This window comes from Tsuneonella dongtanensis (assembly GCF_001698205.1).
In the GTDB taxonomy this organism is placed as follows: domain Bacteria; phylum Pseudomonadota; class Alphaproteobacteria; order Sphingomonadales; family Sphingomonadaceae; genus Tsuneonella; species Tsuneonella dongtanensis.
The window spans coordinates 557,485-780,330 of record NZ_CP016591.1 but is presented as its reverse complement, the minus strand read 5'-3'; the positions used below and the strand labels follow the sequence as shown (position 1 = coordinate 780,330).

The window sequence follows — 222,846 nt, the reverse complement described above, 5'->3', positions numbered from 1 at the left end:
ACCCGGCGGGCTGATGGTGCTCTCCACCCCCAACCGCACCGCGCAGTCGCGCCTGCTGCTGGTCGGCGCCGCGGAAGCGGTGGGGCTGGTGCCGAGGGGCACGCATCATTGGGACGATTTCGTCACCCCCGACGAACTCGCGAGCCTGCTTGCCGCGGCAGGGCTTACGATGGGAGAACCCCGGGGCATCGCCTTCTCGCCGACGAAGGGCCTGCACCTCTCCGCCGACTTGGCGCTGAACTACATCGTCACCGCGACGCGGAGCGCCTGAGCGCGGTCGCCAGCGCGGGGTCGTCGGTGAAGATCGCTTCGACTCCGGCTGCCGCCAGCAGGGTCCAAGCAGCGGCGTAGTTGCCCGTCGCGGCTTCGTCGGTGCCGTTGCGCAACGCCGGTGGCAGGTAGGCGTTTTCCTTGCGCAAAGTCCACGCGTGCACCGGGAGGCCCGCCGCCTTCGCCGTGGCGACGAGCGCGGTCGGCTTGCCGTCGACCCCGACCACGAGCGACGCGCTCGCCCCGATCGCGTCGGCGTATTCCTTGACCCGCGCGAGACCGCTCAGGGACAGCATCTCGGCATAGGAGACCGCCGGTTCGTCCGCCGGGCCGCCTTCGGCAGCGACAAGCTGGACAAGCCGCAGGTCGGTCAACCGGTCGAGCCGCTGCAACGGCGCGACCTCGAAACACTGGACGAAAAGCGGGATGGCCTTCCCATCGAGCCCCTCCTTCTTCAGCGCGGAGACAAACAGGTCGACGCTGTCGATGCCCTGCTGGAGCAGGAAGGTCGGGTGTTTGAGCTCGGGATATAGGCCCACGGTCCGTCCGCTTTCGGCCGATTTGGCGCGCACCAGCGACACGATCTCGGCGAAAGTCGGCACCTGGTACAGTCCGTCGTAGCGTGCGTTCGCGCGGCGCAAGCCGGGTAGCCGCTCCTTCGCGCGCAAAGTGCGCAATTCGGCGAGGGTGAAGTCCTCGGCAAACCATCCCGTAATCAACTGGCCGTCGATCTCGGCAGTCTTGCGGCGAGCAGCGAACTCCTCGCGACTCGCGACGTCGGTGGTGTCGGACAGCTCGTTCTCGTGCCGCGCGACAAGGACGAGGTCCTTGGTCACCACCAGGTCGGGCTCGATGAAATCGGCGCCTGCGTCGATCGCACGCTCGTAGGCGGCGAGCGTGTGCTCGGGCCGCTCTCCGCTTGCGCCGCGGTGGGCGATGACGAGCTGCGCCTGCGCGGGGACGGCAGCGAGGAGAGCGGCGAGGATGATCAGCGTTCGCATGGGAGCGCCTCTTGCCCCGGCAAAGCTGAACCTCATCCGAGCGCGCCGGCGATCGCGGCGCGGGCTTCAGCCTCCCGCTCGTCCCAGGTGCCCTCGATCACCTGAAACCGGACGCCGCTGCGGACCAGCAGGTCTTCGGCCAGCGCAGCGAAATCCGCGCGCGCTTCAGGCAAACCGAAGAACCGCGTGCCGTCAAACTCCCACGGCACGTCGGGCGCGAACAGAAGGTAGAGGTCGGCCTTGTCATAGGCGAGCAACTCAGGCGGTATCTTCCCGAACAGCATCTGGGCCCAGGCGGCGGTCATCAGCGGATCGGTGTCGAGCAGGACGAGCGGCGGCGCGGATTCGCAAGCCGCCTGCATCAGCCGGTCCTGCTCGCGGGCGATGTCCTTGAGATCCTCGAGCGTGAAGTCCGTGCCCTTGGTTTCCGCGTGGATGCGCCCGTATTCGGGCACCAGGGTACAGTTCCACTCTTCTGCCAGAACTTGGGCAAGCGAGGTCTTGCCGGTACTCTCGGCGCCGTGAAAGCAAACGCGGATCATGCCGTCTCCATGCGTGTCGAACGGGTCCATTCGCGCAGTCCGACAACCGACAGCACGAGGAAGGCGAAGTATAGCGCCGCGAGCAGGTTGAGCCCGCGATCGAGGTAAAGCGCGATCGAGACGACGTCGATGACGATCCACAGCACCCAGTTCTCGATCCGGCGCAGGCCGAGGAGGATCTGCGCGACGACGCTCATCCCCGCGACCGCGCTGTCGGCCATCGGCAGCGCCGCGTCGGTCCAGCGCGCCAGGGCAAGGCCGAGCAGCACGCTGAAAATTGCCGCCCCGGCTGCCCACCCGATCCGCGAAGGCCAGTCGAGCCAGCGCACCGGTACCGTGTCCCCCCGGCCCTTCGCGCGGCTCCACATCCACCAGCCCCAGGCGTTCACGACGAAGAAGAAGACCTGCAATCCTGCCTCGGCATAGAGCCGGGCGCCGAACAGGACCACGCCGATGCAGCTCACCATCGCCATCGCGACGGGGAAGTTCCACACCGACCGGCGGATCAGCAGGACGATGTTGATGAGGCCGAGGACCGTCCCGGCGATTTCCAGCGGGCTCACGCTAGGGCGGCTTCCCATTCGGCGGCGTCGAACCCGACCAGCAATCCGCCCGGGTGGTCGAGCACGGGCCGCCTGATGCAGGAAGGCTGCGCGACCATCAGCCGGATCGCGCGTTCCTGGTCGAGGTTTTCCTTCTGCGCCGCCTCGAGCTTGCGGAACGTGGTGCCCTGGCGGTTGAGCACGCGCTCCCAGCCGACCGCGTGGACCCAGCTCCGGACGAGGTCCGGATCGGCGCCTTCCTTCTTGTAGTCGTGGAAGGTGTAGGCGTGGCCCTGCGTATCGAGCCAGCCGCGCGCCTTCTTCACCGTGTCGCAGTTGGGGATGCCATAGAAGTGGATGGTCATGTCCCGATCTCCGCTATTTCGGTCCGTCGAAGCGGTGCACGCGCGGGTCGGCGCAAGCCAGCAGCGTGTACTCCGCGTAGTATTCCTGCCGCCCCTTGTGCTGGACCGCGCGGTGTTCGGCAAGCCGCCCCCAGGCCCGGGCGGATGCTTCGTCCTCCCATTCGCTGATCGCCACGACTTCGCCGTCGTCGGCGGTGAACGACTTGAAGCTGAGGTAGCCGGGCTGCGTGGCGGCCTGGGTTTCCATCGCTTCCGCGTCGGCGGCATAGGTGGCGGCGTCGATATCGGCGCGCTTGCGGTTGCGGAAGACGACTAGGAACATCAGCGCTCTCCCAGATGCGCGTCTGCGATCGCGACGGCGAGTGCATCGGCGGCGTCAGCCCCGGCCACCGCCACACCGGGCAGCAGCACCTTGAGCATTGCCTGGACCTGCGCCTTTTCCGCGCCGCCGGTGCCGACCACGGCCTTCTTGACCAGCCGGGCGGCGTGTTCACGCACCGGCACGCCGGCGCGCCCGCACGCGGCGAGCACCGCACCGCGCGCCTGCGCCAGCTTCAGGGTCGATTGCGGGTTCTTGTTGGCGAAAACCTCCTCCACCGCCACCCGGTCGGGCGCATGGGTGGCAAGAATCGCCGCGATGGCATCGTGCAGGTGATGCAGCCGCTCGGGCATCGCGGCCTTGGTATCGGTCGGCACCTGCCCGTTGGCGAGGTGGGTCGTGCGCGATCCCTCGACCCGGATGACTCCCCACCCGGTGCACGAGAGCGATGGGTCGAGGCCCAGAATGATCATGGGCGCATGATCACGGGCGCATCGTCACAGCCTGAGCCCGAATCGCGGGCCGACCTGCATCATGGCGAGGTAAAGCACCACGGTCAGCGCGCAGCCGAGCGCCAGGGCGAGATAGAAGTTCATGCCCGAGCGAAGCATCACCGGGATCGCGAGGAACATCGGCAGGCTCGGCAGCACGTACCAGAAGGTCGCCGCCGAATGGATCGCCATGTTCTCGGCATCGGGTTTCGCCTGCCACAGGAACACCATGCCGAGCACCGAGACCAGCGGTAGCGACGCGACGATCGCCGCGGTCGCGGGAAGTCGCCGGCCGATCTCCGAAATGGCGGCGATCATTGCCCCGGCAAGAAGCGCCTTGGCGATGACCGCCCAACTCATCAGCCCACCGCCACGTTTATCGTGGCGGCCATCAGGAAAGCTTTTCCATGATCTCGTCGCTGACTTCGTAGTTGCCCCAGACGGTCTGGACGTCATCGTCGTCGTCGAGCGTGTCGACGAGCTTGAGGAGGGTAGCGGCATTGCTCTCGTCGAGCGCCACGGTGATGTTGGGCTTCCACGCCAGCTTGACCGATTCTGCCTCCCCGAGCGTCTTCTCGAGCGCACCGGCGACCTCGTGCAGCGCTTCCATATCGGTCCAGATAGTGTGGCCGTCCTCGCCGCTCTCGACATCGTCCGCGCCCGCCTCGATCGCGGCTTCAAGGACCTTGTCCTCGTCGCCAGCGCCGGGGCCGTATTCGATCAGTCCCTTTCGCTCGAACCCGTGGCTCACCGCGCCGCTCGCGCCGAGGTTACCGCCGTTCTTGCTGAACGCGGTGCGCACGTTGGTCGCGGTGCGGTTGCGATTATCGGTCAGCGCCTCGACGATGAGGGCCACGCCGCCGGGGCCGTAGCCCTCGTAGCGGATTTCCTCGTAGTCCTCGCCGCCGGCCGCCGCGGCCTTGTCGATCGCGCGCTGGATGTTGTCCTTGGGCATCGACTGCGCCTTGGCGTTGTTGATCGCCAGCCGCAGTCGCGGGTTCATGTCGGGATCGGGCGCGCCCATCTTGGCGGCGACGGTGATCTCGCGGCTGAGCTTGGAGAACATCGCCGAGCGCTTCTTGTCCTGCGCGCCCTTGCGGTGCATAATATTTTTGAATTTGGAATGGCCTGCCATGGGTCCGTTCTTGGATGACGATTTCGGAACGGGGGCGCATTAGCCGCATGAGCGGGCAACCGACAAGAGGCCGGTGGGCTTTGCCCGCCCCGGCAAGCTGGCGCGCATGGTCCGCCTTCCTTCGCAGCCCGGCATTGCCGGACCGCGCGGACCCTGGTCTTGCGAGGGGACTCAAGGCGCTGCTGCCGCTGTTCGCGCTCGACCTCGCGATCATGGCGGTGCTGCTCGGCTCGATCGGACTGGCGCTCCAGCTAGGCTTCGAAATGCCCGAGCACCTGCTCGGCGAGATCGACCTGACCCCCGGCATGATCGGCTTCATCGTGATCGGCGCCCCGATCGGAGAGGAAATCCTTTTCCGCGGCTGGCTGTCCGGGCGGCCCGGGCACCTGATCGCGACCCCGCTGACCATCGTCGCCCTGCTCACGTTCCTCGGCGCAGGAGCTGCGTTCAACGCGGGCAGTGGATCGGCCCTGCCGCTTCTCGGCGCAGGGGCGCTGGCCGCGATGCTGGCGATTCTGGCGCTGGCGGTATTCCGCAAGCGCCCCGCGGTCGCATGGTTCCAGCGCCGCTTCGGCTGGTTCTTCTGGGGCAGCGCGATCGCTTTCGCGGCGATCCACCTGAGCAACTTTGCCGCTGGCGGCGCCGCACTGCTCCCGATGATCCTTCCGCAATTCGCACTTGCGCTGCTGCTCGGTTACCTGCGGGTCAAACACGGGCTGTGGAGCAGCGTCCTGCTGCACATGCTCCACAACTCACTGTTCATTTCGCTGGTGCTCGCGGGAGCCGGCTGATCAGCCGAGCCCGGGTGCCGCCTTACCAGCGGTCGCAGGCGTCAGCCGAGACCGAGTGCCGCCTTGTAGGTGTCGAGCACCATTTCCATCTCGGCGCGGTCGTCGGGCTTCATCTTCCTCAGGCGGACGATCTGGCGCATGATCTTGGCGTCGTAGCCGACCGCCTTGGCCTCTGCGTACACGTCGCGAATGTCGTCCGCGATGCCCTTCTTCTCTTCCTCGAGGCGTTCGATGCGCTCGATCAGCAGGCGCAGGCGGTCGTCGGTGGCGTCGGCCATTTTCTTGTCAAAGCTCCGGTGAAACAGAATCGGTTGGCGGTCCGATAGCCAGCCGACCGAGGCCTTTGAAGCCCGGTCCGGCAGTGCGTGGAAAACTATTCCGCCGCGTTGCGCTTCAGGCTCGCGTCCATCCGGTCGATCTGCTCCTGCGTGGCAGGCGACTGGTGCTTCGATTTCCATTCGTCGGCGGGCATTCCGTGGATCACTTCGCGCGCTTCGGCCTTGTCGCCCGGATAGCCGGCGTCGCGAATCCAGTCGGCAAGGCAGTTGCGGCAGAACCCCGCGAGCCCCATCAGGTCGATGTTCTGGGCATCGCTCCGATGCCGCAGGTGGCGGACGAGGCGGCGGAATGCCGCCGCGGCCTGCTCGTCGGGCAGCGAGTCGAGCAGATCGGAATTCGTATCCATCGGTCCTAACTTATCTTGTGTTGCGCACGCGCCTTGCCATAGGCGGCGAGGATGCAGAAGCTCGAACCGCGCAGCCGCAAGGTCAAGGTCCTCGCCACGATCGGCCCCGCGAGCCGATCCCCCGAAATGCTCGCGAAGCTTCTCAAGGCCGGCGCCGACTCGTTTCGTGTCAATATGAGCCACGGCGCGCACGAGGATCACGCGGCGACGATCAAGGCGATCCGCGAGCTCGAGAAATCGAGCGGGCGGCCGATCGCGATCCTCGCCGACCTCCAAGGGCCCAAGCTGCGCGTCGGGTGCTTCAAGGACGGGCAGGCGGTGATCCGCCACTCGGGCCATTTCACGCTCGACCGCAATCCCGCGCCGGGCGACGAGACCCGCGTCGAGCTGCCCCACCCTGAATTGTTCGCGGTGCTCCAGAAAGGCCAGCGGCTGCTGATCAACGACGGCAAGATCCGCCTGAAGGTGATCAAGGCCGAAGCCGACAGCATCCTGTGCTCGGTCGAGGTCGGCGGGGTCATCTCCGACCGCAAGGGAGTGAACGTGCCCGATGCCGAGGTGCCGATTCCGGCGCTGACGGAGAAGGATCGCAAGGACCTGGCCTTCGCGGTCGGACAGGGCGTCGACTGGATCGGCCTGTCCTTCGTCCAGCGCCCGGAAGACCTTGCCGAAGCGCGCAAACTCATGGGCGGCTATGGCGCCCTCTGCGCCAAGATCGAGAAGCCGAGCGCGGTGCGGCGGCTTCCCGAACTGCTCGAACTGGCCGACGGGATTATGGTCGCGCGCGGCGACCTGGGGGTCGAGCTCGAACCATGGGAAGTGCCGCCTCTTCAGAAGAAGATCGTCAATGCCGCACGCGGTGCCGGCAAGCCGGTGATCGTCGCGACGCAGATGCTCGAATCGATGATCGAGAGCCCCAGTCCGACCCGGGCCGAAGTCTCCGACGTCGCCAACGCAGTCTACGACGGCGCCGACGCGGTCATGCTGAGCGCGGAAACCGCGGCCGGCGAATGGCCCGAGGAAGCGGTCACGATCATGGACCGGATCGCCACCCAGGTCGAACGCGACGATGCCTACCTCGAGCGCGTGCGCCTGCTCGACACGCCGCCCGACCGGACCACCGCCGACGCGCTGAGCCATGCCTGCATGACGATCGCCGATACCGTCGCGGTCAGCGGAATCATCGTGTTCACAGGGTCGGGCAGCACCGCCCGCCGCGTTGCGCGCGAACGTCCGAGCGTGCCGATGCTGGTCCTTACCCCTTCGGTGAAGACAGCGCGTCGCGTCGGCTTGCTGTGGGGCGCGCACGCGGTTGCGACCAAGGACATCGGGTCCTTCGAAGAGATGATCGCCAAGGGCAAGCGCATGGCGCTGCGCCACGGCTTCGGCGTAGCGGGCAGCAAGCTGATCGCGCTTGCGGGCGTGCCCTTCGGGACCCCCGGCAGTACCAACCTGCTGCACGTCGTCACCCTGACCGGCGACGAACTGTCGCGGCACAAAGACTGACCGCTTGCCCGCCACGCGCGTGGCGCTAGGGTCGGCCCATGTCTGAGCATACCGTAGAGCCGATCGCGGTCGCCAATTGCCTTGGCGAAGGCGTGGTGTGGGACGACCGGGCGCAGGAATTCATCTGGACCGACATCCACGCCCGCCTGCTCTACCGGCTGGAGTGGAAGGAGCACGCGCTCCACCAGCACGCATTGCCGCACCGGCTCGGATCGCTTGCACTGACCGAAGAGGCAGGGGTGATCGTCGGCGCATTCTCGCAAGGCTTCGCCCGGTACGAAATCGCCAGCGGTGCGCTCGAATGGCTCGCGCAGCCCGAGGCGGTCCCCGGCGTGCGGTTCAACGACGGGCGGGTCGATCGCGAGGGCCGATTCGTCGCTGGCACCATGGTCGAGGACGCCGCAGCCGCGGGTGGGTCGCACCTGGGCACGCTGTGGCGGCTCGAACGCGACAGGTCGCTGACGCCGCTGGTCGAGAACATCGCCATCACCAACGCGCTGTGCTGGTCCCCCGACGGTGCGACCATGTACCACACCGACACCACGACCGGCACGCTCAACGCCTATCGCTATGGTGAACGAGCGGAGTTCCATCGGGTCGTACGGCAGTTTACCGCAGAGGAAGGGTGGCCCGACGGGGCCTGTGTCGATGCCGCGGGCAACATCTGGGTCGCGCTGTGGGGTGGAAGCCGGGTGATCTGCCTCGACCCCGCGACCGGCCGCGAGACGCAGAATGTAGCCCTGCCCGCACTGCAACCGACCTGTCCGGCATTCGGCGGGCCCGATCTCGATGTCCTTGCGATCACCAGCGCCTGGTCGGACCTGGCGAGAAGCCCCGAGGAAGCAGACCCCCACGCCGGCGACATGTTCCTTGCGCATCCCGGCGCACGCGGATTGCCCGAGATGCGCGTATCGTTGGGCTAGGGCTGGTAGTCCTCGACGGTCGTACGCTCGGCAAGCATGAAGGCATCGGCGACGAAGCGCAGCGGCGCGAGGTCGACCGCGCTGGTTCCGGCCCGAACGGCCGCGACGAAATCGGCATAGATGCCCCGGTATTCGGCGTTGCCGTGGTCGGCGCGGGTCTCGCCGTCGATCAAGAGCCTGCGGCCGCCCGAGAACAGTTCGAGCGTCCCCTCGTCGCATTCGACCGCGATGTCCCATTGCTCGCTGTCGCCGCCGCGAAAATCGAGCACCGCCTTGCCATCGAAGCCGTCCACCGGGGCGGCGATGTCGAGTTCGGCGGCGATCGGCATGGGATAATTGCCCGGCACCTCGAACCGCGCCGCGGCGACGTGGACGGGAAAGGGCATGATCTTCGTCATCACCGAGAAGCCGTTGATGCCGGGATCGAACACCCCGAATCCGCCGGCCTGCCAGATCCACTCCTGCCCCGGGTGCCACTTGCGCGCGCTTTCGATCCACGCGAGGCGAAACCTACGGATGGTCTTGTCGGCAAGCCATGCCTTCGCCGCGTCGACCGCGGCATTGTGCTGCGAGTGCCAGCTGGTGGCCAGGACGAGACCGCGCGCCTCGGCCAGTTCCTCGATCTCGCGGCACTGGCTCAGCGTGGCGAACGGGGGCTTCTCGAGCAGGGTCGCATAGCCAAGCTCGAGACTGCGCCGCGCCGTGGCGAAGCGCGCGGCGGGCGTGTTGCAGTGGGACGTCGCGTCGACAGCTATGCCCGAGGCGGCCATTGCGTCCAGGCTGGCGAATTGCGGGATTCCCTCCGGCGCCGCGCCGTGTTCGGAGCAGACGGCGACCAGTTCGATCCCCTCGGTCGCCGCGATCGCGGCGACGTGCTGGTCGCGCGCTATTTTGCCGAAGCCGACCAGGGCGATGCGGATGGGGCCGGTCACTTGATCACCACCAGGTCGCGTAAAGCGCAACGAGGATCAGGACGACGAGCAACGCCGCCACGTTGAAGCCCTTCGTGGTCGCATAGCTGATCCCGTCGGTCGTGATGCGGTCGCGTCCGGCGCTTGCCGGGAACACGATCGAGAGCACCACCGCAAGGGCAAGCGAGGCGAGGAAGACGATGCCCATGCGGTCCATGAAGGGAAGTTCGGGCAGAAGGACCTTGAACAGGTAGCTTAGCACCACCGAAGCCACCGCAGCCCCGATCGCGCCTGCTTCGCTGGCCTTCTTCCAGAACAGGCCGAGGAGGAAGATGACCGTGATGCCCGGTGTGAAGAAGCCCGAGAATTCCTGGATGAACTGGAACGCCTGGTCCGAATTGCCCAGCAGCGGGCGCGCCGTGAGCAGGGCGAGCAGGGTCGCCACCGCGGCGGTGATGCGCCCGACGAGCACGAGGTGCCGTTCGTTGGCGGCCAGCCCGCCGGTGGGCGGAGCTTGCGGCGCACCCACAGAAGCCGCCCCCGGTGCATTGCCTTCGCCCGCCACGCCTTCCTCGGCAACGCTGCCGATGCCGCGGTACTTGGCGTAGAGGTCCAGCGTGAAGATCGTCGCGATCGAGTTGATCTTGGACGCGGTCGAAGCGACCACCGCCGCCATCAGCGCCGCGAACACGAGGCCCAGGATACCGGCCGGGAGCAGGCCCATCATCGTCGGATAGGCCTGGTCCGGCTTGGCGAGCCCAGGCGCGAGGACGACCGCTGCGATCCCCGGCAGGACCACGATCACCGGCATCAGCAGCTTGAGGAAGGCCGCGAAGACCACGCCCTTCTGCGCTTCTGCCAGGCTCTTCGCCGCAAGGGCGCGCTGGATGATATACTGGTTGAACCCCCAGTAGCTGAGGTTGGCGATCCACATGCCGCCGATCAGCACCGAAAGGCCCGGCAGGTCCTTGTAGAACGGGTTGTCGGGGCTGAGGATCATGTCGAAGTGGCCCGGCAGCTCGGTCGTCAGGCGGCTGAACCCGCCGATGAAGCCGGCCTCTCCGCCGATTTCGCTCAGGGTGATGAAGCTGATGAGAAGCCCGCCCAGCACCAGCAGCGTCACCTGCACGATGTCGGTCAGCGCGACCGCCTTGAGGCCGCCGTAGACCTGGTAGAGCAGCGCGAAACCGCCCAGCGCCCAAAGCGCGACGTCTTGATCGACGCCCGCGACCGTGGTCACCGCGATCGAGCCGAGCCAGACGATCGAGGTCAGGTTCACGAAGACGTAGAGCGCGAGCCAGAATACCGCCATGATCGTGCGGATCGTCGTGCCGTACCGCTGTTCGAGGAACTGCGGCATCGTGTAGATGTGGTTCTTGAGGAAGATCGGCAGGAAGTACTTGCCGACGATCAGCAGGGTGAGCGCCGCCATCCATTCGTAGGAGGCGATCGCAAGCCCGATCGCGTATCCAGAGCCGGACATGCCGACGATCTGCTCGGCAGAGATGTTGGCCGCGATCAGCGACGCGCCGATTGCCCACCACGGCAGGTTCTTGGACGCCAGGAAATAGTCCGAGCTGTCCTTCGCCTTCCCGCCTTTTTCCCGGCTTACGTACTGCGCCAGGCCGAAGATGAAGATCGCGTAGATCACGATGACCGTGACGTCGAGCGTCGTAAGATTCATCCGTCCGAACTCCCCCGAGTGCGCGCCGGTCGTTGCCGTACGCGCTTTGTGAATATGCTGGCTAGTCGATTGCCCTCACGGCAGCCGCCAGCCTTCTCGCCTTGGCCCCGACCATGTCGGGCGAATCGCCAGGTGCGTAAATGTCCGTGCCGATTCCGAAACCCGCCAGGCCGGCCCCTTCCCAGTCCGCGAGGTTCGCGGCGCCGACGCCGCCGACCGCCAGCACGCGGGCGTCCCAGGGCAGCACGGCCTTCATCGCCTTGAGATAGGCTGGACCGAGCGTGCCCGCTGGAAACAGCTTGAGCCACCGCGCGCCTGCCGCATAGGCGGCGAACGCTTCGGTCGGCGTCACGAAACCGGGCATCGGCTCGATCCCGCTGGAGAGGCAGGCGGCGATGACGGCTGCGTCCGTGTTGGGTGCGACAGCGATTCGGCCGCCTGCATCGGCAAGTCGGCGCACATCGTCGGCCGAAAGCACCGTTCCCGCACCGATGATCGCCTGGTCGCCGAATCGCGAGGCGAGCTTGTCGATGCTGGCGAAAGGATCGGGGGAATTGAGAGGCACTTCGATCGCGCCAATCCCTGCGCCCAGGATCGCCTCGGCCACACCCTCGGCCTCATCCGGACGCACGCCGCGGATAATCGCGACGACAGGCATGCTCTCAAGGGTTTGCTGCAGGTCGGGCATGACGCTCCAAGGGCTATACAAACTTATTTATATGCTTTATTTGGGAATGGCAATGGCGATTGTCGCGTGCCTTTCGATACAGGGCCCGGGTCGATTGTCGCAAAGGCGCTTGGGGGCGGGACCAGGGTGATGGCATTCGAATTGAGTGAGACTTCGCTCGGGGTGACAGAGGGCGGGATGCCCGAAAGCCTGCAGGGAGCGCGGTTCGTCGCCGGCGACTGGGGCACGACCGCCGCGCGGTTCTGGTTGTGCGACGAAGAGGGCAATGCGCTGGATGCGCGCGAGGGGGCCGGGGTGGCCACGCTCGGCGGCGGGCAGGAGGCCTGCGCCGCCGCATTCGACCGCGTCACCGATGGCTGGCCGACGGTTCCGGCGATGCTGTGCGGCATGATCGGCGGCAATATCGGCTGGCGCGAGGCAGGGTACGTCGGTGCGCCGCTGCCGGTCTCCGATCTGGGGCGCGGCGCGGTCCGGTTCGAACACGCGGGTCGGACCGTTTCGATCCTTCCGGGCATGCGCTGCGTCAATCCCTACGGTGAACGCGACGTGATGCGGGGTGAGGAGACCCAGATCGCGGGAGGCTGCGCGATCGAGGGAATGCGGGACGGACTGTTCGCCCTCCCCGGTACGCACAACAAGTGGATCCGCGTCGAGGATGGGCGCCTCGCGTCCTTCCACACGGCGATCAGCGGCGAGCTCTTTGCGGCGCTCTCGAAGAATTCCGTCCTCGTCGCGCCGGACAGCGCACCGCCGCATCCGGGCAAGGCGTTCGACGAAGGCGTCCGCCTTTCGCTGCGCCACGGCGCCAACAACCTACTCGGGCTCCTGTTCGCGAGCAGGGTCAGGCAGGTCGAAAAGACGCTGGCGCGAGAGGATGGCGCGAGCTTTCTCAGCGGGCTGATCGTAGGTGCGGATGTCGCCGGCGCCCTGCCGCAGTTCTCCGATGACGCACCGGTCAATCTGATCTGTTCCGACGCACTCGCAGCGAGCTACGGCCGCGCGCTGGAGCTAGCCGGCCGCGCATCGCGCGCGCTGTCAGGGGGCGACTGCGCGCGTCGCGGCCTGGCCCTTGCGTTTGCCCGGGTGAGCTGATCCGCTCGCCTGGCCCTGCCGCATCAATTCCAGGGCATCGGTCAGCAGTTTGAGGGCGTGCGCACTCGCCGCCTCCGCGTCCCGCGCCGCGATCGCGAGAAAGACATCCTCGTGGACACCCAGCTTCTCGCTTTCGTCACGCACGATCGAATCGGTGTAGCGGATCGAGAAGTGCAGCGCGGTTTCGACGAGCGGCTTCAGCCGCGCGAAGAACAGGTTGTGCGTGGCATCGAGGATCGCGAGGTGGAAGCTGATATCCGCCGCGAGAGGGTCGTCGCGCCCCTTGTCCGCATCGACCATGCGGCGATAGCCTTCGCCGATCCGGGCGATATCGCGCTCGCTCGCCGCGATGCAGGCGAGTGCGGCGGCCTGTGGCTCGATGCCGATGCGGATCTGGGTGAACTGGATCAGCAGGTCGAGCGAGAAGCGACCGGCCAGGGTCCACCGCAGCACATCGGGATCGAACACGTTCCATTCCGACTGCGGCGTAACCGTGGTCCCGCGGCGCGGTTTGGCAGTAACCAGCCCCTTGGCGTTGAGCACCTTGACCGCTTCGCGCAGGACGCTGCGGCTTGCACCGTGCTTCGCGACAAGATCGGCCTCGACCGGCAGGCGATCGCCCGGCTCGAGCTTGCCGGTTACGATCGATTCGCCGATCTCGTCCGCAATCCGCTGGGTCAGCCGGCCGAGCGACTGCTCGCCAGGCGTGGACATGAAGCGGGATTTCGAGGCCATCGCGCGCTTATGCGAAGCGCGCAAGGCGAAGGCAAGCCGGCCCTGTCGGCTGGATCAATCGCCCCTCGCCGCACGCTCGAGCCGGGCACGCGCCTCGTTCTCTCCGATCAGCGGAAGCAGCGCATGCATGTCGGGGCCGTGATCGAGACCGGTGAGTGCGCGGCGCAGCGGCAGGAACAGCGCCTTGCCCTTGCGGCCGGTCGCTTCCTTGAGCACGCCGGTCAGCCCGGTCCACGGGTCGTCGGACCAGGTGAGGTGCGCGGCAGCCTCGGCGACGAAGGCGCGGTCCTCCGGCTCGAGGACAGGCGCGGCGATCGGTCCGGTCACGATCCGCCACCAATCCGCCGCATCGGCGACCTTTTCCAGGTTCGGCCTGATCGCCAGCCATGCGCGATCGTCCATGCCATCGGGCAAGCGGGGAGCAACGGACGCATACGGGAGCTGATGCACGATCGCATGGTTGAGCCGCTCGAGCTCGGTCTCGTCGAACCGAGCCGGTGCGCGGCCGAAGGTGGCGAGGTCGAAGCTTTCGATCAGCCTCCCCCGGTCGGCGATCGGCTCGACCGGCAGACTCGTGCCGAGGCGCGCGAGCAGTGCCACGAGCGCCTCGGGCTCGATCCCGCTGTCGCGCAGCGCGCTCGCGGACAGTGAGCCGAGGCGCTTCGAAAGCTTGCCTTCGCGCCCGACCAGCAGCGCCTCGTGCGCGAACCGGGGCAGCGAATTTGCTGCACCGAAACCTGCAGCAAAAAGCGCGGTAAACATCTGGATTTGCACGGCAGTATTGCTGACGTGGTCTTCGCCGCGGAGCACGTCGGTCACGCCCATTTCGGCGTCGTCGATCGCGCTCGGCAGCATGTAGAGCCACGAACCGTCGGCGCGGCGGATGACCGGGTCGGACAGTTGCGCGGGGTCGAAATGCTGCGGCCCGCGCACGCCGTCGAGCCACTCGATCGGCGCATCGTGGTTGAGCCGGAAGCGCCAGTGCGGTGCCGTGCCTTCGCCCGCAAACCGGGCATGGTCCGCATCGGTCAGCGCGAGCCCCGCCCGGTCGTAGATCGGCGGCAGGCCGCGCCCGAGCAGCACCTTGCGCTTGAGGTCGAGTTCCTGCGCGGTCTCGTAGCAACGATAGACGCGGCCGGCTTCGCGTAGCTTCTCGAAGGCATCCTCGTAGATCGCGAGCCGTTCCGACTGCCTTTCCTCGCCGTCGGGCGCCAGCCCCAGCCACTCGAGGTCGGCGCGGATGGCATCCACGTATTCCTCGCGGCTGCGCTCGGCATCGGTGTCGTCGATCCGCAGCAGGAACCGCCCGCCGTGCTTGCACGCGAGCAACCACGCGTGGAGCGCAGTACGTATGTTGCCCACATGGAGCAGCCCGGTGGGCGAGGGGGCGAAGCGGGTGACTATGGTCATCGGGAAAGCTCGAATACCGCGTGTTCGGCACGCAGGTTGGCCGCGGCCGGACCGATGGCGCGGTTTCCGGAGAAAAACCACGCGCGCTCGCACTTCACGCCCATCGCGGCGATCAGGTCGCGGAAATCGGCCACCGTGACGTGGTGGATGTTCTGCGTTTCATACCAGCTCACCGGCAGGTGCCGGGTGACCGGCATCCGCCCCCCCAGCGCCAGTGCGGCGCGCATCCGCCAGTGGGCGAAGTTGGGGAACGAGACGAACGCCTGCCGCCCGACGCGCAGCAGTTCGTCGAGCATCCGGTCGGGCCGTGCGGCGGTCTGGAGGGTCTGCGACAGGATCGCATAGTCGAACGCCTTGTCGGGATAATCGGCCAAGTCGCGGTCGGCATCGCCTTGCACCACGCTGAGGCCCCGCGCGACGCACCGCTCGACGAGTTCGGGATCGATCTCCATCCCGCGCGCATCGCATCCTTTGGCCACCAGCGCTGCCATCAGCGCGCCGTCGCCGCAGCCGATGTCGAGAGCGCGCGTCGATGGACGCACGTGGTCGGCGATCACCGCGAGGTCGGGCCGCAGGCTCACCCGACGAAACCCTTCATCACCCGGTCGAGCGCGGAGACGTCGAGCAGGAAGCTGTCGTGTCCGTGCGGTGCGGAAAGCTCGACGAAACTCACCGCTGCGCCCGCCGCGTTGAGCGCGTGGACTATGTGGCGGCTTTCGGCGGTCGGATAGAGCCAATCGCTGTCGAAGCTGACGAGGCAGAACCGCGCCGTGCTCGCCGCGAAAGCTTCCGCGAGCTTGCCGCCGTGTTCTTCTGCAAGGTCGAAATAGTCCATCGCGCGGGTGATATAGAGGTAGCTGTTGGCGTCGAACCGCTGGGTAAAGCCGCTGCCCTGATACCGCAGGTAGCTTTCCACCTGAAAATCCGCATCGAAGCCGAACGTCTTGGCGTCCCGGTCCTGGAGGTTCCTGCCGAATTTTTCGGTGAGGCCGGATTCGCTGAGGTATGTGATGTGGGCGGCCATTCGCGCCACGCTCAGCCCCTTGTCGGGTGCGCGGCCCGAACCATAGTAATTGCCGCCCTGCCAGTCGGGGTCCGCCATCACCGCCTGCCGCCCCACCTCGTGGAACGCGATGTTCTGCGCGGAATGGCGCGCGGTCGTCGCAATCGCGAGCACGCGATCGCACCGGCCTGGGAAGTTGGCCGCAAGGCTCAGCGCCTGCATTCCGCCCATCGACCCTCCGACGACAGCATGCAGACGCTCGATCCCGAGGCCATCGAGCAAGGCGACTTGCGCGCGGACCATGTCCCGAATGGTGATGACCGGGAAGCGCATGGCATAGGGCTGGCCGTCTCCCGCGATGCTCGCCGGTCCGGTCGAGCCCATGCACCCGCCGATCACGTTGGCGCAAATGACGTGGAAGCGATCCGTGTCGATCGGTTTGCCCGGCCCCACCGTCCGCTCCCACCATCCTGGCTTGCCGGTGACCGGATGATCGCTCGCAACATACTGGTCGCCGGTCAGCGCGTGGCAGATGAGGATTGCATTGCCCTTGTCTGCCGCCAGCTCGCCATAGGTCTCGAAGGCGATGGAGGCGCCCTCGAGCACCTGTCCGCCATCGAGCTGTAGCGGCGCAGGGAGCGTGTAGGTCCGGGATGGAAGCGCGGGGGCCATGGCGGCGCGGCTTGGCGGCATCGACCGCGTGCTGTCAACAAGTCTCGCCAAAGCAGCAAACGCCCCGTGCGAAGGAGGATTTTGTTCGCAAGCCCGGTGCCAGCGGCTATGCGCCCCCTCGATGGCCAGTCGTCCCACCCTGAAGCCTTGGATCGAGGGCATTCACGCCTACGTTCCCGGCAAGTCCGCCGGCGCGGACGGCAAGCCGCTCGTCAAGCTGTCGGCCAACGAGAATCCGCTCGGCACCTCGTCTGCCGCGCTGGCCGCCCGTGCAGAGGCGGCGGGACCGAGCGCCTATCCCGATCCCGACAGCACGGCGCTGCGCAGGGCGATCGGCGCTAAGTTCGGGATCGACCCCGCGCTGATCGTTTGCGGCACCGGCTCGGACGAACTGCTCCAGATCGCCGCCAATGCCTTCGCCGGGCCCGGCGACGAGGTGCTTTTCCCGCGCTACAGCTTCATCGTCTACGATATCGCCGCGCGGCGCTGCGGGGCGACGCCGGTCGAGGCACCGGATGCCGATTACGGCTGCGACGTCGACGCACTCCTGTCCGCCGTCACGCCGTCCACCCGCGTGGTCTATCTCGCCAACCCCAACAATCCCACGGGCAGCTATTTGGATGCCGCCGAAGTCGCGCGGCTGCACGCGGGTTTGCCCGATGACGTGTTGTTCGTGCTCGACCAGGCTTATGCCGAGTACCTCGCGCCGGGAGAGGACGACGGCGGGCTCGCACTGTCCGCCACCCGCGCCAATGTCCTGGTTACGCGGACGTTCTCGAAGATCCACGGGCTTGCCGGAGAGCGGATCGGCTGGGCGACGGGCGCGCCGCACCTGGTCGATGCGCTGAACCGGATCCGCGGGCCCTTCAATGTCACCGTCTCCGGGCAGGCGGCTGCCGTCGCGGCGCTGGAGGACGACGCTTTCGTCGAACGCAGCCGGACCGAGAACGCAACCAACCGCGCGCGGCTGGTCGAAGCCCTGTCGGGGCTGAGCAACCACGGGATCCGCCCGCTGCCGAGCGAGGGCAACTTCGTCCTCGTACTGTTCGAAGGTGCGCTGACCGCCAAGGCGGCACTCGATGCGCTGGCCCAGGCAGGATACGCGGTGCGTCACCTGCCGGGGCAGGGACTTGGCCACGGCCTGCGGATCACCATCGGCACAGCCGCACAGGTGGACGCGGTAGCTTCGGCGATCCGCGGGGCTGCGGAGCGCGCCGGATGAGCTTTTCGCGGGTAGCGGTGATCGGGCTGGGGCTGCTCGGCGGTTCGGTCGGCCTGGCCATCGCCGAGAGTCTGCCGGACTGTGCCACGACCGGATACGATGCCGATCCCGACGTGCGCCGCCGGGCTGCCGAGCGGGGCCTTGTCGGCACGGTCTGCGCCACTGCCGCCGAAGCGGTCGCCGGGGCCGACCTGATCGTCTTCTGCGTGCCCGTAGGCGCGATGGCAGCCGCTGCCGTCGAGATCGCCGATGCGCTCCCCGCCGATGCGATCGTCAGCGATGTTGGCTCTTCCAAGGCTGCGGTCGGCGAAGCGCTGCGCGGCGCGCTGCCTGGCGCAACCGTGATCCCGGCGCATCCCGTCGCGGGTACCGAACGAAGCGGGCCCGACGCCGGCTTCGCGCACCTGTTCCGCCATCGCTGGTGCATCCTCACCCCGCCGGCCGACGCCGACCCCGAAGCGGTCGCGAAGCTGTCCGAATTCTGGCGTGCGCTCGGCGCGAACGTCGAGATCATGGACGCCGCGCACCACGACCTCGTGCTCGCCGTGACGAGCCATATCCCCCACCTGATCGCCTACACGATCGTCGGAACCGCATCCGATCTCGAGGAAGTGACCCGCGGCGAAGTGATCAAGTACTCGGCGGGCGGCTTTCGCGATTTCACCCGGATCGCCGCGAGCGACCCGGTGATGTGGCGCGACGTGTTCCTGACCAATCGCGACGCGGTGCTCGAAATGCTCGGGCGCTTCACCGAAGACCTGACCGCGCTCCAGCGGGCGATCCGGCGCGGTGACGGCGAGGCGCTGTTCGACCTTTTCGCCCGGACCCGCGAGATCCGCCGGTCGATCGTCGAGCAGGGCCAGGACGACGCCAGGCCCGACTTCGGTCGCTCAGACCACTGAGTTGCTGCCGCCTGCGGATGCAGGCGAATTGAGCGCGTTCATCGCCGCGTGAACGCGCGCCTCGGCTTCGTCGCGCGGGAGGCCGGGCGGGATCGGCTCGCCGAAGCGATAGGTGATGGTTCCCTTGCGCTTCCACGGTCGGTGGTAGAGCGGGCCGCTGTCCACCGCGACGGGGATAACCGGGAGCCCGAGCATCTTGTAAAGCCCGGCAAAGCCCGACTGCAGTTGCGGCCGCGTGCCGTGCGGCACCCGCGTCCCTTCCGGGAAGATAGCCAGCGGCCTCCCGGCTTCCGAGTGCATCTTCGCAGCGGCGATCATCGCGCGCAGCGCCCTCGCCCCCTGGTCCCGCGCCACCGGCACGATGCCGAACGCACGAGCCGAAGCGCCCCACAGCGGAATGCGGAAAAGCTCCTCCTTGGCGAAGACGGCAGGCTCATCGAGCAGCGCGGGCAGGTCGATCGCTTCGAAGAAGCTCTCGTGCTTGATCGCATAGAGTACCGGACCCGGCGGAGGCCGCTCGCCTTCCTCGCGGATGGTCATGCCGAGGATCCCGGTCACGCACCGCCGCTGGAAGCGTGCCCAGCCCCGCACGACGCGGCGGAATGCCGCTCGATCGAACGGCAGCACGGCCAGCGAAGCGCTCGTGTACGCGAGCGAGCCCAGGTAGAACACGATGTAAAAGACGATGCTGCGCACGACGGCCATCACCGTCACTCCGGAAGGAACTGCGCCAGCGTCGAGGCGAGCAGCTTGTTGTATTCGAGGAACAGCACGCCGAGCCGCGGGCGCGAGGGCACCGCGTCGCGCAGGATCGTCACGTTATCGGGCAAGGTGCGCGCCAGCTCGCGCGCCGCCCGCCGCATGTGCCAGTCGGTGGTGACAAGGCGCAGCGACTTGTAGTTCCGCTTCTCCACCCATGCGGCGGTCTCGGAGGCATTGGTCCGGGTGTCCACCGCCGCGAAGCCAAGGGTGATGCAGCAGCGCATAGTCGCGGCCGACACCCGGTATTCCTCCGCGAACTCCCTCGGCTTGACCTCGCGGTCGACTCCCGTGACGAGCATCTCACGCGCATCGCGGTCGCGCAGCACGGCCAGCCCGCGATCGATACGGCCTGGTCCGCCGGTGGGGACCACCACCGCGTCGGTCTTCCCGCCCGCGACCGGCTGCGGCAAGGCGGCGGCGAACCACAGGAATCCCAGCAGGTAGAGCAGGAGGACGAAAGCACCTACGCGCGCGATCATAACATCTTCCTCAGCGCGCCGAGCACGGTCAGCCGCGCGGTAAGCATCGCAATGGCCACTCCGGCAAGCGGGATCGCGGCGATCAGGAACCAGTCGACCGGGCCCAGCCCCCCGCCCGCGACCATACCCGAACCCAGCGCGGCGAACTGCCCGCCGAGCACGAATATCGCGCCCATGCCGAGCGCCAGGCCGACCGCCCCGCCTGCGGCTGCGTCGAAGGCGATCGAGCGCTGGAAAATCCGCGCGATTTGGGCATCGGTACCGCCGAGCAGGTGAACGATCTCGATGGTGCCACGGTTGCTGCCAAGCGCGCTGCGCGCGGCCAGCAACACCGCCGCCGCGCTCGTCAATGCCAACAGGACCACGAGCGCTATCGCCAGGTATTGGAGCGACCGGATGGCTGAAAAGACGGGCCTGAGCCAGGTCGACTGCGCATCGACCCGTGCTGCGGGAGCGACCCCCGAAAGCGCGGTGCGCAGCTTGGCAAGCCGCGCCCCGTCTGCCGGGCCGTGCAGTTCGACGTCGATCAAGGCAGGCACCGGAACCGCCACGGTACCGTCGGCCTCGGACCCCAGCCAGGGCTCAAGCAGCGAGTCGAGTTCCCCTTCGGGCACAAGGCGGATGCTCGCGACTTCCGGCAGCGCGGCCAGCGCGGTTTCAGCCGCCCGCGCTTGGCGATCGCGCTCGGCTTTCAGCGGCTCGACGACCTGCACGGTCGCCGCACCCGAAAGCTCGCCGCGCGCGCTCTGGGCGAGGTTGCTCAGCGCCAGGCCGCCGGCTGCGGCCACGGTGGTCAACGCGACCATGATCGCGATGACCCACGGCATTGGCCCGGCGAGCCGTGCCTGCGGGACCAGTTGCGCCGCGCGGCTGCCGCCGAACGGAACCAGGCTGCGCGCGACGGCGCGGGCGAGAACGGGAGGGCGCTTCACGCGAAATCCTCCTCGCTCAACCGGCGGGCCTCGCGGCGGGGCGGGAAGCGCAGCGCGCCGGTCGGGTCCGACAACCGCCCCTTGTCGAGCCGCATGATGAGCGAATCCGGTACCTTGCGCAGCAAATGGACGTCGTGGGTCGCCACGACCACGGTTGTGCCCAGCCGGTTGAGCGCCTCGAACAGCCGCAGCAGCTTCAATGCCATGTCGGGATCGACGTTGCCGGTCGGCTCGTCGGCGACCAGCATGTCGGGCCGCCCGATCACGGCGCGCGCGATCGCCACGCGCTGTTGCTCGCCGCCGGAAAGCGTCGCGGGACGCGCATCGATGCGGTGGGCGAGGCCGACCCATTCGAGCATGTCGGTCACCGGCTGGCGCAGTTCGCTCTCGCGCACGCCCGATACCCGAAGCGGCAGCGCGACGTTGTCGAAGGCCGAAAGGTGCGAAACCAGCCGGAAGTCCTGGAACACGACCCCCAGCCGCCGGCGGAACAGCGGCAGGCGCTCGCGCGGGAGCGTGATGACGTCGGTGCCGAACATCCGGATCGCGCCGCGCGAAGGCCGCTGGGCGAGGTACAGTAGCTTGAGCATCGAGGTCTTGCCCGCGCCACTCGCGCCGGTGAGGAAATAGAAGCCGCCCGGGTGCAGCGTGAAAGAAACGTCGCTCAGGATCTCGCGGTCCGCCCCGTAGCGCAGACCCACGTTGTCGAACGTCACCACTTCGCCCCCCTCGCCGGTCATGGCATGGCGCTCGGGTAACGGGTCAGGCGGGAGGCTAACGGCATCGGCGCGCGGGCTATAGCCGTGCTTCCATGTGGAAAAAAGCCATGAGCCGCGCGACTTGTCGGTTGCGACTCTTGTGCGGCATCGCGGCATAGGCCAGATTCGCCCGCGATGATCATCGCCTGCCCCGCCTGCGCGACGCGCTACGTCGTGCCGGACAGCGCCATCGGCGCGGAAGGCAGGACCGTGCGCTGCGCGAAATGCCGCCACAGCTGGTTCCAGGACGGACCGGCGCTTGCTCCGCCCGAACCGGCCGAAGCCCCGGTGTCGCCCCCCGCGCCGCGGTCAGCCGCCGAGCCCATGCAAGAGGCAGTGCCTGCACCGTCGGCGTCCGACGATCCCGCGCCGCGCGTGGAATCCGATGCGCAAGAGCCCGAAGAGAATTTTGCCGCTCCGCCGGTGTACGACGAGCCGCCGCCGCCGACGGTCGTCGAGACCGCACCCGCACCGCAGGTGAGCGAGCCCGAGGTTTACGGCGAAGAAGTCTCCCAGTTCGACTACGAGCCGCCGTTCCGCCCGCGACGCAACATGATGAAGGTCTGGACCATCGCGGCCGGCGCCTTCGCGGTGCTGGCGCTGGGTACCGTCGGGGCGGTCAGCTACTGGGGTCTGCCCGACTGGGTGCCGATCAGCCGTCCGACTTTCGCGCTCGAGCAGCCCGACCTGGTGATGGACTTCCCGAAGGCGCAGCAGGAGCGCCGCACCCTGCCGAACGGGACCGAATATTTCGGCGCCAGCGGCACGGTGAAGAACGTGGGCCGCGAAACGCGCAAGGTCCCCTCGATCCTGATCGTCCTCAGCGATGCGCGCGACCGGATCGTCTATTCCTGGGAGATCGCCTCGCCCAAGCCGGCACTCGCCCCCGGCGAGACGGTGACGATCAACGAAGCCGTCACCGACATCCCCAAGTCCGCGCGCTACGTCGCGATCGGCTGGAAGCCCGACTGACCTTTCAGTTCACCGCCTCGGCGACCGGCAGGTAATCGTAGCCCAGCTCGTCGGCGACCGCCTTGTAGGTCACCTTCCCGGCGTGGACGTTGAGCCCTTCCGCGAGATGGGCGTTGGCCTTGAGCGCGGCCTTCCAGCCCAAGTTCGCCATCCGCAGAGCATGCGGCAGGGTGACGTTATTGAGCGCATAGGTGCTCGTGCGCGCGACCGCGCCGGGCATGTTGGCGACGCAGTAATGCACCACCTCGTCCACCACGTAGGTCGGCTCGGCATGGGTCGTCGGCCGGCTGGTCTCGAAGCAGCCGCCCTGGTCGATTGCGACATCGACCAGCACCGCGCCCGGCTTCATGCACTTGAGCATGTCGCGCGTGACGAGCTTGGGCGCCGCCGCGCCGGGGATCAGGACCGCGCCGATCACAAGCTCCGCCTCGCAGATCATCTGCTCGATGTTGGCCTGGTTGGAGAACCGCGTCTTGGCCCTGCTTTCGAAATGCACGCCGAGGCGCTCAAGAACTTCGGGATCGCGATCGAGGATGGTCACGTCGGCACCCAGGCCGACGGCCATCTGCGCGGCATTGAAGCCCACCACGCCGCCGCCGATGACCATGACCCGGCCCGGAAGCACGCCCGGAACGCCGCCGAGCAGCACCCCGCGCCCGCCGTTGGCCTTTTCGAGCGCGGTTGCGCCGGCCTGAATGCTCATCCGCCCGGCGACCTGGCTCATCGGCTTGAGGAGCGGCAGCGAACCGCCGGGACCGGTCACCGTCTCATAGGCGATCGCGGTTACGCCCGACTTGACGAGGTCGGCGGTCTGCTCGGGATCGGGAGCGAGGTGGAGGTACGTATAGAGGACCTGCCCCTCGCGCAGCATCGCGCGCTCGACCGCCTGCGGCTCCTTGACCTTCACGATCATCTCGCAGCCGTCGAATACCGTCTTCGCGTCGGGCTGGATCGTCGCGCCGCACGCCCGGTAATCTGCGTCGGTCGACCCGATGCCGAGACCCGCGCCGGTTTCGACCCAGACCTCGTGCCCGTTGGCGGTCAATTCGCGGACGCTCTCGGGGGTCAGCCCGACGCGATATTCGTGATTCTTGATTTCCTTGGGGCAGCCGATGCGCATTAGGGCTCTCCTTCGGCGGCGCAGTTACAGTTGCAACCATTTGCGGGCAAGCGCGAACGCTTGCGAGAGGCATGAACGCCGGCTGTGGAAACAGTCACACAGGCGTCACACAACGCTCATAGGGGCGCCTTGAAAGCGTAACGCTGATTTCATGAGGGACGAAAGAAGTGACCAAGACCCGCCTGACGATCTCGACACTCGCCGTGGCAGTGGCCGCGGGATGGGCGGTCCCCGCCGCGGCGCAGGACGCAGCCGCGGTGGCGCAGGAACTGGCCCAGATGCGCGCGCAGATGGCCGCGATGGCCAGCCGCATCGACACGCTGGAGGCCCAGCTCCAGGCCGCCAAGGCCGAGGCGCAGGCGGCCACCACCGCAGCAAGCGCGGCGACCGCCAGCGCGGCCGCGGCAACCGAAGCGACCAAGGCCGAATCCGCCACGAAGATTGCCTTCAAGGGCGCGCCCGAAATCACCGCCAAGGGCGGCTGGAGCTTCAAGCCCCGCGGTCGGCTGCAGATGGACACCGGCTTCGTCGACGCGCCCGACAGCACCGGCCGGCCCGATGGATTCGGCAGCACGTTGCGGCGCGCGCGCCTGGGCATGCAGGGCGATATCCCCGGCGGCTTCGGCTACAAGTTCGAGGTCGATTTCGCTGGCGACACGGTAACGCTGACAGACGCTTTCCTGACGTACAAGGACGGCGCGCTGACGGTGACCGCGGGCCAGCACAACAGCTTCCAGTCGCTCGAAGAACTGACCAGCAGCCTCCACACCTCTTTCATCGAGCGCGCGGCCTTCACCGACGCGTTCGGTTTCGAGCGCCGGCTAGGCCTGTCGGCGGAGATCGCCAAGGGCGACCTGCTGCTCCAAGGCGGCGTCTTCACCGACAACAACAGCGCGCTGCCCACCGGCAACGTCGGGCTTGACGGGCGGATCGTGTTTGCGCCGAAAGTGGGCAAGGGCCAGCTCCACCTCGGCGGCTCGGTCCACCACTATTCGATCGACAATGCCGGCTCGACCGTGCGCTACCGCCAGCGTCCGCTGGTCGCCTTCACCGCCGAGCGGTTCATCAACACCGGCAACATGACGGCCAAGGGAGAGCGCGGCTACGGGCTCGAGGCGGCCTACATCGGCGGGCCGCTGCACGTCGCCGGAGAGGCGTTCTGGCAGCGCGTCGACCGCCCCGGCGCTCTCGCCGATCCCACATTCTTCGGCGGCTATGCCGAGATCGGCTTGTTCCTCACCAAGGGCGACACCCGCGGGTACAAGGGCGGCACGTTCGATCGCGTAAAGCCGAAGAACCCGGTCGGGAAGGGCGGTTTCGGCGCCGTCCAGGTCAACCTGCGCTACGATCACCTCGACCTGATTGATGCCGGAATCGTCGGCGGCAAGCAGGCCGGATACCAGGGCAGCATCGTCTGGACTCTGACCGATTACACCAAGCTTTTGCTCAACTACGGCCGCATGCAGTATACCGACGCGTTCTATGCGGCGGCAGGCGGCGATCGCTCGTACGGCGTCGATGTGGTCGGTATGCGCGCCCAGATCGATTTCTGATAACGCAACAAACCTGTCATTCCCGTGTCACATCGCGCCGCTAGCGGCGCACACGACCTAAACAGAGGGCATACTTCGAAATGACCAAGTTCAAGACCATCGCGTTCGTCACACTTTCCACCGTCGCGCTGGCCGCGTGCGGCGGCAGCGGCGGCGGCGCCTCGGGCAGCCGCGATTCGATTCGCGCGGTCGGCTCGTCGACCGTCTATCCCTTCGCCAAGAAGGTCGCCGAAGAGTTCGTCGCGGCGAACCCGGGCATGAAGAGCCCGCTGATCGAATCGACCGGCACCGGCGGCGGCATCAAGCTGTTCTGCGCCGGCGTCGGTGCGCAGCACCCCGACATGGTCAATGCCAGCCGCCGCCTGAAGGCGAGCGAGTTCGAAGATTGCCAGAAGAACGGCGTAACCGACGTGGTGGAGATCCAGGTCGGGCTCGACGGGATCGCCTTCGCTTCGGCCAAGGGCGGGATCACGATGAACCTCAGCCCCGAGATCGTCTACAAGGCGCTCGCCGCCAAGCCGTTCGGCAAGGAGCAGACCGCCAAGACCTGGAAGGACGTCGACCCCTCGCTCCCCGCCGACCCGATCCTCGTCTACGGCCCGCCGTCCACTTCGGGCACGCGCGACGCGCTCAAGGAACTGGTCCTCCAGAAGGGCTGCGAGAGCGACCCGGCGATGAAGGCGATGAAAGACAGCGACAAGGACAAGTACGAGCAGCTCTGCACCGAAGTCCGCGCCGATGGCGCCTATGTCGACCAGGGCGAGCAGGACAACCTGATCGTGCAGAAGATCGAGGGCAACCCGAAGGCCGTCGGCATCTTCGGCTACTCGTACCTCGAGGAGAACATCGAGAAGCTGCAGGACCTGCCGATGAACGGCGTGCTGGCGACCTACGAGAACATCTCGAACTTCAGCTACCCGGGCGCGCGCCCGCTCTACGTCTACGTCAAGAAGGCGCACATCGGCGTGATCCCGGGCCTCGCCGAGTTCCTCGCGACCTGGACCAAGAGCTGGGGCAAGGACGGCCCGCTCGCCAAGATCGGCTTCGTTGCCGCACCGGACGATGTCCAGGCCGCCGCCGCCAAGGCCGCGACCGACGGCACCGGGATGACCGCCGACGGGCTCAAGTAAGCCTTCGGCCTCCCGGCCCCAAAGAGGAGGGCCCCGCCGGATCGCTCCGGCGGGGCCCTTTCTTTTGCGCGTGGCGCGTAAGGCTCAGTACTTCACGCGCAGGCGCACGTAGTAGAAGCCTCCGTTGATACCGAACGGACCGCCCGAGCGCGGGTAGACCTGGCCGTCGGCAAGGCTGTCGGTCAGCGCGTAGATCGGGTTGGTGGTCGTCGGCGCGATGCGGTCGGGGTAGGTGTCGAACAGGTTGTTCGCGCCCACCGTCAGCGTGAAGTGGTCCATGAAGGTGTAGCTCGCGTCGAGGTCGACGGTCGCCTTCCCGCTGAACCGCTGGCCCGGATACTCGAGCTGGTTGGCCCACGAGCTGAAGTAATTCACCCGGCTGTTGAGCTGGAAATCGCCCATCTGCCAGTTCGCCGAGGCGTTCAGGCGGTGCTTGGGAGGCAGGTTGGCGATGTTGAACCGCTGCGCCGCGCTGATCACCGACGGGTTGAACTCAGTCACCTTGCTCTTGTTGAGGGCGTAGGCGAGCGTCGCGTTGAGCGAACCGCCGGCCAGGTTCGTACGGTAGCTCGCCACCGCGTCGATGCCCTTGGTCGAGGTGTTGAAGCCGTTGGTGAAGTAGTTCACGTCACCCCCGACGCCCACGATCGACAGTGCGGGCAGCGCAGCGAGGTCGGCAGCCGTCACGGTGAACGTCTGCGAGATGCCGATGCGGTTGCGCACGTCGATGATGTAGCCGTCGACCGTCAGCGTGAAGGCGTCGAACGGCTTGAGGATGAACCCCGCGCCATAGTTGTTCGACCGCTCCGGACGCAGCGATTCCGCACCGTAGAACTGCGCGATCGAGCTCGACACCGGATAGGTGCCGGTCTGGACCGCGTTGCCGCTGCGGAAGTTGGTGGTGACGATCTGGGTGTTGTTCTGACCCGGCGACGGCGCGTGGAAGCCCGTGCCCACGGTTGCGCGGACGGAGAACGCCGGGCTCAGCTCGGCGAGCGCATTGGCCTTCCACACGAAAGCGCTGCCGAAGGTGCTGTAGTCCTCGTAGCGGCCCGCGACGCCCATCGTGAACGCCTCGGTGATGTCCGCCTCGGCGCCGACGTAGAAGCCGTAGCTGTTCTGGCTGCTCGCACCGGCGAAGGCCGGGCTCACGCCGCCGTAGCCGCTCGCGGCGGGCGACTGGCTGGCTACGCACTGGTTGGTGGCCGGTTGAGCCGAATCGAACCGCGGGCAGGTGGGCGTGTTGAGGACTGGTGCGTATACGCCCGGCGAGACCAGCGAGTAGAGAGGCTGGCGGGCAAATGGGCCGGCGGCATACGACTGGGTATCGCCGACGGTCTTTTCGTATTCCTCGCGCCGGTACTCGGCGCCGCCCGACAGCGTGATCGGGCTCGCGAAACCGACCTCGAGCGGATAGGTCAGGTCGAGGTTGTAGGTCTGCTCGCGCTGGATGAGGTCGCCGAAGAAGAACTCGGTCTGGCTCTGCGGACCGAACGAAGGACTGAGCGAGTCGGTCATCGACAGCGAGAGCGAGTTGCGCGCCATCGTCGCCGACAAATCGTAGGTCAGCCCGCCTCCGAGTTCACCCTTGACGCCGGCCGTGCCGTATAGCTGCTCGACATCGCCGATGAAGCGCGGCGTAAAGCCGCCCGGGTAGATCGAGCTGAACAGGAAGACGTTGCTGTCCTGCACAAAGCCGCCTGCAGGGCAGGTTGCGTTGTTGGCGGGGCACGGCGTCAGGAAGATCGTGTTGAACGATCCGTTGCGGCCGTTGTTGCGCGTCGCCGGGGTACCCGAGCCGTCGTTGACGACCAGGCCGTTCGCGCTGAGCGAGGGACGGTAGTTGAAGCTCTGGTTGGCGGTGCTCTCGGCGTAGTTGACCGTCAGGTAGAGCTGCGCGGAATCACCGGCGAGGTCGATACCGGCGTTGCCGAACAGCTTGAGGCCATCACCGGGAGAAGAACCCCAGATCTGCGCGGGCAGACCTTCGGTGAAGTTGGGAATGGTATTGGCGAGCGACGGATTGACGGTCGCGAAGTTGACCGCGGTCGGGCGGGTGCGGCCGCGGCTCGTACCGTCGGCATCGTACCATTCGCCCGACAGGGTCAGGAAACCCGAATCGGCGAAGTTGAAGCCGGCGTAGGCGCCGACCTGGATGCGCTCGCCGTCGCCTTCGTAAGTCTCGCCCCAGAGACCCTGGAGCTCGAACCCGGCATCGTCGCGGATCTGGTAGTTGATGACGCCGCCGATAGCGTCCGAACCGTATTGCGCGGTCGCGCCGTCGCGCAGGATCTGCAGGTTCTTGACCGAAATCGCCGGGATGTTCGAGATATCGGCGCCCTGCGAGCCATAGGACAGCGCGGTGTCGGCGCCGGAGTAGACCTGCACCAGCGCGGCACGGTTGTAGCGCTTGCCGTTGACCATCACGAGGATCTGGTCGGCACCGAGGCCGCGCAGCGACGGCGGGCGGACGAAGGTCGACGCGTCGGAGATCGTGTTCTGCGGCACGAAGAACGAAGGCACGATGTTACGCACCGTCTCGAGCATGTCGGCCGCTGGCTGCTGACCCAGTTCGGTCGCGCCGATGACGTCGATCGGCGAGGGGGAGTCGGTCACCGAGCGGTCGGTACGGCGGGTGCCGATAACGACGATCGAAGTGCCTTCGTCGGCCTCGGGCGTGCTGCCGGAGTCCTGGGCGAAAACGGGTTGTGAAGCAGCGGCGGCGAATATGGCGGCGGTTCCGGCGAGCAGCCGGTGACGTCGAGCAATCATGTAGTGAACCTCCCTAGTCCAGGACAGAGAAGTTACTCAAATCCATAGCAATGGCGCAAGATTGCAATAGGGACGCCCAACCGAATAAACATATGTGTTGCCCTTGCAACACATCCGCACCCGACTTCACAGGGGATTGCCGTCCTTGTCGCGATAGATGTCGCGCCGGCCGACGTGGTTGGCGGGGCCGACGAGGCCGTCTTCCTCCATCTTCTCGATCCATTTCGCCGCGGTGTTGTAGCCCACGCCCATCTGACGCTGGAGCCATGAGCCGGACGCCTTCTGGTGCTCGAAGACGATCTGGCAAGCCTGGCGATACTTGCGCTCTTCGGGATTGTCGGACGCGGTGAGTTCGTCGTCGAAGCTGAAGCCAAAACCTTCCTCGGGCTCCTCGGTGACGGCGTCGACGTAGTCGGGCTTGCCCTGCCCGCGCCAGTGCTCGGCGATGGCCTCGACTTCCTCGTCGGACACGAACGGACCGTGGACCCGCACCAGAGCGCCCGTGCTCGGCTTGTAGAGCATGTCGCCCTTGCCCAGCAGCTGTTCGGCGCCCTGTTCGCCGAGGATCGTGCGGCTGTCGATCCGGCTCGTCACGTTGAAGCTGATGCGGGTGGGCAGGTTGGCCTTGATGACGCCGGTGATGACGTCGACCGAGGGGCGCTGGGTCGCCATGATCAGGTGGATGCCCGCCGCGCGGCTCTTCTGCGAAAGGCGCTGGATCAGCACCTCGATCTCCTTGCCGACGGTGACCATGAGGTCCGCCAGCTCGTCGACGATCAGCACGATCTGCGGCAGCGGCGCGTAATCGAGCTGCTCTTCCTCGAAGATCTCCTCGCCCGTGTCGGGATCGAACCCGGTCTGGACCCTGCGGCCGAGCGGCTTGCCCTTGGCGGCGGCGGTGCGCACCCGCTCGTTGAAGCCGGCGATGTTGCGCGCGCCGATGCTCGACATCTGGCGATAGCGGCGTTCCATTTCCTCGACCGCCCACTTGAGGGCGCGGACCGACTTTGACGGCTCGGTCACCACCGGCGAAAGCAGGTGCGGGATGTCGTCGTAGCTCTTGAGCTCCAGCACCTTGGGATCGATCAGGATCAGGCGGCACTCGTCGGGCGTGAACTTGTAGAGCAGCGAGAGCAGGATGCAGTTCAATCCGACCGACTTGCCCGAACCGGTGGTGCCCGCGACCAGAAGGTGCGGCATCGCGGCAAGGTCTGCCACGATCGGCTCGCCGGCGATGTCCTTGCCGAGGATGATCGGCAGGCTGCCGCGCGCGTTCACAAAGGCGTCGCAGGCGGCCAGTTCCTTCAGAGCCACCATCTGCCGGTCGGCGTTGGGCAGCTCGATGCCCATCACGGTCTTGCCGGGAATCGACGACACGCGTGCGCTGATCGCGCTCATGTTGCGGGCGATGTCTTCGGCAAGGCCGATCACGCGGCTCGCCTTGATGCCCGGCGCGGGTTCGAGCTCGTACATCGTCACCACCGGGCCGGTACGCACCGCGGTGATCTCGCCCTTCACGTTGAAATCGTCGAGCACGGTCTCGAGCAGGCGGGCGTTGCGTTCGAGCGCCAGCTTGTCGAGCTTGGGCGCGGCATGGACCGGCGGCTCCTCGAGCAGGTCGAGGCTCGGCAGCTGGTAGTTGGCAAAAAGATCCTTCTGCGCCTTCTTGCCCACGGGCTTTGCAGCGCGCGGCGCAGCTGCGGGATCGGCGATTTCGGGCGCGCGGCGCTCCGCGAACTGCGGCGGCTCCTCGGGCTCGGCCTGCCGGCTCCTGCGCGCTGGCTTCGGCACGAACGGCAGGTCGATGTCGGGAAGCGCGGGTGCGCGCTTGAGGAAGCGCGGCAAGGTAAGCAGTTGGACCCAGTCGAGCGCGAATACCTTGGTCACCCCGGCCACGCCGCCCGCGAGCGCGGCAAGCGCGAGCCCGAGGATCACCCAGCCGCTGGCACTTTCACCCAGCCGCCCGGCGACCGCCTCGATCGCGCCCGCACCCAGCAGGCCCGATATCCCGCCCATCGATGCGGGCAGCGAGCCGCCCGGGCGATCGAATGTCAGCGACAGGACCGTCCCGATCAACGCCATTGAGAACAGCAGCAATCCCAGTGGACGCCACCAGCGCGTGCGTTCGTCGCGGTCGTCTTCCTCCACGTCGCGCCACAGCTTGCGCGCGGAGACATACAGCAGCGGCAGCAGGAGAATGCCGGTCACGCCGAACAGGAAATAGACCCGCTCGGCGACCCAGGCGCCCGTTGGCCCCATCCAGTTGCGCACGTCATCACCCGCCGCCGCGGTCGATGCGCTGGGATCGGTCTGGGTATAGCTGGCAAGCGCAAGGCCAAGGAACAGCATCGCGGCGAAGAGGCCGGCGGCACCGCTGACCTGGAGCGCGCGGCGCAGCGACCGGCGAAACGCCGCGCGCCAGTCCGCCGCCGGCGCCCGTGCGCCTGCGCGTCCGATTGCGCGTGTAGCCATTGCTGCTCCCCTCGATCCGTCAGGGTCGCTTTATCGCAGGCGCGGGACTCCCGCGTCAAGAATCCTGGCTAGGAATCCTGTTTCAGTGCCAGACCGTCGATCGCAGCCCAGCGCATCCAGCCCAGTTCCTTCGCCCGCTCGAAGGTCATACCCCCCAGCGCGATCACCGGCATCTCGGCGAGCGCGGCGAGCGCGTGGAACTTTTCCGGGCCGAGCGGCACGGCATTGGGGTGGGTCCGCGTCTCGAACACCGGCGAGAGCATCGCGGCGTCGGCCCCGGCGGCGTTGGCGTGCGCGATCTCGTGCCCGTCGTGGACCGCGGCAACGCGGAGCAGCTGGGGCGCATCACCCACCGCCTCGGGCGGGCCATACGAACCATTGGCGCCCCAAAGCACCGCTTCGTCGTCGCTCCCGGACAGGACCGCCAGGTGGCCGCCCTCGCGCACGAGCGGCAGAAGTTCGTCCCAGCGCGCGCGCCGCGCTCGGGGGTCGAGGTGGTAGTGGCGATAGACGAACGCCGAGCCGCGCGGCAGGCCGCGCAATGCGCGCGGCAGCAATTCGTCGTTGCGAGCGTCCGAAAGGAGCCAAAGATCGGGGAGTGGCTGGCGCTGTCCCATGACCCCGCTATAGCGCACCCCCGAGATGAATGCAGCGTTAGCCCTGACCGAAATCCACGATCGTATCGCCCGCGCCTGCAAGATCGCGCGGCGCGAGCCCGCCGAAGTATCGCTGATCGCCATCAGCAAGACCCACGGCCCCGAGGCCATCGCCCCCTTGCTCGACGCCGGCCACCGGGTGTTCGGCGAGAACCGGGTGCAGGAGGCCGCGGCCAAATGGCCCGACCTGCGCGAGCGCTACGAAGGCGTCGAGCTCCACCTCGTCGGGCAACTCCAGTCGAACAAGGCGGAGGACGCCGCACGGCTGTTCGACTGCATCCACTCGCTCGACCGCCCCAGCCTCGTCACCGCGCTCGCCAAGGCGTTCGACAAGATCGGGCGGCAAATCCCGTGCTTCGTCCAGGTCGATGTCGGCGAGGAGCCGCAGAAGGGCGGCTGTCCGGTCGCCGATCTCCCCGCGTTGCTCGCCCAGGCGCGCGACGCGAGCATCCCGCTGATCGGCCTGATGTGCGTGCCCCCGGCCGATCTCGAGCCCGCGCCATTCTTCGCTTTCCTCGACAAGCTCGCGCGGGACAACGGCCTTGGAAGCCTCAGCATGGGCATGAGCAGCGATTTCGAGACGGCAATCATGCTCGGCGCAACCCACGTTCGTGTCGGCAGCGCCCTGTTTGGTGAACGCGCGGCGCCTCCGCGTTAGGCAAATCTCCCTGCCGGGCTTTAACCTGTGAACGATAGGGTCGTGGCTCCAGAACAGGAGTCCGCGATGTCTCGCTTTGCCCTTTTCGGTGTCGCAACCGCCGCGCTCGCTATTGCCGCGCCTGCCTTCGCGCAGGACGGTGCAGATGCCGAGCGCTCCTTCGCCCGCGCCGCGCGCAGCTTCACCGCGTGCCTTGCGGCCACCGCCACCGGAAACGAGTACACGGGGTCGCTGGACGGCAAGTGCCTGGTCCAGGAAACCGCCTATCGTGAAAGCGGCGTGCGTCTGCGGGTTGCGCGCGGGCTCGACGCGGACGCTGCCGCGAAAGAGACCGAAGCAGATATCGCCAGGGGCCGCGAGTCCTTTGGCGACGCCCGCACGGTGCGGGTCGCCAGCTCGCGCTGATCAGGCGTTTTCGAGTTCGGCCTGGCGCTCGTCGCTCGCCGCGGCGAGCAGGGCCAACTCGATTGCCTTGAGCCGGGCCGAACCGGTCACCTTGCCCCCGGTCAGGTCGGTCACGTAGAACGTATCCGCAGCGCGCTCGCCGTAGTTGGTGATGTGCGCCGAGTGGACCACCAGCCGGTTTTCGAACAGCGCCCGGGCCAGCCGGTTGAGCAGCGCGGCCCGGTCGCGGGCGTTGACCTCGATCACCGTGAAGCGGCCCGAGGCCTGGTTGTCGAACGAGACGACCGGCCGCACGTCGAACGCCTTCGCCCGGCTGTGGGGCAGCGGGCGCTTCGCCAGTTGCGGCACCAAGGCCGTCCGGTTGGCGAGCGCATCGGCGATCGATGCCTTCAGCCGTTCGAGCTGCGCGGCTTCGGCAAAAGGCCGGCCGTGCGGGTCCTGCACGAGGAAGTTGTCGACCGCCCACCCGGTTCGCGTGGTGTGAATCCGCGCATCGATGATGTTGCCGCCCGCAAGGTGGATGCCCCCGGCGATGCGATAGAACAGGCCGGGGTGGTCCGCGGCGATCACCGTCACCAGGGTCGCCCCGCGCGATGGATAGACCTCGCAGTGGACCGATAGGTTGCCTTGTTCCTCGTGGCTCAGGCCATAATGCACCAGGTTGAGCGCGGCGATGTCCTCGGCTTCGGCGATCCAGTAACTGTCGTCGAACCGGTCGCCGTACAACTTGAGCAGCCCTGCCTTGTCGCCCAGCTTCTCGCGCACGGCCTCCTTCTTGGCCGCCACCCGTTCCTTGCGGCCGTGGCTCATGTGGCCGAGACGCAGGCGTTCCTCGGCGGAATCGTAGAGCTCGCCGAGAAGCTGGCCCTTCCACGAGTTCCACGTCCCCGGACCGACCGCGCGGATGTCGATCGCCGTCAGGATCATCAGGTGCCGCAGCCGCTCGAGGCCCTGGACCTCGGACACGAAATCCTCGATCGTCTTGGGGTCGGTCAAATCGCGCTTGAAGGCGGTGCGGCTCATGAGCAGGTGCTGGCGCACGAGCCACGCGACGAGCGCCGTCTCGCCCTCGTCAAGACCGAAGCGCGGGCACAGCTCCTCCGCCACGTCGCCGCCGAGCACTGAGTGATCGCCGCCGCGACCCTTGGCGATGTCGTGGAGCAGCGCCGCGACATAGGCGACGCGCCGGCTCGCAACCTCGTGGATCAGCCGCGCGGACCGGGGATGGTCGGCGGTCAGTTCGCCCTTCTCGATCCGGCTCAGGAGGCCGATCGCGCGGATCGTGTGCTCGTCGACCGTGTAGTGGTGGTACATGTCGAACTGCATCTGGGCGTTGACCCGCCCGAAGTCGGGCACGAAGCGGCCGAAGACCCCCGCCTCGTTCATCCAGCGCAGCACCGTCTCGGGATCGTTGCGGCCCGCGAGAAGGTCGAGGAACAGGGCGTTGGCGCGCGGATCGTCGCGCACGGCCCCGCGGATGAGCCCGGAATCGCGCGACGCCTGCCGCATCGTCTCCGGGTGCACTTCCAGCCCGTTCGCCTCGGCGAGCTGGAACACCTCGATCAGGCGCACCGGGTCCTTCGCGAACCAGTCGTCGCCGGGCGCGGCTATGCGCCCCCCGTAGACCCGGTACCCCTTCAGTTCGCGCGCACGCGGGGTGAAGCTGGCGAGCAAGCCCTTGCGCGCCCGCGACCTGGCGAACTGCTCGTCGATGTGGGCGAGGAACACTCCAGTCAGCGCACCGACGCGCTTCGCCTGGAGAAAGTAGAACTGCATGAAGCGCTCGACCGCGCTCTTGCCAGGCCGGTCGGCGAAATTCATCCGCGCGGCGACCGCGCGCTGGAGGTCGAACGTCAGGCGGTCCTCGGCCCGGCCGGTGATCGTGTGGAGGTGGCAGCGCACCGCCAGCATGAAGCCCTCGGCGCGGCGGAAGCTGCGGTACTCGGCCGCGGTGAACAGCCCGACCTCGACGAGGTCCGCGGCAACCCGCACCTTGTGGATGTATTTCCCGATCCAGTAGAGCGTCTGAAGGTCGCGCAGCCCCCCCTTGCCGTCCTTCACGTTGGGCTCGACCACGTAGCGGCTGTCGCCCATGCGCTTGTGCCGCGCGTTGCGCTCTTCCAGCTTGTCGGTGACGAATTGCTTCTCGGTGCCCTTGACCACCTCGTCGGCGAAACGGCGGCTGACCTCGTCGTAAAGGTCCTGGTCGCCCCAGATGTAGCGCCCCTCGAGCAGGGCGGTCCGGATCGTAAGGTCTGACTTGGCCATGCGGATCGTGTCGTCGACCGAACGGCTCGAATGGCCGACCTTCAGGCCGAGGTCCCAGAGATAATAGAGCATCGCCTCGATCACCTGCTCGCACCACTGGGCCTGCCGGGTCGGGTGGATGAAGGCGATGTCGACGTCCGAATGCGGCGCCATCTCGGCGCGGCCGTAGCCGCCGACCGCGACCAGCGTCAGCCGTTCGGCGGTCGACCGGTTGATCGCCGGATAGACGTCGGCGATCACGTGGTCGTGGATCGTGCGGACGATCTGGTCGATCAGGAACGAGTGCCCGCCGGTGATCTCGTGCCCAGCGCTCGGCTTTTCCTCGAGCCGTCGGTCGAGTTCGGCGCGGCCCGCCTCGAGCGCAGCCTTGAGCGCGGCGACGATCTCGGGCCGAGCTCCGGCGCCCTTCGCGGCGACCAGCCCGGCGATGTCATCGGCGAGCGCGCGGCGATCGATGACCTCGCGCTGGTGGGGGATGCGTTGCTGGTTCAAGCGGTTCCGGCTTTTTCGGCGAGCGCCTGATAGCGCGCGCGCAGGGTCGGCTTGTCGATCTTCTGGGTGCCAAGCCGCGGCAGCGCATCCTCGACATGCCAGAGAAACTGCGGAATCTTGAACTTGGCGAGCCGCTCGGCGAGGAATTCCTTGAGGTCCTCGGGATCGACGTCGTGGCCCTCCTTGACGAGGTAAACCGCCGCCGGAATCTCTCCGAGCCGTTCGTCGGGAATCCCGAAGACCGAGCATTCGGCGATGTGCGGGTGGGCGTAGATCTCCTGCTCGACCTCGATACAGCTGATGTTCTCGCCCCCGCGGATGATGATGTCCTTCTTGCGGTCGACGATGAAGAGATAGCCGTCCTCGTCGAGGTAGCCGAGGTCGCCGGTGCGAAAATAGGCGTCGTCGGTATAGGCGGCGCGGGTGGCGTCCTCGTTCTTCCAGTAGCCGAGGAAGTTGCACACCGAGCGAATGCACACTTCGCCGACCTTGCCCTGATCGAGCGGCTTGCCGTCGTCGTCGAGGATCGCGAGGTCGACTAGGGGGCGCGACGCCGTCCCGGTCGACCCGGGCTTGGCCATGTAGTTCTCGTTGAGGTTGCCGCAGCCGACCGCGTTGGTCTCGGTCAGGCCATAGCCCAGCAGCGGGAAGCCGTCGGGAAACGCCTCGCGAATCTTGTTCACGTGCTCGGGGGGGCGCGGCGCGCCGCCGGCGGCGAAGCTCTTGCACTGCGACAGGTCGTACTTGTCGCGGTCGGGGTGGGTGGCCAGTTCGTAACTCATCAGCGGAACGCCGACGAAGTAGGTGATCTTCTCTTCGTCGAGCAGGCGCAGCGCCTCGGTCGCGTCCCACTTGGGCATCAGGACGAGCTTGCGGCCCATTGCGAAGCTCTGAAGGAACAGCGGGATTTCGCCGGTCACGTGGAACAGCGGAACGCTGACCAGCGCGCTCGGCTGCACGCTCGGCGCCTCGCCGCGCTCGGTGAAGAGCTGGAGCAGCGTCGCCATCTGGCAGACGTAGTTCATCACCCCGCTGACCACCCCGAGGTGATCGGAATAGGCGCCCTTGGGAAAACCGGTCGAGCCCGAGGTGTAGAGAATGGTAGCAAGGTCGTCCGGCCCGAGCGTGCCGAGCATCGTCGCGGCGGTGTCGCCTTCGGCCCAGACCGGCTCGAGACCGGCCGACGGCGGTCCGTCGTGAGTGAACACCACGACCTTGGCGTCATGCTCGATCCCGTCGAGCCGCGCGGCGCGTTGCGGGTCGGCGAGCACGAGCGAACACTCGCACAGGTTGATGCCGTAGGCGAGCTCTTCGCCGGTCCACCAGCCGTTGAGCAGGGTGGCGCAACCGCCGCCCATCAGCACGCCCATGTAGGCGGCGATCCAGTTGGCCGAATTGCGCGCGGCGATGCCCACGCGGTCGCCGCGCTGCATCCCGTGCCGGGTGACCAGGCCGTGCGCCACGTTCGACGCAGCAGCATACATTTCGCCGAAGGTCAGCCGCTGGTCTCCGTCGACGATGAAGACAGCATCCTTATGCAGGACCGAGAAATGCGCCATGTAATGCGCCAGCGTCGGCGGGGCGTTGAGGAAAGCCGGCATCGGCACCCCTCGCCGTTCGACCGTCTTCGTCTCGAACATCTGGCCGGGGCTCGTGACATGGTCGGCAATTCGCTGAATGTCCCTGTCGAGATCGGTCGCCATCGTTCGCTGCAATCCTCTAGCCAGTTTATGTGTGCCGGGGTTTCGCCCGCCGCTGCGCTATGCCAAAGACGCGCGCGAACAGGGGCATCCACCGTGCGGGATATCCCAAAGGTAAGGATCAAACGTGCTGCTGTCACTACTGGCGGAGACGTCCCAGCTTTCCGGGCAGGCCATCCACTTCGAAGACCTCGGGTTACGTAGGGGAATCGACCTCGGCTTCTTCGAGCTGCGATTCTATTCACTCGCGTACCTGGCCGGAATCGTCCTCGGCTACTGGCACCTCACGAAGATGATCAAGGCGCCCGGCAGCCCGATGGCGCAGCGCCACGCCGACGACCTGTTCTTCTATTGCACGATCGGCATCATCCTCGGCGGACGGCTCGGCTATGCTCTGTTCTATTCGCCGGATTTCTACTTGCTGACCCACCCGCTCGAATTCCTCAAGCTGTGGGAAGGCGGGATGAGTTTTCACGGCGGTGTGATGGGCGTGCTGGTGGCGATCGCGTGGGTCTGCCACCAGGGCAAGATCAGCTTCCTGCGCACCGCCGATTACATCGCGACGTGCGTACCCTTCGGCATGCTGTTCGGTCGCCTCGCCAACTTCGTCAACGGCGAGCTGTGGGGCCGCGCTGCTGGCCCGGACGTGCCCTGGGCGATGATCTTCCCGGAAGATCCGACCCAGCTCGCGCGTCACCCGAGCCAGCTCTACCAGGCCGGGCTCGAGGGTGCGCTGATGGTTCTCGTCATGCTGCTCCTGTTCTGGAAAACGAAAGCCCGCTGGCGGCCGGGGCTGCTCGTCGGCGTATTCACCGCCGGCATCGGCATGGCCCGCTTCGTCACCGAGTTCTTCCGCGAACCCGATGCCCAGCTGCAGGAGTTCGCGCGCTCGACCGGGCTCAGCATGGGCCAGTGGCTCACCATTCCGCTGATCCTGGTCGGACTGTTCTTCGTGATCCGCGCACTGACCCGCCCGCCGATCGGGAGCCAGCCGGCCCAGCCCGCGACAGCATGATCTCCGCCGCCCGATGACCGAAGACAAGATGCCGCTGGCGGACATGTTCCGCCGGCTGATCCGCAATACCGGGCCGATCAGCCTGGCCCATTTCATGGCCGAATCGAATGCGCGCTACTATGCGGGCCGCGACCCGCTGGGTACCGACGGCGACTTCGTCACGGCGCCGGAAATCAGCCAGATGTTCGGCGAACTGATCGGGCTGTGGCTGGCCGACATGTGGATCCGCGCCGGCCGTCCGGAGCCGGTCGCCTACGTCGAACTCGGCCCCGGGCGCGGTACCCTTGCGCGCGACGCGATGCGCACCGCGAAACGCTATGGCCTCGAGCCCGAAATCCATTTCGTGGAAAGCTCGCCCGCGCTGAAGAAGATCCAGCTCGAGGCGGTTCCGGAGGCCCGCTTCCACGGCGACCTCGGCACGCTTCCGATGGACATTCCGCTGCTCATCGTCGGCAACGAATTCCTCGACGCTCTGCCGGTGCGGCAGCTCGTCCGCGCCGCCGAAGGCTGGCGCGAGCGCATGGTGGGTCTCGACGGGGACACCTTCATCCATGTCGCGGGCGCGCAGCCGATGGACGCCGCGGTCCCGCCCGAATGGCGCGAAGGCCGGCAGGGCACGATCATAGAGACGAGCCCGGCCGCCGCAGCCGTGGTCTACGAGATCGCCGGACGCCTCGCCGCGCAGGGTGGGTGCGCATTGCTGATCGACTATGGCCACACAGACCTGCGCGCCGGCTCGACGATGCAGGCGGTACGCGCGCATCGCAAGGTGGACCCGTTCTCGTCGCCCGGCGAGGCGGACCTGACCGCGCACGTCGACTTCGCCACGCTGGCGAAGGTCGCGCAGTCGCGCGGGGTGACGTGGATGGGCACGCCGACGCAAGGGTCCTGGCTCAAGGCGCTCGGCATCGAAACCCGCGCCGATGCACTCGCGCAGCGCGCCCCGCACTTGCGCAGCGAGCTTTTCGCAGGCCGCGACAGGCTTGTGGCAGACGACCAGATGGGCCATCTTTTCAAGGTCATGGGCCTCGCCGCACCCGGCTGGCCGCACGGCGTAGGGTTCGACAAGGAGGAGTAGTCCGCGTGAGAGCGCTTATCGTCATGATCGCCACGCTCGCCGCTGCACCGCTCGCCGCCGCCGATTCGGTCGACGGCCTCTGGACCACCGAGGAGAAGGACGGCCAGGTCCGCATCGGCGAATGCGGCGCGACACGCTGCGGGCGGCTTGCGAAGTTCCTCGTGCCGCCGCCGCAGGGCCTCGACCAGCGCGACATCTACAACCCCGACAAGGCGAAGCGCAGCCGCAAGCTGCTCGGCCTGCCGATCCTGACGAACTTCAAGTCCGACGGTTTGGTGTGGCGGGGGACGATCTACGATCCCAAGAGCGGGAAGTCGTATCGCTCGGTGCTCAAGCGGCGCAACGCCACCACGCTCGAGGTGAAGGGCTGCATCGGTCCGTTCTGCCAGACCCAGCTCTGGAAGAAGGCCGACTAGCTCCCCACCCGCTCCGCCAGCCAGCGCGCGGCCTGCTCAGGCGTTTTCTTGCTTTCCGGCCGGTCGACCATGAAGTTCGCCTCGCGCATCGCCTCGACCGGGATCGCCCCCACGAGCGGCATGAGCGCCCGGGTGAAGCGGCGATCGTCGGCACGTCCGGGAGAGATGAGCAGTATCGCGTCGTAGGCGGGCAGTGCTCCGCGCGGATCGGCGAGGACAACCAGCCGGTCGGCGGCGATCCGGCCGTCCGACGAGAACGCGGTGATGACGTCCGCCTCGTCCGAACCGAGTGCATCGTACATGAAGGTCGGGGCGAAGTTGCGCCGGGTGAGCGCGCCGAGGCCATAGGCCGCGTCGACCGCCCGCCATTCGGGCCGGCGGAAGAACTCGAGGTCGCCGCCGAGCGTAAGATTGCGGCCTTTCGCCGCCAGATCGGCGAGCGAGGCGATGCCCAGCACGCCGGCACGTTCCTGCTTCATCGCGAAGGCGTAGGCATTCTCGAACCCCAGCGCCCCGAGCATGCGCGCGCCGTTGCCCTTTTCCCACGCCGCGATCGCATCGAGCATCTCCGCGCGCGGCGGGGTGCCATCGCGCTTCATCTCGTTCGCCCAGACGGTCCCGGAATAGTCAACGTAGACGTCGACCTGGCCGCTGGTCAGCGCCCGGTGCACCACCGCCGAGCCCAGTCCTTCGCGATACTCGACAGCGTATCCCGCGGCTTCCAGGCGGTCCCCGATCAGGCGCGCGAGGATATATTGCTCGGAGAAATTCTTCGCTCCGACGACGACGGTATCCCGGTCGCGTCCGGTTCCGGCAAGAAGCGCAGCCGCCAGCCCAGCCGCGATCAGCGCGGTGCCGGTCCACACGAGGGCCGGTCGCCGTGCCTTCATGCCCCGCTCGACGAGCGCGAGCAGCCCGTCGGCCGCCAGCGCGAGTCCCGCCGACGCGAGGCACCCGGCGACCACCAGCGACCACGTCTGGGTCTGCAAGCCTGCGAATATCGGATCGCCCAGGCTCGGCTGGCCGACCGTGGTCGAGAGGGTCGCCGCGCCAATTGTCCAGACCGCTGCGGTGCGTATCCCCGCCATCACGAAGGGCGCGGCGAGCGGCGCTTCGACCAGCCGCAGCTTCTGCCACCCTGTCATCCCGACCGCGTCCGCCGCCTGCAGGACTCCGGGCGCCATCTCGGCCCGCGCGGTGACCGCGTTGCGCAGGATCGGCAACAGGGCGTAGAGCGCGAGCGCCAGCAGGGCCGGCAGGAAACCGAGCGCCGGGAGCCCCTCGCCGAAAAGGGCGCGCAGGCTCAGCAGTATCGGGAAAAACAGCGCCAGCAGCGCGAGCGCCGGGATCGTCTGGACGAGGCTGGCGAAGCCGAGCGCGATCCGCTCGACCGTGCGCGAGCGGCTGGCCCAGACGGCCAGCGGCAGGGCCACGGCGATGCCCAGCGCCAGCGCCGCAGCGGACAGCACGACATGGGCCGCCAGCTTGTCGCCGAGCGTCCAGAGCGTTTCAAAGACCTCGCTCACCGGCGCATCACCTCGAGCGCGTCGGCCTGCGCGCGGGGAACCGCGACGAGCGCCTGCGCGGCGCTGCCGCCCGCTCCGGCGAGCAAGGCCCGCGGCGTCTCGTCGGCGGCGATCCGGCCACTTTCCATCACGATCACCCGATCGGCGAGCAGCAGGGCCTCGGCCATGTCGTGCGTCACGAGAACGGTCGTCAGGCCGAGCCGCTCGTGCAGGTCCCGCACCCGCTTGCCCAGCGCGTCGCGGGTGACCGGGTCGAGCGCGCCGAACGGCTCGTCCATCAGCAGGACTTCGGGATTGCCGGCCAGGGCGCGGGCGACTCCGACGCGCTGGCGCTGCCCGCCGGACAGCTCATCGGGCATTCGGGTGCCGTATGCGGGATCGAGCCCGACGAGGTCGAGGAGCTCGCCCGCCCGCTCCGGCGACAGCGACTGGCCCGTCACCTTCGGCCCGATGCCGACGTTCGCCGCCACGTCCATGTGCGGGAACAGGCCGATCGACTGGAAGACGTAGCCGATTCGTCGGCGCAGGGCGGTCCGCTCGACCGCGCGGACATCGGTACCGTCGAACGAAATGCGGCCGGCATCGGGCTCGACGAGGCGATTGATCATGCCGAGAAGCGTCGACTTGCCCGATCCGGACGCGCCAACAAGGGCCACGGACGCGCCGCGCGCCACGGTCAGCGAAACGCCGTCCACCGCGACGACCGCACCGAAGCGCTTTTCGACATCGACGAATTCGAGCATCGCCCGCCAGCGTAGCGAGGTCGCCCGCGGGCGGCTAGCTGCGGATCGACTTCAGCGGAATCGACAGGTCGACCGCGAGGCCACCTGCCTCGAACCGGCGATCCATCGTGCCGCCAAGCTGGCCCTCGATCGACATCTGGACGAGCCGCGAGCCGAAGCCTTCGGTGCCCGGCACCTGCGGCGCCGGCGGCCCGCCGTGCTCGCGCCAGGATATCCGTGCCCGCTCGGCATCGGAACCGCAGTCGATCTCGATCTCGACCCGGCCGATCTCCACCGACAGCGCGCCGTACTTGGCCGAGTTGGTCGCGAGTTCGTGAAAGATCAGCGCCAGCGGGGTGGCCGCGCGCGGGCCGATCTCGCAATCGGCGCCTCCGATCGTCACGCGTGCACGGTCGTCACCATAGGGCGCCATGAGCTCCTTCAGCAGGCCGCGCAGGCTGTCGCCTTTCACGCCTTCGACAGGGCGGACGAAGTCGTGCGCGCGGCCCAGCGAGCGAATTGCGTCGATGAGTTCGGTCGCGAATTCCTTCGCCTCTTTGTGCCGCCGCGCGCGGATCGAAACCAGCCCCGCGACGACCGCGAATATGTTCTTGATGCGGTGCGACAGCTCCTTGGCGAGCAGGTCGCGGTTTTCCGACACGCGGTGACCGTCGTCGACATCAGTCAAGGTGCCGTACCAGCGGCGGATCGTGCCATCCGCGCCCAGGAGCGGGATCGCACGCGAAAGCGTCCAGCGCCAGGAACCGTCCGCATGCTTGAGGCGATATTCGCTCTCGAACGGCTTGCCGGTCTGCGCGCTGTCGCCCCAGGCGCCAAATGCCGCGTCGGTATCCTCGGGATGGACCACGGGTCGCCAGTCGTCGGTCACCTTGGGTCGATCGAGCCCGGTTATCTCTTTCCAGCGCGAGTTGAAGTAGTCGAAGTTCCCATCGCCGTCCGCCGACCAGATGATGGCGGGCAAGAGGTCGGCGATCTCCCGCATCGTGCGAGCGCTTTCGGTTTCCCGGGCATTGGTTGCCAGTTCGGTCCGCTGCGTCTCCAGCCGCCGCATCACGGCACGTGCCAGCACTTCGAGACCATTGCGCTGGAGATCCGTCAGACCTTCGGGCCGCGGCACCGTGTCGATCACGCAGAGCGCACCGAGCGGAGCCCCTTCGGGAGAGACGAGCGGCGCACCCGCGTAGAAGCGAAGACCCATATCGCCGGTCACGAGTTCGTTCTCGGCGAACCGCGGGTCCTGGGTCGCGTCGCATACTTCCATGACTTGGTCGCCGAGCATCGCGTGCGCACAGAAACTCAGCGGGCGCGGCGTTTCGCGCGTTTCCAGCCCTTCACGCACGAGGAAGCGCTGCCGCTCGCTCTCGACCAGGCTGACGAGCGCTATCGGGCTGGAGGTGAGCTGTGCGGCGAACGCGGCAATGCCGGCCAGTTCGGGATCATCCTCGATCGCATCCGGCGCGTAGCTGGCGAGCACGGTGACGCGGTCGTCCTCGCCGCAGAACGCGGCAGACGGCGTGGCCCCCAATGGCCCTGACGGGTTACCTTCCAGTTTCACGATTTGCGATCCAGCGGGAAATCTATCGGAATTCCGGATTGTGTTCAACACCTTATGAGTCGAACTTGATCCCAGCGCAAGTGTCTGGAAAGGCAGGATTTGCATGGCCGCAAGCGCGGTCCTATGCGCAGGCCACGAACAGGAGAGACGAGCCTTGCGCGCCACCCCCGATTTCGATTTCCAGCTCGGCGAAAGCGCCGAGATGATCCGCGAGGCGACCGCCCGCTTCGCCGACGAGCAGGTTGCCCCGCTTGCAGAGCGCGCCGACCGCGAGGACTGGTTCCCGCAGGAATTGTGGCCGGCGATGGGTGAGCTCGGCCTCCACGGCATTACCGTGGAGGAGGAGTTCGGCGGCCTTGGCCTGGGCTATCTCGAACACGTCATTGCGGTCGAGGAAATCAGCCGTGCCTCGGCCAGCGTCGGCCTCAGCTACGGCGCGCATTCGAACCTCTGCGTCAACCAGATCCGCCGCTGGGGCAATGCCGAGCAGAAGGCGAAGTACCTGCCGGGCCTCATCAGCGGCGAGCATGTCGGCAGCCTCGCGATGTCCGAGGCTTCGGCCGGGTCGGACGTCGTCTCGATGAAGCTCAAGGCCGACGCGGTACAGGGCGGCTATGTGCTCAACGGCACCAAGTTCTGGATCACCAACGCGACGTACGCCGACACGCTGGTGGTCTATGCCAAGACCGACGGTCACGCCGGCAGCCGCGGCATCACCGCGTTCCTGATCGAGAAGGACGACCCGGGTTTCTCGATCGGCCAGAAGATCGACAAGATGGGGATGCGCGGCAGCCCCACGGCGGAGCTGGTGTTCGACGATTGCGAGATTCCCGAGGAGCGGGTGATGGGCCCGCTCAACGGCGGCGTCGGCGTGCTGATGAGCGGGCTCGACTACGAACGCGTGGTGCTCGCCGGGCTGCAGCTCGGAATCATGCAGGCCTGCCTCGACACGGTCATCCCCTACCTCCGCGAGCGCAAGCAGTTCGGCAAGCCTATCGGCGCGTTCCAGCTGATGCAGGCCAAGGTCGCCGACATGTACGTCGCGCTGCAATCGGCGCGCGCCTATACCTACGCCGTCGCGAAAAGCTGCGATGCGGGACAGACCACCCGCTTCGACGCCGCGGGCGCGATCCTGCTGGCGAGCGAGAACGCCTTCCGCGTCGCGGGAGAAGCGGTCCAGGCGCTGGGCGGCGCGGGCTATACCAAGGACTGGCCGGTCGAACGCTACCTGCGCGACGCCAAGCTGCTCGACATCGGCGCGGGGACGAACGAGATCCGCCGCATGCTGATCGGCCGCGAACTGATCGGCGCGGCGGGGTAGGTCTAGGACCCGGTGCAGCTCCCGTCGCGCACGCCGCTGACGCTGCCGACGCCGAGGATGATCTTGCCGCGTCGCGAAAAGGTAAGCGCCTGCCAGCGGCCCGAGTTGCCGGTCGCGGAGCGGCTGCGCAGGAAGGTGATGTGAAGCAGTTCGTACTGCTCGTCGTCGATCCGGCCGATCTCCATCAGGCAGCGCCACTGGACGACGTTCCAGGCGTAGTCGCGACCGATCCCGTCCTGGTCGATGGTCTTGGAGAGCGCCTCGTACCAGTCGAAGATCGCATCCAGCCGCTGCCAGCGTTCCTCGGGGGGCATGGCCACGAGCTTCTGGCGCAGGCGCGCGATGTCCTCGCTCGGCGGGAGGCGGTTCTGCTGGACCCGGGTGTCGATCGCCCAGCGCACTTTGCGCGGGGTGATCGGGCCGTAGGGGAAGACGCGCTGCAGTTCGCCGCGCACGTCGCCGAGCAAGGCGAGGTAGTGATCGAGCTGGACCTGCAGCATCGCGTCGCTCTCGAACAGCGCGGTGAGCTCGCTCAAGATGACGGGGTTGAGCTTCCCGTCGGGTCCGTGCGCGGCGAGGATGCCGGCCCGGCATTCGTCCGAAACCGGCACCGCAAGGCAGCCTTTCGAGAACAGCAGCTTGCCGTAGGTCGGGGCCAGCCGCGCGAGTTCGCGCTTTGCCTTGCGCTTCGATCCGAAGGACGCGCGCCATTCCTTGAGCACCGGCTGCAGGCTGCCCGTGCCGTAGTTCCACTGCGCCATTCCCACCGAGACGAGCTGGCTGTCGAAGTTGCCCACCGGCATCGCCCAGCAGCCCATCGTCTCGGGGATCGAGGTTTCCTGCATCCGTTCGAACACCCCCGCGCGGTCGAGGCCGATCTCGGCTAGATTCGCGGCGATCTGCGGATCGATCGTCAAGCCGGGCACGTCCCCCACCCGGCGGCACGGTGGGGGAACCGGCGGCTGGTATATGCCCTCCTGCGCCGAGGCAGAACTGGGGAGGGAGAAAGCGACCAGCATGGCCGCGACGATCCACTTGAACACTGCGCTGTCCTCCCCGCTTGGCGAGTGGATGCAAGAGCGTTAGGGCGCGGGTCAAGGAGAGAAGATGTCTGCCCCCGTTCTGACGACAAAGCTCGATCACGAGAGCGCCGAGGCGAAGGCGCGGTTCGCGCACAACAAGGGCCTCGCCGAATCCTTGCGCTCCAAGGTTGCCGAAGCCGCGCTCGGCGGGCCGGAAAATCACCGCGAGCGCCACGTTTCGCGCGGGAAATTGCTCCCGAGGGACCGGGTCGAGCGGCTGCTCGATCCAGGCTCGCCTTTCCTCGAGATCGGCCAGCTCGCCGCGAACGGGATGTACGAAGGCGACGTTTCCGGCGCCTCGATGATCTGCGGCATCGGGCGGGTGTCCGGCCGGCAGGTGATGATCGTCGCCAATGATCCCACCGTGAAGGGCGGCAGCTACTACCCGATGACGGTCAAGAAGCACCTGCGCGCGCAGGAAATCGCGACCGAGAACCGTCTGCCGTGCATCTACCTCGTCGACAGCGGCGGGGCGAACCTGCCCTACCAGGCCGAGGTCTTCCCTGACCGCGAGCACTTCGGGCGGATCTTCTTCAACCAGGCCAACATGTCGGCGCTCGGCATCCCGCAGATCGCCTGCGTGATGGGCAGCTGCACCGCGGGCGGGGCCTATGTGCCCGCGATGTCCGACGAGACCGTGATCGTGCGCGAACAGGGCACGATCTTCCTCGCCGGACCGCCGCTGGTGAAGGCCGCGACGGGCGAGGAGATCTCGGCCGAGGACCTGGGCGGCGGCGACCTCCATGCGCGCAAGTCCGGCGTGGTCGATCACCTGGCCGAGAACGACGAGCATGCGCTGACCATCGTGCGCGATATCGTCAGTCACCTGGGCGCGAATACTTCGGCGGCAGATAATGTCGAAATCGTCACTCCCAGAGCGCCGAAGTTCGACGCCGACGATCTCTACGCTCTCATCCCCGACGACGTCCGCGCGCCCTACGACGTGCACGAGGTGATTGCCCGGATCGTCGACGGCAGCGAATTCCACGAGTTCAAGGCGCTCTACGGTAGTACCCTCGTCTGCGGATTCGCGCACATCTGGGGCATTCCGGTGGCGATCCTCGCCAACAATGGCGTGCTGTTTTCCGAAAGCGCCATGAAGGGCGCGCATTTCATCGAACTCGCCTGCCAGCGGCGCATCCCGCTGTTGTTCTTGCAGAACATTTCGGGCTTCATGGTCGGCGGCAAATACGAGGCAGAGGGCATCGCCAAGCACGGCGCGAAGCTCGTCACCGCGGTCGCCACCGCCACCGTACCCAAGGTCACCGTAGTCATCGGCGGCAGCTTCGGGGCGGGCAACTACGGCATGTGCGGCCGCGCCTACGGCCCGCGCTTCCTGTTCACCTGGCCCAACGCCCGCATCAGCGTGATGGGCGGCGAGCAGGCGGCATCGGTGCTGGCCACCGTCCACCGCGACGCCGACAAGTGGACCCCGGAAGAGGCCGAGGAGTTCAAGGCCCCGATCCGCCAGAAGTACGAGGACGAGGGCAACCCGTACTACGCCACCGCCCGCCTGTGGGACGACGGCGTGATCGACCCGGTGCAGACGCGCGACGTCCTCGGCCTCGCCTTCGCCGCGACGCTCGAAGCGCCCATTCCGGAGCGGCCCGCGTTCGGCGTGTTCCGGATGTGACCGGGGCGGCTTGTCCGCTGCCTTCGGGCGTGCGAAGCAGCGGTCCGGTGGGAGACAGGATGCAGTGACAGGCGGACGCTCTTTGGCAGGCAGCGACGCGTCGCTCCTCTCGCGCCTCGTGCGGCGCATCCTCATCGAGCTCTATCGGTGGAAGGGCTGGCGGATCGAGGGCGAGCACCCGGGTGTGCCGAAGTTCGTCATCACCGGCGCGCCGCATACCTCGAACTGGGATTTCGTATTCTTCATCGGCGCGACCCACAGGCTCGGCATCCTTCCGAGCTTCATGGGCAAGCACACGCTGTTCAAGTGGCCGATGACCCGCTTCATGCAGGACATGGGCGGGATCAGCGTCGACCGCTCGAAACGCGGTTCGAACTACGTCGATCAGGTCGCGCAGGCTTTCGAGGCGTCCGATGAACTGGCGCTGGTCATGGCGCCCGAGGGGTCGCGCAGCAGCAGCGGCGAATGGCGCTCCGGCTTCTGGCACATAGCGCGCGCGGCGGGCGTGCCGATCGTGCCGGCGTGGGTGAATCACGAGACGATGCGCGGCGGGATTGGCGCGCCGATCTGGCCGAGCGAGGACCTTGCCGCCGATCTTGCGAAGTTCGCGGAATTCTACCTGTCGAAGATGCCCGACTGCCTGCGATTCCGGCGGCTGGCCGAAGAAGCCGAAAGGATGAAACGCGATGGTTGAAGCCCTTCTTGGCAACGCCGCGATCCTGCTGGGGCTGGTCCTGCTGCTCTGGGCCATTTCGCTTCAGATAAACGACGTCTCGTTCATCGACAGCTTCTGGGGCGGCGGCATGGCACTGCTGGCCTTGGTCAGCTGGCTGCGGATCGCCGAGCCGGGGCCGCTCGCGACCTTGATCATGGCGATGGCGGTCCTATGGGGTGGGCGCCTCGCCATCTATCTCTTCCGCCGTTGGCGCCGCGAGGGAGAAGACCCGCGCTATGCCCGCATGATGCGCAAGCCCCGCGAACAGGGACAGTTCGCATCGGCAGCGCTGACCAAGGTATTCCTCGGCCAGGCGGTTCTCCTGTTCCTCGTCTCGAGCCCGGCGCAGGCGGGAATTGTCGCGGCGGGGAGCGTCCAGCCGATCAGCGGCCTCGCACTGGTCGGCTTTGCGCTGTGGTTGGTCGGGATATTCTTCGAATGGGTCGGCGACTGGCAGCTCGCCCGCTTCCGCTCCGATCCCGCGAACAAGGGCCAGGTGATGGACAAGGGGCTGTGGCGCTATACCCGGCATCCCAATTATTTCGGCGATGCCTGCGCGTGGTGGGGCATCTGGCTGGCAGCCGCGAGCGCCGGCTGGTTGGTCGCTGCGGCGACGGTGATCGGGCCGCTGTTCCTGACCTTCACCCTCACCCGATGGTCGGGCAAGCCGCTGCTCGAAGCCGGCATGGCCAAGCGGAGACCGGCCTATGCCGACTATGTCGCACGCACGTCGGGGTTTTTCCCCCTGCCGCCGAAGAAGGGCTGAAACTTCGACAGTGCTCGTCCGTTGGTTTGGCAACGCCAACGGAGAGTCGCCCATGAAAACCCGCCTGATGCTTGCCGCCGCCACTTCGTTCGCCCTTGCCGCGTGCGGCGGCGCGAAGACCGAACCCGCTCCCGCCGATACCACCGCCGCGACCGCTCCGATGGCAGAGGCCACTTTCCCGGCCGTGCCCACGAATGCGCGCACCAGCGTGAAGTACGAAGGCTCATACAGCCAGACCGGCGCCGACGGTAAGACGAGCACGCTCGCGCTCGGTCCGAACGACAGCTGGACCCTGACCGCGGCCGACGGCACCGTCACCAAGGGTACCTACAACTGGTATTCGGACAATAGCCGCATCCTGATCGGAGACGACGTCTATGCGATCGCCGATGGCGCGGTGTACAAGCTCGCCGACAAGAACGCGCCGGTGACCGGTCCGTTTACCGAGGACGTGACCTGGCGGCGCACGACAATGTGAGGAAAAATCAACGCGCGCGGCCCTTCACGCCACGCGCGTCAGCCTCTACATAGTCCGGCGTAGGCACGACGGGAGCTTGACCATGACCGGCGCCGGGCCAGATCCCGCCAGCGAGAAAGTGCGCCTCGTCCGCGCCGCGATGCGCATGATCGAACAGACCGGTCACGACGTGACCCGCGCTGCCCTGGCATCGGGAGGAGGGTTCCCCCGCGCGAGGGTGGAGGCGATCTTTCCCGAGGAAACCGACCTGTTCGACGCCATCGTCGAGAACTGGTTCGTCGGGCACATCGCCATCATGGAAGAGGTGCTGGCGACCGACCTCCCGCCCAATCGCAAGATGTTCGAATTCTTCGCCCGCCGCTTCGTCTTGCAGCGCGAACGCTTTCGCGCCGATCCGGCGGCCTTCAGGGTCTATTGCGAACTGGGCTCGGTGCATTTCGAACGCGTCCGCAGCTACGTCGACCTGGCCGATCACTACCTGTGCGAGCTTATCGCGCAGGCGCAGGCGGAGGGCGCATTCGAGGGGCTGGCGATCGACGAGGCCTTGAGCCTCATCAACCAGATGGTGCACCCCTATATCTTCGCCGAAGCGCTGACCTACCTCGACCACCGCCTGAGCGAGGAAAAGCTCGGGCGGATCGTCGACACGCTGTTCGCAGGGCTCTGCGCCGCCGATCGCGGGGCGCGGGGGGTCAAGGGACTGCGGGCGGCCTAGCGGATTTCGCGCACCCGGCCCAGCGGGGGAAGCTGCCGCACGTCGACCGCGCGCAAGTACTCCTCCATCGCATCCAGATCGACCGCGCCGATGACCGTTTCGGTGCCTTGCGTGAACACCGTGAAGCTGTCTCCGCCGGCCGCGAGGAAGCTGTTCATCGTGACCCGGTAGGTTCGCGCCGGATCGATCGGCTTGCCCTGAAGGGTTGCGGATACAAGCCGGCTGCCCGCCGGGCGGCGCATGTCGTAGGCGATGTTGAAACCTTCGGACGTCGAGAACGTCTGCACGAACCCGTCATCGTCGAACTGCTGCTCGAGCAGCGCGACCAGCTGCGCTCCGGTAAAGGTCTTCGTCACAAGCGTATTGCCGAACGGCTGGACGGCATAGATGTCGCCGTAGGTCACCGTTCCGTCGGCCGAAGGGGTCAGCGCGACCCGTATCCCTGAGTTGTTCATCAGCGCGATCTCGGCGCCCGCAGCGCGGGTACCGAACAGCTGCGCGTCGGCGATGAGGTTGCCGAGCTGGGTTTCCTCCGTTGCCGGGCCCGGATCGGGGGCCGGACCCGAAATACGGCCGACCGGCCGGGAGGCGGCGTCCTCCGCCGCCGCAACATAGCGTGCGACGTAATCGCTGACCTCGCCGTTCGGAAGGAAGGCCCCGAAATCCGCGACCTCCGACCCGTCGGCCACCTGGACCACCACGTTGTCGGCGCTCTTGGCAATGACGTCCGAACGCGCGGGATCGATCGTCAACGCGATGTCGGTGAGGTATGACCCACCGTACCCGGCGCTGGTGACGAGGAAAGTGCGGGCCGGGTCGATCTTCGCGAAGTCGCACACGTAGGCGCGGTGGGTGTGGCCCGAGATCACGAGGTCCACCCGCGGGTCAACCTCCCTGAGAATGTCGATGAGCGGCCCCGAGACCCCGCCGCAGCTTTTGTCGTTGTAACCGACTTCGGTGTAGAGCCCCTGGTGGATTGCCACCACGAGCGCATCGGCGCCTTGCGCGACGAGCGCATCGACTGCCTGATTGATCGCCCGCGCCTCGTCGCCGAAAGTCAGCCCCTCGACGCCGCTCGGCGTGACGAGCGTGGGCGTTTCCTTGAGCGTCAGGCCGATCACTCCGACATTGACGGCTCGCTTGCCCGTGCCGAACTCGCGCATCCCGAAGGCCGGAAACAGGGTCGTGCCGTCGGGCATCGCGACGTTTGCAGCGAGAAAGCGGAACCGCGCGCCGGAAAAGTCCGGCTCGACCGCGCAGGGCTCGCGCAGCGACAGCTTCTCGCAGCCGCCATCCTGCATACGCTTGAGTTCGCGCCAGCCCCGGTCGAATTCGTGGTTACCGACCGCGTTGAAGTCGAGACCGATGCGGTTCATCGCGCCGATCGCCGGTTCGTCGAGAAAATAGGACGAGACCAGCGGGCTGCCGCCGATGAGGTCACCGGCCGCGATGACCAGGCTGTGCTCGCCCTTCGCTCGCACCGCGGCGACAGCACTGGCAAGGTGGGCCGCGCCTGCGACCCGGACCTGCTTGGGAACGCCGTTCGCGCCCGGCACGGTCTGCTGGCGGCGGATCGGCTCGAGGTTGCCGTGGAAATCGTTGAGCCCGGCGATGCGGACCGTCACCGGCTCCGGCGGTGCGGCGGGCACGGTCGTGCAGGCACCGAGCGACAGTATGGCGGCAAGCGCAGACAGGGGCGCAAAAGATTGGCGACTCATGCGCTCGGAATGCTCCTGTGGCGCGGTTGCCGCAAGTGCCGAACAAGCGACGAGCCGATGGAACGAATGCCCGCTAACCTTTGTTAGAGGGGTGAACCCAAGTTTTTGAAGGAAGGTGCGAAAGTGGAAACCGACACGCTCGTCATTGCTGCGCTTGTGGCGCTGCTGGCGGCCGTCGGGCTCGTCCTGTTCGTCCTTTTCCGCGGACGCCGCTGATCAGACGTCGAGATTGGCCACGTTCAGGGCGTTCTCCTGGATGAATTCGCGCCGCGGCTCGACGACATCGCCCATCAGCCGGGTGAAGATTTCGTCCGTGACGTCGGCATCCTCGACCTTGACCTGAAGCAACGCGCGGTTCTCCGGGTCCAGCGTGGTCTCCCACAGTTGTTCGGCGTTCATTTCGCCGAGTCCCTTGTAGCGGCTAATAGACAGACCCTTGCGCCCTGCGGCGAGCACCGCATCGAGCAACTGCGTGGGCCGGGTAATCGCCCCGTCGAACGAGACGGGCGCGGTCGCCGCCTGCGCATCGGGCGCCGCTTCGAGCTCGTCGTCCGGAGCAACCTCCGGCTCGGGCTCCGGCTCGGCACCCGAGCGGGCAAAGCGGCTCGGTGCCGCGAAGGCGGTGGCATGTTCCTCGGCAAGCCGGTGGAGCTTGCGCGCCTCGGCGCTGTCGAGGAACTTGGCGTCGATCTCGTGCGCGTCGGTCACACCGCGCCAGCGGCGGGCAAAGGCGATCGAGCCGTCGTCCCGACGGACGACGGACCATGTGGCTTCGGGGTCGGCCATGCCGAGCCGCTGTGCCGAATATTCGAGCGCCTGCATCCGGGTCTCGGCATCGAGCGACGGGTCGAACGCTCCCGCGAGCGCCATCTGTTCGATCACGGCGCTATCGTACTTGCGGGGCACGAAGCCGAGCAGGCTGCGAATTCGCAGCGCATAGTCGACGAGGCTGCGCAGGTCCTGTCCCGAGCGCGCGCCCTCGGTGGTCTCGAGCACCCGGCCCTGCAGTCCCGCCTCGACGAGATGGCGGTCGAGCGCGGCCTGGTCCTTGAGATAGACCTCGCTGCGACCCTTCGACACCTTGAATAGCGGCGGCTGGGCGATGAACAGGTGCCCCGCCTTGACGATATCGGGCATTTGCCGGTGGAAGAACGTCAGCAGAAGCGTGCGGATGTGCGCGCCGTCCACGTCGGCGTCGGTCATGATGACGATCTTGTGGTAGCGCAGCTTCTCGAGGTTGAATTCGTCGCGCAGGCCGGTGCCCATCGCCTGGATCAGCGTTCCGACTTCCTTGGACGAGATGATCCGGTCGAACCGGGCGCGCTCGACGTTGAGGATCTTGCCGCGCAGTGGGAGGATCGCCTGGTACTTGCTATCGCGGCCCGACTTGGCCGAGCCGCCGGCGCTGTCGCCCTCGACCAGGAACAGCTCGCATTTCGCGGGATCGCGTTCGCGGCAATCGGACAGCTTGCCCGGCAGCGAGGCGACCGACATCGCGCCCTTGCGGCTCATTTCGCGCGCGCGGCGCGCGGCCTCGCGCGCGGCGGCAGCGTCGATGATCTTCTGGACGATCTGCTTGGCGTCCGCGGGATTTTCCTCGAGCCACTCGTTCATCTTCTCGCCCATCAGCGATTCGAGCGGCTGGCGGACCTCGGAGCTGACCAGCTTGTCCTTGGTCTGCGAGGAGAACTTGGGGTCGGGCAGCTTGACCGAGACGATCGCGGTCAGCCCTTCGCGCATATCCTCACCCGTCAGGCCGACCTTCTCCTTCTTGAGCAGGCCGGTGCGCTCGGCATAGCCGTTCAGCGTGCGAGTCAGCGCCGCGCGGAACGCCGCGAGGTGCGTACCGCCGTCACGCTGCGGGATGTTGTTCGTGAAACAGAGCACGTTCTCGTAGTACGAATCGTTCCATTCCAGCGCGACGTCGATGCCGATACCGTCCTTGTCGGCCGAGACCGAGATCGGCTCGGGCACGAGCGGCTGCTTGTTGCGGTCGAGATACTTCACGAACGCGGCGATCCCGCCCTCGTAATAAAGGTCGTGCTCGAGCGGCTCTTCGTGCCGGAGGTCGCGCAGCTTGATGCGCACGCCCGAATTCAGGAAGGCTAGTTCGCGATAGCGGTGCTCGAGCTTCTCGAAATCGTATTCGGTCACGTTCTTGAAAGTGTCGCTCGAGGCCATGAAGGTCACGCGCGTACCGTTGCGCTCGCGCCCGGCGGGGCCTTTCACGACGAGCGGCGCCACCGCGTCGCCGTGCTCGAAGCGCATCCAGTGCTCCTTGCCGTCGCGCCAGATCGTCAGCTCAAGCCATTCGCTGAGCGCGTTGACGACCGACACGCCCACGCCATGGAGACCGCCGGAGACCTTGTAAGCGTTGTCATCGGAGGTGTTCTCGAATTTCCCGCCCGCGTGGAGCTGGGTCATGATGACCTCGGCCGCGGACACGCCCTCTTCCCGGTGCATGTCCACCGGAATGCCGCGCCCGTTGTCCTCGACCGAGACCGAGCCATCGGGGTTGAGTTCGATCAAGACGAGGTCGCAGTGACCCGCGAGCGCCTCGTCGATAGCGTTGTCGCTGACCTCGAACACCATGTGATGGAGGCCCGATCCGTCGTCGGTATCGCCGATGTACATGCCCGGCCGCTTGCGCACCGCGTCGAGGCCCTTGAGGACCTTGATCGAGTCGGCGCCGTAGCCGTTCTGGTTGGGGGTATTTTCGCCCTGTGCGGGAGTGTTTTCGTCCATGTCCATCATATAGGCATCGAGGGGCCTTCAAGGAACCCTTGGAAACCCCTTCCATCCACAGGGGATTGGTGCTGAAAAGCGCGTCCACACCGAGGGGAGAATGCCTTGAAATTCCTGCCGATGGTCGCGCTCGCCGCAGCACTGGCCGCTTCGCCTGTCGCCGCACAGATGAAGATCGAGCCCATGGGGCCGCTGCGTCCCGACCAGAGCCGTTTCTTCGAACTCTACAAGGAGATGGTGGAAACCGACACCTCGCTGCCGAACGGCAGTTGCACCAAGGCGGCGGAGCAGGTCGCCACGCGGTTGAAGGCGGCCGGCTTTTCCGACGATCAGCTGACGCTGTTCTCGGTCCCCGAACACCCCAACGACGGCGGGCTCGTAGCCGTGCTGCCGGGAACTTCGAAGACGCTGAAGCCAATGCTGCTGCTGGCGCACATCGATGTCGTCGCCGCCAAGCGCTCGGATTGGGAGCGCGACCCGTTCACGCTCATCGAGGAGGACGGCTACTACTACGCCCGCGGGACCGCCGACGACAAGTTCCAGGCGGCTGTGTGGTCCGACGCGCTGATCCGGCTCAAGGAAGCCGGTGCCAAGCCCAAGCGCACGATCAAGATGGCGCTCACTTGCGGTGAAGAGACCGACAACGCCTTCAACGGCGCCGAATGGCTCGCCAAGGAACGGCGCGACCTGATCGACGCGGCCTTCGCTCTCAACGAAGGCGGCGGCGGCCGCACCGACGGCAAGGGAACCCTGCTCGTCCAGACGATCCAGGTCGGCGAGAAGGTCTACCAGGACTACAAGCTGGTCGCGACCAACCCGGGCGGGCATTCGAGCCGCCCCGTGCCGGACAACGCGATCTACGACATGTCGCGGGCGCTGGAGCGGATTTCCCGGCACGAATTCCCGGTCGAACTAAACGACACGACCCGCGCCTTCTTCGCGAAGGCCGGCGCCGCCCGGCCCGACGACCTCGGCCGAGCGATGGTCGCCATCGTCAAGAACCCCGGCGACACGGCGGCGCTGGCGGTCCTCGACACGGACCCTACCTTCCATTCGATGCTGCGGACGACCTGCGTCGCGACACTGATCGACGGCGGGCATGCCCTGAATGCTCTGCCCCAACGGGTCGAGGCGAACGTCAACTGCCGCATCTTCCCCGGTCATTCGCGCGACGAGATTCGTGCCGAGCTTGCCCGGGTGATCGGGAACGACGCGATCAAGATCACCTATGGCCGCGACGACAAGCCGGTCGCCAAGGCGCCGCCGCTCGATCCCGCGCTGATCGGGCCGATGGAAAAGCTGTCGGCAAAGTATTACCCCGGGGTGCCGGTAATCCCGACCATGTCCACGGGCGCGACCGACGCGGTCTACACTGGCGGCGCCGGCATCCCGACCTACGGCGTGCCGGGCCTCTGGTCCGGTCCTGAAGGGAGCGGCGCGCACGGGCTCAATGAACGGGTCGAGGTGCGCTCGGTCTACACTGGCCGAGACTATCTGTTCGACCTGATCAAGGCTCTGGCGCAGTAGCGACCGCTACCGCCCCGCCTTCGCGAAGGCGGGGCGGAAATGCGCCGCGCCGCTCCAGATCGAGGCGTGGAACACGTCGGGAAGCTCCGCGCGAGTGGCCGCGTCGAACTGGGTGACGTGGCACTGCGCAGCCTTGCGCACGGCAGCGAGATCGCTCTCGTCGTAGGCGGCCTGGACGGTCAGCAGTGCGGGGTCGGTAGTGGCCCAGCGCTGCATCTCCTCGACCGGTGGCAGCGTTCCCTTGGCAATGCCGCCATAGAGCAGCTCGGGCCGGTCGGCGCCCATCGCCTGCACGACCTGCGTCGTCATGGCGCTGACCATCCGGTGGTCGCCGTGGCCGTACCCGCCGTCGGGGCCCCAGGTGATGATCGTGGCGTACCGCCGGCTGGCAAGGACTGCCCGGAGCTCTGCGCCCAACCGGAGAGCGGGGCTCGCCGCGTCCTGTGGACGGTCCGCCAGCGTTCCATCGCCGAGGCGCAGGAACCGCACGTCGCTCACCCCGAGCGCCTCAGCGGAGCACATCGCTTCCTTCTCGCGGATCGCCGCAAGTTCGGCGCCCTTGGCCATCGCGGTGACGCCCGGGCCCTGGTCGCCGCTCGTCGCAAAGACCATGGTCACCGGTATGCCATCACGGATCGCGCGGGCGATCGCTGGCGATACCACCAGCTCGTCGTCGGGATGGGCGAATACCGCGAGTATCGGCCCGCGCGGCGCGATCGAGGTCGAAACGGGCTCGACCGTGGGGGCACAACCCGCAAGCAGCGCGGCGAGCAAAAGAATTCTCATGCCGCATGCTAACCGGCGCCGGATCGTCCGCAAAGCCTCTTGCCACTTACCCGCGCCGGACTAGCGTACGCATCATGACCCGAGACGACATCGCTCATCGCCTTGCCGAACCGTTCGGCGCGTTCCCGCAGATACTGGCCGACTGGGCCGCGATTCAGCCCGACCTTCCGGCGTTGCGCGACGAGGACGGGGAACTGTCATGGGGAGAGCTGGGCGACCGGATCGAGCGGATCGCGGCGCGGCTGCAGGAGGTCGGGCTCGAGCGCGGCCAGTCGGTGGCGATCCTCGGCACCTCGACCATTCCCTATGCCCTCGTCTTTCTTGCCGCCGTGCGCGCGGGCGGGGTTGCTGCTCCGCTGACCACCAGTGCCAGTGCGGACCAGCTGGCGGGCATGGCGGCGGACAGCGGCGCCAGTCACATCTTCATCGACCGGGCCAAGCTCAACGAGCTTGGCCCGGACTGCTTCCCCGGCATGGTGAAGGTAGTCCTCGACGAAGAACTCGACACGTGGATGGCCGGACCGGGTACCCGCGCAGCGCCATTCGCGCCCGCCGAGAAAGACCCTTTCAACATCATCTATTCGAGCGGGACGACCGGTATTCCCAAGGGCATCGTCCATTCGCACCTGATGCGCTGGCGCCAGTTCGCGACGACGGCATCGAGCCTCATCGCGACCGGGGAGGCCATCGTCAGCCTGACCTCGACCCCGCTTTACTCCAATACCACGATGGTCGCGTTTCTTCCGCCGCTTCTGGCAGGCGGGACGGTGCGGATCATGGGCAAGTTCGATTGCGGCCGCTGGCTGAGCCATGCCGAGACCGACGGTACGACGATGACGATGCTGGTGCCGGTCCAGTACCAGCGGCTGATGGACTTCCCTGATTTCGACCGGTTCGACCTGTCATCGCTGCGCCTGAAGTACTGCACGTCGGCGCCCTTCTCGGCCGAGCTGAAGCGCGAGGTGCTGGCGCGGATGCCGGGCGGGCTGGTCGAGATCTACTCGATGACGGAAGGCGGCGTGGTCTGTCTGCTCAACGCGCACGAATTCCCGGACAAGCTGCACACGGTCGGTCGCCCCTCTCCGGTGAGCGAACTGAAGGTCCTGGATGACGACGACAACGAGGTGCCGCCGGGCACGCCAGGCAACCTCGTCGGGCGCAGTGCGACGATGATGTCGGGCTACAAGAACCAGCCGGGCAAGACGCGCGAGGGCTACTGGATCGACCCCGCGACCGGCGAGACATGGCAGCGCATGGGCGACATCGGGCGGATCGATGCCGACGGCTTCGTGGAACTCGTCGGGCGCGCGAAGGACATGATCATATCGGGCGGGTTCAACATCTACCCGTCCGACCTCGAGGTCGCGCTCGAGGCGGATGCGCGCGTCGTCGAGGCCGCAGTGATCGGCATGCCGAGCCGCGCCTGGGGCGAGACCCCGGTCGGGTTCGTGCTCCTTGCCGAGGGACATGGCGAAGAGGACCTGCCCTCGATCCTTGCCGATACCAACGCCAGGCTCGGCAAGACCCAGCGTCTCTCGATGCTTTATACGATCGACGAAATGCCGCGCAGCCACATCGGCAAACTCCTCAAGACAGAACTGCGGGCGCTGGCGGAAACACTCGCCCCGGCCGCCTGATTCGGCGCCCGGGATCGGTGAATCAGGCGATCGTCGCGCCGAGGGTCAGCAGGCTGATCGAACTCGCGGCCACGAAGGCCAGGATCTGGGACAGTACACGCACTTTTATGCTCCTCTGAATGATGTGCTTCGCGCTAGGGCGACAGCAACGGCCGCGAAATAAGATTTCGTCGGGCTTTTCACTAATGACAAGAAGCGCACCCAAGTTGCGAAACAGGCAACACGATGGGGTTGGCGCACGGCTTCATGAGGTCATGGCCGCGTGCGGGTGACCTGAGAAAGGCAGCGGGGAGGGGGAAAGACGGGGCGACGACTGGGAGGGAGAGGAGATGTCGCCGCCCCGCTTTCCATTCGCGGCCGCCGCGTGCGACGGGGGCGAAGGCGCCTCGGGACCCGGGGGGGACGTGGTCGGAGGCGAGTGCCGGAGACGCCTGATTTCTGGGGGGAGAGGACTGGCGTCGCCCGGCTCGACCCACGAAATAATCTTGCGGCGAGCTTTCTACAAATGAGAAAACTTCGTCCTGTGTTGCGTCCTACGCAACATCGCCCGTGCAATGATCTCTCACACGGCGTGTCCCGATCACGACCAGGATCATCGCGCCGACCGCGATGGCCGAAGCGACCACGAGCGGCATGGCCGGAAAATCGAACACGGCCTGGGGTCCGGCGAACTTGGCGAAGATGCCCGTGTAGAGCAGCGGACCCGCGATCATCGCCAGGCTGCCGATCGCCTGGCTCGCGCCCTGGAGCTCGCCCTGGCTTTCTGCGTCGACCGCCCTGCTATTGAGCGAGTTGATCGATGGTTGGACGAGACCCTGGAGCCCGTTCACTACCAGCGCTACATAGATGACCGGATGGTATCGCACGAAGGCGAAGACCATGGTCACCGCAACCAGCGCGATCACTCCGATCACGACCGCGCGCACTTCCCCTACCCGCGGGATCAGCCAGCGCATGAGCAGACCCTGCACGAGCGCGCTGCCGACCCCCACCATGGTCAGCGACAGGCCGATCTGGCCAGGGCTCCAGCCATAGGCCTCGATCGCGAAATAGGCCCAGATGGATGGGTAGACCGTATGGGCGAGGGCCCACACGCCGAGGGCTGCCACCAGCCAAAGCACGGTGCGATCCTGGCGAGACAGCACCTTGAGCGCCGCAAAGGCGTTGGCGCGCGCGAGCGAGAACGGCCGGCGCCGTTCCGGCGAGAGGCTCTCGCGCAGGAAGAAGAAGCCGAAGAGCACGTTGGCAAACGCAAGGCCGGCAGCGGCGAGAAAGGGAACGCGCGGACCGAATTCGCCCAGGAACCCGCCGAGAGCCGGACCGATGATGAACCCGAAGCCGAAAGCCATCCCCATCGTCCCGAAGGCCGCCGCGCGGTCAGCGGGCTCGGTGACGTCGGCGATATAGGCATAGGCAGCCGCGAAGCTTGCGCCCGTGATCCCTGCAATCACGCGCCCGACCACAAGCCACCACAGGCTCGGCGCAAGGCCTTGCAGCAGGTAGTCGCAACCGAACGCGAACAGGCATGCGAGCAGCACGGGCCTGCGTCCGAACCGGTCGGAAAGGTTGCCGATGATGGGGGCGAACACGAACTGCATCGCCGCATAGCCCGCGCCGAGCCAACCGGCCCAGATCGCAGCGGTGTCGACGGGCATCTTGCCCAGATGCATTATCAGTCCGGGCAGCACGGGCATGACGAGGCCGAAGCCGATCATGTCGATCAGCACGACCGTGAATACGAACCAGATGCTCGCGCGCTGCTGCACTTGCTCTCCCCGGTAGCACGGCAGCCGAGGCGATTGCGGTGCGCCGCCGGCACTTACCCGCCGTGCTGCGCGCTCGCAATCGCCTCTCTGTCGGCTGGTGTCAGCCTACCGGCTGCGGGGCCAGTGCCACGTAGCGCACCCGGTGCCGCTCGATCTCGATCATGGCGCGCCTCGTCGCGTCGCGTTCGCAGTCGCTTGTTCCGTAGACCGGCAGCGCGGTGGTGCCACAGACTTTCCTGATCTCGCCAACGACCCGCTTCTTGAGGCGCGACACGTCGCCTGCCTTCCTGAGATCGAGGTCGCCATAGGCTACCCGCACAGTCTCGCCTTCTTCGGCGTTGAGCGGGATGGCGGTTGCGGTCAGGGCGATCGCGACGGCGATCCCCGGTACGAACTTCAGCATAGAGAATCCCTTTCGTAGTCCCTGCGCCTTCGCCACCCTCCTTCCCGGACTTCCAAGCTGATTGTGCATTGCAGCATGGCATTCGCAATCGCAAAAACTGCAGGTGCCGGTGCATTTGGCGAATCCCGTTTTCGTGTCCGTCGCCGACACTATCCACAGAGTGTTCTTCATCACTTTTCAGATGCTTATCGAGAGCGCCGGCTCTGATCCGGCCGTTGTCTGAGACGCAACCGTTGCGCCGATCGGCAGCGCAGTGGGTAGCGGGGTGCAATTGCAGCAACGATCCGCTCGCCGACCGGACTGGACCTGCGCGGACCCGCCGCCTAACGGCCCCGCATGGACAGCGCGACCCTTCCCGATTCCATCCTCATCGTCGATTTCGGCAGCCAGGTGACCCAGCTCATCGCTCGCCGCGTGCGCGAGGCAGGCGCCTATTCGGAGATCGCGCCTTTCACCCAAGCAGAAGAGGCATTCCACCGCCTGCAGCCAAAGGGAATAATCCTGTCCGGCTCGCCCGCGGGAGTGCCCGAGGAAGGCAGCCCCCGCGCGCCGCAGATGCTGTTCGAGGCAGGGCTTCCGATCCTAGGCATCTGCTATGGCCAGCAGGTGATGAGCCACCAGCTCGGCGGCCGGGTCGAGGCGGGCAACCAGGGCGAATGGGAAGGCGAATTCGGCCGCGCGTTCCTGACCGTGACGCAGGATTGCGCGCTGTTCGACGGCCTCTGGCAGGTCGGCGAGCGGCACCAGGTCTGGATGAGCCACGGCGACAAGGTCACCCAGTTCGCCCCCGGTTTCGAGATCGTCGCCACCAGCGACGGCGCGCCTTTCGCTGTCATCGCCGACGAAGAACGCAAGTTCTACGGCACGCAGTTCCACCCAGAGGTCGTTCACACCCCCGATGGCGGCAAGCTGATCGCCAACTTCGTGCACCGGGTGTGCGGGCTCGCAGGCGACTGGACGATGGCCGCCTATCGCGAGACCAAGATCGCGCAGATTCGCGAGCAAGTCGGCTCGGGCCGGGTCATCTGCGGTCTGTCGGGCGGGGTCGACAGCTCGGTCGCCGCGATCCTGATCCACGAGGCGATCGGCGATCAGCTGACCTGCGTGTTCGTCGACCACGGACTGCTGCGCCTCAACGAGCGCGAGCAGGTCGAACGCATGTTCCGCGACCACTACAACATCCCGCTCGTCGTCGTGGATGCCGAGGCGCGCTTCATGGCGGGGCTCGAAGGCGTCACCGACCCCGAAAAGAAGCGCAAGTTCATCGGCGGCGAATTCATCAACGTGTTCGAGGAAGAGGCCCGCAAGATCGGCGGCGCGGACTTCCTGGCGCAGGGCACGCTCTACCCCGACGTGATCGAGAGCGTCAGCTTCACCGGCGGGCCGAGCGTCACGATAAAGAGCCACCACAACGTCGGCGGGTTGCCCGAGCGGATGAACATGGCGTTGGTCGAACCCTTGCGCGAGCTGTTCAAGGACGAGGTCCGCGAACTCGGGCGCGAGCTGGGTCTCCCCGAGATCTTCGTCGGTCGGCATCCCTTCCCCGGCCCCGGCCTCGCCATCCGCATCCCCGGCGCGGTCGACAAGGAACGCTGCGACATCCTGAGGAAGGCCGACGCGGTTTACCTCGAGGAAATCCGCAACGCCGGTCTCTACGACGCAATCTGGCAGGCCTTCGCGGTCCTGCTGCCAGTCCGCACCGTGGGCGTGATGGGTGACTACCGCACTTACGATCACGTCCTCGCCCTGCGCGCCGTGACCAGCACCGACGGCATGACGGCCGACGTCTACCCCTTCGACAGCGCATTCCTCAGCCGCGTGGCCACGCGCATCGTCAACGAGGTGAAGGGCGTGAACCGGGTGGTCTACGACTACACCAGCAAGCCGCCGGGCACGATCGAGTGGGAGTGATTTGCGACGCGGATTGATCCGGGGGATCAATCCGGCCAAATCGCTCGGCGACGCAAGGAGCCGCCGAGATCCGCACGACCGCGATTTTGAAACGCCTGCAGGATGCGCTCGTCCAGCGCTTCGGGCACATGCGCCGCCGCCCGGAAGACCGCCGCGAGCCTGAGTGGGCATTGGTGCAAGGGCTGATCGGCAGCCGCATGCCGAGCGAGGCGTCGAGCGTGGTGGCGGACCGGGTGCTGGCAGAGCAGGGATCGTGGGACGCGGTGGCGGCGCTGCGACTCGATGAACTGGCCAAGGCGCTGAAGGGCGTGCGATTTCCGAACCAGTCGGCGAAGCGCGTGCACGGGGTTCTCGGCGCGATCTGCGAGAAGGTGGGCCGGGTCGACCTGTCGCTGCTCGAGAAGATGGACACGTCCGAGGCCGTTGCCTGGCTCGAGGCGCTGCCCGGCGCGGGGCGCAAGATCGCCGCGCAGGTGGTCAACACCACCACGCTCGATCGGCCCTCATTGGTGCTCGACACGCACCACTTGCGTATCCTCGCGCGGCTGGGGCTGATCGCGGCAGGCGAGGATACCGCCAAGGCCTACGACGTGCTGATGCCGCAGTTGCCCGAGGGATGGGACGCGGCGACGATCGACGAGCATCACATGCTGATGAAGGAACTGGGGCGGGAGGTGTGCACACCCAAGAACCCCAAGTGCCCAGACTGCCCCGCGCTCTCGCTATGCCCGACCGGCCGGTCCCGGACCTAGGCTGGGACGCGGCGGATGTGGCTGTGGCCGACGCCGTCGCTGCCTGCCACTCCGCACTGGGCCGTCCGGTCCTCGTGGGGCTCGCCGGTGCGCAAGGCTCGGGCAAGAGCACGATGGCCCCGCGCATCGCCGCGCTGCTGGCGGAGAAGGGCCTGGGCACTGCCATCCTCGCGCTCGACGATTTCTATCTGACACGGGAGAAACGCAAGGCGCTGGCCGAGACGGTCCACCCGCTGCTCGCCACGCGCGGGGTTCCGGGGACGCACGACATCGGTTTGCTGACGCGGGCGTTCGACGCGCTGCTGGCGGGGCAATCGGCAATCGTGCCGCGGTTCGACAAGGGCAGCGATGATCGCACCGGAACCCGGACGGTGGCGGGACCCGTCGACGTGGTCCTTCTCGAAGGCTGGTGCATCGGCGCGCGCGCCCAGACCGACGCGGCCCTCGTCGAACCGGTCAACGCGCTCGAACGCGACGAGGATGCGGACGGAACCTGGCGGCGCTGGGTCAATCGGCGGCTCGCCACCGACTACGCCGCGCTCTTCGACCGGATCGACCTGCGCATCCTCCTGCGCGCGCCGGATTTCGCCGTGGTCGAGCGGTGGCGCTGCGAGCAGGAAGCGCACCTCGGCCTCCGCGGCATGACCAGTGAGCAGATCACCCGATTCGTGCAACACTACGAGCGAGTCACCCGCGCCATGCTGGCGGAGGAACCCGCCGACCTGATCGTCGACCAGTCGCCCGATCGCGTCCCGGTCGCCATCCGGTGAGCCAGCTCCCGCTCGATGATCCCCGCACCGAGGTGTTGCGCCGGCTGCAGGCGCTGCTGATCCAGCGCTTCGGGCGGATCGACCGCGCCGCGGCCGAGTGGCGCAAGCCCGAATGGGTGCTGGTGCAAGGGGTAATCGGCGCGCGGACCCTCACGCCGACGTCGAATGCCGCGACCGAGCGCCTGCTCGCGCGGTACGGTTCGTGGGACGCGGTCGCCACCGCACCGGTGGAGGAACTGGAGGCCGAACTGGCCACTCAGACATTTCCCGATATCGCCGCCGCGCGGGTCAGGTCGGCGCTCGGCGTCGTGGTCGAGCGGGTGGGCCGCATGGACCTTTCCCACCTCGGCGCGCTGACCACCGAGGACGCGATGGCGTGGCTCGAGGACCTGCCCGGCGTGGGGCGCAAGGTCGCCGCCGGGGTGATGAACGCCAGCACCTTCGATCGCCGCGCGCTGGTGCTCGACAGCCATCACATCCGTGTCAGCCAGCGCATGAAACTGGTGCCGCCGCGTGCCGACACGATTCGTGCTTTCGACAGCCTAAGCCCTGCGATGCCGCCCGAGTGGAGCGCGAGCGAATTCGACGAGCATCACCTGCTGATGAAGAAGCTCGGCCAGCAGTTCTGCCGCCCCGCCGCGCCGCTGTGCCGCGAGTGCCCGGCCCTGTCGCTCTGCCCCACCGGAACCGCGCGCGTGCCCGACCGCTGAGCGGTCATGTTGGACGAAGAGCAGGTCGAGGAGGTGTTTCGCCGGTTGAGCGAGGCGATGCCCGGCCGCATCCGCTGTGCGAAGGGGCCGAAGGGACAGCCCGATGCCTTCCGCAGCTGTATCGCCTGCATGCTCTCTGCCCAGTCGCTCGACCGCAACACCGCCGCCGCCACGAAGGCGCTGTTCAAGCTTGCCCGCACGCCGCGCGCGATGCTGAAACTCGACGAGCCAACTATCGCCGCGGCGATCAAGCCCGCAGGCCTCTACAACATGAAGGCGCGCAACATCCGCGCTTTCTGCGCCGCGCTGCTCGAACGGCACGGCGACGTGGTGCCCGACACGCGCGAAGGGCTGATGGCGCTGCCGGGCATCGGGCGCAAGTGCGCCGACATCGTGCTCCAGTTCACCTTCGGCACCGACACGATCGCGGTCGACACCCACGTCCACCGCGTGTGCAATCGCATCGGGCTGACGAGTGCGAAGACGGCCGACAGGACCGCCGAGCAGCTCGAGGCCCGCGCACCCGAGTGGGCCTTCCACGAAGGGCATTTCTGGCTGATCCAGCTTGGCAAGCGCGTGTGCAAGGCGCGCAGCCCGCAATGCCCGCGCTGCCCGGTCAACGACCTGTGCGAGTTCGCCGCCCCACTCAGGGCCTGAATTCGACCCCGGTCAGTTCTTCGGACCTGGCCCACAGCCGCTCGGCCAAGGCTTCGTCGCGGATGTGCGGCTGTGCGCCAGCCATTGGAGTGTCCACGCTCGCCGGTGCAGCGACATCGCAATTTTCGCAATAGACCCCGCCTTTGCCGTCAAGCAGCGGAGAGGTCGCCGCCCAGACGGTTGTCGAGGCGCCTTCCTCAGTGGTCTTGAAGCGCTCGTTGACGTTGCCCTCCGCATCGACCCAGCCCATCGCGACCTGCTCTTCGTCGGTGAGATGGCGCTGGAGGTCGGTCATGATCCCGCCCGGATGGACCGAGAACGCGCGCACTCCGTGCGGTTCGCCGAGTTTGTCGAGATGCAGTGCGAACAGCGCGTTGGCGCTCTTGGCCTGGCCGTAGGCGTTCCACTTGTCGTAGTCGCGCCGCTCGTAGTTCGGATCGTCGAGATCGGGCGGGCAGATGCGGTGCCCGATCGAGGACAGGGCAACCACACGCGCCTTGCCCGCGGCTTCGAGCAAGGGCCAGAGCCGCGCGGTGAGCTGGAAGTGTCCCAGATGATTGGTCGCGAACTGGCCTTCGTAGCCCCGCGCGTCACGCTGGAGCGGGCTTGCCATCACCGCGGCGTTGTTGATCAGGATGTCGATGCGGTCCAAGCGTCCGGAGACGCTTTCGGCGAAGGCGTCGATTGACGCGGGGTCGGAAAGGTCGAGCGGGAGGATCGCGATCGAACCGATGAAGCCGGCGAGCACGTCTTCCGCCTGTCCGGTCCGCCGCGCGCCGACGATAACTTCGGCCCCGGCCTCGGCGATGGCCCGCACGGTCTCGGTCCCGATGCCCGAGTAACCCCCGGTGACGACCACGCGCTTGCCGGACATGTCGATGCCGGCGACCACTTCGCGCGCCGTCGAGCGGTATCCGAAGGGCGAACCGATAGGCTGCTGGGGGGTGGTCATGGCAATTCTCTCCTTGCGCGACCGTGCAAGGATTGGGCGTCCGCAGCCCCGTCGTCAATTGCGCGTGGAACGTCCTGCGCGCCCCGCCCGTTACCGGGTTCGTGAGCCGTTGGGTGGAGCGGCATGCACATCCAACAAGGAGAGGTCGAGATGAACACGAAATCCATATTCGCCATTGCAGCGCTGGCCGGATCGGTCGCACTCGCAGGCTGCGCCACGATCGAGGAAGAGGTCGTCGACGCGACCTCCGATACCTACAAGGCCACGCTGACCGGCGCCAATGAAGTCGGCGGCGGCGATCCCGACGGGTTCGGCCGGGCCGAAATCTCGGTAACCGACGGGTTCGGTCAGGTCTGCTGGGAGATCAAGGACGTCGCCGGCATCGATGCGCCCACCGCGGCGCATATCCACTATGGTCGCGCGGGAACGAACGGCCCGCCGGTCTTCACCCTCGAAAAGTCGAACGAAGGCCGCTGGCAGGGCTGCAAGGACGCCCGCGAGTGGACCCAGAACCGCCTGCAGGGCAATCCGTCAGACTTCTACGTGAACGTCCACAACGCAGCCTATCCCAATGGCGCGATCCGCGGACAGCTGAGCGACGCCCAGTAAGCCTTACCAGGCATTCCCCGCCGCAACCGCGGCTCGCTCGGCCGGTGTCGATCGCCGGCCGAGCACCGGGTTGCGGTGGGGATATCGCCCGAACCGGGCAATCATCCGCCAGTGGCTTCGCGCGAAAGCGAAATTGCCGGGCACCTTGCGGAAATAGGCCAGACTGGCCCGCTGGTCGGCAATCGCCTCGCTGTGCATCAAGGGCATGCCGGCGAACGCGCGCGCATGACGGTCGAGCGAACGGTGCCACCCCATCGCAATGAACCGCCTCGTGATCGCCCGACCCAGGGGGTCGGTCGCGAACGCGCGCGCCGTTCCGCGGTGTACGTTGCGCGGGACCTGGTCGAACAAGAGGATCGCGGCGAGCGCGGTCTGACGGTCGCGAAGAAACTCGCGCGCGGGGCGAACGCGCAGGGCGTTCAGCTCGCGACCAAAACGGCGGGCAATTCGCGCATCAAGCTCGGGCGAGCCGCCCCACCAGTCGCCGGGGCCGAGCGCATGGAACCAGAAATGCAGCAGGTCCGCCGCCCATCGGCGGGGCGCCATGGTCACCGATGCGCGCTCAGTCGGCCCGGGTGTAGGGGACGAAATCGGTCAGGAACACGTTGCCCGTGTACATGCCGGTCGACGGATCGAAAGTCGTGACGATGTCCTGCCGGCAAAGCTGTGGCCCGTGCTGGCGTACCAGCAGCGCATCCCAGCGATTCAGATCGTCGGGGTTCGCGGTGCGGTTCACCCAGATCGTCCGGCCGCGGCCATAGACCACCGCCGTCTCGTCGATCACGGTCGATTCGCGGTTGGTGAAGGTGTTGATGCAGCTGCGCGGTTCGCCGGCGACGCGGCCTTCGAGCATCTTGGCCAGCTTGGCCTCTCCCGTCAGCCGCTCGGCAGCGACCGAGGGGCCCGCGGCCAAAGCGGCGGCAGCAAGAGCGGCGGCAGTGGCGATCAGGCGCATGGGCTTTCTCCTCAACGGTCGGGACGGGTATAAGGTACGAACTGGTCCAGGAACAGGTTCGGCCCTGGAATATGCGAATGGCGGTCGCGCAGCTCGACCCGGTCGAGCCGGCACAGGCGCGACGCGAAGCGGTAGACCACCGGCAGATCCCAGTAATCGAGCAACTGGGCTCCGGCGGGCCGGTTGACGTAGATCGTGTCGCCGCGCTTGAAGACCAACGCTATGTGGTCGACGATCTCCAGCGAGTCGCTCGGACCGTCCCGAATGCAATCGACCGGTTCACCGGCCACCCGCCCTTCGAGGATCTTGGCAAGCTCGGCCTCGCCTTCAGCGTCCGCATCGCTCGCAAGCGCGGGAACGCCGGCAAGGGACACAGCCAAGAGGGCGGTCGCCAGCCGAGGGAAGCGCTCGATCATCATGGCACGCTATCTACCACGAATGCGCTGAACGCACGCTGACTTTGTGGATCAGGCCGTGCCGCCGACGGTCAGGCCCGAGACGAGCAGGGTCGGCTGGCCGACCCCGGCCGGGACGGACTGGCCGCCTTTGCCGCACATGCCCACGCCTTCGTCGAGCGCCATGTCGTTGCCGATGCCGATCACCTTGGTCAGCGCGGTGGGGCCGTTGCCGATTAGCGTCGCGCCCTTGATCGGTGCGCCGAGCTTGCCGTCCTCGACGAGATAGGCCTCGGTGCACGAGAAGGTGAAATTGCCATTGACGATATCGACCTGCCCGCCGCCGAAGCTCTTGGCGAAGATGCCCTTCTTTACGCGAGACAGCAGTTCGCCCGGATCGTCCTTGCCTCCGCGCATGAAAGTGTTGGTCATCCGCGGCATCGGTGCGTGGGCGTAGTTTTCGCGGCGCCCGTTGCCGGTCGGCGCGACGCCCATCAGCCGGGCGTTCATGCGATCCTGCATGTATCCCTTGAGGATACCGTCTTCGATGAGCACGTTTTCCTGCGTCGGTGTCCCCTCGTCGTCGATCGACAGCGAGCCGCGGCGGTTCGCGATGGCTCCGTCATCGACCACCGTCACCCCGGGCGCCGCGACGCGGGTGCCGATGCGACCGGAAAAGGCGCTGGTGCCCTTCCGGTTGAAATCGCCCTCCAGCCCGTGGCCGACGGCCTCGTGCAGCAACACGCCGGGCCAGCCGGGCCCGAGCAGCACGGTCATCTCGCCGGCCGGGGCCGGAACGCTTTCGAGGTTGGTCAGCGCCTGGTCGACAGCCTCGTTCACTGCGCGGGTCCATTTCGTCACGTCGAACAGGTCGTCGTAAAGGTAGCGCCCGCCGAAACCGAAACTGCCGGTCTCGCGCCGCCCGTTCGCCTCAGCGACGACAGAAACGTTGAGCCGCACCAGCGGCCGGACATCGCGCGCGACGAAGCCGTCCGGACGCACGATCTCGATCGCCGACCAGCTGCCCGAAAGGCTCGCGGTGGCCTGCACGATCCGCGGATCGCGCGCACGAGCGGCCGCGTCGATCTCCTCGAGCAGGCGGATCTTCTTTTCCAGCGGCACCGCGTCGAGCGGGCTGGCTTCGGTGTAAAGATGCCGGTTCGACCGCGGCGGCGGCGCGGCCAGCGGGTTCCGCGCCGGATCGAGCAGGCGCAGGGTCTCACCGGCGCGGCGGATGGCGGCGGCGCTGATCTCGCTCGCGTGGGCGAAGCCGGTCATCTCGCCCGACACGCCGCGCAGGCCGAAGCCCGAATCGCGCGAATAGTCGCAGGTCTTGAGCCGCCCGTCGTCGAACAGGAACGCCTCGGTCGCAAGGAACTGGAGGTAGAGCTCCCCATCCTCGCACCGGGCGAGGGTTTCGGCGGCGAGCGCCTTCGCCTCGTCGGGCGAAAGCTGGCCGGAAGCGTAGAGCAGCGCGTGCGGATCGGCGGTCATGGCGCCGATATGGGCGCTTCACCGCGCGAAAGCTAGCTGGCGCCCGAAGAGATGTCCCTGAGGGTGGCTTGGTCCACGCCGTCGGCCGGGCCGCCCTCGAGCACGAAGCGCCGGTCGCAGTAGCCGCAATCGACGTAGCCGTGCTCGTCGATCTCGAGCCAGACCTTGGGGTGGCCGAGCGCGGCCGGGCGATAGTTCTCGCCGCTGCGGATGTCGGTGGCGCCATCGCACCAGACGCGGGTGGTCGTGACCTTGCTGACTTCGGGCGGCGGTATGCTCATGAGCGGCGCGGATACCGATGTTGCGGGCTCCACGCAACGCCTCTACTTGGCCCGCATGACCACGCCCCCCGCTATCCGCATCGACAACCTCGTGAAGCGCTATGCCGGCGAGAAAGGCAGCGAGGGCAAGCTCGCACTGAAGGGCGTCAGCTTCGACGTTCCGCAGGGCGAGATCTTCGGCCTGCTCGGCCCCAACGGCGCCGGCAAGTCCACGCTCATCAACATCCTTGCCGGGCTGGTCATGAAGACCAGCGGAAGTGCGGAAATCTGGGGCTTCGACATCGACGTCCATCCGCGCAACGCCAAGCGCTCGATCGGTATCGTGCCGCAGGAGATCGTCTTCGACCCGTTCTTCACTCCGTTCGAGGTGCTGGAGAACCAGGCCGGGTTCTATGGTGTGCCGAAGGGCGAGCGGAGGTCCGAAGAACTGCTCGACGCGGTGCGCCTGGCGGACAAGCGCGATGCCTATGCGCGCACGCTCTCCGGCGGGATGAAGCGGCGGCTGCTGGTCGCCAAAGCGATGGTGCATGCCCCGCCGATCCTCGTGCTCGACGAGCCGACCGCGGGCGTCGACGTCGAGCTGCGCCGCCAGCTATGGGAGCTCGTCACCCGCCTCAACCGTGAGGGCGTGACGGTGGTGCTGACCACCCACTACCTCGAAGAAGCCGAACAGCTCTGCGACCGGATCGCGATCATCAACCACGGTGAACTGATCGCCAACAAGCCGACCCGCGAACTCGTCGGGATGATGGGTGAGAAGGTGGTGGAGATCACCGTCGACCGCGATCTTGCCGGCCCGCCCGCGCACGCCGCCTTCAAGAAGAGCGCGAAGAAAGGCGACCGGACCGTCGAGATCACCTACGACAAGGACAAGATCACCGCGGGCCAAGTACTCGGCCTGGTGCAGGAGCAGGGCTTCGTGATCGAGGACGTGACCACGCGCGAGGCGGACCTCGAAGACGTGTTCGTCCAGCTGACCAGCACCGAATGAACGCGCCGCTCTACGACACGATCGGGCTCGATTATGCGAACCTTCGGCGGCCCGACCCGCGCATCGCGGCGGCGATCGAGACCGCGCTGGGGGACGCGCGCAAAGTGCTAAACGTCGGTGCCGGGGCGGGGAGTTACGAACCGTCGGACCGCGAGGTCACCGCGCTCGAACCCTCCGCCGAGATGATCGCGCAGCGACCGGCAGGCGCCGCGCCGTGCGTGCAGGGAGTGGCCGAGGCGCTGCCTTTCGAAGACGACAGCTTCGACGCGGTGATGGGCGTCATGACCGTCCATCACTGGACCGACCGTGCTGCGGGATTTGCCGAACTGCGCCGTGTTTCCCGTGGCACGATCGTTCTTTGCACGTTCGATCCACTTGCCGGCGTGCAGTGGGTGCTCGACTACTTCCCGGAGATGGCCGAACTCGATCGGCAGTTCATGCCGACCATGGAAGAATACGTCGAGAGGCTCGGCGCAGTCGAGATTAGCCCCCTGCCTGTTCCGCACGACTGCACCGACGGGTTCCTCTACGCCTACTGGCGGCGCCCGGAGGCCTATCTCGATCCCCTGGTGCGCAAGGCGATCTCTTCGTTCTGGCTGATCGAACGGGTCGAGGAGGGTCTCGAGCGACTGAAAGCCGACCTTGCGGACGGAACCTGGAAGGCGCGCTATGGCCATCTGCTCGGACGCGACAGCATCGACGCGGGCTATCGCCTCGTGGTCTCGCGCGGCTAGCCGATCGCGGCGCGCGCAAGCCCCCCCGCAAGGGCCAGCGCGGCCACTCCCGCCAACCGCACCGCCCAGAAGGGCAGATTACGCGACCACCACTGCGCATAGGCGGCATGCCAGCGGAGCGGGAGGACCGCGAGCAGCACTGAGGTGACCACGATCGCCCAGCCGGCGACGGTGAACAGGTCCGGCGTCCAAGCCGCGGGAGCACGCACGTTGAGCGCGGCCCCGGCGATGCCGCGGCCCGCCTGCTCGATCAGGTTGACCCTGTGGCTACTGGCGAATCGACCGATCGCCGAGCGCGCGGCGGCAGGGCGGGCGAGCGCGAACACACCCGCGCCCGCGATCCACAGGGCGAAGAGCAATACCAGTACAAGGGCGATTGCCTGCATCGCCAGCCGCTAGGCCGGCGACAGGCCCACGCCAAGCGAAACCGGAAATTAGCGCAGCAGGCGGTCGGCCAGCCCCGCGTCGCGCACGTACTGCACCGTCCAGTGGTGCGGCATGCTTTCCTCCATCGGCGTGGCGCAATGGCGGCAACGGCTGACCGATCCGCCGTGAATGCGCCGCACCGCGCCCATGTCGACACTGTGCCGACCGAACGCGCACGCGAGGTGTGCGATTTTCATGTCTGTTGCGACCCTTCCCGTCCCTATCCCCTGCGCCGGGATGGTTAACATCGCGGTCCGCGCCGCGAAATCTGGGAATCGACAGAGCGTTCCGCGCGTGCCGTGTCCCGAGCGGATCGTGGTCCCGCATGGGCGAATCGCAGATGATTCCGCGGGTGGCAGGATCGGACGCGGCGCAGTGCCGAAGGTACGGCTGTCGACGAGTTCCGCGGAGGCAGGTCAACCGGCGCTTGCGGGTCCCGGGCGACCTCGGCATGACGCGGCTATGACCGCTACCCACGACGTCATCGTCATCGGCTCCGGCGCGGCCGGCCTAACCGCAGCGCTGGCGCTGGCAGAGACGCGCAAGGTGCTGGTTCTCGCCAAGGGGACCCTGACCGGCGGCAGTACCGCCTGGGCGCAGGGGGGGATCGCCGCGGTGCTCGATGCCGGCGACACCTTCGAGGACCATATCCGCGATACGATGGTCGCCGGCGCTGGCCTCAACCGCCGCGAAACGGTCGAGTTCGTGATCGAGAACGCGCCCGCGGCGATCGACCGGCTCATCGAGCTTGGGGTGCCGTTCAACAAGGATCGCGATACCCTCCACCTTACCCGCGAGGGCGGGCACAGCCATCGGCGGATCGTCCATGTCGACGATGCGACCGGTTGGGCGGTGCAGGAGGCGCTGCTCAAGGCGGCCGAGGCCAATCCAAACGTGACGATGCTGCCGGGCCGCGCGTGCATCGACCTCATCACCGGGCGCCACGGGGAAAAGTTCTCCGGCTCTGGCCGCGTGTGGGGCGTCTACGCGCTCGACGAGGCGACGGGCCAGGTCGAGGCCCACGTCGCCCGCGCGACCATCCTCGCCACCGGCGGCGCGGGGCGCGTGTACCAGTTCTCCACCGCCCCCCGGGGCGCGACGGGCGACGGCATCGCGATGGCGTGGCGCGCGGGGGCCCGCGTCTCCAACATGGAGATGATGCAATTCCACCCGACCTGCCTCTACAACCTCGACGTCAAGAACTTCCTCATCACCGAGGCGGTGCGCGGCGAAGGCGGGCTGCTCAAGCACCCCGAGACCGGCCACCGCTACATGCCCGACTACGACCCGCGCGCCGAACTGGCTCCGCGCGACGTGGTCGCCCGCGCCAACGACGACCAGATCAAGCGCTACGGCCTCGATTTCGTCCACCTCGACATCAGCCACCTCGACCCGGAGTTCGTGCGCGGGCACTTTCCCAACATCGACGAGAAGCTGACCGGCCTCGGCATCGACATGACGAAAGAGCCGATCCCGGTCGTGCCCGCGCAGCACTATACCTGCGGCGGCGTGCTGATCGGGCTCGACGCACGGACCGACCTGCCGGGCCTGTGGGCGGCGGGCGAAGTGACCGAGAGCGGGCTCCACGGCGCCAACCGGCTCGCCTCGAACAGCCTCCTCGAATGTTTCGTGTTCGGCGAGGCGGCAGCCGAGGACATCCTCGCTGCGTGGGACGAGATGGACGATCCCCCGCCGATCCGCGAATGGGACGAAAGCCGCGTGACCGATTCCGACGAAGAGGTGGTCATCAAGCAGAACTGGACCGAGATCCGGCGGATGATGTGGAACTACGTCGGCATCGTGCGCACAACCAAGCGGCTGGAGCGCGCGGCGCACCGGATCGACCTGCTCGCGCAGGAGATCGAGGACTACTACGGCAGCTTCCGCGTCACCACCGACCTCATCGAACTGCGCAACCTCCACCAGTGCGCCGACCTCATAGTCCGCAGCGCGCTGAAGCGCCACGAGAGCCGGGGCCTTCACTACACGCTCGACTATCCCGATACCGCCGAAGTCGCGCGCGACACGGTGCTGGTCCCGTGACGCCAGATTGACAGCGTAGCGACGCGCCCTAGTCTCCCACCCTGCGGCGAGGGGTGCCGCCCTTCAGGGAGACCCGCCGCATGGCCACTGTTGTCGCCAGCGCCACGGAGCGCACCTTTCTCGGCCAGCCGATCGGGGTCGCCTATCTCGCGATGACCGAGGCGTGGGAGCGGTTCAGCTTCTACGGCATGCGCGGGCTCCTGATCCTCTACATGGTGCAGGAGATCCTGCTGCCCGGGCGGATCGAGAAGGTCGCCGGAATGGACGCCTACCGCGCGTGGGTGACGAGCGTCTTCGGCGAACTGTCCACGCAGGCTTTCGCCAGCCAGACCTTCGGCCTCTATTCGGGCTTCGTCTATTTCACCCCGATGCTCGGCGGACTGATCGCCGACCGCTGGCTGGGCGCGCGCAAGACCGTGCTGACCGGCATCGCGTTCATGACCGTCGGCCACCTCGCAATGGCGTTCGACGTCAGCTTCCTCATCGCGCTCGTCGCACTCGTCATCGGCTCGGGCCTGCTCAAGGGCAACGTCGCGGCACAGGTCGGGCACCTCTACTGCACGGACGACGAAGCCAACCGCTCCAAGGGTTACGTGATCTTTTCGACCGGCATCAACATCGGGGCGACACTCGGCCCGTTCGTCTGCGGGCTGCTCGCGCAAGTTTACGGCTGGCATGTCGGCTTCGGGCTCGCCGGGATCGTCATGCTGCTGGCGGCGGCGGTCTATATCGCAGGCTGGAAGCACTTTGCCGACGACACCCCGCGCCACAAGCGCACCGAGGCGGCAGTGCCGATGCGTGGCAGCGACTGGTCGATCGTCGGACTGGTCGTCCTCGTCATGATGATGACCACGGTCATCGGCCTGATCTACGACCAGATGAGCAACGTGGGGATGATCTGGGTGGCGGAGCAGGTCGACCTGATGACGGCGTTGGGCGCTGTCCCGGTCCCCTGGTTCGCCTCGGAGGATGCGCTCGCCTCGATCGTGATCGTGCCGGTGCTGATCTGGCTCTGGCGCGCCATGGCGCGTGGCGGGAACGAACCCCACGACTTCACCAAGATCGCGCTGGGCGGTGTCGTGATGGCCTGCGCGATGCTCTCGCTCGCGGGCGGTGCGATGCAGGCCGAAGCGAACGGCAAGAGTTCGCTGATCTGGCCCGCACTCGCGTTCTTCTTTTCCGGCGCGGGCTTCATGTTCTTCTGGCCGCAGATCCTGTCCTTCACCTCGCGGCGAGCGCCCGAACAGGTGAACGCGCTGATGATGGCCGGGGTCTACCTGACGGCGTTCGTCACGGGCATCACTTCGGGCTGGCTTGCACGCTTTTACGAGCCCTGGGGCGCTGCGACATTCTTCGTGGTCCATGCCGGCATCGCGCTGGCCGGAACGACGCTTTTCCTTGTGTTCGGTCCCCTGTTACGAAACCGGCTCGATACGCTCGAGCGCCGCAATGCCGGAGAATCCTGAACGATGCCGCAAGTCGAAGCCAACGGAATAACTCTCGAATACGACGAGCACGGCGACCCCGCCGCTCCGCCCATGCTGCTCGTCATGGGTCTTGGCGCGCAGATGACGCTGTGGCCAATGGAACTGGTGGAAGCGCTGGTGGCGCGAGGCTACCGGGTGATCCGCTACGACAACCGCGACATCGGCCTTTCGCACAAGTTCGACGGCGCGAAATCGCCCGGCATCCTGAGACTGCTGCTCGCGGCGCGCTTCGGCCTCAAGCCCCGCGTGCCCTATAGCCTTGCCGACATGGCCGCGGACGGGATCGGGCTGCTCGACGCGCTGGGGATCGACAGGGCGCATGTCGTGGGCGCGAGCATGGGCGGGATGATCGCACAGCACATGGCCTTCAGCCATCCCGACCGGCTGCTCAGCTTGACCTCGATCATGTCGACCACCGGGCACCGCAAGCTGCCGCCGGCAAAGCGCGAGGCCGTGGCGGCGCTCACCCGGCGCCCCAAGTCGCAGGACGAGGACGTTCTGGTCGAACACGGGGTAAAGGTACTGCATGCGATCGGCAGTCCCGCATATCGGCCGGACCCGGACGCCGCGCGCGAACGCAGCCGAATGCTGATCCGACGCAGCTTCTATCCGCAAGGTTTCCCGCGCCAGCTCGCCGCGATCGTCGCCGACGGCGACCGGCGCGAACGGCTGCAATCGGTCCGCGTGCCGACGCTGGTGATCCATGGCGAGGACGACCCGCTGGTTCCGCTGCCCGCCGGCATCGACACCGCACGGCACATACCGGGCGCCCAGCTCAAGACCGTACCCGGCATGGGCCATGACCTGCCGGTCGAGCTGGTCGACGAACTGGCCGACGCCATCGCGGCGCACGCGCGCGCTGCGCAAGGCCCTGCCGGCTAAGGGACCCCGAGCGCGCCTGGCGGGTTGACCGGGCATGACCCGTCTTTTCCTCGCGGCTTCGCCAATCCTCCTGCTCGCTGCCTGCTCGCCGAACTCATCCCGGGAAGAAACCGGCGACCGCATTCCAGCGCAAAGCGAACCCGCGCCGAAGCCCACCGGTCTTCCTTCCGAAGGGCCCACGCCCGCAGGGCCCACGCCCGCAGGGCCCACGGCAGGCGCTACCCCCGACCGGGCGGCGCCGGGGCGGGTGCAGGTCTACTCCTCGCTCGAGAACTGCCGGGTAGTCCGTCAGGTGCGCGTGGAAATGCCGCTGATCGAAACCGAGTGCCGCACTCCGTCTCCGTTCGATCTCCGTATAACCGACTCCGATGCGCGCCAGTCGATGACCCTGGTCGATCCGGCCGGCACGGCGCATCGGCTGGCGACCAACCGCATCGGTGGCGGCGGGTTCAGTTCCTTCGGGAAAACTGCCGAGTGGCGCGGCGACGACGTGTCTGCGGTCAACGGGCATTTCGAACCCGATTCGCTGATCGTGCGGTTCGAAGTGGCCGAAGCGCCCTATCCTGCACCGCCGACTTCCCATCTTCTGGTCGTGAAGCTCGGGCGGACGCCGTGCATCGTCGCGAAGATCGCACCGGGACCGGGACAGAACGAATCGGCGCGCGCCGCTGCGGACGATCCGGGGGCCTGCCTCGCGGCCTGATTCTCGCCGCCGGTTGCGTTCCGGGATTCGGAAATTGCGACGCCGGATTCGATCGATTCAATCCAAGCCGGGGACAAAAAAAATTTCGCAGAAGCGTGATTGCCTCTTGCGCTTCGCGCGAGCCGTGGAAATCCGGCGCGTCGCTGCGTTGCACAAGGCTAATACACCGCCCGTGGTAGCGCCCGAACACGGTTAATCGGGCGTTGAGCCTATTGCGCGCGAGTCGTGGTTGATTCACTATCCATAGTGGTTGGAGACCGAGGGGGACCCACAAGACCTAGTTTTTGCGCGCGGCACGCACCATATGCGCCGGGCACAGTGGACTACGTCTCGCAGGGCCCTTCGAACCCGACCATGGGGACCGATCTGGGGAAAAGTTTATCCCCGCTCGGTGTCCGGAAATGGTAGGCGGGGCCTTCGGCTCCGAATCGAACGAATGCGGAACACCGGGAGGGGAAACCGGGTGGGCCGCGATGGAAAACGGACGGGGCGACAATGGAATTCAGGACTGGGAACGAGGCGGCCATGGGGCTCGAAGAGACGACTGCTGACACGGCGGCTTCGAGCGATGCGCCCGCCCCCAAGCGTGCGGCGGTGAAAATGGAACGAGTGGACAAGGGCAGCGACGACCTCGTTGCCGGGATGGCGGCCGAGGCCATGGCCGAGGCGGTCAAGGCGGCGGTCAAGCCGGCCGAAGACGACAGCAAGAAGATCGCCGACCGGCGCTTCGACGTGCAGACCGACGCGTCGCGCGATGCGCTCCTCACCGAATTCGGCAAGGATACGCTGACCGATCGCTATCTCCTGCCCGGCGAAAGCTACCAGGACCTCTTCGCGCGCGTCGCCGATGCCTATGCCGACGATGCCGACCACGCGCAGCGGCTCTACGACTACATCTCCAAGCTGTGGTTCATGCCGGCGACGCCGGTGCTGTCGAACGGCGGCACCAATCGCGGCCTGCCGATCAGCTGCTACCTCAATTCGGTGAGCGACAGCCTCGAAGGCATCGTCGGCACCTGGAACGAGAATGTGTGGCTCGCCAGTCGCGGCGGGGGCATCGGCACCTACTGGGGCAACGTGCGCGGGATCGGCGAGCCGGTCGGCCTCAACGGCAAGACCAGCGGGATCATCCCGTTCGTGCGGGTGATGGATTCACTGACCCTCGCGATCAGCCAGGGCTCGCTCCGGCGCGGCTCGGCGGCGTGCTATCTCGACATCTCGCACCCCGAGATCGAGGAGTTCCTCGAGATCCGCAAACCCTCGGGCGACTTCAACCGCAAGGCGCTGAACCTGCACCACGGCGTGCTCGTCAGCGACGCCTTCATGGAGGCCGTCCGCGCCGGCGAGGAGTGGGAGCTCAAGAGCCCCAAGACCGGCGAGGTCCGCGCCAAGGTCGACGCGCGCAGCCTGTTCCAGAAGCTCGTCGAGACCCGCCTTGCGACGGGCGAGCCCTACATCGTGTTCTCCGACACCGTGAACCGGATGATGCCCAAGCATCACCGCGAGCTTGGGCTCAAGGTCTCGACCTCGAACCTGTGCTCCGAGATCACCCTGCCCACCGGCATCGACCACCTCGGCAACGATCGCACCGCGGTCTGCTGCCTGTCGTCGCTCAACCTCGAAAAGTGGGACGAGTGGGAAGGCGACAAGGCCTTCATCGAGGACGTCATGCGCTTCCTCGACAACGTGCTGCAGGACTACATCGACCGCGCGCCGGACGAGATGGCGCGGGCCAAGTACTCGGCGATGCGCGAACGCAGCGTCGGCATGGGCGTGATGGGCTTCCACAGCTTCCTGCAGATGAAGAACATCGGCTTCGAAAGCCCGATGGCGAAGGTGTGGAACCTGAAGATGTTCAAGCACATCGCCGCCAAGGCGGAGGAAGCGAGCATGGTGCTCGGCCAGGAGCGCGGCGCGTGCCCCGATGCCGAAGACGCCGGCGCGATGGAGCGGTTCAGCTGCAAGATGGCGATCGCGCCGACCGCCTCGATCAGCATTATCTGCGGCGGCACCAGCGCCTGCATCGAGCCGATCCCGGCGAACATCTACACCCACAAGACGCTGTCGGGCAGCTTCATCGTGAAGAACCCGTATCTGGAAAAGCTGCTCGAGAAGAAGTCGAAGAACTCGACCAACGTGTGGAACTCGATCCTCGAGAAGGGCGGCTCGGTCCAGCACCTCGACTTCCTCACCGCGGAGGAAAAGGCGGTCTACAAGACCTCGTTCGAGATCGACCAGCGCTGGCTGCTCGAGTTCGCGGCCGACCGCACGCCGTTCATCGACCAGGCGCAGAGCCTCAACCTCTTCATCCCCGCCGACGTCGACAAGTGGGACCTCGCGATGCTCCACTTCCAGGCGTGGGAGAAGGGCATCAAGAGCCTCTACTACCTGCGCTCGAAGTCGGTGCAGCGCGCCGGGTTCGCCGGTGGGGTGGAAGCGGACAACACCCCCGAGGCGGCGAAGTACGAACTGCCGACGACCGACTACGACGAGTGCCTGGCCTGCCAGTGATGGAAGCCGGGCGCCGCATCCCCCGAAACGGGTGCGCCCCGCCGGCAAGCCGGCAGGGCGCGAGGGTGCGGGACGGTGCCCCGCGAAAAGGGGAAAATTCGGAACACCGTCCGCTCTTTCCCTCATGCGACCGGCGAGGCTCGATGACCCGTCCGACCGTTGCTGGAATAATCCGCGAATCCGCCCCCGGTTCCGCACATGGTTATCCCCGCGTCAATGAAACCAACCGCCTTCGAATCGCCGCCCTGAATTCCTATATCGGGCGGCCCTGCGAAGGCCCCGCAAACCCGGCCGCGAAGGCCGCCTGACAGACCCCAAGAGGACCTACGCGATGTCGCTGCTCGAAGCCCGCAAGACCTACAAGCCCTTCGAATATCCGTGGGCCTACGAGTTCTGGAAGCGCCAGCAGCAGGTCCACTGGCTGCCCGAGGAAGTGCCGCTGGGCGAGGACTGCCGCGACTGGGCGCAGAAGCTGTCCGACCACGAGCGCAACCTGCTCACGCAGATATTCCGCTTCTTCACGCAGGCCGACGTCGAGGTGCAGGATTGCTACCACGACAAGTACGGCCGCGTGTTCAAGCCGACCGAGATCAAGATGATGCTGACCGCGTTCAGCAACATGGAAACGGTCCACATCGCCGCCTACAGCCACCTGCTCGACACGATCGGGATGCCCGAGAGCGAGTACGGCATGTTCCTCGAGTACGAGGAGATGAAGGCCAAGCACGATTACCTGCAGGAATTCGGCGTCGATACCGACGAGGACATCGCCCGCACGCTCGCCATGTTCGGCGGCTTCACCGAGGGACTGCAGCTCTTCGCCAGCTTCGCGATGCTGATGAACTTCCCGCGCTTCAACAAGATGAAGGGCATGGGCCAGATCGTCAGCTGGTCGGTCCGCGACGAGAGCCTCCACTGCGAAGGCATCACCCGCCTGTTCCACGCCTTCGTGCAGGAACGCGGCTGCCTGACCAAGGCGGTGAAGGAAGACATCATCGACGCCTGCCAGAAGACGGTGCGGCTGGAAGACGCCTTCATCGACCTCGCGTTCGAGCAGGGGCCGGTCCCGGGCATGAGCGCCAAGGAGATCAAGCGCTACATCCGCTACATCGCCGACTGGCGACTGGGCCAGCTCGGCTTCCAGCCGATCTACATGGTCGAGGACCACCCCCTCCCCTGGCTCGCCCCGCTGCTGAACGGCGTGGAGCACGCCAACTTCTTCGAGACGCGCGCCACCGAATATTCGAAGGCGGCCACCCGCGGCAACTGGAACGACGTCTGGTCGAGCTTCGACCAGCGCCAGAAAGCCAAGCGCGGCGAAGGCGCGAACGACGTCGAGGACGCCGGCGAGCCGGATATGTTCGGGGATGCGACTGGCGGGAGCGTGGCGGCGGAATAAAGCTACGCTACAGCGGTTGAAGCATTGCGGCCATTGCGAAGGCAACGCGTAATCATTGTAGCGATTTGATCTGTGATATTGGAGATCAACAGGCGCTCACGCAGAGCCTCCGGAGGATCGTTATAGACTAGATCAACAATCGACGAGTTTATAAATGAAGATGGAGTTTCGTTTACGCCTTCGAACGATAACGTAACGCTTTGGCCGTTCTCTAATGCTCGACGCACCGCAGACGCAACCTCAGCGCCTTGTGCCGCCGTGTTGCATGCCTTTACGATGTCGAGAACATGGATCACCATTCAAAATCAATCCGTTCGTCATCGTCATCGCCGACGAAGAGCCTCGTATCCAGCCCAATTTCAATGAGAGTACCTGGATACACGCCGGTGGCTCTCCCGCGCTGCTGCTTAAGCCTACCTCTGGTATCACATAAGCACGCCAAATTTCCAGACAAGGACTGAATGTGCACCGAGCCTCGGTTCGCAATCACGGTGTCAACAAGATAACTCAGACCCGCACCCATATTGTTTGGCCTACTTTTGGCCGTGACGCCATCCTTGACGGCCTCCTCGATAGCCTCGAAGTCCGACATCGCGCCGTACCGCGCCCGTATCGTACTAGGTATGCCAGCCCCAAAGTCTGACATGGTTATCTTTAGATTGTGGGCGTTGGGATAGTGCTGAGCGTGCACAAATCCGGTATCCACAGTAGAATGGTCAGCAATATTATTTATAACCTCTTTAACGCAAGCCTTAATACTTGAGATTTGACTAGGCCTGACCCATAGGGTGCGGCATAACCATGGGCTTAGTTGATGCTCTACCCATGTGAAGCCATATTCCTGCTCAACATGAGTACACGGAAGCGTGGTACCACGACGAGAGGCCGCACTGCGTATTTTACGATTGATATACTTCTCAAAAAATCCGCAATCATCAAGGTATTGAATTGCATGATTTTCTGGGCGATTGTAATTTATGAATTGAACTTTCACTCCATAACTTAGCAACCAACCGATTGTGTTACTTAGTACCGTATATCCGCTTCCGTCAATAAAGCCTAGTTTTCCGAAATTAAACGTCATTTCTCCAGACGAGGGTTTGCCATCCCGGCGCACCACCTGAGTGGTGAAACGGTTGATCGCGTTCATTTGGAAATTTTGCGGAAGATCAATAACCATTCCTGGCCCAATGCGTCAGCTACAAACGCAATACAAGATTGATCCATCGTACTCCCGAAGCAGCGCAGTATCGCTCGATCTCGTCGCGGATCTCGGTGGCCACGCCTTCGGGATTGTCATGCACCTCCGCATTAGCGATGCGCAGCACGGTGTAGCCCGCGCGCGCCATCCAGCGGTCGCGGCTGGCGTCGGCGTCGGGTGCAAGGTCGCGGCTGGCGTCGGCGTCGGGTGCAAGGTCGTGGCTCTCGCCGTCGAGTTCGATCACCAGTTTCAGTTCGCGGTAGAGAAAGTCGGCGAAGAACGGGCCGACCGGCATCTGGCGGCTGAACTTCGCGTCGAGCTGGCCGCGTGACAGGTGGCGCCAGAGCTCGCGTTCCGCCGGGGTGGCCTGGCGGCGCAGGGTCCGGGCTCGCAGGGTGTTGCGGGGTTTCCATTCGGGCACAACGGGTTACTTGCCCACCCCCGGCCCCTCCCGCAAGCGGGAGAGGAAAAATCGGCGCAACCACGTCCCCCTCCCGCCTGCGGGAGGGGTTAGGGGTGGGCCTTTTTTGAAAGCCCGATGCCACTTCGTCCGCATCTTCTCCTTCTGCTCGCGGGGACGATCCTTGAGGTGTGCGTTGCAGTGCTGATGGCACACCACCAAGTTCGCCTCGCTGTCGTCGCCGCCGAGGCTGCGTGGGGTCAGGTGTTCGAGCGAGCGGCGCTTGTTCGCGCGCTTGGGCGGATCGGGCATGGGGCGGGAACACAGCCAGCAGTCGGGGCCGTCACGGTCCATCAATCGCGCAATCTTTGCACGCTTCCATTTGCCGGTTCTTGACCAATTTTTCATTTCCGCAATCGAGCAAAAGAAGCGCGGTGTAGGAAAATGGATCCTGCAGGCAGCGCAAGATACGGATCGAAGAGCCCTAGAACCACGCCTGAGACCCTCGAAGAACCCTAACAACCATCAAGTTTCTGACCTTATTCCAACCGCTTGGCGCAAGCGGCTGCCGCTCCGGCGCATGGGCGGAAACCTTGGGTCTGCCCGTCCTTTCATCCCGTGTGCCCGCGCCAAGCGGGCGTTGAGAGAGGATGATCCGATGAACCAGCAGAACGACAGCCAGCGCCAGTCGCAGTCGAGTGGCCAGCAGAGCCAGAGCCAGTCCGCCGACCACTCGGGCGCGGCGCGTCCCGATCCCAACGGCGGGATGCACCCCGGCGAGGACCGCGACGACTATGGCGCGCCCGGCAGCGACAGCGGCCGCGTGGGCGATACCCAGTTCGAGCAGGAACGGCGCGAGCCGGGCCAAGTCGATGAGGGCGATCGCGGCACCGACAGCGGCGCGCCGGCCGGCTATGGTGACCGCGGCCAGGGCGGCGAGGCCCCCGGGCAGTACGAACAGTCCGAGCGCGACGAGCAGGACTCGCAAGGCCGTTTCGCCCCCGACAGCGAGGGCGCCCGGCAGGCCGAGCAGTCCGAATTCGGCAGCCGCCGAGCGAGCGACGATTCCGACCCGGACTTCGGGCAGGAATAATCCGCCGATTTATCCGACGAGACCTCGCGGATAACGACGGCCGTCCTCCTTTGCGGGAGGGCGGCCGTTTCGTTTTCCTACAGGCGCGAAATCTGCTCCATCCTGCCCGATGGCGCCGGACCCGCAGACCCCCCGAAACCACGCCTCCGCGGCGCAAGGCGGCACCCTTTCGCCCCTGGCCGGAGTTTCTTCCCTGGACTGTGTGACAGGTGTGACAGGTCTGCGAACTTCGCCTCGCCGATCAGCCGCCGCACCAGCCTGCCGCAACGCCCGGTCCATCGCGCCGGGCGAGCCCGGCGGCGACCATGTGATCGTCCAGCCACTCGCTCCTGCCGTTCCCATCGATGCGCCGCGCCCGGCGCAGTTCGCGGCCATAGCGGTCGCGCGGCGGGTCGGCGCCCCCGTCGACCCTGGCGGGCCGCTCGCTCAGCCACAGGGCCAGCTCCGCCCGGGCCCGGACGGCGAGCTGCCTTTCGGCAAGGCAGCCCCCGTCGATCTCGGGCGCGTCGTAGCCCGTCAGCCGCACCCGTCGCCGTACGCCGCCCGGCGCGGCGATGGACAGCGTGTCGCCGTCGATCGCGCAGGCCTGCCAGCTCGCCGCGCTGCCGCACACGCCAATGCGGGCGGGCAGGGTCTCCCACGGGCCCTGCCGCGCGCTCCAGCGAGTGACGAGAAGGCTCGCCCCCAGCACCAGCGCGAGGAGGGCGATGCCGCCGATCGGGCCGCGCCTGCGCCAGCGCCGCGCGCGGCTCCGCCGGTCCTGCCAGCGGGCATCGAAGCGGGGCGGCCTGGCGGGGCGGGTCATCGCCCCTCATCGCGGCTGCCGCGCCCGCCCGCAAGCCGAACCGTGCGTGCCCATCGGCGGGTCGCGGAACGTTGACGCGCGCCAACCGCTCTATTCATGTAACCTCCATTTCATGAAGGATTTCAAAATCATGACCTATGACAACACCACGCTCGACCGTACCCCCGGCAACACCGCCGATGTCACCGACACGACCACGCTCAACACCCTCATCGCGACGCTGATCGATTCGGTGAACGGCTATCAGAAGGCCGCCGCGGACACCGAGAACGCCCGCTTCGCCGAGATGTTCAACGCCCGCGCGCAGGAGCGCCAGGCGGCGGTGAGCAAGCTCCAGGCCGCGGTCGCCCGGATGGGCGGCAACCCCGAGGACGACGGCACCACCGCTGGCGCGATCCATCGCGGGTGGATCAACCTCAAGGAAGCCGTGGTGGGCCGCGACGACGAAGCGATCGTGAACTCGGTCGAAAGCGGCGAGGACTATCTCAAGGAGAAGTTCGAAACCGCGCTCAAGCACAAGGACCTGCCCGCCGACGCGCGCATGGCGGTCGAAGAGGCATGGACCTCGGTCAAGGCCGGGCACGACCAGATGAGCCAGCTCAAGCACGCGATTAACTGATCGCGGCTCTGACCGGAAACGTGGCGGGCGGCGCATCCTGATGGGTGCGCCGCCCGTCTCGCGTCAGGATGCAGGCGCGAGTGCCGTGTTCCGACCGGATCCCGCACCCGAACATTCACCGTCCCTGACCGCAGCGCTTTCCTCGCCCGTCTCTTGCGGCTAAGCGCGCGCCACTGCGTGCCGGACTGCGAAGGATGCGAAGGATGAACGGCGACACCCAGGCGATGCTCGCCAAGGCCGAAGTGCTGATCGAGGCGCTGCCGTACCTGCAGCGCTATGCCGGGCGGACCTTCGTCGTGAAGTACGGCGGCCACGCGATGGGCGACCCAGAGGCGGCGCGAGACTTCGCCGAAGACATCGTCCTGCTGAAGGCGGTCGGCATCAACCCGGTTGTCGTCCACGGGGGCGGCCCGCAGATCGGCGCGATGCTCAAGAAGCTGGGCGTGGAGAGCACCTTTGTCGACGGGCTGCGCGTCACCGACAAGGCCACCGCAGAGGTTGCGGAGATGGTCCTGTCGGGCGCGATCAACAAGGAACTGGTCGGCTGGATCGCCCAGGCCGGCGGGAAGGCGCTCGGCGTCTCGGGCAAGGACGGCGGCATGGTCACCGCAACCAAGGTCGAGCGCACCCGCAAGGATCCCGACAGCCACATCGAGCAGGCGATCGACCTCGGCTTCGTGGGTGAGCCATCGGTGGTGGACACGACGCTGATCGACACCGCGGTCTCGGCAGGCATGATCCCCGTGATCGCCCCGATCGGCGCTGGCGAGGACGGCCACACCTACAACATCAACGCGGATACGATGGCCGGCGCGGTCGCCGCGGCGCTCGGCGCGGCGCGGCTGTTCCTGCTGACCGACGTGGCCGGGGTGCTCGACAAGTCGGGCGAGCTTCTGACCGACCTTACCCCGGCCGACATTGCCCGGCTCCAGCAGGACGGCACGATCAGCGGCGGAATGATCCCCAAGCTCGAGACCTGCGTCCACGCGGTTGAGGCGGGATGCGAAGCGGCGGTGGTGCTCGATGGCCGCGTACCGCACGCGATGCTGCTCGAATTCTTCACCGCCCGCGGCGCCGGCACGCTCATCCGGGCGGGTTGAAAGCCGTATTAGGGCATTGATACACCACCGCGGTCTCGGCTAGAGGCGGCGGCAGGCACGCAAGAGGACCTTCGATGGACGCGCTGATCCAGATCTTCATCATGCTCGCGAACACGGCGAACATGCTCGTCATCATCTGGTTCATCATCGGGCTGCTGTTCAGCTTCAACGTGATCGGACGCGACAACCAGTTCTTCGTCGCGGTCCACGACGCGATCGCGCGGCTGTTCGAGCCGGTTCTGCGTCCGATCCGCAGGGTCCTCCCCGATACCGGGGCGATCGATTTCTCGCCGATGGTCCTTTTGCTGCTTATCTACGCGGTGGTGATCGTGCTCGAAAGCCTGAGGCCGATCTGATGGCTGCGGAGATCATCGACGGCAAGGCATTCGCCGCTGCCCTGCGCGACAAGGTGGCCGAAGCAGCCCGGGCGTTCGAGAAGCAGGCGGGGCGCAAGGCCGGCCTGGCCGTCGTCCTCGTAGGCGACGATGCTGCGAGCCAGGTCTATGTCGCCAGCAAGGGCAAGGCGACCGTCGCCGCGGGCATGGAAAGCTTCGAGCACAGGCTGCCGGCCGATACGACGCAGGAGGCTCTCGAAGCGGTTGTCCGGCAGCTCAATGCCGATCCGGCGGTCGACGGCATCCTCGTCCAGCTTCCGCTTCCGGCCCACCTCGACGACAAAGCGGTGATCGCGCTGATCGATCCCGACAAGGACGTCGACGGGCTCACCGACACCAATATCGCGCGCCTTGCGAACCAGCAGGACGGGCTGTTTCCCTGCACCCCCTTCGGCTGCATGATGCTGCTTGAGGACCGCCTCGGCGACCTCTCGGGCCAATCCGCGGTCGTCCTCGGACGATCGCAACTTGTCGGGCGACCGATGGCGCAGCTGCTCGTCAATGCCAATGCGACCGTCACCATCGCGCACAGCCGCACCAGGGACTTGCCCTCCGTGGTCCGCGGTGCCGACATCGTGATCGCCGCGGTCGGCCGTCCGGAAATGGTCAGAGGCGACTGGATCAAGCCGGGCGCGACCGTGATCGACGTGGGCATCAACCGGCTCGACCCGGCACCCGGCGCGGCCAAGGGGCGGCTTGTCGGCGACGTCGCGTTCGACGAGGCCAGTGCTGTCGCCGGCGCGATTACCCCAGTACCCGGCGGCGTGGGCCCGATGACCATCGCGGTTCTCCTGCGCAACACGCTGGTCGCGGCGCATCGTCACGAGAGCCTCGCCGTTCCCGCCATCCTGTCCTGATCCGAGGGCGATTGGCATCGCGGCCGCCGGTCGCTAGAGCCTCCCGATGATCCGCGCAGCCGCTTCCCTCGCCATTGCCTCTCTGCTGGCCGGATGTGCCGCAGGCGCACGCCCAGACCCGGCGAGCAGGACGCTCGCTCCGCGGGGCGAGCCGAGCACCGTCATCGCTGCCGAGCTCGCTTTCGCGCGTGCCGCTCGAGAGAAGGGTACTTGGACCGCGTTCCGGGAGTACGCGACCGAAGACGCCGTATGGCCGGGCCCGGCGTGGGAGAACGTCCAGGCCGCGCTCAAGGGCGTCGCGGATCCGGCGCAGGCGATCGTCTGGGGGCCCGACATGGTTTGGGTCAGCTGCGACGGCAGCTTCGCGCTGTCCACGGGTCCCGCGTCCTATCCTTCGGGCCGGACAAGCCGTTTCGCTACGATCTGGCAGCGCCAGAACGACGGCGGATACCGATGGGTGGTCGACCAGGGGTTCGACCTGGAAGATGGCCATGCGCCGCGCGAGATGATCAGCGGACGCAAGGCGGAATGTCCGCGCGGCATGGCCAACCGGGTCAAGCGCGTGGCCCGCGCACGCCGCGGCGAAGCATGGCAGGCGGGCCAGTCGGACGACGGGACGCTCGCCTGGAACACCGAGCTTGCCGCCGATTGTCGCCGGACGCTGGTCGTCACCGCGCGGCAGGACGGCGCGATGACCGAAGTGTTCCGCCGTACGTCGTCGGTTCCGCCGGTCGCAGCCGGCAGCCCCCCGCCAAGTTGCTGAGCGCGCGATGCTCGAACTCTTCCTCTCGGCGTTCATCACCCTTTTCGTGGTGATCGACCCGCCTGGGTGCGCGCCGATTTATGCTGGCCTGACCAAGGGCGCGAGCCCGGCGCAATCGCGCAGCATGGCCGTGCGCGCGTGCCTGATCGCGGGCGTCATCCTGGTGATCTTCGCTCTCTTCGGCGAGGACCTGCTGAACGCCCTGCACATCGAACTCGACAGCTTCCGCATCGCCGGAGGCATCATGCTGTTCGTGATCGCGCTCGACATGGTGTTCGAGAAGCGCACCCAGCGCCGCGAGCAGCGGGCCGAAAAGGTCGTCGCCGACCATGCGGGCAAGCCCGAAGTGGACGATGTCTCGGTGTTCCCGATGGCGATGCCGATGCTCGCGGGACCCGGTGCAATCGCCTCGATGATGCTGCTGACAGCCAAGGCGCAAGGGTGGGAAAACACCCTCATCGTACTCGGCGCGCTCGCCGCCGTGCTGTTCCTGACGCTCCTTGCATTGATCGCCGCTAGCCCGCTGATGCGGCTGTTCGGCGCGCGGGTCGAAGCGGTGATCACCCGCCTGCTTGGCGTGTTGCTGGCCGCATTGGCCGCGCAGTACGTGATCGACGGGCTGCGGGCGAGCTTTACCCTCTAGGCCTACTGCAGCGTAACCCGTTCCTCGTCGGGATCGCTCCGGCCGAAGAACTGCATCAGCTGGATCAGCAGTTCGCAGCGCTGCGACAGCGTCTCGGCCTCGAGCAGCGCCTGCTTGGCGGCCGGATCGAAAGGGGCGATCTGGCTGACGCCGTCAATCAGGGTGCGATCATCGAGACGGGCCACCGAGTCCCAGTCGACGATGTAACCCTGGGCTTCGGCGAAGGCGCGCGCTTCCTGTTCGAATCCTGCGCGCTCGACGCTGGCGAGCGCTGCCCCCTCATCCTCGAGGAGCAGGTCAGCCTCGACCTGGCGGAAGGGGGTGGTCACCACGAGCTCGCGGCGCACGCGGAATCGCGCCTCGCCGACAAGCACGATGTTGTAGCGACCGTCGTCGAGCGCCTCGACCTCGTCGATCTTGCCCACGCAACCGACGGTATAGAGCGGAGCGCCATCGGCCATCGATTGCGGTTGGATCATCGCAATCCGCCGGTCGCGCGCCAAGGCGTCTCCGACAAGCGCACGGTAGCGCGGCTCGAAGATGTGCAGCGGTAGGTGCAGTCCGGGAAACAGGATCGCACCCGGCAGAGGGAAGATCGAGAGACGCGTGCCCACGGCTACCCGAACAGTACCGTCGAGAGTTTCCGGCGCGTGGCGACGGCCCAGGGATCTTCCAGCCCGACCGCCTCGAACATCCTGACCAGCGTCGCGCGCGCGGCGCCATCATTCCATTCCCGATCGGTCCGGATCATGCCGAGCAGCGTATCGGCCGCGGCGTCACGCTCCCCGGCTGCGAAGGCCGCTTCGGCGAAAGCCATCTGCGCTTCCATATCAGTCGGCCGTTCGGCAGCGGCGGCGCGCAGGGTCTGGAGCTCCGAATCGTCGACTTTCTCGCCGGCGAGTTCGAGCGCAGTGATCGCTGCCTTGACCGCGGGGTCGCTCGCGATCTTCTGCTCCAGCGCGCCGACATGAGTCTGTGCGTCCTCGACCCGGCCCGCGGCCACCAGCGCGCGGATGAGCCCCGCATGCGCCGCCGCGTTGTCCGGTGCCATTTCGATGACCTGTGCGAAGATGATCGACGCGCGCTCTCCGTCACCGTCAGCGAGGACCTGTTCGCCCATGGCCACGAACTCGCTGACGTCCTGCCCGCCTTCGTCCGCTCCCCCGACCGGCAACTGGGCCAGGAGCTGGTCGAGCATCGCCTTCAACTGCGATTCGCTGCGCGCATTGGTCAGGTCCGCGACCGGCTGACCCTGAAACATCGCATAGACGGTGGGAATCGAGCGTACCTGGAACTGCGCGGCGATGAACTGTTCCTCGTCGACGTTGATCTTGGCGAGGACCACGCCCCTGTCGGCATATTCGCCGCAGACCTTTTCGAGGACCGGGGTGAGTGCCTTGCACGGCCCGCACCATTCGGCCCAGAAATCGAGCACCACGAGGCTTGTCATCGAGGGTTCGACGACATCCTTGCGGAAGCGGTCGACTGCCTTCTGCTCTTCGAGGTTCAGCCCCATGCTGGCCACGTATCCATTCCCTTCGGTCGCTGTTGTACCGGGCCAATGTGGGGTTTTGCCGCCGATTGTGAAGCGAAATCGCGGGGTGCCATTTAGCGCTTGCGGCATGCCTGACCTGTTGCTAATCGCGCGCCTCCCCGGCCCGGGACGATACGTCTCCGGCCAACGTCAGTGAGCGGGCGTAGCTCAGGGGTAGAGCATCACCTTGCCAAGGTGAGGGTCGGGCGTTCGAATCGCCTCGCCCGCTCCATTTCTTCCACAATAGCGGTCTGTCGCGTGAGAAACGCCGTTCGGCGAGCAATGACGCATCCCCACTTGCGGTTCAGGCGTGAATCGTTATCTGGCCGCGCGTGACATTGTATCATCCCATTGCGCTTCGTGCAGCGCTCCTCGCCTCGTCCCTCCTTGCCGCTCCTGCGTTTGCGCAGGACGCTCCGCCGCGCCCGACGGACGACGACTACCATAGCCGCTCCAACGACGAGATCGTCGTCACGGCGGGCGGGCTGACCCAGCTCGACACACTCGCCGGGACCTCGGTGATGGAGGGCATCGAGCTCCAGCGCAGCATGGCCGGACAGGTCGGCGAAGTGCTGGCCCGCGAGCCGGGCGTAACCGCATCCGGATTTGCGCCGGGGGCCTCGCGGCCGGTCCTGCGCGGCTTTTCGGGTGAGCGTGTGAAGGTGCTCGTGGACGGCATCGGCGCGATCGACGCTTCCAACACCTCGGCAGATCATGCGGTGTCGATCGATCCCTTGACCGCCGAGCGGATCGAGGTCCTGCGCGGACCGGCGGTGCTGCTGTATGGCAGCCAGGCGATCGGCGGCGCGGTGAACGTGATCGACAAGCGCATCCCGCAACGCAGGCTCGACGAGCCGTTCCACCTCGACGCGGCCGCATCGGCTGACACGGCCTACAACCTCCTCGAAGGCGGCGCTTCGCTCGACGTGGCGCTCGGCGGCGGCTTCGTGGTGCACGCCGACGGATCGTGGCGTGATACCGACGACATGCGCATCCCAGGGTTCGTCGTTTCGCCGAGGTTGCGGGCCGAACTGCTCGAGGAGGCCGAGGAGGAAGCGGCAGAGGGCCACGACGACGAAGCGGCCGAACTACGTGAGGCCGCGGGCTTGTTCAGCGTGCTTCCGAGCAGCTTCACCCGTACCTGGAGCGCCAACGGCGGGTTCGCCTTTTTCCAGGGTGACAGCAATCTCGGCGTTTCGGCAGGTATCTACGATACGCTTTACGGCGTACCCGGACGCCCCGGCGCCGGCCACGCCCATGGCGACGAAGGCGAAGCAGGCGAGGAGGAGGGCGAGGTCCCGATCTCCATCGGCCTCAGGCAGTACCGCGCCGACCTGCGAGGAAGCCTCGCCCTAGGCGAGGGGCCCTTCAAGGCGCTGAACACCCGCGTCGGATATTCCGACTACACCCACACCGAGTTCGAGGGCGACGAGACCGGCACGGTGTTCGACGTCGAGGGCGTCGAGGCGCGTGCCGAGCTGATCCAGAACCGCCGCGGAACGTGGCAGGGCTCGCTCGGGCTGCAGTACACCTTCCGCGATTTTCGTGCGACCGGCGCCGAGGCGTACGTACCGCCCAACCTGACCGACCAGTTCGCGCTCTTTGCATTGCAGGAGGTCGAGGCCGGCCCGGTTCATGTCGAACTGGCAGGCCGGTACGAGCGCACGCAGGTAAGCTCCAGCCCGCTCGGATTCGCGCGCGACTTCGATGCGTTCTCGGGTGCGGTCGGGCTTGCCCACGAAACCGAGCAAGGATTGCGTTTCGGCGCGAACCTCAGCCGCGTGGCGCGTGCGCCGAGCGCCGAGGAACTGCTGGCCGACGGAGCGCATATCGCGACCCAGGCATACGAGATCGGCAACCCCGACCTCGGGATCGAGCGCGCATGGGGCCTCGAAGGGTTCGTCCGCGGACGCATCGGCCCTGGCACGATCAGCGTGGCCGCCTACCGCACCCGCTTCTCGGGCTATATCTACCAGCAGGAAACCGGCGACGAGATTGACGGACTTCCCGTCCTCGAAACCGTCCAGCGCGGGGTCATCTACAGCGGGCTGGAGGGTGAGCTGACCTATCCCATCATCGACAGCGGTCCGTTCACGCTGCTTGCCGACCTGCGCGGCGACTACGTGCGTGCTTCGCTCAAGGACGGCACACCCCTTCCGCGCATCCCGCCCGTGTCGCTGCTCGGCGCGCTCGAGGCGCGCACCGACCGCTTTGACCTTCGTGGCGAGGTGCAGCGGTTCTTCGCACAGGATCGCGTCGCTCCTAACGAGACGCCGACCGACGGATTCACCTTCGTGAATGCGTCAATCGCGTGGAAGCCCGTGACCGGAGACGACACGGTGACCGTGCTCCTTCAGGCGGACAACATCTTCGACGTCGAGGGACGCCGTCACGCCAGCTTCACGAAGGACTTCGTCCCGCTTGCCGGACGCAATGTGAAGCTGAGCGTCCGGGCGAGCTTCTAGACGGTCCGGTCGCCGAGGGCTTCTGCGCGGCCCTCGGCGCGGGCCGCCTTGATCTCGGCTTCGCGGGCGCGCGCTTCGGCCTTGGCGGCGGCGACCTCACCCTTGCGGGTTGCGCGCATGTGGTCGTAGCTCCAGCGCATCTGGCCATAGGCAAAGACCACCAGCAGCCCGCCCGCGATCGCCACGTTCTTGAGCGCCATCGCCGCCTGCAACGGATCGCCAAACTGGTTGTGGAAGAAGAAGGTCGCCAGCAGCGTGAAACCGGCAAGCAGGATCGAGATGAGCCGGGTCATGAAACCGAGGGCCAGCAGCAGGCCCGCGACCACCTCGAACACACCGGTCGGCATGGCAAGCGCAGTCGGCAGGTTCGCCGATGCCAGCATGGCCGCCGCACCCGACGGATCGATGATCTTCGGAATGCCCGCGAGCACGAAAAGCAATGCGAGCATCAGACGGCCGAGGAAGGCGGCGATGGCGGACATGGCGAGAGTTCCTTTCCCTTGTTCCCCTAGGTAACGCGCAATTCGCCGGAAAAGTGCCGGGCGGTCAATTCTCCACCCCGAACGAAATTTCAGCGCGTGCTTCCAGACGCTCCACGAGCGCTTCACCCAGGAAAAACCCGGGCGTGCCGATCCCGCCTGGCGCATCGGATTTGAGCAGCGCCATGCCCGTTTCGGCCAGCATCCGGCTCGTCGAGCCGTAGCCCGGATCGTACTTGCCCTTGACCCCGTAGTGCAGCTTTCGCCCGTCGGGCATCTCGGCGATGTAGAGCACGTCCCAGAACCCGTTCTCGCGCTCTTCCTTGCTGGGCCCTTCGCCCGGCTTGGGGGGCTTGGCGCCGAACGGGTTCTTCATCACCGACGCGATCGCGTTCGCCGCGGCCTTGCCGGCATCGCCGGGGCTGGTGAGCACCATCTCGTCATAGCGGAAATCGGTCCCCCACGGATGACCGAGCAGGAAGTTCGTGCGGTGGACGTTCTTGGTGTTGATGGGGGCCATCACGAACGGCGCCGCCCATTTGCCGAGATCGTCCTCGTAATGCGGGATCATGCCACTCGGCTGGTCGGGCCCCTCGAAACCCGGGGTAAGCCCAAAGCTGCTGCGGAGGATGGAGATCAGCGATGGATTCTTCGCCACCGCCTTCATCGTCTCGGTGAGGCTCGCCACCGTCCCCCCGGACGCGCCGCCCGACATGCCCCGGACCCGTCCGCGCACGCGCGGCGCCGCCGCACCGAAGCGCTGCTTGGCCTCCTTCTGGGTCATCAGCACTCCGAGATCGAACGGAATGGAATCGAACCCGCTCGAAAAACAGATGCGCGCACCGCTCGCCTTGGCCGCGGCTTCGTGCTCGTCGATCTTCTGCCGCATCCACACCGGCTCGCCGCACAAGTCGGCGTAGTCGGTACCCGATCGCACACAGGCGGCGACGAGCTCGTCTCCATAGAGCTGGTACGGGCCGACCGTGGTCAGGACGACCCGTGTGCGGTGGCACATCGCGTCGAGCGTGCCCGGATCGCTGGCATCGGCAATCACCAGCGGCGTATCGGCGGGAGCACCGATCAGGTCGCGCACTTCGGCGAGCTTCTCCTTCGACCGGCCCGCCATGGCCCACTTGGGCGCGTCGCCCTTGCCGCCGTATTCGCGCACGAAGTGCTCGGCGACGAGCCGCCCGGTATAACCGGTTGCACCATAGACGACGATGTCGAACTCGCGAGAAGCCTTGCCCATGTGAATCTCCTTCGGCGCAATCGATGCGCTTGCCGGAGTGCGGAGTCAAAGCCGCTACGTCACCTTCGCTTGGCTGGGCCCAACTAGAGCTTGGGGAGTGTCACTCCGCGCTGGCCCATGTATTTGCCCGAGCGGTCGGCGTAGCTCGTCTCGCACGGCTGGTCGCCCTTGAGGAAGAGAAACTGGCACGCGCCTTCGTTGGCGTAGATTTTTGCCGGCAACGGAGTGGTGTTCGAGAATTCGAGCGTCACGTGGCCCTCCCATTCGGGCTCGAGCGGGGTCACGTTCACGATGATCCCGCAACGCGCGTACGTGCTCTTGCCGAGGCAGATCACCAGGACATCGCGCGGCACGCGGAAGTATTCGACGGTGCGGGCCAGTGCGAAGCTGTTGGGCGGGATGACGCAGACGTCGGTCTTCACGTCGACGAAGCTCTGCTCGGAGAAATTCTTCGGGTCGACGACTGCCGAGTGCACGTTGGTGAATATCTTGAACTCGTCCGCCACGCGCGCGTCGTAGCCATAGCTCGACAGCCCGTACGATATGCAGCCCTCGCGCTTCTGGTGCTCGACGAAGGGCTCGATCATCCCGGCGTGCCGGGCCTCGTTACGGATCCATTTGTCGGAGAGAATCGCCATGGTGCGACGATTCCCCACTGCGCGTCGGGGAGCAAGCGCGCGCCCGGACTTATCCGGAGCGGCTGCCCGCAGAGGGATACTCTGCGGGAGCCCGGGCGCGCGCCGCCGACGAGACTCTAGAACTTGACCGTGCCCGTCACGAAGACCTGGCGGGGGTTGCCGTAGAACGCGGTGGCGATGCCTTCGCGGCCGAGCGTCGGCGTGAAGGTGCCGTTCGCCGCTACGGTCCCGAACTGGTAGCCCGAGGTGATGTACTGCTTATCGGTGAGGTTCTTGCCGTGCACGCCCAGGCTGAACCTGTCGTCGGGAGCCGTCCACACGATCGAGGCATCGAGCAGAGCATAGCCCGGCTGGTCGAGGAACGGGCTCGGCGTCTCGAACTGGTTGGTCGCGCTGCGGTAACTGACCGTCGAGGACAGCGACAGATCGCCGCTCGCCACCGGGACGCTTGCACCGAGAGTTCCTGCGGCGGTCCATTTCGGCGTGTTCTGGATGCGGCGCAGGTCGCTTACGTCCACCCCGTTGAGAATAAACTCGAGGTACTCGCCGTCGATGTAGCCGAGCGAGCCGGTGAAGTTGAGCGAGGAACCGGACCCGGCGAACCCTTGCGCGAAACGCAGGTAGGTTTCCAGTTCGACCCCCTTGAAGCGCGCCTTGCCCGCGTTGGTGGTGACGCCTGCGAAGCTCTCGAACACGCCGTCGCCGTTGGCATCGACACCGACCGAACCGGGTATCTGCACGTCGGTGTAATCGCCGTAGAAGCCGGTCAGGGCGACACGGCCGTTCCCGCCCATGAAGGTGCCCTTGTAGCCGATTTCGTAACTGTCGACCGTTTCGGGGTCGAACAGGAAGAAGTCGTAGATTTCCTGGTAGCTGCGCACGCCGTTGCGGTCAGTGTCCGGAGCGATGCGCGCATCGCCCCGCGGGTCGAAGCTGCCGCCCTTGAACCCTTGCGCGTAGGACGCATAGACCATGTGATCGGGCGTCGGCTTGAAGCTGACCGAGGCGCGCGGATTGAAATCGGTGAACTTGGCACGGCCGCGGAAGTCGGTGACCGTGGCGATTGGAACCGCAGTGCCACCGAACAGCGGCGAGGCTCCGCCGATCTTCGTCTGGCGCAGGATCCTGGAGCGGCGGATGTCGCTGGTGTAGCGACCGCCCGCCGACAGGCTAAGCTGGTCGCTCAGGTCGAAGGTGAAGTCACCGAAGACCGACCAGGTGCTGGTGCGCACGTCGCCCGACGTGAACGCATTGAGGCCCGGCAGGCTGAGCAGCGTTCCGGTCGTGGCCAGGATCACGTCGAAATCGGTCCGCGACTTGGCGCCGAGGTAATAGAACCCGACGAGGCCGCTGAGCGGTCCGCTATCGTAAAGAACCTGGAATTCCTGGCTCGTTTGCTCGTTTCGGTAGAGCGCGGGCACGTCCACGTCGACGGCGGGCAGACTATCGAAATCGATGGGTGTCGAACTGGTGTCCCGGCGCCACGCGCTGATTGAGCGAAGCGTGAAGGCATCGCCCAGGTCCACCGAGACATTCATTGCCACGCCATAGGCTTCGACGTCCTGCTCCGGGCTCGCAAGGCCGGCGCGCGTGTCAAAGACGTCGTCGAGCACCGGAGCGCCCGAGAGCAGGCCGGGGATCAGCCGGTGGCCGTTGCGCGGGTCCGACTGGTCGCGGGTATAGTCGCCCGAGATACGGATCAGGACCGGTTCGCCATAGCCGCCGATTTCCAGGCTCGCGCGTCCGGCCCAGACGTCCTTGTTGTAGTTCTCCACCCCGGCAAGGGTGAGGTTGTCGCCGAACCCCCCGCGCGAAAGCCGGGCCCCCGAGACACCGACGCGGATCAGGTCGTTCAGCGGAGTGCTGGCGGTGACCACGAGGTCGGCCTGGTCGTATGTCCCGTAGGAAGCGCGCACCTTGAGGGCGAAATCCTGCGGCAGCCGCTTGGTGACGTACTTGACGGCGCCGCCGATCGTGTTGCGGCCGTAAAGCGTGCCCTGCGGGCCGCGAAGCACCTCGACCCGCTCGACGTCGTAGATGTCGAGCACACCCGCCTGCGGGCGGTTGAGATAGACGTCGTCGAGATAAATGCCGACCCCGGCCTCGAAGCCCGAGACCGGGTCTTGCTGGCCCACGCCGCGGATGAACGCGGTCAGCGTGGAATTGGTGCCGCGGGAGTTCTCTAGCGTCACGTTGGGCGCCTGGTTCTGCACGTCGGTAATGTCGATCGCGCCGACCGCTTCGAGCGCAGCGCCCGAAATGGCCGTAACCGCGATCGGCACGTCCTGCAGCCGCTCCTCGCGCCGGCGAGCAGTGACGATGATCTCGCCGTCGTTCGCCTCTTCCGCAGCCGGATCGGCTGCCTGGTCCTGCGCCGAGACGGGAGCGGCATATGCTCCGATCGCAAGGGTACTGGCAAAGCCAAGGGCGACGGCACTGACGGACATGCGGCTCATGATGCAGGACTCTCCCGGATCAGCTCCCGTGGGCCGGAAGCTCGCTGGAAATCGTCTTATTGAAAGTTGAACCACCTTTCAACTTTAATCGTTGCCGGGGGGATGCCTTGGGTCTATGCGTGGCCGCGTGGCAACAGTTCCCGCCTCTCAGCCAAGCCCTGCCAGTCCGGGCAAGGAGCCGCGTACTGCTCGGGGCAAGGCCACGATGCGGCGCCTGCTGGATGCAGCAGCCCATGAGTTCGGAGAGCTGGGTTTCCATGCGGCTTCGATCAGCGGGATCACCCGCCGCGCCGGGACCGCGCTCGGCAGCTTCTATACCTACTTCAACAGCAAGGAAGCGATCTTCTCGGCGCTGGTGACCGACATGAGCCGGTCGGTCGCGGAAGCCGCCGCGGCGGCCATGGGTGCCGATTCGACCGGCGTCGACCGCGAGCGGGAAGCGCTTTCGGCCTTTCTCCGGTTCGCCCGCGATCACAAGGAAATCTACCGGATCATCGACGAAGCGGAATTCGCCGATCCCGTAAGCTATCGCGCCCACTACGAAGGTACCGCGCGCCGCATAGCGGCCCGCTTGGACGCAGGGGTCGAGACCGGCCAGATCGCCCGCGGCGACAACGAGGTTCGCGCCTGGGCGATCATGGGGGCGAACGTCTTCCTCGGCTTGCGCTTCGGCGTATGGGACGACAGCCGCCCGGTGGCCGATATCGCCGACGTGGTGGCCGCTATCCTGCGCGAGGGTATCGCGCCCCGCTAACTCGCCAGCAGGCTCGCGTTTCCGCCCGCCGCGGTCGTATCGATGCACACCACGCGCTCGGTTGCGAAACGCAGGACGTAGTGCGGGCCACCGGCCTTGGGGCCGGTACCCGACATGCCCTCTCCGCCGAACGGCTGGCTTTCGACGACCGCGCCGATTTGGTTGCGGTTGACGTAGAGGTTGCCGACCCTGGCCAGCCGCTCGACCGTGCGCCGCGTCTCGGCGATGCGACTGTGAAGTCCCAGCGTCAGGCCGTATCCGGTGGCGTTGATGTCCGCGATGACCCGCTCGAGCTCATCCGCTCGGAACCGTGCGACATGCAGTACCGGACCGAAGCTCTCGCGTTTCAGGTCGGCGATAGAGCCGATCTCGATGATCGTCGGCGCAACGAAGCACCCGGCGCCAGCGCCCTTGGGCAGCGCGCGCCGCCAGACCGGCATCCCTTCCTTCTTGCGCCGCGCGACATGCCGCTCGAGCGCCTGGCGCGCGTCTTCGTCGATCACCGGGCCGACATCGGTGGCAAGCCGCGCCGGGTCGCCGATCCCGAGCGCTTCGAATGCGCCCTTGATCATCCGCAGCATGTCATCCGCGACGTCGTCCTGCAGGTACAGCACGCGCAGCGCGCTGCATCGCTGGCCGGCGCTCTGGAAGGCGCTCGCAACCACGTCCCGCGTGACCTGTTCGGGCAGGGCCGAACTATCGACGATCATCGCATTCTGGCCGCCGGTTTCGGCAACGAGGGTAGCGATCGGGCCTTCGCGTGCGGCGAGGCTGCGATTGATCGCCTGCGCAGTCGCGGTCGAGCCGGTGAAGGCGACCCCGGCGATGCGCGGATCGGATGTGATCAGCTGGCCGACCTCGCCGGCGCCGGGGAGCAGTTGCAGCACCTCGGGCGGGATACCGGCCTCATGACACAGCTTCACCGCCAGCGCAGCGATCAGCGGGGTCTGTTCGGCGGGCTTGGCAACCACCGTATTGCCCGCGGCGAGCGCGGCGGCGGCGGGACCGATGAAAATGGCGAGCGGGAAATTCCACGGACTGATCGTCGCGAAGACCCCGCGCCCGGCAAGGCTCAGGCGGTTCTCCTCGCCCGTGGGGCCGGGCAGCGGAATCGGGGCCGCGAACAGCCGCCGCGCCTCGCCCGCATAGAACCGCAGGAAATCGACTGCCTCGCGGACCTCGAGGACGCCGTCTACCAGTGTCTTGCCAGCTTCGCGCTGGCAGAGACTGATGAATTTGGCCGTGTGCGCTTCGAACGCATCCGCCGCCGCCTCGAGAAGCAACGCGCGTTTTGCGCCACCGAGCGCGTTCCAGCCGGGCTGGATCGCCTCGGCCCGCGCGATGGCATCGGCCACCTCGGCAGCGGTGGCGTCGCGCCGCGTACCGACCTCGTGCGAGAGGTCCTGCGGCGACGTGATTGGTGCGATTTCGCCCGCTTGCGCGCCCGGGAAGGTCGGCGCGGCCTCCCACTTGCGAGCCTCCAGTCCCGCGAGCTCTGCCAGTAGTGGCTCGCGCACTAGCGGATCGGCAAGATCGACCCCGGCGCTGTTCGCGCGGTTGCCGAATATCGCGCCCGGTAGCGGGATTGCCGGGTTGCGCTTCGGTTCGATCGCGGCGAGCTCGGCCACCGGGTCGGTGGACAACTCTTCCACCGGCACGTCGGCATCCGCCATGCGGTTCACGAAACTCGAATTGGCCCCGTTCTCCAGCAGGCGGCGGACGAGGTAGGCGAGCAGGTCCTTGTGTCCCCCAACCGGTGCGTAGATCCGCACCGGGGTCTGCGCATTGCCTTCCTGCCGCGCCAGTTCCTCGTAGACGTCCTCACCCATTCCGTGGAGGCGCTGGAATTCGAAGGCCCTTCCACCGGACAGCGCCTTGATCGCGCCGATGGTATAGGCGTTGTGGGTGGCGAATGCCGGGTGGATTACGTCCGCCGCCTCGAACAGTTTCGCCGCGCAAGCAAGGTAGCTCACGTCGGTCGCCACCTTGCGCGTGAAAACGGGATAGTCAGAATAGCCGCCCACCTGGCTCAGCTTGATCTCGCTGTCCCAGTAGGCTCCCTTGACGAGCCGCACGAACAAACGGCGATTGTGCCGCCGGCCAAGTTTCGCGACCCAGTCGCACATGTGCACGGCGCGCTTCTGATAGGCCTGCACCGCAAGCCCGAAACCGCTCCAGCCACCCGTGAAGAGCTCGTCGTCGGCGACGAGGGCTTCGATGATGTCCATCGAGAGCTCCAGCCGCTCGGCCTCTTCGGCGTCGATCGTGAAGTGCATGCCCCCGTCGCGGGCCTTGCCGGCGAGGTCCTTGAGCATCGGCACCAGCGCCGCCTTTGCCGCATTGGCATGGAGGAAATCGTAGCGCGGGTAGAGCGCCGAGAGCTTGACCGAAATGCCCGGCGATTGCTCCCATCCGCGCCCTGTCTCCCGCGCAAGGCGCGCAATCGCTGCTTCGTAGCTGGCGCGGTAGCGTTCGGCATCCGCGAAGGTCATCGCCGCCTCGCCGAGCATGTCGAAGCTGTGCTGGAGGCCCCGGGCGCGTTCGGGGGCGGCGCGCTTGAGCGCCTCCTCGATGGTGCGCCCGAATACGAACTGGCCGCCGAGAATGCGCATGGCCTGAAGCGTCGCCTTGCGGATGACCGGCTCGCCCATGCGCCCGATCGCGCGCTTGAGAGCGGCCCCCGCCCCGCGCTGGTGTGCCTCGGGCGGATCGAGCACCTCGCCGGTGAGCATCAGCGAGAACGTAGCCGCGTTGACGAAAGTCGAACTCGATTCGCCCAGGTGCTCACCCCAGTCGATGTGGCCGATCTTGTCCTTGATCAGCGCGTCGGCGGTCGCCGCGTCGGGCACGCGCAGGAGCGCCTCGGCGAGGCACATAAGGGCAATGCCCTCCTCGGTGTCGAGCCCATAAGTCTGGAGGAAAGCGTCGAGCCCGCTGGCCTTGCGCGCCCGGGCTCCCTCGATAAGCCTGGCAGCAATGCGCGCGGCCTCGCCGTGCACCGACTGCGCCGGCGCCGCCATGCGCACGCGCTCGGCAGCGCAGGCTTCCTCCTCCATGCGGTAGGCGAGGCGAAGGGCGTGGCGGTCGAGCGCGGTGGGGATCGGCATGGCGCCGCCCCTGCACCCGGTTTCAGTTGCAATCAAGCGGAGTCAATTCACCTGCCGCTCGCGCCCTTCCCAGTACGGCGCGCGCAGTTCGCGGCGAAGGATCTTGCCCGACGGATTGCGCGGCAGGAAGTCGACGAAGTCGACCGTCTTGGGGCACTTGAAGCCGGCGATCTTCTCGCGCGCCCAGGATACGACGCCGTCCGCGTCGAGCGTTGCACCGGGGCGCCGCACGACGACCGCCTTCACCGCCTCTCCCCAGCGTTCGTCTGGCACGCCGATCACCGCGACGTCGGCAATGTCCGGATGCCCGTAGAGCGCACTCTCGACCTCGGCGGGGTAGACGTTCTCACCGCCGGAAATGATCATGTCCTTGATCCGGTCCTGGATGAACAGATAGCCGTCCTCGTCGAGGATCCCCGCATCGCCGGTGCGCAGCCAGTTGTCGGCCGACAGTACGCGCGCGGTCTCGTCGGGCTTGTTCCAGTATCCTGCCATGTTGGTCGGACTGTTGATTGCCACCTCGCCAATCGCGCCGGGCGGCAGCGCGTTGCCTTCTTCGTCGAGGATACGCAGGCCGACCGAAGGCAGGGCCTTGCCCGCGGCGCGCATCACACGTTCCTTGCCCGGGCCATGGTCTTCCGGCCCCAGACACACGACGGTGCCGTATGTTTCGGTCATCCCGTACATCTGCGCGAAATCGCACTGGAGCCGCTCGACCCCGCGCTTAAGCAAATCGAGCGGGATCGGGCTGGCGCCGTAGCCCATCCCTTGGAGGTTGGAAAAATCGGCGTCCTTGGCATCGGGATGGTCGAGCATCATCGCGAGCGCGGCCGGCACGAGAAACGCCTGCTTGGCGTTGTAACGCTGGATGTCGCGGATGATCAGTGCGGGATCGAACTCGGTGTGTATGATGAGGTGCTGGCCCGCATTGAGCGCGCCCGTCACCGATCCGATTCCCGCGATGTGGCCGAAGGGCATCGCATGGATCAGTGCGTCGCCGGGTTCGGAGGTGAACCAGCCAAGGCCGGTTTCCTGCACGATCGGTCGCAGCACTGTGGCATTGCGATGGGTCAGCATGACGCCCTTCGGCATGCCCGTCGTTCCCGAAGTGTAGAGCATCAGGAAGACGTCGCCCCGGTCGACCGGGGTGGTCACAGCCGTGTCAGCTTGAGAATCGCGCCACTGATCGAAGCGATCGTCCATTATCGTGCGCGGTCCATCGAAGGGCTGCGCCTCGAACTGGGGCTCCACGAAGAGCGCCGACGCGTCGCAATCCTTGAGGATGTACTCGATCTCGGCGGGCGCGAGCCGCCAGATGACCGGCACGATGATCATTCCCGCCCGCGCGCAAGCCATCGCCAGTTCGCAGGCGCGCGCGCCGTTCTTGCCGAGGTAGGCGACGCGGTCGCCTTTCTTGAGGCCCATGGCCGCAAGACCATTGGCGATCTGGGTTACATGCCGGTCGTAGGTTTCCCAGTCGATCGTTGCGTCCCCGTGGCGAAGCGCGATCTCGTGGGGCATCGTGGCGGCCCATTGCGCAAGCGCTTCGCCCAGAACGCGCGACTTGTCTTCGAACTCCATTCGGCTCTCCCGACGATGTGACCCCTGGCAGGGATTCTTCTGGAGAACAGGTTGCTGTAAGGAACGGGTTATCGCAAGCGGTGTCAGTCGAACCCGCGCTCGAGGAAGCGCATCGCGCACCCGGCGAGGAGGGCGGTCCCGCGCGGCATCACGCTTTCGTCGACCACCATGCGGGTCGAATGGATCGAGCAGCACGACCGCCAGTCGTCGCCTTCGTGCGCCACGCCGAGGAAGAACATCGCCCCCGGGACCTTTTCGAGCAGGTAGGAAAAGTCTTCCGCACCCATGATGGGGTTCGGCATCGGGGTCCACGCCGCCTCGCCGAAAAGCTCGCCGGTCACCGCGCTACCCAGCGCGACTGCACGCTCATCGCATACGGTGACGGGGAATCCCCGCTCGATCGAGACGCGTGCCGACAGGCCGTAACCGGAAGCAACGCCCTTTGCGGTTTCCTCGACCAGCGCATGCACCGTTTCGCGATCGCGCGCCGACAGCGTTCGGATCGTGCCGCGCAAAGACACGCGGTCCGGGATAACGTTGTGCGCTGTCCCCGCCTCGATCATCGTCACGGTGACCACCACCGCGTCCGCGGCGTTGAAACGGCGGGTGACCATGGCCTGGATCGCCGAAACGACCGCGCAGGCAGCGGGAACGGGGTCGAGCGTGTCGTGCGGCATCGACGCATGACCTCCGCGCCCCTCGACCACGATATCGAACTGGTCGGCCGCCGCCATCAGCGGGCCGGCCCGCCCCGCTACCGCGCCGTGACGCGCATTGGGCATGATGTGCAGTGCGAAGGCAGCATCGGGCAAGGGATCGATCAGCCCGTCGTCGAGCATGTGCCGCGCACCGTGGTATCCTTCCTCACCAGGCTGGAACATGAACTGGACCTCGCCGGCGATTTCGTCGCGCCGCGCGCACAGAACCTCTGCAGCGCCCGCGAGCATCGCGGTGTGGGTGTCGTGCCCGCAGGCATGCATCCGACCGGGGATTGTCGAGGCGAAATCCAGCCCCGTCTCCTCGGGCATCGGCAGCGCATCCATGTCGCCGCGGAGCAGCACTCTCAGCCCGGGCTTGCTGCCTTTCAGCGTCGCGACCGCGCCGGTCGTCGCCCCGCCTTCGCGCCACTCGAGCGGAAGGTGCGCAAGGGCCGCGCGGACCTTCGCCATGGTCTTGGGGGTCTGGAGGCCGAGTTCGGGTTCGGCGTGGATGGCGCGGCGCAGGGTCACGATCCGATCCGAGATCGCGCGCGCCGAATCGAGCAGGTCGGGGTGCAGCATGGGAGCGAGAATAGACTCGTTTCGCACCTTGGGGCAAAAACTTGTGGCAGGGCGGCGCAGCGAACCTCTAAAGGCCGCTCGACGACCATGGGCCTGCCAAACGCCTCGATCCATCTTGCTCCCGCGGCCGAGGGCCAAGCGGTGGTCGGCGTGGTGTTCAACCCGCGCAGCCATCGCAACGCGAAGCTGCACGAGCGGCTTGCCGCACTGCCCGGAGTGCATGTCGCAACTCCGGAAAAGCGCGCCGACCTTCGCCCCGCGCTCGAGGAGTTTCGCGCCAAGGGCGTTCAATGCATCGCGATCAGCGGCGGGGACGGGACCGTGCGCGACGTCCTGACCGCCGGGTTGCCGCTGTTCGGCGACGAATGGCCGGCGCTTGCCGTACTGCCGGCGGGCAAGACGAACGCTCTCAACGTCGATCTCGGCGCACCCAAGCACTGGACCGTCTCCGGGGTGATCGACGCGCTTTCCTCAGGCCGCCGCGTGATCCGCCGCCCGCTGGTTGTCCGCGATCTCGAGGGAAGCGGCGAGCTGGCTGGGTTCGTTTTCGGGGCAGGCGTTTTCACCACTGCCATCGCCGCGGGCCAGGACGCGCACCGGCTGGGTGCGTTCGACAGTCTCGCGGTCGCCGCCACGGCAGGTTGGGGCGTGATCCAGGCGCTGTTCGGAACCGACCGGAACGTCTGGCGTCGCGGCGTCGAGATGGCGATCCGCACGGGTGGCGCCCGGACGGATCTCCCCCGCACCCGGTGGGGCGATCCGGCACGACGGATGTTCGTGCTCGCCGCCACTCTCGAACGCTTTCCTGCCGGTGCGAAGCCGTTCGCCGCGCTCGAAGGACTCAAGCTGGTCGTCCTCGACCATCCGCGACGCCGGGTCCTTGCGACCATCCCGGGGATCGCGGCAGGATGGGACAGCGAATGGCTGGCATCGAACGGGGTGCACCGCTGTGCGACCGACCGCATCGAGATCAACCTCGCCGATCGCTTCATTCTCGATGGAGAGGCTTTTCCGGCAGGGCATTACGAGATCGTGCCCGGACCGGCGCTGTCGTTCGTCGTGCCGTGAGCGGCGGACTCGAAGATCGGATTGCCGCTTCGCTCGAAGCCGCGGTCGCACCCGAAGTGCGCGAGATTGCCGGGCAGCTTGGGCGCGAAGCCGGCGCGCGCGCGGTGCTTTTCTACGGCTCGAATCTCAGGACCGGATCGCTGGACGGCGTGCTCGACTTCTATGTCCTGCTTCCGGGTGCACAGCACGAACGGATATGGCCGCGCGTTTCCTACCGCGAATGGCCGGCCGAAGGTGCCGTGCTGCGCGCAAAGATCGCCACCCTGACGCTCGAGACGTTCGCGCGGGCGGCGAGCGGGGCTTCGCGCGACACCACGATCTGGGCGCGCTTCGTCCAGCCCTCGGCGCTCGTGTGGACCGCGGACGAAAGTGCACGCGCGCCTGTAATCGCGGCGATCGCGGCTGCTGCAAGGACAGCCGCCCGGCTCGCCGCGGCGCTGGGACCGGCACGCGGTACCGCTTCGGAATACTGGCGCGCCCTTTTCCGCGCGACCTATCGCGCCGAATTCCGGGTGGAGAAATCGGGCCGCGAGAACGACATCCTGTCGGTGAACGCGGCGCACTTCGAGGGATTGCTGCCGACGGCATGGGAAGCCGACGGGATCGCTTTCGACCGCCATGGCGATGAATTGGTGCCGCGATTGTCACATGCCGAACGGCGCCGCATCCTGGCCTGGTGGCGGACTCGCGAACGCCTGGGCAAACCGCTCAACCTGCTTCGACTGACGAAGGCCAGCACCACCTTCGACGGTGCCGCTGCCTACGCCGCCTGGAAGATAGAGCGGCACACCGGGGTCGCGATCCCGGTCACCCCGTTTCGTGAAAAGCATCCTCTGCTCGCCGCGCCGGGCGTGCTGTGGAAGGTCATGCGCGCACGGCGCTGAATTACATGTAGCGCATCTGGATGCGGATCGACTTGACCCCGCTGCCGACCTCGAACGCGGTCTTCGTGTAGCTCGGCTTGCCGAGATTGAAGATGTTGATCGACGGATTGTTCGACATACCGCCGCCGTCGCTCGAAATGTCGGTCTTGCCATCGCCATCGAGGTCGTGGCGCACCGCGATGCCGTATGATCCGGCTGAGGGCACGGGGACGCAGAACGTCATCGTCCCGGCGCGCGCGGGCGCCTCGATGCGGTTGAGCCAGCGGCCCTTCTTGAGCCAGTCGGCAGCGGTCGCGTTGTAGCTCTGGACGCGCACTTTGCCTTGCGCCGCCTTTACTCCGTCCACCGTGACCAGCACCGCGGGGCCCGCACCGCTACGGCACTTGCCCATGTCGTTCGATATCGTGGAGCGGTAGGGCGCGGCGGATGTCGCCGCTGCACCGATGGCAAGCACACCGGCAGCGAGCAGGGTGGCGGGCAGGCGAAGCTTCATGGCGGTCATCGGAATATCCATATGGCGGGGAATGCGCGCGGCTCAAGCCTTTGCGCGCCGGAATGCCCCTCTGTTCAACCGCGAAAATGGCCGAGCGGGCCTGAATTTGTGCTGAATTGACACTCGCGCCACAGTATCTGGGAGAGGCGTGTGGAAAAGGGCGCCCCCTTGCTTGTGCGCGCGCGAGGGCGATGGTTAAGCCCGCTGCAGGCATCTGGAGCCCGAGCGCAATGGCCGCCCCGCTGATCAGCCCTTCCATCCTGTCGGCCGACTTCGCACGGCTGGGCGAGGAAGTGCGCGCGATCGACGAAGCCGGTTGCGACTGGATCCATGTCGACGTGATGGACGGGCATTACGTCCCCAACCTCACGATCGGGCCCGGAGTCGTGAAGGCGCTGCGCCCGCACACCGCCAAGCCGTTCGACGTGCACCTGATGGTGAGCCCGGTCGACAACTGGCTCGAGGCATTCGCCGAGGCGGGCGCGGACATCATTACTGTCCATCCCGAGGCCGGACCGCACGTCCACCGCACGGTGCAGGCGATCAAGGGCCTCGGCAAGAAGGCCGGGATCAGCCTCAATCCGGCGACGCCGGCCAAGATGCTCGACTACCTCATCGACGATATCGACCTCGTCCTCGTGATGAGCGTCAACCCCGGTTTCGGCGGGCAGAGCTTCATCTCCAGCCAGCTGCGCAAGATCGAAGCGGTGCGCAAGATGATCGACAAGACGGGCCGGGCCATCCACCTCGAAGTCGACGGCGGGGTCGATCCGACCACCGCCCGCCAGTGCGTCGACGCGGGAGCGGACGTGCTGGTCGCGGGATCAGCGACGTTCAAGGGCGGCCCCGGATGCTACGCCGCCAATATCGCGGCGCTTAAGGGCCCCGAAGGGGTGAGCGCCTGATGGCCGACGCGCTCGAACAGGTCCGCGAGCGCGCCCCGTCCGCCGATACACGCGCGCTTCCGCTCGGCCCCGGCGTGGATCCGCACGCTCTCTACGAAGCGCCCGGCGAAGTGATCGAGCCGGGCCGCGCGCTCGTCATCGCCGACTTCGCGGCACCGTCGGTCGGCGCGGGCGAGGCGCTTATTCGCCTGGCCTATCGCATGGGCTTTTCCGCCAGCACCCTCGCGCGCCCGTTCGGGAAACCTGCCAAGCCGCGCCTGCTGGGCACCGTCGACAGCCCGCTTGCGGGCGAACGCACCGCCGGCGTGGCGCTGCGCGCGGGCCATTTCTTCGTCCACGGGGTCAAGGCCCCGATCGCGCAGATGGACTTCAAACCGGTCGCCAAGCTGACCCCGCCCTTCGAGCGGACGGTCCACGGTTTCACGTGGCTGCGCGACCTGGCGGCCTGCGCCCCCCGGGAGCAATGCACGGCCACTGCCGAGCGGGTCCTGTCCGCATGGCTCGAGGTCAACCGCACCCCCGGCAAGGGTGCCGCATGGCACGTGGAGAACGCGGGCAACCGTCTGCTCAACTGGCTGGTACACGCGCCACTGATCCTGTCGGGCGACGGCAAGCTGCGCGCGCGAACGCTCGCGGCGATGGAAGCGACGGCCCGCTGGCTCGACCGCAACGTCACCAAGGCGCCCGACCGGTTGGGCGAAGTGGCCGGCTGGACCGCGATCGTGGCCGCCGGATTGCTGCTCCCCGACGGTAAGCCGCGGCGGTTATTCGGCGAAGCTGGTCTCGTGCGCGCGCTCGGCGAACTCGTCGCCGACGACGGCGGCGTACTCTCGCGCAGCCCGCTCGCGCAGATCGATGCGATCGGGCTGCTGATCGAACTCAAGGCCTGCTATCGCGCGGTCCGCCGCGAACCGCCGCCGGCGATAGAGGCGATGCTGGCGATGCTCGTGCCGCCGCTGCTTGGCCTGACCCACGGCGACGGCGGGCTCGGATCGTGGCAGGGCGCGGGTGCCGTCCCGGCCGAGCGCATCTCGGCGCTGGTTGCCGCGAGCGGGGTGCGCACGCGGCCGCTCAAGGAAGCACGCCAGTGGGGCTTCCAGCGCGCGACCGGGGGCAAGGCGGTGCTGCAGTTCGATGCGGCCCCGCCGCCGCTCGCGAAGCATGCACGCTCGGGCTGCGCATCGACCCTCGCTTTCGAGTTCAGCCATGGCCCGCAGCGCCTGATCGTCAACTGCGGCGGCGCGGCGTTCGCGGGCGGGCAGGTGCCGGTGCGGATCGAGCAGGGGCTGCGGGCGACCGCGGCGCATTCGACGCTCGTGCTCGACGATGCCAATTCGACCGCGGTGCTGCTCCACGGCAAGCTTGGTGCGGGCGTGGGCGAGGTCGAGGTCGACCGCCGCGTGCTCGAACTGGCCGGCGGCAAGGCGACGCGCCTCGAGGCCAGCCACGACGGCTACGCGAGCCGCCACGGCCTCACGCATCGCCGCATCCTGATCCTCCGCGACGATGGTAACGAGCTGCGGGGCGAAGACCTGCTGGTGCCCGCGGGCAAGAGCGCCAAGCGCGGCAAGATCGCCTTCGCCTTGCGCTTCCACGTCGGACCGGGCATCGAACTCGGGCTTTCAGAGGACAAGCGCGGCGCCGGCCTCGCCTTGCCCGACGGCAGTTACTGGCAGTTCCGCCTCGGCCAGACCGGCGAGGGCGTGACGCTCTCGATCGAGGAAAGCCTGTGGGTCGACGGCCAGGGCCGCCCGCAGCCGATCGAGCAACTCGTGATCCAGGGGATGACCCCGAGGAGCGGCGGCAGCTTCGCCTGGCTCCTCAAGAAGATGGGATAGAATTCATCGTGACCGACGTGACCATCAAGCGGGCGCTGCTCTCGGTGTCCGACAAGGACGGACTTGCGGCGCTCGGCGCCACACTGGCGGACGCCGGGGTTGAACTGGTTTCGACCGGGGGCACCGCCAAGGCGCTGCGCGACTGCGGGCTCGAAGTGCGCGACGTTTCCGATCTCACGGGCTTCCCCGAGATGATGGACGGGCGGGTGAAGACGCTCCACCCGATGGTCCACGGGGGCCTGCTCGCGGTACGCGACAATCCCGAGCACGCCGCAGCGATGGAAGCGCACGAGATCGGCGGCATCGATCTCGTCGTGGTCAACCTCTACCCGTTCGAGGCGACCGTGATGCGCGGCGCGGAACGCGACGAGATCATCGAGAACATCGACATCGGCGGCCCCAGCATGGTCCGCTCGGCGGCGAAGAACCACCAGTACGTGACGATCGTCACCGACCCGGCCGATTACGACGACCTGCTCGCCGAATTGAACGAACACGACGGCGCGACCTCGCTCGCATTCCGCAAGAAGATGGCCGCCAAGGCGTTCGCGGCGACCGCAGCCTACGACGGCATGATCAGCAAGTGGTTCGCCTTTGCCGACCAGGGGCAGAAATTCCCGCCGATGGTCAGCATGACACGCAAGCTTGCCGGGCCGCTGCGCTACGGCGAGAACCCGCATCAGGAGGCTGCGCTCTACCTTCCCGGCGGGCCGCACACCCGCGGGCTTCCCCAGGCGAAACAGGTGCAGGGCAAGGAGCTGTCCTACAACAACTACAACGATGCCAACGCCGCGCTCGAACTCGCCGCAGAGTTTCGCGGGCAGGACCCGGCGGTGGTGATCGTCAAGCACGCCAACCCGTGCGGCGTGGCGCAAGCCGCAACGCTGCTCGAGGCGTGGCAGGGTGCGCTGGCGTGCGACGACGTATCGGCGTTCGGCGGGATCGTCGCGACCAACGTTCCGCTCGACGGCCCGACCGCAGAGGCGATCTGCCAGATCTTCACCGAAGTCGTGGTGGCACCGGGTGCCGACGACGCGGCGCGCGAAGCCTTCGCGAAGAAGAAGAACCTTCGCCTGCTGCTGGTCGACGACCTGCCCGATCCGCGCCGTCCGGGGCAGACGCTGGCGATCATCGCCGGCGGCATCCTCGTGCAGGACCGCGACAACGGCGCGATCACCGAAGCCGACCTCAAGGTCGTGACCAGGCGCGCGCCGACCGCGCAGGAGCTCAAGGACTGCCTGTTCGCCTGGACTGTGGCGCGCCACGTCAAGTCGAACGCCATCGTCTATGCGAAGGACGGCGTAACAGCGGGCATCGGTGCGGGACAGATGAACCGTAGAGATTCGTCACGTATCGCAGCGATGAAATCAGCAGAAGCGGCGCAGAAATTCGGTTGGGACGCGCCCCGCACCGTGGGCAGCGCAGTCGCCTCCGACGCCTTCTTCCCGTTCGCCGACGGCCTGCTGGCCGCCGCCGAGGCAGGTGCGACCGCGGTGATCCAGCCGGGCGGTTCGATCCGTGACGATGAGGTGATCAAGGCGGCCGACGAAGCGGGCCTCGCGATGGTCTTTACGGGCATGCGCCACTTCCGGCACTGATCGCTTGTCGATCAGAGCGGCGCGGGCGGGATTGCGCGGCGCAGGACGAGTCCTGGCCCGCCGGTCAGCACGAGCCTGCCACCGGATTCGATGCGGTGCCCGGTCACCTGCCCGAGAGCCCCGAACAGCGTTTCGTCCTGCGCTTGCAGGGCCGGCGGGCAGCCGATTTCGGTCACCGCGCCGCCCGGCTCGATCCGCACTCCCCCCGGGCCCAGGGCATACTCGGTATAGAGCGTGTTGCACTCCGCCCGGGCCGACACGCCCTTGGCGGCGAACAGGACGCTGGCAGGGCCGAAAGGCTTGCCGCCAATCGTCTCCACCGTCCATTCGCCAGCGATGGCCGGGATCGGATAGGCCTCGATCGCCAGTCGCGCCTCGGTCCCGTCGGCTGCGGTCAATACGAGCACCCCGGGGAGCGGCTTGCGCCAGCGGACGAGCGTGTCGAGAAAGCCATTGAGCGCGCGTTCGCGAGCAGCGTAGGCGGCGTTGGGACACTTTCCGACCACGGGCTTCTCGCGCCGCGTAAGCGTGATCCGGTCCCCGTCGAGCGCGTAGAACGCGGGCTGGCTGCCGCCGCATCCGCCACTGTGATTGATGAAGTCGGCCGACTGGAAATGCACGAAGGCCTCGTCGCCCGGATAGTCCGTGGTGCCGACGCGCTCGACAATCCACTTGCCGAAGAGCGGACCCTGCGCCGGTCGGGCGGGCGCGTCGGTCGAGGCGACCGGCGTGTCGGGACCGGAAGTGGGCGCGGGCTCGGATGGCGCGGCCATGCAGCCCGTGAGCAGCGGCAATGCAAGTAGCGCCGCCGCGCGGCCTATCGTCTCAAGAAGTTCCATCGCTCCTTCAACACCGCGTGCGCGCAATTGTGCCCCGGCGCGCCGGTGACGCCGCCCCCCGGGTGCGTTCCCGAGCCGCAGAGCCACAGGCCGGGGACCGGCGTGCGATAGCTGCCCGCCCCCAGCGCGGGGCGCGCGGACCAGAGCTGGTCGAGGCTCATGCGGCCATGGAAGATATCGCCGCGCCACAGCCCGAACTTTGCCTCGAGCGCCCGCGGGCTGTGGACCTGCGTGTGGAGAACCTGTGCACGGAACCCCGGCGCATGGTGCTCGATGGTCGCGAGCACCGCCTCGACCGCCTCCTTCTCGCGATCCTCGGGCAGGTCGGGATCGACATGCTGGCAGAACAGGCTCGCCACGTGCTGGCCGGGAGGCGCGAGGCTGTCGTCGACGAGACTGGGGATCAGCATTTCCACGATCGGCGCCTTGCTGAAGCCGTCGTCCCGCGCATCGCGCCATGCGCGGTCCATGTAGTCGAGGCTCGGCGCGATCACGATCCCGGCTTTGAGATGCTCATCCCCCGTAGGCGCGTGGCGGAACTTCGGCAGGCCCGAGAGCGCAAGGTTCATCCGGAGCGAGCCCGAACCCCCGGCATACATGTCCATCGCCCGCGCGAAATCCCGTGGCACCACGTCGCGCGGGACGAGCCGGTCGAACAGCGGCTTGGGACCGAGGTTGGCGATCACCCGCGCCGCACGGACTTCCTCGCCCGAAGCCAGCGAGAGCCCCACGGCCCTGCCCCGCTCGACCAGCACCTGCCCCACCGGCGCATCGGTGACGATCTCGCCGCCTGCCTCGCGCACCGCTTCGGCCATCAGCCTGGTGATCGTGCCCATCCCGCCGGGCACGTGACCCCATGCCCCCTTCTTGCCGTTCACCTCACCGAAGACGTGATGGAGCAGGACATAGGCGCTGCCCGGCGCGTCGGGGCTGGCATAGTTGCCGACGCAGGCATCGAACCCGAACGCGGCCTTCACCGGATCGCTTTCGAACCAGGCGTCGAGCACTTCGCGCGCCGAACGAGTGAACAGCGCGAGCACATCACGCTTTGCCGCCAGCGGCAGCCGCGCGACCTTGCGCGATTGCATCACTGCGTCCAGCAGCGCCCGCGGTCCGCCCCCGGCGTCGGGCGGTATCCGGAGCGCAAGATCGCGGAGCACTTCGGCCACGCCTTCGAGCATCTCGTAATACCCCGGCAGCGCCGCCGCGTCCTTCGTGGAGAATCGCGCGAATTCGGCCTGCGTCCGCTCGAGCCCGCCGCCGAGCACGAGATGGCCATCTCCCAGCGGCAGGAAATTGGACACCGGACGCTCGATCACGCGGTATCCGCGCCGCTCCAGCCCCATTTCGGCGATCACCTTGGGCTGGAGCAGGCTGACGGTGTAGCTTGCGGTGGAGTTGCGGAAGCCCGGTGCGAATTCTTCGGTCACCGCCGCGCCGCCGACCACGCCGCGCGCTTCGTAGAGCCGCACCTTCAAACCGGCACGGGCCAGGTAGAAAGCGCATACCAGCCCGTTGTGCCCTGCCCCGATGATGACCGCGTCGAGCATGGGTTGTCGCCTCTCCGGCCAAGCCTGAACGCCGCGCAACCGGCGCATTAAGCACGTTGCAATACCCCGCCCTGTAACCAAATCGCCTAAAGCAACGAAACAGTGGATGTCATGGGACTGTTCAAACCCGATCTCTATCGCAACTTCGCCATCGGATTCGCGCTGGGTGCGGGTTTGGTGGTATGGCAGGTTGCACCGAATATGACCGACAGCATCGTCCCCCAGGCGCAGGCCGCCACCGTGAGCGCTCCCGCCAAGTGAGGAGAGCCGCTCTCGGTCTCGCGGCAGCATGCCTTGCACTGGCCGCGTGCCAGCAGCCTGCCGTCGCGGGCGAGGCGGCCGTCTCTGCACCCGCCCCCAAGCGCGTCGCCGCCGAGAAGCCCGGTCTGAAGACCGCGGTATTTGCCGGCGGATGCTTCTGGGGAGTCGAAGCGGTCTTCAGTCACATGAAGGGCGTGACCAGCGCAGTCAGCGGCTACCACGGAGGCACCGAGCGATCGGCGAAATACGACATCGTGTCGTCGGGCGTGACCGACCACGCCGAAGCGGTGAAGGTGACGTACGATCCCAGGGTCGTGCGCTACGACCAGCTGCTGCAAGTGTTCTTCTCGGTCGTCGCGGACCCGACGCTCAAGAACCGGCAGGGGCCCGACGTGGGCGCGCACTATCGCGCGGCGCTCGTCCCCATGAGCGAGGAACAGCGCGCGGTCGCCGCGGCCTATCTCAAGCAGATGGCCGCGTCGGGCACGTGGAAGAAGCCGATCGTGACCGGGATCGAGCGCGCGCAGGCTTTCTACCCGGCCGAGACCTATCACCAGGATTTCGCCCAGAAGAACCCGCGGCATCCCTACATCGTGCGCTGGGACGCCCCCAAGGTCCGCGCGCTGAAGGCGATGTATCCGTCGCTCTACAAGGCGAGCTTCACGCCGGATTGAGGCCATCTGGCGCGAAGCGTGCGCACGCATTACATTGCGACCCATGGCCGCCCAGCACCATCATCACGAACACTCGGGGCACGACCTCGTCCACGCCGCCGAATCCGCGCTGACGCAGGCGGGCGAGCAGTGGACCGAGTTGCGCGCGGACGTGTTCGGCGCGCTTGCGGGCCACGCCAGCCCGGCCAGCGCCTACGACATCGCCGACGAGGTTTCCGCCAAGCGCGGCAAGCGTATCGCGCCCAACTCGATCTACCGGATTCTCGACCTGTTCGTGACCAACAATCTCGCGATGCGGGTCGAATCGTCGAACGCCTATCTCGCCAACAGCCATCCCGGGTGCCTGCACGACTGCATCTTCCTCGTCTGCGACGAGTGCGGCGAGGCGACGCATATCGACAACGACGCCGTCTCGAAGACCGTCCGCAGCCTTGCCGAAGCGGCCGACTTCAAGCCCGAGCGGCCGGTGATCGAGATCCGCGGATTGTGCGCTGAGTGTCGCTAGGGCGCGCGCTGCCGCTGACTTAGAGATCCTTGGCCATCACCGCGCCGGGCACCGCTACTCCGTCCGACGCCATGCGATCGACCCGCTGGACGACGTGGTAGCCGCAGGCGGAATATAGCGGTTCGCCCGCGGCAGTCGCCATCATCTCCAGGCGCCGGAATCCCGCGGCGCGCGCCGCTTCCTCGCACGAATCGAGGATCAGCCGGCCGATCCCGCGACGGGTGAAGGCGGGATCGGTGTACATCGCCCGGATGCGCGCGGGCTCGGTCGCCGGATCGAGCAGCCGATCGTCGCGCGTCTCGGTGCTGTGGTTGCCGCCGTAGAGCGTTGCCCGCCTGCTCCAGCCCCCGCACCCCGCGAGCGCGCCGTCGACCTCGACGCAGAAGTATGTGCCGTCGGCGACGAGCTGGGTATCAAGGCCCATGCTGCGGCGGCTCGCCGCGATCTGTTCGGCATCGAGGAAAGGCTTCTGGAGCTCGGCGATCGCGCGCTCCATCACCGCCGAAATCGCCGGCAGGTCGTCCATCGTCGCGGTGCGAATCGCCGGGCTCGCCATCGCCGCGAAACTGCCCTTGTCCGGCCTTCCTGCGCAAGCGGCCGTTTCTCACGAAATGCTCAGCGCGTCCTCACGTTCGTTTCATCGACAGGCGCGCAAGTTGTCGTTACAGCGGAAACCATGAGTTCCAATCCGGGCCAGGGTCCGCATACCCCCCTTCTCGACACGGTCGACACTCCAACCGATCTCCGCAAGCTGAAGCCGGACCAGCTCCGCCAGCTTGCCGACGAACTGCGCGCCGAGATGATCAGCGCCGTCGGCATGACCGGCGGGCACCTCGGTTCGGGGCTCGGCGTGGTCGAGCTGACCGTGGCGATCCACTACGTCTTCGACACGCCGACCGACAAGCTGGTGTGGGACGTCGGCCACCAGGCCTATCCGCACAAGATCATCACCGGCAGGCGGGATCGCATCCGCACGCTGCGGCAGGGCGGCGGGCTCTCAGGCTTCACCAAGCGCAGCGAGAGCGAATACGACCCATTCGGCGCAGCGCATTCGAGCACCTCGATCTCCGCCGCGCTCGGCTTCGCGGTGGCGAACAAGCTTCAGGGCCGCCCCGGCAAGGGCATCGCGGTGATCGGCGACGGCGCGATGAGCGCTGGCATGGCCTACGAAGCGATGAACAACGCCGAACAGGCGGGCAACCGGCTGGTCGTGATCCTCAACGACAACGACATGTCGATCGCGCCGCCGGTGGGTGGTCTCAGCGCCTATCTCGCACGGATGGTATCCTCGAGCGAATACCTCGGACTGCGCAGCCTTGCCTCCAAGGTCGCCCGCAAGTTGTCGCGCCGGGTCCACCACGGGCTCGAAAAGGCGGAGGAATACGCGCGCGGGATGGTCACCGGCGGGACCATGTTCGAGGAGCTCGGCTTCTACTACGTAGGTCCGATCGACGGGCACAATCTCGACCACCTGATCCCGGTTCTCGAGAACGTGCGCGACAGCGAGCAGGGGCCGATCCTGGTCCATGTCGTGACCAAGAAGGGCAAGGGCTATGCCCCGGCCGAGAACTCCGCCGACAAGTACCACGGCGTGCAGAAGTTCGATGTCATCACCGGTGAGCAAAAGAGGAGCGCCGGGGGTCCGCCGGCCTACCAGAACGTGTTCGGCGACACGCTCGCCAAGCTGGCCGAAACCGATCCGACAATCTGCGCGATCACCGCCGCGATGCCGAGCGGAACCGGCGTCGATCGCTTCGCCAAGGCGCACCCCGACAAGGCGTTCGACGTCGGCATCGCCGAACAGCACGCAGTGACCTTCGCCGCGGGCCTCGCCGCCGAAGGCATGCGCCCGTTCTGCGCGATCTATTCGACTTTCCTCCAGCGCGCGTTCGACCAGGTGGTCCACGACGTCGCGATCCAGAACTTGGCCGTACGCTTCGCGATCGACCGTGCGGGCCTGGTCGGCGCGGACGGCTGCACCCACGCGGGATCGTTCGATGTGACCTACCTCGCCACCCTGCCCAACATGGTGGTGATGGCCGCGGCCGACGAGGCTGAACTGGTCCACATGACCTACACCGCCGCGATGCACGACAGCGGGCCGATCGCCTTCCGCTACCCGCGCGGCGGGGGCGTCGGGGTCGAACTGCCCGCAACGCCGCTACTGCTCGAGATCGGCAAGGGCCGCGTCGTGCGCGAAGGCACCAAGGTTGCTATCCTCTCGCTCGGTACCCGTCTCGCCGAAGCGCTCAAGGCTGCCGACGCGCTCGAAGCGAAGGGGCTTTCCACCACCGTCGCGGACCTGCGGTTCGCCAAGCCGCTCGACACCGACCTGATCGACCGCCTGATGCGCACCCACGAGGTCGTCGTCACGGTAGAGGAAGCCGCCATCGGCGGCCTCGGCGCGCATGTCCTCACGCATGCGAGCGACCAGGGCCTTACCGACAACGGCCTCAAGATCCGCACGATGCGCCTGCCCGACGTGTTCCAGGACCACGACGACCCCGCCAAGCAGTACGACGAAGCCGGCCTCAACGCCCCGCACATCGTGGATACCGTGCTCAAGGCGCTACGCCACAACTCGGCGGGCGTGGAAGAGGCGCGGGCCTAGGGTCAGCCCACCCATCGCCAGACGCCCGCCGGGACGCCGGCGGCGTGAATGTGCGCCCAGGTCACGCCGAGCCACAGCGCGATCGCGATGAGCCACAGCACCGCGCCCGCGCCGAAGAGCGCGCCCCAGCGCGGCCAGTAGCTCGTCCGCGCCTCCCAGTCCGACCACGCCTTGCCGAGGAGCGCTTCCTTCTTGCGGTCCTGCAGGTGCGCGCCAACGAGCGCGAGGGCGAGCACCGCGCCCGCCACGATCAGGGTGCGCAGGCTCCACCACAGGACGAGGTGGCTCAGCGCCCAGAGCGCGAAGCCCCACATCATCGGATGGCGCGTGACCGCGAAGACCCCGGTGGGCTGGCGGTCGATCGGTCCCTTCGCCGCCGGATTGGGCATCGCCGGGTTCTTCCAGAACGATCCGAGGAAGAGCACCAGCGCAGGGATCGTGAGCAGCGTCGCGGCGATCCACCCGATCTCGCCCGAACCGCCGAGGTCTGCCGGAGGCGCCGCGCGGAACGCGACGATCATCCAGCCGAACGTGGCGAAGGCGACCAGCGAATAGAACCCGAGGAACCCGCCTTCGCCGAACATGCGGACGAGCAGGGCGCGTAGCGGGTGCGACAACGCGAAGTGCGTGCCGACAAAGGCGACGCTCGCGGCGATCAGGGTCTGGAGAGCGGGATCCACGGTCGAACCTCCCATGTGAACAGTGTCAACATAGGTATCAGATCGCAACCGGATTGCAAGCGGGCTAGTTGGCGACCTTTTTAACGATCCCGTCGCCCGGCGCCTTGAGCGCCGCGATCTCCGCCGCGCGGCGCGCAAGGTAGGTGTCGCGCGCCGTCGCGTAGGGGTCCTTCGACGCGCGGACCCGCTGGTATTCGGCGTCGTTTTCGAGCCGGCTGTCGAGCGAAGTGATGGTGTACGAGCTCACCCGGTATTCGAGCGTGGTGAACGGCTTGCCCACCGCCATTGGTACTACGAAGTTGTCCGCTGCGCCGCCGAGCACGTCGCGCAAGGTCGTCGCACCGACCAGCGGCAGGACGAGAAACGGGCCGGAGCCGACCCCGTAGTAACCCAGGGTGTTGGCGAACCCGTTGTTGCGCCGCGGCAGCTTGAACGGTTTCTTCTTCGCGACGTCGATCAGGCCGCCGATGCCAATGGTGGAATTGATCGCGAAACGGCCGAGGGTCCGCATCGCACGCTTCGGCCGCAATTGCAGCACGTCGTTGAGGAAGACCACCGGCTCGCGCAGATTGGCGAAGAAATTGCTGAGGCCCTTGCGGGCCGGCTTGGGCAGTCCCTCGCCATAGGCCTTGGCGATCGGTTCGATGACCGCCTCGTCGACCGCGGCGATGGCTTCGTAGGTCTGGGCGTTGAGCTGGACGAGAGGATCCGCCTCGATCGGCACCCGTCCGCTGACCACGATCCCTTCATCGGCGAGCGGCTCCGTTTCGCCCTCGATCGCGTTTGTCCCTGAAGCGCCAACCGTGCTCGCGCAGGGCGCACCGAGCGGCGCCTCGCCCGGGAGGACGAGCACACGCGCGTCGCACACAGCCTCGACGGCCGGTACGGCTGCCGGTGCATCCTGCATGGGCGCGGCGAGGGCCAGCGATGCGGCCAGGGCGGCAGTAAGGCTCAGGCCAGGTCTCCCGGCGGCATGACGAAGCGCGGAGTGTTCGCCAGCGAGGGTTGCCTGTCAATCGACGAGCGTCGTTAACGGGCACGGCCCGTCGGTCTAAGCCTTTCGCTTCGCCGCGTTTTTCAGTCGGGACGTTCGCCGATGTCGATCAGCCGTACGGTGAACAGCAGCGTCGCTCCGCCGGGTATCGGGCCTTTGCCCTTCATCCCGTAGGCGGCCGTGGCGGGCGTTGCGATCTCGATCGTGTCGCCCACGCCCATCTGCGGAATGGCCGTCTTCCAGGCCGGGATCAGCCGGGCGAGCGGGAAGGTCGCGGGCTCGCCCCCTTCGGAACTGTCGAAGACGCCGCCATCGACGAAACTGCCGGTGTAGTGGACCGTCACCACATCCTCGACCCTCGGCCGCGCGCCGCTGCCGTCGCCCGCCGTGCGCCGGATCAGGACCCCGCCGTCGAGCTGGCGCCAGCCCGGTTGCGACGCGCGGGCCGCCAGCGCGGTTTGCTGCGCGCTGACCCAGGCCATGTCCTGGCTGCGATCTGGCGGGCCGTCCGCCGGACCCTGCGCCAATGCCGCGGCGCCCGCGATGAGAGCCGCCCCGAGGGCCAGCGTCGCCCCGCTTTCTCCTGCCATGAACATCCTCACCAGTTGTATGCCTTCGGTAGATCGCTCTCGTCGAGGTCGCGGTAGCGGTCGCGCAGCCGCTTCTGGTGGCTGCCATGCGGCTGCTCTACCCCGTCGATGAAGATACGTTCGGCAGCGCTCGAAACCTCGAGCGGATCGCCGTCCCAGATCACCACGTCGCCCGCTGCCCCCGATCGCAGGATACCCATCCGCCCGCCGAAGCCGGCGATCTCGGCCGGGACCGAGGAGATCGCGGCGAATGCCTCTCCCCAGCTCAATCCGGTGGCCCCGGGCACCCGCGTCAACGCGACGAGGTTGCCGGCGAACTGCATCAGGTTGCGCGGCTGCGCGCCGCCGGTGTCGGTCATCCGGCCCAGCGCGACCTTGACCCCGGCGCGCACCATCCGGCCGACGTTGCTCTGGGTCGCCGCAAGTTGCTCGAAGCGGGTGGGCAGGTCGTCGAGCGGGTCGGCGATCACGGGTACGCCGGCGGCGGCGATCTCGCCCGCGACGCGCCAGCCTTCGCTCGCCCCTACGAGCACCAGCCTCAGGCGGGGGAACTCGTCGCGCAGCGCCAGCACGGCGCGGATGTCGGACGCCCGCTCGACGATCACGTAGAGCGGCTGGGTGCCACTCACCACCGGAACGAGAGCAGCCGCGTCGAACCGGGTGAGAAGCACGTCATCGCGCTCGGCGCGGCTGTCGATCAGCCGCGTGTCGATCGGCACATCGTCGCCGGTCGACACGGTCCGCCGGTCGCCGCCGCCCCGGATCAGGGCTCCGTCGGTCCCGAACTGGCGCGCTTCGCGCAGGGCATTGCGGAGGACCGCGTGCGCGCTCGTTCGGCTGCCGCCCGCGATCCGCGCGCCATCCTCTCCCAGCGTGACGACCTGGAATGCGCGCGGGCGCGTGACCATGTCGGGATCGGCCGCCAGGTCGACCAGCGCGCCCTGCCCACCGAAGATCGAGGCCGACGGCGCCGGGAATACCGACGCGCGGGTCACGCCGCTTTCACGCGACACCGCCACGTCCTGAGCTGAGGGGTTGAGCGCCGGGGTGACATCCAGCGCGGCTCCGAACGGCGACTGGCGGGCAGCGGCGTCGTTCGATTCGGATACACCCGACGAATCGACGAGTCCAAGGTCGGTCATCGCCGCGAACACACCGGGCGTAACCCACTTGCCGGTCCCGTCGATCGTCTCGATCCCTTGTGGCACGGCAACCTCGGCGCCTGCCGCAACGACCTTGCCGCCTCGCACGATCACCGTGGCGCGCTCGATCGGGGCGCTGCCGTCGCCGATCGCGACCGTGGCATTGGCGATGGCGAAATCCTGCGCCGAGACGGGGGCAGCCAGCGCGACGAGCGCGGCGCCGATCAGCAGACGGGCGCTCACTTCACGTCTCCTTCGCCGGGCTGGCCGAGCTCAAAATCGCTCACCGGACGCCGCTTGCGGTCCATAGCATCGAACATCAGCGCCCCGTCGATCCAGACCTTTTCGGGCCGCGAATAGACCGACAGCGGATCGCCATTCCACAGCACCACGTCGGCCATCTTTCCCGCCTCGAGGCTGCCGGTCTTGTCGGCGATTCCCATCGCGGTCGCCGGGTTCAGCGTGAGCCAGCGGATCACCGTCGCGTCGTCGATGGCGATCCCGGCACGCCGGCCAGCGGCCTGCGCCTTGGCGGCTTCCTGGTTCAGCCGCTGGATTCCGTTGGCGTCGTCCGAATGGATGACCACGCAGGCGCCCGCCTTTTGGAGAAACGCGGCGTTCTCGGGAATGCCGTCGTAGCTTTCCATCTTGAAGCCGTACCAGTCGGCCCAGATCGCGCTGCACACGCCGTTTTCCTTCAGCAGGTCGGCGATTTTGTAGCTTTCGACCGCGTGGTGGAACGCGGCGACCTTGTAGCCCATCTCTTTCGCCATATCGAGCACGAGGGCCATCTCGTCCGCCCGGTAACAGTGGTTCTGGATCAGGATCTCGCCGTCGAGCACGCCCTTCAGCGTTTCCTTGGCAAGATCGCGCTTCTTGCCGTCGAACTCCTTGGCCGCGAGCCAGGTCTGCCGGTTGACCGCTAGGTTGCCCATGCGGGTCGACGGCATCCGGCCCTTCGCGCCGTAGACCCGCTTGGGGTTCTCGCCGCAGGCCATCTTCATGCTGTAGGGGGCGCCGGGGAACTTCATCCCCTGCATCGTGCGCGCGGGTACATTCTTCAACGTGACCGAGCGTCCTCCCATGAGGTTGGCCGATCCGGGCAGGATCTGGAGCGCGGTGATCCCGCCGTTGGCCAGCGCGCGGCTGAAGCCGGGGTCCTGCGGCCAGACCGAATGCTCGGCCCAGACTTCGGGGGTGGTCGGGCTGGTCGCCTCGTTTCCGTCCGAATGCGCCGCGACCGAGGGGGTGGGATAGTCGCCGAGGTGCGAGTGGATGTCGATGATTCCGGGGGTGACGTATTTCCCGGTGCCGTCGATCACCGGCACGTTGGCCGGTGCGGCGGCGTCGTTCGCATAGATGCCCTGGATCTTTCCGTTGGCGAAATAGATCGCGCCGTTGTCGATCCGTCCGCCCGCGCCATCGAAGATCGTGACGTTGGTGATGACCGTCGGCTGCCCCGGGTACCGTTCGTAGGTCGACGGATAGGGGTTCTTGTCGAACGCGGCGGGGCTGGAGCTGGCGCTCCTGGTCGCGGCACCATCGTCGGTCGTCGCGCAGGCGGACAGCGCAAGCATGGCGCAGGCGGCTGCGAGGGTTCTGTTGCTGATCATGTGCGTCCCGATAAGTTCAGGGACGCGAACCCCGTTCGGTTCGCGCCCCGATAGTGATTTTCAGTTCTTGGTGGCCGGATGGATACCCGCCGCATGCGGCTCGCCCAGCTCGTCACGCCCGGCGAGGTCGTCGTCGGTGCGGTCCTCGAGCGTGTCGAGGTGCATCCAGCGCTTCACGATCGGGCTGAGCGCAAGGACGACGACGGATACGCCGATCGCGACAAGGCCGATGGTCCAGTAGATATCGAGTGTGGCGGCTTTGCTCATCTCGCCGCTCTCCCCGCCGGTCGCCTCGCCGATCTTGCCCGCCACGAAGCTGCCCACGGCGGTCATGTAGAACCATGCCCCCATGATGAGACTGGCCATGAAGGTCGGCGCCAGTCGGTTCATGGCCGACAGGCCGACGGGGCTCAGACACAGTTCGCCGGTCGTGTGCAGCAGGTAGAGCAGGAAAACGAAGATGACCGGAGTCATCGCGGCGGCGCCAACGCTGTTCGCGCCCCAAACGAAGACCAGGAACCCCGCGCCGACCTGGAACAGCGCCAGCGCGAACTTCGCAGGCGCCGATGGCTCGAGACCGCGGTTGCCCAGCCATTGCCAGAGAAACGCAAAGAGCGGAGCAAACAGGATGATGTAGATCGGGTTGATCGACTGGAACACCGACGCCGGTATGTTACCGATCTCGACATACTTGTCGGTGTAGAGGTTGAGGCTGCCCGGTGCCTGGTCGAACAGCCCCCAGAACAGCGGATTGAGGGCAATGAGGAAAAGTATCGCGAAGATACGCTCGCGCGGGTGCTTCGGCAGCTTGAATGCCTCGTACAGGACGTAGGCCAGCAGCCCGATGCCGCACACGATCAGCAGAACCTGGATCACGTCGCGGTACTGGATCAAGGCCCACATCACGGCGACCGAGACCGCGCCCGCTGCGTAGATCAGCAGTTCCTTGTTCCGCGCAAGCGGACCCGGCGCTTCACCGGCACCGCGCAGGGCACCCTTGCCCAGCACGAACACGATCAGGCCGATCACCATGCCGATGCCCGAGAGACCGAAGCCATACGACCAGCCGATCGTCTGGCCGAGATACCCAACGAGAATGCCGCCGGCGGCCGCACCCAGGTTAATGCCCATGTAGAAGATCGTGTAGGCCGCGTCGCGCCGACTGTCCGTCCGCTTGTACAGCTGGCCGACAAGGACCGAAATGTTGGCTTTCAGAAACCCTGAGCCGATGATGATGAGGGCGAGCGCGAGCCAGAAGACGCTAATCGTGGGATCCGATTGTCCTCCATCGCCTTCGAACACCATGAAGAGGTGGCCGAGCGCGAGCAGCGCCCCGCCGAACAGGACCGCCTTGCGCTGGCCCAGATAGCGATCCGCCAGCCAGCCGCCGAACAGCGGGGTGATGTAGACGAGCGAGCCGTAAGCACCGAGAATGAGGGTCCCCTCACCTTCGGAAAACATCCAGTGCTGAACGAGGTAGAATACGAGGATGCCGCGCATGCCGTAGAAGCTGAACCGCTCCCACATCTCGGCGAAGAACAGCATATACAGGCCCTTGGGATGGCCGAGCGCCTCATCCTTCTTGCTCGCCGCGATCAGCAAGCCTCCGACCAGAAACGCGGCGAGCACTACGGCGCAGATCGCCGCGACCCAGTCGCCTTCGTTCCACAAGGCCATGTCCTTCATTGCGTGCTTCCCTCATATTCTTGGAATCGGCCCTCCCCAGGGCCGTGAATCGGCGCACCCTAGCGTCCGCAATCTCGATGTGAAGCGCTAGTTTCACCCGCAACCGCATGACCGCGGCCGCCTTTCCGCCGGAACCCAACTTGACGCGACGCGCTGTATTATGGCACTGAAGCACCCTTCAGAGGACGATCGCATGAACCAGCCGAGCCAGCCCGTGTACTTGCGCCTGCGCGACATGATCGCGGCCGCAATCATCGAAGGGCGTTATCGGGAGGGAGAAATGCTTCCCTCCGTCCGTGCCTTTGCCGCGGATCAGGGGGCGAACCCTCTTACCGTCGCCAAGGCCTACCAGCTGTTCCAGAGCGAAGGCCTGGTCGAGGTACAGCGCGGCGTCGGCATGTATGTCGCGCACGGGGCCGCGGACCGCCTTCGCAGCGCCGAGCGTACCCGGTTCGTCGAGCACGAGTGGCCCGAGATCGTCGCACGCATGGAACGCCTGGGAATCGATCCGGCCCACCTGCTCGAGGGCGTCTGAGCGCCCTGTGCGCCGGCGAAGCCATTGCTCCATAACGGAGATTGCACTCGCCCCCTCACTCTGGCACTCTGCCTTCGACACCTCGGGCTGGTCGCGCTCGGTGGGACGGGTCGCGATCGGAGGGCATGACACGTGATAAGATCGGAACTCCTTCAGGCCATCGCCAAGGAAAATCCCGACTTGCGCGCCGAGGAGGTGGAGCAGGTCGTGGACATCTTCTTCGACGAGATCGGAAAGCGGCTCGCGGAAGGCGGCCGGGTCGAGTTGCGCGGATTCGGCGCGTTTTCGACGCGGGACCGCGGGGCGCGCAAGGGCCGCAACCCGCGCACCGGCGAGGCGGTCGACGTGCCGGCCAAGAAAGTGCCCTATTTCAAGCCCGGCAAGGAAATGCGGCGCACTCTCAACGACGCGTGAGGCAACGACGCCTGAGGCCTCGCCCCAAGCAAATTGCCGTCGGAGTTACACCGCGCTAGGGCCGTGCCCTGGCGCGGGTGTGGCGGAACGGTAGACGCCGGGGACTTAAAATCCCCTGTCCCCTGGACGTGTGGGTTCGATTCCCACCACCCGCACCACCAACCATTCCGGCAGGAAGCGCTGTGCCGGCGCATTAACCCTCCCTCCTAACACCGTAATTACCCCTACTCCCGTAGTTCCGGCATCGAGACCGTTTTGATGCAGAACATGCTTCGCGGCCGGGAAGCCGTTGCAGTCGGGGTTTGCAAATGGAGCACAATCGTATCGAGGTGCCGCCCGGCGCGGTGGCCGGATCGTGCGAAGATCGTTCGTCGCCCCGTTTCACGCTGCTGATCCGCGCAGCCAAGCTGATCGCCCCGACCGGCGAATTCATCGCCGTCATTCGCGACGTTTCGGAAAGCGGTATTTCGCTGCGGGGCTTTCACCAGCTTCCAGCCGGCGAGCCGCTGGTGCTCGAACTGCAAACCGGTGAACGCCATCGCCTCGCGCCGGTCTGGGGTCGCGGCAACGAGGCGGGATACCGCTTCCTCGACGAAGTGGACATCGTACGCCTGGTGGCGGAGGCGGGGCGGTATCCCAAACGGCAATTGCGCCTGAACATGTCGTTCCAGGTCGAACTGGCTTTCCTGGGTCGGCGGATTCCGGCCGAAGTGACCAACGTTTCGCAGCAGGGTGCGGGAATTATCTGCGGAGATCTGCTTGCGATCCAGCAGCCGCTGCGGATCATCTCGGACAAGCTGCCCGAAGTGCGCGCCCGCGTGCGCTGGCGCAAGGGTGACGGCTACGGGCTGGCGTTCGACGACACGTTCAGCCTAAGCCAGCTTGCCGTGTTCGCGGCCACCGCGCAGGATGCGGCGTTGCTCGGCGCGCCCGAGTGTGCAGTATCGCTCAGGCGCTGAGTTTGCGCTTTTTTTCGAACGGACCCCGGTTCGTTTACCGTTCGCTAACCAATTTCCTTCACTCCCCGCTCAATCGAACTGGGGGGTTACCAACGACATGACTGCCAACGAACTCACTGTCGACGTTGCGATTATCGGCGCCGGCCCGGCCGGGCTGACCGCGGGATATCTGCTCACCAAAGCAGGCAAGACCGTCGCCATCATCGAGAAGGATCAAACCTACGTCGGCGGGATCAGCCGCACGGTCGAACACGAAGGCTATCGATTCGACATCGGCGGGCACCGCTTCTTCTCGAAGAGCCAGCAGGTCGTCGATCTGTGGAACGAGATCCTGCCCGACGACTTCATCCAGCGCCCGCGGATGAGCCGCATCTATTACGAGGGCAAGTTCTACAGCTATCCGCTGCGGGCGTTCGAGGCGCTCGGAAACCTCGGCATCTGGCGCTCGACCGCGTGCATGGCCAGCTTCGCCTGGTCGCAGCTTTTCCCGATCAAGGACATCCGCAGTTTCGAGGACTGGACCAGCAACCAGTTCGGAAAGAAGCTCTACGGCATCTTCTTCAAGACCTATACCGAGAAGGTCTGGGGCATGCCCTGCAACGAGATGAGCGCCGACTGGGCCGCCCAGCGCATCAAGGGCCTTTCGCTCTGGGGCGCGGTGACCGACGGGCTCAAGCGCAGCCTCGGCCTCAACAAGGCGCCCAACGACGGGCAGGCGGTAAAGACCCTTCTCGAGACCTTCCGCTACCCGCGGCAGGGGCCGGGCATGATGTGGGACGCCGCGCGCGACAAGATCGTGGCGACCGGCAAGGGCACCGTGATCATGGGTCACGGCCTCGAACAGCTCGCGGCGGACGGTAGCGGCGGCTGGCGCATGACCGCGGTGGACAAGAACGGCGAAAAGCGAGTGATCAGGGCCGCCAACGCGATCAGCAGCGCGCCGATGCGCGAGCTGGCCGCGCGCATGCATCCGCTGCCGGACACCACGCTCAACGCCTCGAACCTCAAGTATCGCGACTTCCTGACCGTGGCGCTCAAAGTCGAGGGCGAGGACCTGTTCCCCGACAACTGGATCTATATTCACGACAGCAAGGTAAAGGTCGGCCGGGTCCAGAACTTCCGTTCGTGGAGCCCGGAGATGGTGCCCGACGAGAACATGGCGTGCGTCGGCCTCGAATACTTCTGCTTCGAAGGCGACGGCCTGTGGTCCATGGCGGACGAGGATCTCGTCAAGCTCGCGACCGACGAGATGGAGATTCTCGGCCTGGTCGATCCGAAGAAGGTCAAGGGCGGCGCGGTGGTGCGCCAGGAAAAGGCCTACCCGGTCTACGACGAGACCTACGCCGCCAACGTCGCCGCGATGCGCCACGAGCTCGAGGAAAAGCATCCGACGCTGCACCTCGTCGGCCGCAACGGCATGCACCGCTACAACAACCAGGACCACGCAATGATGACCGCCATGCTGACGGTCGAGAACATCCTGGCCGGGGAGCGCGTGTACGACACCTGGTGCGTGAACGAGGACGCCGAGTATCACGAGGCCGGCGACGAGGGTGCCGAGAAGGCCCTGCCGCAGCGCGAAACCAACCCGGTGAGCGAAGACCAGGCCGCCGCACTCGCGTCCGTGCGCGAGGTGCCGCAACGCATTGGGTCCAGGGCCGACGCCGACCGCAAGGTCGCCTGACCGAACAGCGCGCCGGAGCGGCGTTGGGCAATCCTTAACCGAATTGCCCGACACTGCTCCGGTCCGCGCGCGCACATGACATGCTTTCGAGGGGGTCGAACGCGATGGTAACCAGAGTTCTGAGGATCGCCGACACCCGGCTTGTGCGTTACGGCCTGGCGAGCGTTGGCGCCCTGGCGGTCGATCTCGGCGCGTTCCTTGCCCTGCTTGCCCTGGCGGTGCCCGCCGCAGCGGCGGGCGCATTCGGTTACGCCATCGGCATCGCCGCTCACTGGCTGCTTTCCAGCCGGGCGGTCTTTGCCGACACCGTTGCCGAACGCGGGCAGGCCCGCAATCGGCAGAAGGCTCTGTTCGTGCTGTCCGCGCTGGTCGGCCTCGCCCTCACGACGATGATCGTCGGCGTCGCCACCTTCGCCGGGATCGATCCCCGCTTGGCCAAGCTCGCGGCGATCGTGATAAGCTTCGCGGTGACCTGGATGCTTCGCAACAAGGTCGTCTTCCGCGCGTCCGAAGGGGCTGCGTGAGCATCTTCGTAGAAAGGCGGCGGCCGGCGTTCACGCCGGACCTCCTGCTGCGCGTCGTCCTTGCGTGGGCGATGATTTCCGCGCTGCTGCTTGTCACCAACCTTGCCGCCATTCTCGCCTATCGCTTTCCCGACCCCGACGACACCCTGCGCCTGATCCAGGTGCGCGACCTGATCGCGGGCCAGAGCTGGTTCGACGTGACCCAGTACCGCATCGACGCCGCCAACGGCGGGGTCGCGATGCACTGGTCACGGCTCGTCGACCTGCCGATCGCCGCGTTGATCCTCCTCCTCAAGGGCATGGTGGGCCCGGACGCGGCGGAGATGACCGCTCTCATCGCGATCCCGCTGCTGACCTTCGGCGTCGCACTGCTGCTCGCCGGGCGCATCGCCTGGCGCCTTCTTGGCGATGAAGCCGCCGGGTTCGCCTGCCTCGCCATGGCGCTGTCGGTGCCGGTCATCGAGCAGCTTCGCCCGATGCGCATCGATCATCATGGCTGGCAGATCGTCTGCGCGCTGGCGGTGATGAACGCACTGATGGCGCGGCGCCCCATCTTCGGCGGATGGATAGCCGGTCTGGTCATGGCGATCTGGCTCGCGATCTCGATCGAGGGCCTTCCGCTCGTCGCCGCGATCTGCGGGATTACCGCGATCCGCTGGCTGCGCGACCGCCACGAGAGCGCCTGGTTCGTGGGAACGATGCAGGGACTGGCCGCCGGCTCGCTGGGGGTGTTCGCGCTGACCCGCGGCTTCGGCGACCTTGCCCAGCATTGCGACGCGATCAGCCCGGTGCACATCGGGACTTTCGTGATCGGCGCTTTCGCCGCCACCGGGATGGCCCGGCTCGAGCCGCTCCCACGTTTCGCCCAGCTCGCCGGATTCGGGCTGATCGCGGGACTGGGTTTCGTGACGCTGCAGTCATTCGCACCGGCCTGCACGACCGGCGCGTTCAGCCAGCTGGACCCGCTCGCCCATGCCTTCTGGTACACCGGCGTGGGAGAGGGCCTGTCGGTATGGGACCAGACGCTCGACGTTGCGCTTCAGGTTGTCATTCCTCCGATGGTCGCTCTGGTGGCCTGCGTGAAACTCGCCGGCCGCAGCGGAGGGTGGCTGCGCGGCTGGTGGCATGACTACGCGCTCGTCCTGCTTGCCGCATTCGCCGTCTCGCTCTTCGTGGTGCGCGCCGGAGCCGTTGCCGGAGCGCTCTCGGCGGTGCCGCTGGGCTGGCAGGTGCGCGAATGGCTGCGCTCGGCACGCAATCGTCGGCGGCCGGCGAAGCGCGCGCTGGTGATGGCTGGAATGGCGCTCGCGCTGCTCCCGGCAATGCCGCTCACGCTCCTCACACTGGCCCGTCCTGCACAAGCCTCCATCGGAAGCGTTGCCGGGCCACGCGTGTCCGCGTGCCGGATCGGCGACAGCGCGGACCTGCTCAACGCGCTTCCCCCGGGCGAGATTCTCGCGCCGCTGGATATCGGACCGCAACTGCTTCTGGAAACCCACCATAGCGTAGTGGCGACCGGCCATCATCGCGGTGGCGCAGGGATGCACACAGCGATCGCTGCATTCCTCGGCAACCCCGAGGCGGCGCGGACGGCACTGGCGAAGCGCGGAACGCGTTACATCGCTCTGTGCCCGGACCTCGCGGAACCGGCGCGCTACCTTGCCGCGGCTCCCGAGGGTTTCATGGCAGACCTGCTCGATCACCGAGCGCCCGCCTGGCTCGACCCGGTGTCCGTCGACGGAAGCGGACGCCTGGAGATCTACCGCATTCGCGATTGACCGCTCGTCGGCCCAGGCGGGTCGCCTGTCGAGGCCGCGATTGCTCAACCCCATCGGCAAGTCTATGGCCGTTCGAACGCATGCTTGCGCGTGGTGACCTATGCGTGTAACACACCCGCTCGGTCTGCAAGGCAGGGATCATGAACTACGAAACGACGGTCATGGGGCACGAAGACCTCGCGCAATCGCTTGAGGGCGCGGACGAAAACGCGAAGCGCCGCAAAAAGTGGGCGATCTGGGCGATCGTTGCCGTGATCGGCCTGATGGTTGCCCTGTATCTCTATGCGAAAACCGCGACCGAGGCCGCGCCGGCAGACGACAGCCAGGTGCCCGTCGTCACGGTGGTGACTGCCGGACGCACCACGATCGCCGGGACGATCACCGCCAACGGCTCGCTCGCCGCGCGGCGGGAACTGCCGGTCGGTTCGGTCGGCGAGGGCGGCCGGGTCGTTTCGGTACCTGTCGACCAGGGTGACTGGGTGCGCCAGGGCCAGGTCCTCGTGTCGATCGACCGTTCGGTGCAAAACCAGCAGATCGAGGGCGCGCGAGCCCAGATCGGGGTCGCGCAGGCCGACCTCAACCTGGCGCAAGCCAATCTCGATCGCGCTTCGAGGCTGGTCGAGCGCGGTTTCATTTCGAAAGCCGATATCGATCGGCTGACGGCCAACCGCGACGCCGCGCGCGCGCGCGTCGGCGTGGCGCGGGCGACGCTCGGCGAGTTGCAGGCACGTACCGCGCGGCTCAACATCTATGCCCCCGCCTCCGGCCTCGTGCTGACGCGCAGCGTGGAGCCCGGACAGACCGTCGGCGCCGGTGGACAACCGCTTTTCACCATCGCGCAGGGCGGCGAGATGGAACTGCTCGCCCAAGTCAACGAAGCGCAGCTCGCGAAGCTGTCGCCGGGTAACGTGGCCGAGGTGACCCCGGTCGGCAGCGACCGGAAGTTTTCCGGCCAGATCTGGCAGGTGTCGCCCACCGTCGACCCCCAGACACGGCAGGGCACGGCGCGGATCGCGCTGTCCTACGACAGGGCGCTGCGCCCCGGCGGCTTCGCGACGGCGACCATCAACAGCGGCACGATCGTAGCGCCGCTCCTGCCCGAAAGCGCCGTGCTGGCCGACGGCAAGGGCAGCTACGTCTACGTCATCGGCAAGGACAACAAGGCGGTCCGCCGGTCGGTCGAAACCGGCACGGTAACCGACCAGGGCATCGCGATCGTCGGCGGCCTCAACGGCACGGAACGCGTCGTGCTGCGCGCCGGCGGCTTCCTCACCGAAGGCGAGACGGTGTCGCCGCGCCTGCAGAAGAAATAGCAAGGCGGCCCGATCATGAACTTCCGCAACATCTCCGCGTGGTCGATCCGCAACCCGGTGATCCCGCTGGTCATGTTCACGGCCCTCCTTTTCGCGGGCCTGCTGAGCTTTGCGCGGATGGACGTGGTCAACAATCCCGACATCGAGTTCCCGGGAGTCAGCGTCAACATCTCGCAACCCGGCGCCGCGCCGACCGAGATCGAGAACCAGATCACGCAGAAGATCGAAGCGTCGATCCGTTCGCTCCAGGGCGTGCGGAATATCTCTTCGACCGCCAGCGAGGGCAATTCGAGCACCTTCGTCGAGTTCGAGGTCGGAACCGACGTCAACGCGGCCGTGTCCGAGGTCAAGAACGCGGTCGACGCGACCCGGGGCAGCCTGCCCGACGGCATCCTCGAGCCGCGCATCAGCAAGGCGGAAATCGCTGGCGGCTTCCTCGGCATCTTCGCCGCCGAAGCCGACGACATGACGATCGAGCAGCTGAGCTGGTTCATCGACGATACGGTCGCCAAGCAACTCCTCTCGATCGAGGGCATGGCGAGCGTGAACCGCTTCGCGGGCGTCGACCGCGAGATCGAGGTGATCCTCGATCCGGCGCGGATGCAGGCGCTTGGCGTGACCGCGGGGCAGATCAACGCCCTCTTGCGCCAGGACAACCTCGACGCGGCAGGTGGACGGGCCGAAGTCGGCGGCACCCGTCAGTCGGTCCGCGTGCTGGGCAGCAACAACACCGCCTACGAGTTGTCGCAGCGGCAGATACGGGCGGCTCGCGGCGGCACGATCAAGCTCGCCGACGTCGCCACTGTGCGTGACGGCTATTCCGAGCGGACCTCGATCAGCAAGGTGCGCGACAAGGAAGTCGTCAACTTCGCGATGTCGCGCGCGCGCGGCGCGTCGGACGTGACGGTCTTCAACGATGCCAAGGAAGTCATCGCCAAGATCGAGAAGGAAAATCCCGGCGTCCGCTTCATCCCGCTGTTCAACACGGTGAAGTACACCGAGGACCAGTACGAAACATCGCTCGCCGCCATGATCGAAGGCGCGATCCTTGCGGTCGTCGTGGTGTTCTTCTTCCTGCGCGACTGGCGCGCCACGGTAATCAGCGCGATCGCGATCCCCCTGTCAGCGATCCCGACGTTCTGGTTCATGGACCTCCTCGGGTTCAACCTGAACCAGATGTCCCTCCTTGCGCTGGGTCTGGTCGCGGGCGTGCTGGTCGACGACGCGATCGTCGAGATCGAGAACATCGTCAGACACATGCGCATGGGCAAATCGGCCTACCAGGCGTCGATCGACGCGGCCGACGAGATCGGGCTTGCCGTGGTCGCGACCAGCTTCTGCATCGTCGCGGTCTTCCTCCCCGTCGGCCTGATGCCGGGCGTAACCGGGCAGTTCTTCAAGAACTTCGGTCTGACCGTCGTTGCCGCGGTGCTCATGAGCCTCGCCGTGGCGCGCATGATCACGCCGATGCTCGCAGCCTATTTCCTCGAGGCGAAGGGGCATGCCGAGCATGGAGAGGGGCCGTGGATGGACCGCTACATGCGCGTTCTTGCGTGGTCGCTGGACAAGTCGGAAATGGTCGCGGCACGCGCCGGCCTGCCGGGGCCGCGTCGCCGGTTCCTGTACATCCCCGCTCTGATCGTATTCTGCCTCCTCCTCATCGTCGTCGCTGGCGCCGGAGTCATGGGCAGCTACCAGGCGATGTCCGCGCTCGAGGTTCCGGAAACAATCGCCGATCTGGTTGCCTCCGACCGCAACTCGGTCCTGTGGGACGTGATCAATCGTCCGATCGCGTTCTTCCAGCTGATTGTCGCGGTGCTGGCAGGCTTCGTCGCCGGGTTCATCGTGTTCAAGGTCGTCGGCTTCCTGATCAGCCGGTTCGGCGCGGCCATGCGCGACAACTGGCGCTACCTTGCGGCGCGCTTCCTCGACCGGCGGGTTTGGATGATCGCGCTCGGCTACTTCTCGTTCATCCTCACCGTCCTGCTGATCAGCAACACGCCCTTCCAGTTCGAGCCCGAGACCGACCAGGACAACAGCCGGGTCGAGATCGAGATGGTCCCCGGCACGACGCTCGAATCGACCGAGCGGGTCGCGGACGAGGTCGCCGCGCTGCTCTACCAGCAGCCCGAGGTCCTGCGCGCGCTCGAACGCGTCCGCGAAGGCCAGGCGACGATCTACATCACGCTGAAGCCCGATCGCGAGCGCAAGTCGTTCGAGTTCGAGCGCGAACTCGCGCCCGTCCTCGCGCGCTTCGCCGACGCACGGGTCCGTTTTCAGGCCGATGGCGGCCCCGGCGGGCCGGGGAGCGGGCGCGACATCACCATCATGCTCGCGGGGTCCGATCCCGACCTGCTGCTGGGCACCGCGGGCAAGTTGGTCGAGGAAATGAAGGGCGTGCGCTCGATCGTCGCTCCGCGCATTTCGGCCGACATCCCGCGTCCGGAAATCCTGATCCGTCCGCGTCCCGATCTCGCCGCCGACCTCGGCGTGACCACCGTCGCCCTGAGCCAGGCCATCCGCATCGCGACCCTCGGCGAGATCGAGCAGAACGCGGCCAAGTTCTCATTGAGCGACCGCCAGATCCCCATCCGCGTCAAGCTGCCCAAGGACTCGCGGCAGGACATCGATACGATCGCCAACCTGCCGGTCCCGACGGCCAGCGGCGCGTCGGTTCCGCTCGGGCGCGTGGCCGAGATATCCTTCGGTGCCGGCCCGACGAGCATCCAGCGCTACAACCAGAACCGCCGCGTCTTCATCGGCGCGGACTTGGCCGAAGGCGTGCTGCGCGGCAACGCGATGGAGGAGATCAATAAGCTGCCGACCCTGGCGGACCTGCCCCAGGGCGTGATCCGCGACCAGGTCGGCCAGGACGAGCTGCAGAACGAGCTCCTGACCAACTTCCAGATCGCGCTCGTCGCGGGCATCCTGCTCGTCTTCGCGACGCTGGTGCTGCTCTACAAGCGGCTGATGAGCCCGATCGTCAACATGTGCTCGTTGCTGCTTGCACCGCTCGGCGGCGTGTTCCTGGTCTACATCTTCGGCCAGCCGCTGTCCTTCCCGGTTCTGATCGGCATCCTGCTTCTGCTCGGGATCGTGTCGAAGAACTCGATCCTGCTGATCGACTTCGCGATCGAATCGATGGAGGCGGGGACGCGCAAGTTCGAGGCGATCATGGATGCCGGGCACAAGCGCGCGCAGCCGATCGTGATGACGACCGTGGCGATGACAGCGGGCATGATCCCGACGGCGCTGTCGCTGTCCGGCGACGGAGCCTGGCGCGCGCCCATGGGCACGGTGGTGATCGGCGGCCTGATCCTGTCGACCGTGCTCACCCTGCTGATCGTGCCGGCAGGCTTCAGCCTTGCCGACAGCCTCGAGAAGCGCATGGGCCCGTGGATGCGGCGCAAGTTCCTCACCTACGATCCCGCCAAGCACGGCGATAGCGCCGCGCCGGCAGCGCTTCCGGCCGAGTGACCGGGGAAACCCGTCCGCTCTTCCCGCGTTGGCAGCGCATGGGGGGCACCCGCGCACTGCCAGACCGCGCCGCGACGATGCGCCGCACCGCGACCGGCCTGCTGGTCGCGATGGCGGGCATCTATGTCCTGGCCGGCCAGTACCTCGGCCTCCATCCGTCGATCGGATACGTGCGTGCTTTCGCCGAAGCCGCAATGGTCGGCGGGCTGGCGGACTGGTTCGCGGTGACCGCGCTGTTCCGCCGCCCGCTCGGCCTGCCCATTCCGCACACCGCGATCATTCCCGAGAACAAGGATCGCATCGCCGACACGATGGCGCAGTTCCTCCAGGACAACTTCCTGACACCCGCGGTCGTCGCCCGGCGGATGCAGGACATGAACCTGGCGAAGGCTGCAGGCGAGTATCTCGCCGCGCCCGCCAAGGGAGATACCGGTGAGCGCATCCGCGCGGGGGCAGGCGAACTGATCGCCGAATTCCTCGAATCGCTCGATCCGGAACGGCTGGGGTCGCAGATGCGCAGCGGCCTCAAGACCATTGCCGCGCGGGTCGAGATCGCACCGCTGGCGGGCCAGCTCCTGACCGCCGCGATCGCGGACAAGCGGCACCTTCCGCTCATCGATTCCGCGATCCGCTGGGCCGGCCTGACGATCGAGGCGAACGAGGACATGATCCGCGCCATGATCCACGAAAAGGCGAACGGCCTCGTCCGCTGGACAGGCCTCGACGAGAAGCTCGCCAACTCGGTGCTCGACGGGCTCTACAAGCTGCTGGCCGAAGTGCTGGTCGATCCCGAGCACCCCTTGCGCGGCAAGTTGGAGGAAGGGCTGGCGCAGCTGGCCCACGACCTTTTGCACGATCCGGAAATGCAGGCGCGGGTCGAAAAGGCGAAGAACGACCTGCTCGACAATCCGGTCGTCGGCCGGTGGTGGCTCGGCGTCTGGGAGCGCATCCGCGGCGGCCTGCTCAAGACGGCGCGAGAGCCCGGCGGCGGCCTGTCCGCCGCGTTCGCCGATACGATCGCCGACCTCGGTACGGCACTACAGGGCGACCCGCGCCTTCAGGTCCAGATCAACCGGTTTGCCAGGCGCACGGCGGTCGGTGTCGCGACCCGTTACGGCGGGCAGATCGTCCGCCTGGTTTCCGAGACGGTCAAGCGGTGGGACGCGCACACGGTGACCGACCGGATCGAAAGCGCGGTCGGCCGCGACCTCCAGTTCATCCGCATGAACGGCACGCTCGTCGGCGGACTGGTGGGCGTGACCATCCATGCGGTCGAGGCCGCACTGTGAGCGAGCCGTTGCTGCGCGACAACGCGCCGCTCCTGACCACCGAACGGCTCGAGCTCTGGCGGCCGCAGCCGGGCGACGAACCGCAGATGTTCGCCATCATGCAGGACCCGCGCACCTGGCGTTACTTCGGCGCGACACCGTCGCGGGTCGACCATGTCACCCGCTTCATGCGCAACGCGGGGAGCTGGCAGCTCCACGGCTACGGCAGTTTCATGGTCCGCTCGAGGGGCGAGGAACCGGTCGTGGGCAACTGCGGCGTGTTCCATACCTGGCGTGGGCTCGGCGAGGATTTCGACGACAAGCCCGAAGCCGGGTGGATCGTCGCCGCCGACCATGCCGGCAAGGGCTATGCCCGCGAGGCGATGGACGCGGCGCTGGCGTGGTTCGACGCAACGCACGGCCCGCGCGAGGTCGTGTGCATCATCCACCCCGACAACGCGCCGTCGAACAAGCTGGCTGGCAGACTGGGCTTCGAACCCACCCGGCTGACCGAGTTGGCGCCGGATAACCCGGTGCAGGTATTCAGCCGCGTCGCTAATTCGCCAGTTCGAACCTGACCGACGAGCGCCAATAGGACTTCATCGGCTGACCCTGCGCATTGAGCGCGGGATGGAAATGCGCCCGCTTCATGATCAGACGGCACACGACCCCGCCGAATTCCGGCGGATCTGTCGCCTGCTGGATGGTGCAGGCCGTCGGTTCTCCCGCCGCGTCGACATCGAGACGAAACCAGACAATGCCCTGTTTGTTGTCGCGGAGCATATCGCTCGGGTATTCGTTGAATCCAATCCATTCGCCCGGATTGTTCTTCGGGTAAGGGGCCCGCGTCCTTCCGCGATGCTCGGCCAGATCGAGCCCCCAATGCGTGATCAATTCCTCCGTGCAGGCGTTCATCGCCGCGATCGGCTGTTCCAGAGATCCCAGTGAAAGCCGCACGACCGGTGCGCCCTTATCGAGAAGCTCGAACGAACTTATGGATTTGACCGCCTCGGGCTCGAGAAATGTCTCCAAGGGATCGGGAGTGTAATTCGATGAGCCTAAGGGGGCGAACGGCTTGCTCGGACCGGTGTCCGGTTCGGGCAGCAGCGACACCCCGGTCGACAGGACGCCTTCGCCGTATGGGCCCATCGTCGATCCGCGGACCTTGTCAGATTCGACGGTCGCCCCGCCCGATCCGAAGCGCAGCGTCGGCTTGCGCCTCGCCTCGATGCGGAACGGCTTGCCCGCGGCGAGCACCGTGAAGTGGCTGCCGGGCTCATACTGCTCGAGGTAGAAGACCGATTTGTCCGCATCGGCCCCGAATTGGCGCGCGAGGCGGCAATGCCCCTCGCCGTAATCCATGTACCACTTCGAACTCGGCTTGAGGACAACCGGTGCCTCTTGCGAAGCGGCCTGCACCGGAGCGAGCAAGGTCGCCAAGGCAATCGTCAATCGTTTCAGCATGTTGCGCTCCCCGCCGTAGGAATACGGCGGGGAACGAACAATGCAACAGCCTTTTCAAAGCTTGTCGGTCAGCTCCGGCACGATCTTGAACAGGTCGCCAACCAGGCCGATGTCCGCGACCTGGAAGATCGGGGCATCCTCGTCCTTGTTGATGGCGATGATCGTCTTGGAATCCTTCATGCCGGCAAGGTGCTGGATCGCGCCCGAGATGCCGATCGCGATGTAGACTTCCGGCGCAACGATCTTGCCCGTCTGGCCGACCTGATAGTCGTTGGGCACGTAGCCCGCGTCGACCGCCGCGCGGCTCGCGCCGACGCCCGCGCCGAGCTTGTCGGCGAGCGGCAGGATGACCTGCTGGAAGGTTTCCGCGTCCTTCAGCGCGCGGCCGCCCGAGACGATCACCTTGGCGCTGGTCAGCTCGGGCCGCTCGCTCTTGGCGAGTTCGCTGCCGACGAAGCTGCTGGTGCCCGCGTCGGCGGGGCCGCTGACGGCCTCGACGGCGCCCGACCCGCCCTCGCTCGCCGCCTTGTCGAACGCGGTGCCGCGCACGGTGATGACGAGCTTGGGGTCGGAGCTTTCGACCGTGGCGATCGCGTTGCCGGCATAGATCGGCCGGGTGAAGGTCTTGTCGCCCTCGATCCCGATGATCTCGGAAATCTGCATGACGTCGAGCAACGCGGCGACGCGCGGCGCGATGTTCTTGCCGGTGGTGGTCGCCGGCGCGAGAAACGCGTCGTGGTGACCCATGAGATCGGCGACGAGCGGCGCGACGTTTTCGGGCAGCTGGTGCTCGTACGCGGCATCGTCGGCAAGGTGGACCTTGCCCACGCCCGCGATCTTCGCGGCGGCATCGGCCACGCCCGCACAGCCCTTGCCGGCGACCAGCAGGTGCACTTCGCCGAGCTTCGCGGCGGCGGTGACGACCGCGAGAGTCGCATCCTTCACCGAGGCGTTGTCGTGTTCGACCAGAACGAGAGTCTTCATTGCTTCAATCCTTTCCCGTTCGAGCTCAGGCGATGCCGAGGGCTTTGAGCTTGGCGACCAGTTCGTCGACGTCGGCGACCTTGACGCCAGCGCTGCGCACCGGCGGCTCGGCGACCTTGAGGGTCTTCAGGCGCGGGCTCACGTCGACGCCGTAGTCGGCGGGCGACTTGGTATCGAGCGGCTTCGACTTCGCCTTCATGATGTTGGGCAGCGAGGCGTAGCGCGGCTCGTTGAGGCGGAGGTCGGTGGTGACGATCGCGGGAAGGCTCAGCTTCACCGTTTCGAGGCCGCCGTCGATTTCGCGCTTCACGGTCACGTGGTCGCCCTCGACCGCGACGGTGTTGGCGAAAGTGCCCTGCGGACGGCCCATCAGCGCGGCGAGCATCTGGCCGGTCTGGTTCGAATCGTCGTCGATCGCCTGCTTTCCGAGGATCACGAGGCCCGGGCTTTCCGCATCCGCGATGCCCTTGAGGATCTTGGCTACCGCCAGCGGTTCGACCTCGGTGCCGTCATCGACCTGCACCAGAATCGCGCGGTCCGCGCCCATCGCAAGGCCCGTGCGCAGCGTTTCGGTCGCCTTGGCGGGACCGATCGACACCACCACGACCTCGGTCGCCGCGCCCTTTTCCTTGAGGCGCAGGGCTTCCTCGACCGCGATCTCGTCGAACGGGTTCATGCTCATCTTGACGTTGGCGAGATCGACACCCGAACCGTCGGCCTTGACCCGCGGCTTCACGTTGTAATCGATCACCCGCTTTACGGGGACGAGGATCTTCATGGCATCTTCCTTGTCACTTCGGCGCTGTCGCCGCGCCGTCTAGATAACCTTTACGTTAACGTCAACTAGGCCGCTTTCTTGACCTCGGCGACGATCTTGCGCGCGGCATCGCCCAGGTCGTCGGCGCTGACGATCGGCAGGCCCGAATTGTTCAGGATCGCCTTGCCCTGCTCGACGTTCGTGCCTTCCAGCCTAACGACCAGGGGCACGGAAAGGTTCACGTCTTTCGCCGCGGCGACGATGCCGTCAGCGATCACGTCGCACTTCATGATCCCGCCAAAGATGTTGACGAGGATGCCTTCGACCGCCGGGTCCTTGAGGATGATCTTGAAAGCCGCGGTCACCTTCTCGCGGCTCGCGCCGCCGCCCACGTCGAGGAAGTTGGCCGGGAACGCGCCGTTCAGCTTGATGATGTCCATCGTCGCCATGGCGAGGCCCGCGCCATTGACCATGCAGCCGATGTTGCCGTCGAGCTTGATGTAGGCAAGGTCGTACTCGCTCGCCTCGACCTCGGCCGGGTCCTCTTCGGTCTCGTCGCGCAGCGCCTCGATGTCCTTGTGGCGATAGAGCGCGTTGGAATCGAAGCTCATCTTCGCGTCGAGCACCATCAGCTTGCCGTCCGATTCGGCGAGCGGGTTGATCTCGATCATCGAGCAGTCGAGCGCCATGAACGCATCGTAGAGCTGTTTGCCCAGCTTCTGCGCCTGCTTGTTGAGGTCGCCCGACAGCTTGAGCCCGAATGCGAGCGAGCGGCCGTGGTGCGGCATGAAACCCTGTGCCGGGTCGATGACGATCGTCGTGATCTTCTCGGGAGTCTCATGGGCGACGTCCTCGATGCTCATCCCGCCTTCGGTGGAGGCGATCATCGCGACGCGCCCGGTCGCGCGGTCGACCACCATCGACAGATAGTACTCCTTGCCGATGTCGACCCCGTCGGTGATGTAGAGGCGGTTGACCTGCTTGCCGGCATCGCCGGTCTGGATGGTCACCAGCGTGTTGCCGAGCATGTCCCTGGCGTTCGTTTCGACTTCCTCGATCGACTTTGCCAGCCGCACGCCGCCCTTCGCGCCGTGGGACAACTCCTTGAAGGTGCCCTTGCCGCGCCCGCCCGCGTGGATTTGCGCCTTGACCACCCAGAGCGGCCCCGGAAGGGATTTGGCTGCTGCCACCGCCTCTTCGACCGAAAGCGCGGGGATACCGGCGGGAACCGGGAGGCCATGTTTCGCCAGGAGGTCCTTGGCCTGGTATTCGTGGATGTTCATGAGGAGCGGGAGCTTTCCGGTAACGGGCGTGGAATCGCCATGACGATTTCGGGCGGCCTAAGCATGGATCGGCGCGCTTGAAAAGGGCGCGGGCACGCTGCAATGGCCGACGATGATCGATGCCGCGCGTCTCGACGAGATTGTCCAGGAGGCCGGGCGGATCGCGCTCGGCATGTGGCCGGGTGCGGGTCACACGCTCGAATCATGGGACAAGAAACCCGGCGACCCGGTCTGCGCGGCCGACATCGCGGTGGACACCTTCCTCAAGCGCGAATTGGGCGCGCTGCTGCCCGCCGCCGGGTGGTTGAGCGAGGAAACCGCCGACGATTTCACCCGGCTCGGCAAGCACTTGATCTGGCTGGTCGATCCGGTCGACGGAACGCGCGATTTCATCCGCGGGCGGACCGGGTGGGCGGTGTCGGTCGCGCTCATCAGCGGCGGTCGCCCGCTCATCGGCTCGCTCGCGGCACCGGCCCGGGATGAATTCTGGCATGCGATCGCAGGCCAGGGGGCATGGCGCAACGGCGAGCGCCTGGTCGCCTCGAGCCGCGCGGACTTCGCCGGCGCGCGCGTGCCGACCGATGCCTTGCCGAAGGACGACCGCGATCTCGCCATGGTCGACAAGCCGAACTCGATCGCCTTGCGCGCAGCGATGGTCGCCGCGAACGAGGCGGACCTGCTGGCTACGCTTCGCTGGGGTTGGGAATGGGACATCGGCGCCGCCGCGCTGATTGCACGCGAGGCAGGCGCGGCGACGACCGACGCCTTCGGGCGCCCGCTCGCCTACAACAAGCGCGATCCGCGTGCCTTCGGCCTGCTGATTAGCGCGCCGGGCATCCACAATGCCGCGGTGGAGCGCCTGGCCGAGCGGGCGAAGGCGATCGCAGGGTAACCACTCGCGAAAAAGGCCGGCCCCCTTGCGGAGACCGGCCCTTCGTGTGCGACCACTTCAAGCTGGATTACATCGCCGAGTTGGCTTCCTGCTGCGTGACAGGAATGATCTTGATTTCGACGCGGCGGTTCATCGGTTCGTTGACGTTGTCGCCGGTCGCAACCTTGAGCTGGGTCTCGCCGAAGCCCATCCAGCGGATGCGCGCCGAACTGACGCCGCGACCGATGAGGTAGTTGGAGACGGCCTGGGCGCGCTGTTCGGACAGGCGCTGGTTCGACGTGGCCGAGCCGACCGTGTCGGTGTGGCCGTATACGTCGACGAGGCTGTTCGGGTACTGCTGCAGGCTCGCGGCCACGCGGTCGAGCAGGGTCTGGAAGCCCGGGTTGATGGAGTAGCTGCCGGTGGCGAAGGTCACGCCGTCGGGCAGGTTGACGAGGATGGCCTGGCCGCCGTCGGTCTCGCTGACGTCGATGCCCGAGCCTGCGGTCTGCTCCTTCAGTTCCTTGATCTGCTGGTCCATCCGGTAGCCGACATAGCCGCCGAGCGCACCGCCCGCGACCGCACCGGCGATACGCGCGGTCTTGCCGCCGATCAGTCCGCCGAGAAGCGCACCGGCGACCGATCCGCCAACGCCGCCGATCGCGGCGCGAGAAACCTTCCTCTCTCCGGTGTTGGGATCGGTGACGCAGGCCGAAACGGTCAGCATCGACAGCACGGCAAAGCCTGCGGTGATCTTGCGCGAAATCTGCATGGGTATTCCCCTTTTTCTCATGTTCGTTCGGTGGTGCGCCGCTGGTGGCACACGCCGGAAGGCGAGCGCGCCCAACCCGCGCCTCGGGCGATGAAACGGACATCGCGCAAGCCCGTTCCCGCTGGCGCATGACGGCAAATGTGCTAGCGCTCGCCCGGTGACCCCTTTTCCCTGGACCGACCTTCTCATCATTGCCGGGCTGATCGTGCTCAACGGCCTGTTCGCGATGAGCGAGCTGGCGATCGTGTCGGCGCGTCCCGCCCGCCTGAAAGGCGCCGCCGATCGCGGCAGCAAGGCGGCGAAGATAGCACTCTCGCTCGCCGCCGACCCGGGGAAGTTCCTCTCGACCGTCCAGATCGGCATCACCCTCGTCGGCATTATCGCGGGCGCCTATTCCGGGTCGAGCCTTGGCGGACCGGTGGGCGAGCGACTGGCAGCACTCGGGGTGCCCGAGGAGTTCGCGCCCGAGGTCGGCTTCGCCGCGGTGATCGCGGTGACGACCTATCTCAGCCTCGTCGTCGGCGAACTCGTGCCGAAGCAGATCGCGCTGCGTGCGGCGCTGCCGATCGCACTGGCTGCCGCACCGCCGATGGCATTCCTTGCCAAGGTGGCCGCGCCGATCGTGTGGCTGCTCGACGTGTCGTCATCCCTGCTCATCCGGCTGATGGGCGTGCGCCCCGCGGGTCAGTCCAACGTGACCGCCGAAGAGCTGCACATGATCTTTGCCGAGGCCACGCACTCCGGCATCATCGAAAGCGGGCAGAGCGAGATCCTGGCCGGCGTGGTCAAGCTGGCCGAGCGGCCGGTCCGCGCGCTGATGACTCCGCGCACCGAGCTCGACTGGCTCGACCTCCACGCGCCCGAGGTCGACCTGCGCGCACGGATCGACGCCAGCCCACACTCGCTCCTGCCGGTGGCCGAGGGCTCGCCCGATCGCATCCTCGGGGTCGTCAAGGTACGCGAAGTGCTCGGCGAACTGCTTGCCGGGCGCACCGTCGATCTTACGCGCCTGATGAAGAAGCCCGAGATCATCCCCGACCAGCTCGACGCGATGGACGCCTTGCGCACGTTGCAGCAGGCCGAAGTGGCGATGGCGATGGTCCACGACGAATACGGCCACCTCGAGGGCATCGTGACGCCGGTCGACCTGCTGACCGCCATCGTCGGCAACTTCGCGTCCGACAGCGATCTCGGCGAGGCGCCCACGATCGTCGAGCGCGACGACGGCAGCCTGCTAATCTCGGGCGCGCTGCCCGTCGACGAGATGGCCGACCGCCTGGCGATCGACCTGCCCGAAGACCACGAATTCGCGACCGCCGCGGGCTATGTGCTGTGGCACCTCAAGAAGCTGCCCGACGAGGGCGAAAGCTTCGTCGACCAGGGCTGGAGGATTGAGGTGGTCGACATGGACGGACGCAAGATCGACAAGCTGATCGCTGTGTCGGTTTGAGCTGACTCTTGTTTTTCGAAGGCGCCTCCGCGCCTTCGTCCTCGCGGCTGTTTCCTCCGCTTTGCTACGGAGCCGCTGCGGACGCGCGGTCGCGCTTGCGGTCGGCTGGTCGCCGACCGTCTCTCGCGTCATTGATGTCGCTAGAGCACGGCGCGCGACCAGCGCGCCGCAAGGCCGAACGGCCGCCCGCAGGTGCCGCGAAACGAAGTGGAGCGATCAGCACCGAGGACCGGACGCGCGGAGGCGCGTTCGGAAAACCAAAAATCAGTTAATCCGGGTCTTCAACCCGGAATAACGGCCGAAGCACCCTGACCGTCGCCTTCCGGCGCGGCGATGATGTCGCGGGTCACGCGGCCCTTGGCGACCGTGTTGGTCAGCGGATCGCCCACCGCGGTGCGGATGCCCGGCTCGGCGACGCCGGCGCGGTCGAGCGCGCTCGTTTCGACCTGGCTGCGCGCGGCCGGGCCACCGAACAGCGCATCGAGCGCCTGCTCTGACGCGGTGCCTTCGGTCGGGCGCGGGGCACCGGGGGCGGGCGGAGTCAGCGAGAAATCGGGCGGGACCACCAGCGGCGCCTGGCGCTGCACGGCGAACTCGTCGGGCCGCTCGCGGTTGAGGATGCCGCCGCTGCCGCACGCGGCGAGCAAGGAGCACGAAAGGGCGACGAGGGCGATCTTGCGCATAAGTCTCAATTCTCCACGACCGTGTCGGCCGGTTTTTCTTCAGGGGCCTTTTCGCGCACGAAGAGCGATCGGGCAAGGATGATCAGCACGCCGATTGTGATGGCCGCATCGGCGATGTTGAAGATGAGGAACGGGCGGAACTCGCCGAAATGCAGGTCGAGGAAGTCCACGACGTAGCCGTATTCGTAGCGATCCTTGATGTTGCCGAGCGCCCCGCCGAGGATCATCGCCAAGGGGATGATGTCGGCGAGCAGCTTCTCGCGCACCATCCACACCGTGACGACCACCGCGATGACCGAGGTCAGCGCAACGAGTCCCCAGCGCATCTCCTGGCTGGTCGCGGTCAGCATGCCGAGCGAGACGCCGTAGTTGTGGGTCAGCGTGAACTGGAAGATCGGCATGATGTAGTGCGACTGGCCGAGATCGAGCTGCAGGACGTTGAGGATGTACCCCTTGGTCGCCTGGTCGGCCGCGAACAGCAGCACCGCGAGCGCAAGGCCGATCAGCCGGTTCTTCGTCAGAGGGTTCATGCCAGCACCCCCTCGATCACGTCAGCACAACGTGCGCACAGGTCGCCATCCTCGGCAACCTCCGGCAGAAGCCGCCAGCAGCGGCCGCACTTGTGGTCCTGGGTGCGGGTGACGGTCACTTCGTCGCCATCGCCCCGGCGCACTGTCGCGGTGATGAACAGTTCGGCGAGAGTCTCGTCGGAAAAGCCCTCGGGCACTGCATCGGCAGGAACGGTGACCTCGGCCTCAAGGCTGGAGCGCACGACCTTTTCGCGCCGCAGCGGCTCGACCGCCTCGGTAACGCGTTCGCGCAGCGCCAGCAGCGCGGCGTACCGGGCAACCAGCGCCTCGTTCGCGAACTCGCCCGGCAGCGGGTGCATCTCGAGCAGGTGGACGCTGCCCCGGTCCGGGAAGCGGGTGGCCCAGACCTCCTCGGCAGTGAACACCAGCACCGGGGCGGCATAGCGGACGAGCGCCTGGAAGAGCACGTCGAGCACGGTGCGCGTGGCCCGCCGCTCGATCCCGGCCGGATCGTCGCAGTAGAGCCGGTCCTTGCGGATATCGAAGTAGAACGCCGAAAGGTCTTCGTTGCAGAACTCGATCAGCGCGCGGACGTACTCGTTGAAGTCGTAGGTATCGATCGATGCGCGGACGGTCGCGTCGAGCTGCGCCAGCCGCGCGAGCACGTAGCGTTCGAGCTCGGGCATCTCGGCATACCCCACCGCCTCGGTGTCAAAGTCGAACCCGTCGAGCGCGCCGAGCAGATAGCGGAAGGTGTTGCGCAGCTTGCGGTACTGGTCGGCCACGCCCTTGAGGATCTCGTCGCCGATGCGGTGGTCTTCGGTGAAATCGACCGACAGCGCCCACAGCCGGATGATGTCCGCGCCAAAGGTCTCCATCACCTTGATCGGGTCAATGGTGTTGCCGAGCGACTTCGACATCTTCATGCCTTTGGCGTCCATCGTGAAGCCGTGGGTAAGGATGCGGTCGTACGGCGCGCGGCCGCGGGTGGCGCACGATTCGAGCAGCGAGGACTGGAACCAGCCGCGGTGCTGGTCCGAACCTTCGACGTAGATGTCCGCCGGCCACGACAGGTCGGGCCACCGCTCCTTGTCCTCGAGCACGTAGGCGTGGCTGCAGCCCGAATCGAACCAGACGTCGAGAATGTCGCTGACCGGCTCCCACTCGGCGGCGTCGTATTTGCCTGCCAGGAAGCGGTGCGCGGTGTCGGGGGTCCAGGCGTCCATACCCTCGGCGCGGACGGCGGCGACGATCGCGGCATTCACCTCCGGGTCGACAAGGTAGTCGCCGGTCTGGCGATTGACGAACAGCGTGATCGGCACGCCCCACGCGCGCTGGCGGCTGAGCACCCAGTCTGGGCGGCCGGAGACCATCGAACCGATGCGGTTGCGGCCCTTTTCGGGCGTGAACTGGACCCGCTCGATCTCGGCGAGCGCGATTTCGCGCAGGGTGGGCGAACCGGCGGTAGCTTCCTCGTCGATGGTGTCGTCGCCGCCCTCGTTCTCCCAGCGTTGCTCCGCGAGAGAGATCGCAGGCAGGTGCGCCAAGGGCTTGTCCATCGGCACGAACCACTGCGGGGTGCAGCGGTAGATCACCTTGGCCTTCGAGCGCCACGAGTGCGGGTAGGAGTGCTTGTAGTCCGCGCTCGCCGCGAGCAGCGCGCCCGCTTCGCGCAGGTCCGCGCAGATCGGCCCATCGGGGGCGTTGAACTTGGGATTGATCACCGAGCCCTGCCCGCCGAGCCAGCCCCAGTCCTCGCGGTACTTGCCGTCGCCCTCGACCGCGAACTTGGGGTTGAGGCCGTGCGCCTTGCACAAGTCGAAATCGTCCTCGCCGTGGTCGGGCGCCATGTGGACGAGCCCGGTGCCGCTGTCGGTGGTGACGAAGTCGCCCGGCAGGAACGGCCGCGGCTCGGCGAAGAACCCGCCGAGGTGGTGCATCGGGTGGCGGGCGATGGTGCCGGCGAGCTTGGAGCCTGCGATCGAAGCATCTCGTTCAACCCACGGATCGATATATTCTTGCAGGGAAGGCGGCCCAACCTCACCGTAGTCTAAAGCCTTCGCCGCCTTGTTCAGGCGGTCCGCAAAGGCGGTAGCCAGCTCCTTCGCTACGAGAAACTTGGAGCTCGCATTCGTGTGGAACGGGAGACCGGCCGCGGCCAGAACCTCGTTGACCCGCCGATCACCTTTCGCACCAACTCCAACAGTGTCAGCCGTGACCGAAAGCAGGACGTATTCAATGTCCGGCCCATAGGCCAAAGCCTGGTTCACCGGGATCGTCCACGGCGTGGTGGTCCAGATCACCGCGTGCGCGCCGACCAGCTCGGGGATCGGGCTCTGGGTGATCTCGAACGCCACGTCGATCTGGGTCGAGATGATGTCCTCGTACTCGACCTCCGCCTCGGCCAGCGCGGTCTTTTCGACCGGGGACCACATCACCGGCTTGGCCCCGCGATAGAGCTGGCCGCTTTCCGCGAACTTGAGCAGTTCGGCAACGATCGTCGCCTCGCTCTCGGGCTGCATCGTCAGGTACGGGTTGTCCCAATCGGCCATCACGCCGAGGCGCTTGAGCTGCCCGCGCTGCACGTCGACCCAGTGCTGCGCATAGGCGCGGCATTCGGCGCGAAATTCGAGAAGCGGAACCTCGTCCTTGTTCTTCTTCGCCTTGCGGTACTGCTCCTCGACCTTCCACTCGATCGGCAGCCCGTGGCAGTCCCAACCGGGGACGTAGGGCGCATCCTTGCCCAGCAGGTTCTGCGTGCGGCAGACCATGTCCTTGATCGTGTGGTTCAGCGCGTGGCCGATGTGCATGTCGCCGTTCGCGTAGGGCGGGCCGTCATGGTACATGAACTTCGGCCGGCCCCGGCGGGCATCGCGCAGCTGTTCGTAGAGCCTTTCGGCCTCCCACCGCGCGGCAATACCCGGCTCCTTCTGCGGCAGGCCGGCCTTCATCGGAAAGTCGGTCTTCGGCAGGAAGACGGTGTCGCGGTAGTCGCGCTTCGTGGTGTCAGCTTCGCTCATGTCGGGCGGGCGCTTAGAAGCTCGCGCGCCCGGTCGCAATCCTTCGCCATCTGCGCCGTCAGCGCATCGAGGCTGTCGAACTTCGCCTCGGGCCGAAGGAAATGGTGGAACGCCACCTCGATTTCCTGCCCGTAGAGGTCGCCGTCGAAATCGAAGAAATAGGGCTCGAGCAGTTCCTTCGGCGGATCGAAGGTGGGCCGGACGCCGATGTTGGCCGCGCCCCCAAGCTCCTGCCCGGTGGCGAGTACCTTCCCGGTCACGGCGTAGATTCCGTAACGCGGGCGCAAATATCCTTCGAGCGGCAGGTTCGCGGTGGGGTACCCGATCGTGCGCCCCACCTTGTCGCCATGCTGTACCACCCCGCGAATGGCGAAGGGGCGTGTCAGCAGGCGCGTCGCGGTTGCGCAGTCGCCTGCCTGGAGCGCCGTTCGCACGCGGCTGGACGAGACCGGCTCGCCCCCGTCCAGCACCGGCGCAACGGTGCGCGCCTCGATCCCGACCTCCCCGCCCAGATCGCGCAGCACCGACAGGTTCCCGCCGCGCCCCTTGCCGAAGGTGAAGTCCTCGCCCGTCACCACCCCCGCTGCGCCGAGTCGCTGGTGGAGCAGCACGCGGACGAAATCCTCTGCGGTGGTCCCCGCCAGCTCGCCGTCGAAATGGAACACCAGCATCGCGGTCGCCCCGGCGGCGAGGTAAAGCTCCTGCCGCTGTTCGAGCGTGGTCAGCCGGAACGGCGCCGCATCGGGCTTGAAATGGCGCACCGGGTGGGGATCGAAGGTGGCGACGATGCTCGGCCGCCCCTGCTCGCGCGCCCAGCGGATCGCCTCTCCCGCGACCGCCTGATGGCCCAGGTGGAACCCGTCGAAGTTGCCGAGCGCGATCACCGCGCCGCGCAGGGATTCGGGGATACGGTCGCGATGATCGAGCCACCTCACCGGCCGCGCTCCCCCGAGCGCGCGAGAGTGACGAACGAAAACGCCGGGCGCCCGTCCGCTGCGGGATGATCCTCGCGCGCCACTTCGCGCCATGCGTCGCCGAACGGCGGCATGTGGGTGTCGCCCTCCACTTCGGCATGGACTTCGGTCAGCTCGATCCGCGTCGTGTGCGGCAGCATCAGGCGATAGACCTCGGCCCCGCCGACCACCGAAACGTCCCCGCCGCCAGCGAGCGACAAGGCCTCCTCCGCCGAATGCGCCACCTGCGCACCCTCGGCGCACCATTCGCGGCTGCGGGTAAGGACGATGTGCGGCCTGCCGGGAAGAAGCCCGGGCAGGCTTTCGAAGGTCTTGCGCCCCATGATCATCGGCGTGCCCATGGTAAGGGCCTTGAACCGGTTGAGGTCGGCCGGGAGGCGCCACGGCAGCGCGCCCTCCCTGCCGATGGTGCCGTTGGCTGCCCGCGCGAGGATCGCGGTTACGCTGCGTGCCATGTCCGCGTCACATGGCCCATCTTGCGCCCCTCGCGCGCTTCGGACTTGCCGTAGAGATGAAGGTGCGCCGCCGGGTCGGAGAGAACGGCATGGGCTTGCGAAACATCGCCGATCAGGTTGTCCATGACCGCGCGGCTGACCACGGTCGCAGTGTCCCCGAGCGGCAGCCCGGCGACGGCGCGCATGTGGTTTTCGAACTGGCTCGTCGCCGCGCCCTCGATGGTCCAGTGGCCCGAGTTGTGGACCCGCGGGGCCATCTCGTTGAACACCGGTCCATCCTTCGTCGCGAAGAATTCGAGCGTCAGGACCCCGACATAGCCGAGCGCCTCGGCGACCTTGCCCGCAAGCTCGCGTGCCGCGCCGACTTGCGCCGAGACCGCCGCGCAAGGCGGCCACAGCGTGTGCGCGAGGATGCCGCCATCGTGCCGGTTCTCGGTCGTATCCCAGAACCGCACCTCGCCATCGCCGGCGCGCACGAGGATCACCGAGAATTCGGCCTCATACTCGACCCACCCTTCGTAGACGCACGACGCCTGCGGCAGTCGGATCGCTTCGGCATCGCGGGCGGAACCGATCCGCCACTGGCCCTTGCCGTCGTAACCGTCGCGCGCGGTCTTGAGCACGCCGGGGGTGCCGATCCGGTCGATCGCGCGGGCGAGATCCTCGGGCGAATCGACCGGGGCGAACGGTGCGGGCCGTCCGCCGAGCCCCTCCACGAAGCGCTTTTCCCTGAGCCGGTCCTGCGCCGTCTCGAGCGCGCGCAATCCGGGTGCGATCCGGTCGCCGAGGAACTGCAAGGGCGCGGTGGGTACGTTCTCCCACTCGAACGTGATCGCGTCGCAGGCATCGGCGAAGCGCGCCAGCGCGAGGGGATCGGTGAACGGCGCCACGGTGACCTCAGCGGCAACCTCCGCCGCCACGCTGTCGCGCTCGGGCGTATAGATATGGCATCGGTATCCGAGAGGCGCGGCTGCCAGCGCAAGCATCCGGCCGAGCTGGCCGCCGCCGAGAATGCCGATGGTCCCCCCGACCCGCAGCATCAGTCTTCCGGTACCTCGCCGACGGCGGCAGTGCGCGCCGCGCGCCAGTCGCGAAGCCGCTGCGACAGGCCTTCGTCCGACAGCGCGAGGATTGCCGCGGCAAGCAGCCCGGCATTGGTTGCCCCCGGCTCCCCGATGGCGAGCGTGCCCGTCGGTACCCCGGCGGGCATCTGGACGATCGACAGAAGGCTATCGAGGCCCTTGAGCGCCTTCGACTTCACCGGCACGCCGAGCACCGGCAGGTGGGTCAGCGCGGCGATCATGCCCGGGAGGTGCGCCGCACCGCCAGCGCCCGCCACCACGACCTTGAACCCCTGCTCGTGCGCGGTCTTGCCGAACTGGTGCAGCCGGTCGGGCGTGCGATGCGCCGAGACGATCCGCGCCTCGTAGCTCACGCCGAGTTCGTCCAGCACCTCGGCGGCGCATTTCATGGTCGCCCAGTCGGACTGGCTTCCCATCACGATTGCGACGTCTGCGCGCTTGGGGGCCATCTCAGGTGTCCTTGAGGTAGCGCCGCTCGCCCGGCGTCATGGCATCATCGAAGCGATAGACGATCGGCTGCCCGGTGGGGATTTCCAGCCCGGTGATATCCTCGTCGGAAATGTCCGACAGGTGCTTGACGAGCGCGCGCAGCGAATTGCCGTGCGCGGCGACGACCACGGTCTCGCCTGCGGCAAGCTGCGGCAGGATCGCGCTTTCCCAGTACGGCAGGACGCGCTCGATGGTGAGCTTGAGGCTCTCGGTGCGCGGCACCGCTATGCCGGCGTAACGCGGGTCGGCGCTGAGGTCGAACTCGCTCCCGGGTTCCATGTCCGGCGGCGGAACGTCGAAACTCCGGCGCCAGATGTGGACCTGTTCGTCGCCGTGGCGGGCAGCGGTCTCCGCCTTGTCGAGACCGGTGAGGCCGCCGTAGTGCCGCTCGTTCAGGCGCCAGTCCTTGGTTTCGGGGATCCACAACCGCCCGCAGGCCTCGAGCGCGAGATGCAGCGTCTTGATCGCGCGCGTCTGGAGCGAAGTGAACGCAACCGTCGGCAGCACGCCTTTCTCGGCGAGAAGCTCGCCCGCGGCGATCGCCTCGGCGACGCCCTTTTCGGTCAGGTCGACGTCCCACCAGCCGGTGAAGCGGTTCTCGAGGTTCCAGCGGCTCTGGCCGTGGCGGATGAGGATCAGCGTGGACAAGCGATGCGGCTCCGCGAAAGGCGTCGGGAGCACCCGCCCCTAGCCTTGCTCCCCGTCTTTGGAAAGGCTCGGTTTCTCCTCGACTGCCCCGTGCGAGGTCATCGCGCGTGATTGCGCCTTTCGCTTGCGCAGGTTCTCGCGCAGCTTGGCGGCCAGGCGCTCTTCGCGGGTCGTCTTGTCGGCAGGACCGGTCATGGCGCGAACGCTTGCTACGCCCGGCAACGCTTGACAAGGGAGTGCCGCACTGTAAGGCGCGCCCGCTCCCCGCAGCCGCGACGTGCGCCGGGGACCGACCGATGGTTCAAGCTGCTGTAGCTCAGTGGTAGAGCACACCCTTGGTAAGGGTGAGGCCGAGAGTTCAATCCTCTCCAGCAGCACCATCGATATCAGCCGGACCAACGGTTATTTCGCCTTGCATCGTCTGGGCGTATTATCCATGTAACGCACCATGGACGGGGACCCCATCGCCATCGCCGATAACGATCGCGCGCTGACGCCGCTGGCGCCGAATCACGTCAAACTGCTGCGCACGCAGGCGGCGATCATGACGGTGCCTTTCGTCATCGCCTCGCTGGTTCTCGAATCGGCGGACCTGTTGCCACGCGGCGCATTCCTCGCTCCGGTCTTGCTCCTCGCGGCATGGGCCATCGCGCGGGTGCCGCTGCGCCGCCATGCCGCGCGCGGGTACGATCTCGGCGCGGACCGGTTGCGGGTGGCGCGCGGCCTATGGTTCCGATCCGATACCGTGGTGCCATTCGGGCGCGTCCAGCACATCGACGTGACGCAGGGCCCCCTGGAACGCGCGTTCGGCCTGTCCACGCTGGTCGTCCACACCGCGGGCACGCACAACGCCAGCGTATCGCTACCCGGTCTTGCTACAGACGACGCCGCTGCGATGCGCGAGACGATCCGCACGCACATCAAGCGCGAGACGGTGTGAGCGAAACGGCCGAAGCCGGGCCGCGCCGTACCGCGCCGCTGGGCATGCTGGTCAGCGCGCTGTCGGATATCCGCAAGTCGCTGCTGCCCGCGGTCGCTGGCGCCTATGGCCTGCGTGACGAACTGTCGGGCATCGGGTTCTTCGCCGGTATCGCCGTGCTGGCGGTCGCGATCGGCGGGATCGTGGCGGTCCTCAAGTGGTGGCGCACGACCTACGTCGTCGGGGCCGAGGATATCAGGGTCGAGACCGGAGTGCTGAGTCGCGCGGCGCGATCGGTCCCCTACGAGCGAATCCAGGATGTCAGTCTCGAACAACCCCTGCTCGCGCGGGCGCTCGGGCTGGCGCAGGTCAAGTTCGAGACCGGGGCAGGCGGGGCAGACGAGCTTGCGCTTACCTGGTTGCCGATCGCCGAGGGTGAAGCGCTGCGGGAACTGGTCCGCGAGCGTCGCGACGACGAGGCGGCCGCCGCACCAGCGGGCGACGTTCCTGCGGAGCCGTCCGGCGAAGTGCTGTTCGCGATGCCGCCGCGCCGTCTTGCAACGTTCGGCCTGTTCGAGTTCTCCCTCGCCGCCTTCGCCATCGCAGCGGGCGCGGCACAGCAGTTCGACGATTTCCTGCCGTTCGACATCTGGGATTGGGAGGGTTGGCAGGCGCGCCTCGACGGTCCGGGTCACTGGCTGCAAGGGCTGGGCCCCTTCGCGCAAGCTACGGCAGTGGGGATGGCGATCTCGACGCTTGTGGTCGTCGGTTTCGTCACCGGTCTCGCTCGTACCTTCGCGCGCGACTGGGGATTCGTCCTCACCCGCACCGCCAAGGGCTTTCGCAGGCAGCGCGGACTATTCACCAAGACCGACGTGGTCATGCCCGCACACCGGGTGCAGGCGGTCGAGGTGCGCACACGCTGGTTGCGTCGGCTGTTCGGGTGGCACGCACTCAAGTTCGTCAGCCTTGCACAGGACAGTGGATCAGGCAGCCACGTCGTCGCGCCGTTCGGACAGATGGACGAACTCGAACCGATCGCCCGTTCGGCGGGTTTCACGCTGCCCGACGCGTCGGTCGAGTGGCGTCGGCCTGCCAAGCGCGCGTATATCGATGGCGCGATCATCGGCGCGGCGGTCCCGGTTGCCGCGTCGCTCGGTCTTCTGTTGTCGCCAGCCCCAGTCGCCGCCATTCTGCCCTTGCTCGCCGTGCCGGTCATCGCCGCGGGCCAGTACTTTCGCTGGCGGCGTGCCCGCCATGCGCTCGATGTGCGGCAGGTTTACGCCAGGCATGGCTGGCTTGCGCCGCGGCTCGACGTCGCAAGCAGGGTGAAACTCCAGTCCGTCGAGATCGCGCAGGGGCCCCTGGCTCGCCGGGGCGGCTATGCGACGCTGCACCTCGGATTGGCGGGCGGCACCATGTCGTTCGAAGCGGTGCCATTGGCCGACGCGAAAAAGATCCGCGATGCCGTGCTCGACAGCATCGCGGGGGTCGACTTCTCGCGCCTCAACTCGGCGTAGCGGCGAGGAGGTCGGCCCATTCCGGGTGCCGGCGGAACTGGGCTTCGACATAGGAGCACTGCGGGACCACGGTGAAACCCTCGCGCCGGGCATCGGCGACGAGTTCCTCGACCAGCGCAGCGGCGACGCCACGGCCGCCGATCTCGGGCGGAACGATCGTGTGTTCGGCGATCCGTGTCCCGCCCCTGGCGCGCCAGGTGAGGCGGCCGACCTTGTCGCTACCCGGAACGGTGGCGCGATATTCGCCGTGCGCCTCGTTGCCTGTGTGGGTGATCTCGAGCCCTTCGATGGCCATGCAGTTGTCTCCTTCTTGCGCTCAACGCCAGCGCGGCTAGGGGCGTTCCGATGAGCCAGTTCCTTTCGGACAATGCCGCCGCCGTTCATCCCCGCGTGTGGGACGCGATGCGCGCTGCCGACGAGGCCGACGCGCCCTATGACAACGATGCCCTTTCCCAGCGGCTCGACGAAGCTTTCGGCGCGATCTTCGGATACGAGGTCGCGGTGCTCTGGGCCGCCACGGGGACCGCCGCCAACTGCCTCGCCCTCGCGACGATGTGCCCGCCGCATGGCGGGGTCGTGTGCCACCGCGAGGCGCACATCGAGGTCGACGAAGCAGGCGCACCGGGATTCTACCTCCACGGCGCCAAGCTGCTCCTTGCGGAGGGCGAAGGCGCCAAGCTGACACCCGATGCGGTGCGAGCCGTTATCGATCCGATCCGCGACGACGTGCACCAGGTCCAGCCGCACGCGGTCAGCGTCACGCAGGCGAGCGAATACGGACAGAGCTATCGGCCCGCGGAACTGGCAGCCCTCGGCGCGCTGGCGAGGGAGCGCAGCCTCGGCTTCCACGTAGACGGTGCGCGCTTTGGCAACGCGGTCGCGTTTCTCGGTTGCTCGCCCGCCGAAGCCGCCGGTCCCTGCGACGCGCTCAGCTTCGGCATGGTCAAGAACGGGGCGATGAGCGCCGAGGCGATCGTGTTCCGGGATGCCGACGCTGCGGCGCTGGCCCGCTATCGCCGCAAGCGGGCGGGCCACCTGCAGTCCAAGGGCCGGTTCCTCGCCGCGCAGCTCCTGGCCATGCTCGAAGGCGACCTCTGGCTGGCCAACGCCCGCGCAGCCAATGCCGCCGCGGCCGAGATCGCCGGCGCATGCGGCGACCGGCTCATGCATCCTGTCGAGGCCAACGAACTGTTCGTCCGCCTGTCCGCCGTCGAGCGCGAAGTGCTGCGCGCCCAAGGCTTCGGCTTCTACGACTGGGGCGCCGACGCCGCGCGCTTCGTCACCGCGTGGAACACGCGCGACGGCGATGCCCGCGCCCTCGCCTCGGCGATCGCCAACCTGTGAGCGATCCTGCACCGCCGCACGCGCTGCTGCGCCCGCGCATCGCGGTGCCCTTCGTGCTGACCGCGCTCATCTGGGGTTCGACCTGGTACGTCATCCGCGGCCAGATCGCCGAGGTTCCGGCGCAATGGGCGGTCGCCTATCGCTTCGCGCTCGCCGCTCCGGCGATGTTCGCGCTGGCGCTGCTGACCGGCAAGTCGCTCGCCATGCCGCGCCGGGCGCATGGGTTGGCGATAGCGATGGGGCTGTTCCAGTTCAGCGCCAACTTCACCTTCGTCTACCTGAGCGAGGAGCACCTGACCTCGGGCATCGTGGCGCTCATCATCGGGATGATGTTCGTCACGAACGCAATCCTCGGGCGATTGCTGCTGGGCCAGCCGGTGACGCGTCGTTTCATGATCGGCAGTGCGATCGCGCTGGCGGGCATCGGCCTGCTTCTGGCCAACGAGGCACGCACCGCCCCGCTCGGCGGCAACGTCGCGTGGGGCGCCGCTCTGGCCCTCGGCGGCATGCTTTCGGCTTCGCTCGCCAACGTGTTGCAGGCCGGGCCGGCTGGGCGCGACGTTCCGCTGGTCAGCCTGCTCTCGTGGTCGATCCTCTACGGCGTGGGGATCGACGTGCTCGTTGCCTCGGCGATGGTCGGGCCGCCGCAGGTTCCTGCAGCGCCCCTTTTTTGGGCCGGGACGGCCTGGCTTGCGCTTGTCGGCACCGTGGTGACGTTTCCGCTTTACTATCAGCTCGTGCGCGAGCTCGGAGCGGGCCGCGCAGCCTACAACGGTGTGCTCGTGATCGTGATCGCGATGACCATTTCCACTTTGCTGGAAGGGTATCGCTGGTCGGGCCTCGCCATTGCCGGGGCGGCGCTCGCAGTGCTCGGCATGGTGGTGGCGCTCAGGGCGCGGCAAGTGGCCCCGGCTCCAGCGAGCGCTCCGTCGCCAGAATAGCGGCGAGCCCCTCCCGATAGGTGGGGAACTGCGGGCTCCAGCCGAGAACCCGCTTCGCCTTGCCGTTCGCGACCCGCCGGTTCTCCGCATAGAACCCGCGCGCCATGGGGGACAGGCCGGCTTCGTCCAGCGTCTGCAGCGGTGGCGGCGCGATTCCGAGAAGGCGGCAGGCCTCCTCGGTCACCGCGGCAGCGCTGGCGGGGAGGTCGTCGGCGAGGTTGTAGGCACCCGGCCCGGCATCCAAGGCAGCGACCACCCCGCTCGCGATGTCATCGACATGCACCCGGCTGAACACTTGCCCCGGCATGTCGATTCGGTGGCCGCGCCCTTCGCGGACCCTGTCCAGAGGTGAGCGGCCGGGGCCGTAGATGCCCGGCAACCTGAAAACGCGCGCGCCTTTCGCGAGCCAGGCGAGGTCGGCTTCCGCGCGCGCCGATCGCCGACCGCTGCCGACCGGCGACGATTCGTCGACCCACGCCCCGCCGGTATCGCCGTAGACACCGGTCGACGAGAGGTAGCCGAGCCAGTCGTGACGAAGCGCATCGCCATAGCGATCGAGGACGGGATCGCCTTCTTCCCCCGGCGGAACGGAGGACAGGACATGGGTCGCTCGTGCAAGCGCCCTTCGCACGGCGGAATCGTCGTCGAACGCGACCGTCCCGCCGCGCCCGGTCGCCTCGATTCGCCAGCCGCTCAACCGACTGGCGATCGCTTTCGACGAAAACCCCATTCCGAAAATGAACATAAGTCCCATGTCGTGCGTTTAGCGGCTCGACAGGCCGACGATAAGGTTCGAACGGATACCCATGGATATTGCACGCACACCATCGACCCCGGACGGCAACCCCGAAATGGCCGATGCGCCGCCGCCGCCCAAGGAACCGCCCGTCATCCGTCGCGAGGACTACACGCCGTTCCCCTGGCGGGTGCCGCAGACGCGGCTCGAGTTCGCGCTCGGCGTCGATTCGACGCGGGTGGTCGGCACACTCGCCGTCGAGCCCAACCCCGATGCGAGCCCGGCCGAAGAGATTCGCCTTGCCGGCGACGGACTCGAGCCGCTTTCCGTCGAGGTCGACGGACAGGGTGCGAACGACTGGCGGATGGATGACGGCGACCTCGTGATCGCGCTCACCCCCGGATCGCACGAGGTGCGCGTGACGACCGAGATCGATCCCGCGGCGAACAGCCAGCTGATGGGGCTCTATGCATCGAACGGGATGCTGTGCACCCAGTGCGAGGCCGAGGGCTTCCGGCGGATCGCCTTCTTCCCCGATCGGCCCGATGTCCTCAGCACCTTCACCGTGCGGATGGAGGGGCCCAAGGACCTCTTCCCGGTACTCCTGTCGAACGGCAACAAGGTGGCCGAGGGTGACGAGGGCGGCGTCAAGGAGGCATGGCACTGGGCCGAGTGGCACGATCCGTGGCCTAAGCCCAGCTACCTCTTCGCGCTCGTCGCCGGCGATCTCGTGGCACGCAAGGACACCTTCGTCACGATGAGCGGGCGCGAGGTCGAGCTCGCGATCTGGGTGCGGGCCGAGGACCTGCCGCGCACCGAGCACGCGATGGAATCGCTTAAGAAGAGCATGAAATGGGACGAGGAGGTGTTCGGCCGCGAATACGACCTCGACGTCTTCAACATCGTCGCGGTCGGCGATTTCAACATGGGGGCGATGGAGAACAAGGGTCTCAACGTCTTCAACACCAAGTACGTCCTCGCCGACCCCGAAACAGCCACCGACGGCGACTACGACGGGATCGAAGGGGTGATCGCCCACGAATACTTCCACAACTGGTCGGGCAACCGGGTGACCTGCCGCGACTGGTTCCAGCTATCGCTGAAGGAAGGCTTCACGGTGCTGCGCGACCAGCTCTTCAGCCAGGACATGCAGGGCGAGGCGGTCAAGCGGATCGAGGACGTGCGACTTCTGCGCAGCGTCCAGTTCCCCGAGGATTCCGGGCCGCTCGCGCATCCGGTCCGGCCGGATTCGTTCCGGGAGATCAGCAACTTCTACACCTCGACGATCTACAACAAGGGCGCCGAAGTCATCCGCATGATGCGAACGATGGCGGGCCCCGAACGCTTCCGGAAAGGCACCGACCTCTACTTCCAGCGCCACGATGGCGAGGCGGCGACCTGCGAGGATTTCGTGACTGCTATCGAGCAGGGGGCCGACCTCGACCTCACCCAGTTCCGCCTGTGGTATTCGCAGGCGGGCACGCCGAAGGTCGAGGTCGATCTCGCGCACGAAGGCGAGACCGCGACGCTCACCCTTCGCCAGTCGGTTCCGCCGACGCCGGGGCAGCCCGACAAGAAGCCCATGCCCATTCCTCTGCGGCTCGCCCTGTTCGATCGCAAGAGCGGCACGCATCGCGGCGAGGAACTCGTCGTGCTCGATCGCGCCGAGGCGACCCTGTCGTTCGCCGGTTACGCCGAGAAGCCGGTGCTTTCGATCAACCGCGGGTATTCGGCCCCTGTGGCGATCGAGCGCGAAGCGTCCGTCGACGATCTCGTCTTCCTGGCAGCGCACGACGACGACGCCTTCGCGCGGTACGAAGCGATGCAGGAGCTCATCGTCGGTCACCTCGTCGCAGCTGTCGGTGACGGGCTGTCCGATGCCGATCGCGACGCGGGCCGCGCGGCGATCGGCGGTGCGCTGCGCGCCGTGGTCGCCGATCCGGCGCTCGACGATCAGATGCGCGGCGAGCTCATGATGCTGCCCAGTCAAACCTATATCTCCGAGCAGCTTCTCGTCGCCGACCCCGGTCGGATTCACGCCGAACGCGAAGCTCTGAAGGGATGGCTCGGAAACACGCTCGAGGCCGAACTGGTTGCCCTGCACGAGCGGGCAAGCGGGCGGTCCGACGGCATGAGCGCGGAGGCGCGCGGCGCGCGCAAGGTCAAAACGCAGGCCCTCGTGTTCCTCGCGGCGGGCAATCCCGAACGCGCCGCACAGATGGCCGCCGCACAGTACGATGCCGCGACCACGATGACCGACCGCCAGGGCGCGCTGATGGTCCTCTGCGGCCTTTCGGGCGTCGAGCGTACGAACAAGCTGATCGACTTTTACAATCGCTACCGGAGCAATGCATTGGTGGTCGACAAGTGGTTCAGCCTGCAGGCGTCCGCGCTGCATCCGCAGGCGATCGAGCACGTCAAGGCGCTGGCCGACCACCCCGACTTCACGCTCAAGAATCCCAACCGCGTGCGCAGCCTCTACATGGCCTTCGCAGGCAACCCGCACGCCTTCCACGCGGAAAGCGGGGAGGGTTACCGGATGATCGCGGACCTGATTCTCGCGCTGGACCCGATCAATGCGCAGACCGCTGCACGCTTCGTGCCGCCGCTCGGCCGCTGGCGGCGAATCGAGCCGGGCCGCGCGGGCAAGATGCGCGCCGAACTCGAACGCATTGCCGAAGCCAAGGGCCTGTCGCGCGATACCTTCGAGCAGGTGACCCGCTCCCTTGGCTGAGGCCCTTCATTCCGAAGTACTCGCTGGAACTCCGCACGGCTTCATGACCCGGCGCGGCGGGGTCTCGACGGGGGCCGTGGCGAGTCTCAATTGCGGTTACGGCGCCGACGACGATCGTTCGTCGGTCGCCGAGAACCGCTTCCTGGCGGCCAAGACCGTACTTCCTGGGGCAGATCTCGTCGGCGTTTTCCAGATCCATTCCGCCGATGTCGTTACGGTGACCGAACCCTGGAGCGACGCCGACAAACCGCGCGCCGATGCGATGGTCACCGACCGGCCGGGCATACTGCTCGGTATCCTGACCGCCGACTGCGCTCCCGTCTTGCTGGCGGACCACGATGCGGGAGTGATCGGCGCCGCTCACGCCGGCTGGCGAGGGGCGCACGGCGGTGTGATAGGGAACACGGTCGAAGCGATGGTCGCGCTCGGCGCCAGAGCAGAGCGGATCGCCGCTGCGGTCGGGCCGTGCATCGCGCAACCGAGCTACGAGGTCGGACCGGACTTTCGCGCTGCCTTTTCCGATGCCGATGACGTCTTCTTCGCTCCCGGAGCGCCGGGCAAATGGCAGTTCGACCTGCCCGCTTATGTCGTCCGCCGCCTGGTCGAATCGGGTGTCGGCCGCGTCGATGTGCTTACGCGCGATACCTATGCCGAGCCCGAGTTCTTCTTCTCGTTCCGGCGGGCCACGCACCGCGGCGAGCCGACCTATGGCCGCCTTCTGTCGCTGATCGGACGCGGCTCCTAGACGACGCCCCGATTCCGCGTCCGAAAACCGCCACAATGGCGGTTGGCAACATGGCATTTGCCGTCTATGCGCGCCGCAAACCGGCACCGTCGGGCGCTTATCTGGCACCCTTCGGCGAACCGCGAAACAGGGGCCGACGCTTCTTTCTCGCAACTGCCGGTGGGCTCGATTACGGCGCCGTCCCCTCCGGGGCGGGGCGAGACAAGCGAAGGCAAGGTACGGCTGATGGCTGATACGACTGGCGACGCGATCCCGGGGACCGAAACGGTTCTCGATGACGGGGTCCGGCGGCGCGATTTCATCAATATCGCGGCGATCGGCGCGGCGGGTGTCGGCGGCGTCTCGGTGCTTCTGCCCCTGATCAGCCAGATGGCCCCGTCGGCCGACGTGCTCGCCGAGAGCAGCACCGAGGTCGACGTGTCGGCGATCCAGCCGGGGCAGGCGATCAAGGCGGTGTTCCGCAAGCAGCCGCTGTTCGTCCGTCGGCTGACCCCGGCGGAGATCGAAGCGGCCAACAAGATCGACGTCGGTTCGCTGCGCGATCCGCAGACGCTCGAGGAGCGCACCAAGGAAGGGCACGGCGACGTGCTCGTGACGATGGGTGTCTGCACCCACCTCGGCTGCGTGCCGCTGGGTGCCGCCGAGGGCGAGGTGAAGGGTGAGTTCGGCGGGTACTTCTGCCCGTGCCACGGCTCGCACTACGATACCGCGGCGCGCATCCTGAAGGGTCCGGCACCGAAGAACCTCGAAGTGCCCGAGTATGAATTCACCAGCGACACCGTGATCAAGGTCGGCTGAGGCGAGAGAGAGCGAAACGATGAGCTTCCCCTGGGCCCAACAGTATCAACCGGTTAACCCGTTCATGCGCTGGATGGACGAGAAGCTTCCGCTTCCGCGTCTTGTCTACAACGCCATCGGCGGCGGTTACCCGGTGCCGCGCAACCTCAACTACATGTGGAATTTCGGCGTCCTCGCCGGGTTCTGCCTGGTGCTGCAGATCGTCACCGGCATCGTGCTGGCGATGCACTATGCATCGAACGCGACGGTGGCCTTCGCCTCGACCGAGCACATCATGCGCGACGTCAACTGGGGCTGGATGCTCCGCTATGCCCACGCCAACGGCGCGAGCATGTTCTTCGCGGTGATCTATCTCCACATCTTCCGCGGCTTCTTTTACTCGAGCTACAAGGCCCCGCGCGAGATGGTGTGGCTGCTCGGCGTGGTCATCTTCCTGCTGATGATGGCGACCGGTTTCATGGGCTACGTCCTGCCCTGGGGCCAGATGAGCTTCTGGGGCGCCAAGGTCATCACCGGCCTGTTCGGTGCGATTCCCGTCGTCGGCGAGCCGATCCAGATCTGGCTGCTCGGCGGATATGCGCCCGACAACGCGGCGCTCAACCGCTTCTTCAGCCTTCACTACCTCCTTCCGTTCGTGATCGCGGGCGCGGTCATCCTGCACATCTGGGCGCTGCACCTGACGGGTTCGTCGAACCCCACCGGCGTCGAAGTGAAGCAGGAAAGCGACACCATCCCGTTCCACCCGTACTACACGGCGAAGGACGGGTACGGACTCGGCATCTTCCTGCTGATCTACTGCGCCCTGCTGTTCTTCGGCCCGAACCTGCTCGGCCACCCGGACAACTACATCGAGGCGAACCCGCTCTCGACCCCCGCGCACATCGTGCCCGAATGGTACTTCTGGCCGTTCTACGCGATCCTGCGCGCCTTTACGGTCGACCTGCACATCCCGTTCACCAGCATCGTCATCATCGAGGCGAAGCTGCTCGGCGTGCTGGCGATGTTCAGCGCGATCCTGCTGTGGTTCTTCCTGCCCTGGCTCGACAAGGGCCCGGTGCGCAGCGGCCACTATCGCCCGCTGTTCCGCAAGTTCTTCTGGTTCGGTCTGATCCCGGCGATGCTGGTGCTGTTCTACTGCGGCGGCGCGCCGGCTGAAGAGCCGTTCGTGATGCTCAGCCAGATCGCGACCGCGTATTACTTCCTCCACTTCCTCGTGGTGCTGCCGATCGTCTCGATGGTCGAGAAGCCCGAACCGCTGCCGTACTCGATCACCGAGGCGGTGCTGGGCGAGGACAAGGCTGCGGTGCTGGGCGAGAACGCCAAGCCCGTCGGCGTGTGAACAGGCTTTAGGGAAAGCGACACGACAATGATCCGTCTCATCGGAATCCTCACCGGCCTGTTCTTCGCCCTGATGGCGGTGTGGGGGTTCGGCACCGGCCTCGCCACCGTGATCTCCGACGGCCAGCTCAAGGAAGCGACCGCCGAACACGAGTTCCACCTGCACCCGCGCGACGCGGAGCTCGCCTCCGACGGCGCTTTCGGCAAGTGGGACCTGGCGCAGCTGCAGCGCGGCATGCAGGTCTACAAGGAAGTCTGCGCCGCCTGCCACGGCCTCAAGTTCGTCGCCTTCCGCGATCTGACCGCGCTCGGCTACAGCGAAGCCGAAGTGAAGGCGATCGCTGCGGGCTTCCAGGTTCCGGGCATCGATCCGAACACCGGCGAAGCGAACACCCGTCCGGGCCTGCCGACCGACTACTTCCCCTCGCCCTACCCGAACTCGGTTGCGGCGGCGGCGGCGAACAACAACGCGATCCCGCCGGACCTGTCGCTGATGACCAAGGCGCGTCACGACGGCGGCAACTACGTCTATTCGCTGCTGACCGGTTATCGCAACGTCGACACCTTCAGCATCGACGGGAAGAAGGTGAAGGAGGAATTCCCCGAATTCTCCACTCCGCCGAACACGCATTTCAACCCGTACTTCGCGAACCTCAACATCGCGATGGCGGCTCCGCTGACCACCGAAGGGCAGGTCACCTATGCCGAGGGGCAGCCCAAGGCGACCGTCGACCAGATGTCGCGCGACGTGGCCGCGTTCCTGACCTGGACCGCCGAGCCCAAGAAGGTGAAGCGCACCCAGGTGGGCTGGCCGGTGATGGGCTTCCTGCTCTTCGCCACGATCCTCGCATGGATGGCCAAGAACCAGGTCTGGGCCGCGATCAAGCCGAAGAAGAAGCCGGCCTGATCGGCCGATCGGTGAGGACTTTTCGGGCATGAGCCCGGATGACCTCAAGACCCTCATACGCTCGGTGCCGGACTTCCCGGCACCGGGCGTTTTGTTTCGCGATATCACCACCCTGATCGCGCACGGCGAAGGCCTGCGCGCTGCCGTCCACCACCTCGCCGCACGGGCAGAGGGAGCGCAGGCGATCGCGGGGATGGAAGCGCGCGGCTTCATCTTCGGCGCGGCTGTCGCCATCGAGCTGGGCGTGGGATTCGTCCCTGTCCGCAAGCCCGGCAAGCTGCCCGTGCCGACCATCGGCGTGGACTACGATCTCGAATACGGAACCGATCGGCTCGAGATCGACCCGGGCGCTATCAGTCCGGGACTGAAGGTCGCGATCGTCGACGACCTGATCGCCACCGGCGGAACTGCGCTGGCCGCGGCGGAGCTGCTCCGCACCGCCGGTGCCGCGGTCACCGAGGCGCTCTTCGTGATCGACCTGCCCGACCTGGGCGGAGCCGACCGGCTGCGCGCGTCAGGCCTTTCGGTCGAGGCGCTGATGGCCTTTCCGGGCCACTGATCCGGATCGGGAAAGGTGGAGCGGGTAAGGGGAATCGAACCCCTCTAGCTAGCTTGGAAGGCTAGAGCATTACCACTATGCTATACCCGCCCGGTTGAGAGCGCGCGCTTGCCACGGGCCGGCATCCCTCGTCAACGAAATCATGCCGGTCAGGACGGCGCGGCCACCGCGATATTGTCAATCAGGCGTGTACCGCCGATCCGGGCGGCGACGAGCAGGCGCGCGGGCGCATCGCCAAGCCCGTCGAGCGGCCTGAGGCTCGCTGCATCGGCCAGCGCGACATAGTCGATGCTGTCGAACCCGGCCTGCAGGATATGCGCCTCGATCGCGGCCAGCGTCGGCGCGACCGCGCTTCCCGCCATCAGCGCCGCGATACCGTCGCGCATCGCCTGCGGCAGCGCGGCGGCCTGCGCGCGGGCCTCGGGCGAGAGGTAGCGGTTGCGGCTCGACAGCGCGAGCCCGTCGGCCTCGCGCACGGTCGGCACGCCGACGATCGCGTCGGCATACGGGGCGACGAGGTCGAGATCGCGCGCCATCCGGCGGATGACGGCGAGCTGCTGCCAGTCCTTTTCCCCGAACAGCGCGACATCGGGGCGGACCTGGTTGAAGAGCTTGCACACGACCGTCGCCACCCCGTCGAAGTGACCGGGCCGCGCCGCTCCGCACAGGCCGTCGCTGACCCCGGCCACCGAAACGTTGGTCGCGAAGCCGCCGGGATACATCGCCTCGACCGTCGGGGCCCAGAGCAGCGCGACGCCCTCGGCTTCGAGCAACCGGCAGTCCTCCGCGAAGGTGCGCGGATAGGCGTCGAGGTCCTCGTTCGGGCCGAACTGCTTCGGGTTCACGAAGATCGACACTGCGACCGCATCCGCGTGGGCCCGCGCCTCGCGCACCAGGGTCAGGTGTCCTTCGTGCAAGGCGCCCATCGTCGGCACCAGCGCCAGTCGCTTGCCTTCCGCGCGCAAGGCATCGACGCCGCTTCTCAACACTTCGAGCGTGGTCGCGGTTTGCATGGGGGTCCGTCCGTCCGCTATTCCTGCATTCACGCCAACGCCCTAGCGGGCACATTACGGGAATGCACGCGTGTCCAAGCCGGCTCACAGGATCGTCTTCGCCAACGAAAAGGGCGGCACCGGCAAGTCGACAACGGCGGTGCACGTCGCGGTGGCGCTGGCCTATCGCGGCGCAAAGGTCGCGGCGATCGATCTCGATCCCCGGCAGCGCACGCTCTACCGCTATCTCGAAAATCGCGCCGAGACCGCTGCGCGGCGCGGCATCGAATTGCCCACCGCGCGGTTCGAGGTGTTCGAGGGCGGCTCCGAACAGGAGCTGGAAGCGATGACTTCCAGCATCGCCGAAGGTGCTGATTTCGTCGTCTTCGACACCCCGGGACGCGATGATCCGCTGGCCCGCCACGCAGCGACCGAGGCGGACACGCTGGTCACCCCGCTCAACGACAGCTTCGTCGATTTCGACCTCATCGGCCAGGTCGATGCGGAAACCTTCAAGGTCCGCCGCCTGTCCTTCTATGCCGAGCTGATCTGGGAAGCGCGGATCAAGCGCAGCCGCTCCCAGCTCGAGCAGAACCGCCGCGAGATGGACTGGGTCGTGGTGCGCAACCGCACCGGCCACGTCGAGGCACGCAACATGGCGCGCATCGAGCAGGCGTTGAAGGAACTGTCGAAGCGGGTCGGCTTCCGCGTTGCCAGCGGCCTTTCCGAACGCGTGATCTACCGCGAGCTGTTCCCCAGCGGGCTGACGCTGCTGGACAAGGGGCACCTGGGCGAACTCGGCACCAGCCATCTGGTCGCGCGGCAGGAGCTGCGCAGCCTCGTCGCGGCGCTGAACCTGCCGACGCCGGCCTCGCGCGAACCGGAACTCGCGTTGGCCTGAGCCCTTCGCAGGGGCTGTCCTACACGCTCGTGGCGGGCTATCCCGCTGGCACTCTCTGCGCCCACTCTGGAAAGGGGCGATTCCGGAAGCTGACAATGTCGACACGCCGATCAAACGCAACCCTTTGGTTTCGAAGGCGGAATTCGGATAGGCCGTTTCCGGAAAAGACCCCGCTTCGATGTGCCAGCAATAAGGGTCCGGCATCATGATCAAGCTGCTCATCGTCGCCGCGCTGCTTTCGCTGATCGTCCGCCTCGCCACCCAACGCTGGCCATGGCAGTTCCTGTCCGCCCGCCCGACGCGCGCGCAGGCCGTATTCCGCGCGCGCAAGCTGCTGGGGGTCCGGCACGAGGCTTCGCATAACGAGATCGTCGAGGCGCACCGGCGGCTGATCGCCATGGTCCACCCCGATCGCGGCGGAACCAACGAGCAGGTGCACGAAGCCAATGCCGCGCGCGACCTGCTGCTGGACGATCTGGCCGACGGGCAGTGAGGACCGCGTGAAGCACACCTTCGACCCCACGACCCTGCGCGAATACGACATCCGCGGGATTATCGGCGAGACGCTCGGCCCCGACGATGCCCGGGCGATCGGCCGCGGCTTCGCGACGATGCTGCGCGAGGCGGGCGGAACGACGGTGGCGGTGGGATACGACGGGCGGGTCAGCAGCCCGATGCTCGAGCACGCGCTCGTCGAAGGGCTGACCGCTTCGGGCTGCGATGTCGTGCGGATCGGCATGGGGCCGACCCCGATGCTCTATTACGCCGAAGCCTCAAGCGAAGAGGTGCATGGCGGCATTCAGATAACCGGCAGCCACAATCCCGCCAATTACAATGGCTTCAAGATGGTATTTCTCGGCCGGCCGTTCTTCGGGGAAGACATCCTCGAACTCGGCCGCCGGGCGGAAGCCGGCGCGTGGATCGACGGGCAGGGCGAGGTCGTGTCGCGCGAGGTCTTCGAGGATTACGTCGAGCGGCTGCTCGAGGGACTGTCGGGGATCGATTTCGATACGCTGTCCGGTCTTCGAATCGGTTGGGACGCGGGCAACGGAGCCGCGGGCCCCGCGCTCGAGGCGCTGGCCGCCCGGCTGCCGGGGGAGCATCACCTTCTCTTCACCGAGGTCGACGGGTCGTTTCCCAATCATCATCCTGATCCTACCGTTCCCGAGAACCTTGAGGACCTGCGCCGCCTTGTCGCGTCGAAGAACCTCGACTTCGGAGTGGCTTTCGACGGCGACGGGGATCGGATCGGGGCCGTGGACGGCGAAGGCCGGATCATCTGGGGGGATCAGCTCTTGATGATCTATGCCGAGGACCTCCTGGCAAGACTACCTAACGCGACGATCATCGCCGACGTGAAGGCCAGCCGCGCGCTGTTCGACCGGGTCGCGGAGCTCGGCGGCAAGCCGCTGATGTGGAAGACCGGGCACAGCCTGATTAAGTCCAAAATGAAGGAGATTGGCGCGCCGCTGGCCGGCGAGATGAGCGGCCACGTGTTCTTTGCCGACACCTATTACGGGTTCGACGACGCACTCTATGCGGCGGTACGGCTGATCGCGGCCTCGGCTCGTCTCGGGAAATCGGTCACCGAACTGCGCTCCGCCATGCCCGCGATGGTGAATACGCCGGAACTGCGCTTCCAGGTCCACGAGACGCGCAAGTTCGCTGCGATCGACGAGGTCAAGGCACGCATGGCGCGTTCGCCCCATGCCGTCGATACGACCGACGGGGTGCGGGTATCGACACCCGATGGATGGTGGCTGCTGCGCGCTTCCAACACACAGGATGTTCTGGTGGCGCGGGCGGAAAGCGAGAGCGAGGAAGGCCTCGCGCGCCTCGTTGCGCAGATCGACGAACAACTTGCCGCCAGCGGCCTCGGACGCGGGCCGCAGGCCGGGCACTGAAATCCGCGGGGGCGCCGGTGTCAGCGGAACGGCACCCCCGCGGCGTCCTCAGTCGGCAGGCCCTGCCGTGACGAGGGAGGCGGAGGCCTCGCCCTCTGAGGAAACGGGTCGGATGTCGCTTGCGGGGACCGGGGCGATGGCCTCGGCCTCCGCGACGGCGTGGGCCTCGGTCGCCGGGACGAGCATGGCGGTGCCGCTCTGCTTCTTGGGCGCCCGCGACCAATCGACCACCTGATAGCCCATTTCGTCCATGCAGGTGGTCATGTGCTTGCGGTAGCCCTTCTCGCGCCCGCCCCGGATCGCCCGGTTCATTCCGAACGCGGCGAAGAAGCCGACGATCGGCATCGCCGCCGCCGCGGTGGCCCCGGCCGAGGCGAGGCTCCCGCCCCCCAGGCCGGTGAAGGCGAGCCCCGCGCCGCCGGCCATGCCGGCAACGCCCGCACCGCTGGTGGCGGCTGCCGAGGCGAAACCGCTCTTGCGGCCGTGGCGGACCATCTGGTCGCACGTGGTGTAGGCCGCACGCTCGGTCTGCTGCAGCCCTGTCTGCGGCTGGGTGGCCGCTACGGGGCGAACCTGCGCCGAGAACTGGCGCGGCTTGGTGGAACAGGCCGACGCGGCGAAAGCGGCGACCAGGCAGATGGCAGTGGTGGAATAGCGGTTCATGATGCCCTCCCTCTGTTGGCCCAGCGACCTTGCGACGGACGAAGTGATGCGGGCAGACGCACCGCGCGGTGCAGCGCGATGCACCGGCATGCATTCTCCCGCTTGCGACTCGCGGCGTGCAGGCGCACACGTTCGATCGTGACGCACGTGGGGGATTTCGGGGGGAAGCTGGCGGTCGCGCTGAAGGCGATCTCGCTCAGCCGCGTCGCTGCCGCGCAGGCGCTCGGGGTCGACAAGTCGCTGGTCGGCCGCTGGCTATCCGGATCGGTGCACCCGACCGAGCACAACCTCGCCAGGCTGACCTCCCTGATCGCCGAACGGCAGCCCGGATTCCGCATGGCCGACTGGGATGGCGATCTGGACGACTTCGCCGGCCGGCTCGGGATCGCTATTCCTAAGCGCGGGGCCGATCCCGGCGTGATGCTGCCGCACCTGCGTCCGCTGATCGAAATTGCGCGCGAGGAAATCGGACGGCGCGGCGGGACATACGAAGGGTTTTTCCGCACCGCGCGCCCGTCGCTGTTGGTGCCCGACACGGTGTTCCACGAATACGGCGTGGTCCGCCGCAACGAGGCTGGGCTGCTCGACGTCGCGATGCGCGGCTCCGGCCTGCTGTTCGAAGGCTGGGCGCTGCCAGCGCACAACAACCTGTTCGTGTTCCTCTACGACAGCACCGGACTGTCCCCGCTCAGCATCGTGTTCCGCGGAGTCGCCCTGCCCAAGGCGATGGTGCTCGAGGGGATCATGCTGCTCGCCGCGCTCGACGCGGGGCGGACCCCGGCAGCGATGCCGGTCCTTCTCGAGCGAGTGGGCGACCTCAGCGACGATCCCGATGCCGACTTCGCGGCGATCGAGGCCATGGAACGCGACCAGCCGCCGCCGATGGACCCGGTCTCCGACGAGGAAATCCGGCGCCGCCTGTTCCGCGATGCGGGCCCGATGAGCAAGGAGGCGGGAACCGGCGACCGGGTGCTGGCCGTGACCTCTGCCGACGGAATTTCGCGGGGCGCTGCGGGGTCCGGTCTGCGAGGCTGAGGAGGGGGCTGGCGGGCCGCCCTTGCCAGGGCGCCCCTTATAGTGAAGCATCCCCATGGGGCGCGGCATGGGGGACCGGAATGGCATCGCACGCGCCCGCCCAAGGCGGTCTGGTACTGGAGAACAGTCCTAGACTGCGCCAACTGACGGTCTTGCTGTTCTACCTGACCCAGGGGTTTCCGCTCGGCCTGTTCTATTATGCAATCCCGGCGTGGATGGCCGCGGCGGGCGCGGGAACGGGCCAGATCGCCACCGTCGTCGCCGCGGCCCAGCTGCCTTGGACCCTCAAGCTCATCAACGGATTCCTGATCGATCGCTACACCTTCCTGCCGATGGGTCGGCGCAGGGCCTGGATCATCGGCGCCCAGTCGCTGCTGGTCGGCACACTGCTCACCGCCGCGGTAGTCGCTCCCGCTCCGACCGACCTCGCAATCCTCGCAGCCTTCGGGTTCGCTGCAGGGGTCGCCACGACGTTCCAGGACGTCGCGATCGACAGCCTCGTGGTCGACATCATGCCCGAGGAAGAACGCATGCGCGCGTCGGGCTCCATGTTCGGCGCGCAGATCATCGGCATTTCGCTCGCCACCGCTTTGGGCGGAGTCCTTTTCGCCTACAGCGGGTTCGCGGCGGCGCTGGCTGTCCTGGCCGCGGTTCCGCTGGCGGTGCTGATCTTCGGAATCGCGATCCGCGAGCGGTCGGGTGAGCGGCGGATGCCGTGGTCTTCCGGTAACGCGCATGAAATCAGTCGATCGATTCAGGTCGAAGCATGGGCACCTCTCGTTCGCAATGCCCTGCGCGCGTTATTCGCGCCGCTGTCCCTGCTGCTGCTACCCATACTCGTCGTCCGTTCGATTCCCCACGGAGGTTTCGAGGCGTTTCACCCGGTGCTCTTCACCCAGACGCTTGGCTGGCGGATCGAGAGCTGGACTGGGTTCTATTCGACGACACTGCTGGCAAGCGGCGTCATCGGCCTCCTGTTCGGCGGCGCTGTCGTTGCGCGGATCGGCGTTCAGCGGACCCTTCTTCTGACCACGGGGCTAGGGGCGGCAAGTTTGTTCGCGATGGGTTTGGCGCAGCCGTTCTGGAGCGTGCCGGGCGTAGCCGTAGGCTTCGTGATCTTCAGCAAGCTGTGCGCAATGGGGTATTTCATCGCCGGCATCCCGCTCGCCATGCGCCTGTGCACTCCTGCGGTCGCCGCCACCCAGTTCACGATCTACATGGCGGTCGGCAACTTCGGTCGACCGATCGGGGCCGCGCTTGCAGGGGTGACGGTGGAGCAGGGGTTTCCGCAATGGCTGTACTGGGGTGGCGGGCTGGCATGGGCTGCGGTAGCCGTTACCCTCTTCTTCGTGCGATTCCCCGGCGAGAACGCGGCGGCGCACGCAGCCGCGGAAGTCCTGCCGCAGGGCGAGGGCCTCGCCCCCCGGGTCGACTGACGGCGCTGGCGGAACGGGGGCAGCGACGCGGGGTTCTGTCCCAGTGAGCAATCCGACACCTGGCACGGTGCCGACCGAGATCGACGCCTGGTTTTCCGGCCGCGGCTGGCGCGTGCGGCGGCACCAGAAAGAAATGCTCGCGGCCAGCGATGCCGGGCGGCACGCGCTGCTCGTCGCCGATACGGGCGCGGGAAAGACGCTTGCGGGGTTCCTGCCGACGCTGGCCGCGTTCACGCCGTCGCGGCTGGCCGGTGCCGAGCCGCCCGAAGGTCTTCACACGCTCTACGTCAGCCCGCTCAAGGCGCTCGCGCACGACGTGCAGCGCAACCTCGTCACACCCGTCGAGGAGATGGGCCTGCCGATCCGGATCGAGACGCGCAGCGGCGATACGCCGACCGACCGCAAGAAGCGCCAGCGCACGAAACCGCCGCACGTCCTGCTGACCACCCCCGAATCGCTTTCGCTGCTGCTCAGCTATCCCGACAGCTTCGCTCTGTTCGCAGGCTTGAAGCGCGTGGTGATCGACGAGATCCACGCCTTTGCCACCGGCAAGCGCGGCGATCTGCTGGCGCTGGCGTTGAGCCGGTTGCAGGCGATCGCCCCCGACATGGAACGCGCGGCGCTTTCGGCGACCCTCGCCGATCCCGAAGGTTTCCGCGAATGGCTCGCGCCGTTTGGCGATGTCGACACGGTCGATCTGGTCGAGGGAGAGCCGGGCGCACCCGCCGAAGTCGAGATCCTGCTGCCGCAAGAGGAGCGAGTGCCGTGGGGCGGCCATGCGGCGACCTGGGCGATCCCGCAGCTTTACGAGGAGATCAAGCGCAACCGGACCACGCTGATCTTCACCAACACGCGCTTCCTTGCCGAGTACGTGTTCCAGAACCTGTGGACGGTGAACGAGGATACCCTGCCGATCGGGGTGCACCACGGCTCGCTGTCGAAGGAGGCCCGGCGCAAGGTGGAAGGGGCCATGGCCCGCGGCGAGCTGCGCGCACTGGTCGCGACTGCCAGCCTCGACCTCGGAATCGACTGGGGTGATATCGACTGCGTGGTGCAGATGGGCGCGCCTAAGGGATCCTCGCGGCTCCTCCAGCGCATCGGCCGCGCCAACCACCGGCTCGATTGCCCGAGCCGCGCGATCCTCGTTCCCGGCAATCGCTTCGAGTTCCTCGAGGCGACCGCGGCGAAGGACGCAGTGGACGAAGGCCAGCGCGACGGGGAAGATTTCCGCCCCGGCGGGCTGGACGTCCTCGCCCAGCATGTCATGGCCTGCGCCTGCGCCGCGCCGTTCGATGAAGCCGCGCTGCTCGCGGAAGTCCGCTCGAGCCTCGCCTATGCCTGGCTGGATGCAGCCGACTGGGATCGGGTGCTGACCTTTGTCGCGACCGGAGGCTACGCCCTCAAGGCCTACGACAAGTTCCGCCGCATCGTGAAGGATGCCGACGGCACATGGCGCCTTACCCATCCCGAGCACGCCGCGCGGCACCGGCTCAACGCCGGGATCATCGTCGATTCGGAGATGCTCGAAGTCCGTTTCAAAAACGGACGATCGCTCGGCAAGGTGGAGGAGCGCTTCGCCGCGTCGCTGCGCCCGGGGGACACGTTCCAGTTCGCCGGCATCAACCTCGAGGTCGAGCGGATCAAGGACATGGAGCTGACCGTCCGCGCATCGAGCAAGGCGGCCATGATCCCGAGCTACGGCGGCCAGCGCCTGCCGCTCACCACCCACCTCGCCGACCGGGTGCGCCAGATGCTCGTGGATCGGGCAAGCTGGGCGCGCTTCCCCGACGACGTGCGCGAATGGCTGGAGGTGCAGGACTGGCGATCCTCGATGCCCGGACCGGGCACCCTGCTGGTGGAAAGCTTCCCGCACGCGAAGAAGCACTACACGGTCTACTACACGTTCATTGGCTGGAACGCGAACCAGAGCCTGGGGATGCTCATCACCAAGCGCATGGAGGACCGTGGGCTTTCGCCGCTGGGATTCAACGCGAACGACTATTGCCTTGCGGTGTGGAGCCTCCGGCCCGTGGCGGATCCCGCGCCCCTGCTCTCGCCCGACATCCTGCAGGACGAGTTCGTCGAATGGGTGCAGAACTCGCACCTCCTGCGCCGCGCATTCCGCGAGGTCGCGGTGATCGGCGGACTGGTCGAGCGGCAGCACCCGGGCAAGCGCAAGACCGGCAAGCAGGTCACCTTTTCGACCGACCTCATTTACGACGTCCTGCGCAAGTACGAGCCCGACCACGTCCTGCTCCAGGCCGCCTGGGCCGACGCGCGGACGCGGATGACCGACATCGGGCGGCTCGGCGACCTGCTCGACCGCGCGGCGGGGGAGCTGGTCCATGTTGAGCTCGACCGAGTCAGCCCGCTCGCGGTGCCCGTGATGACCCTGATCGGTCGCGAAGCCATACCGCAGGGATCGGTCGACGACGAGCTGGTCCTGGAGGCGGAGACACTCGCCAGCGCAGCCATGCGGGTCGAGGGCCTCGAGCCGCTGGATCAGTAATAGGCGATCGCGCACTCGGCGCTTTGCGCCGGCAGGATTTCGTCGGGATCGGGCGCGCGCTCGTATCGGCGGTGCCGGGCGATCTCGGCGAAGCGGAAGCAGCGATCGATCAGTCCTTCCTGGCGCACGATCTCCATGACCTGGAGAGCGCGCGCATAAGGCGCGTCGGCTTCGGGATGGAACAGCAGGGCGGGCTGCGGGCTGTCGTCGGTTATGCCGATGAGGATCAGGCGCAGCTGGGCCTCGGTCACCGCGCTTCCGTTCCACAGCGTCCGTCCGTCCGCGGTGACGATCAAGCGGTTGTAGACGGGCGACAGGACTGCGGAGTGGTCAGATGGATTGGGGATGGGGAGGTCCACGACAAGTGCGTGCGTCACAGGCGGACGGAGCGCGGCGAAGACGAGGGTCATCGTCAAGAGCACACCCGCAAATGGCGCCAGCGCGAGCGTGGCGATCGGGCGGCCATGATCGAATGGCGCGACCGGCCGGTAGAACCTGCGGCGATCAGTGGGCACGTTCGAAATCGCGAAACTGTTCGTTACCGACGAAACCGAACCTGGTCGCTCCGCTTGCCTTGATCGTGCGCATGATATTCGCTGCCGCTTCGTAGCTGGCCCGGGCATCGGGAGCGAACTGGAGTTCGGGCTCGACCGGGAGGACCAGGCTTGCCGCCAATGCCGCCGACAACTGCGCCGTCGTCACCGGTTCGCCGTTCCAACGCACTTGGTCCGAGGCATCGAGGGTGAGTCGGTTGACGACCGGATCGGGTTGAGGCGCGATGCAATCCGCACCGCAGTTCGGCAGGTCTACGTCTAGGGAATGCGTCGCTGCTGGGATCGTGATGATCAGCATCACGAGCAGTACCAGCAGGACATCGATCAGCGGCGTGGTGTTGATGTCGGCCTTCGGCGCGATCGCAGCGGTTCGGAGCGGTGCCATGTTCGCCTCCTCTCAACAGGCCGGCATGATACATGGTTACATAACGTTGGCAAGTTGCATCCGGGAAGGTACGCCTTCACTCTCGCCGGGACTTGTGGCGTACACAAAAGAAAAGGGGCGGATCACTCCGCCCCTTCTCCGATCTCGTTTGTCCGGCGGGCGCGTCAGCCAGCCTTGCCGAACTCGCGATACTTTTCGTTACCGACGAAGCCGAACTTGGTCACGCCGGAGCCCTTGATCACGTTGAGCACGCGGATCGACAGGTCGTAGCTCGCCTGCTGATCGGGCTCGAACTGCAGCTCGGGCTCGGGCTGGATCGCCTTGGTGGCTTCGAGGTTGCGGACCAGTTCTCCATCGTTGATCGGGGTACCGTTCCAGAGGATCTGGTTGTCCGGCGTCAGCACGATCTTGTTCTTGATCGGATCGATCATGTCCGGCGGCGGCGGTTCGTTGTTCGGCACCGGGAGATCGATGTCGACCGAGTGCGTTGCCACGGGAATGGTGATGATGAACATGATCAGGAGCACGAGCATGACGTCGATCAACGGCGTCGTGTTCATCTCCATCATCGGCGAGCCATCGTCCTTGCCGCCTGACATTGCCATGGTGGGTTACTCCTGAATTCGTTCTGTTTCGGGCCGGCGGGCGATCAGCCGTTCGGATCGACCGGGTTCGAAATGAAGCCGACGGTCGGATAACCGGCCGACTGCACGTTGTAGATGGCGCCGGCGATGCAGCGCCAGGGGGCATTCACGTCCCCGCGGATGTGAACCTGCGGAATTTCTTCCGGGTTTTCCATCAGCGCTTCGGGACCGCCCGCGGCCTGCACGATACGATCGAGCCGCTCGAAGGCCTGGTCGTAGAGTTCCTTCGAATCCACCGGGGTGGTGTTGTTGAAGTAGACCCGGCACTGACCGTTGCGCGAGGCGCCGGCGAAGCCCGGCTGGCCGGCGCTCAGACCCGCGTCGTCGCTGGTGCTGACGGTCAGCAGCAGGTTCTCGACCTTGTCCTTCGATTCAGCCGACGGCATCACGGGAATCTTGAGCTTCTCGATCGTCTGGATCGCGACCGGGACCGCGATGAGGAAGATGATCAGAAGCACCAGCATCACGTCCACGAGCGGCGTGGTATTGATGTCCGACATTGGCGTCTCTGCGCCGCCGCCTCCGCTAGAAATCGCCATGGGCTTCCTGTCCTATTTCAATTCTGTCGCGCTGAAAGTCCGGGGGGACGGCATGCGCCGCCCCCTCGGCAATCCGCTTACGGGCGCGGCGCGGCCGGCTTGGCCGGGGCGGTCGCTGCCGCCTTGGCTGCCTGCTGGGTCGAAGGCGCGGTCATGACCGCGGGCTTCACCGCACCCTTCGAGTTGATGTTCGCGAGGAGGTCGGTCGAGAAGCCCGACAGCAGCTCGGCGATACGCTTGTTGCGGGCCTGAAGCCAGTTGTAGGCAAGCACCGCGGGCACCGCGACGAGCAGACCGATCGCGGTCATGATCAGCGCTTCACCGACGGGCCCTGCGACCTTGTCGATCGAGGCCGATCCGGCGAGGCCGATGTTGATGAGCGCGCGGTAGATACCGATAACCGTACCGAGCAGTCCGACGAACGGCGCGGTCGCACCGACGGTCGCAAGGAACGGCAGGCCGCCCGCAAGCTTGGCATTGATCGAGGCTTCAGAGCGGGCGAGCGAGCCGTGCAGCCAGTCGTGCGCTTCGAGGCTGTCGACCATCTTCCCGTGCGATTCCTCGGCGGTCAGGCCGTCGTCGACGAGCTGGCGCCACGCGCTGTTCTTGTCGAGCTTGCCGGCACCTTCGCGAAGCGAGGACGCGCGCCAGAACTGGGTGCGGACACCCTTGTACTGGTTCATGATCTTCTGCTGCTCGAGCCACTTGGTGATCAGGATGTAGAACGATCCGACCGACATGATGACCAGGGTGCCGAAAATCGACCAGGCGATCACGCCGCCTTGGTTCATGGCTTCCCAGAAGCCGAACTGATTCTTCACTTCGGTGTTCGAGGCTGCCGCCAGGAGTTCGATAAACATGGGTGAAAGTCCTCTCAGAAAATACGGATGTAAGATGAGCTAAGCGGTTACTTCGGAATTTCCCAACGCACAGAGCTTGACCAGCTGCCCGACGTCGGATCGCCGTTTCCGTCGGTTGCGGGGTTAAACCGAGCGCGCCGCTGGATCAGCGAGCACGTGGTGCTGTCGAGGTCCGAGTGTCCGCTCGAGCCGGTGACACTGCAGCTCGTCACGCGGCCGTCCGCGCCCACCTGGACGGAGAAGCGAGTGACGCCTTCGCGTTCTTCACGCAGTGCGCGGCTGGGATAATCGTTGGCATTCGCCCAGTTGCCCGGGTTGCCGCGCGGCGTCGGGCTCTTCGGCTGGACCCGCGGCGGAGGCGGAGCGGGCGGGGCAACCGGAGCCGGCGGCGGCACGCGCAGCGCGGGCGGCGCGGGCGGCGGAATCGTCGGCTGGGTCTGGATCGGCGGCGGGGCCGGCGCGATATTGATCGGCGGGGGCGGCGCGACCGGCGGCGGCGGCGCAACTTCCTGCTGCTCGGGCGGCGGCGGCGGCTCCTCCTCGGGCGGCGGCGGCTCTTCAATGTCCACCGTCGTCACGCGCTCGACCGCCTTCTTGATCGCCGAATAGGCGAGGCCGGTCACGAGAGCATAGCCGACGACGATATGAACCAGCGCAACGATGATGATCGCGATAATGCGATTACCGCTCATCTGTTGGTCAGCGTAAGCCATTCAGTCGCATCACTCCATCGTCCATGCCGGGCCTGCGCGCCCGGCGAATGCACACATCGGACACGCGCGATTCCGAATCGTCGCGCCCCGACGCAATCCCTGATGTCCACCCTGTCGGCCCACCGGTTTTCGGCGACCGAACGGCCCGCCGAGTCCCCGATGACCCGGCTGAGGGCCGCGTCCGGAGGTTATTGTATGTTTACTCCCCGGATCGCCGGACGCTTAACCGCGAAGAAACCTGCGTGCAAACGCTTTTCCGGTTAAGCCCGGATTCACGCCTGTCACGCTGAACGGGGAAGATGCGTAATGGTTTCCATCTCCCGCCCACCGGCCTAGGCGGATCGCCCATGCACGAAATTCGATTCTCCTGCAGAGCGGTGGTGGCCGCCATGGCCCTTGCGGTCTGCGTGGCGGCGGCTCCACCGACGGCGACGTCGGCTCCGGCGCCGACGTATGCCGATCTCGCCGACCTGTCCGATGCCGCCGACCTGGTGGTACATGCGAAGATCGCCAAGGCGATTGCCGTCCCGGCCGAGCGCGCCGCCAACGTAGCGCCTGGCCGCGCCAGGGTTTACATCGAAGCCGAAACGCTCGGCCTGATCGCGGGCAGCGCGCCGCTGGGCGAATCGATCAGGTACCTCGTCGACGTTCCGCTCGATGCCAAGGGCAAGATTCCCAAGCTCAAGAAGCGGGAAGTCCTCCTGTTCGCCCGGGCCGTTGCCGGGCGCCCGGGGGAGCTCCAGCTCGTCGGGCCGAACGCGCAGCTCGACTGGAACCCCGCGCTTGATGCGCGGGTCAAGCCGATCCTTGCCGACCTTGCGCTGCGCGATGCCGCCCCCGCCATCACCGGCATACGCGACGCGCTGTCGGTCGCTGGCACCTTGGCCGGCGAATCGGAGACGCAGGTGTTCCTCGGCACCCGCAGCGGCGATCCGGTTTCGCTGACCGTGATCCGCCGGCCGGGCATGGCGCCGACCTGGGGCGTGTCGTTCGGCGAGATCGTCGACCAGGCCGCGCGCCCTCCCGAGCGCGAGACGCTGGCCTGGTATCGCCTGGCCTGCTTCCTGCCCGGCCAGTTGCCCGCCGGCGCCAATCTCGCGCAGGACAGTGCGTCGCGCAGCCGGGCAGCCGAGGACTACCGTTTCGTCATGCAGCAGCTCGGGCCCTGTCCGCGCAACCTGGCTGCAGAGACCCTCGCCGCCCGATAGTTTCTCTTTGTTGGCCGCCGCGCGAACCGTTCGGTAGGAGCGCCCCGTAGCCAGGAGGGAATGCAGACATGGCCGAAGCGCTGCGCATCGCGCTAGCCGGAGTGGGCACGGTGGGAGCGGGCGTCATCCGCCTGCTGTCCGAGAACGCCGCCCTCCTCCAGGCGCGCGCGGGGCGCCCGATCCGCGTGGTCGCGGTAAGCGCACGCGACCGCGGCAAGCACCGCGGGGTCGACCTCTCGCGGTTCGACTGGTGCGACGACATGACCGAGATGGCAGCGCGGGACGACGTCGACGCGGTCGTCGAACTGGTCGGCGGGGCGGATGGCCCCGCGCTGACCCTTGCGCGCAACACGATCCGCAGCGGCAAGGCGCTGGTGACCGCGAACAAGGCGATGATCGCGCACCACGGGCTCGCGCTTGCCGAAGCGGCCGAGGCGGCGGGCGTCCCGCTCAAGTTCGAAGCCGCGGTCGCGGGCGGCATCCCGGTGATCAAGGGCTTGCGCGAAGGTGCGGCGGCGAACCTGATCGACAAGGTCCAGGGCATCCTCAACGGGACCTGCAATTTCATCCTGTCGACGATGGAGGACACGGGGCGCGATTTCGCGGATGTTCTCGCCGAAGCGCAGGCCAAAGGGTTCGCCGAGGCCGATCCGACGCTCGACATCGAGGGAATCGACGCGGGCCACAAGCTCGCCATCCTCGCCGCCATCGCATTCGGGTCGCGGCTCGACCTGGACCATGTGTCGTGCGAGGGAATCGCGCGGGTCCGCGCGGCGGATATCGCCCGGGCCCGCGATCTCGGGTTCGTCATCCGGCTGATCGGCGAGGCGGACGTCGAACCGGACGGTTCGGCATCGCGCCTGCTGCAGCGCGTGCGGCCCTGCCTCGTTCCCGACAACCATCCGCTCGCGCATGTCGATGGGCCGACCAATGCCGTCGTGGCCGAGGGCAATTTCTCCGGCCGCCTGCTGTTCCAGGGCGCCGGCGCGGGCGACGGGCCGACCGCGAGCGCGGTGGTCGCCGACCTCATCGACATCGCCCGCGGCGAACGCGGCAGCCCGTTCTCGGTCCCCGTCGCGCAGCTCGAGCCGATGGCCCCGGCCGAGCCCGGCGACCGGCGCGGGCACACCTACATCCGCTTCACCGTCGCCGACCGGCCGGGCGTCCTGGCCGAGATCACGGCGGCGATGCGCGATGCGGAAGTGTCGATCGAAAGCCTGATCCAGACCGGTCAGGCCGAGGAAAGCGGCGAGGTGCTCGTCGCGATGGTCACCCACGAAGGCCCCGAGCGCTGCGTCACCGAGGCGCTGCGCCTGCTCGACGGTTCGCCGAGCCTGACCGCACCCCCGCTGGTGATGCCTATTCTGGCGGCGTGACCGCTTCGGTCTCGACCGCCTCGATGGGCAGGTCGTCGCGGCCTCTCGGGGCCAGTCCGCGCGCGACGCGGTCGGCGTCCGATCCCGGCGGCGCTTCGGGGATCGCCTTGAGGTCGATCAGCGGCGGCATCGGCGGCGGGCACGGCGGGATGAAGCAGCCCTTGAACACGACGCCCGCGCCGAAGCCTGCACCGGGGTACTGCGTTTCCAGATTGGGCGCGCGCGGATCGCCTTCGGTGCCGTCGCTTTCGCTGCCCTCGACCCGCAGGCGCTCGGGATCCTCGTTCTGCGCACAGACGACGATCTCGCCGCCGGCCTTTTGCGGCGGACACAGGCGCCGGCGCTCGCGGATATCGGGCGGGCCGTAGACCTCTTTGGCGTTGGCGATGGCTTCTTCGGCCGTAACCGGCGTTCCGGGCGGCGCCTCCTGTGCGGCAACCGGCGCCGCCAGGATCGCGAGCAGAACAATGAAGTACGCCCTCATGGGACTTTCTCCCCGCGCGCGATCAGGTCCGCGTCCGACCCCTCGGGCGGCTCGGGGATCGCAGCCAGATCGATGAGGACGGGTCGAGGCGGCGCCCCGCCGACAGCGCAAATGCTCAGCAGGCTCGGAACGCACTCCGGCGGGCCAAGATCGGGCGCCACCGGGCGGCCCTTGTTCGTCGTCGCTTCGGCATAGCGCTGCTCGGCCCGTTCCTTGTCGTACCCGGCGGATTCGGCATCGTCGGGTGCCGGAGCGCAGACGACGATACCCTCTTCGGACAATTCGGCGCGACAGGCGAGGCGCGCCCGCCGCTTGCGCTCAGCTTCCCTTGCGGCAGGGTCGGCATAGGCCTCGCGGGCGGCTTCCATCGCCTCTTCCGCGGTGACGGTGCGCGGGGACGGCTCCTGCTCCCGCGCGGCGAGCGGCAAGGGGAACACAAGGATGGCCGCGATTGCGGGGACCTTGCCGACCGCCAGTATCGACAATGCAACACCCCCTCGTCTAAGCGCGCCGCACAGAGCCGTCCCGGGAGTGAATCGTCGATGAACAAGCCAGCTTCGCCCAAACGCTCGAGCGTGCTCGACCGGGTCCTCGTGCTCGAACTCGTCCGGGTGACCGAGGCGGCGGCGATCGCTGCGTCGAAGCTGGTCGGGCGGGGCGACGAAAAGGCCGCCGACGCCGCCGCGGTCGAGGCGATGCGCAAGGCGTTCGACGGGCTCGAGATCGACGGCACCGTCGTCATCGGAGAAGGCGAGCGCGACGAGGCGCCGATGCTCTACATCGGCGAAAAGGTCGGCGGCGCGATCGGCAAGGGGCCCAAGATCGACATCGCCCTCGATCCGCTCGAAGGCACCACGATCACCGCCAAGGCCGGGCCCAACTCGCTCGCTGTTCTGGCCGCGGCGGAAGCTGGCTGCCTGCTCAACGCGCCCGACACCTACATGGAAAAGCTCGCGGTCGGCCCCGGCTATCCCGACGGGATCATCGATCTGGCGAAGACGCCGACCGAGAACGTGATGGCGGTGGCCGAAGCCAAGGGCGTCCAGCCCAACGAGATCATCGTCTGCGTGCTTGACCGGCCGCGCCATGCGGCGCTGATCGCCGAACTGCGCGGGCTGGGCTGCGGGGTCGTGCTGATCGGCGACGGCGACGTCGCGGGGGTGATCGCGGTGACCGATCCGGACACCACGATCGACATGTACATGGGCACTGGCGGCGCGCCCGAGGGCGTGCTCGCGGCCGCGGCGCTGCGCTGCGTCGGCGGGCAGTTCAACGGCCGCCTCGTCTTCCGGAACGACGACGAGAAGGCCCGCGCCCGCAAGTGGGGCATCCCCGACAAGGACTTCGGCCGCATCTACACGCTCGAGGAACTGGCCAAGGGCGACTGCATCTTCGCCGCGACCGGCGTCACCAGCGGCTCGCTGCTCGACGGCGTTAAGCGCCTGCGCGGCGGCAAGATGACCACCGAAAGCGTGGTCATGCGCGCGTCGTCCGGCACCGTGCGGTGGATCCGGGGCGAACACCGGACCGGGTGAGGGCGGGGCCGCTGTCACAACGACCGGGGCTGTTTTTCGATAACGCCGCTCGCTCTCCAGAAGTCCGAATCGTCGGGCGGTTCCGGCCAGTCCTTCGTCAGGCGTAGCAAGCGAAAAAGCGTGGAATTATCGGGCTTTCGGTCGACCGCGGTCATCCGGCCCGAATGGATCACCGGCCGGACCAGGTCGGTTTCGAGCCGCGCGTGCAGTGTCGCCATTGTCACCTTCCGCCCGTCCTCGCGCGCGGCGCCCGGATGGCCCGCGCCCGGCAGCGTGAGCACCCGGTCCCACGCGAAGGCGAAGCCCTCGGCGCCCGGCCGCGCGCGCAGGCGATAGGCGCTCGCCCGGCTCATCCCCACCGCCTTCGCCGCCGCCGACACCGACCCGGTGAAATAGAGCTGGGCTAGGAACGCGCACTGCCGCACCTCGCTCCACCCGTCGTTCCGCGCGCGAACGGCGACGGGCCGGAACCAAGACGGGCGGCGGCGGAGCGTGTGGGTGTGCGGCTTCCTCATCGGGGAGCTTAGGGCACGAAAGGGGGTGTGTAGGAAAGGGATTACGGTACAGCCGCGATCCGTATCCCGGCTTCGGCTCGATGAGAGTGCCTATCCCAGGGAGACGATGCCTTCCCCACTGGCGCCGAACAGTTCGGCTTCCTCTGCAGTTACCTGGATCAGAACGAGACCCGGGGTGTCGGTGCCTTCCGGAAACCATCGCTCGATATCCGAGGTCCAATGCTCTTCGAACAATTCCTTGTCGTCCCGGTGCAACTGCGCCGCTCCCCGCAGCGAAACCCAGTCCTTCTCGCCGCTGAAATCCAGCATGACGGTCGGGTTCTTTTCGATCTGGGTGATCTTGCGCGTGTCGCCGTTGCTGAAGAACCAGTTGTCGCCGTCCCAATCGACTTGCGCATTGTTGGACATCGGACGGCTGCAGAAACCTTCTCCGTCCTTTGTCACCATGAAGCAAATGTCCAGCTGCTTCATTGCTTTGACGACCGCTTCCTTGGTTGCCTTTGGCATCACGCTTCTCCTGTTCGCTTTCGGGGCGAAACGGACAGGTTGCGGTCGGTGTTCCCTGTGAGCGCGCGGTGTCCAAACATGTGGCATCCTTCGCCCCTGCCCGTTGCAATCCCTCTCTCCTCCGCTAAGCCGCCTCCATCCGAATCCGCCCGTTCGTTTCCCCGCCGCGAAGGACCCAGCGCCCGATGAAGATCATGTCCGGCAACGCCAACCTGCCGCTCGCCCGTTCGATCGCGGGGTATCTCGAGCTGCCGCTGGTCGATGCCAGCGTGCGCCGCTTCGCTGACGAGGAGATCTTCGTCGAGATTCACGAGAACGTGCGCGGGCAGGACATGTTCGTCGTCCAGTCGACCGGCTTTCCGGCGAACGACAACCTGATGGAGCTGCTGATCTGCGTCGACGCGCTGAAGCGCGCCTCGGCCAAGCGGATCACCGCGGTCGTGCCCTATTTCGGCTATGCGCGGCAGGACCGGAAACCCGGCCCGCGCACGCCGATTTCGGCCAAGCTGGTCGCCAACCTGATCACCACCGCCGGGGCCGACCGGGTGCTCGCGGTCGACCTGCACGCCGGCCAGATCCAGGGCTTCTTCGACATCCCGACCGACAACCTGTTCGCCGCGCCCGTGATGGCGGCGGACATCCAGGCGCGCTACGGCACGCGCGACCTGATGGTCGTATCCCCCGACGTCGGCGGCGTGGTCCGCGCCCGCGCGCTCGCCAAGCGGCTCGACAACGTGCCGCTGGCAATCGTCGACAAGCGCCGCGACAAGCCCGGATCGTCGGAAGTGATGAACATCATCGGCGACGTATCGGGCCGGCACTGCATCATGATCGACGACATCATCGATTCGGGCGGCACGCTGTGCAACGCGGCGCAGGCGCTGCTCGACGGCGGGGCATCGAGCGTCACCGCCTACATCACCCACGGGGTGCTCTCGGGGGGCGCGGTGGCGCGGGTGAACGATTCGGCGCTCGAGGAGCTGGTCATCACCGATTCGATCCGCGCGACCGACGCGGCGGCCGATTCGCCGCGCATCCGCTACCTCACCATCGCCCCGTTGATCGGCGAGGCCATGCGCCGCATCGCCGACGAAAGCTCGGTATCGAGTCTGTTCGACTGATGCGCGCCGCGCTGGCCGCGACCGTGCTTCTGGCCGGCTGCGCGTCGGGCGTATCGCCGACCCGGCCGGTCGCGGTTCATGTGCCGCCGGTGGGGATCAACCCGGTCCTGGAAGGCCCCATCGCGGCTGCGCCCGGCCACGCGCTGGTCGTGGGCGACATCAACCTTGCGCCCGGCGCCGCGATCCCGCGCCACCGCCACGCAGGCGAGGAGTTTCTCTACGTGATCGGCGGCTCGGCGACATTGTCGCGCGCCGGCGAGGCCGATCTGGTGCTCGCAGCGGGAGACGGCGTGCGCATCGCGCCGGATTCCGCGCATTGGGGCACGGCCGGGCCACAGGGGCTTCGCGCGATATCGAGCTGGCTGCTGCTGCCGGGACGCCCCTTGCGCGAGGCGGCGCCCGAATGAGCCTTGCCGACGACATCGCGCTCGCGCACCGGCTGGCCGAGGCGGCGGGGGCAGCGATCCGTCCCTATTTCCGCGGCGAGATCGGCCTCGAGACGAAGGGCGACGCCTCGCCCGTCACGCTCGCCGATCGCGCAGCGGAGGAGGCGATGCGGCGCATCCTGACCGCCGAAGCGTCGCGCGACGGGATCATCGGCGAGGAATTCGGCACCGAGCGCGAGGGCGCCAGCCGCCAGTGGGTGCTCGACCCGATCGACGGGACCACCAGCTTCGTCGCGGGCCGGCCGATCTTCGGCACGCTGATCGCGCTGCTCGAGGGCGGCTTCCCGGTGCTCGGCGTGATCGACCAGCCCATCCTCGGCGAGCGCTGGGTCGGCGCGATGGGCCAGCCGACGACGTTCAACGGCCGGGAAGTCCGCACCCGGCCCTGCCGCGAACTGTCCGACGCGATCCTCGGCACGACCAGCCCGGGCGCGTTTTCCGACCATGCGGCCGAGCACTTTATGGCGCTTGCCGCGAAGTGCGCCCACCGGCGTATGGTCTGGGGCGGCGACTGCTACAACTACGGCCTCGTCGCGAGCGGCCACGTCGACATCGTCTGCGAGGACTCGCTCAAGCTGCACGACTTCGCCGCGCTGGTCCCGGTGGTCGAGGGCGCGGGCGGGACGATGGCCGACTGGCACGGCGAGCCGCTCCACATCGATTCCGAGGGGCACGTCATCGCGCTGGGCGATCCGGCGCGGCTCGAGGACGTCGTCGAGGCGCTCGCCTGCAATCATTGAGGCGTTAGCCATATCCTAAACCGCCCGCGCTAGGACGCGCGCATGGCCACCAGCGCCCTCCAGCCGCCGCGCGTCGGCGCGTCCCGCCACGCGTGGGCGCGCGTGCTGGCGCTCGCCCCGTTCGCGGTCGTCCTTGCCGCCTCGCTGGTCGAGCTTGCTCTCGCCGACCGCAAGTTCGGCCTGTTCACCGGCGGCTTCGGCATGAGCCGGGCGGTCGATACCCTGCCCGAGCGGGCGGCATTCGCGGCCGGCTACGCGTCGGCGATGGCCCTCATCGGGCTCGCGGGTTGGATGCTCGCGCTGCGCCTGACGCGCGGCCGTGCCGGGTGGACCCCCGTTTTCGTCTTCGCGCTGCTCAACGGGGCGCTGTTCGCCGCAGTGCTCGCGGCACGATACCAGCTCGCTTCGTATTTCAGCGACGCGGTCGGCTTCGCATTGCTCAGGCAACTCGGCGGAGGCAGCCTCGTCGATGCGATCCTGTTCGGGATGAGCGAGATCGGGGTGGCGCTCCTCGCGATCGGCGGGATGGCTGCCGCGGCGTGGGGCGTCGCGCGCCTGCTCGCCCGAATCATGCCCGATACCCTCTCCCGACCGGGCGCGCCGGGCGGTAAGGCGGCCGCCGCCGCATGCGCTGCCTTCCTCGCGCTCGCCTTCGCGATCCCGCGCTCAGGCAGCGATGCGGCTTACGCGCTCGAGCGGACGCTCGGCTGGGGCACGCTCGTTTCCGCACTCGACCTGGCAAGCGACTCGGACCGCGACGGCTACGGCCTGTTAGGAACGCAGCGCGATGACGCTCCGTTCGACGGCACCCGACACCCGCTGGCGCTCGACGTGCCCGGCAACGGGATCGACGAGGACGGCTATGGCGGCGACCTCAGGCTCGTCCCGCTGGCGACGCCGCCCGGACCGCAGGTCTTCACCGGCGCACGGCCCCACGTGGTCGTGGTCGTCCTCGAATCGGTCCGCGGCGACGTGCTCGGCAAACGCGTGAATGGGCGGGCGGTCGCCCCCAATCTCGAGGCGCTGGCAGCCGCGGGCAGCGTGGCGCGTCCGGCCTACAGCCACGTCGGCTTCACCACCGAGAGCCTCAAGTCCCTGTTCTCCGGCGCGCTCGCCCCGCGCAGGGGCGACCCCTCGCTCTTCACCGACCTCGAGGCGAGCGGGTACCGGATCGGGGTGTTCTCGGGCCAGCCGGAGGACTTCGGCGATATCTCGGAAACAGTCGCGATGAGATCGAGCGCCGACGTGCACGTCGATGCCGAGACCCTGCGCGACAAGCGTGCGTTCGACTTCGCCGCGCAAGGATCGCTGCTGGTCGACGAGGCGCACCTGCTTTCCGCATTCGATCGCACGCTGTGGGGCGAGGACTGGTCGGGCCAGCCGCGCGCCGCCTATTTCAATTTCCAGTCCGCCCATTTTCCCTACGACCACCCCGGCGTCGCGCGGCGAGTGACCGCCGATCCCGTCGCGCGGAAGGATATCTCCGCCGCGAACGCCGAGCGCGTGCGCGAGACGTACTGGAACGCCGTCGCCCACGCCGACCGCTGGCTCGGCGAACTCGTCGCACGCCTCAAGGCCAAGGGCGTGTGGGACGAGACGATCCTAATCGTCACCGGCGATCACGGTGAGGAGCTGTTCGAGGGCGGCTTCCTCGGCCACGGCCACGTGATCAACCGAGAGCAGTTCGGCACGCTCCTCGTGGCCAGCCGCCCCGGCGTCGTGCCTCAAGGACCGATCGGTTTGTCCGACTACCGCGCGATCCTTTCGGCCGCGATTCGCGCAGAGGCGCCGCCGCGCACCGTCGCAGCCCCCTTCCTCCACATCGGCCCGCTCGACACGCCTACCGCGATCGGATTGGCCGGACCGGACGGCGCGCTCACCAGCCTGCGCCTCGACACCGGCGAAGCGTGCTTCCGCGAACAGGGGACGTGCACGCCCTATGCCGTGCTCGCTGCCGCGGACAAGGCGCGGGTCGATGCCCTGGTTGCCCGTTGGGGCTCCGAACGCTGGCGCGAGCACCAGCGGGGACAAGCTATCGGGCACTAGGCCGCAGTCCCCGCGTTGGGGCGGCATGGACAAGACCATCGCGATCACCGGCGGCGGCGCGGGCATCGGCCGCGCGGCGGCGCTGCATTTTCACGGCCTCGGCTGGCGCGTCGCCGTGCTCGACACCGATGCCGAAGCGCTGAAGGAACTGGCCGAACTGCTGCCGAAGAAGCGCTGCCTGACCGTCCGAAGCGACGTCGGCAAGGAAGCGCAGGTCAGGCGCGCCTTTGCGCGCATCGAAGCGTGGCTCGGCGACGATCCGCTCGACTGCCTGGTCAACAATGCCGGGATCGCCGATCCGTACTGCGGCCCGCTCGAGGACCTGGCGCTGGCCGACTGGCAGCGCTGGATCGACGCGAGCCTGACCGCCGCGTTTCTGTGCAGCCGCGCCGCGCTGCCCTTGCTTCGCCGGTCGAGCGGTGCGTCGATCGTCAACGTATCCAGCACCCGTGCGCTGATGAGCGAGCCGGAGACCTTCGCCTACGCCGCCGCCAAGGGCGGGCTCGATGCATTCACCCATGCCCTCGCAGTCACCCTCGGTCCGCAGGTACGGGCCAATGCCGTTCTGCCCGGGTGGATCGAGACCGGCCCTTGGCAGAAGGAATCGAAGCGCAGCGATCCGCACCATTCGAAGAAGGCGCGCGCGCAACATCCCGCAGGCCGGGTCGGACGGGCGGACGATATCGCGCAGGCCATCGAATGGCTGGCTAGCGCGGGGTTTGTCACCGGACAGCGGATCGTCGTAGATGGAGGGATGACCGTGAAGATGATCTACGACGCGTGAGCCGCTTCCTGTTCTTCTACGGCGTGCTGATCGGCGACATCGCTCCGCCGCCGGTCCAGCGCCTTCTGGCGGGAATCGGCCCGGGACGACCCGCCACCGTGACCGGGACGCTCTACGCGGTGGACGATCCGGCAGGCGCGCACCCTGCGCTGGTCGCCGGAGGCGGCACGGTGAAGGGCATGCTGTACGCGGCGGGCTCGGTCGATCTGGCCGCGCTCGATGCCTTCGAAGGCGAGGATTATGCGCGCACCCCGGTCGTAGCGCAGTGCGGCGGCGAACGGATCGAGGCGCAGGCCTATCTCTGGATTGCCCCGACCGACGGGCTCGAACCGATTCCCGACGGCGATTTCGCCCGCTGGCTTTCCGCCAGCGGCCGGCCGCCGATCGGGCACTAGCGGGCTTGCCTTTTTCCCTCGGGCCGCCTAGTGGCGCGCCCTTCACCGACACGTGATTCACAGTCGGCCTGGCTATCTAGGGCTGCCAGGGCTGACTGATGCGTGTCCCCGAAAGGAGACGAAAATGCCCAAGATGAAGACCAAGAGCGGCGTGAAGAAGCGCTTCAAGCTCACCGCCACGGGCAAGGTCAAGCACGGGGTCGCCGGCAAGCGCCACCGCCTGATCAGCCACAATGCCAAGTACATCCGCCAGAACCGCGGGACCACAGTGATCGCCGACGCCGACGCGCGCACGATCAAGAAGTGGGCGCCCTACGGGCTCGATTGAGGAGGTACTAGGACATGGCACGCATCAAACGGGGTGTTACCACCCGCGCCAAGCACAAGCGGCTTCTCGACCAAGCCAAGGGCTATCGCGGTCGCCGCAAGAACACCATCCGCGTCGCGCGGCAGGCGGTCGAAAAGGCCGGCCAGTACGCGTACCGCGACCGCAAGGTTAAGAAGCGCAGCTTCCGCGCCCTGTGGATCCAGCGCATCAACGCCGCGGTCCGCGCTGAAGGCCTGACCTATTCGCAGTTCATGCACGGCGCCAAACTCGCCGGCATCGAACTCGACCGCAAGGTCATGGCCGATCTGGCGATGAACGAAGGCGCTGCCTTCACCGCGATCATTTCGCAGGCGAAAGCCGCGCTGAACTGATCCCGGCCGAATGGCCGATCTCGAGGGCGTCGCGGGCTACGGCTCGCGGCGCCCTTGACGCATGGGCGCGAGCCGTTACTGTCCAGAAAATACAAAGCCTGGTCCATCGGGTCGCAACACCCCCCCGACAGGATAGCGCATCTACCATGACGGATTCTCCGCGAATTTCCGTGCGCTTCTTCCGCCTGTCGGAACCCCTCCAGCCGTACTTCACCGCGCTCTACCTGACCACGACCGAAGCCGGGGACGGACTGGTCGAGGATTACCTCCACCCCGAGTGGGCGGCGATGCGGTTTACCGAAGGACCGCCCCCGATCGCCTCGATCGGGCCGGGCGAGATGGTGCCCCAGTGGCCGTTCGTGGCCGGCGGACCGACGAGCCTCGCGACCCACTTTGCCGTCACCACCTCGCGTATCTGGGGCCTGGGCATGCAGCCCGCGGGCTGGGCCAAGTTCGCCAATGGCGAGGCGGCCGCGCTCGCCAACCGCACGGTCGACGGGTCGACCCACCCCGCGTTTGCGGCTTTTGCCGGCATCCTGCCCCAGATCCTCGCATGCACCGAAGGCGACGATGCCAAGGCGAACCTGATCGATGCCCACCTGATGCTGCAGGTTCACCGGCCGGTCCCGCGCGAAGCCGAGATATTCGCCTGCCAGGACGCCTTGCGCGATCCGGCCATCGGCGATGTCGCCGCGCTGCAGGACCGCCTCGGCATGACGGTGAAGTCGCTCGAGCGGTTCTGCCGCCGGTATTTCGGCTTCACGCCCAAGCTGCTGCTGCGCCGCCAGCGCTTCGTGCGAAGCCTCGCGCAGTTCATGCTCGATCCGTCGCTGAGCTGGATCGACGCGCTCGATGGCCAGTATCACGACCAGGCCCAGTTTGTGCGCGAGTTCCGCGAATTCATGGGCCTTTTGCCGACCGAATACGCCAGGATGCCGCATCCGATCATCCAGCCGATCATGCGCCAGCGGATGGCCGACCAGGGGGCTGCCGAACCGCTCGACGTGCCGACGATCGCGCGCTTCCGCTGACGATCCGCCTCGTTTCGCTGAATCCTTGCCGCTGCACGTAACGCGCTATAGTGTCGCATTCCTACAAGTGATGCGCGCCTGAAGGATGGGCCGCTCGGAGGAAAAGGAAAACGGATCGCGCCCATGCCTGGCCAGACCGAAATCCCGGTTCCCCAGGGCTGCACGGTCGACGCGCGGTTCTTTCCTCCGCCGCCCGAACTCGATGGCTGCGTCACCAGCATCTACCGCCTCGATCTGACCGTTCCCGGCGAAGCGACCGTGGTCGACTGGCTCCAGCCCGAATGGGCGAACCTCAGGGTATTTTCCGGGGCGCGCCCATGGGCGCAGGTCGTCGGCGGTGCGGTCGTGGACAAGGCACGGTTCACCGTGACCGGCCCGAGCTCGCGCGCTGCCAGGTTCGAGATCGGCACCACACGCATGTGGGGCGTCGGCCTGCTCCCGCTGGGATGGGCGCGCTTCGTCGGGCGGCCCGCGGCGCGCTATGCCAACATGCTGGCCGATGCGGAGCGTCATCCGGACTTCGCGCGATTCGCCGCGCTGCCTCACGTGTTCGAGGACACGCCCGACGACGACAAGGAGCTGGAGCGCATCGTCGCGATCCTGCGCGGCAGCGCGCGGCCGGTGACCGACGAGGAGCGGATCGTCGAGGTTCATCGCACGATGGTGGAACTGGGGCTGGCGAAGGTCGCCGATTTCGCTGCCCGGGCGGATCTGTCGATACGCGCGCTCGAGCGGACATGTCGGCGCCATTTCGGCTTCCCGCCGAAGCTTCTGCTGCGGCGCCAGCGGTTCATGCGCAGCCTTGCCGCGTGGATGCTCGGCGGCATGGGCCGGTGGACCGCGGCGATCGACGAGCTCTATGTCGACCAGGCCCACTTCAACCACGAGTTCCACGAATTCATGGGCATGAGCCCGAGCGAGTACGCGGCGCTGCCGCACCCGATCCTGTCGGCTTTCATGGCCCAGCGGGCGAGGACCTGGGGCTCGCCCGCACAGACGCTGGATCGGCCCGCCGCGACCGCTACTTGAGGTCCTCGACCGATACCCAGCCCTTCGTGCCGTAATTGTCGGTCACCTCGACGAACAGGCCTTCGCGCTTGCCGGTCGGGGTCAGTTCGGTGCCGGCGCGGATGCTGCGGACCACCGCCGACGTCTTCGAGGCGCCGGCATAGAGCTTCGCATCGACCGCAACGCTCGCTGCCGCAGAGACGGGGCCGACCGCGGCTGCGCCCGCTGCCGGCGCTCCTTCAAGCAGGGTCTTCTGCGCGATCAGCTGGTTGAAGGCGAGGATGAACGCCTCGGTCAGGGCCTGGCCGTCCTTGCTGCCCTGGTAACCGGACGCGCTCGCGGCGTTGTTGGCCCAGCCCCAGCCGCCGGAGTTGCCGAACGTGATGCTCGATTTCTTGACCGAGCCGCTGCCCGAGGCGAGCGCCTGTCCCGTGGCAGGGCTGACGACGCGCAAGCCGGCGGCATAGGTCTTTTTCTTGCCGCCGAGACCGCCGAACATGCCCAGCGCGGTGCCGCCGAAGCCACCGAGTCCCCCGAGGACCTTGCCGGCAGCGCCCGAGCGAACCAGAGCCTCGGTCGCCGCCGCCTTGCCCACTTCGACGCTCTTGTCGACTTCCTCCTGGTTGCCGGCGACGGCAGTCACCAGGAACCGGGCCGGCGCGCTGGTCGAGACATGCGGCGTGAAGCAGCCCGATTCGGTGGCGAGGGCGTTGATCAGCGCCCGCGGACTGCCAAGTCCGTACTCGGTCCAGCCCGCAAGGTCGCCGTCGACCAGCGCGATGGTGCCAAGGCTCTGCTCGCACTTCATCAAGGTCGGCGCGGTGGCCTTCTCGGCGGCGTGCGCCGATGTACCGCAGGCGATGGTTGCCGTCGCCGCGATGAATGCAATGGTCTTCCGAACGCTCGTCATCATAATGCTCCCCTCAACCGCCAGCGGACGACTCTCCCCGAAGCCGCGCACCGCCGCGCACAAATTCCCGATGCCGCGCTAGCATCATGCTCTGCGGCATCGCGGGCTTATTGCGTCGCACGGCGGACTTCTTGTATAAAAACGCCATAACATCCGCCCGCTTGTACCGTACGGAAGGGTCGCGTCGTCGAACTCGATAGGTCAAGCCCCGCAGGCGTCATCGCGGTCAGCTACGCGCTGCCCGCCGAGCCGCTGCGCGCGTATGTTTCGACTTACTCGCTGACCGAGGTGGCTCCAGGCGCGCAACCGGTGCGCGACCAGGTCTATCCCGAATGGGCGAACATCCGGCTGACAAGCGACGGCGCGATGGCGGCCTGCACCGGACCCGGCCCCCTGCAGGCGTGTGGTCCGATCTGCGGGATCGGACCGACAAGCCGCGCGACCCACTTCGAACTCTCGCCGGGGCGCTACTGGACCATCAGCCTGCTTCCGCTCGGCTGGGCCCGTCTGATGCAGGTCCCGGCACGTGCCTTTGCCGATCGGTGGGAAGTGATCGGCGAGAGCAGTGCATTCGCCAGGTTCGCCCCCCTTCTCGAGCTCGCGGCGACCGACGACCCGAAGGAGGCGGTGGCGCGGTTCGATGCATGCCTTGTTTCGCTGTTCGGCGCCCGCAAGGTCGACGAGGCGGCGATCGTGCGAGCACACTCCGTCCTGCTCGATCCAGAAGTGCCGTCGGTGAACGCGTTCGCCGACCAGGCCGGCCTCAGCGTCAGGCAGCTCGAGCGCCTGGCCAACAGCGCCTTCGGCTTCACGCCCAAGCTCCTGCTGCGCCGACAGCGTTTCCTGCGCAGCCTTGCCAAGTTCATGCTCGACCCGTCGCTCGCGTGGGTCGACACGCTCGATAGCCAGTATGTCGACCAGGCGCACTTCATTCGCGACTTCCGGCGATTCATGGACGAGACCCCCGGCTCCTACGCTTCGCGGTCGCACCCGGTGCTCTGGGCAGCCGCCCATGCGCGTTCGGCAGCCGCGGGCACGGCGATGCAGGTGCTCCAGCACCCGGTCGCAGCGGGACAGGGCATTGCGATAGAACGCACGCGCCCCTAGGGGCGGGTCCGCAATGACTGGTTCCGACGACATCCGCCTTTCCGAGGCCCTTGCCGCCATCGATGTGGCCCAGACGATCGACGCGCTCGAAGCGCAGCGCGTGGCCGCGCTCGGCAAGTCAGGCTGGGTCAGCGCCCTGCTCAAGACCCTGGGTGGGATGACCCCCGAGGAGCGCCAGGTCGAGGGCCCCCGCATCCAGGGCCTGCGGGCCGCGGTGTCCGATGCGATCGACGCGAAGAAGGCCGCGCTGGAGGCAGCCGCGCTCGACGCGCAGCTCGCGCGCGAAGTGATCGATCTGACCCTGCCCGCGCCCGCCGCGCCCAAGGGGTCGATTCACCCGGTCAGCCAGGTCATGGACGAGCTGGCCGAGATCTTCGCGGACATGGGATTCTCGGTCGCCAGCGGGCCCGAGATCGAGGACGACTGGCACAACTTCACGTCGCTCAATATGCCCGAAAGCCACCCCGCGCGGGCGATGCACGACACGTTTTATTTCCCCGACGAAGGCCCCGAGGTCGCCGGTGCGCCGACGCGGATGGTCCTGCGCACCCACACCTCGCCGGTCCAGATCCGCGCGATGACCCAGCAAGGCGCGCCGCTGCGCGTGATCGCGCCGGGCCGCGTCTACCGCTCCGATAGCGACGCGACCCACACGCCGATGTTCCACCAGGTCGAGGGCCTCGTGATCGACGAGGGAATCCATCTCGGCCACCTCAAGTGGACCCTCGAGACCTTCCTCAAGGCGTTCTTCGAGCGCGAGGACATCGTCCTGCGCCTTCGCCCGAGCTATTTCCCCTTCACCGAGCCCAGTGTCGAGGTCGACGTGGGCTGGCAGGACGTGAACGGGCGCCGGGTGCTGGGCGGCGACGGAGACGCGCCGGGCCACGGGTGGATGGAGCTGCTCGGCAGCGGCATGGTCAACCGCCGCGTGCTCGAATTCGCGGGGCTCGACCCCGACAAGTGGCAGGGCTTCGCGTTCGGCGTCGGCGTCGACCGGCTCGCGATGCTGAAATACGGGATGGACGACCTGCGCGCGTTCTTCGACGGCGACGGGCGCTGGCTGGCGCATTACGGGTTCGACCCGCTCGACGTTCCGACGCTGTCGGCTGGCGTAGGAGCGAAGGCATGAAGTTCTCGCTCGAATGGCTCAAGGCGTTTCTCGACACCGAGGCGAGCGCCGCCGAAATCGCCGCCGCATTGAACCGTATCGGCCACGAGGTCGAAGGTCTCGAGGACCCGGCCGAGCGCCTGTCCGGTTTCCGCGTTGCCGAAGTGCTCACCGCCGTGCCGCATCCCGATGCCGACAAGCTGCGGGTGCTTACGGTGAACACCGGTGACGAAGCGCCGCTCCAGGTCGTCTGCGGCGCGCCCAACGCGCGCGCGGGAATGAAGGGCGTGCTCGGGCTGCCCGGAGCGGTCGTCCCGGCAAACGGGATGGAGCTGCGCAAGAGCACCATCCGCGGCGTCGAATCGAACGGCATGATGTGCTCGGTGCGCGAACTCGAGCTGGGCGACGAGCACGACGGGATCATCGAGCTGCCCGCCGATGCGCCGGTGGGCACGCCATTCGCCGAATACCACGGCGCGAGCCCGGTCTTCGATGTCGCGATCACCCCCAATCGGCCCGACTGCATGGGCGTGGAGGGCATCGCCCGCGACCTCGCGGCAGCGGGCTTGGGGACCTTCAAGCCGTGGCGCGCGGAAACCGTCGCGGGCAGCTTCGCCTGCCCGGTCGAGATCCGCACCGACGACCCCGAAGGCTGCCCGGCATTCTACGGCCGCGTGATCCGCGGCGTGACGAACGGCGCGAGTCCGGCGTGGATGCAGGCACGCCTGATCGCCGCGGGCCAGCGCCCGATCAGCGCACTGGTCGATTTCACCAACTACCTGTCATTGGGCTTCGGCCGCCCGGCGCACGTCTACGACCTGGCCAAGCTCAGCGGCCCGGTCGTCGCCCGCCGCGCGGTGAACGGCGAGACGGTCGAGGCGCTGAACGAGAAGACCTACACGCTCGACGAAAGCATGACCGTGATTGCCGACGCCGCAGGCGTGCACGACATCGGCGGCATCATGGGCGGCGAGCATTCGGGCGTGACCGCGGAGACGACCGACGTCCTGCTCGAGATCGCCTATTTCGATCCCGCGCGGATCGGCGCGACAGGGCGCAAGCTCGGCATCGCCAGCGATGCGCGCTCACGCTTCGAGCGGGGCGTCGATCCCGCCTTCCTCGATGCCGGGCTCGACGTGCTGACCGACCTGATCCTGCGCACCTGCGGCGGCGAAGCGAGCGAGGTCGTGCATGCCGGGTCGCCGCCCAGCGAGGCGAAGGTCGTATCCTACGATCCCGCGCTTGCCGGTAAGCTCGGCGGGGTCGCGATCCCCGAGGGCGAGCAGCGCGCGACGCTGGAAAAGCTCGATTTCGCGGTTTCGGACGACTGGCAAGTCACCGTCCCGCTGCGTCGTCACGATGTCGAGGGGCCTGCCGACCTGGTCGAGGAGGTGGTGCGCATCCACGGGCTCGACAGCGTGCCCTCGACCCCGCTGCCGCGCGCGGACGGTGTCGCCCGTCCGACCGCGACCCCCGAACAGGTCCGCGAACGCAAGGTGCGCCGCACCGCAGCGGCGCGCGGGCTCAACGAAGCCGTGACCTGGTCCTTCCTGCCGCCGGCCGATGCCGACCACTTCGCCGACGGAAACGGCGGGCTGTGGACGCTCGACAACCCGATCAGCGAGGACATGAAGGCCATGCGGCCTTCGCTCATCCCCGGACTGCTCGCCGCGGCGAGGCGCAACGCCGATCGCGGCGCGCAGAGCGTGCGGTTGTTCGAGGTCGGGCGCCGCTACCTGCGCGGTGAAGGCGGCGCGAGCGACGAGCGCGCCACCGTGGGCGTCCTGCTCGCCGGGGAAAAGACCGCGCGGGGCTGGGCCGCAGGAAAGGCGACCGCGTTCGACGCCTACGACGCGAAGGCCGAGGCGATCGCCCTGCTCGAGGCGGCGGGCGCGCCGGTCGACAACCTCCAAGTGATGGGTGAAGCCGGAACGCAATTCCATCCCGGACAGTCGGCCACCCTCCGGCTGGGGCCCAAGACGGTGCTCGCCCGCTTCGGCGCGCTGCACCCGGCGACGCTCAAGGCGTTCGACGTCGATGGTCCGGTCATGGCGGTCGAAGTGTTCCTCGACGCGATCCCCGCGCGCAAGAACGCCCAGTTCGCCCGCACCGCCTACGCCCCGCCCGCGCTGCAGGCCGTGAGCCGCGACTTCGCGTTCCTCGTCGATGCCGCCCTGCCGGCGGGCGATCTCGTGCGCACGGTCAGGGCTGCGGACAAGGCCAATATCGTGTCGGCCCGCGTGTTCGACGACTTCCGCGGGGCTGGTGTTCCCGAAGGCAAGAAGTCGCTCGCGATCGAAGTTACGCTCCAGCCGGGCGAAAAGACCTACACCGACGCCGATCTCAAGGCGATTTCGGACGCGGTCGTCGCCGCCGCCGCCAACCTCGGCGCGACCTTGCGAGGGTGAGCCAGCCCTTCGCGATATCGTCGGGCGAGATAACCGCGCAAATCGACCCGCTTGGTGCGGAACTGGTGTCGCTGACCGATGCCGCGGGCCGCGAGTACATGAGCAACGGCGATCCCCGCTGGTGGACGGGGCGGGCACCGGTGCTGTTCCCGATCGTCGGCGCGCTCCGAAACGATCGCTACCGGCTCGACGGACAGGAATACCCGTTGGCCAAGCACGGCTTCGCGCGAAAGAGCGCGTTCGTTTGCGAGGAGCATGAACCCTACGAATGGGTGCGCTTTGCCTTGAGCGACGATGCGGCAACCCGCGCGGCCTATCCCTTCGCGTTCAGGCTGGAGATCTTTCACCGCGTATGGGGCGGGACGCTGACCACGACCGCGACCGTCACCAACCGCGACACCCGTGCGATGCCGTTCAGCTTCGGGTTTCATCCCGCCTTCGCATGGCCGCTTCCGGGCGGGGCTGCGAAAGAGGACCACCGGGTGGTGTTCGAGCACGCCGAACCGCAACCGATCCGGCGGCTGTCCGCGCAGGGCCAGCTCTTGCCCGAGACCTTCCCTTCTCCCGTCGAGGGCGACACGCTCGCGCCGGACGCGGCGCTGTTCGAGGCGGACGCGCTGGTCTGGGACAACATGCGCTCCCGCGCCTGTTCGTTCGGGACGGCGGACGGCGCATCGCTGGCGCTTGAATGGGACAACTGCCCCATGCTCGGCATCTGGCAGAAACCCGGTGCCCCGTTCCTGTGCATCGAACCGTGGCAGGGCATCGCCGATCCGATCGACTTCGCCTGCGATTTTCGCGACAAGCCCGGCGTGGTCGAACTGGCTCCGGGAGCGGACGCCCGGTTCACCCTCGCCATAACGCTCAGCCCGCCGGAGGACTCCCGATGAAAACCGCGTTCGTATCAGGAGCGACGTCGGGTATCGGCGAAGCCACGGTTCGCGCGCTTGTGGGTGCAGGATGGCGCTGCGTCGCCACTGGGCGGCGGGCCGAGCGACTCGACGCACTCGTCGCCGAACTTGGCGCCGACAGGGTGCACGCGGCGGTGTTCGACGTGCGCGACACGGCAGCGATGGACGCCGCGCTGGACGCACTTCCGCAGGAATTCCGCGCGATCGACCTGCTGGTGAACAACGCCGGTCTCGCCGCGGGTCTCGCGAATGCGCAGGACGCCGAGCTGTCCAACTGGCAGACCATGATCGACACCAACGTGACCGCGATGGTCACGCTGACCCGCAAGCTGCTGGCGGGACTGATCGAGCGCAAGGGCGCGATCGTGACGATCGGCTCGGTCGCGGGTAACTACATCTACCCAGGCGGCAACGTCTATGCCGGGTCAAAGGCCTTCGCCAACCACTTCACGCTGGCGCTGCGTGCCGACCTCCACGGCACCGGCGTGCGGGTGACGAGCATCGAGCCGGGGATGGTCGAGACCGAGTTTACTCTCGTGCGCACCGGCAGCCAGGAGGCGTCGGACAAGCTCTACGCCGGGGTCAACCCGATGACCGCCGAGGACATCGCCGACACGATCCGCTGGATCGCCGAACTGCCCCCGCATCTCAACGTCAACCGGATCGAGCTGATGCCGGTGAACCAGGACTTCGCAGGCTTCCGGGTTGCCCGCGACTAAGCTGGACCCGGCGCTCCCCTGCGGCTAAGCGCCCGCCGCCATGACCAGTAACCGCCGCACCTTCGCGATCATCTCGCACCCCGACGCGGGCAAGACCACGCTGACCGAAAAGCTGCTGCTGACCGGCGGCGCGATCCACCTTGCCGGCGAGGTCAAGGCGCGGGGGCAGGCACGGCGCGCACGCAGCGACTGGATGAAGATCGAGCAGCAACGCGGCATCTCGGTCACATCGTCGGTCATGACGTTCGAGAAGGACGGCACGGTGTTCAACCTCCTCGACACCCCGGGGCACGAGGATTTCTCGGAGGATACCTACCGCACGCTGACGGCGGTGGATTCCGCGGTGATGGTGATCGACGCCGCCAAGGGCATCGAGCCGCAGACCCGCAAGCTGTTCGAAGTGTGCCGGCTGCGCTCGGTGCCGATCATCACCTTCGTCAACAAGGTCGACCGCGAGGGCCGCTCGCTGTTCGAAATCCTCGACGAGGTGGCCGATGCGCTGGCGCTCGACGTCAGCCCGCAGAGCGCCCCGCTCGGGATGGGCGGGCTGTTCACCGGCGTGCTCGATTTCGCAAGCGACACGGTCGCGAAGCCCGAGGGCGGATCGAAGGAATATCTCGGCAGCCGCGAACCTCTCGGCGAACTGCCGGGCGACATGGCCGAGGAGATAGAACTCGTCCGCGAGGGCTATCCCGCGTTCGACCTAGAAGCCTATCGCAGCGGCGACCTGACCCCGGTGTTCTTCGGTAGCGCGCTCAAGAACTTCGGCGTCGAGGAACTGATCGCGGCGATCGACCGCTGGGCCCCGCCGCCGCGCCCGCAGCCGTCGGACGACGGCCCGGTCAGCCCTGAGCGCGACGAGGTCACCGGGTTCATCTTCAAGGTCCAGGCCAACATGGACCCCAACCACCGCGACCGGATCGCGTTCATGCGGCAGGTCTCGGGCACCTTCAAACGCGGCATGAAGCTGACGCCGAGCGGGCTCGGCAAGCCGATCGCGGTGCACTCGCCGATCCTGTTCTTCGCGCAGGACCGCGAGATCGCAGATACCGCCGAAGCGGGCGACATCATCGGCATTCCCAACCACGGCACGCTGCGGGTGGGCGACACGCTGTCGGAGAGCAACAAGGTCCGCTTCACCGGCCTGCCCAACTTCGCGCCCGAGATCCTGCGTCGCATCGCGCTGAAGGACCCGACCAAGACCAAGCAACTGAGGAAGGCGCTCGACGACCTCAGCGAAGAAGGCGTGATCCAGGTCTTCTACCCCGAGTTCGGGGCGCAATGGATCGTCGGTGTGGTCGGGCAGCTCCAGCTCGACGTGCTCGTCTCGCGGCTCGAGGCCGAATACAAGGTCGGCGCCATGCTCGAGCCCGCGCCCTTCGCGACCGCGCGCTGGATCAAGGGCAGCGAGGCGGCATTGAAGCAGTTCACCGATTTCAACCGCGCCAACCTTGCCACCGATCGCGATGGCGATCCGGTGTTCCTCGCCAAGAGCGGCTGGGACGTGAACTACCAGGTCGAGAAGAACCCCGACCTGACGTTCTCGGCGACCAAGGAGCGCTGAGGCCCGGCTAGGCCGGGAAGCGCAGCTCCGCGATCAGGCCGCCCTGGGGCCGGTTTGCCAGCACCAGACGTCCGCCATGCGCTTCGGCGATCGCGCGGGCGAGGGTGAGCCCCAGACCCGCACCACCGGTTTCGCGGTTGCGGCTCGCCTCGCCGCGAACGAAGGGTTCGGTGATGGTCGCGAGCCGGTTTTCCGGAATGCCTGGTCCGCTGTCGGTTACCCGCAGCACCGCCTCCCCGCCCTCGGTCAGCACCGCGACGTCGGCGCTGCCGCCATAGCGGACCGCGTTGGACACGAGGTTGCGCAGCGCCCGCTTGGCCCAGGTGACCTGCACCGGGGCGACCACGCGTGCGCCTTCGGCGAGCGTCGCGGCTTCGCCCATGTCCTCGAATTCCTCGACGACCGAGGCCGCCAGTGCGGCAAGGTCGGTGCGTTCGGGCGGCTCGCTGGCGCGGCCCACGCGGGCGAGGCTCAGGATGTCGTCGAGCGTGCGCACGATGTCCTCGATCCCCGCCGCCATGCGCGCGCGCTCGTTCTCGTCCTCGACACTCTCGATCCGGACCCTCAGCGCGGCCAGCGGGGTCTTGAGGTCGTGCCCGATGGCTCCGAGCATCACGTCCTTCTCGTCGAGCATCGCGGCGATGCGCGCTTCCATCCGCCCGTGCGCCTCGATCAGCAGCCGGATGTCGTCCGGGCCCTGCGGCGCGAGGGGCTCTGCGGGATCCTGCGTGCGGGCGAATTGTTCGACCCGGCCGGTGAGTGCCGCAAGCGGGCGCGTGATGCGGCGCAGGAGCAGCCAGATCGCGAGCATGAGCACGGCAAAGAGCACGAGAGTTTGCAGGGCCAGTCCCTGCAGCGCGCGCCTGTCGCGCTCGGGCGCGAGCGTGCGCGCGGTAAGCCACTCGCCGTCCCGCAGCGGCAGGCTGGCGAGCACGACCCGCGCCCGCCCGAGGTCCATCCCCCCGCCGACCGGTCGCCCTTCCTCAAGCCGGCGGAGCACACGCGGATCGGTCAGCGCTTCCCGGCTTGCCACACGCAGGCGATCGGCGCCCTGCACGCCTTGGTCCGCGAGCACCTCGCGCAATGCCGCGGCGATCGCAGTTTCCTGCCGATCGGAGGGCAGCGCGGGAGGCGTCGCCCCGCGCTCGACCCGCATACGGCGCGCGCCGCCGTTGCCGAGGCCGCCCCGTTCGCGCCACCGCCGCACCACGCGTTCGGCAGGAGCCCCGGTCGAGGCCGCGGTGATCTGCACCGCGAGCGTGCCGACGACGTGCTGCGCACGCCGCTCTTCTGAAGCGCGGTACAGCAGCGCCGCCGATATGGCCTGCGCGACGAGCAGCGCGCCTGCCACCGCGAGCAGGACCTGGCCCAGGAGGCTGCGGGGCCACAGCGTCATGCCGCGCCGCCATTCGCCATGCGGCGCACGTCGGCAGCAAAGCGGTATCCGCCGCCGCGCACTGTCTGGATGAAGTGCGGATTGCGGCTGTCGGTCTCGATCTTGCGCCGCAAGCGGCTGACCTGGTTGTCGACCGCACGGTCGAACAGGTGCGCCTCGCGGCCCTGGACCAGGTCGAGAAGGCGATCACGGTCGATCACCTGCTTGGGCCGGTCGAGAAATGCGGTGAGGAGGCGGAACTCGGCTGTGGAGATCGGCACCGTCGTGCCTTCGGGGTCGGTCAGTCGCCGCTTGAGGGGATCGAGCCGCCAGCCTTCGAATTCGTACAGCGCGTCGTCTTCGGGAGGCCCTGCCGGACGAGCCGCCCGCCGCAGCACACTGCGGATGCGCGCGACGAGTTCGCGCGGTTCGAACGGTTTCACGACGTAATCATCGGCGCCGATCTCCAGCCCGACGATACGGTCGGTCGGCTCCCCCTTCGCGGTAAGCAGGATCGTGGGCAGCGCCTTGCTTTCCACGAGGTGGCGACAGAGCGACAGTCCATCCTCGCCCGGCATCATCACGTCGAGCAGGACGAGGTCAGGCGTTTCTTCGAGGAGAGCGCTGCGCGCCGCGGCGGCGCTCTCGGCCTCGCGCACGACGAACCCCTGGCGGACGAGATAGGTCGCCAGGGGTTCACGCAGCGTCGCCTCGTCGTCGACGAGAAGCAGCTTCACGAGCGCGGGTTCGTTCGTCATCGGTTGCCCCCGTGCCCGGTGGGGGGCGCGCCGGTCAAGCGCGCCCCGCCCTCGGGGTAGCGGATGGTCAGTTGGCCGGCTGGGCGGCCTTGCGCGCCTGCATCTGCGCACGCATGGCTTCATGCGCGGCCTTGCGTTCGGCCTGGGTCACGGTTCCGTTCTTGTCGGCATCGGCGCGGTCGAAGCGCTTGAGCGCGGCGGCAGTGAATTCGGCCTGGCTGATCGCGCCGTCACCGTTGGTGTCGGCCATCTTCATCATCGCCATGCCGCGATGGCCGCCGGGGCCGCCCGCGCGCTTGCCGCCATGCTTGCCCGCCATTCCGGCATGACCCGCGTGTTCGCCGCCACCGGCCCGCTTGCCCGCGCGGGCCGCCTTGGCCGCAGCGCGTTCTTCCGCGCTGACGGTGCCGTCCTTGTCGGTGTCGAGCTTCGCGATCATCTTGGCGCGGCGCGCCTCGCGGTCGGCCTGGTTGAGCACGCCGTCGCCGTTGGCGTCCATCTTTGCGAAGTGCTCGGACGCCTTGGTCTGCGCCTCGGCACGGGTCACGTCGCCTTGCGGGCCCATATGGCCGCCTGGACCATGGCCGGCGGCGAGCGAAGCGGTCGCCGTCGCAAGCGCGGCGGCAGCAATCGAAAAGGTCAGCTTACGCATGGGGTATCTCTCCTGTGGAATGCGAAGAGTTGCGACGCGCCGGATAGGAAGGGGGAGGGAGAAATCCGGTCCCGCGTCGCCGCAACTCACATTCGCCGTTCTAGACCCGCGTTGTCGCAGGGTTATCGCCGATCCACGGAGATTTGTCGCGGATTGTCGCGCGCAGGGCGCGGCATTCATCCGCGCGCAAAGCCCTAGCTTTCGGGCGTGGCCATCACGAAGGCGTTGAGCTTGTTGCCATCGGGATCGCGGAAGTAGCCGGCGTAGAAGCCGCCCCCGCGGTCGCCCGGCGCGCCTTCGTCGGTCCCGCCATTGGCGAGCGCGATGTCGTAGAGCCGCTGCACTTGCGCTTCATCCTTGGCCTGCAGTGCGACCATCACGCCGTTGCCGACGCTTGCGGCGTTACCGTCGAAGGGCTTGGTCAGCCCGATGCCCGCCGCACCGCCGGGATCGCCCCACGCGATGAAGGTATCGAACTCCATCATCCGCTTGGTGCCGAGTTCGGCCGCGAGCGCATCGTAGAACGGCGCGCTTTTCTGGAGGTCGTTGGTACCGAGAGTAACGTAACCGATCATCGTGAATGCTCCTGTGCCGCGACTCGACCCGAGGAGAACATTACGCGAACATGATTGTCGTCACAAGGGCTGGCACGCCTGTTCTAGCCAGGCCAGGACCTCGCCGGAAAGCTGCGGCGCGAGGATGCGGCTCACCTCGGCGTGATAGTCGTTCCACCAGGCGCGTTCCTCAGCGGTAAGCAGCGAGACGTCCACCAGCGCCCGGTCGATGGGCGCGAAGGTCAGTGTCTCGAAGCCGAGGTAGTCGCCCTCCGCCCCGGCAATCTCGCGCCTCTCGACCAACACGAGGTTCTCGATGCGGATGCCGTAGGCGCCTTCCTTGTAGTAGCCCGGCTCGTTCGACAGGATCATACCCGGCATGAGTTCCTGGTCGCCGCCCGGCTGCGCGCCGGTGAACTTGGCGATCCGCTGCGGCCCTTCGTGGACCGAGAGGAAGCTGCCCACCCCGTGTCCGGTGCCATGCGCGTAGTCGACGCCCGCCGACCACAGGAACTGCCGCGCGAAGGCGTCGAGCTGCCCGCCGACGGTCCCCTGCGGGAAGACGGCGCGGGCGATCGCGATATGCCCCTTGAGGACGCGGGTGTTGCGATCCTTCTGCTCGGCCGAGGGTTCGCCGGGACCAATCCAGAGGGTGCGGGTGATGTCGGTCGTGCCGTCGAGGTACTGGCCGCCCGAATCACACAGATAGATGCTCGACGGGGCGATGGGGATATTGCTGTCCTCGTCCACCCGGTAGTGCGGCAACGCGGCGTGGGGCCCTGCAGCGCTGATCGTGTCGAACGACAGATCCCGCAGCGTGTCGCTCGCCTCGTCGCGGAATTCGCGCAGCTTTGCGGCAGCGGACAGCTCGTCGAGACCGCCCTTGGGCCCCTCGACGCTGAGCCAGTGGAGGTACTTGGCGATCGCCGCCCCGTCGCGCGCCTGTGCATCGCGATGCCCCTGCTGCTCGACCGGGTTCTTGATGGCGCGCGGCAGGATCGTGGGATCGCGTACTGCGACCGGCTTCGCCCCCGCACCCTCGAGCGCGTGGAAGATCGCCGCGACACCGTAGTTCGGATCGACCGCGACGGTCTTGCCCGCAAGTCCGCCGAGCGCATCTTCGAACGCCGCGCGCGGGCGGATCGTCACCGCGTTGCCGAGATGCTGGGCCAGCTCCGGGGTGACCTTTTCCTCGCCGATGAACAGTTCCGCCGTCCCACCGGCATGCGCGATGACATAGGCGAGCGCCACCGGTGTGCGCTCGACGTCGGTGCCGCGCACGTTGAGCAGCCAGGCGACCGAATCGAGCGCGCTGACGACCGCGGCGTCGTAGCCTTCCTCCTTGAGCCAGTCGGCGACTTCGGCGCGCTTGTCGGCGCTCGAACGGCCTGCGCGCGTCTCGTCGTGGACCAGCGCGGGTGCCGCCGAGGGTTCGGGCCGGTCGGCCCAGACCGCGTCGATCGGGTTGCCGTCGACGGGCACGAGTTCGGCGTTTTTCTTCTCGAGCGCCTTGGCGACGCCTTCGGCCCACCCCTTCGAATGCAGCCAGGCGTCGTAGCCGATCTTCGCCCCCTCGGCCGCGTTCGCGGCGAGCCACTTGGCGGGGCTGGAGGCGGGCACGCCGACGTATTCGAACAGCTTGCCGTCGACCTGCTCGCGCACCTGCACGGTATAGCGCCCGTCGACGAAGATCGCGGCCTTGTCCTGCAAGACCGCCACGGTTCCCGCCGACCCGCCGAACCCGGTCAGCCAGTGCAGCCGCTGGGCATAGGCGCCGATGTATTCGCTCATGTGCTCGTCGGAGATGGGGACGACGAATCCGTCGAGCCCGCGCTTTTTCAGTTCCTCGCGCAGGGCGGAGAGGCGGGCTTCGTGGGTCTGCATGAGCATTGTTGCGGTCCTTTCGCATCCCACATAGGGCCGCGCCATGAACGATGCCACCGTCAAGCCGACCAACGCCCCACCGCGTGCGGCGAAAAAGCCCTCCGCGATCACCCATCACGGTATCACCGTGGCCGACGATTACGCCTGGCTCCGCGACCCCAGGTACCCGACGGTCGACGATCCCGAGATCCTTGCCCATCTCCAGGCCGAAAACGCCTGGTTCGAGGCCGCGATGGCCGATCAGAAGGACCGCATCGACGCGCTGTTCCGCGAAATGCGCGCGCGGATAAAGGAGGCGGACACCTCGGTCCCGCAGAAGGACGGCGATTTCCTCTACTGGATCGAGTTCGAGGAAGGCGCGGAATACAAGAAATGGTGGCGTCGGCCGGTCGGCGATAAGGACGATAAGAGCGCCGACGAACTGATCCTCGACGAAGTCGCGCTGGCCGAAGGCAAAGAATACTTCCGCCTCGGCGCGATCAGCGTATCGAACGACGGCAAGCGCCTGGCCTATTCGATCGACGACAACGGATCGGAGCGCTTCACCGCACGGATCAAGGACATCGCGACCGGCGAGCACCTGCCCGACGAGATCCCCGGCACGCTCTCCTCGCTCGTCTGGGCGGCGAACGACACCTGTATCGTCTACAGCCTCGCCAACGAGCAGTGGCGTACCGACAACGCCCGGCTGCACCGCCTGGGTACTCCGGTTGCGGACGACGTCGAGCTCTTTCACGAAGACGACGAAGGCTTCCGTGTCGGCACGACGCTGTCGGCCAACGAGAAGTGGCTGATCGTTTCCACCAGCGATCACGAGACGAGCGAGGTCCGCCTGATCCCCGCCGCCGATCCGCTTGCCGAACCGTTGCTGGTGAAGGCGCGGCAGAAAGGCGTCGAATACGAGGTGGATGAGCGCAACGGCACGCTCTTCGTGCTCGCCAACGACCCGCACGAGAACTTCCGGCTGGCCACCGCACAATTGGTTCAACCTGGCGATTGGACCACCCTGATCGAGGGGTCGGACGCATTCTACCTCACCGGGTTCGACCTGTTCCGCGACTTCTACGTCGTCGAAGGCCGGCAGGGCGGGCTCGATACGATCGAGGTGCGCTATTACGACGATCCCGAACGGGTCGAGCCGATCGCGTTCCCGGAAGAGAGCTACTCCGCGGGCCTCGGCGACAATCCCGAATGGGCGATGGAGCGCTTGCGGGTGAGCTACCAGTCGATGGTCAGCCCTTCGACCGTCTACGACTATCACGTCGCCGAGCGGCGGCTCGAAGTCCTGAAGGTGCAGGAAGTGCCCTCGGGCTACGACGCGTCCCTCTACACGACCGAGCGCCTGCACATTACCGCACGCGACGGGACCGACATCCCGGTCTCGGTCATGTATCGCAAGGACCGCGCGTCGATCGTTTCGGCCCCAGGCCCGCTCCACCTTTACGGTTACGGCGCTTACGGCATCGCCATACCGCCGGGCTTCTCCACCACGCGCCTCAGCCTCGTCGACCGCGGCTTCGCCTATGCCATCGCGCACATCCGCGGCGGGGACGACCTTGGCCGCGCGTGGTACAAGGGCGGCAAGCTCGAACGCCGCACCAACACCTTCAACGACTTCGTCGACGTGGCGAACGGGCTAGTCGAGCGCGGTTACACGGAGGCGGGCCGTATCTCGATTTCGGGCGGCTCGGCCGGCGGCGAGCTGATGGGCGCGGTGGTCAACTCCGATCCCCACCTGTGGGGCGCGGTGGTGGCGCACGTCCCCTTCGTCGACGTGCTCGCGACGATGCTCGACGCATCGCTTCCGCTGACCCCGGGCGAATGGCCCGAATGGGGCAACCCGATCGAGGACGAGACCGCGTTCGAGCTGATCCGAAGCTACAGTCCCTACGACAACGTCCGCGCGCAGGATTACCCGCCGATGCTGGTGACCGCCGGGCTCAACGATCCGCGCGTCACCTACTGGGAGCCCGCCAAGTGGGTCGCCCGCCTGCGCGAGCTGAAGACCGACGACAATGTGCTGTTGCTCAAGACCAACATGGGCGCGGGCCACGGCGGCAAGTCGGGCCGGTTCGAAAGCCTGCACGAAACCGCCGAGGAATATGGCTTCATCCTGTGGCAGATGGGTTTGTGACGGGCTTGCCCCGTCACGACCGCAAGCATATCATGGACATCGCCGGGCCAGGCAGCTCCCGGTGACAGGCCACCCGGCCCAACGCTGCGCGCTGAACCCTCGGAGGCGCCCATGCGTATCGACCATTCCGCTCGCCTGACCCGCCGCACGGCCCTGTTGTCCGCCGTTTGCACGGTACTTGTCGCCAATGCTCCGCCCGGTCGGACGCCGCGCGTGCTTTTCGTCTGCGAGAAGGGTACGGTGAAAAGCCCGATCGCCCGAGAGATCCTTCGCAGCCGGGCGAAGGAGCGCGGCATGAGTGTCGCGGTGCAGTCCCGCGCTCTCGAACCGGGCGACAGCGCAATCGAAGCGACCAAGTCGGCGTTGCGGCACGACGGTATCGACGTATCGCGCCAGCCGCTGCGCAAGCTTTCCCCTGCCGATCTGGCCTGGGCCGACGTGGTGGTCGCGTTCAATCCTCTCCCGGAACCGGGTGCCGCGCATACCCTTCGCGACTGGACCGACACGCCATCGGTCAACGCCAGCTATCCAGCAGCGATGGCTTCGATTACCGAACGGGTCGACGCGCTGCTCGACGAACTGGCGCGGCACCGGAAAGGTTTTCGACGCTGACCAACCGCTTCGCGCTCCGTTTCACCGCCCGACCCGAGCACATCGACGAGCTGGGTCACGTCAACAACGCGGTGTGGGTGAATTGGATTCAGGAGATCGCCACTGCGCACTGGTCGGCGGTCGCCGCGCCCGAACACGTGGACAAGTACGTCTGGGTCGTGACCCGGCACGAGATCGACTATCGGGGCAATATATCAGAAGGCGAGAGCGTCACCGCCGAGACCTTCATTCCCGAAGGTCCGCGCGGGGCGCAGTTCGACCGGTGCGTCGAATTCCGCGATTCATCGGGGAAGCGGATCGTCGCCGCGCGGAGCACCTGGGCGATGCTCGACAAGGCGAGCGGTCGCCTCGTGCGGGTGCCGGCCGAAGTCGCGGCCCCGTTCCTTTGAAAAGCGCGCTTGCGGGGCGGCAAAGGCGTTGCTAGAGGCGCGCGCCTACCGGGGCCCGGCGATCTGCCGGCCCGTTTCATCCGATGTGCGGTCGTGGCGGAATTGGTAGACGCGCAACGTTGAGGTCGTTGTGGGCGAAAGCCCGTGGAAGTTCGAGTCTTCTCGACCGCACCAGGATATTCCCGAACGCCGCGCCAGGATCACTGCGCGCACTCGATGCACAAGGCCGCTTCAGGGCGTGCTTCGAGGCGCGCGGGTGCCACCGCGACCCCGCAGCGAACGCATATGCCGTAGGTGCCCTTGTCCAGCCGGTCGAGGGCGCGGCTGACCGATTCGATCTCGCGCGTGACGAGCTCGGCCTGCGCTTCGAGCGGCACATCGTCCTCCATCTCGACCGCGCGCTCCGACGAGTCCGGATTCAGCGGTTCGGACAGGTCCGCATCAAGGTGCGCTAGACGGCCTTTCAGCTCCGCCAGGCGGTCCTCAAGCTGCACTCTCGCCGTCGCTTCACTGGTCACTTCGCCCACCCTCCCTCGCTCTAGACTTGCGACACTATGACCGGGTGAGGCGGGACAGCATTGATCCAGCGCAAATGGCAGACGGTCGTGCGAAGGAGGTGGCGCACCCGACAGGATTCGAACCTGTGACCTCTGCCTTCGGAGGGCAGCGCTCTATCCAGCTGAGCTACGGGTGCATCCGGGAGGCGGGCGCTTAGCAAAGCGATCCGGGGGGCGCCAGCGTCTTGTGGCGGGGACGCGCGCATTAGCGATTTGGCAAGCGAATCGGGTTAACGAGCGAGTCCTGATGAGCGTCCTGCCCACCGACTTCACTGCATCACGCCCGGAAGGCGCCGCCCTGCGCGGGCCCAGCGCGATGAGCGTGCAGTGGGCCGCGCTGCAGGACGCCGCCAGCGCGGTTGCTGCGCTGGCCGGGCTCGCTTCCGAGAAGCCGACCGTGCAGGTGCGCAACTTCCCAGCGCTGATCCGCGACGTCGGCGGCTGGCGGCTCGAGCTTGCCACGAACGGAGTGGCCGACCTTGCCGCGATGATGACCCCGGGGGTCAAGGCGCTGCTCGCCGTGTCGGCGCGGGGCCAGGACCCGACCCCGGCCGCTCTGACCCTCTGGCGCGAATACCACGCGGCCCGCGCCGCGCTGCTGGCCCTGGTGCCCGAGCAGGGTTCGATGGGGCCCCTTCGCAAGGCTTGACCTCGTTCCGCTTCTGTTCCACGAAGCCGGAATGCCTGATTCACCTGCGCTGACGCTGGCGGCCGACCGTCATGACGCGATTGCCGTCTGTCGCGGGATCAACCGGCTGTTCGCCCGTAACGATATCTGGTGCCTTGCCGAAATGCCGCTCCGGAACGGGCGGCGCGCCGACCTCATGGGAGTCGATCCGAAGGGGCGCATCGTGATCGTCGAGGTCAAGGTCAGCCGCGCGGACCTGGTCGGGGACGGCAAGTGGCCCGACTATCTCGACTTCTGCGACCGGTTCTACTGGGGCGTGCCGCCCGGAATCGATCGCGCGATCCTCGACGGGCTCGACTTCAGGCCCGATTGCTGCGGTGTGATAGTGGCCGACGGCTACGATGCCGAGATCGTCCGTCCGGCGCCGAGCCATCCGCTCGCTCCGGCGCGTCGCAAGGTCGAGGTGGAGCGCCTTGCCCGCACGGCCCTGCGCCGCGGCATCGTCGCCGCCGATCCGCATTGCGCCCCCTGGGGCCAATCGATCTAGTCCCGGGCGATCTAGCCAGCATAGCCCGCCGCGCGTAGAGCGATGCCACGATGCTCGCCGGTATCCTCATTTCTGCCGCCGCAATGACCGCGATCGTCGCAGTACGGTACGTGCTGTCGAGCGGAGGGTTCGCCTGGGCGACATCGCGCGTGCGACCGGGGCTCTATCGCGGGCTCGAGCCGCAGATACGCAAGGAGATCGGCTGGTCGCTCGCCTCGGCGGCGATCTACGGCATACCGGCCGGTGTCGTTGCCTGGGGCTGGCAGGAGCACGGCTGGACCCGCATCTACACCGACTGGAGCGCGTTCCCCCTGTGGTACCTGCCGCTGAGCGTCCTCGCCTACCTCGCCGCGCACGACACCTGGTTCTACTGGACCCACCGCTTGATGCATCGACCGAAACCGTTTCGCATCGCCCATGCGGTCCACCACGCCAGCCGCCCGCCGACCGCCTGGGCGGCGATGAGCTTCCATCCCTGGGAAGCCGTGACCGGGGCCGTGGTCATCCCCGCCCTCGTGTTCGTGGTCCCGATCCACGTCGCGATGCTCGGCCTCGTGCTCACGATCATGACCGTGATGGGCGTCACCAACCACATGGGGTGGGAGATGTTTCCTCGCTGGCTCGTTCACTCCCGGTTGGGGGAGTGGCTGATAACCGCCAGCCATCATCAACGGCACCACGATCTCTACAAATGCAACTACGGCCTCTATTTCCGCGTCTGGGACAAGCTGTGCGGCACCGACCGCGGGCTCGCCCGGCCATGAGCTGGTCCGCGAAGGCCGTGGCGATCGCCGCTGCCGCGCTGGTGGTCGGCGGCGCGGCGCCCACGCGCGAGGTGACCGTGTCGGTCACCGGTATGCGCTCGGCCAAGGGCGTGGTGCGCGCCTGCATGACGTCGAACGAGGCGCGCTTTCCCAAGTGCGCGGGCGATGCGGCTTCGTACCGCCTCGTGGTCCCAGCCGCGACGACCCTCAAGCTCACCTTCAAGAACGTGACGCCGGGGCGATACGCCATCGCCCTGCTCCACGACGAGAACAACAACGGCAAGGCCGACCGCGCGCTGGGCATGATGCCCAAGGAAGGCTTCGGTTTCTCGCGCGACGCGCCCGTCCGCATGGCTCCGCCCAAATACGCCGACGCGGTCTTCCCGGTCGGGGACGGTGACGTCAGCCTGACGATCAAGATGCGCTACATGCTGTGACGTCGCCGGCGCCGCGACGGCAAAAAGTCGCGAAGCGAGTTAACGGTATGTTTACCACGTAGCGGCACAACCCCTCCGATCGCATCGGGTGTGCGCCTGCACGCCGCAACGGGGGTAGCGAAACGCGATGGATAACCTGCGGGGATATCTCGGGGCCGTCGACTACGGGTCGAGCGAGCACGATTTCGGGCTCGGGGACGACGAGGTCGGCAGCGAACCGCCGCCCAGCCCGGTCGGGCAGGACGAGCGGCGCATGCAGGTGCGCGCCTACAACCACTGGGCGAGCCTGCTGGCGGACCGCAACTTCCCCTCGATCGAGGATCTCGATCCCGATGCCCTGCCCGACTTCGGGCCCTATTCGGTACTGCTCGACTTCACCAACGGGATCGACGATCCCTCGATCCGATTCCTTGGCGCCTCGCTTGCCGAGGAATGCGAAGTGTCCCCGACCGTGGGAAGCCTGGGCCAGGTGCCGCCCCGCTCTCTGCTGACGCGGATCACCGATCACTACATGCAGATCCTCGCCAACCAGGCGCCGATCGGTTTCGAGGCCGAATTCGTCAACCAGCGCGGAACCGCGATTCTCTATCGCGGGATCCTGCTGCCGTTCTCGAGCGACGACGATACGATCGATTTCATCTACGGCGTGATCAACTGGAAGGAGATGGCCGACCAGCTGACCAGCGACGAGCTCCTTCTCGAAATCGACCAGGCACTCGAAGCCGAAGATGCGCGCCCGCGGGCGACCGACCCGGTGACCGACTGGGCCGACGGCCCGGGTGGCGCCGAGGCGGAGCCGATGCGGGCCCCGGCGGCGGACACCGTCGGTGACGACCCGTTCCCCCTGCCCGCGTTCGGGAGCGACGACGCCGAAGATGTCGCTGCGGACGCGCCTTACGGCTATGCCGAAGAGGACGAGGCCGAGGACGAAGAAGAATCCGGCCTTTACGAAGCCATCGAGGCAGTCGACGACGAGCCCGAGGGTCCCAGTCGCTTCGCTTCGCTCTTGACGCTGGGCGGTGGCCGCGCGGGCGGAGACGACTTCGACGACGAGGACGATTACGGCGAGGACGACGAGGACGAGGACCCGGTAGCCAAGTGGCTGAAGCGCCCGACTCCGCTCGATGAACTGCCCGAAGAATGCTTTGCACCGCAGGACGACGCGAACGCGCCGCTCGAGCTGGACGCTCCGGTCGAGGAAGCGCCCGAACCCTACAGCTTCGCGCCGCTCACCTCGGTTGACGATGCAGAGTATGCGCATGCGGACGACGGCGCAGAAGAGGAACCGCTCGACCTGGTCGACGCGGTCGAACCCGACGCCGCTTTCGAGCCTGCGCCGCTCGCCGCGGTTGCCGCGATGGTCGTCGCCAACGATGCCGACGATTCCGAAGATTTCGTCGCTGGCGATTTCGGCGGCGCGGAAGATACGCAAGGCCTCTACGACTGCCTCGCCTCGGCCCGCGAACTGGCGATGGCCGCACGCGCTTCCGAGGACCGCAGCCGCAGTGCGCTCTATGCGGCGGTCGGGCGCGCCTACGACTTCAGCCTGGCCGCCCAGGCGGAGCCCGAGGAATTCGCCGAACTGATCGCCGACAGCGGCCTGACCGTTCAGGACCGCGCGCCGATGACCCCGGTGGTGAAGCTCGTCTTCGGGGCCGATTACGACAAGACGCGCATCGCCGAATACGCATCGGTCCTGACCCACGCACATCGCGTGGGTATCGAGCGCGGGGCGCTCGCCGGATACCTCCAGGCCGCGGAAGGCGGCCTGAAAGGTGTGGTCCAGGCCGAACGCGCCTGCCGCAAGGCGGACGATGGCGAACCCGCGGTGCGCGAAACTCCGCGCGAAGCGCTCGCCCGCAAGCTGCGCGCCATCGCTCCGCTCGGCTTCGAAGACATCGCTGCCGAGGGCGAGGAATTCTCGCTGGTCATGATCCGCCGCTCCGGTGGCGAGGTCGTGGTGCTGGGCGAAGTTTGCGACACCGCCCTCATCGAGAAGGCGGCGAAGAAGCTCGTCGCCTGAGCCAAGCCGTTAGCACTTAAGGGTTTCGCCGCGCGCTTGCGCTCGCTAGCGCAGGCGCGATGGCCATCTTCGCCCGCGCGCCGATCCGCATCCAGCCGTTCTTCGGCTATCGTAGCGAGACCCGCCTGACGCTGTCGGCACGGGCTTTGCGCGCGAGCGAGACCAGGTTCGCCCCCGGCAGCCGCGCGCGCGTGATGCGCACGATGCTCTCCCAGTTCGCCTCGCACGAGGTCGCAGGCCTCGCGGTCCGGCTCGAACTGAGGGACCCTGACGGTGCCGCCCGCGACCATCACGCCACGACGGACAAGGAAGGCTACGTCCATTTCGACGTCGCGCTCTATCCCGCCTGGCCATTCGCGAGCGCGCCGGAATGGGAGGTCGCCTGCCTGCACTGGCTGACGCCCGAGGGCCCGCAATGCATCGACGCCTATGTTCTCGCCCCCGGTGATGCGACCCGGCTGGCGGTCATCTCGGACATCGACGACACGATCGTCGAGACGGGGATCACCGGCGGGGTGCGATCGGTGGCGAAGAACTGGCGGCGGGTGCTCGCCGAACTGCCCGACGAGCGTATCGCGGTGCCCGGCGCCGACGTATTCTATGGCGCGCTCGGCGGCGGCGCGGTCCTGGCCGAGCCGGGGGGCGCGGGCACTCATTATGCGGCGACCCATCGCCCGTTCTTCTACATTTCATCCTCGCCGTGGAACCTCTTTTCCTACCTCGTCGCGTTCCAGCAGAGCCGCAACCTGCCACTGGGGCCGCTGCTGCTCCGCGATTGGGGTCTCAATCGCGCGACCTTCGGCTCGTCGAGCCACGGCGCACACAAGCGCGCCGCGCTCGACCGGTTGCTGGCATTCTATCCGGACATGCACTTCGCCCTCATCGGCGACGATACGCAGGGCGACCTGCCGGCCTATGCCGCGACGGTAGAGGCCTGGCCGGGCCGGATCGCCGCGGTCTTCATCCGCACCGCGGTCGGCCCCTTCTCGCCCGAAGAGAACGCCGGAAAGGCCGCGATCGAGGATGCCGGCGTGCCGCTGTGGCTGGGCAACGACTTCGCCACCGGTAGCGAGTTCCTGCGCGCGATCGGCATCTCCACCGGCGGCGAGACCGCGCAGATCGTCAAGACCGTCCAGGAGGGGAAAGCAGAATGAACCGGCGGCGGGCGAAGAGGTGGATCATGGGAGTCGCATTCGCATTCGGGTTGCTGGCGCTGGCGGCCTTCGGCCTCTGGCGCTGGGCGGAAGCGCAGGGCTCTGCAGCGACGCTCGAATGGGTCGACGCGCGGTTTCCGCGCTCGACCGCAGTCTCGCTGGCCGCGCGCGCGCAGTACGGGACCGACCCGGCCCAGCGAGCGGAACTCTGGGTGCCGGCGGGCGAATCCACCGACCAGGCCAAGCCGCTGGTTGTTTTCGTCCACGGAGGCGGTTGGCACTCGGGCGCGCCCGAAGACTATCGCTTCGTCGCGCGCACGCTGGGCGAGGCGGGCTTCGCAACCGCACTCGTCGGCTACCGGCTCGTGCCCGACGGGCGCTATCCCGCCATGCTGCAGGATACTGCGGCGGCCATAGCCTGGGCCCGCAAGGCAGCAGCAGGCAACGGCGTGGCCACCGACCGGATCGTCCTCGCGGGCCATTCGGCCGGCGCCTACAACGTGCTGATGATGACGCTCGATCCGCGGTGGCTGGCGGCTGCGGGCGTGCCGGAAAGCGCGATCGGAGGGACCATCAGCCTCGCCGGGCCAGCCGACTTCTATCCCTTCACCAGCGATTCGGCGCGCAACGCCCTGGGCCATGTCGACGACCCCGCGACGACCCAGCCCATCACCTTCGCGCGCGGTGACGCGCCGCCACTCCTGCTCATGCACGGGACGGCAGACACCGTCGTGCGGGTGCGCAATGCCCGCCGCCTTGCCGCTGCGGTCGAGGCCAGGGGCGGTCGCGTAGAGGAGCGCGAGTACGAGGGAATGGGCCATGCGGGAATCATCATGGCACTGTCCAAGCCCTTCGCGCAGGGCGGGATCGTGCGCGAGCCGCTGATCGACTTCGCCCGCCGGGTGACCGCGCCCGCGTCACCGGCAGAGTCGCCTTCAGTTCCGGTTCAGCGCGAAACCCGCTAGACGCAGGGCCGCATGCGCCTGCTCACCCGTATCCTCGCCGTTTTCGCGGCGCTGTCGCTCGTAGCGCAGCCGGCCGCGGCCCAGTCCATCCTGCGCGATGCCGAGACCGAGGCACTGCTCGACGACATGGCCGCGCCGCTGATCAGCGCCGCCGGGCTTGAGCCGGGCAATGTCGAGATCGTCCTCGTCGGCGACCAGAGCCTCAACGCGTTCGTCGCGGGCGGGCAGGCGATCTATATCCACACCGGCCTGATCGACGCTGCCGACAGCGCCGAAGAAGTGCAGGGCGTGATCGCGCACGAACTGGGGCACATCACCGGCGGGCACGTGATCAATTCGGCGGGAGCAAGCGAGGCGACCGGTATCTCGCTGTTGTCGCTCGTGCTGGCCGCGGCCGCCGCAGCAGCCGGATCGGGCGACGCCGCCATGGGCGTGCTCATGGCAGGCCAGCGCGCCGCTCTGGGCAAGTACCTGTCCTTCAGCCGCATGCAGGAAAGCGCGGCCGACGCGGCCGGCGCCGAGTACCTGTCGAAGGCGGGAATCTCCGGACGCGGCTCGCTCGCCTTCTTCAAGAAGCTGCAGAACCTCGAGTTCCGTTACGGCTACAACCCGAGTGACGACGACGCGTTCGTTTCGACCCACCCGTTGTCGGGCGACCGGCTTGCCCGGCTGACCGAAACCTACCAGGTCGATCCCGCATGGACCCGGCCGCCGGATGCCGCGCTGGAAAAGCGTTTCCAGCTCGCGAAGGCGAAGCTGGCCGGCTACATCCAGGAACCGGCGAAGACCCTGCGCGACTATCCGGAAAGCGATACGGGCATCGCGGCGCGCTATGCCCGGGCCTATGCGTTTCACAAGGACGCGCTGGTCGACAAGTCGCTTGCCGAAACCCGGGCGCTGATCGCGGCGGAGCCGGACAATCCCTATTTCCTCGAGCTCGAGGGGCAGGTGCTCCTCGAATCGGGTCGCCCCGCAGAGGCGCTGGCGCCCTTGCGCAAGGCGACCGCGCTCACGGGCAATGCCCCGCTGATCGCCGCCGTGTTCGGCCATGCGCTGATCGCGACCGAGGACACGGCGAACCATGCCGAGGCCGAGACCGTGCTGAGGGCGGCGGTCGCGCGTGATCGCTTCAATCCCTTCGCATGGTACCAGCTCGGCGTGATCTATGCCGCGCAGGGCGACATGCCGCGCGCGCGCCTCGCCAGCGCCGAGCAGCAGGCGATGAGCCGGCGCTACGGCGAAGCCCTTCGCAGCGCGCAGGCGGCTGTGGCCGGCCTGCCCAAGGGCTCCCCCGACTGGCTTCGCGCGCAGGATATCGAACTGCAGGCGCGCGCCGAGCTTGAACGCCAGAGCAAGCGTCGATAGCGCTTGCACATGAACCGGCTGCTCTCCTTCCTCCCCACCGCGCTCGTCGCGCTCGTCTTCGGTTTCCTGGGTGCGTGGGCGTTCGCGCTGTCCGGGCTGGGTGGCGAAGCGACCCGCGCCTGGCTGCTCGCGCATCCCGAGATCCTGCCCGAGATGGCCGAAGCCTACCAGGCCAACGAGGCGAAGGACCGCCTGGCCGATGTTGCCGACGAAGTGACCCGCCCGTTTCCCGGCGCTGTCCTCGGCAACCCCCAAGGGTCGGTCACACTGGTCGAATTCACCGACTACGGCTGCAGCTTCTGCCGCCAGTCGGTCGCCGACGTGAAGGCGCTGGTCGCGGCCAATCCCGACTTGCGCGTGGTCATGCGCGAATGGCCGATTTTCGAAGGCAGCGAGATGCCCGCGCGGATGGCGCTCGCCGCGGCACGCCAGGGCAAGTACGCCGTGTTCCACGACGCGTTGTTCGCTCACGGCACGCCCACCGACGCGACGATCGCCATCGCCGCCGAAGCTGCCGGACTGGACATGGATGCCGCACGTGCTTTTGCCCAATCCGAAGCGGCGACTTTCGAACTGCAGAACAACATCGCGCTGGCCCGCCGGCTCGGCTTTGACGGCACGCCCAGCTGGGTCGCGGGCGACAAGGTCTTCGCGGGCGCCGTCGGGCGCGAGCGGCTGGCCGAGGCGGTTGAGGCCGCGCGCAAGGGCGCCTGATGGCGCGCGTGGCTGCGAGGTCGATGGCCGGGGCAATCGCAGCCTTGGCTCTCGCGTCGGCTCCGGCGGTCGCAAGTCCCCAGGCCGATCGGGCGGGTCTCGTGAGGCTTCAGGCCGAAGACCTGCGACTCCAGTCGATCGGCTGGCGGCTCGCCACCGGCAATGCGGCGTATTGCGATGCACGCCCGGCGATCGGATTGCTGCTACAGGACATGGCCAACTACACCGAGCCTGCACGGATGCGCGCCGCGGCCGGCATCGCGGGCGACATCGCGGTGCAGGTAGTGGTCCCCGGAAGCCCGGCCGCACGCGCGGGCCTTGACGCGAATGCGGAGATTCTCGCGATCGACGGTCGGTCGATGGCCGATCTGCCACCGGTCAAGGCAGGTGACTGGCAGCGCCTGACCGCACTTCACGACGGCATCGATGCGGCCTTGGCCGCCAATGGCAAGGTGCGCATCGCGTGGCGGGGTGCCGAGGGACGATTGCGCGAAGAAACCATTGCCGGCGTACCCGCGTGCCCGTCGCGCTTTGAGCTGCTCGACAGCGGCGGCAGGGCCGTCGCCGACGGCAAGCGGGTGCTGATCGGGCGCAAGTTCGCCGGGTTCGAATACGGCGAGGACGAGATCGCCGCCGCGATCGCGCACGAGTTCGCGCACAACCTGCTCTCCCACAAGCTCTGGCTGCGGAAGGTGGGCCGGAAGCAGAAGAACATCCGTACGTCCGAGCGCGAAGCGGACCGCATGATGCCGTGGCTGCTCGCCAACGCGGGCTACGATCCGCAGGCGGCCGTCCGCTTCTTCGAGCGTTGGGGCCCCGGCAACGACGGGTGGATCTTCCGCGCCCGCACCCACGACGGATGGGACGAACGCGCGGAGGGTGTCGCCGCCGAGATCGAGGGCATGCAATCGCTGGTGCAGCCCGGCGGGCAGGCCGACTGGCGCCGCCATTTCCGCCGGGAAACGGGCTCCTAGGCCGCCTGCGCCTGCGCTTTCGCGTAGAGCGAGTTGATGGGCCGCGCCATCACCCGGCGCACGATCGGCTCGAAGAACTCGAGCGGTTCGCTCGCATAGTCGGGATCGAAGGCGGCCTGGTCGTACTTCTCGCAGAACTCGGCGCAGGCATCGAAATAGGGCGATCCGCGAAACTGTTCGCGCGATTCGCGATCCATGCCGAGGTAGTGGAAGTAGTAGTAGCCCTGGAAATGCCCGTGGTTCTGGCAGATCCAGTGCACTTCCTCCGACACGAACGGCTTGATGATCGAAGCGGCGACCTCGGGATGGTTGTAGGTACCGAGCGTGTCGCCGATGTCGTGGAGGAGCGCCATGACGACGTACTGGTCGTCGCGTCCGTCGCGGTGCGCGCGGGTGGCGGTCTGCAGCGAATGCTCGAGCCGGTCGACCGGGAAGCCGCCGAAATCGCCGTCGAGAAGCCTGAGATGTGTCAGCACGCGATCGGGCAATCCTTGCGCGAAAGCCATGTATTCGGAACCGATGATCGCCCAGTCTTCCTGGGTGCCTTCCTTCATCTCGCGAAACTTCGCACGCTCCTGGATGCCGTGCAGGGTGTCGTCGGTCACGTCCATTTCGTCTCTCCTTGCCGCAGGTCATACCGCATCAAGCGCGACTATGCCAAAACTTGTCTGACTGGCCCGAGAAACTAGGTTAGAGGCGGATCATGGCCATGCTGCCCTTCCGTCCCGCGCCGTTCTTCGACAACAAGAACGCCGCCTTCTGGAACCTGCAGTTCGCGGGCTGGGGCGGTGTGTTCGTGCTGCGCTCGACTTCCGCGATCGCCAACCAGCAGCCGTGGGACCTGCTGCTGGTGGTGCTGGTCCAGATCATCACCGGCTTCGCGATCAGCCTCGTGCTCAGCGTGATCTACGGCCAGCTCATCAAGAAGAGTGCTTTCGTGACCTGGAGCACGACGGCGCTCGTGCTGGCCACCGCGGTGGCGGTCTACGCCGCGATCGACGCCTGGCTGCAGGGCATCTACTACTCGGGCATCCGCGAGACGACATTCGTGCAACGGATGCTGGCGCTCGCGTATCTCGACGGCACGCTGCTCGGCGCCTGGTCGGCGCTCTACTACGCCATCAACTTCTTTCTCCAGGTCGAGGAACAGGCCGACCGGCTGGAACGGCTGGAGGCACAGGCGACCAGCGCGCAGCTCGCGATGCTGCGCTACCAGCTCAACCCGCACTTCCTGTTCAATACGCTCAATTCGATCAGCACGCTTGTCCTGCTCAAGCAGACCGAGCCCGCGAACGCGATGCTCACTCGGCTGTCCGCCTTCCTGCGCCACACATTGGTCAGCGAGCCGGGGAGCAAGGTCACCGTCGCGCAAGAAGTCGAAACGCTGCAGCTCTACCTCGGCATCGAACGGATGCGCTTCGAGGAGAGGCTGCGAACGGAGTTTCATGTGGAGCCCGAAGCGGCGAATGCCTGCCTGCCCTCGATGCTGCTCCAGCCGCTCGTCGAGAACGCGATCAAGTATGCCGTCAGCCCGCAGGAAGAGGGCGCATGCATCACGCTTTCCGCGCAACTCGTCGGACGGCGGCTGCGCATCGCCGTATCCGACACCGGCCCGGGCTTGCGCGACAATGCGGCGAGGGCCAGCGTTCCCAGCGCACTCGCGGGAGTGGGCAGGACGGTGTCGACCGGCGTCGGCCTCGCCAACATCCGCGACCGACTCCAGCAAGCTTACGGTGAGGACCACCGCTTCGAAATCCGCAACCCGCCCGAAGGCGGCTTTACCGTGATCATCGAGATCCCGCACGAAGCCGCCGAACGGCAAGCCCCGCCTGCGCAGGCGAAACCGCCTGCCGCCGATGTCGTTATTGCCCCGCGGCCCGAGCCGCGATCGATTGGAAATGCCGCATGACTATCCGCACCCTGCTCGTCGACGACGAAAAACTCGCCATCCAGGGCCTCCAGCTGCGCCTCGCGAAATTCGATGACGTCGAAATCATCGGCACCTGCGCCAACGGGCGCGAGGCGATCCGCGCGATCAAGACCGAAAAGCCCGATCTCGTCTTCCTCGACATCCAGATGCCCGGGTTCGACGGGTTCAGCGTTGTGAAGGGCGTGATGGAGATCGAGCCCCCGCTGTTCGTCTTCGTCACCGCTTTCGAGGAACATGCGATCCGCGCATTCGAAGCGAACGCCGTCAACTACCTGATGAAGCCGGTGGACGAGGACAAGCTGGCGGATACGGTCGAGCGCGTACGCCAGCGCCTCGCGGAGAAGCGCAGCGCCGAGGAGGCCGAAAAGCTCAAGAGCGTGCTCAGCGAAGTGGCGCCCGACGCCGCCGAGGAATTTGCCGCCGACGACGCCGCGCCGAGCGAGAGCGCCGACCGCTACGAGAAGCTCATCAACATCAAGGACCGCGGCCAGATCTTCCGCGTCGAGATCGATTCGATCGAGCATATCGAGGCCGCCGGCGACTACATGGTCATCTCGACCGGCAACAACAGCCTCGTCCTGCGTGAGACGATGAAGGATCTCGAGCGCCGCCTCGACCCGCGCATCTTCCAGCGCGTCCACCGTTCGACGATCGTCAACCTCAACCAGGTGCGCCAGGTGCGCCCGCACACCAATGGCGAATGCTTCCTGGTGCTCGACAGCGGCGCAGAGGTGAAGGTGAGCCGGAGCTACCGGGACGTGGTCGCGCGCTTCGTGCATTGATGCTTTTCGAGCGCGCCTCCGCGCGCTCTGCTGTCCGTAGCCCTTTTTTGCGCTAAGGCACCGGGATGGCATTGGATCTTCCCGGCTTCGATCTCTCCCGCTTCGTCCGCGAAACCCTCGCGGAGGACCTCGGCGAAGGATTGCCCGGCGGCGGTCGGGACGTGACGAGCGAAAGCGTGATCCCGGCGGACGCGCGGTTTTCGGGAGTGATGGACAGCCGCGACGCGATCGTCGTCGCGGGGCTTCCCGTGGCCGAGGCGTTCTTTCGCGCGCTCGATCCG

Annotated in this window: 222 protein-coding genes and 6 tRNA genes (2 of these 228 cut by a window edge); 122 read left to right on the top strand and 106 right to left on the bottom strand. The window is 67.1% G+C overall.

Going from position 1 to position 222,846, the window contains the following annotated elements; genetic code table 11:
* A protein-coding gene (gene ubiG, locus A6F68_RS03845; protein ID WP_067676561.1) for a bifunctional 2-polyprenyl-6-hydroxyphenol methylase/3-demethylubiquinol 3-O-methyltransferase UbiG crosses the window boundary here: on the top strand, positions 1–271 show its final stretch. It extends 503 nt beyond the left edge of the window; the window shows 271 of its 774 coding nt (coding positions 504–774); its start codon lies beyond the left edge, outside the window; it ends in the stop codon at positions 269–271.
* Here the strand turns inward: ubiG and A6F68_RS03840 are convergent.
* From A6F68_RS03840 to A6F68_RS03805, 8 genes are read right to left on the bottom strand one after another with little or no spacing between them, the layout of a single operon-like run.
* Entirely contained in the window at positions 249–1,271 is a 1,023-nt protein-coding gene (locus A6F68_RS03840; protein ID WP_067676558.1) for a glycerophosphodiester phosphodiesterase family protein, read from the bottom strand. The genes ubiG and A6F68_RS03840 overlap by 23 nt on opposite strands.
* Positions 1,272–1,303: 32 nt before the next feature.
* Positions 1,304–1,813, bottom strand: a complete 510-nt coding sequence (locus tag A6F68_RS03835; protein WP_067682012.1) for an AAA family ATPase — start codon at positions 1,811–1,813, stop codon at positions 1,304–1,306.
* Positions 1,810–2,376, bottom strand: coding sequence for a nicotinamide riboside transporter PnuC (gene pnuC / locus A6F68_RS03830; protein WP_067676555.1), 567 nt, complete (start codon positions 2,374–2,376; stop codon positions 1,810–1,812). The genes A6F68_RS03835 and pnuC overlap by 4 nt, the downstream gene beginning before the upstream one ends.
* Positions 2,373–2,720, bottom strand: coding sequence for an arsenate reductase (locus A6F68_RS03825; RefSeq protein ID WP_067676552.1), 348 nt, complete (start codon positions 2,718–2,720; stop codon positions 2,373–2,375). Before A6F68_RS03825 ends, pnuC begins: the two co-directional genes overlap by 4 nt.
* Before the next feature lie 13 nt (positions 2,721–2,733).
* The gene (locus A6F68_RS03820) at positions 2,734–3,042 is read right to left on the bottom strand and encodes an antibiotic biosynthesis monooxygenase family protein (protein WP_067676549.1); all 309 of its coding nucleotides are present in this window, start codon (positions 3,040–3,042) and stop codon (positions 2,734–2,736) included.
* Entirely contained in the window at positions 3,042–3,512 is a 471-nt protein-coding gene (ruvC, locus tag A6F68_RS03815; RefSeq protein ID WP_067676546.1) for a crossover junction endodeoxyribonuclease RuvC, read from the bottom strand. The genes A6F68_RS03820 and ruvC overlap by 1 nt, the downstream gene beginning before the upstream one ends.
* Positions 3,513–3,536: 24 nt before the next feature.
* Positions 3,537–3,890: a DUF3147 family protein gene (locus A6F68_RS03810; protein WP_067676543.1), complete on the bottom strand. Its 354-nt coding sequence runs from the start codon at positions 3,888–3,890 to the stop codon at positions 3,537–3,539.
* Positions 3,891–3,921: 31 nt separating this feature from the next.
* Positions 3,922–4,665, bottom strand: a complete 744-nt coding sequence (locus tag A6F68_RS03805) for a YebC/PmpR family DNA-binding transcriptional regulator (RefSeq protein ID WP_067676537.1) — start codon at positions 4,663–4,665, stop codon at positions 3,922–3,924.
* Between the two features lie 80 nt (positions 4,666–4,745).
* On the opposite strand from A6F68_RS03805, the gene A6F68_RS03800 reads away from it, so the two are divergent.
* Positions 4,746–5,456, top strand: coding sequence for a CPBP family glutamic-type intramembrane protease (locus A6F68_RS03800; protein ID WP_198152663.1), 711 nt, complete (start codon positions 4,746–4,748; stop codon positions 5,454–5,456).
* Positions 5,457–5,497: 41 nt separating this feature from the next.
* On the opposite strand, the gene A6F68_RS03795 is transcribed toward A6F68_RS03800, so the two are convergent.
* Positions 5,498–5,734: a DUF2312 domain-containing protein gene (locus A6F68_RS03795; protein WP_067676531.1), complete on the bottom strand. Its 237-nt coding sequence runs from the start codon at positions 5,732–5,734 to the stop codon at positions 5,498–5,500.
* A 95-nt stretch (positions 5,735–5,829) separates the two neighbouring features.
* Positions 5,830–6,141, bottom strand: a complete 312-nt coding sequence (locus A6F68_RS03790) for a DUF1244 domain-containing protein (protein ID WP_067676528.1) — start codon at positions 6,139–6,141, stop codon at positions 5,830–5,832.
* Between the two features lie 51 nt (positions 6,142–6,192).
* Between A6F68_RS03790 and pyk the strand changes: the two genes are divergently transcribed.
* Positions 6,193–7,647 carry a pyruvate kinase gene (gene pyk / locus A6F68_RS03785; RefSeq protein WP_067676525.1) on the top strand — a complete coding sequence of 485 codons (1,455 nt, stop codon included), beginning with the start codon at positions 6,193–6,195 and terminating at the stop codon, positions 7,645–7,647.
* Positions 7,648–7,685: 38 nt separating this feature from the next.
* Positions 7,686–8,570: an SMP-30/gluconolactonase/LRE family protein gene (locus A6F68_RS03780; protein WP_067676522.1), complete on the top strand. Its 885-nt coding sequence runs from the start codon at positions 7,686–7,688 to the stop codon at positions 8,568–8,570.
* On the opposite strand, the gene A6F68_RS03775 is transcribed toward A6F68_RS03780, so the two are convergent.
* The 3 genes from A6F68_RS03775 to A6F68_RS03765 form a co-directional block, all read right to left on the bottom strand.
* The gene (locus A6F68_RS03775) at positions 8,567–9,502 is read right to left on the bottom strand and encodes a Gfo/Idh/MocA family protein (RefSeq protein WP_084001590.1); all 936 of its coding nucleotides are present in this window, start codon (positions 9,500–9,502) and stop codon (positions 8,567–8,569) included. The two genes, A6F68_RS03780 and A6F68_RS03775, sit on opposite strands and share 4 nt — an antisense overlap.
* A gap of 4 nt (positions 9,503–9,506) precedes the next feature.
* Complete coding sequence (locus tag A6F68_RS03770; protein WP_067676519.1) at positions 9,507–11,165, bottom strand: sodium/sugar symporter; 1,659 nt, start codon at positions 11,163–11,165, stop codon at positions 9,507–9,509.
* A 61-nt stretch (positions 11,166–11,226) separates the two neighbouring features.
* Complete coding sequence (locus A6F68_RS03765) at positions 11,227–11,853, bottom strand: 2-dehydro-3-deoxy-6-phosphogalactonate aldolase (protein WP_074428268.1); 627 nt, start codon at positions 11,851–11,853, stop codon at positions 11,227–11,229.
* Positions 11,854–11,982: 129 nt separating this feature from the next.
* Here A6F68_RS03765 and A6F68_RS03760 point away from each other — a divergent pair, with 129 nt between their 5' ends.
* A complete protein-coding gene (locus A6F68_RS03760; RefSeq protein WP_067676516.1) occupies positions 11,983–12,945 on the top strand; it encodes a 2-dehydro-3-deoxygalactonokinase in 963 nt (320 codons plus the stop codon).
* On the opposite strand, the gene A6F68_RS03755 is transcribed toward A6F68_RS03760, so the two are convergent.
* Genes A6F68_RS03755 through metX form a run of 4 tightly spaced genes read right to left on the bottom strand, consistent with a single transcriptional unit; the run spans position 12,889 to position 16,765 of the window.
* On the bottom strand, positions 12,889–13,680 hold the full coding sequence (locus A6F68_RS03755; protein WP_067676513.1) for a FadR/GntR family transcriptional regulator: 792 nt from the start codon (positions 13,678–13,680) through the stop codon (positions 12,889–12,891). The genes A6F68_RS03760 and A6F68_RS03755 overlap by 57 nt on opposite strands.
* 54 nt (positions 13,681–13,734) lie before the next feature.
* Entirely contained in the window at positions 13,735–15,090 is a 1,356-nt protein-coding gene (gene gltX, locus A6F68_RS03750) for a glutamate--tRNA ligase (RefSeq protein WP_067676510.1), read from the bottom strand.
* Positions 15,087–15,671 carry a methionine biosynthesis protein MetW gene (gene metW, locus A6F68_RS15310; protein ID WP_067676507.1) on the bottom strand — a complete coding sequence of 195 codons (585 nt, stop codon included), beginning with the start codon at positions 15,669–15,671 and terminating at the stop codon, positions 15,087–15,089. Before metW ends, gltX begins: the two co-directional genes overlap by 4 nt.
* The gene (gene metX / locus A6F68_RS15305; protein ID WP_067676505.1) at positions 15,668–16,765 is read right to left on the bottom strand and encodes a homoserine O-acetyltransferase MetX; all 1,098 of its coding nucleotides are present in this window, start codon (positions 16,763–16,765) and stop codon (positions 15,668–15,670) included. Before metX ends, metW begins: the two co-directional genes overlap by 4 nt.
* A 121-nt stretch (positions 16,766–16,886) precedes the next feature.
* On the opposite strand from metX, the gene A6F68_RS03735 reads away from it, so the two are divergent.
* Entirely contained in the window at positions 16,887–17,987 is a 1,101-nt protein-coding gene (locus tag A6F68_RS03735; protein ID WP_067676502.1) for a pyridoxal phosphate-dependent aminotransferase, read from the top strand.
* Entirely contained in the window at positions 17,984–18,889 is a 906-nt protein-coding gene (locus A6F68_RS03730; protein WP_067676499.1) for a prephenate/arogenate dehydrogenase family protein, read from the top strand. The genes A6F68_RS03735 and A6F68_RS03730 overlap by 4 nt, the downstream gene beginning before the upstream one ends.
* Here the strand turns inward: A6F68_RS03730 and A6F68_RS03725 are convergent.
* From A6F68_RS03725 to ftsE, 4 genes are read right to left on the bottom strand one after another with little or no spacing between them, the layout of a single operon-like run.
* Positions 18,878–19,594, bottom strand: coding sequence for a lysophospholipid acyltransferase family protein (locus tag A6F68_RS03725; RefSeq protein ID WP_074428331.1), 717 nt, complete (start codon positions 19,592–19,594; stop codon positions 18,878–18,880). The genes A6F68_RS03730 and A6F68_RS03725 overlap by 12 nt on opposite strands.
* 5 nt (positions 19,595–19,599) lie before the next feature.
* Positions 19,600–20,130, bottom strand: coding sequence for a YdcF family protein (locus A6F68_RS03720; RefSeq protein ID WP_067676494.1), 531 nt, complete (start codon positions 20,128–20,130; stop codon positions 19,600–19,602).
* Positions 20,127–21,062, bottom strand: coding sequence for a cell division protein FtsX (locus A6F68_RS03715; RefSeq protein ID WP_067676491.1), 936 nt, complete (start codon positions 21,060–21,062; stop codon positions 20,127–20,129). The genes A6F68_RS03720 and A6F68_RS03715 overlap by 4 nt, the downstream gene beginning before the upstream one ends.
* Positions 21,059–21,802 (bottom strand): cell division ATP-binding protein FtsE, encoded by a 744-nt coding sequence (gene ftsE, locus A6F68_RS03710; protein ID WP_067676488.1) that lies wholly within the window; start codon positions 21,800–21,802, stop codon positions 21,059–21,061. The genes A6F68_RS03715 and ftsE overlap by 4 nt, the downstream gene beginning before the upstream one ends.
* A gap of 153 nt (positions 21,803–21,955) precedes the next feature.
* Here ftsE and A6F68_RS03705 point away from each other — a divergent pair, with 153 nt between their 5' ends.
* A complete protein-coding gene (locus A6F68_RS03705; protein WP_067676486.1) occupies positions 21,956–22,792 on the top strand; it encodes a zinc-ribbon domain-containing protein in 837 nt (278 codons plus the stop codon).
* Positions 22,793–22,796: 4 nt separating this feature from the next.
* On the opposite strand, the gene ald is transcribed toward A6F68_RS03705, so the two are convergent.
* On the bottom strand, positions 22,797–23,912 hold the full coding sequence (gene ald / locus A6F68_RS03700; RefSeq protein ID WP_067676484.1) for an alanine dehydrogenase: 1,116 nt from the start codon (positions 23,910–23,912) through the stop codon (positions 22,797–22,799).
* A 167-nt stretch (positions 23,913–24,079) separates the two neighbouring features.
* Here ald and A6F68_RS03695 point away from each other — a divergent pair, with 167 nt between their 5' ends.
* Both A6F68_RS03695 and A6F68_RS03690 read left to right on the top strand, forming a co-directional pair.
* A complete protein-coding gene (locus A6F68_RS03695) occupies positions 24,080–25,465 on the top strand; it encodes an OprO/OprP family phosphate-selective porin (RefSeq protein WP_067676481.1) in 1,386 nt (461 codons plus the stop codon).
* 80 nt (positions 25,466–25,545) lie between these two features.
* Positions 25,546–26,595 (top strand): substrate-binding domain-containing protein, encoded by a 1,050-nt coding sequence (locus A6F68_RS03690; RefSeq protein WP_067676478.1) that lies wholly within the window; start codon positions 25,546–25,548, stop codon positions 26,593–26,595.
* A gap of 84 nt (positions 26,596–26,679) precedes the next feature.
* Here A6F68_RS03690 and A6F68_RS03685 read toward each other — a convergent pair whose 3' ends face one another.
* From A6F68_RS03685 to A6F68_RS03675, 3 genes are all read right to left on the bottom strand, one after another.
* Positions 26,680–29,367, bottom strand: a complete 2,688-nt coding sequence (locus tag A6F68_RS03685; protein WP_067676475.1) for a TonB-dependent receptor plug domain-containing protein — start codon at positions 29,365–29,367, stop codon at positions 26,680–26,682.
* Between the two features lie 126 nt (positions 29,368–29,493).
* Entirely contained in the window at positions 29,494–31,839 is a 2,346-nt protein-coding gene (locus A6F68_RS03680) for a DNA translocase FtsK (RefSeq protein ID WP_067676473.1), read from the bottom strand.
* 68 nt (positions 31,840–31,907) lie between these two features.
* Complete coding sequence (locus tag A6F68_RS03675) at positions 31,908–32,456, bottom strand: thiamine phosphate synthase (RefSeq protein WP_067682003.1); 549 nt, start codon at positions 32,454–32,456, stop codon at positions 31,908–31,910.
* Positions 32,457–32,481: 25 nt separating this feature from the next.
* Between A6F68_RS03675 and A6F68_RS03670 the strand changes: the two genes are divergently transcribed.
* Both A6F68_RS03670 and A6F68_RS03665 read left to right on the top strand, forming a co-directional pair.
* A complete protein-coding gene (locus A6F68_RS03670) occupies positions 32,482–33,153 on the top strand; it encodes a YggS family pyridoxal phosphate-dependent enzyme (protein ID WP_067676470.1) in 672 nt (223 codons plus the stop codon).
* Between the two features lie 66 nt (positions 33,154–33,219).
* Entirely contained in the window at positions 33,220–33,558 is a 339-nt protein-coding gene (locus A6F68_RS03665; RefSeq protein WP_157096635.1) for a hypothetical protein, read from the top strand.
* Here the strand turns inward: A6F68_RS03665 and A6F68_RS03660 are convergent, their stop codons facing one another.
* Positions 33,559–36,318 carry a [protein-PII] uridylyltransferase gene (locus A6F68_RS03660; protein ID WP_067676464.1) on the bottom strand — a complete coding sequence of 920 codons (2,760 nt, stop codon included), beginning with the start codon at positions 36,316–36,318 and terminating at the stop codon, positions 33,559–33,561.
* On the bottom strand, positions 36,315–38,021 hold the full coding sequence (locus tag A6F68_RS03655) for a class I adenylate-forming enzyme family protein (RefSeq protein ID WP_067676461.1): 1,707 nt from the start codon (positions 38,019–38,021) through the stop codon (positions 36,315–36,317). The genes A6F68_RS03660 and A6F68_RS03655 overlap by 4 nt, the downstream gene beginning before the upstream one ends.
* Positions 38,022–38,148: 127 nt before the next feature.
* On the opposite strand from A6F68_RS03655, the gene lgt reads away from it, so the two are divergent.
* Genes lgt through A6F68_RS03640 form a run of 3 tightly spaced genes read left to right on the top strand, consistent with a single transcriptional unit; the run spans position 38,149 to position 40,527 of the window.
* Positions 38,149–39,033 (top strand): prolipoprotein diacylglyceryl transferase, encoded by an 885-nt coding sequence (gene lgt, locus A6F68_RS03650; protein ID WP_067682000.1) that lies wholly within the window; start codon positions 38,149–38,151, stop codon positions 39,031–39,033.
* A gap of 13 nt (positions 39,034–39,046) precedes the next feature.
* Positions 39,047–40,111 carry a class I SAM-dependent methyltransferase gene (locus tag A6F68_RS03645; RefSeq protein ID WP_067676458.1) on the top strand — a complete coding sequence of 355 codons (1,065 nt, stop codon included), beginning with the start codon at positions 39,047–39,049 and terminating at the stop codon, positions 40,109–40,111.
* Positions 40,112–40,116: 5 nt separating this feature from the next.
* Positions 40,117–40,527 (top strand): DUF2147 domain-containing protein, encoded by a 411-nt coding sequence (locus A6F68_RS03640; RefSeq protein ID WP_232308192.1) that lies wholly within the window; start codon positions 40,117–40,119, stop codon positions 40,525–40,527.
* Here A6F68_RS03640 and A6F68_RS03635 read toward each other — a convergent pair.
* Genes A6F68_RS03635 through A6F68_RS03625 form a run of 3 tightly spaced genes read right to left on the bottom strand, consistent with a single transcriptional unit; the run spans position 40,524 to position 44,351 of the window.
* Positions 40,524–42,053, bottom strand: a complete 1,530-nt coding sequence (locus tag A6F68_RS03635; protein WP_067676452.1) for an ABC transporter permease/substrate-binding protein — start codon at positions 42,051–42,053, stop codon at positions 40,524–40,526. The two genes, A6F68_RS03640 and A6F68_RS03635, sit on opposite strands and share 4 nt — an antisense overlap.
* A complete protein-coding gene (locus A6F68_RS03630; protein ID WP_067676449.1) occupies positions 42,050–42,796 on the bottom strand; it encodes an ATP-binding cassette domain-containing protein in 747 nt (248 codons plus the stop codon). The genes A6F68_RS03635 and A6F68_RS03630 overlap by 4 nt, the downstream gene beginning before the upstream one ends.
* Before the next feature lie 34 nt (positions 42,797–42,830).
* The gene (locus A6F68_RS03625) at positions 42,831–44,351 is read right to left on the bottom strand and encodes a sensor histidine kinase (protein ID WP_232308191.1); all 1,521 of its coding nucleotides are present in this window, start codon (positions 44,349–44,351) and stop codon (positions 42,831–42,833) included.
* A 154-nt stretch (positions 44,352–44,505) separates the two neighbouring features.
* On the opposite strand from A6F68_RS03625, the gene A6F68_RS03620 reads away from it, so the two are divergent.
* Positions 44,506–45,672: an isovaleryl-CoA dehydrogenase gene (locus A6F68_RS03620; protein WP_067676442.1), complete on the top strand. Its 1,167-nt coding sequence runs from the start codon at positions 44,506–44,508 to the stop codon at positions 45,670–45,672.
* Between the two features lie 2 nt (positions 45,673–45,674).
* Here the strand turns inward: A6F68_RS03620 and A6F68_RS03615 are convergent, their stop codons facing one another.
* Positions 45,675–46,715 carry a hypothetical protein gene (locus A6F68_RS03615; protein ID WP_067676439.1) on the bottom strand — a complete coding sequence of 347 codons (1,041 nt, stop codon included), beginning with the start codon at positions 46,713–46,715 and terminating at the stop codon, positions 45,675–45,677.
* A gap of 64 nt (positions 46,716–46,779) precedes the next feature.
* Here A6F68_RS03615 and A6F68_RS03610 point away from each other — a divergent pair, with 64 nt between their 5' ends.
* From A6F68_RS03610 to A6F68_RS03590, 5 genes are all read left to right on the top strand, one after another.
* On the top strand, positions 46,780–48,387 hold the full coding sequence (locus tag A6F68_RS03610; RefSeq protein WP_067676436.1) for a carboxyl transferase domain-containing protein: 1,608 nt from the start codon (positions 46,780–46,782) through the stop codon (positions 48,385–48,387).
* An 82-nt stretch (positions 48,388–48,469) separates the two neighbouring features.
* Entirely contained in the window at positions 48,470–49,081 is a 612-nt protein-coding gene (locus A6F68_RS03605; protein ID WP_067676433.1) for a lysophospholipid acyltransferase family protein, read from the top strand.
* Positions 49,074–49,868 (top strand): DUF1295 domain-containing protein, encoded by a 795-nt coding sequence (locus tag A6F68_RS03600; protein ID WP_067676430.1) that lies wholly within the window; start codon positions 49,074–49,076, stop codon positions 49,866–49,868. The genes A6F68_RS03605 and A6F68_RS03600 overlap by 8 nt, the downstream gene beginning before the upstream one ends.
* A 52-nt stretch (positions 49,869–49,920) precedes the next feature.
* A complete protein-coding gene (locus A6F68_RS03595; RefSeq protein WP_157096634.1) occupies positions 49,921–50,346 on the top strand; it encodes a hypothetical protein in 426 nt (141 codons plus the stop codon).
* A gap of 82 nt (positions 50,347–50,428) precedes the next feature.
* The gene (locus A6F68_RS03590; protein ID WP_067676424.1) at positions 50,429–51,061 is read left to right on the top strand and encodes a hypothetical protein; all 633 of its coding nucleotides are present in this window, start codon (positions 50,429–50,431) and stop codon (positions 51,059–51,061) included.
* Here A6F68_RS03590 and A6F68_RS03585 read toward each other — a convergent pair.
* A complete protein-coding gene (locus A6F68_RS03585; protein WP_067676421.1) occupies positions 51,058–52,779 on the bottom strand; it encodes a bifunctional metallophosphatase/5'-nucleotidase in 1,722 nt (573 codons plus the stop codon). The genes A6F68_RS03590 and A6F68_RS03585 overlap by 4 nt on opposite strands.
* A 216-nt stretch (positions 52,780–52,995) precedes the next feature.
* Positions 52,996–55,524, bottom strand: a complete 2,529-nt coding sequence (gyrB, locus tag A6F68_RS03580) for a DNA topoisomerase (ATP-hydrolyzing) subunit B (protein ID WP_067681997.1) — start codon at positions 55,522–55,524, stop codon at positions 52,996–52,998.
* 120 nt (positions 55,525–55,644) lie between these two features.
* Here gyrB and A6F68_RS03575 point away from each other — a divergent pair, with 120 nt between their 5' ends.
* Complete coding sequence (locus tag A6F68_RS03575) at positions 55,645–57,051, top strand: M20/M25/M40 family metallo-hydrolase (RefSeq protein WP_067676418.1); 1,407 nt, start codon at positions 55,645–55,647, stop codon at positions 57,049–57,051.
* A 6-nt stretch (positions 57,052–57,057) separates the two neighbouring features.
* Here A6F68_RS03575 and A6F68_RS03570 read toward each other — a convergent pair whose 3' ends face one another.
* On the bottom strand, positions 57,058–57,837 hold the full coding sequence (locus A6F68_RS03570) for a PIG-L deacetylase family protein (protein WP_067676415.1): 780 nt from the start codon (positions 57,835–57,837) through the stop codon (positions 57,058–57,060).
* Between the two features lie 74 nt (positions 57,838–57,911).
* Between A6F68_RS03570 and A6F68_RS03565 the strand changes: the two genes are divergently transcribed.
* Positions 57,912–59,474, top strand: a complete 1,563-nt coding sequence (locus A6F68_RS03565; RefSeq protein WP_067676412.1) for a class I adenylate-forming enzyme family protein — start codon at positions 57,912–57,914, stop codon at positions 59,472–59,474.
* A 533-nt stretch (positions 59,475–60,007) separates the two neighbouring features.
* On the opposite strand, the gene A6F68_RS03560 is transcribed toward A6F68_RS03565, so the two are convergent.
* Positions 60,008–61,240 (bottom strand): TCR/Tet family MFS transporter, encoded by a 1,233-nt coding sequence (locus A6F68_RS03560; protein WP_084001581.1) that lies wholly within the window; start codon positions 61,238–61,240, stop codon positions 60,008–60,010.
* Positions 61,241–61,340: 100 nt separating this feature from the next.
* The gene (locus tag A6F68_RS15145; RefSeq protein ID WP_067676406.1) at positions 61,341–61,643 is read right to left on the bottom strand and encodes a UrcA family protein; all 303 of its coding nucleotides are present in this window, start codon (positions 61,641–61,643) and stop codon (positions 61,341–61,343) included.
* A 336-nt stretch (positions 61,644–61,979) separates the two neighbouring features.
* On the opposite strand from A6F68_RS15145, the gene guaA reads away from it, so the two are divergent.
* From guaA to A6F68_RS03530, 5 genes are all read left to right on the top strand, one after another.
* Positions 61,980–63,554, top strand: coding sequence for a glutamine-hydrolyzing GMP synthase (guaA, locus tag A6F68_RS03550; protein WP_067676403.1), 1,575 nt, complete (start codon positions 61,980–61,982; stop codon positions 63,552–63,554).
* Between the two features lie 86 nt (positions 63,555–63,640).
* The gene (locus tag A6F68_RS03545; protein WP_084001577.1) at positions 63,641–64,306 is read left to right on the top strand and encodes an endonuclease III domain-containing protein; all 666 of its coding nucleotides are present in this window, start codon (positions 63,641–63,643) and stop codon (positions 64,304–64,306) included.
* Between the two features lie 23 nt (positions 64,307–64,329).
* On the top strand, positions 64,330–65,076 hold the full coding sequence (locus A6F68_RS03540; RefSeq protein ID WP_067681993.1) for a hypothetical protein: 747 nt from the start codon (positions 64,330–64,332) through the stop codon (positions 65,074–65,076).
* Positions 65,073–65,786: an endonuclease III domain-containing protein gene (locus tag A6F68_RS03535; RefSeq protein ID WP_084001571.1), complete on the top strand. Its 714-nt coding sequence runs from the start codon at positions 65,073–65,075 to the stop codon at positions 65,784–65,786. The genes A6F68_RS03540 and A6F68_RS03535 overlap by 4 nt, the downstream gene beginning before the upstream one ends.
* A 6-nt stretch (positions 65,787–65,792) precedes the next feature.
* Entirely contained in the window at positions 65,793–66,443 is a 651-nt protein-coding gene (locus tag A6F68_RS03530; protein WP_067676397.1) for an endonuclease III domain-containing protein, read from the top strand.
* Here A6F68_RS03530 and A6F68_RS03525 read toward each other — a convergent pair.
* Positions 66,433–67,395 carry an oxidoreductase gene (locus tag A6F68_RS03525; RefSeq protein ID WP_067676394.1) on the bottom strand — a complete coding sequence of 321 codons (963 nt, stop codon included), beginning with the start codon at positions 67,393–67,395 and terminating at the stop codon, positions 66,433–66,435. The two genes, A6F68_RS03530 and A6F68_RS03525, sit on opposite strands and share 11 nt — an antisense overlap.
* Before the next feature lie 150 nt (positions 67,396–67,545).
* Between A6F68_RS03525 and A6F68_RS03520 the strand changes: the two genes are divergently transcribed.
* The gene (locus A6F68_RS03520) at positions 67,546–68,004 is read left to right on the top strand and encodes a CHRD domain-containing protein (RefSeq protein ID WP_198152662.1); all 459 of its coding nucleotides are present in this window, start codon (positions 67,546–67,548) and stop codon (positions 68,002–68,004) included.
* A gap of 3 nt (positions 68,005–68,007) precedes the next feature.
* On the opposite strand, the gene A6F68_RS03515 is transcribed toward A6F68_RS03520, so the two are convergent.
* From A6F68_RS03515 to A6F68_RS03495, 5 genes are read right to left on the bottom strand one after another with little or no spacing between them, the layout of a single operon-like run.
* Positions 68,008–68,550, bottom strand: coding sequence for a DUF924 family protein (locus A6F68_RS03515; protein WP_067681988.1), 543 nt, complete (start codon positions 68,548–68,550; stop codon positions 68,008–68,010).
* Positions 68,551–68,566: 16 nt separating this feature from the next.
* Positions 68,567–68,959, bottom strand: a complete 393-nt coding sequence (locus A6F68_RS03510) for a hypothetical protein (RefSeq protein ID WP_067676388.1) — start codon at positions 68,957–68,959, stop codon at positions 68,567–68,569.
* A gap of 11 nt (positions 68,960–68,970) precedes the next feature.
* Positions 68,971–69,378 carry a hypothetical protein gene (locus A6F68_RS03505; protein ID WP_084001566.1) on the bottom strand — a complete coding sequence of 136 codons (408 nt, stop codon included), beginning with the start codon at positions 69,376–69,378 and terminating at the stop codon, positions 68,971–68,973.
* A gap of 48 nt (positions 69,379–69,426) precedes the next feature.
* Positions 69,427–70,848 carry a metalloprotease TldD gene (gene tldD, locus A6F68_RS03500; protein ID WP_067676385.1) on the bottom strand — a complete coding sequence of 474 codons (1,422 nt, stop codon included), beginning with the start codon at positions 70,846–70,848 and terminating at the stop codon, positions 69,427–69,429.
* A gap of 32 nt (positions 70,849–70,880) precedes the next feature.
* Complete coding sequence (locus A6F68_RS03495; protein ID WP_067676382.1) at positions 70,881–71,129, bottom strand: zinc-finger domain-containing protein; 249 nt, start codon at positions 71,127–71,129, stop codon at positions 70,881–70,883.
* Between the two features lie 55 nt (positions 71,130–71,184).
* On the opposite strand from A6F68_RS03495, the gene A6F68_RS03490 reads away from it, so the two are divergent.
* Entirely contained in the window at positions 71,185–72,120 is a 936-nt protein-coding gene (locus A6F68_RS03490) for an ABC transporter ATP-binding protein (RefSeq protein WP_067681985.1), read from the top strand.
* On the top strand, positions 72,117–72,854 hold the full coding sequence (locus tag A6F68_RS03485; RefSeq protein ID WP_067676379.1) for a class I SAM-dependent methyltransferase: 738 nt from the start codon (positions 72,117–72,119) through the stop codon (positions 72,852–72,854). Before A6F68_RS03490 ends, A6F68_RS03485 begins: the two co-directional genes overlap by 4 nt.
* Here the strand turns inward: A6F68_RS03485 and A6F68_RS03480 are convergent.
* The gene (locus A6F68_RS03480) at positions 72,851–73,240 is read right to left on the bottom strand and encodes a hypothetical protein (RefSeq protein WP_067676376.1); all 390 of its coding nucleotides are present in this window, start codon (positions 73,238–73,240) and stop codon (positions 72,851–72,853) included. The genes A6F68_RS03485 and A6F68_RS03480 overlap by 4 nt on opposite strands.
* Before the next feature lie 48 nt (positions 73,241–73,288).
* Positions 73,289–73,477: a hypothetical protein gene (locus tag A6F68_RS03475; protein WP_157096631.1), complete on the bottom strand. Its 189-nt coding sequence runs from the start codon at positions 73,475–73,477 to the stop codon at positions 73,289–73,291.
* A 265-nt stretch (positions 73,478–73,742) separates the two neighbouring features.
* Here A6F68_RS03475 and nadB point away from each other — a divergent pair, with 265 nt between their 5' ends.
* From nadB to A6F68_RS03445, 6 genes are all read left to right on the top strand, one after another.
* On the top strand, positions 73,743–75,323 hold the full coding sequence (gene nadB, locus A6F68_RS03470; RefSeq protein WP_067676372.1) for an L-aspartate oxidase: 1,581 nt from the start codon (positions 73,743–73,745) through the stop codon (positions 75,321–75,323).
* Between the two features lie 80 nt (positions 75,324–75,403).
* The gene (locus A6F68_RS03465; RefSeq protein ID WP_067676369.1) at positions 75,404–76,789 is read left to right on the top strand and encodes a peptide MFS transporter; all 1,386 of its coding nucleotides are present in this window, start codon (positions 75,404–75,406) and stop codon (positions 76,787–76,789) included.
* 3 nt (positions 76,790–76,792) lie between these two features.
* On the top strand, positions 76,793–77,692 hold the full coding sequence (locus tag A6F68_RS03460; RefSeq protein ID WP_067676367.1) for an alpha/beta fold hydrolase: 900 nt from the start codon (positions 76,793–76,795) through the stop codon (positions 77,690–77,692).
* 34 nt (positions 77,693–77,726) lie between these two features.
* Entirely contained in the window at positions 77,727–78,395 is a 669-nt protein-coding gene (locus A6F68_RS14940; RefSeq protein WP_157096630.1) for a hypothetical protein, read from the top strand.
* Between the two features lie 495 nt (positions 78,396–78,890).
* Positions 78,891–80,906 carry a ribonucleoside-diphosphate reductase subunit alpha gene (locus A6F68_RS03450; RefSeq protein ID WP_067676361.1) on the top strand — a complete coding sequence of 672 codons (2,016 nt, stop codon included), beginning with the start codon at positions 78,891–78,893 and terminating at the stop codon, positions 80,904–80,906.
* 331 nt (positions 80,907–81,237) lie between these two features.
* Positions 81,238–82,305: a ribonucleotide-diphosphate reductase subunit beta gene (locus A6F68_RS03445; protein ID WP_067676359.1), complete on the top strand. Its 1,068-nt coding sequence runs from the start codon at positions 81,238–81,240 to the stop codon at positions 82,303–82,305.
* Between the two features lie 2 nt (positions 82,306–82,307).
* On the opposite strand, the gene A6F68_RS15450 is transcribed toward A6F68_RS03445, so the two are convergent.
* From A6F68_RS15450 to A6F68_RS15445, 4 genes are read right to left on the bottom strand one after another with little or no spacing between them, the layout of a single operon-like run.
* Positions 82,308–82,604 carry an STAS-like domain-containing protein gene (locus A6F68_RS15450; protein ID WP_074428267.1) on the bottom strand — a complete coding sequence of 99 codons (297 nt, stop codon included), beginning with the start codon at positions 82,602–82,604 and terminating at the stop codon, positions 82,308–82,310.
* On the bottom strand, positions 82,598–83,485 hold the full coding sequence (locus A6F68_RS14935) for a hypothetical protein (RefSeq protein ID WP_157096629.1): 888 nt from the start codon (positions 83,483–83,485) through the stop codon (positions 82,598–82,600). The genes A6F68_RS15450 and A6F68_RS14935 overlap by 7 nt, the downstream gene beginning before the upstream one ends.
* A gap of 19 nt (positions 83,486–83,504) precedes the next feature.
* A complete protein-coding gene (locus tag A6F68_RS03435) occupies positions 83,505–83,927 on the bottom strand; it encodes an endonuclease domain-containing protein (protein WP_067676352.1) in 423 nt (140 codons plus the stop codon).
* 6 nt (positions 83,928–83,933) lie between these two features.
* Positions 83,934–84,218 (bottom strand): HNH endonuclease domain-containing protein, encoded by a 285-nt coding sequence (locus A6F68_RS15445; RefSeq protein WP_418368998.1) that lies wholly within the window; start codon positions 84,216–84,218, stop codon positions 83,934–83,936.
* Positions 84,219–84,564: 346 nt separating this feature from the next.
* On the opposite strand from A6F68_RS15445, the gene A6F68_RS03425 reads away from it, so the two are divergent.
* Positions 84,565–84,999: a hypothetical protein gene (locus A6F68_RS03425; protein ID WP_067676347.1), complete on the top strand. Its 435-nt coding sequence runs from the start codon at positions 84,565–84,567 to the stop codon at positions 84,997–84,999.
* 241 nt (positions 85,000–85,240) lie between these two features.
* Here A6F68_RS03425 and A6F68_RS03420 read toward each other — a convergent pair whose 3' ends face one another.
* Complete coding sequence (locus A6F68_RS03420; RefSeq protein WP_067676344.1) at positions 85,241–85,804, bottom strand: thermonuclease family protein; 564 nt, start codon at positions 85,802–85,804, stop codon at positions 85,241–85,243.
* A 112-nt stretch (positions 85,805–85,916) separates the two neighbouring features.
* Here A6F68_RS03420 and A6F68_RS03415 point away from each other — a divergent pair, with 112 nt between their 5' ends.
* From A6F68_RS03415 to A6F68_RS03390, 6 genes are all read left to right on the top strand, one after another.
* Complete coding sequence (locus tag A6F68_RS03415) at positions 85,917–86,423, top strand: PA2169 family four-helix-bundle protein (protein WP_232308189.1); 507 nt, start codon at positions 85,917–85,919, stop codon at positions 86,421–86,423.
* A gap of 203 nt (positions 86,424–86,626) precedes the next feature.
* Positions 86,627–87,523 (top strand): acetylglutamate kinase, encoded by an 897-nt coding sequence (gene argB, locus A6F68_RS03410; RefSeq protein WP_067676340.1) that lies wholly within the window; start codon positions 86,627–86,629, stop codon positions 87,521–87,523.
* Between the two features lie 74 nt (positions 87,524–87,597).
* Entirely contained in the window at positions 87,598–87,879 is a 282-nt protein-coding gene (locus A6F68_RS03405; protein ID WP_067676337.1) for a YggT family protein, read from the top strand.
* Positions 87,879–88,775, top strand: coding sequence for a bifunctional methylenetetrahydrofolate dehydrogenase/methenyltetrahydrofolate cyclohydrolase FolD (gene folD / locus A6F68_RS03400; RefSeq protein ID WP_067676334.1), 897 nt, complete (start codon positions 87,879–87,881; stop codon positions 88,773–88,775). Before A6F68_RS03405 ends, folD begins: the two co-directional genes overlap by 1 nt.
* Before the next feature lie 46 nt (positions 88,776–88,821).
* A complete protein-coding gene (locus tag A6F68_RS03395) occupies positions 88,822–89,538 on the top strand; it encodes a Cif family virulence factor (RefSeq protein ID WP_067676331.1) in 717 nt (238 codons plus the stop codon).
* A gap of 7 nt (positions 89,539–89,545) precedes the next feature.
* Positions 89,546–90,181 carry a MarC family protein gene (locus A6F68_RS03390; protein WP_067676329.1) on the top strand — a complete coding sequence of 212 codons (636 nt, stop codon included), beginning with the start codon at positions 89,546–89,548 and terminating at the stop codon, positions 90,179–90,181.
* A 2-nt stretch (positions 90,182–90,183) separates the two neighbouring features.
* Here A6F68_RS03390 and A6F68_RS03385 read toward each other — a convergent pair whose 3' ends face one another.
* Together A6F68_RS03385 and A6F68_RS03380 are read right to left on the bottom strand one after the other, a co-directional pair.
* Positions 90,184–90,795: an LON peptidase substrate-binding domain-containing protein gene (locus tag A6F68_RS03385; RefSeq protein ID WP_067676327.1), complete on the bottom strand. Its 612-nt coding sequence runs from the start codon at positions 90,793–90,795 to the stop codon at positions 90,184–90,186.
* 2 nt (positions 90,796–90,797) lie between these two features.
* On the bottom strand, positions 90,798–91,697 hold the full coding sequence (locus tag A6F68_RS03380) for a tetratricopeptide repeat protein (protein WP_067681983.1): 900 nt from the start codon (positions 91,695–91,697) through the stop codon (positions 90,798–90,800).
* 175 nt (positions 91,698–91,872) lie between these two features.
* On the opposite strand from A6F68_RS03380, the gene A6F68_RS03375 reads away from it, so the two are divergent.
* Both A6F68_RS03375 and A6F68_RS03370 read left to right on the top strand, forming a co-directional pair.
* Positions 91,873–91,947, top strand: a tRNA-Gly gene (locus tag A6F68_RS03375).
* A 100-nt stretch (positions 91,948–92,047) separates the two neighbouring features.
* On the top strand, positions 92,048–94,180 hold the full coding sequence (locus A6F68_RS03370; RefSeq protein ID WP_232308188.1) for a TonB-dependent receptor: 2,133 nt from the start codon (positions 92,048–92,050) through the stop codon (positions 94,178–94,180).
* Here the strand turns inward: A6F68_RS03370 and A6F68_RS03365 are convergent.
* From A6F68_RS03365 to A6F68_RS03350, 4 genes are all read right to left on the bottom strand, one after another.
* Positions 94,177–94,662, bottom strand: coding sequence for a DoxX family protein (locus A6F68_RS03365; RefSeq protein WP_067676325.1), 486 nt, complete (start codon positions 94,660–94,662; stop codon positions 94,177–94,179). The genes A6F68_RS03370 and A6F68_RS03365 overlap by 4 nt on opposite strands.
* Before the next feature lie 64 nt (positions 94,663–94,726).
* Complete coding sequence (locus tag A6F68_RS03360; protein WP_067676322.1) at positions 94,727–95,908, bottom strand: saccharopine dehydrogenase family protein; 1,182 nt, start codon at positions 95,906–95,908, stop codon at positions 94,727–94,729.
* Positions 95,909–95,991: 83 nt separating this feature from the next.
* Positions 95,992–96,546, bottom strand: a complete 555-nt coding sequence (dcd, locus tag A6F68_RS03355) for a dCTP deaminase (RefSeq protein WP_067676320.1) — start codon at positions 96,544–96,546, stop codon at positions 95,992–95,994.
* A gap of 116 nt (positions 96,547–96,662) precedes the next feature.
* The gene (locus A6F68_RS03350) at positions 96,663–99,002 is read right to left on the bottom strand and encodes a TonB-dependent receptor (RefSeq protein WP_418368990.1); all 2,340 of its coding nucleotides are present in this window, start codon (positions 99,000–99,002) and stop codon (positions 96,663–96,665) included.
* Positions 99,003–99,117: 115 nt separating this feature from the next.
* Here A6F68_RS03350 and A6F68_RS03345 point away from each other — a divergent pair, with 115 nt between their 5' ends.
* Positions 99,118–99,756 carry a TetR/AcrR family transcriptional regulator gene (locus tag A6F68_RS03345; protein ID WP_067676317.1) on the top strand — a complete coding sequence of 213 codons (639 nt, stop codon included), beginning with the start codon at positions 99,118–99,120 and terminating at the stop codon, positions 99,754–99,756.
* On the opposite strand, the gene putA is transcribed toward A6F68_RS03345, so the two are convergent.
* The 3 genes from putA to A6F68_RS03330 form a co-directional block, all read right to left on the bottom strand.
* Positions 99,753–102,863, bottom strand: coding sequence for a bifunctional proline dehydrogenase/L-glutamate gamma-semialdehyde dehydrogenase PutA (gene putA / locus A6F68_RS03340; protein WP_067676315.1), 3,111 nt, complete (start codon positions 102,861–102,863; stop codon positions 99,753–99,755). The two genes, A6F68_RS03345 and putA, sit on opposite strands and share 4 nt — an antisense overlap.
* Before the next feature lie 42 nt (positions 102,864–102,905).
* Positions 102,906–104,444: a long-chain-fatty-acid--CoA ligase gene (locus A6F68_RS03335; RefSeq protein ID WP_067676310.1), complete on the bottom strand. Its 1,539-nt coding sequence runs from the start codon at positions 104,442–104,444 to the stop codon at positions 102,906–102,908.
* 83 nt (positions 104,445–104,527) lie between these two features.
* On the bottom strand, positions 104,528–105,724 hold the full coding sequence (locus tag A6F68_RS03330; RefSeq protein WP_067676305.1) for a M20 metallopeptidase family protein: 1,197 nt from the start codon (positions 105,722–105,724) through the stop codon (positions 104,528–104,530).
* Between the two features lie 87 nt (positions 105,725–105,811).
* Here A6F68_RS03330 and A6F68_RS03325 point away from each other — a divergent pair, with 87 nt between their 5' ends.
* On the top strand, positions 105,812–106,792 hold the full coding sequence (locus A6F68_RS03325; RefSeq protein WP_067676303.1) for a diacylglycerol/lipid kinase family protein: 981 nt from the start codon (positions 105,812–105,814) through the stop codon (positions 106,790–106,792).
* On the top strand, positions 106,789–107,676 hold the full coding sequence (locus A6F68_RS03320) for a hypothetical protein (RefSeq protein WP_067676301.1): 888 nt from the start codon (positions 106,789–106,791) through the stop codon (positions 107,674–107,676). The genes A6F68_RS03325 and A6F68_RS03320 overlap by 4 nt, the downstream gene beginning before the upstream one ends.
* Position 107,677: 1 nt before the next feature.
* On the opposite strand, the gene A6F68_RS03315 is transcribed toward A6F68_RS03320, so the two are convergent.
* Positions 107,678–108,169 (bottom strand): DUF2141 domain-containing protein, encoded by a 492-nt coding sequence (locus A6F68_RS03315; RefSeq protein ID WP_067681971.1) that lies wholly within the window; start codon positions 108,167–108,169, stop codon positions 107,678–107,680.
* A gap of 230 nt (positions 108,170–108,399) precedes the next feature.
* Here A6F68_RS03315 and rpe point away from each other — a divergent pair, with 230 nt between their 5' ends.
* Genes rpe through purH form a run of 3 tightly spaced genes read left to right on the top strand, consistent with a single transcriptional unit; the run spans position 108,400 to position 112,510 of the window.
* Positions 108,400–109,074: a ribulose-phosphate 3-epimerase gene (rpe, locus tag A6F68_RS03310; RefSeq protein WP_067681968.1), complete on the top strand. Its 675-nt coding sequence runs from the start codon at positions 108,400–108,402 to the stop codon at positions 109,072–109,074.
* Positions 109,074–110,912, top strand: coding sequence for a heparinase II/III family protein (locus A6F68_RS03305; protein WP_074428266.1), 1,839 nt, complete (start codon positions 109,074–109,076; stop codon positions 110,910–110,912). The genes rpe and A6F68_RS03305 overlap by 1 nt, the downstream gene beginning before the upstream one ends.
* 8 nt (positions 110,913–110,920) lie before the next feature.
* Positions 110,921–112,510 carry a bifunctional phosphoribosylaminoimidazolecarboxamide formyltransferase/IMP cyclohydrolase gene (gene purH, locus A6F68_RS03300; RefSeq protein WP_067676298.1) on the top strand — a complete coding sequence of 530 codons (1,590 nt, stop codon included), beginning with the start codon at positions 110,921–110,923 and terminating at the stop codon, positions 112,508–112,510.
* A gap of 11 nt (positions 112,511–112,521) precedes the next feature.
* Here the strand turns inward: purH and A6F68_RS03295 are convergent, their stop codons facing one another.
* Both A6F68_RS03295 and A6F68_RS03290 read right to left on the bottom strand, forming a co-directional pair.
* Complete coding sequence (locus tag A6F68_RS03295; RefSeq protein ID WP_084001560.1) at positions 112,522–113,349, bottom strand: META domain-containing protein; 828 nt, start codon at positions 113,347–113,349, stop codon at positions 112,522–112,524.
* On the bottom strand, positions 113,328–114,899 hold the full coding sequence (locus tag A6F68_RS03290; protein WP_067676294.1) for a phytoene desaturase family protein: 1,572 nt from the start codon (positions 114,897–114,899) through the stop codon (positions 113,328–113,330). The genes A6F68_RS03295 and A6F68_RS03290 overlap by 22 nt, the downstream gene beginning before the upstream one ends.
* A 111-nt stretch (positions 114,900–115,010) precedes the next feature.
* Between A6F68_RS03290 and A6F68_RS15140 the strand changes: the two genes are divergently transcribed.
* Genes A6F68_RS15140 through A6F68_RS03280 form a run of 3 tightly spaced genes read left to right on the top strand, consistent with a single transcriptional unit; the run spans position 115,011 to position 116,339 of the window.
* Positions 115,011–115,160, top strand: coding sequence for a hypothetical protein (locus A6F68_RS15140; RefSeq protein ID WP_198152661.1), 150 nt, complete (start codon positions 115,011–115,013; stop codon positions 115,158–115,160).
* On the top strand, positions 115,157–115,834 hold the full coding sequence (gene msrA, locus A6F68_RS03285; RefSeq protein ID WP_067676291.1) for a peptide-methionine (S)-S-oxide reductase MsrA: 678 nt from the start codon (positions 115,157–115,159) through the stop codon (positions 115,832–115,834). The genes A6F68_RS15140 and msrA overlap by 4 nt, the downstream gene beginning before the upstream one ends.
* 43 nt (positions 115,835–115,877) lie before the next feature.
* On the top strand, positions 115,878–116,339 hold the full coding sequence (locus A6F68_RS03280; protein ID WP_067676287.1) for a Fur family transcriptional regulator: 462 nt from the start codon (positions 115,878–115,880) through the stop codon (positions 116,337–116,339).
* A 19-nt stretch (positions 116,340–116,358) separates the two neighbouring features.
* On the opposite strand, the gene A6F68_RS03275 is transcribed toward A6F68_RS03280, so the two are convergent.
* On the bottom strand, positions 116,359–116,895 hold the full coding sequence (locus A6F68_RS03275) for a GNAT family N-acetyltransferase (RefSeq protein ID WP_067676284.1): 537 nt from the start codon (positions 116,893–116,895) through the stop codon (positions 116,359–116,361).
* 120 nt (positions 116,896–117,015) lie between these two features.
* Between A6F68_RS03275 and dxs the strand changes: the two genes are divergently transcribed.
* Complete coding sequence (gene dxs / locus A6F68_RS03270) at positions 117,016–118,950, top strand: 1-deoxy-D-xylulose-5-phosphate synthase (protein WP_067676281.1); 1,935 nt, start codon at positions 117,016–117,018, stop codon at positions 118,948–118,950.
* 2 nt (positions 118,951–118,952) lie between these two features.
* On the opposite strand, the gene A6F68_RS03265 is transcribed toward dxs, so the two are convergent.
* The 6 genes from A6F68_RS03265 to A6F68_RS03240 form a co-directional block, all read right to left on the bottom strand.
* Entirely contained in the window at positions 118,953–119,645 is a 693-nt protein-coding gene (locus tag A6F68_RS03265) for an NnrU family protein (protein WP_067676278.1), read from the bottom strand.
* A 49-nt stretch (positions 119,646–119,694) separates the two neighbouring features.
* On the bottom strand, positions 119,695–120,537 hold the full coding sequence (locus A6F68_RS03260; protein WP_067676275.1) for an MlaA family lipoprotein: 843 nt from the start codon (positions 120,535–120,537) through the stop codon (positions 119,695–119,697).
* A 170-nt stretch (positions 120,538–120,707) separates the two neighbouring features.
* Positions 120,708–121,214, bottom strand: coding sequence for an FKBP-type peptidyl-prolyl cis-trans isomerase (locus A6F68_RS03255; RefSeq protein ID WP_067681965.1), 507 nt, complete (start codon positions 121,212–121,214; stop codon positions 120,708–120,710).
* Positions 121,215–121,222: 8 nt separating this feature from the next.
* Positions 121,223–122,599, bottom strand: coding sequence for an amidohydrolase family protein (locus A6F68_RS03250; RefSeq protein WP_067676268.1), 1,377 nt, complete (start codon positions 122,597–122,599; stop codon positions 121,223–121,225).
* A complete protein-coding gene (locus A6F68_RS03245; protein ID WP_067676266.1) occupies positions 122,596–123,969 on the bottom strand; it encodes an amidohydrolase in 1,374 nt (457 codons plus the stop codon). Before A6F68_RS03245 ends, A6F68_RS03250 begins: the two co-directional genes overlap by 4 nt.
* 60 nt (positions 123,970–124,029) lie before the next feature.
* On the bottom strand, positions 124,030–125,655 hold the full coding sequence (locus A6F68_RS03240; RefSeq protein WP_067676263.1) for a peptide MFS transporter: 1,626 nt from the start codon (positions 125,653–125,655) through the stop codon (positions 124,030–124,032).
* A gap of 193 nt (positions 125,656–125,848) precedes the next feature.
* Here A6F68_RS03240 and A6F68_RS03235 point away from each other — a divergent pair, with 193 nt between their 5' ends.
* The 11 genes from A6F68_RS03235 to A6F68_RS03185 all read left to right on the top strand — a co-directional run bounded on the left by A6F68_RS03235 (position 125,849) and on the right by A6F68_RS03185 (position 138,185).
* Positions 125,849–126,190 carry a GntR family transcriptional regulator gene (locus A6F68_RS03235; RefSeq protein WP_067681963.1) on the top strand — a complete coding sequence of 114 codons (342 nt, stop codon included), beginning with the start codon at positions 125,849–125,851 and terminating at the stop codon, positions 126,188–126,190.
* Positions 126,191–126,322: 132 nt separating this feature from the next.
* On the top strand, positions 126,323–126,604 hold the full coding sequence (locus A6F68_RS03230; protein ID WP_067676255.1) for an integration host factor subunit beta: 282 nt from the start codon (positions 126,323–126,325) through the stop codon (positions 126,602–126,604).
* Between the two features lie 73 nt (positions 126,605–126,677).
* Positions 126,678–126,762: transfer RNA gene (locus tag A6F68_RS03225), tRNA-Leu, on the top strand.
* 150 nt (positions 126,763–126,912) lie between these two features.
* A complete protein-coding gene (locus A6F68_RS03220) occupies positions 126,913–127,563 on the top strand; it encodes a PilZ domain-containing protein (protein WP_067676252.1) in 651 nt (216 codons plus the stop codon).
* Positions 127,564–127,660: 97 nt separating this feature from the next.
* A complete protein-coding gene (locus A6F68_RS03215; protein ID WP_067676249.1) occupies positions 127,661–129,247 on the top strand; it encodes an NAD(P)/FAD-dependent oxidoreductase in 1,587 nt (528 codons plus the stop codon).
* A gap of 104 nt (positions 129,248–129,351) precedes the next feature.
* Complete coding sequence (locus A6F68_RS03210) at positions 129,352–129,771, top strand: GtrA family protein (RefSeq protein WP_084001879.1); 420 nt, start codon at positions 129,352–129,354, stop codon at positions 129,769–129,771.
* Positions 129,768–131,549, top strand: a complete 1,782-nt coding sequence (locus A6F68_RS03205; RefSeq protein WP_084001555.1) for a hypothetical protein — start codon at positions 129,768–129,770, stop codon at positions 131,547–131,549. The genes A6F68_RS03210 and A6F68_RS03205 overlap by 4 nt, the downstream gene beginning before the upstream one ends.
* A gap of 140 nt (positions 131,550–131,689) precedes the next feature.
* Positions 131,690–132,862, top strand: coding sequence for an efflux RND transporter periplasmic adaptor subunit (locus A6F68_RS03200; protein ID WP_067676238.1), 1,173 nt, complete (start codon positions 131,690–131,692; stop codon positions 132,860–132,862).
* A 15-nt stretch (positions 132,863–132,877) separates the two neighbouring features.
* Complete coding sequence (locus tag A6F68_RS03195; protein ID WP_067676231.1) at positions 132,878–136,339, top strand: efflux RND transporter permease subunit; 3,462 nt, start codon at positions 132,878–132,880, stop codon at positions 136,337–136,339.
* 77 nt (positions 136,340–136,416) lie between these two features.
* On the top strand, positions 136,417–137,628 hold the full coding sequence (locus A6F68_RS03190; RefSeq protein ID WP_067681957.1) for a DUF445 domain-containing protein: 1,212 nt from the start codon (positions 136,417–136,419) through the stop codon (positions 137,626–137,628).
* The gene (locus tag A6F68_RS03185; RefSeq protein ID WP_232308187.1) at positions 137,625–138,185 is read left to right on the top strand and encodes a GNAT family N-acetyltransferase; all 561 of its coding nucleotides are present in this window, start codon (positions 137,625–137,627) and stop codon (positions 138,183–138,185) included. The genes A6F68_RS03190 and A6F68_RS03185 overlap by 4 nt, the downstream gene beginning before the upstream one ends.
* On the opposite strand, the gene A6F68_RS03180 is transcribed toward A6F68_RS03185, so the two are convergent.
* From A6F68_RS03180 to sucC, 4 genes are all read right to left on the bottom strand, one after another.
* Complete coding sequence (locus A6F68_RS03180) at positions 138,163–139,071, bottom strand: energy transducer TonB (RefSeq protein ID WP_084001552.1); 909 nt, start codon at positions 139,069–139,071, stop codon at positions 138,163–138,165. The genes A6F68_RS03185 and A6F68_RS03180 overlap by 23 nt on opposite strands.
* 54 nt (positions 139,072–139,125) lie before the next feature.
* Complete coding sequence (locus tag A6F68_RS03175) at positions 139,126–140,055, bottom strand: electron transfer flavoprotein subunit alpha/FixB family protein (RefSeq protein ID WP_067676226.1); 930 nt, start codon at positions 140,053–140,055, stop codon at positions 139,126–139,128.
* Between the two features lie 25 nt (positions 140,056–140,080).
* Positions 140,081–140,833: an electron transfer flavoprotein subunit beta/FixA family protein gene (locus A6F68_RS03170; protein ID WP_067676223.1), complete on the bottom strand. Its 753-nt coding sequence runs from the start codon at positions 140,831–140,833 to the stop codon at positions 140,081–140,083.
* Positions 140,834–140,898: 65 nt separating this feature from the next.
* The gene (gene sucC, locus A6F68_RS03165) at positions 140,899–142,095 is read right to left on the bottom strand and encodes an ADP-forming succinate--CoA ligase subunit beta (protein WP_067676221.1); all 1,197 of its coding nucleotides are present in this window, start codon (positions 142,093–142,095) and stop codon (positions 140,899–140,901) included.
* Positions 142,096–142,207: 112 nt separating this feature from the next.
* Between sucC and A6F68_RS03160 the strand changes: the two genes are divergently transcribed.
* Positions 142,208–142,987 carry a 3'(2'),5'-bisphosphate nucleotidase CysQ gene (locus A6F68_RS03160; protein ID WP_067676218.1) on the top strand — a complete coding sequence of 260 codons (780 nt, stop codon included), beginning with the start codon at positions 142,208–142,210 and terminating at the stop codon, positions 142,985–142,987.
* Positions 142,988–143,054: 67 nt separating this feature from the next.
* Here A6F68_RS03160 and A6F68_RS03155 read toward each other — a convergent pair whose 3' ends face one another.
* The gene (locus A6F68_RS03155; protein WP_067676210.1) at positions 143,055–143,738 is read right to left on the bottom strand and encodes a YiaD family glycine zipper/OmpA-like lipoprotein; all 684 of its coding nucleotides are present in this window, start codon (positions 143,736–143,738) and stop codon (positions 143,055–143,057) included.
* A gap of 157 nt (positions 143,739–143,895) precedes the next feature.
* On the opposite strand from A6F68_RS03155, the gene A6F68_RS03150 reads away from it, so the two are divergent.
* Positions 143,896–145,188 (top strand): hemolysin family protein, encoded by a 1,293-nt coding sequence (locus tag A6F68_RS03150; RefSeq protein ID WP_067676208.1) that lies wholly within the window; start codon positions 143,896–143,898, stop codon positions 145,186–145,188.
* Between the two features lie 281 nt (positions 145,189–145,469).
* On the opposite strand, the gene A6F68_RS03145 is transcribed toward A6F68_RS03150, so the two are convergent.
* From A6F68_RS03145 to A6F68_RS15135, 9 genes are read right to left on the bottom strand one after another with little or no spacing between them, the layout of a single operon-like run.
* Complete coding sequence (locus tag A6F68_RS03145; RefSeq protein WP_067676206.1) at positions 145,470–145,871, bottom strand: DUF3035 domain-containing protein; 402 nt, start codon at positions 145,869–145,871, stop codon at positions 145,470–145,472.
* 5 nt (positions 145,872–145,876) lie between these two features.
* The gene (gene lspA / locus A6F68_RS03140; protein WP_067676204.1) at positions 145,877–146,401 is read right to left on the bottom strand and encodes a signal peptidase II; all 525 of its coding nucleotides are present in this window, start codon (positions 146,399–146,401) and stop codon (positions 145,877–145,879) included.
* Positions 146,398–149,421 (bottom strand): isoleucine--tRNA ligase, encoded by a 3,024-nt coding sequence (gene ileS, locus A6F68_RS03135; RefSeq protein WP_067676202.1) that lies wholly within the window; start codon positions 149,419–149,421, stop codon positions 146,398–146,400. Before ileS ends, lspA begins: the two co-directional genes overlap by 4 nt.
* Positions 149,418–150,356 (bottom strand): bifunctional riboflavin kinase/FAD synthetase, encoded by a 939-nt coding sequence (locus tag A6F68_RS03130; protein WP_067676199.1) that lies wholly within the window; start codon positions 150,354–150,356, stop codon positions 149,418–149,420. Before A6F68_RS03130 ends, ileS begins: the two co-directional genes overlap by 4 nt.
* On the bottom strand, positions 150,353–150,850 hold the full coding sequence (locus A6F68_RS03125; RefSeq protein ID WP_067676197.1) for a dihydrofolate reductase: 498 nt from the start codon (positions 150,848–150,850) through the stop codon (positions 150,353–150,355). The genes A6F68_RS03130 and A6F68_RS03125 overlap by 4 nt, the downstream gene beginning before the upstream one ends.
* The gene (locus A6F68_RS03120) at positions 150,835–151,890 is read right to left on the bottom strand and encodes a 5-(carboxyamino)imidazole ribonucleotide synthase (protein ID WP_067676194.1); all 1,056 of its coding nucleotides are present in this window, start codon (positions 151,888–151,890) and stop codon (positions 150,835–150,837) included. The genes A6F68_RS03125 and A6F68_RS03120 overlap by 16 nt, the downstream gene beginning before the upstream one ends.
* Positions 151,890–152,381 carry a 5-(carboxyamino)imidazole ribonucleotide mutase gene (gene purE, locus A6F68_RS03115; RefSeq protein WP_067676191.1) on the bottom strand — a complete coding sequence of 164 codons (492 nt, stop codon included), beginning with the start codon at positions 152,379–152,381 and terminating at the stop codon, positions 151,890–151,892. The genes A6F68_RS03120 and purE overlap by 1 nt, the downstream gene beginning before the upstream one ends.
* A 1-nt stretch (position 152,382) precedes the next feature.
* Entirely contained in the window at positions 152,383–153,069 is a 687-nt protein-coding gene (gene gpmA, locus A6F68_RS03110; RefSeq protein WP_067681953.1) for a 2,3-diphosphoglycerate-dependent phosphoglycerate mutase, read from the bottom strand.
* A gap of 39 nt (positions 153,070–153,108) precedes the next feature.
* Positions 153,109–153,264 carry a hypothetical protein gene (locus A6F68_RS15135; RefSeq protein WP_198152660.1) on the bottom strand — a complete coding sequence of 52 codons (156 nt, stop codon included), beginning with the start codon at positions 153,262–153,264 and terminating at the stop codon, positions 153,109–153,111.
* A 110-nt stretch (positions 153,265–153,374) separates the two neighbouring features.
* Between A6F68_RS15135 and A6F68_RS03105 the strand changes: the two genes are divergently transcribed.
* From A6F68_RS03105 to A6F68_RS03095, 3 genes are all read left to right on the top strand, one after another.
* A tRNA-Thr gene (locus A6F68_RS03105) sits at positions 153,375–153,449 on the top strand.
* Between the two features lie 68 nt (positions 153,450–153,517).
* On the top strand, positions 153,518–154,009 hold the full coding sequence (locus tag A6F68_RS03100) for a PH domain-containing protein (RefSeq protein ID WP_067676188.1): 492 nt from the start codon (positions 153,518–153,520) through the stop codon (positions 154,007–154,009).
* Positions 154,006–155,508 carry a PH domain-containing protein gene (locus A6F68_RS03095; protein WP_067676183.1) on the top strand — a complete coding sequence of 501 codons (1,503 nt, stop codon included), beginning with the start codon at positions 154,006–154,008 and terminating at the stop codon, positions 155,506–155,508. Before A6F68_RS03100 ends, A6F68_RS03095 begins: the two co-directional genes overlap by 4 nt.
* Here the strand turns inward: A6F68_RS03095 and A6F68_RS03090 are convergent.
* Positions 155,495–155,803 carry a GNAT family N-acetyltransferase gene (locus tag A6F68_RS03090; RefSeq protein ID WP_157096628.1) on the bottom strand — a complete coding sequence of 103 codons (309 nt, stop codon included), beginning with the start codon at positions 155,801–155,803 and terminating at the stop codon, positions 155,495–155,497. The genes A6F68_RS03095 and A6F68_RS03090 overlap by 14 nt on opposite strands.
* A 50-nt stretch (positions 155,804–155,853) precedes the next feature.
* Between A6F68_RS03090 and A6F68_RS03085 the strand changes: the two genes are divergently transcribed.
* Positions 155,854–156,852 (top strand): threonine aldolase family protein, encoded by a 999-nt coding sequence (locus A6F68_RS03085; RefSeq protein ID WP_067676181.1) that lies wholly within the window; start codon positions 155,854–155,856, stop codon positions 156,850–156,852.
* Entirely contained in the window at positions 156,849–157,793 is a 945-nt protein-coding gene (locus tag A6F68_RS03080; RefSeq protein WP_067676179.1) for a DMT family transporter, read from the top strand. Before A6F68_RS03085 ends, A6F68_RS03080 begins: the two co-directional genes overlap by 4 nt.
* Here the strand turns inward: A6F68_RS03080 and A6F68_RS03075 are convergent.
* Positions 157,741–158,547 (bottom strand): Rossmann-fold NAD(P)-binding domain-containing protein, encoded by an 807-nt coding sequence (locus tag A6F68_RS03075; protein ID WP_067676177.1) that lies wholly within the window; start codon positions 158,545–158,547, stop codon positions 157,741–157,743. The two genes, A6F68_RS03080 and A6F68_RS03075, sit on opposite strands and share 53 nt — an antisense overlap.
* 52 nt (positions 158,548–158,599) lie before the next feature.
* Between A6F68_RS03075 and pepN the strand changes: the two genes are divergently transcribed.
* From pepN to A6F68_RS03045, 6 genes are all read left to right on the top strand, one after another.
* Positions 158,600–161,263: an aminopeptidase N gene (pepN, locus tag A6F68_RS03070; RefSeq protein WP_067676175.1), complete on the top strand. Its 2,664-nt coding sequence runs from the start codon at positions 158,600–158,602 to the stop codon at positions 161,261–161,263.
* A gap of 43 nt (positions 161,264–161,306) precedes the next feature.
* Positions 161,307–162,008, top strand: a complete 702-nt coding sequence (pgeF, locus tag A6F68_RS03065; protein WP_067676171.1) for a peptidoglycan editing factor PgeF — start codon at positions 161,307–161,309, stop codon at positions 162,006–162,008.
* A gap of 225 nt (positions 162,009–162,233) precedes the next feature.
* A complete protein-coding gene (petA, locus tag A6F68_RS03060) occupies positions 162,234–162,806 on the top strand; it encodes a ubiquinol-cytochrome c reductase iron-sulfur subunit (RefSeq protein WP_067681949.1) in 573 nt (190 codons plus the stop codon).
* A gap of 19 nt (positions 162,807–162,825) precedes the next feature.
* On the top strand, positions 162,826–164,145 hold the full coding sequence (locus A6F68_RS03055; RefSeq protein ID WP_067676170.1) for a cytochrome b: 1,320 nt from the start codon (positions 162,826–162,828) through the stop codon (positions 164,143–164,145).
* Positions 164,146–164,172: 27 nt separating this feature from the next.
* Positions 164,173–165,051, top strand: a complete 879-nt coding sequence (locus A6F68_RS03050) for a cytochrome c1 (protein ID WP_067676169.1) — start codon at positions 164,173–164,175, stop codon at positions 165,049–165,051.
* 28 nt (positions 165,052–165,079) lie between these two features.
* Positions 165,080–165,610 (top strand): adenine phosphoribosyltransferase, encoded by a 531-nt coding sequence (locus tag A6F68_RS03045; protein WP_067676166.1) that lies wholly within the window; start codon positions 165,080–165,082, stop codon positions 165,608–165,610.
* 16 nt (positions 165,611–165,626) lie between these two features.
* Here the strand turns inward: A6F68_RS03045 and A6F68_RS03040 are convergent.
* A tRNA-Gly gene (locus A6F68_RS03040) sits at positions 165,627–165,700 on the bottom strand.
* Positions 165,701–165,759: 59 nt separating this feature from the next.
* A complete protein-coding gene (gene panC / locus A6F68_RS03035) occupies positions 165,760–166,623 on the bottom strand; it encodes a pantoate--beta-alanine ligase (protein WP_067676160.1) in 864 nt (287 codons plus the stop codon).
* A gap of 70 nt (positions 166,624–166,693) precedes the next feature.
* Between panC and A6F68_RS03030 the strand changes: the two genes are divergently transcribed.
* From A6F68_RS03030 to pgmG, 3 genes are all read left to right on the top strand, one after another.
* Positions 166,694–167,503 carry a division plane positioning ATPase MipZ gene (locus tag A6F68_RS03030; protein ID WP_067676158.1) on the top strand — a complete coding sequence of 270 codons (810 nt, stop codon included), beginning with the start codon at positions 166,694–166,696 and terminating at the stop codon, positions 167,501–167,503.
* 205 nt (positions 167,504–167,708) lie between these two features.
* Entirely contained in the window at positions 167,709–167,996 is a 288-nt protein-coding gene (locus A6F68_RS03025) for a J domain-containing protein (protein ID WP_198152659.1), read from the top strand.
* A 7-nt stretch (positions 167,997–168,003) separates the two neighbouring features.
* Positions 168,004–169,407, top strand: a complete 1,404-nt coding sequence (gene pgmG / locus A6F68_RS03020) for a phosphoglucomutase/phosphomannomutase PgmG (protein ID WP_067681942.1) — start codon at positions 168,004–168,006, stop codon at positions 169,405–169,407.
* Positions 169,408–169,455: 48 nt separating this feature from the next.
* Here the strand turns inward: pgmG and A6F68_RS03015 are convergent, their stop codons facing one another.
* A complete protein-coding gene (locus A6F68_RS03015) occupies positions 169,456–170,070 on the bottom strand; it encodes a hypothetical protein (protein ID WP_067676148.1) in 615 nt (204 codons plus the stop codon).
* Between the two features lie 147 nt (positions 170,071–170,217).
* On the opposite strand from A6F68_RS03015, the gene A6F68_RS03010 reads away from it, so the two are divergent.
* The 3 genes from A6F68_RS03010 (at position 170,218) to A6F68_RS03000 (ending at position 175,050) form a co-directional block, all read left to right on the top strand.
* On the top strand, positions 170,218–171,105 hold the full coding sequence (locus tag A6F68_RS03010; protein ID WP_198152658.1) for a helix-turn-helix transcriptional regulator: 888 nt from the start codon (positions 170,218–170,220) through the stop codon (positions 171,103–171,105).
* Positions 171,106–171,185: 80 nt separating this feature from the next.
* Positions 171,186–172,541 (top strand): MFS transporter, encoded by a 1,356-nt coding sequence (locus A6F68_RS03005; protein WP_084001548.1) that lies wholly within the window; start codon positions 171,186–171,188, stop codon positions 172,539–172,541.
* Between the two features lie 43 nt (positions 172,542–172,584).
* Positions 172,585–175,050 carry a ligase-associated DNA damage response DEXH box helicase gene (locus A6F68_RS03000; RefSeq protein ID WP_067676138.1) on the top strand — a complete coding sequence of 822 codons (2,466 nt, stop codon included), beginning with the start codon at positions 172,585–172,587 and terminating at the stop codon, positions 175,048–175,050.
* On the opposite strand, the gene A6F68_RS02995 is transcribed toward A6F68_RS03000, so the two are convergent.
* The 6 genes from A6F68_RS02995 to A6F68_RS02970 all read right to left on the bottom strand — a co-directional run bounded on the left by A6F68_RS02995 (position 175,044) and on the right by A6F68_RS02970 (position 178,745).
* Positions 175,044–175,565, bottom strand: a complete 522-nt coding sequence (locus A6F68_RS02995; protein WP_067676137.1) for an ExbD/TolR family protein — start codon at positions 175,563–175,565, stop codon at positions 175,044–175,046. The two genes, A6F68_RS03000 and A6F68_RS02995, sit on opposite strands and share 7 nt — an antisense overlap.
* Positions 175,555–175,989, bottom strand: coding sequence for an ExbD/TolR family protein (locus tag A6F68_RS02990; RefSeq protein WP_067676136.1), 435 nt, complete (start codon positions 175,987–175,989; stop codon positions 175,555–175,557). The genes A6F68_RS02995 and A6F68_RS02990 overlap by 11 nt, the downstream gene beginning before the upstream one ends.
* A gap of 164 nt (positions 175,990–176,153) precedes the next feature.
* Positions 176,154–176,594 (bottom strand): ExbD/TolR family protein, encoded by a 441-nt coding sequence (locus tag A6F68_RS02985; protein WP_067676135.1) that lies wholly within the window; start codon positions 176,592–176,594, stop codon positions 176,154–176,156.
* A 44-nt stretch (positions 176,595–176,638) separates the two neighbouring features.
* Complete coding sequence (locus A6F68_RS02980; RefSeq protein WP_198152657.1) at positions 176,639–177,172, bottom strand: ExbD/TolR family protein; 534 nt, start codon at positions 177,170–177,172, stop codon at positions 176,639–176,641.
* A 77-nt stretch (positions 177,173–177,249) separates the two neighbouring features.
* Positions 177,250–178,032 carry a MotA/TolQ/ExbB proton channel family protein gene (locus A6F68_RS02975; protein WP_067676129.1) on the bottom strand — a complete coding sequence of 261 codons (783 nt, stop codon included), beginning with the start codon at positions 178,030–178,032 and terminating at the stop codon, positions 177,250–177,252.
* A 47-nt stretch (positions 178,033–178,079) separates the two neighbouring features.
* Positions 178,080–178,745, bottom strand: a complete 666-nt coding sequence (locus A6F68_RS02970) for an energy transducer TonB (protein ID WP_067676126.1) — start codon at positions 178,743–178,745, stop codon at positions 178,080–178,082.
* Between the two features lie 347 nt (positions 178,746–179,092).
* Here A6F68_RS02970 and A6F68_RS02965 point away from each other — a divergent pair, with 347 nt between their 5' ends.
* Together A6F68_RS02965 and A6F68_RS02960 are read left to right on the top strand one after the other, a co-directional pair.
* Positions 179,093–179,953 carry a hypothetical protein gene (locus A6F68_RS02965; protein WP_067676123.1) on the top strand — a complete coding sequence of 287 codons (861 nt, stop codon included), beginning with the start codon at positions 179,093–179,095 and terminating at the stop codon, positions 179,951–179,953.
* 68 nt (positions 179,954–180,021) lie between these two features.
* Complete coding sequence (locus A6F68_RS02960; RefSeq protein WP_067676120.1) at positions 180,022–181,329, top strand: homoserine dehydrogenase; 1,308 nt, start codon at positions 180,022–180,024, stop codon at positions 181,327–181,329.
* Here the strand turns inward: A6F68_RS02960 and A6F68_RS02955 are convergent.
* Positions 181,313–181,813 (bottom strand): hypothetical protein, encoded by a 501-nt coding sequence (locus A6F68_RS02955; protein ID WP_067676116.1) that lies wholly within the window; start codon positions 181,811–181,813, stop codon positions 181,313–181,315. The genes A6F68_RS02960 and A6F68_RS02955 overlap by 17 nt on opposite strands.
* Positions 181,810–182,298: a hypothetical protein gene (locus A6F68_RS02950; protein WP_067676114.1), complete on the bottom strand. Its 489-nt coding sequence runs from the start codon at positions 182,296–182,298 to the stop codon at positions 181,810–181,812. Before A6F68_RS02950 ends, A6F68_RS02955 begins: the two co-directional genes overlap by 4 nt.
* A gap of 57 nt (positions 182,299–182,355) precedes the next feature.
* Between A6F68_RS02950 and glpX the strand changes: the two genes are divergently transcribed.
* A complete protein-coding gene (gene glpX, locus A6F68_RS02945; RefSeq protein WP_067676112.1) occupies positions 182,356–183,348 on the top strand; it encodes a class II fructose-bisphosphatase in 993 nt (330 codons plus the stop codon).
* Between the two features lie 14 nt (positions 183,349–183,362).
* Here glpX and A6F68_RS02940 read toward each other — a convergent pair whose 3' ends face one another.
* Together A6F68_RS02940 and A6F68_RS02935 are read right to left on the bottom strand one after the other, a co-directional pair.
* Positions 183,363–183,863 (bottom strand): hypothetical protein, encoded by a 501-nt coding sequence (locus tag A6F68_RS02940; protein WP_067676109.1) that lies wholly within the window; start codon positions 183,861–183,863, stop codon positions 183,363–183,365.
* A 90-nt stretch (positions 183,864–183,953) separates the two neighbouring features.
* Positions 183,954–184,370 (bottom strand): pyridoxamine 5'-phosphate oxidase family protein, encoded by a 417-nt coding sequence (locus A6F68_RS02935; RefSeq protein WP_067676106.1) that lies wholly within the window; start codon positions 184,368–184,370, stop codon positions 183,954–183,956.
* 185 nt (positions 184,371–184,555) lie between these two features.
* Here A6F68_RS02935 and A6F68_RS02930 point away from each other — a divergent pair, with 185 nt between their 5' ends.
* The 10 genes from A6F68_RS02930 to A6F68_RS02885 all read left to right on the top strand — a co-directional run bounded on the left by A6F68_RS02930 (position 184,556) and on the right by A6F68_RS02885 (position 192,661).
* Entirely contained in the window at positions 184,556–185,491 is a 936-nt protein-coding gene (locus tag A6F68_RS02930; protein ID WP_067676103.1) for a ribose-phosphate pyrophosphokinase, read from the top strand.
* On the top strand, positions 185,491–185,898 hold the full coding sequence (locus A6F68_RS02925) for a cupin domain-containing protein (RefSeq protein ID WP_067676101.1): 408 nt from the start codon (positions 185,491–185,493) through the stop codon (positions 185,896–185,898). Before A6F68_RS02930 ends, A6F68_RS02925 begins: the two co-directional genes overlap by 1 nt.
* Complete coding sequence (gene hisN / locus A6F68_RS02920) at positions 185,895–186,677, top strand: histidinol-phosphatase (protein ID WP_067676096.1); 783 nt, start codon at positions 185,895–185,897, stop codon at positions 186,675–186,677. The genes A6F68_RS02925 and hisN overlap by 4 nt, the downstream gene beginning before the upstream one ends.
* Positions 186,678–186,719: 42 nt before the next feature.
* Positions 186,720–188,723 (top strand): sulfatase-like hydrolase/transferase, encoded by a 2,004-nt coding sequence (locus A6F68_RS02915; protein ID WP_067676093.1) that lies wholly within the window; start codon positions 186,720–186,722, stop codon positions 188,721–188,723.
* Positions 188,724–188,748: 25 nt separating this feature from the next.
* The gene (locus tag A6F68_RS02910) at positions 188,749–189,507 is read left to right on the top strand and encodes an SDR family NAD(P)-dependent oxidoreductase (protein WP_067676088.1); all 759 of its coding nucleotides are present in this window, start codon (positions 188,749–188,751) and stop codon (positions 189,505–189,507) included.
* A complete protein-coding gene (locus A6F68_RS02905; RefSeq protein ID WP_084001542.1) occupies positions 189,504–189,902 on the top strand; it encodes a gamma-glutamylcyclotransferase family protein in 399 nt (132 codons plus the stop codon). The genes A6F68_RS02910 and A6F68_RS02905 overlap by 4 nt, the downstream gene beginning before the upstream one ends.
* 124 nt (positions 189,903–190,026) lie before the next feature.
* The gene (rpmI, locus tag A6F68_RS02900) at positions 190,027–190,230 is read left to right on the top strand and encodes a 50S ribosomal protein L35 (RefSeq protein WP_067676085.1); all 204 of its coding nucleotides are present in this window, start codon (positions 190,027–190,029) and stop codon (positions 190,228–190,230) included.
* A gap of 14 nt (positions 190,231–190,244) precedes the next feature.
* Entirely contained in the window at positions 190,245–190,601 is a 357-nt protein-coding gene (rplT, locus tag A6F68_RS02895; RefSeq protein WP_067676080.1) for a 50S ribosomal protein L20, read from the top strand.
* Positions 190,602–190,747: 146 nt separating this feature from the next.
* Positions 190,748–191,632, top strand: coding sequence for a helix-turn-helix domain-containing protein (locus A6F68_RS02890; protein ID WP_067676077.1), 885 nt, complete (start codon positions 190,748–190,750; stop codon positions 191,630–191,632).
* 123 nt (positions 191,633–191,755) lie between these two features.
* Positions 191,756–192,661, top strand: a complete 906-nt coding sequence (locus A6F68_RS02885; protein WP_067676074.1) for a helix-turn-helix domain-containing protein — start codon at positions 191,756–191,758, stop codon at positions 192,659–192,661.
* On the opposite strand, the gene A6F68_RS02880 is transcribed toward A6F68_RS02885, so the two are convergent.
* Entirely contained in the window at positions 192,654–193,553 is a 900-nt protein-coding gene (locus A6F68_RS02880) for an SH3 domain-containing protein (protein ID WP_198152656.1), read from the bottom strand. The genes A6F68_RS02885 and A6F68_RS02880 overlap by 8 nt on opposite strands.
* A 306-nt stretch (positions 193,554–193,859) precedes the next feature.
* Here A6F68_RS02880 and A6F68_RS02875 point away from each other — a divergent pair, with 306 nt between their 5' ends.
* Genes A6F68_RS02875 through A6F68_RS02850 form a run of 6 tightly spaced genes read left to right on the top strand, consistent with a single transcriptional unit; the run spans position 193,860 to position 201,367 of the window.
* On the top strand, positions 193,860–194,657 hold the full coding sequence (locus tag A6F68_RS02875) for a helix-turn-helix domain-containing protein (protein ID WP_084001540.1): 798 nt from the start codon (positions 193,860–193,862) through the stop codon (positions 194,655–194,657).
* 13 nt (positions 194,658–194,670) lie between these two features.
* Positions 194,671–195,786: a phenylalanine--tRNA ligase subunit alpha gene (pheS, locus tag A6F68_RS02870; RefSeq protein WP_067676068.1), complete on the top strand. Its 1,116-nt coding sequence runs from the start codon at positions 194,671–194,673 to the stop codon at positions 195,784–195,786.
* On the top strand, positions 195,783–198,173 hold the full coding sequence (pheT, locus tag A6F68_RS02865) for a phenylalanine--tRNA ligase subunit beta (RefSeq protein WP_067676066.1): 2,391 nt from the start codon (positions 195,783–195,785) through the stop codon (positions 198,171–198,173). The genes pheS and pheT overlap by 4 nt, the downstream gene beginning before the upstream one ends.
* A complete protein-coding gene (locus A6F68_RS02860; RefSeq protein ID WP_067676061.1) occupies positions 198,170–199,063 on the top strand; it encodes an aldose 1-epimerase family protein in 894 nt (297 codons plus the stop codon). The genes pheT and A6F68_RS02860 overlap by 4 nt, the downstream gene beginning before the upstream one ends.
* Complete coding sequence (locus tag A6F68_RS02855; protein WP_067676058.1) at positions 199,060–199,803, top strand: SDR family NAD(P)-dependent oxidoreductase; 744 nt, start codon at positions 199,060–199,062, stop codon at positions 199,801–199,803. Before A6F68_RS02860 ends, A6F68_RS02855 begins: the two co-directional genes overlap by 4 nt.
* 40 nt (positions 199,804–199,843) lie before the next feature.
* A complete protein-coding gene (locus A6F68_RS02850) occupies positions 199,844–201,367 on the top strand; it encodes a peptide chain release factor 3 (RefSeq protein WP_067676055.1) in 1,524 nt (507 codons plus the stop codon).
* Positions 201,368–201,374: 7 nt separating this feature from the next.
* On the opposite strand, the gene A6F68_RS02845 is transcribed toward A6F68_RS02850, so the two are convergent.
* The 5 genes from A6F68_RS02845 to A6F68_RS02825 all read right to left on the bottom strand — a co-directional run bounded on the left by A6F68_RS02845 (position 201,375) and on the right by A6F68_RS02825 (position 206,596).
* Positions 201,375–202,763: a sensor histidine kinase gene (locus A6F68_RS02845; RefSeq protein ID WP_067676053.1), complete on the bottom strand. Its 1,389-nt coding sequence runs from the start codon at positions 202,761–202,763 to the stop codon at positions 201,375–201,377.
* Positions 202,760–203,500 carry a response regulator gene (locus A6F68_RS02840; RefSeq protein ID WP_067676052.1) on the bottom strand — a complete coding sequence of 247 codons (741 nt, stop codon included), beginning with the start codon at positions 203,498–203,500 and terminating at the stop codon, positions 202,760–202,762. The genes A6F68_RS02845 and A6F68_RS02840 overlap by 4 nt, the downstream gene beginning before the upstream one ends.
* Before the next feature lie 67 nt (positions 203,501–203,567).
* A complete protein-coding gene (locus tag A6F68_RS02835) occupies positions 203,568–204,152 on the bottom strand; it encodes an EF-hand domain-containing protein (RefSeq protein WP_067676050.1) in 585 nt (194 codons plus the stop codon).
* A gap of 194 nt (positions 204,153–204,346) precedes the next feature.
* The gene (locus A6F68_RS02830) at positions 204,347–204,727 is read right to left on the bottom strand and encodes a VOC family protein (RefSeq protein ID WP_067676047.1); all 381 of its coding nucleotides are present in this window, start codon (positions 204,725–204,727) and stop codon (positions 204,347–204,349) included.
* 60 nt (positions 204,728–204,787) lie between these two features.
* Positions 204,788–206,596, bottom strand: coding sequence for an aminopeptidase P family protein (locus tag A6F68_RS02825; protein ID WP_067681934.1), 1,809 nt, complete (start codon positions 206,594–206,596; stop codon positions 204,788–204,790).
* Positions 206,597–206,633: 37 nt separating this feature from the next.
* Between A6F68_RS02825 and A6F68_RS02820 the strand changes: the two genes are divergently transcribed.
* From A6F68_RS02820 to A6F68_RS02810, 4 genes are all read left to right on the top strand, one after another.
* Complete coding sequence (locus A6F68_RS02820; RefSeq protein WP_067676044.1) at positions 206,634–208,724, top strand: S9 family peptidase; 2,091 nt, start codon at positions 206,634–206,636, stop codon at positions 208,722–208,724.
* A gap of 111 nt (positions 208,725–208,835) precedes the next feature.
* Entirely contained in the window at positions 208,836–209,336 is a 501-nt protein-coding gene (locus A6F68_RS14635; RefSeq protein ID WP_084001538.1) for an arsenate-mycothiol transferase ArsC, read from the top strand.
* The gene (locus A6F68_RS02815) at positions 209,333–209,725 is read left to right on the top strand and encodes an acyl-CoA thioesterase (RefSeq protein ID WP_067681931.1); all 393 of its coding nucleotides are present in this window, start codon (positions 209,333–209,335) and stop codon (positions 209,723–209,725) included. The genes A6F68_RS14635 and A6F68_RS02815 overlap by 4 nt, the downstream gene beginning before the upstream one ends.
* 87 nt (positions 209,726–209,812) lie before the next feature.
* Positions 209,813–209,899, top strand: a tRNA-Leu gene (locus A6F68_RS02810).
* 26 nt (positions 209,900–209,925) lie between these two features.
* Here the strand turns inward: A6F68_RS02810 and A6F68_RS02805 are convergent.
* Together A6F68_RS02805 and A6F68_RS02800 are read right to left on the bottom strand one after the other, a co-directional pair.
* Positions 209,926–210,243, bottom strand: coding sequence for a TraR/DksA family transcriptional regulator (locus A6F68_RS02805; protein WP_067681928.1), 318 nt, complete (start codon positions 210,241–210,243; stop codon positions 209,926–209,928).
* Positions 210,244–210,342: 99 nt separating this feature from the next.
* Positions 210,343–210,419: transfer RNA gene (locus tag A6F68_RS02800), tRNA-Arg, on the bottom strand.
* A gap of 110 nt (positions 210,420–210,529) precedes the next feature.
* On the opposite strand from A6F68_RS02800, the gene A6F68_RS02795 reads away from it, so the two are divergent.
* From A6F68_RS02795 to A6F68_RS02750, 10 genes are all read left to right on the top strand, one after another.
* The gene (locus A6F68_RS02795; protein WP_074428264.1) at positions 210,530–210,931 is read left to right on the top strand and encodes a hypothetical protein; all 402 of its coding nucleotides are present in this window, start codon (positions 210,530–210,532) and stop codon (positions 210,929–210,931) included.
* A 31-nt stretch (positions 210,932–210,962) separates the two neighbouring features.
* Positions 210,963–211,457 (top strand): MmcB family DNA repair protein, encoded by a 495-nt coding sequence (locus tag A6F68_RS02790; protein WP_067676041.1) that lies wholly within the window; start codon positions 210,963–210,965, stop codon positions 211,455–211,457.
* 50 nt (positions 211,458–211,507) lie between these two features.
* Complete coding sequence (locus A6F68_RS02785) at positions 211,508–212,221, top strand: sterol desaturase family protein (RefSeq protein WP_067676038.1); 714 nt, start codon at positions 211,508–211,510, stop codon at positions 212,219–212,221.
* Positions 212,218–212,658 carry a DUF2141 domain-containing protein gene (locus A6F68_RS02780; RefSeq protein ID WP_067676035.1) on the top strand — a complete coding sequence of 147 codons (441 nt, stop codon included), beginning with the start codon at positions 212,218–212,220 and terminating at the stop codon, positions 212,656–212,658. The genes A6F68_RS02785 and A6F68_RS02780 overlap by 4 nt, the downstream gene beginning before the upstream one ends.
* 127 nt (positions 212,659–212,785) lie before the next feature.
* A complete protein-coding gene (locus A6F68_RS15440; protein WP_067676033.1) occupies positions 212,786–214,681 on the top strand; it encodes a PAS domain-containing protein in 1,896 nt (631 codons plus the stop codon).
* 59 nt (positions 214,682–214,740) lie between these two features.
* The gene (locus A6F68_RS02770) at positions 214,741–215,835 is read left to right on the top strand and encodes a phosphatase domain-containing protein (protein ID WP_067676030.1); all 1,095 of its coding nucleotides are present in this window, start codon (positions 214,741–214,743) and stop codon (positions 215,833–215,835) included.
* A 26-nt stretch (positions 215,836–215,861) separates the two neighbouring features.
* Positions 215,862–216,800: an alpha/beta hydrolase gene (locus A6F68_RS02765; protein WP_198152655.1), complete on the top strand. Its 939-nt coding sequence runs from the start codon at positions 215,862–215,864 to the stop codon at positions 216,798–216,800.
* Between the two features lie 12 nt (positions 216,801–216,812).
* The gene (locus tag A6F68_RS02760) at positions 216,813–218,165 is read left to right on the top strand and encodes a M48 family metalloprotease (protein WP_067676024.1); all 1,353 of its coding nucleotides are present in this window, start codon (positions 216,813–216,815) and stop codon (positions 218,163–218,165) included.
* Between the two features lie 9 nt (positions 218,166–218,174).
* Complete coding sequence (locus A6F68_RS02755) at positions 218,175–218,879, top strand: DsbA family protein (RefSeq protein WP_067676021.1); 705 nt, start codon at positions 218,175–218,177, stop codon at positions 218,877–218,879.
* Between the two features lie 101 nt (positions 218,880–218,980).
* Positions 218,981–219,853 carry a PDZ domain-containing protein gene (locus A6F68_RS02750; RefSeq protein ID WP_198152654.1) on the top strand — a complete coding sequence of 291 codons (873 nt, stop codon included), beginning with the start codon at positions 218,981–218,983 and terminating at the stop codon, positions 219,851–219,853.
* Here A6F68_RS02750 and A6F68_RS02745 read toward each other — a convergent pair.
* Positions 219,850–220,464: an HD domain-containing protein gene (locus A6F68_RS02745; protein ID WP_157096626.1), complete on the bottom strand. Its 615-nt coding sequence runs from the start codon at positions 220,462–220,464 to the stop codon at positions 219,850–219,852. The genes A6F68_RS02750 and A6F68_RS02745 overlap by 4 nt on opposite strands.
* A 92-nt stretch (positions 220,465–220,556) precedes the next feature.
* On the opposite strand from A6F68_RS02745, the gene A6F68_RS02740 reads away from it, so the two are divergent.
* The 3 genes from A6F68_RS02740 to nadC form a co-directional block, all read left to right on the top strand.
* Positions 220,557–221,762 (top strand): sensor histidine kinase, encoded by a 1,206-nt coding sequence (locus tag A6F68_RS02740; protein WP_067676016.1) that lies wholly within the window; start codon positions 220,557–220,559, stop codon positions 221,760–221,762.
* On the top strand, positions 221,759–222,565 hold the full coding sequence (locus tag A6F68_RS02735) for a LytR/AlgR family response regulator transcription factor (RefSeq protein WP_067676014.1): 807 nt from the start codon (positions 221,759–221,761) through the stop codon (positions 222,563–222,565). The genes A6F68_RS02740 and A6F68_RS02735 overlap by 4 nt, the downstream gene beginning before the upstream one ends.
* Before the next feature lie 65 nt (positions 222,566–222,630).
* Positions 222,631–222,846 carry the start of a carboxylating nicotinate-nucleotide diphosphorylase gene (gene nadC, locus A6F68_RS02730; protein ID WP_067676011.1) on the top strand. Its footprint extends 645 nt past the window's final position, so only the first 216 of its 861 coding nucleotides appear in the window; its start codon is at positions 222,631–222,633; its stop codon lies off the right edge, out of view.

Excerpts from the sequence above, each read along its gene's own strand:
- A6F68_RS02770 (WP_067676030.1), top strand. The coding sequence starts at position 214,741 with ATGGCCATCTTCGCCCGCGCGCCGATCCGCATCCAGCCGTTCTTCGGC.
- hisN (WP_067676096.1), top strand. The coding sequence starts at position 185,895 with ATGAGCCTTGCCGACGACATCGCGCTCGCGCACCGGCTGGCCGAGGCG.
- A6F68_RS03630 (WP_067676449.1), bottom strand. The coding sequence starts at position 42,796 with ATGCTCGAATTCGTCGATGTCGAAAAGCGCTTCGGTGCGGTCGTCGCG.
- A6F68_RS15450 (WP_074428267.1), bottom strand. The coding sequence starts at position 82,604 with ATGGTGATCCATGTTCTCGACATCGTAAAGGCATGCAACACGGCGGCA.
- A6F68_RS03050 (WP_067676169.1), top strand. The coding sequence starts at position 164,173 with ATGATCCGTCTCATCGGAATCCTCACCGGCCTGTTCTTCGCCCTGATG.
- A6F68_RS03735 (WP_067676502.1), top strand. The coding sequence starts at position 16,887 with ATGGCCAGTCGTCCCACCCTGAAGCCTTGGATCGAGGGCATTCACGCC.
- A6F68_RS03835 (WP_067682012.1), bottom strand. The coding sequence starts at position 1,813 with ATGATCCGCGTTTGCTTTCACGGCGCCGAGAGTACCGGCAAGACCTCG.
- nadB (WP_067676372.1), top strand. The coding sequence starts at position 73,743 with ATGACCGCTACCCACGACGTCATCGTCATCGGCTCCGGCGCGGCCGGC.
- A6F68_RS03475 (WP_157096631.1), bottom strand. The coding sequence starts at position 73,477 with ATGAAAATCGCACACCTCGCGTGCGCGTTCGGTCGGCACAGTGTCGAC.
- A6F68_RS15140 (WP_198152661.1), top strand. The coding sequence starts at position 115,011 with ATGGGACTGTTCAAACCCGATCTCTATCGCAACTTCGCCATCGGATTC.
- pheS (WP_067676068.1), top strand. The coding sequence starts at position 194,671 with ATGACTGGTTCCGACGACATCCGCCTTTCCGAGGCCCTTGCCGCCATC.
- A6F68_RS03125 (WP_067676197.1), bottom strand. The coding sequence starts at position 150,850 with ATGGCACGCAGCGTAACCGCGATCCTCGCGCGGGCAGCCAACGGCACC.
- A6F68_RS02830 (WP_067676047.1), bottom strand. The coding sequence starts at position 204,727 with ATGATCGGTTACGTTACTCTCGGTACCAACGACCTCCAGAAAAGCGCG.
- A6F68_RS02850 (WP_067676055.1), top strand. The coding sequence starts at position 199,844 with ATGACCAGTAACCGCCGCACCTTCGCGATCATCTCGCACCCCGACGCG.
- A6F68_RS03390 (WP_067676329.1), top strand. The coding sequence starts at position 89,546 with ATGCTCGAACTCTTCCTCTCGGCGTTCATCACCCTTTTCGTGGTGATC.
- A6F68_RS03295 (WP_084001560.1), bottom strand. The coding sequence starts at position 113,349 with ATGGAACTTCTTGAGACGATAGGCCGCGCGGCGGCGCTACTTGCATTG.
- A6F68_RS03675 (WP_067682003.1), bottom strand. The coding sequence starts at position 32,456 with ATGGGACAGCGCCAGCCACTCCCCGATCTTTGGCTCCTTTCGGACGCT.
- A6F68_RS02930 (WP_067676103.1), top strand. The coding sequence starts at position 184,556 with ATGAAGATCATGTCCGGCAACGCCAACCTGCCGCTCGCCCGTTCGATC.
- A6F68_RS03415 (WP_232308189.1), top strand. The coding sequence starts at position 85,917 with ATGAAGGATTTCAAAATCATGACCTATGACAACACCACGCTCGACCGT.
- A6F68_RS03525 (WP_067676394.1), bottom strand. The coding sequence starts at position 67,395 with ATGACCACCCCCCAGCAGCCTATCGGTTCGCCCTTCGGATACCGCTCG.
- A6F68_RS02790 (WP_067676041.1), top strand. The coding sequence starts at position 210,963 with ATGCCTGATTCACCTGCGCTGACGCTGGCGGCCGACCGTCATGACGCG.
- A6F68_RS03810 (WP_067676543.1), bottom strand. The coding sequence starts at position 3,890 with ATGAGTTGGGCGGTCATCGCCAAGGCGCTTCTTGCCGGGGCAATGATC.
- A6F68_RS03210 (WP_084001879.1), top strand. The coding sequence starts at position 129,352 with ATGGTAACCAGAGTTCTGAGGATCGCCGACACCCGGCTTGTGCGTTAC.
- A6F68_RS15445 (WP_418368998.1), bottom strand. The coding sequence starts at position 84,218 with ATGCCCGATCCGCCCAAGCGCGCGAACAAGCGCCGCTCGCTCGAACAC.
- gltX (WP_067676510.1), bottom strand. The coding sequence starts at position 15,090 with ATGACCATAGTCACCCGCTTCGCCCCCTCGCCCACCGGGCTGCTCCAT.
- panC (WP_067676160.1), bottom strand. The coding sequence starts at position 166,623 with ATGCAAACCGCGACCACGCTCGAAGTGTTGAGAAGCGGCGTCGATGCC.
- A6F68_RS02960 (WP_067676120.1), top strand. The coding sequence starts at position 180,022 with ATGGCCGAAGCGCTGCGCATCGCGCTAGCCGGAGTGGGCACGGTGGGA.
- putA (WP_067676315.1), bottom strand. The coding sequence starts at position 102,863 with ATGCCGATCCCCACCGCGCTCGACCGCCACGCCCTTCGCCTCGCCTAC.
- A6F68_RS02785 (WP_067676038.1), top strand. The coding sequence starts at position 211,508 with ATGCTCGCCGGTATCCTCATTTCTGCCGCCGCAATGACCGCGATCGTC.
- A6F68_RS02845 (WP_067676053.1), bottom strand. The coding sequence starts at position 202,763 with ATGACGCTGTGGCCCCGCAGCCTCCTGGGCCAGGTCCTGCTCGCGGTG.
- A6F68_RS03195 (WP_067676231.1), top strand. The coding sequence starts at position 132,878 with ATGAACTTCCGCAACATCTCCGCGTGGTCGATCCGCAACCCGGTGATC.
- ruvC (WP_067676546.1), bottom strand. The coding sequence starts at position 3,512 with ATGATCATTCTGGGCCTCGACCCATCGCTCTCGTGCACCGGGTGGGGA.
- A6F68_RS02975 (WP_067676129.1), bottom strand. The coding sequence starts at position 178,032 with ATGTTTATCGAACTCCTGGCGGCAGCCTCGAACACCGAAGTGAAGAAT.
- A6F68_RS03485 (WP_067676379.1), top strand. The coding sequence starts at position 72,117 with ATGAACGCGCCGCTCTACGACACGATCGGGCTCGATTATGCGAACCTT.
- A6F68_RS03480 (WP_067676376.1), bottom strand. The coding sequence starts at position 73,240 with ATGCAGGCAATCGCCCTTGTACTGGTATTGCTCTTCGCCCTGTGGATC.
- A6F68_RS02855 (WP_067676058.1), top strand. The coding sequence starts at position 199,060 with ATGAAAACCGCGTTCGTATCAGGAGCGACGTCGGGTATCGGCGAAGCC.
- A6F68_RS03465 (WP_067676369.1), top strand. The coding sequence starts at position 75,404 with ATGGCCACTGTTGTCGCCAGCGCCACGGAGCGCACCTTTCTCGGCCAG.
- dcd (WP_067676320.1), bottom strand. The coding sequence starts at position 96,546 with ATGGCGATTCTCTCCGACAAATGGATCCGTAACGAGGCCCGGCACGCC.
- A6F68_RS03685 (WP_067676475.1), bottom strand. The coding sequence starts at position 29,367 with ATGATTGCTCGACGTCACCGGCTGCTCGCCGGAACCGCCGCCATATTC.
- A6F68_RS03705 (WP_067676486.1), top strand. The coding sequence starts at position 21,956 with ATGATCATCGCCTGCCCCGCCTGCGCGACGCGCTACGTCGTGCCGGAC.
- A6F68_RS03360 (WP_067676322.1), bottom strand. The coding sequence starts at position 95,908 with ATGGGCAAGGCTTCTCGCGAGTTCGACATCGTCGTCTATGGTGCAACC.
- A6F68_RS03840 (WP_067676558.1), bottom strand. The coding sequence starts at position 1,271 with ATGCGAACGCTGATCATCCTCGCCGCTCTCCTCGCTGCCGTCCCCGCG.
- A6F68_RS02980 (WP_198152657.1), bottom strand. The coding sequence starts at position 177,172 with ATGGCGATTTCTAGCGGAGGCGGCGGCGCAGAGACGCCAATGTCGGAC.
- A6F68_RS02925 (WP_067676101.1), top strand. The coding sequence starts at position 185,491 with ATGCGCGCCGCGCTGGCCGCGACCGTGCTTCTGGCCGGCTGCGCGTCG.
- A6F68_RS03325 (WP_067676303.1), top strand. The coding sequence starts at position 105,812 with ATGGGCCTGCCAAACGCCTCGATCCATCTTGCTCCCGCGGCCGAGGGC.
- A6F68_RS02965 (WP_067676123.1), top strand. The coding sequence starts at position 179,093 with ATGCACGAAATTCGATTCTCCTGCAGAGCGGTGGTGGCCGCCATGGCC.
- gyrB (WP_067681997.1), bottom strand. The coding sequence starts at position 55,524 with ATGGACGAAAACACTCCCGCACAGGGCGAAAATACCCCCAACCAGAAC.
- A6F68_RS03315 (WP_067681971.1), bottom strand. The coding sequence starts at position 108,169 with ATGAAGCTTCGCCTGCCCGCCACCCTGCTCGCTGCCGGTGTGCTTGCC.
- A6F68_RS03760 (WP_067676516.1), top strand. The coding sequence starts at position 11,983 with ATGGCATTCGAATTGAGTGAGACTTCGCTCGGGGTGACAGAGGGCGGG.
- A6F68_RS02745 (WP_157096626.1), bottom strand. The coding sequence starts at position 220,464 with ATGGACGTGACCGACGACACCCTGCACGGCATCCAGGAGCGTGCGAAG.
- A6F68_RS03655 (WP_067676461.1), bottom strand. The coding sequence starts at position 38,021 with ATGGCGACCGATCTCGACAGGGACATTCAGCGAATTGCCGACCATGTC.
- petA (WP_067681949.1), top strand. The coding sequence starts at position 162,234 with ATGGCTGATACGACTGGCGACGCGATCCCGGGGACCGAAACGGTTCTC.
- A6F68_RS03720 (WP_067676494.1), bottom strand. The coding sequence starts at position 20,130 with ATGATCGCGCGCGTAGGTGCTTTCGTCCTCCTGCTCTACCTGCTGGGA.
- A6F68_RS02890 (WP_067676077.1), top strand. The coding sequence starts at position 190,748 with ATGACGGATTCTCCGCGAATTTCCGTGCGCTTCTTCCGCCTGTCGGAA.
- ald (WP_067676484.1), bottom strand. The coding sequence starts at position 23,912 with ATGCGCATCGGCTGCCCCAAGGAAATCAAGAATCACGAATATCGCGTC.
- A6F68_RS03215 (WP_067676249.1), top strand. The coding sequence starts at position 127,661 with ATGACTGCCAACGAACTCACTGTCGACGTTGCGATTATCGGCGCCGGC.
- argB (WP_067676340.1), top strand. The coding sequence starts at position 86,627 with ATGAACGGCGACACCCAGGCGATGCTCGCCAAGGCCGAAGTGCTGATC.
- A6F68_RS03365 (WP_067676325.1), bottom strand. The coding sequence starts at position 94,662 with ATGTCCGCCATCGCCGCCTTCCTCGGCCGTCTGATGCTCGCATTGCTT.
- rpe (WP_067681968.1), top strand. The coding sequence starts at position 108,400 with ATGGCCGCCCCGCTGATCAGCCCTTCCATCCTGTCGGCCGACTTCGCA.
- A6F68_RS03570 (WP_067676415.1), bottom strand. The coding sequence starts at position 57,837 with ATGAGAATTCTTTTGCTCGCCGCGCTGCTTGCGGGTTGTGCCCCCACG.
- A6F68_RS02820 (WP_067676044.1), top strand. The coding sequence starts at position 206,634 with ATGAACGATGCCACCGTCAAGCCGACCAACGCCCCACCGCGTGCGGCG.
- A6F68_RS03460 (WP_067676367.1), top strand. The coding sequence starts at position 76,793 with ATGCCGCAAGTCGAAGCCAACGGAATAACTCTCGAATACGACGAGCAC.
- folD (WP_067676334.1), top strand. The coding sequence starts at position 87,879 with ATGGCTGCGGAGATCATCGACGGCAAGGCATTCGCCGCTGCCCTGCGC.
- ftsE (WP_067676488.1), bottom strand. The coding sequence starts at position 21,802 with ATGACCGGCGAGGGGGGCGAAGTGGTGACGTTCGACAACGTGGGTCTG.
- A6F68_RS02795 (WP_074428264.1), top strand. The coding sequence starts at position 210,530 with ATGAGCGTCCTGCCCACCGACTTCACTGCATCACGCCCGGAAGGCGCC.
- A6F68_RS02935 (WP_067676106.1), bottom strand. The coding sequence starts at position 184,370 with ATGCCAAAGGCAACCAAGGAAGCGGTCGTCAAAGCAATGAAGCAGCTG.
- A6F68_RS03505 (WP_084001566.1), bottom strand. The coding sequence starts at position 69,378 with ATGATGATCGAGCGCTTCCCTCGGCTGGCGACCGCCCTCTTGGCTGTG.
- A6F68_RS03160 (WP_067676218.1), top strand. The coding sequence starts at position 142,208 with ATGATCGATGCCGCGCGTCTCGACGAGATTGTCCAGGAGGCCGGGCGG.
- A6F68_RS03245 (WP_067676266.1), bottom strand. The coding sequence starts at position 123,969 with ATGATCAGCAACAGAACCCTCGCAGCCGCCTGCGCCATGCTTGCGCTG.
- A6F68_RS03495 (WP_067676382.1), bottom strand. The coding sequence starts at position 71,129 with ATGAGCATACCGCCGCCCGAAGTCAGCAAGGTCACGACCACCCGCGTC.
- A6F68_RS03590 (WP_067676424.1), top strand. The coding sequence starts at position 50,429 with ATGACCGGCGCCGGGCCAGATCCCGCCAGCGAGAAAGTGCGCCTCGTC.
- A6F68_RS02915 (WP_067676093.1), top strand. The coding sequence starts at position 186,720 with ATGGCCACCAGCGCCCTCCAGCCGCCGCGCGTCGGCGCGTCCCGCCAC.
- A6F68_RS02970 (WP_067676126.1), bottom strand. The coding sequence starts at position 178,745 with ATGGCTTACGCTGACCAACAGATGAGCGGTAATCGCATTATCGCGATC.
- A6F68_RS03055 (WP_067676170.1), top strand. The coding sequence starts at position 162,826 with ATGAGCTTCCCCTGGGCCCAACAGTATCAACCGGTTAACCCGTTCATG.
- A6F68_RS03610 (WP_067676436.1), top strand. The coding sequence starts at position 46,780 with ATGTCTGCCCCCGTTCTGACGACAAAGCTCGATCACGAGAGCGCCGAG.
- A6F68_RS03155 (WP_067676210.1), bottom strand. The coding sequence starts at position 143,738 with ATGCAGATTTCGCGCAAGATCACCGCAGGCTTTGCCGTGCTGTCGATG.
- A6F68_RS03770 (WP_067676519.1), bottom strand. The coding sequence starts at position 11,165 with ATGAATCTTACGACGCTCGACGTCACGGTCATCGTGATCTACGCGATC.
- A6F68_RS03380 (WP_067681983.1), bottom strand. The coding sequence starts at position 91,697 with ATGGGGCTGAACCTCGAAGAGCAGAAGGCAGTCGACCGCTTCCGCAAG.
- pgeF (WP_067676171.1), top strand. The coding sequence starts at position 161,307 with ATGACCCGGCGCGGCGGGGTCTCGACGGGGGCCGTGGCGAGTCTCAAT.
- dxs (WP_067676281.1), top strand. The coding sequence starts at position 117,016 with ATGAGTTCCAATCCGGGCCAGGGTCCGCATACCCCCCTTCTCGACACG.
- A6F68_RS03765 (WP_074428268.1), bottom strand. The coding sequence starts at position 11,853 with ATGCCCGACCTGCAGCAAACCCTTGAGAGCATGCCTGTCGTCGCGATT.
- A6F68_RS03220 (WP_067676252.1), top strand. The coding sequence starts at position 126,913 with ATGGAGCACAATCGTATCGAGGTGCCGCCCGGCGCGGTGGCCGGATCG.
- A6F68_RS02840 (WP_067676052.1), bottom strand. The coding sequence starts at position 203,500 with ATGACGAACGAACCCGCGCTCGTGAAGCTGCTTCTCGTCGACGACGAG.
- A6F68_RS03075 (WP_067676177.1), bottom strand. The coding sequence starts at position 158,547 with ATGGGACTTATGTTCATTTTCGGAATGGGGTTTTCGTCGAAAGCGATC.
- rpmI (WP_067676085.1), top strand. The coding sequence starts at position 190,027 with ATGCCCAAGATGAAGACCAAGAGCGGCGTGAAGAAGCGCTTCAAGCTC.
- A6F68_RS03420 (WP_067676344.1), bottom strand. The coding sequence starts at position 85,804 with ATGACCCGCCCCGCCAGGCCGCCCCGCTTCGATGCCCGCTGGCAGGAC.
- A6F68_RS03280 (WP_067676287.1), top strand. The coding sequence starts at position 115,878 with ATGGCCGCCCAGCACCATCATCACGAACACTCGGGGCACGACCTCGTC.
- A6F68_RS03690 (WP_067676478.1), top strand. The coding sequence starts at position 25,546 with ATGACCAAGTTCAAGACCATCGCGTTCGTCACACTTTCCACCGTCGCG.
- A6F68_RS03595 (WP_157096634.1), top strand. The coding sequence starts at position 49,921 with ATGAAAACCCGCCTGATGCTTGCCGCCGCCACTTCGTTCGCCCTTGCC.
- A6F68_RS03235 (WP_067681963.1), top strand. The coding sequence starts at position 125,849 with ATGAACCAGCCGAGCCAGCCCGTGTACTTGCGCCTGCGCGACATGATC.
- A6F68_RS02835 (WP_067676050.1), bottom strand. The coding sequence starts at position 204,152 with ATGCGTAAGCTGACCTTTTCGATTGCTGCCGCCGCGCTTGCGACGGCG.
- A6F68_RS03445 (WP_067676359.1), top strand. The coding sequence starts at position 81,238 with ATGTCGCTGCTCGAAGCCCGCAAGACCTACAAGCCCTTCGAATATCCG.
- A6F68_RS03260 (WP_067676275.1), bottom strand. The coding sequence starts at position 120,537 with ATGCAGGATGCACCGGCAGCCGTACCGGCCGTCGAGGCTGTGTGCGAC.
- A6F68_RS03190 (WP_067681957.1), top strand. The coding sequence starts at position 136,417 with ATGCGCCGCACCGCGACCGGCCTGCTGGTCGCGATGGCGGGCATCTAT.
- A6F68_RS03120 (WP_067676194.1), bottom strand. The coding sequence starts at position 151,890 with ATGCTGCGGGTCGGGGGGACCATCGGCATTCTCGGCGGCGGCCAGCTC.
- A6F68_RS03330 (WP_067676305.1), bottom strand. The coding sequence starts at position 105,724 with ATGCTGCACCCCGACCTGCTCGATTCGGCGCGCGCGATCTCGGATCGG.
- A6F68_RS03405 (WP_067676337.1), top strand. The coding sequence starts at position 87,598 with ATGGACGCGCTGATCCAGATCTTCATCATGCTCGCGAACACGGCGAAC.
- A6F68_RS03045 (WP_067676166.1), top strand. The coding sequence starts at position 165,080 with ATGAGCCCGGATGACCTCAAGACCCTCATACGCTCGGTGCCGGACTTC.
- A6F68_RS03175 (WP_067676226.1), bottom strand. The coding sequence starts at position 140,055 with ATGAAGACTCTCGTTCTGGTCGAACACGACAACGCCTCGGTGAAGGAT.
- purE (WP_067676191.1), bottom strand. The coding sequence starts at position 152,381 with ATGGCCCCCAAGCGCGCAGACGTCGCAATCGTGATGGGAAGCCAGTCC.
- A6F68_RS15135 (WP_198152660.1), bottom strand. The coding sequence starts at position 153,264 with ATGACCGGTCCTGCCGACAAGACGACCCGCGAAGAGCGCCTGGCCGCC.
- A6F68_RS02985 (WP_067676135.1), bottom strand. The coding sequence starts at position 176,594 with ATGGCAATGTCAGGCGGCAAGGACGATGGCTCGCCGATGATGGAGATG.
- A6F68_RS03450 (WP_067676361.1), top strand. The coding sequence starts at position 78,891 with ATGGAATTCAGGACTGGGAACGAGGCGGCCATGGGGCTCGAAGAGACG.
- A6F68_RS03275 (WP_067676284.1), bottom strand. The coding sequence starts at position 116,895 with ATGGCGAGCCCGGCGATTCGCACCGCGACGATGGACGACCTGCCGGCG.
- A6F68_RS03170 (WP_067676223.1), bottom strand. The coding sequence starts at position 140,833 with ATGAAGATCCTCGTCCCCGTAAAGCGGGTGATCGATTACAACGTGAAG.
- A6F68_RS03255 (WP_067681965.1), bottom strand. The coding sequence starts at position 121,214 with ATGGCAGGAGAAAGCGGGGCGACGCTGGCCCTCGGGGCGGCTCTCATC.
- A6F68_RS03180 (WP_084001552.1), bottom strand. The coding sequence starts at position 139,071 with ATGCTGAAACGATTGACGATTGCCTTGGCGACCTTGCTCGCTCCGGTG.
- A6F68_RS03025 (WP_198152659.1), top strand. The coding sequence starts at position 167,709 with ATGATCAAGCTGCTCATCGTCGCCGCGCTGCTTTCGCTGATCGTCCGC.
- A6F68_RS02755 (WP_067676021.1), top strand. The coding sequence starts at position 218,175 with ATGAACCGGCTGCTCTCCTTCCTCCCCACCGCGCTCGTCGCGCTCGTC.
- A6F68_RS03510 (WP_067676388.1), bottom strand. The coding sequence starts at position 68,959 with ATGCGCCTGATCGCCACTGCCGCCGCTCTTGCTGCCGCCGCTTTGGCC.
- A6F68_RS03290 (WP_067676294.1), bottom strand. The coding sequence starts at position 114,899 with ATGCTCGACGCGGTCATCATCGGGGCAGGGCACAACGGGCTGGTATGC.
- A6F68_RS02910 (WP_067676088.1), top strand. The coding sequence starts at position 188,749 with ATGGACAAGACCATCGCGATCACCGGCGGCGGCGCGGGCATCGGCCGC.
- A6F68_RS03575 (WP_067676418.1), top strand. The coding sequence starts at position 55,645 with ATGGTCGCGCTCGCCGCAGCACTGGCCGCTTCGCCTGTCGCCGCACAG.
- A6F68_RS03585 (WP_067676421.1), bottom strand. The coding sequence starts at position 52,779 with ATGAGTCGCCAATCTTTTGCGCCCCTGTCTGCGCTTGCCGCCATACTG.
- A6F68_RS03100 (WP_067676188.1), top strand. The coding sequence starts at position 153,518 with ATGGACGGGGACCCCATCGCCATCGCCGATAACGATCGCGCGCTGACG.
- A6F68_RS14635 (WP_084001538.1), top strand. The coding sequence starts at position 208,836 with ATGCGTATCGACCATTCCGCTCGCCTGACCCGCCGCACGGCCCTGTTG.
- A6F68_RS02765 (WP_198152655.1), top strand. The coding sequence starts at position 215,862 with ATGGGAGTCGCATTCGCATTCGGGTTGCTGGCGCTGGCGGCCTTCGGC.
- A6F68_RS02990 (WP_067676136.1), bottom strand. The coding sequence starts at position 175,989 with ATGGCACCGCTCCGAACCGCTGCGATCGCGCCGAAGGCCGACATCAAC.
- ileS (WP_067676202.1), bottom strand. The coding sequence starts at position 149,421 with ATGAGCGAAGCTGACACCACGAAGCGCGACTACCGCGACACCGTCTTC.
- A6F68_RS02940 (WP_067676109.1), bottom strand. The coding sequence starts at position 183,863 with ATGAGGAAGCCGCACACCCACACGCTCCGCCGCCGCCCGTCTTGGTTC.
- A6F68_RS02885 (WP_067676074.1), top strand. The coding sequence starts at position 191,756 with ATGCCTGGCCAGACCGAAATCCCGGTTCCCCAGGGCTGCACGGTCGAC.
- A6F68_RS03805 (WP_067676537.1), bottom strand. The coding sequence starts at position 4,665 with ATGGCAGGCCATTCCAAATTCAAAAATATTATGCACCGCAAGGGCGCG.
- rplT (WP_067676080.1), top strand. The coding sequence starts at position 190,245 with ATGGCACGCATCAAACGGGGTGTTACCACCCGCGCCAAGCACAAGCGG.
- A6F68_RS03015 (WP_067676148.1), bottom strand. The coding sequence starts at position 170,070 with ATGAACCGCTATTCCACCACTGCCATCTGCCTGGTCGCCGCTTTCGCC.
- sucC (WP_067676221.1), bottom strand. The coding sequence starts at position 142,095 with ATGAACATCCACGAATACCAGGCCAAGGACCTCCTGGCGAAACATGGC.
- lspA (WP_067676204.1), bottom strand. The coding sequence starts at position 146,401 with ATGAACCCTCTGACGAAGAACCGGCTGATCGGCCTTGCGCTCGCGGTG.
- A6F68_RS15440 (WP_067676033.1), top strand. The coding sequence starts at position 212,786 with ATGGATAACCTGCGGGGATATCTCGGGGCCGTCGACTACGGGTCGAGC.
- guaA (WP_067676403.1), top strand. The coding sequence starts at position 61,980 with ATGGACAGCGCGACCCTTCCCGATTCCATCCTCATCGTCGATTTCGGC.
- A6F68_RS03005 (WP_084001548.1), top strand. The coding sequence starts at position 171,186 with ATGGCATCGCACGCGCCCGCCCAAGGCGGTCTGGTACTGGAGAACAGT.
- A6F68_RS03680 (WP_067676473.1), bottom strand. The coding sequence starts at position 31,839 with ATGGCTACACGCGCAATCGGACGCGCAGGCGCACGGGCGCCGGCGGCG.
- A6F68_RS03600 (WP_067676430.1), top strand. The coding sequence starts at position 49,074 with ATGGTTGAAGCCCTTCTTGGCAACGCCGCGATCCTGCTGGGGCTGGTC.
- A6F68_RS15145 (WP_067676406.1), bottom strand. The coding sequence starts at position 61,643 with ATGCTGAAGTTCGTACCGGGGATCGCCGTCGCGATCGCCCTGACCGCA.
- A6F68_RS02735 (WP_067676014.1), top strand. The coding sequence starts at position 221,759 with ATGACTATCCGCACCCTGCTCGTCGACGACGAAAAACTCGCCATCCAG.
- A6F68_RS03820 (WP_067676549.1), bottom strand. The coding sequence starts at position 3,042 with ATGTTCCTAGTCGTCTTCCGCAACCGCAAGCGCGCCGATATCGACGCC.
- A6F68_RS03565 (WP_067676412.1), top strand. The coding sequence starts at position 57,912 with ATGACCCGAGACGACATCGCTCATCGCCTTGCCGAACCGTTCGGCGCG.
- pyk (WP_067676525.1), top strand. The coding sequence starts at position 6,193 with ATGCAGAAGCTCGAACCGCGCAGCCGCAAGGTCAAGGTCCTCGCCACG.
- A6F68_RS03780 (WP_067676522.1), top strand. The coding sequence starts at position 7,686 with ATGTCTGAGCATACCGTAGAGCCGATCGCGGTCGCCAATTGCCTTGGC.
- A6F68_RS03085 (WP_067676181.1), top strand. The coding sequence starts at position 155,854 with ATGAGCCAGTTCCTTTCGGACAATGCCGCCGCCGTTCATCCCCGCGTG.
- metX (WP_067676505.1), bottom strand. The coding sequence starts at position 16,765 with ATGGCCCCCGCGCTTCCATCCCGGACCTACACGCTCCCTGCGCCGCTA.
- A6F68_RS03670 (WP_067676470.1), top strand. The coding sequence starts at position 32,482 with ATGAATGCAGCGTTAGCCCTGACCGAAATCCACGATCGTATCGCCCGC.
- A6F68_RS02955 (WP_067676116.1), bottom strand. The coding sequence starts at position 181,813 with ATGAGGGCGTACTTCATTGTTCTGCTCGCGATCCTGGCGGCGCCGGTT.
- A6F68_RS03265 (WP_067676278.1), bottom strand. The coding sequence starts at position 119,645 with ATGGGAGGTTCGACCGTGGATCCCGCTCTCCAGACCCTGATCGCCGCG.
- A6F68_RS02760 (WP_067676024.1), top strand. The coding sequence starts at position 216,813 with ATGCGCCTGCTCACCCGTATCCTCGCCGTTTTCGCGGCGCTGTCGCTC.
- A6F68_RS03790 (WP_067676528.1), bottom strand. The coding sequence starts at position 6,141 with ATGGATACGAATTCCGATCTGCTCGACTCGCTGCCCGACGAGCAGGCC.
- glpX (WP_067676112.1), top strand. The coding sequence starts at position 182,356 with ATGAACAAGCCAGCTTCGCCCAAACGCTCGAGCGTGCTCGACCGGGTC.
- tldD (WP_067676385.1), bottom strand. The coding sequence starts at position 70,848 with ATGACCGCCGATCCGCACGCGCTGCTCTACGCTTCCGGCCAGCTTTCG.
- A6F68_RS03730 (WP_067676499.1), top strand. The coding sequence starts at position 17,984 with ATGAGCTTTTCGCGGGTAGCGGTGATCGGGCTGGGGCTGCTCGGCGGT.
- A6F68_RS03530 (WP_067676397.1), top strand. The coding sequence starts at position 65,793 with ATGTTGGACGAAGAGCAGGTCGAGGAGGTGTTTCGCCGGTTGAGCGAG.
- A6F68_RS03335 (WP_067676310.1), bottom strand. The coding sequence starts at position 104,444 with ATGGAGTTCGAAGACAAGTCGCGCGTTCTGGGCGAAGCGCTTGCGCAA.
- A6F68_RS14940 (WP_157096630.1), top strand. The coding sequence starts at position 77,727 with ATGACCCGTCTTTTCCTCGCGGCTTCGCCAATCCTCCTGCTCGCTGCC.
- A6F68_RS03200 (WP_067676238.1), top strand. The coding sequence starts at position 131,690 with ATGAACTACGAAACGACGGTCATGGGGCACGAAGACCTCGCGCAATCG.
- A6F68_RS03145 (WP_067676206.1), bottom strand. The coding sequence starts at position 145,871 with ATGCGCAAGATCGCCCTCGTCGCCCTTTCGTGCTCCTTGCTCGCCGCG.
- A6F68_RS14935 (WP_157096629.1), bottom strand. The coding sequence starts at position 83,485 with ATGGTTATTGATCTTCCGCAAAATTTCCAAATGAACGCGATCAACCGT.
- A6F68_RS03645 (WP_067676458.1), top strand. The coding sequence starts at position 39,047 with ATGACCGAAGACAAGATGCCGCTGGCGGACATGTTCCGCCGGCTGATC.
- A6F68_RS03395 (WP_067676331.1), top strand. The coding sequence starts at position 88,822 with ATGATCCGCGCAGCCGCTTCCCTCGCCATTGCCTCTCTGCTGGCCGGA.
- A6F68_RS03090 (WP_157096628.1), bottom strand. The coding sequence starts at position 155,803 with ATGGCCATCGAAGGGCTCGAGATCACCCACACAGGCAACGAGGCGCAC.
- A6F68_RS03490 (WP_067681985.1), top strand. The coding sequence starts at position 71,185 with ATGACCACGCCCCCCGCTATCCGCATCGACAACCTCGTGAAGCGCTAT.
- pepN (WP_067676175.1), top strand. The coding sequence starts at position 158,600 with ATGGATATTGCACGCACACCATCGACCCCGGACGGCAACCCCGAAATG.
- A6F68_RS03345 (WP_067676317.1), top strand. The coding sequence starts at position 99,118 with ATGCGTGGCCGCGTGGCAACAGTTCCCGCCTCTCAGCCAAGCCCTGCC.
- A6F68_RS02780 (WP_067676035.1), top strand. The coding sequence starts at position 212,218 with ATGAGCTGGTCCGCGAAGGCCGTGGCGATCGCCGCTGCCGCGCTGGTG.
- A6F68_RS03520 (WP_198152662.1), top strand. The coding sequence starts at position 67,546 with ATGAACACGAAATCCATATTCGCCATTGCAGCGCTGGCCGGATCGGTC.
- A6F68_RS03305 (WP_074428266.1), top strand. The coding sequence starts at position 109,074 with ATGGCCGACGCGCTCGAACAGGTCCGCGAGCGCGCCCCGTCCGCCGAT.
- A6F68_RS03425 (WP_067676347.1), top strand. The coding sequence starts at position 84,565 with ATGAACCAGCAGAACGACAGCCAGCGCCAGTCGCAGTCGAGTGGCCAG.
- A6F68_RS03795 (WP_067676531.1), bottom strand. The coding sequence starts at position 5,734 with ATGGCCGACGCCACCGACGACCGCCTGCGCCTGCTGATCGAGCGCATC.
- A6F68_RS02880 (WP_198152656.1), bottom strand. The coding sequence starts at position 193,553 with ATGATGACGAGCGTTCGGAAGACCATTGCATTCATCGCGGCGACGGCA.
- pheT (WP_067676066.1), top strand. The coding sequence starts at position 195,783 with ATGAAGTTCTCGCTCGAATGGCTCAAGGCGTTTCTCGACACCGAGGCG.
- A6F68_RS03515 (WP_067681988.1), bottom strand. The coding sequence starts at position 68,550 with ATGGCGCCCCGCCGATGGGCGGCGGACCTGCTGCATTTCTGGTTCCAT.
- A6F68_RS03725 (WP_074428331.1), bottom strand. The coding sequence starts at position 19,594 with ATGGCCGTCGTGCGCAGCATCGTCTTTTACATCGTGTTCTACCTGGGC.
- A6F68_RS03350 (WP_418368990.1), bottom strand. The coding sequence starts at position 99,002 with ATGAGCCGCATGTCCGTCAGTGCCGTCGCCCTTGGCTTTGCCAGTACC.
- A6F68_RS02825 (WP_067681934.1), bottom strand. The coding sequence starts at position 206,596 with ATGCTCATGCAGACCCACGAAGCCCGCCTCTCCGCCCTGCGCGAGGAA.
- A6F68_RS03825 (WP_067676552.1), bottom strand. The coding sequence starts at position 2,720 with ATGACCATCCACTTCTATGGCATCCCCAACTGCGACACGGTGAAGAAG.
- A6F68_RS03240 (WP_067676263.1), bottom strand. The coding sequence starts at position 125,655 with ATGAAGGACATGGCCTTGTGGAACGAAGGCGACTGGGTCGCGGCGATC.
- A6F68_RS03755 (WP_067676513.1), bottom strand. The coding sequence starts at position 13,680 with ATGGCCTCGAAATCCCGCTTCATGTCCACGCCTGGCGAGCAGTCGCTC.
- A6F68_RS02740 (WP_067676016.1), top strand. The coding sequence starts at position 220,557 with ATGGCCATGCTGCCCTTCCGTCCCGCGCCGTTCTTCGACAACAAGAAC.
- A6F68_RS03665 (WP_157096635.1), top strand. The coding sequence starts at position 33,220 with ATGTCTCGCTTTGCCCTTTTCGGTGTCGCAACCGCCGCGCTCGCTATT.